The sequence below is a fragment of the Streptomyces lavendulae subsp. lavendulae genome (assembly GCF_002803845.1).
Classification (GTDB): domain Bacteria; phylum Actinomycetota; class Actinomycetes; order Streptomycetales; family Streptomycetaceae; genus Streptomyces; species Streptomyces lavendulae.
Genome location: NZ_CP024985.1, coordinates 2,174,836 through 2,405,521 on the forward strand (window position 1 = coordinate 2,174,836; position 230,686 = coordinate 2,405,521).

A 230,686-nucleotide genomic window follows, 5' to 3' on the forward strand; every position below is an offset into this window, starting at 1 on the left:
CTGCTCGGTGACCCCGCCGACCCGGACAGCCTGGCCGCCGAGCAACTGGCGTACTGGCGGGCCGCGCTGGAGGGCGCCCCGGCGGTCGTCGACCTGCCGGCCGACCGGCCCCGCCCCGCCGAGCCCTCGGGCCGGGGCGCCACGCTGACGGCCCGGCTGGACGCGGCGGCGCACGGCGGGCTGCTCGCCCTGGCGCGCGGCCACCGGGCGAGCCCGGCCATGGCGGCCCGCGCCGCCCTCGCCGCGGCCCTGTCGGCGGCCGGAGCGGGCGAGGACCTCGTGATCGGCACCCCGGTCGCGGGCCGCCCCGACGAGGACCTCTACGACCTGGTCGGCTTCTTCGTCAACTCCCTCGCGCTGCGCACCGACCTGTCGGGCGACCCGGCCGTCGGGGAGCTGCTGGAGCGGGTGCGCGACGCGGACCTGGCGGCGTACGAGCACCAGGAGCTGCCCTTCGACCTGCTGGTGGAGCGGCTCAGCCCGGAACGGGCCCTGGGCCACCACCCCTTCTTCCAGGTGATGCTGACCGTGGACTCGGGCGGCGCCGGCGCAGGACCGGAAGGCGGCCGGGTGGAGCTGGGCGGCGGCATCGGCGGAACACTCGCCGAAGCCGACCTGGACTCGGCCAAGTTCGACCTGACCTGGTACTGCCGCGAGCTGCACACGGCCGGGGGCCGCCCCGACGGGATCGAGATCGCCCTCCAGTACGCCACCGACCTCTTCGACGAGGAAACGGCCCGCCTGCTGCTGGAGCTGTACGTACGGACCCTCGAAGCCTTCGCCGCCGAACCCGCGGCCCGCCTGAGCGCCCTCGGCCCGGCGTCCGGTCCGCAGGCACGGGCCCTGGCCGCGCGGGGGCGCAGCACCCTCCCGGCCGCCGCGCCCGCCCCGCGCGATGCCGTCCCGGCCCGCCGTGACGTGCTCTCGCCCCGGGAGGAGATCCTGTGCGGCCTCTTCGCGGAGGTCCTCGGGCGCGGGGAGGGCGCGGAGTTCGCCGCCGACGCGAACTTCTTCAAGTCGGGCGGGCATTCGCTGCTCGCGAGCAAGCTGGTGAACCGGATCCGGGGCGCGCTCGGCCTGGAGCTGGGCATCCGGGACCTGTTCCTCGCGCCGACCCCGGCCGCCCTGCACCGGCGGCTGGCCGGAGCGGGCCCCGAGGGGGCGGCCCGGCCCGCGCTGGTCCCCGTACCGGACCGGCCCGGGCGGATCCCGCTGTCGGCCGCGCAGCGGGCGCTGTGGCTGCTGGACCGGATCGAGGGCCCCTCGGCGACCTACAACGCGCCGCTGGTGCTGCGCCTGGAGTCGGTTCCGCGGGCCGCCGCGCTGGAGGCCGCGCTCGCCGACCTCGTCACCCGGCACGAGGTGCTGCGCACGGTGTACGGGGCCGAGGGCGGCGAGCCGTACCAGCGGGTGCTCGCCCCGGCCGGGGTGCCGCTGGAGGTGGAGGCCTGCGCGCCCGGCGAACTGGACGCGCTGGTCGACTCCTTCGGCCGGGAGCCCTTCGACCTGGCGCTGCGGCCGCCGCTGCGGGCCCGGCTGTTCGTACCGGGCGACGGCGGTGCGGTGCTGGTGCTGCTGGTCCACCACATCGCCACCGACGGCTGGTCCCTGGCCCCGCTGCTGCGGGACCTGGGCGCGGCGTACGGGGCCCGGTGCGCGGGGCGCGCCCCCGAACTGCCGCCGCTGCCGGTGCAGTACGCCGACTACGCGCTGTGGCAGCGCGAGCTGCTGGCCGACCCGGACTCCCTGCTCGGCTTCTGGCGCGGGGCCCTGGCCGGGATGCCGGCGCGGACCGCGCTGCCCGCCGACCGGCCGCGCCCGGCGGAGCCCTCGGGCCGGGGCGCCACCGTGTCGGCCGCGGTCGGCGCGGACGCCCACCGGACCCTGGCCGGGCTGGCGCGGGAGCGGCGGGCGAGCCTGTTCATGGTGGTCCGAGCTGCGCTGGCGGCGGCCCTGGCGGCCACCGGCGCGGGCGAGGACCTGGCGATCGGCACCCCGGTCGCGGGCCGCCCCGACCAGGACCTGCACGAGCTGGTCGGCTGCTTCGTCAACTCGCTGGTGCTGCGCACCGACCTGTCCGGCGACCCGTCCGTCGGGGAGCTCGTGGAGCGGGTCCGGGACGCGGACCTGGCGGCCTTCGACCACCAGGACCTGCCCTTCGACGTCCTGGTGGAGCACCTGGCCGAGCCGGGCCGGGTCCTGGGCGAACACCCCTTCTTCCAGGTGATGCTGACCGTGCGGGAGGCCGCCGACGAGCGGGTCTCGCTCGGCCCGGTCGCGGGCCGGGTCGGGAGCACCGACCTGGGCGCCGCCAAGTTCGACCTGAGCTTCCACTGCGCCGGGCGGCACACCGCCGACGGCGCCCCGGACGGCCTCGACGTGCACGTGCAGTACGCCACCGACCTCTTCGACGAGGACACGGCCCGGCTGCTGCTGGAGGTCTGCGTACGGGCCCTCGAAGCCTTCGCCGCCGGTCCGGCGGCCCGCCTCGGCTCCCTGGACCTGGTCCGGGAGCCGGAGCGGCGGAACCTGGAGCGGCGCCGGGACCGGCTGCGGGAGGCGCTCGCCGCCACGGCGGCGGAGCCTGCCCCGGCGGCAGCGCCGTCCTCCCCGCGCGAGGAGATCCTGTGCGGACTGTTCGCCGAGGTGCTGGGCGCGGAGCGGATCGCCGCCGACGCCAACTTCTTCAAGTCGGGCGGGCATTCCCTGCTGGCCAGCCGGCTCGTCAACCGGATCCGGGCCGTGCTCGGCGTGGAGGCGGGCATCCGGGACCTGTTCCTGGCCCCCACCGCGGCGGCCCTGCACCGCCGCCTCGGGACGGGCGCCGGGGCGGGGGCGGCGCGGCCCCCGCTGCTGCCCGTGGCGGACCGGCCGGAGCGGGTGCCCCTGTCGTACGCGCAGCGGCGGCTGTGGTTCCTCGACCAGCTCCAGGGGCCGTCCGCCACCTACAACATCGCGCTGGTGCGGCGCCTGGAACGGCCCCTGGAACCGGTGGCGCTCGCCGGGGCACTGGCGGACCTCGCCACCCGGCACGAGGTGCTGCGCACCGTGTACGGGACCGAGGGCGGGGAGCCGTACCAGCGGGTGCTGGAGGGGGCCCGGCCGCAGCTGGAACTGGTGCACGCGGCGGACGTGGCGGCGGCCGTCGACGCGGCGGCCGGGCACGTCTTCGACCTGACGCGGGACCTGCCGCTGCGGGCCTGGCTGTTCCTGCCGGAGGACGGGGGTCCGCAGACCCTGGTGCTGCTCCTGCACCACATCGCGGCGGACGGCTGGTCCACGGGGCCGCTGCTGGCCGACCTGGCGGCGGCGTATGCGGCGCGGGCGGCGACGGGCCGGGAGCCGGGCTGGTCCCCGCTGCCGGTGCAGTACGCGGACTACACGCTGTGGCAGCGGGAGCTGCTGGCCGACCCGGGCGCCCCGCTCGGGTTCTGGCGGGAGGCCCTGGCCGGGCTCCCGCCGCTGATCGACCTGCCCACGCAGCGGCCCCGGCCGGCCCTGCCGTCGGGACGGGGTGCGGTCACCGGCTTCGAGGTGGACGCCGGCACGCACCGCGCGCTGCTGCGGATCGCGCACTCCCGGGGCGCCACCCTGTTCATGGTGGTGCAGGCGGCGCTGGCGGCGGCCCTGACCCGGGCCGGGGCCGGGACCGACCTGGCCGTCGGCACGACGGTCGCCGGGCGCGCCGACGACGCGCTGTCGGGGCTGGTGGGCTTCTTCGTCAACACGCTGGTGCTGCGCACCGGCACGGAGGGGGACCCCGCCTTCGAGGAGCTCGTCGACCGGGTGCGGGAGGCGGACCTGGCGGCGTACGCGCACCAGGACCTGCCGTTCGATCTGCTGGTGGAGGCACTCAACCCGCACCGGTCCTCGGCACACGACGCGCTGGTGCAGGTGATGCTCCAGGTGAACCCGGTTCCGGCCGGGGTGTCCGGCGGGCCGCTGGCGGGGACGGAGGGCGCCTTCACCGCGCGGACGGCGAAGTCGGAGCTGACCTTCGCCCTGACGGAGCGGCCGGCCGGCGGTCTGTCGGGGGTGCTGGAGTACGCCACCGACCTGTACGGGCCCTCGGGCGCGGCCCGGCTGGCGCAGCTGCTTGTGTCGGCGCTGGAGCTGTTCGCCGCCGACCCGTCACGGCGCGTGTCCGCCCTGCCTGCCCCGGCCGGCCGGCGTCCCGCACGGCCGCTCGCCGGGGGCTACCGGGTCGATCCGGCCCGGGTGGAGGCTGTCCTGACGGAGCATCCGGCGGTGGTGTCGGCGCGGGCCCGGGTGGAGGGCGACCGGCTGATCGCGCGGGCCGTGGCCCCGGCCGGGGCGGTGACGGAGGCCGAGCTCCAGGCCTGGGCGGCGGACCGGCTGCCGGACTACGAGGTCCCGGCGGCCGTCCTGCTGCCCGGGGCCCCGGCCGCGCCGGACCCGGCCCCGGCTCCCACGCCCCCTCTGACGGACACGCTGCTGCGGCTCTTCGCGGAGGTGCTGGAGCGGGGCCGGATCGGCCCGGACGACAACTTCTTCAAGTCCGGGGGCCATTCGCTGCTCGCGGTACGGCTGGTCAACCGGGTACGTGCGGAACTCGGCCGCGAACTGACCCTGCGCGAGGTGTTCCGCCACCCCACCCCGGCCGGGCTGGCGACCCTGCTGTCGAAGCCCCCCGCCACGGGCCCGACACCGCCCCCGGCCCCGGCCCTGCGCCGCCGCACCCACGCGGGCACCCGCGTCAGGCAGCCGTAGCCCGAGCCGGCGGTCCGCCGCCCGGCTCACGCCCCCGGCGTCCGGCCCCTGCCCCTGCGGGCGGGGGCCGGACGCACCCGGTACGGCGGCAGTCCGCAGCGGCAGCGACGGGGTGGGGAGCTGCCGGAGGGACTGCCCGCCGGGGGCGGGGGCGGTGCCTAGCGTGGGGGCACGGACTGCGGTCCGCTCCCACCCCCTCGCCTGGAGGCCCCGCGATGCCCTCGACCGCCCCCACCGCCCGCGCCGTCCTGGACGGCGGCCCGGCGATCACCCCGGCTCCCGGTGTGCTCGACCGGCTCGACGCCCGGGTCGCCGCCGGCCCCGGGCGGCTCGCGCTGGTGCACGGCACGCGCCGGATGACGTACGGGCAGCTGGCCCTGGCGGTGGCGCTGCGGGCCGACGCGCTGACCGCCGAAGGGGCCGGTCCCGGGCGCCTGGTGGCCGTGCACCGCCCGCGCGGCATCGACGCCGTCGTCGGGCTGCTCGCCGCGCTGCGCACCGGTGCGGCCTACCTCCCGCTGGACCCGGCCGCACCGGCCGCCCGCAACGCGGCGATCCTCGCCGACTGCACCGGGCGGGACGACATCACCCTGGGCACCGGCGAGTTCACCCTGCCGGGCCCCGGTGTGACCCCCGGATCCGCCTACGTGATCTACACCTCCGGCTCCACCGGCACCCCCAACGGCGTCGTCGTCGGACACCGCGCCCTGGCCCACTTCACGGCCGGGGCGACCGCCCGCTACGGGATCACCGCCGAGGACCGGGTGCTCCAGTTCGCGCCGCTGCACTTCGACGCGAGCGTCGAGGAGGTCTTCCTGACCCTCGGCGCGGGCGCCGCCCTGGTCCTGCGGGACGAGGAGATGCTCGACGTCCCCGGCCTCCTCGCGGGCTGCGCCGCGCACGGGGTGACGGTCCTCGACCTCCCGACCGCGTACTGGCACGAGCTGACGCACGCCCTCGCCTCGGGCGTGGACCGGCTGCCGCCCGCCCTGCGGACCGTGGTCATCGGCGGCGAGGCCGCCCTGCCCGAGCGGGTCGCGCAGTGGTGCGCGGCCGTGGACCCGGACCGGGTGCGGCTGCTGAACACCTACGGGCCGACCGAGGCCATCGTCGTGGCCACCGTCGCCGACCTCTCCCGGCACCGCGGCGGGCCGGTGCCGATCGGCACCCCCCTCCCCGGGGTGCGGGCCGCCGTCGTCGACGGCGAACTGTGGCTGCTGGGCGGGTCCCTCGCCGAGGGCTACCTCGGCCGGCCGGAGCTGACCCGCACCCGGTTCACCACGCTGGAAGGGGAGCGCGCGTACCGGACCGGCGACCTGGTCCACGTACGGCCCGACGGCCAGCTCGGCTTCCGGGGGCGGGCCGACGACGAGGTGAAGATCAACGGGCACCGGGTGGACCCGGCCTCCGTGGAGTCGGTGCTGACCGCCCACCCCGGGGTCCGCGAGGCGGCCGTGGTGGCGCCGACGGGCGCGGACGGGGTCCTGCGGCTGGCCGCCTTCGTCGTCGCCGACGAGGGGGTGGGCGCGGCGGAGCTGCGCGACCGGGTACGGGCCGCGCTCCCCGCGGCGGCCGTCCCCGGGACCGTGACCCTCCTGCCCGCCCTGCCCCGGACGCCCTCCGGGAAGATCGACCGCAAGGCGCTGCGGGCCCCGGCCGGGGACCAGGAGCCGGACCACGATCCGTACGCGGTCTTCGCCGGAGAGGTGCTGCCCGCCGAGGACCGGGTCCCGCTGTCCTACGCCCAGCGGCGCCTGTGGTTCCTGGCGGGCCTGGAGGGACCCTCGGCCACCTACAACCTGCCGCTCGTGCTGCGCCTGGACGCCGTCCCCGACCCGGACGCGCTCCGGGCGGCCCTCGCCGACGTCGTGGAACGGCACGAGGTGCTGCGCACCGTCTACCCGGCGGTGGACTCCGAGCCCTACCAGCACGTCCTCCCGGCCCCCCAGGTGCCGCTCGCGGTGCGTGCCTGCGCGCCCGGGGAGGTCGCGGAGCTGGTGGCCGGCTTCACCGGCGCCGCCTTCGACCTCTCCGCCCACCTGCCACTGCGGGCCGCCCTGTTCGTGCCCGGCGACGGCTCCGCCACCCTCGCGCTGCTGACCCACCACATCGCCACCGACGGCTGGTCCGTGGGCCCGCTGCTGCGCGACCTCGGCGCGGCCTACGCCGCCCGGCTGGCCGGGGGGCCGCCCGAGCTGGTGCCGCTGCCCGTGCAGTACGCCGACTACACCCTGTGGCAGCGCGAACTCCTGGAGGATCCCTCCGCGTTGCTCGCGTACTGGCGCGGGGCCCTCGACGGCGTGCCGACCCTGCTGGACCTGCCCGCCGACCGGCCGCGGCCCGCCGAGCCCGGCGGTACGGGCGCCACCCTCACGGCCCGCCTCGACGCGGACGCGCACCGGCGGCTGGCCGCGCTCGCCGAGGAGCGCGGCGCGAGCCTGCTCATGGTGCTCCAGCCCGCGCTGGCGCTGGCTCTGGCCGCTGTCGGAGCCGGGACGGACATCGCGATCGGCACCCCGGTCGCGGGGCGCGGCGACGAGGCCCTGGAGCAGCTGGTCGGGTTCTTCGTCAACACCCTGGTGCTGCGCACCGACGTGTCGGGCGAGGCCTCGTACGCGGAGCTCGTCGACCGGGCGCGGGACGCGGACCTGGCCGCGTACGCCCACCAGGAGCTGCCGTTCGACCTGCTGGTGGAGCACCTGCGGCCGCGGCGGGAGGGCGCCGTGAACCCCTTCTTCCAGGTGATGCTGACCGCGCAGGAACAGGGCGGCGAGGACACCGGGACGGCCGGCCCGCTGTCGGGCCGGTTCGTCGAACCGGGCCTGGAGGTAGCCAAGTTCGACCTCAGCGCCTCCTGCGTGGAGCCTGCGGACGGCGGCGGCCTGGAGGTGTGGTGGCAGTACGCGGTGGACCTGTTCGACGCGGAAACGGCGCAGCTGCTGCTGGACCTGTTCGTACGGGCCCTCGCGCGGGCGGCGGCCGACCCCGCCGGGCCGGTGACCGGGTGGGGGCTGCTGACCGACGCGGAGGCCGCGGCGGTGGCGGAGCGCCGGGAGCGCCTCGCCGCGGCCCGGGCGTCCGAGCAGGCGGCCCGGGCGTCCGAGCGGGCCGCCCGCGCGTCCGAGCGGGCGTCCCGCGCCCACGGGCAGGCGGCCGGGGTCCGCGCCGGCTCCGCCGAGCAGGTGCTGTGCGCGCTGTTCGGGGAGGTGATCGGCCTCGACGGGCCGGTGGCCCCGGACGCCAACTTCTTCTCCGAGGGCGGGCATTCCATGATGGGGGTGCGCCTGGTGAACCGGATCCGGGCCACGCTCGGGCTGGAGGCCCGGATCCGGGACCTGTTCCTCGCGCCGACCCCCGCCGAGCTGGCGCTGCGGCTGGTCCGGGAGGCCGCGCCGGCCGGGCGGCCCGCGCTGGCCCCGGCGGTGGACCGGCCGGAGCGGATCCCGCTGTCGTACGCGCAGCGCCGGCTGTGGTTCGTGGACCAGCTCCAGGGGCCCGGCCGGTCGTACAACATCCCCTTCGCGCTGCGCCTGGAGCGGCCCCTGGACCCGGCGGTGCTGGCGGACGCGCTGGCCGACGTGGCGCAGCGGCACGAGGTGCTGCGCACCGTGTACCCGGCGGTCGACGGGCAGCCGTACCAGCGGGTGTGCGAGGGGGTCCGGCCGCCGCTGGACCTGGTCACCGCGCCGGAGGGGGGTCTGGAGGCGGCGGTGGACGCGGCCGCCGGACACGTGTTCGCGCTGGCGTCGGACCTCCCGCTGCGGGCCACGCTGATCGGCTGCGGGGAGGAACAGGTACTGGTGGTGCTGGTCCACCACATCGCCGCCGACGGCTGGTCCGCGGGACCGCTGTTCGACGACCTGGCCGAGGCCTACGCGGCCCGGCTCGGCGGGTCGGCGCCCGGCTGGGAGCCGCTGCCGGTGCAGTACGCGGACTACACCCTGTGGGAGCGGGCCGCCCTGGAGGGCGGGGCCGCGGCCGGGCACCTGGCCTTCTGGGAGCGGACCCTGGCGGACGCCCCGCCCGTCCTGGAGGTGACCGCCGCCCGGACCAGGCCGGCCGAGGCCTCGCACCGGGGCTCGGCGACGCCCCTGGAGGTGGACGCCGCCACGCACGCCCGCCTGGAGCGGCTGGCCCTGGAGCACGGGACCACCCTGTTCACGGTGGTGCAGGCGGCCCTGGCGGCGACCCTGACCCGGCACGGGGCGGGCACCGACCTGCCGCTGGGCACGGTGGTCGCGGGCCGTGACGACGAGGCCCTGGACGAGCTGGTGGGCTTCTTCGTCAACACGCTCGTGCTGCGCTGCGACACCTCGGGGAACCCGCGCTTCTCCGAGCTGGTCGGCCGGGTCCGCGAGACGGGACTGGCCGCCTACGCCCACCAGGAACTCCCCTTCGACCTGGTCGTCGAGCACCTGAACCCGCAGCGCTCCACGGCCCGCCACCCGCTGGTGCAGGTGATCGTGCAGGTGCACCCGGCGGAGCCGGACGCCCCGGCGGGCGGCGCCCTGGCCGGGACCCCGCTGGGGTCGGACTCCGGGTTCACCAAGTTCGATCTGACCCTGTCGCTGCGCGAGACCCGGGACGCGGACGGGACCCCGGGCGGGCTGGAGGGCGTACTGGAGTACGCGACGGACCTGTACGACGCGGACACGGCGGCGATGCTCGCCGGGCACGTGGCGCGCACCCTGCGGGCGGCGGCCGAGGACCCGGAGCAGCGGATCGGGGACGTACGGCTGCTGTCGCCCGCGGAGGAGCTGCGGCTGGCCGCCTACAACGACACCGCCGTACCGGGCGCCGCGTGCGGTCTGGCGCACGAACGGTTCGCGGAGCAGGCCCGGCGCACGCCGGACCGGACCGCCGTCTCCTACGAGGACGAGACCCTGACCTACGCCGAGCTGGACGCGCGGGCCAACGCGCTGGCGCACCGGCTGATCGAGGCGGGCGTGGGCCGGGACGCGTCGGTGGGGCTGCTGCTGGAGCGCACCCCGTACCTGCTGGTGGCGGCGCTGGCGGTGCTCAAGTGCGGGGCGGCGTACGTACCGCTGGACCCGCGGCTGCCCGAGGCCCGGGTGGACATGATCATGGAGGACGTGGGCGCGGCGGTGCTCCTGGTCCGCGAGGAGCACGCGGAGCTGCCCCAGGTCGCCCGCCAACTGGCCTCCGGCGTGCGGGTGTTGTCGGTGGACACCCCGGTGGTGGGCTATCCGGGGACGGATCCGGGGATCACGGTGGGCGAGGACGCTCTGATGTACGTGATGTTCACCTCCGGGTCCACGGGCCGCCCCAAGGGGGTCGGCGTCACCCACCGCAACGTGGTGGAGCTGGTCACCGACCGCTGCTGGGACCTGGCCCACCACCGCCGGATGCTGGTCCATTCGGCGATCGGCTTCGACGCCTCCACCTACGAGCTGTGGGTCCCGCTGCTCAACGGCGGCCAGCTGGTGATCGCCCCGGGCGACGGCACCGACGTGGCCGAACTGGACCACACGATCCGCACCCACGAGGTCTCGGCCGCCTACTTCACCATGGGGCTCTTCCACATCATGGCGGACGAGGGCCTGGACACCCTCAAGCTCCTCGACGAGGTGTGGACCGGCGGGGACGTCGCCTCCCCGAGCGCCCTCCAGCGGGTCCTGGACCACTGCCCGGAGACCGTGCTCGTCCACTCGTACGGCCCCACGGAGACCACCTTCGCCTCCCACCACCAGCGCTTCCCCCTCACCGAGCGGGTGGTGCGCGGGGTGTACCTGGGCGCGGCCCTGGACAACACCCGGGTGCACGTTCTGGACGAGCGGCTGCGACCGGTCCCGGCGGGCGTCCCCGGCGAGATGTACCTCGCCGGTACCCAGGTGGCCCGCGGCTACGTCGGCCGGCCCGGCCTGACGGCCGAGCGGTTCGTCGCGGACCCCTTCGCCGCGGACGGCGGCCGGATGTACCGCACCGGCGACCTGGTGCACTGGACGGCCGGCGGCGAACTGCGGTTCATCGGGCGGGCCGACGGCCAGATCAAGCTGCGCGGCTTCCGGATCGAGCCCGGTGAGATCGAGGAGACCCTCGCCCGCCATCCCGGTGTCGGACAGGTCGCCGTGGTGGTCTTCGAGGAAGGACCGGGCGGCAAGCGCCTGGTCGCCTACGCCGTCCCCCGCGCCGGGCACACCCTGACGGAGGCCGCCCTGCTGCGCTGGGCGGCGGACGAACTGCCCGAGCACATGGTCCCGTCGGCGGCGGTGCTGCTGGACGCCATCCCGCTCACCGTCAACGGCAAGCCCGACCGGGCGGCCCTGCCGGCGCCCGCGGCGGCACCGCGTGGCACCGGGCGGGCGGCGCGCACCCCGCGCGAGGAGGTGCTGTGCGGGCTGTTCGCCGAGGTCCTGGGGCTGGAGCGGGTCGGCATCGACGACAACTTCTTCGCGCTGGGCGGGCATTCGCTGCTCGGGGTGCGGCTGGTGAGCCGGATGCGGACGGTCCTCGGGCTGGAGCGGGGCGTGCGCGACCTGTTCCGCACGCCGACGGTGGCCGGGCTGCTGGGCGACGAACCGAGCGACTTCGACCCGATGGGGGTGGTGCTGCCGCTGCGGACGGGCGGTTCGCGGCCGCCGCTGTTCTGCGTCCACCCGGGGACGGGCGTGGGCTGGCCGTACGCGGGCCTGGCCCGGCACCTGGGGCCGGACCAGCCTCTGTACGCGATCCAGGCGCGGGCCCTGAGCGAGCTGGGCCACTCCCCCGCGTCGGTGGAGGAGATGGTGGAGGACTACCTCCCGCTGATCCGGGAGGTCCAGCCGCACGGCCCGTACCGCTTCCTGGGCTGGTCGTTCGGCGGTACGGTCGCCCACGCGCTCGCCGTCCGCCTCGCCGAACTGGGCGAACGCACCGACCTCCTCGCGATGATGGACGTGCACCTGCTGCCGACCGAGCCCGAGCGGCGCCGGATGACCCCGGCGCAGAAGCGGGACATGCTCGTCGGCGACGCCACCGACGAGCCCGAGGACGCCCCCTTCGACGTGGACGCCCTGATCGGGCTGGTCCGTCTCAAGGACCCGGTCCTCGGCGCCTTCTCCGACGCCGAGATCCGCTCGGTCATCGGCGCCTCGATCAACCACGCCGAAATCATGAACCTGTACGCCCCGCGCCCGGTCGCCACCGATCTGCTCTTCCTGGCGGCCATCGAGGACGGGGAAACGGAAAACACCCTCGCCCAGAACTGGATTCCCTATGTGGACGGCCCCGTGGAAAACCACGTCATCGGCGTCCCGCACACCAGAATGGGCGAGCCGGAACCTCTCGCACTGATCGGCCGTATCCTTTCCGAGAAACTGAGGAGCCTGTCATGACCAATCCTTTCGACGACACCGAGGGCACCTTCCGCGTCGTGGTCAACGCCGAGGGCCAGCACGCCCTGTGGCCCGTGTTCGCCGAGGTCCCGGGCGGCTGGGAGGTGGTGTGGGGCGAGGGGACCCGGGCGGACGCCCTCGCGTACGTCGAGGCGAACTGGACGGACATCCGCCCCAGGACCCTGATCGACCAGTACGCCCGCTGACCCGTCCGGGAAAGCACTTCAGGAAAGCCGCTCAGGAAAGCCGTGTCCCGCACCGCGGGGCACGGCTTTCCGCATTCCCGCCGGGCCGTCCGGCAATTCCCGATACTGCCGCAACAACTTCCCCTCGGCGGGTCCCGCGCTTCCTATATTCCTCGTATGCGACGACGTAATATGCACATCCTGCTGAGCGGCACGGCATCGGATTCCCACACCTGGAACCTCGTCTACCTCCAGCTGTTCCTGGAGGAGCTGGGACACCGGGTCCACAACCTGGGTCCCTGCGTGCCGGACGGCCTGCTGGCCGGCGCCTGCGCCGCCGACGGGCCCGGCCGGCCCGACCTGGTGGTCGTCAGCAGCGTGAACGGACACGGCTACCGCGACGGGCTCGGCGCCGTCCAGGCCCTGCGCCGGGCCGGTGTGACCCTGCCCGTCGTCATCGGCGGGAAGCTGGGCGTCGCCGGCGTCCCGGACCCCCGCCAGCGGCGGCGGCTGCTCGACGCGGGCTGCGACGCCGTCTTCGACGACGGGGACACCGGCGCCCTGCGGGAGTACCTCGACCTCCTCGCGGGCGGCGGGCGGGCCGCCCGGCAGGCCGTGGCATGAGCGGCGGCGCCACCCTCCTGGCCCCCTCGGCGGCCCGGGAACCGGCCGCCCCCGACACCTCCTTCGGCGGCTTCGTCGCCCGCGCGGCCGCCTCCGGGCAGCTCGTCGTCCAGCCCCGCATGGGCTTCGGCGACCCGCACCGGATGCGGGACGGGCTGCGGCGCACCAGGGACGCGGTCGCCACCACCGTCGGCACCCTCACCATCGACAGCTACACCCGGGTCGGCGATCAGGACGCCGCCCGCGCCGCGCTGCGCGAGGGCACCCCGCTCAACGGCTACCCCATCGCCACCCACTCCGGCGAGGTCACCCGGGCCCTGCTGGAGGGCGTACGGGGCCCGGCGTTCCCCGTCCAGGTCCGGCACGGCTCCTCACGTCCCGAAGGCATCGTCCGGGCACTGGCCGCCGCCGGACTGGACGCCACCGAGGGCGGTCCGGTCTCCTACTGCCTGCCCTACGGGCGCACGCCGCTCGCGGAGTCCGTGGAGAACTGGGCCCGCTGCTGCGAACTGCTGGCCGAGCTGGTCCCCGCCCCGCGGGTGCCGCACCTGGAGAGCTTCGGCGGCTGCATGCTCGGCCAGCTCTGCCCGCCCGGACTGCTGGTGGCGCTGAGCCTGCTGGAAGGGCTGTTCTTCGTCCGGCACGGCATCCGCAGCGTCTCCCTCAGCTATGCCCAGCAGACCGACCCCGCGCAGGACGAGGAGGCGGTCCGCGCCCTGCGCCGCCTCGCCGCCGAGTTCCTGCCGGCGGGCGTGGACCGGCACGTCGTCCTCTACACCTACATGGGCGTCTTCCCCCGGACCGCGCGCGGCGCGACCCGGCTGCTGGAGGCCTCGGCCCGGCTCGCCGTACGGGCCGGGGCGCAGCGGCTGATCGTGAAGACCGCCGCCGAGGCGCACCGGATCCCGACCGTGCAGGAGAACGTACGGGCCCTGGAGACGGCGGCGGCCACCGCCGCTCTGTGCGGGCGGCCGACCGATCCGCCCGGCCCGGCCGACGGCGAGGTGTACCGGGAGGCCCGCGCCTTCGTGGAGGCCGTACTGGACCTGGCCGAGGACCCGGGGCGGGCGCTGCTCACCGCCTTCGCGCGGGGCGTCCTCGACGTCCCGTACTGCCTGCACCCCGACAACGCGGGCCGCTCGCGCAGCTTCGTCGACGCGGACGGGCGGCTGCGCTGGTCCGAGGTCGGGGCGATGCCGGTGGCCCCGTACCGCGACGCGCCACCGGGCCGGGCGCTGACCGCGGACGGACTGCTGGTCGCGCTGGGCTCGGTGGCCCGGCGCCACGACGGACCGCGGGCCCGCCCGTGAACACCACGCACCACGGCCCCACCCCCACCCCCATCCCCTCCGGACGACCGGGAGTCGACATGGACCAGAACACCCCTCCTCCGCTCGGCGAGCACCTGCGGTCGCCGCGGCTGCGCTCCGCGATGCTCGTGCAGCAGGAAGTGCTGTACGCGGCGCGGGAGTTCCTGCGCGGCGCCGGATTCGTGGAGCTGCTGCCGCCGCTGGTCGGACCGGTCACCGATCCCGGCGGGCGCGGCGCGAAGGCACTCGACGTGGACTACTACGGGCAGCCGTACAAGCTGATGACGAGCGCGATCCTCTACAAGCAGGCCTCGCTGAAGGGCTTCCCCAGACTCTTCTACATCGCGCCGAACGTCCGGGTGGAGCCGCCGGAGACGGCCGGCACGGGCCGGCACCTGGTGGAGTTCCACCAGATCGACGTGGAGCTGGCGGGCGGCACCCGGCAGGACGCCCAGGAGGTCGCGGCCGGACTGCTGACCCACGTGGTGGAGCACGTGTGGACGGCCGTGCCCCACCTGCTGCGGGAACTGGGGCGCGAGGAGCTGGACTTCGCGGAGCTGCGGCAGGGCAAGTTCGACGCGCTGACCCACGCGGAGGCCGTGGCCCGGCTGGCCGCACACGGGCACCCCCAGAGTCCCGACGCGGAGATCGACTGGGCGGGCGAGAAGGTGCTCTCCCTGGAGGCGGACCGGCCGTTCTTCGTCAACGACTACCCGAAGGGATCGCGCGGCTTCTACGACCGCGAGGACCCCGAACGGCCGGGCGTGCTGCGCAACTTCGACCTGATCGCGCACGGCGGTTACGGGGAGCTGGTCAGCGGCAGCGAGCGGGAGAGCCGGTACGCGGCGATCGTGACCCGGATGCGGGAGAGCGGCGAGAACCCGGCCAAGTACGCCTGGTACCTGGAGCTGGCCCGGGAGGGCATCGAGCCCAGCGCCGGCTTCGGCATGGGCCTCCAGCGCCTCGTCCGGTTCCTGACCGGCCTGGACGCGCTGTGGCAGGTCAGCGCCTACCCGAAGCTGCCGGGGGTGATCGCGCCGTGAGCGGGCTGCGGGCGGACGGGTTCCCGGAGGAGGCGGTACGGGCCCGGGCGCGGGCGGGGACGGCGGAGGTGTTCCCGCCGGCCGGGGAGTACGGGGCGGCGCTGTTCGGGGCGGCCCCGGCGCCGGGAGTGCCGGACGCGCTGGACGAGCTGCGGCTGGTTCCGCCGGTGTTCATGCCGAGGCGGCTGGAGAGGCTCATCGACCTGGGCCGGGAGCCCTCGTACGAGGACGTGGACCTGGGCACCGGGATCGGCGGGTTCACCTCCCGGCTCCCGCTGTACCTGTCGGCCTTCGGGTCCACCCGGGCGGGCAGCGGCGACCTCGGCGTGGCCGCGGCCCGGCAGGCGGCCCGGCTCGGGATCCCGATGGTGATCGGCGAGAACATGGTCCCGGTGCACGGCTACGGCAGCAGCTCGGCGTTGCTGGAGCGGGTGGCCTCCTACGCCGGGGAACTCCCCGACGGGGTGGGCGGGGTGGTGGTGCAGCAGTCCACCGAGGACGCCGACTCCGAGGTGTGGAACCTCCTCTACAGCGACCCGGGCAGCCGCCCGCTGCGCGACTCGGGGCGCCTCGGCTTCGAACTGAAGGCGGGCCAGGGCGCGAAGCCCGGCCTCGGCGGGATGACGGTGGTCGGCGCCGCGGAAGCCGAGCGTCTCGGCGGCCGGTTCGCGGTACGGGACCTGCTGGGCGACCCCGACGGGCGGCTCCTGCGGTGCGCCACCCCGGGGACCTTCACCGAGGAGATCGTGCGCCAGCAGCTGCGCTTCATGCGGAACAACTTCCCGCTGGCCCGCACCTGGGTGAAGTTCCACCCGGGTCGTGACATCGCCCGCGCGGCCGCCACCGCCTGGGCGGCGGGCGCGGACGCCGTCACCGTCGACGGCGCGGAGGGCGGCACCGGCTGGGCGCCCCGGGTGTTCCTGGAGGCGGCCGGGCTGCCGCTCGGCGAGTGCCTGCGCCGCGTCGGCAGCCCGGCCGGCGACCTGCTCGCCTCGGGCCGGATGTGGGAGGGCGGGCGCGCCGTACGGGCCCTGGCGCTGGGGGCCACGGCCGTGGGCCTGGGCCGGGCCGCGCTGCTCGCCGTCGACGAGGACCCCGAATCGGGGCTGGTGCGGCTGGTGGAGGCGATCGCCCTGGAGGTGCGGCTGCTGGTCAGCGCGCTCGGCAAGTACCGGCCGGCCGACCTCTCCCCCGAGGACCTCTGGTCCCCCCGCACCCCGGCGCCGGGCCCGGCCCCGCTGCCGGTCCCGGAGCCGTCGTGAACCCCCGGGCGGCGCGGCCCGCCGGGCGCCGCGCGGGCGGCCGCCGGGGCGGGGTCGTAAAGGCCCGGTTCCGGTTCGGGGAGGTGCCCGGGGTCACCCTGGCCCCCTCCCCCTCCCCCGCCACCGGCCTCGGTCCCGCCACCGGCCGCTCCCCCGGCCCCGCCGCGCGTCCGGCCCGCGCCCGCGCCGGCGCCACGGCCTCGGCCGCGCGGGCGGCCCGCGCCGCCGCGTGCGCCGCCGCCTCCCGGGCCCTCGCCGAGGCCGGGCTCGGCCACCTCGGCGGCCGCCTGGAACTGCGTACGTACGGGCCGGCGCCCGGAGCCCCGCGGCTCACCCGCGCCGCCCGCCGGGCCGTCGCCGTCGCACTGACGGCCCGGCCCCGACCCTGACCGTCCACCACCCCTCCCAGACAAGGTGCACCATGGAATCCCCCGTAGAAGCAACCGCCCCCGAACGCGTGCAGTGGGGCCGCGTCGGCTCCCTCGTCGGCGGCCAGGCCGCCGTCCAGCTCGGCAGCTTCGCCCTGCTCATCGCCATGAACTGGACGGCCGTCCAGCTCGGCGGCACCCGTGCCGTGACCGTGCTGATGCTCGCCGCGACCGTGCCGCGGGCCCTGATGCTGATCTTCGGCGGGGCGGTGGCCGACACCCTCGGCCCGCGCTTCGTCCTGCTGCGCACCACGGCCGCGCGGGTCGCGCTGCTGGCCGTCGGAGCCGTACTCACCGCCACCGCACAGCAGTTGTGGCCGCTGGTGGTGATCGCGCTCGTCGAGGGGGTGCTGCTGGGGCTGGCCGGTCCGGCCTCGGGCGTCCTGCTGCCCCTGTTCGCCCGGGGGGAGCAGCTGGCCCGCGCCAACTCCCTCTACGCCATGGTGCTGCGCGTGGCCCCCATCCTCGGCGCCCCGGCCGGGGCCTTCCTGATCACCGTCGGGGAACTGTGGGTGGCCCTGCTGATCGGCGCGGTCACCGGGGCGATCTGGTTCGGCTGCCTGCTGCACGTGACCCACGGTTTCGTCCGCCCGCAGCCCGAGCCCGGGGTGTCGCTCGTCAAGCGCTCCGGTGACGGGTTCCGGCTGCTGGCCCGCCACCCGCGGCTGCGCTGGATGTTCGTGGCCGCCCTCTGCCTGGACATGGCCTTCAGCTGGCCCGCCGAGGTGGCCCTGCCACTGCTGGTCTCCGAGCGGGGCTGGGGCGTGAGCGCGGTGGGCGTCGTCCTGGCGGCGTTCAGCGTGGGGGCACTCGGTTCCAGCGCCGTCGGCGCGGCGCTCGCGCACCGCATCCCGATGTTCGTCCGGCTGGTCGTGACCGGGGCCGGGCTGGCCGCCGGGATCCTGGTGATGGCGCTGATGCCCTCGGTGGTGTCGCTCACCGCCGTCGCGGCCGCGGTCGGGCTGCTGTCCGGGCTCAACGGGCCCGCCATCGTGACCCTGTACCAGCAGTCCGCGCCGGAGGACCGGATGGGCGCCGCGATGTCCACCCTCTCGCTCTCCGGGATCGGGACGGCGCCGGTCTCGATCGCCGTGTTCAGCTCCCTGTCGCTGGTCCTCGGCGTGCAGACGACCTGGCTGGTGTGCGGGGCGATCGCCTTCGTCTCCCCGGTCGCAGCGGTACTGGCCCTGCGCCACCCGGCGCGGACCGAGGAGCCGGCCGTGACGGAGCTGCCCGTCGCGGCCGCGGCGTGAACGCGCCGGCGCGGGCGGCGGGGACGGGCCGCCCGGCGGGGACGGCCCTCTCGACCCCGCCTGCCCTGCCGAGCGTGCCGCGCGTACTGACGGACCCCGGTCCGGCGCGGGCGGTCCTGGTGGCGGCGGCCCCGCAGCTGTGGCTGGTGGACACCACCGCCTACCGGGACCACGCGGCCCGGCACGCGCCGGGCACCCTGGACGCCCAGGAGCTGGCGCGGGCCGCCGAGTTCGCCCTCGCCGCCGACCGGGACAGCTACGTCTGCGCGCACGTCGCATTGCGCCGGCTGCTCGGCGCGTACCTGGGGCTGGCCCCGCGCGAGGTGACCGTGGAGCGGGCGCCCTGCGCCCACTGCGACGAACCGCACGGGCGCCCCGTACTGCCGGGCGGGGCCCTGCACTTCTCGCTGTCGCACTGCACCGGGATCAGCCTGCTGGCCTTCGCGGACGCCCCGGTGGGGGTGGACGTGGAGGAGCTGGTGCGGCCGGAGGTGATCGCGGACACGGCCGACGTGCTGCACCCGCGGGAGGCCGCGGAGCTGGCCCTGCTGCCCGCCCCCGCACGGCCGTTGGCCTTCACCCGGGTGTGGACGCGCAAGGAGGCCTACCTCAAGGGGCTGGGGGTGGGGCTCTCGGAAGATCCGGCGGCCGACTACGTGGGCACCGGCCCGGTCCCGGCCCGGATGCCGGGGTGGTCGCTGGCGGACGTGACGGTCCCGGAGGGGCACTGCGCGGCACTGGCCCTGCGGCTCCCGCCCGATGCCTAGCGGTCAACTGTCACATGTGAAATATTACCTGCGCTTCGAGTCACGGACCGAACTCCCCGAAAGGTCACCTCCGTTGCGCAGACTCCTCGCGACGGGCGCGGCGATATCCCTCGCCGCCCTCGCCCTCCTCTCCTCCCCCGCGGCGGCCGCCGCGCCACCCGCCGCCCCGCCGCCGACGGCCGCGGGCGACACCCGGGACCGGGAAGCCGTCGCACCGCCGCCCGCGCCCCTCGAACTCCAGCGCCAGGCCCTGCGCCGCCAGGCCCTGGAGGAGGTCGCGGCGGGCGGCGCGGCGGCCGGCCTGCGCGCCGAGGCCGACGGCACCCTCCCCCGTACCGCCAAGGTCGGCAAGCAGTACGTGGAGCTCGCCCAGGAGCGCAAGGACAAGGTCTTCGTCATCCTGGCCGAGTTCGGCGACCGGACGGACCCGCGCTTCGGCGGCACCCCCGGGCCCCTGCACAACACCATCGGCAAGCCCGCCGCGGACGACAACCACACCCTGTGGCACAGGGACTTCGACCGGGCCTCCTACCAGCGGCAGTTCTTCTCCACCGACCCCGGCTCGGCCAGCATGCGGGCCTACTACCGGATCCAGTCCTCCGGCCGCTACGACATGGACGGCACGGTCACCGACTGGGTCAAGCTCCCCTACAACGAGGCCCGTTACGGCACCGACAACTGCACCGAGTCCGGCCAGTGCCGCACCAACTGGGACATGATCCGCGACGCCACGGCCGCCTGGTACGACGCCGAGCGCGCCAAGGGCCGTACGCCCGAACAGATCAGGGCGCAGCTCGCCGAGTACGACGTGTGGGACCGCTACGACGCCGACCACGACGGCAACTTCGACGAGCCCGACGGCTACCTCGACCACTTGGTCGTGGTGCACGCGGGCAAGGACCAGACCTGGGGCGGCGGGGCCCAGGGCAAGGACGCCGTCTGGGCGCACCGCTGGTTCGCGTACTGGAACCAGGCGGGCACCGCGGGCCCGGAGGGCAACAAGGCGGGCGGCACCCCGGTGGGGGACACCGGGATCTGGGCCGGGGACTACCTGACCGGCGGCGAGAACAGCGGTGCCGGCCTGTTCTCCCACGAGTTCGGCCACGATCTCGGGCTGCCGGACCTGTACAGCTCGGACGGGGACAACTCCGTCAACTTCTGGTCGCTGATGTCCTCGGCGTCCTACCTCGGCAAGGGCCCCAACACCACGGGGCAGTTCCCCGGCGACCTCGATCCGTGGAGCAAGCTGCAGCTGGGCTGGCTGGAGTACACGGAGGCCGACGCGGGGCGCCGCACCCGGGCGGTGCTGGGCGTATCGGGCTACAACACCGCCGATCCGCAGGCCCTGCTGGTGCACCTCCCGCCGTCGGTGACCCGTACGGAGCTGGCCGATCCCTACGAGGGCGCGAGCCAGTGGTGGAGCGGCACCGGCGACTTCATGGACAACACCCTCACCCGGACCGTCGACCTCCCCGCCGGGCCGGCCGTCTTCTCCTCCCGGGTCTGGTACGACACCGAGCAGGACTTCGACTTCGTGACGGTCGAGGCCTCCACGGACGGCGGACGGACCTTCACCGCCCTGCCCGGCAGCGTGAACGGCGCGCCCGTACCCGCCAAGGGCCTCTCCGGCACCTCGGCCGGCTGGGCCGAACTCACCGTCCCCCTGGACCGGTTCGCGGGCACCTCGGTGCAGCTGCGCCTGCGCGTCACCTCGGACGGGAACACGCACGGCCGCGGCGCGGCCTTCGACGACCTCAGGATCACCGCCGACGGCGGCCGGGAGCTGCTGCGCGACGGCGCGGAGCAGGGCGCGAACGGCTGGACCGCCCTCAAGTGGTCGCGCACGGAGGGCCGTACGGGCAGCGAGCAGCATCCGCGCGCCTACTTCGTCGAGAACCGCCGGTACACGGGCTACGGCAGCCTGCTGAAGACGGGCCCGTACAACTTCGGCTTCACCGGCGACAAGGTGGAGTTCTACCCGTACCAGCAGGGCGTCCTGGTCTGGCTCTGGGACACCGCCTACAGCGACAACACCACCAAGGCCCACCCCGGCGCGGGGCTCCTCCTCCCGGTGGACTCCCGGCCGCAGGCGCTGAGGTTCGCGGACGGCTCCCTCCTGAACGCCCGCGCCCAGACCTTCGACGCGCCGTTCTCCACCCGCCCCACGGACCGCGTCACCCTCCACCGGGCGGGCGTCCCGCTGGTGATCCCCTCCCGCGCGGGCGTCCCGGACTTCGACGACCGCCACGGCACGTACTGGAACGCGGACCTCCCCCAGCTCGGCGTCAAGGTCCCCGACACCGGCACCCACCTCCAGATCCTGAAGGAGACCGCCGACCGGGCCACGATCCAGCTGACCCCGTCGGCCCCCTGAGCCCGGGCGCCGGGCGCCCCGTCCGCTGCGACGGGGCGCCCGGCCGCCCCACGGCCTCGGGCGGTCAGCCGCGCGGGAGGACCGTGGACAGGACCTGGGGCAGGGGGTACCAGTCCGCCGAGGTGATCGACGCGTGGCGGGACGCCATCAGGGCGACGCGGGCGCGGGCCTCGGCCTCGGTGGGGTGGACGCCGTCGATGGCCGGGGCCACGTTCTGGGCGTCGGTGGCGATCAGCAGGTAGTGGTTGCTGTCGTACCAGGAGGTGTCGATGGACGCGTAGGCGTTCGCGTCCCCGTCGAAGACCACGAACCAGGGGCGCAGCGTGGCGTCCGCGTAGCGGTTGCGGGGGTCGCCCGCCTCGGCGCGGTGGACCGCCGGGAAGGCCGCGGCCTGGGAGAGGTGGCCCGCCGCGGCCAGGGAGCGCAGGTACTCGGCGTACTCCCGGTCCGTCCAGAGCTTGTCGGCGCTGTTGCCCTCCTCGACGGTGCCGGGGATCAGTTCGACGAGGAACTTGCCGGCCATCGCGGAGCGTGCGGGCCAGGCCCCGGCGCGGGCGGCCGAGTCCAGGTCGGGGTGGCCGGCGGCGAGCTGCCCCGGGCGGTAGAGGGCGTCGCCGAGCTTGGCGGAGAGCAGGGCGTCGAGCTCGGCGGGGCCGCGGCCCAGGTTGGCGGCGAAGCCGTCCTTGAGCTCCAGTTTCAGGACGACCGGGCGGTGGCCGGGGTGGGCGTCGTGCCAGCTGCGGATGTCGGAGAGGCAGCCGGCGAGGTTCTGGTTGCGGGACTTGGTGCGCAGCTGCGCCGGGCTGGTGGCGTTCTCGCAGTTGCTGTCGTTGCCGAAGGGGTTGTCGTGGGAGACGCGCCAGGAGCTGCCGAAGAAGTTGGTCCACACGTCGAGCTCCAGCATCGCCGCGCCGGAGTCCAGGGCGTCGGCGAAGTAGGGGTACTTCGTCTTCTCGTAGGCGTTGTGGACCCCGACGCCCGTCGAGCCCGAGTAGGGCAGGTCCGCCGTGGCCGCCTCGCGCGGCGCCGCGGCCGCGCCGGCCGCCCCGGCCGGGGCCGTGCCCAGGGCGAGCCCCAGGGCCACCAGGGAGGCCACCACCGCGCCTGTGGTCCGCTTCCGTATGCTCATGTTTTCGGCTCCCGTCCGCCCGTCCGACTGTTCGGTTCAAGTCGGCTGGAGCGTAGGGGAGTTGGGTGACGGACGGAAGGACGGCAGATGGCGGTCGGCACGCTGTGAGGACCAACACGTACCGGTTCGGGAACTCTTGTCGCCTTTGCGCCGGTCGAACGGAGCGACGGAACACCCTCGACGGCGGGAGCACCACATGACCGGCAGCACGGTGAGCCGCAGGACGGTACGGATCTGCGTCCTGGCGGGCGTCTGCTGCGCCCTCGTCGCCGTGGGCCTGTCCTACCGCGCCGAGCTGCGCACCCTGCTGGGCCCCGTGGCCCAGGGCGACACGGCACGCGGCCGTTACGTCCAGGACGAGGCGCTGGCCGATGAGGCCGCCGCGTCCGCGCTGGAGCGGCTCACCGAACCGGCCGGAGCCGGGGAGAGCGCCCGCGTCCTCGCGCAGGCCGCACCGGCGACGCCCCCCTGGCGGCGCTCGGACCCGCTGGAGGCCCGCACCGCGCCCGCCGAGCCCGCGATCGGGGCCCTGTTCTCACCCGGCCCGGACTGGGACTCCGACCACCACTGCTCGGCCAGCGTGGTCCACTCCCCCGGCGGGGACCTCATCGCGACCGCCGCGCACTGCGTGTACGCGGGCGGCTTCCGCACCAACCTCGCCTTCGTCCCCGGCTACGAGGACGGTACGGCCCCCTACGGCGTGTGGGTGCCCACCCGCGTCTACGTCGACCCCCGCTGGGCCGAGTCCTCCGACCCCGACCACGACGTGGCGTTCCTGCGCGTACGGCGGCCGGGCCGTCCGGGGCAGCGGCTGGAGGACGTCACGGGGGCGCAGACCATCCGCTTCCGGCCCCCGCTGCCCGCGCCGGCCCGCCTGGTGGGCTACCCCAACGACACCGAGCAGCCGTTGGCCTGCTCCAACACCGCCGTGGCCGACGGCCCCACGCAGCTGCGGCTGGACTGCGCGGACGTGCCGAACGGCACCAGCGGCGGCCCGGTGCTGACCGGCGGGCACACCCTGATCGGGGTGATCGGCGGGCGGGACGGGGGCGGGGACGAGGAGACCTCGTACAGCACCTACTTCGGCGACGACGTCCGCGCCCTGTACGAGCGTGCGGTCGCCGAGGCCCTGTAGTCAGGAGTCCGCGGGGGCCCGGTCCCACTCGCCGCGCAGGACGCAGAACTCGTTGCCCTCGGGGTCGGCGAGGACCGCCCAGCCCGTACCGTCGGGACGGCGGTGGTCGGCGACGAAGGCGGCACCGAGGCCCAGCAGCCGGTCCACCTCCCCGTCGCGGGAGGTCTCGGGGCGCAGGCACAGGTGGAGCCGGTTCTTGACCGTCTTGGGCTCGGGCACCTGGTTGAAGTACAGCACCGGGCCCTGCGCGGGCGTCACCTGGACCTCCCGGGAGCCGGGCCCGTCCCCCGGGTCCAGCGGACCGCCGGTCACACCGCTCCAGAACCGGGCCAGTTCATAAGCATCCGCACAGTCGATCGCCACGTTCTGCACTACCGAAACCATGCGCGCCAGCCTTGCCGATTCCCGCGCCGGACGCCACCCGTCCCGGCTACCGGCGCAGGTAGGCGAGGACGGCCAGGACCCGGCGGTTGTCCTCGGTGGACGGGGCGATGCCGAGTTTGGCGAAGATGCTCGCGGTGTGCTTGGCGACGGCGCTCTCGCTGAAGTGGAGCGCGGCCGCGACGGCGGCGTTCGAGCGGCCCTGCGCCATCAGTTCCAGGACGTCCCGCTCCCGCGGGGTGAGGGCGGAGATGGTGCCCCGGGCGTCGCCGCGCGACAGCAGCCGGCCGATCACCTGCGGGTCCAGGACGGTGCCGCCCGCGGCGACGCGGCGTACGGCGTCGACGAACTGGCCGGTGTCGGTGACCCGGTCCTTGAGCAGGTAGCCCACGCCCCCGTCGTCGCTCGCCAGCAGCTCGTTGGCGTACAGCTGGTCGACGTACTGGGACAGGACGAGGACGGGCAGCCCGCGATGGTGGCGGCGGGCTTCGAGGGCGGCCTGGAGGCCCTCGTCGGTGAAGGTCGGCGGCAGGCGTACGTCGACGACCGCGACGTCCGGCTTCTCCTCCAGCAGGGCGCGCAGCAGGGAGGGGCCGTTGTCCACCGCGGAGACGACGTCGAAGCCGTGCTCCCGGAGCGTGCGGACCAGGCCGTCCCTCAGGAGGAAGAGGTCTTCGGCAAGGACGACGCGCACGGGATCTCCAGGGTCACTGTGGTCGGTCCGCCCGGCGGGCTGTGCAGGGCGAGGCTCCCGTCGAAGGTAGCCAATCGGGCGCGGACGCCGAGCAGTCCGGTCCCCCGGGCGGGATCCGCGCCCCCGCGCCCGTCGTCGGTGACGCTGACGCTCAGCCGCCCGCCGCCGCTTTCCTCTCCACTCCCGTCGCCGTGGGCGAGGACTATGTCGACGCGGTCCCCGCCGGAGTGCTTCGCCGCGTTGGCCAGCAGCTCGTTGACCGCGAAGTAGGCGGCCGATTCGACCGCGGCCGGCAGCCGTCCGGCGAGGCGGACCTCGACGTGCACGTCGAGGAAGCTGTCCAGGGCCAGGGAGCGCACGGCGTCGCCCAGACCCCGGTCGGTCAGGATCGGCGGCTGGATGCCCCGGACCAGGTCGCGCAGGTCCTCAAGGGCCCGTGCGGACAGTTCGCGCGCCTCCAGCAGCGCGGCGCGGGCGGCGTGCGGATCGTCCAGCAGGCGCGTCGCGCCGTCCAGGCGCATCCCGAGGGCGACGAGCCGGGCCTGGGCCCCGTCGTGCAGGTCCCGCTCGATGCGGCGCAGTTCGTCCGCCCGGGCGTCGAGCGCCACGGCCCGGGTGTCCGTCAGCTGCTCGATGCGGCGCACGAGTTCGGCGGTGCGCGGCGCGGCGAGGAGCAGGCGGCCCCAGCGGGCGTGCAGGCGCAGTACGGAGGGCGCGAGAAGCAGACCCGCCGCCGTGAACCCGAGGCCCAGGAGCAGCGCCGCGACCATGGTGGCGGTGGTGTGCACGGGGACGAACGCGTACCAGTTGCCGTCGTCCAGCAGCCGCCACACGAACGGCTGGACCAGCACCCCGAACGCCCCGTACACGACGAGCGACGGGGGTACGGCGACCAGCAGGCCGCCCACCAGGGGCTCCAGCCACGCCCAGCCCAGGTCCCGCCAGAACCCGGCGTCGGCCAGGACCGCGCGGGCCCCCGCCGTCCGCGGGAGGGGGTCGGGCGGGGCGCCCCGGACCCCCGACCAGCGCGCGGCCCGCTCCCGGGCCCGGTCGGCGCACCGGCGCAGCGCGGCCGCGGCGGGCGGCAGCAGCCGGTGGCCGAGTCCGACGGGCAGCAACAGCAGCGCGGCCACGACGGCCGGCCCGACGCAGGCCACCAGCAGGCCCAGCAGTCCGGCCAGCTGGCAGCGGCCGACGGCGGTCAGGGCGCGGAGGGTCCCCGCGCGGGAGCGGGCGGCGATCGCACTCATGTCCCGTGCAGGGTAGTCGGCGCGGGGCCGGCCTCCGACGCGGGCGCCGGTGCCCGCGACGCCGCCGGGGCACGCCGCCCCGCCCACGCCAGGGCCACCACCAGGCAGGCGAACCCGAAGCAGAGCATCGGCGTGACCGCCCCCGACTCCTCGTCCAGGAAGAGGAGCAGTCCGAGGTTGACGAGCGTGTGGAAGCCGCCCGCCAGCAGCAGCCGGTACGGACCGCCCGTGCCGTCGAGGGCCACGCCCAGGACGACCGACATGGCCACGGTGGCGAGGAGGAAGCCCGCGGCGTAGGCGGGGGCCTGCGCGAAGACCGGTACGTGCCAGGCACCCCACACCACGCCCACCGTCACCGACGAGGCGAGGGTCCCCCACCGGGTCCGCAGCAGCGGCTGGAGGAAGCAGCGCCAGCCGATCTCCTCCCCGCACGCCCCCACCAGCTGGGCCGCCGCGATCAGGACGAAAGAGTGGTGCAGGGCCCCCGGGGGCGTGAAGCCGACGACCCCGCGGAGCGTCCCGTACGCGAGCACGGTGAGCGCGACGATCAGGGCCGCCGACCCGAGCAGCCCGGTCGCGCGCCCGACACCCCTATCGCCGTGTCCGCCCCGCAGCAGTCCGCGGGTCCGCCCCCACCGGTACAGGGCGACCGCGCCCACCCCGACGGCCGGCCCGAACTGGGTCAGCTGCACCACCTCGGTGGGCACCCCGGTGGCCGGCTGCACCGCCCCCAGCACCCCGGCCGCCACGAAGGCCACCGCGGTGAACACCCCCGCCGCACCCCACGGCCCCCCACGCCCCGCCCGCCCCACGCCGTCCACCGTCGCCATGCCCGTCCCGTCCGTCCGTCCGTCCGTATCCCGATCGCCTACACGGACGACGATGCCGGGCACGTCGACCCCGGACACTGCACCCTGCTCCCCGGTGGGGGTGCACCTGGGTCCACCCCCACCCGGGGCGGCGCGGCGCTAGGTGCGGCCGGGTTCCGGGTGGTGGGGCGGGTAGGCCGGGGCGTGGGGGGCGGTGGGCAGGCGCCACTTGGACAGGACGCGGAGCACCGTCCCCGGGCTGAGCAGGGTGGTGGGAGGTTCGGTCAGGGAGAGGACGCCGAAGAAGGGGGCCGAGAGCGCCGCATCGGTGTTGGCGCCGACCATCACCCGGGACATGTAGTGCTGGAGGATCCGGGTGGCACGGTCCGGGGGCGGCCCCTCGGTGCCGGGGTAGCGCAGGTCCTCGCTGGTGGCGATCTGCCAGGCGACGGAGGCCGCCGTGGCGGTGCGCCGCTGGAGTTCGCGGGACACGGCCGGGATCCGGTCCGCCGGGAGACCGGCGAGGGCCTCGCGCAGGGCCTCCGCCCCCAGGGCCGCGACGGTCATCCCGTGCCCGTACACGGGGTTGAAGCGGCAGCCGGCGTCCCCGGCCACCAGGAGGCCGTCGGGCAGCCGCTCCAGGCGTTCGTAGTGCCGCCATTCGTTGGCGGTGCCGCGGAAACCGACGGGCTCGGACAGCGGCTCCGCGTCGCGGACGGCGTCGTACAGGGCCGGGCTGCGCAGGCCGCGGGCGAACTCCAGGAAGCCGGGATCCCTGGTGGGCGGGGCGTGTTCGCCGTTGCCGATGAGGGTGACCAGCCACCGGTCGCCGTCGACCGGGATGAGGACGCCGCCGCGCGGGCTGTCCGGGCGGCCCTGCACGTACATCCCCTGCCAGCGGCGCGCCGGGTCCGGCGGGATCCGGTACGTACGGCTGGAGTAGCCGAGGTGGGAGTCGTAGCGGGTGACGGCTGGGGCGGGCAGGCCCAGGGCGGCCAGCCAGGCCGGGGTCTTGGAGGTGCGGCCGGTGGCGTCGACGACGAGCCCGGCGTGCACGGGGCCGTCCCCGCGCAGGGTCACCCCGGCGACGGAGCGGCCGTCGGCCCCGGCCATGAGTCCGTTGGCCGCGACGCCCGTACGCACCCGGATCCGCCGGTCGCGCAGCACGGCCCGGCGCAGCGTCCATTCGGTCAGCTCCCGGCTGGCGAGCAGCACCCGGGTGCCCGGGAGCGGCCCGAACCAGTCGGCGGGGCTCAGCCAGAGGAAGTCGCGGGGCGAGTCCAGCAGGGCGGCCCCGCCCTCCGTCAGCTCCCCGGTGATCCCGGGCAGCAGCCGCTCCATCGCCTCCAGGCCCCGCTCCCACAGCACGTGGGCATGACTCGACTGCGGGACTCCGGGCCGGAACTGCGGCCCGTCCGAGCTCAGTTCGTCCCGCTCCACGACGGTGACCCGCGCGAACCGCTCCGCGAGCACCCGCGCCGTCAGCAGGCCGGCCAGGCCCGCGCCGAGCACCACCGCGTGGTCGCGGCCTTCTGAGTGGTTGTCCGGAGTGTCGTCCATGGTGCGAGTGTCCGGCGGCCGCAACCCTCGGGGTGAGCCCCCGTCCGGGGCGGACGGAGGCACGACGGGGGCGGACGGAGGCACGCCCACGTGAACGGATCCCGGCCCGGGGCAAGCCGGTTGGCCCGCTCCCCGCGACTGTCCGGCACCGCCTCTCCGGCCCACCGGCCGCGGAAGAGGGGCTTCGTCCGGACCACACGGAAGGGGCCGCGCCCCCTACCCTGGCGGGAACGAGCCGCAAGGAGAGGGGGCAAGGCCGCCATGTCCACCGATGCCACGCCGGACCCGTACCGCGACCCACTGGTGCTCGGCCAGAGAATGCAGGTGCTCCGCACCCGCCGAGGTCTCACCCGCGACCAACTCGGCGGCCTCGTCGGCCGGTCCGGGTCCTGGGTGAAGGCCGTCGAGACCGGGCGGCTGAAGACGCCGACGCTACCGGTGATCCTGCGGATCGCCGAGGTGCTCCGGGTCCGGGACCTGTCCGACCTCACGGGGGACCAGTCCATGCGGGTCGACCTGTTCACCGGCCCCGGCCACCCGCGGTTCGCCGCGGTCCGCGAGGCCCTGAACTCGCTCCGGCTCGACGGTGGCGACCGCGAGGCGCCCTCCGCCGCGCACCTGTCGGCCCGCCTGTCGAGGGCGTGGCAGGCCCGGCACTCCGCGCCGAACCACCGTGACGTCATCGGCGCGTTGCTGCCGGACCTGATCCGGGACGCACAGTCCGCGGTCCGGGCCGCCGGCACGGTCGCCGACCTCAAGGCCGCCCAGGCCCGGTTGGCGGAGACCTACTTCCTGGCCCAGTTCTTCTGTGCCTACCAGCCCGACGCCCCGCTGGTCTGGCGCGTCGCGGACCGCGGCATGACGGCCGCCCGGGACTCCGGTGACCCGCACGCCATCGGCCTCGCCGCATGGCTGACCACCCAGGCGCACCGCGAGAGCGCGCACCTGGACGCCGCGGACGCCGTCACCCTGGAAACCCTCCGGTTCCTGGAGCCCCTGCTGCCCGACGCCGGCACGGACGTCCGCGCGGTCGCCGGGGCCCTGACCGTCGAGGCCGGGCTGACGGCGGCGCGCCGCGGGCAGACGGGTACGGCGTGGCGGTACTGGGACGACGCCCGCGCCCTCGCCGAGTCCCTGCCCACCGGCTACTTCCACCCGGTCACCTCGTTCTCGCGCGCGGTCATCGGTGCGCACGCGGTGACGGTGGCCGTGGAACTGCACGCCGGTGGGGAGTCGGCACGGCAGGCCGCCCGCGCGGAGGCCGAGGCGATCCCGTCCCGGCCGCGCCGGGCCCGGCACCGGATCGAGCAGGCCCGCGCGTACCACCTCGACGCCCAGCCGGACGTGGCCCTGGCCACGCTGGAACAGGCCCACGAGGCCGCGCCGGAGACCGTCCGGTACAACGGGCACGCACGCCGGATCGTCCTGGAGGAGGCCGAGGCCACATCCCCCCGGCGCCGGCGACGGGCCTCGGAGCTGGCCACCCGTCTCGGCATGCTGACCGCGTGAGGTGACGATGGGGGCACGATCCGTACCCCTGTCGTCACGCGGTGGCCCCTACCGTCGTCGCACCACTCGCCGACGACGGTAGGGAGCCCCCCATGAATCCGAATTCCGACGGTACGGACATCCAGCGGCTCGTCGGCCGGGCCCTCGTGCCCTACTCGGAACGGCCCGACGCCGCCGGGGTCGCGCGGCTGGTCGACGAGCTGATCACCGCCGGGGAGGCGCTGCACGCCGAGGTGAGCACCGTCACCGCCGGCCGGCGGACCGAGCGCGCCGGGTCCGCCCTGGCGGAATGGGCGTACTTCGTCGACGCCGGTCCGACGGGGCGGGGCGACCACGCGAACTGGAACCACGCCCGCACCCTGGCCCGCATCCTTCGCAACCTCGCCGTGTCCCCGGCCGACCGGTCGAGCGGCGTCCTGTGACCGAGCGCGTGCGGCAACTGCTGTACGCCGTGATCGCGCTCGGGATGCTCGCCGTCATCGCCGCCGGCACCTGTCCGGGGCGCGAGCCGGCCCCCGTACCGTCAGCGCGGCAGCGACCCGTACGAGACTCCCGTGAGCTTCTCCGAGGCGGCCCAGAGCCGTTCGCCCGCCGCGTCGTCGAGGGTGCGGCGGGCCCGCCAGGACGGTACGGGCGCGCCGCGCCAGCCCAGCCGGGGGCCGAAGAACGCGTCCTGGGCGACGCCGGGCGCGGTGGCCGCGTACAGGGTGGGCAGGGCGCCCGAGGCCGCGGGCTGGGCGAGCACGCCGTTGCCGAGGGCCATGACCCGGGAGGCGAGCGTGCTGCCCTCCTGGGCGGAGGCCCCGGCGTGCAGGTTGGTGGAGGCGTAGCCGGGGTGCGCCGCCGCGGCGGTGATCGTGGCCCCGGCGGCCGTGAAGCGGCGGGCGAGTTCGTGGGTGAAGAGCAGGTTGGCGCTCTTGGAGCGGCCGTAGGCGATCCAGCGCCGGTAGCCGTCCGCGCCCCGGGCGGGATCGGGGTCGAGGTCCTCGGGCCGTACGTCGCCGAGCACGTGGAAACCGCTGGAGACGTTGACGATCCGGGCCCCGGGACCGGCCGCCCGCAGCCTCGGCAGCAGCAGCCCGGTCAGGGCGAAGTGCCCGAGGTGGTTCACCCCGAACTGCGTCTCGAACCCGTCGGCGGTCCGCCCGTACGGCAGCGCCATCACCCCGGCGTTGTTCACCAGCAGGTCGAGGCGGGGGCTGCGCTGCCCGAAGTCCCGCGCGAACTCCCGTACGGAGGACAGGTCGGCCAGGTCCAGCGGGGCGAACTCCACCTCCGCGCCCGGCACTTCGCCGCGCAGCCGGATCACCGCGGCGCGCCCGCGGGCGGCGCTGCGGCAGGCCAGGGTCACGGCCGCACCGCGGCGCGCGAGCTCGCGGGCGGTGACGTAGCCGATGCCGCTGTTGGCCCCGGTCACGACGGCGGTCCGGCCGCCCTGGTCGGGAATGTTCGTGGCGTTCCAGCCGGTCACGGCGGCTCCCTCGGCACGGATGCGCGGTCTTGGACGGTCACCGCCACCCTACTCAGCCCCCACCCCACCCCGTCGGGACCCCCGCCCTCCGGCCGGCGCCACTGCTTCCGCCCAGGTCACCCTGCCACCGGGGGTCCGGCGGAGCCACCGGTAAGCTGCGGAGCCGTCCCTCGCCTTCCCCCTTCTCCCGCCCCCGAGGTACCTCTCCGTGAGCTCCGCAGCACCTCCCCTCCCCGTGACGGTGGTCGGCCTCGGCGCCGACGGCTGGGCCGGGCTCGCCGCCGGCGCGCGCTCGGCGCTGGCCTCGGCCGAGGTACTGATCGGCGGGCCCCGGCAGCTGGACCTGCTGCCGGCCGACGCCTGCGCCGGACTGCGGGTGGCCTGGCCGAGCCCGCTGCGCCCGGCCGTGCCGAAGCTGATGGCCGAGCACGCGGGGCGCCGGATCGCGGTGCTGGCCAGCGGGGACCCGATGTTCTACGGGATCGGCCGCGCGCTCTGCGAGGAACTGGGCCCGGACGCCCTGCGGATCCACCCGCACCCCTCCTCCGTGTCCTACGCGTGCGCCCGCCTGGGCTGGCCGGTGGAGGACACCGAGGTGGTGACGGCGGTCGGCCGCCCGGTGGCCCGGCTCACGGCCGCGCTGCACGAGGGCCGCCGGGTCCTGGTGCTGAGCGCCGGCGCGGGCAGCCCCGGCGAGATCGCCGCCCTGCTGCGCGGCCGCGGCTTCGGCCCGAGCCGGATGCGGGTGCTGGAACAGCTGGGTTCCGAGGACGAGGACGCGTACGAGGGCGTCGCGGAGCACTGGGACCGGCCGCCGGGCGCCCCCCTGAACGTGGTCGCCGTGGAGTGCCGCCGCGACCGGGCCCATCCGGTGCCCCGGCTCGGCGCGACGCCCGGCCTGCCCGACGCCGCGTACGAGCACGACGGGCAGCTCACCAAGCGGCACGTGCGCGCCGCGACCCTGTGCGCGCTGGCCCCCGCCCCCGGCGAGCTGCTGTGGGACATCGGCGGCGGCTCCGGGTCCATCGGCATCGAGTGGATGCGGACGCACCCGTCCTGCCGGGCGGTGGCGGTGGAACGCGTCCCGGAGCGGGCCTCGCGCATCGCCCGCAACGCCGCGGCGCTCGGCGTGCCCGGACTGCGCGTGGTGGTCGGCGCCGCCCCGGCGGCCCTGGAGGGGCTCCCGGCCCCCGACGCGGTGTTCATCGGCGGCGGGCTGACCGCGCCCGGACTGCTGGACGCCGCCTGGGCGGCGCTGGCCCCCGGCGGCCGGCTGGTGGTCAACACGGTCACCCTGGAGTCGGAGGCGGTGCTCGCCGAGCGCTACCGGCGCCACGGCGGCGACCTGGTGAAGCTGGCCGTCTCGCACGCCGTGCCGGTCGGCGGTTTCACGGGCTGGCGGCAGGCGATGCCCGTCACGCAGTGGTCGGTTACCAAGGAGAAGGATCAGACATGACCGTGTACTTCATCGGAGCGGGCCCCGGCGCCGCCGACCTGATCACGGTGCGCGGTGCGCGGACCCTGGCCGCCGCCCCCGTGTGCCTGTACGCGGGCAGCCTGGTCCCGCGCGAGCTGCTCGCGGAGTGCCCGCCGGACGCCCGGCTGGTCGACACCGCGCAGCTGAACCTGGACCAGATCGTCGAGGAGTGCGTACGCGCCCACGGGGCGGGCCTGGACGTGGCGCGGCTGCACTCCGGGGACCCGTCGGTGTTCAGCGCGGTGGCCGAGCAGATGCGCCGGCTCGACGCGGCCGGGATCCCCTACGAGGTGGTCCCGGGCGTTCCGGCCTTCGCCGCGGCGGCGGCCGCGCTGAAGCGGGAGCTGACGGTCCCCACCGTCGGCCAGACGGTGATCCTGACCCGGATCGCCCAGCAGGCCACGCCGATGCCGCCCGGCGAGGACCTGGCCACGCTCGGCCGCAGCGGGGCCCTGCTGGTGCTGCACCTGGCGACCCGGTACGTCGACCGGGTCGTGGACGAGCTGCTGCCGCACTACGGCGCCGAGTGCCCGGTGGCGGTCGTCGCGATGGCCAGCCGCCCCGACGAGCTGATCCTGCGCGGCACCCTCGCCGACATCGCGCCGCAGGTGAAGGAGGCGGGGCTGGTGCGCACCGCCGTCATCATCGTGGGCCGCACCCTGGGCGCGGAGCAGTTCCCGGACAGCCACCTCTACTCCCCCGAGCGCGACCGGCATGTCTGCTGACGCTGCCCGGGCGCACGTCCTGGTCCTGGGCGGCACCACGGAGGCCCGCCGCCTCGCGGAGGCGCTGGAGCACCACCCCTCGTACCGGGTGACGACCTCGCTGGCGGGCCGGGTCTCCGCGCCCGTGCTGCCGCCGGGCGAGACCCGGATCGGCGGCTTCGGCGGCGTCGCCGGGCTGGCCGGCTGGATCGTGGGCCACGACGTCACCCACGTCGTGGACGCCACGCACCCCTTCGCGGAGCGGATGAGCTTCCACGCCTCCGAGGCCGAGGCGCTCACGGGCGTGCCGCTGCTGGCGCTGCGCCGCCCCGGCTGGACCCCGGGTCCGGGCGACGACTGGACCTTCGCGGACTCCCTCGCCGGGGCGGCCGCGCTGCTGGCGCAGCGGGACGCCCGCCGGGTGTTCCTGACGACGGGGCGGATGGGCCTGCACACCTTCGCGCACCTCACCGCGCCCTGGTTCCTGGTGCGCTCGGTGGATCCGCCGGACGGACCGGTGCCGCCGCGCCTGGAAGTGCTCCTGGAGCGGGGCCCGTTCACGCTGGAGGACGAGCGGGAACTGCTCGCCCGGCACCGGATCGACCTGCTGGTCACCAAGGACAGCGGCGGGTCCGCTACGGCCCCCAAGCTCACCGCCGCCCGGGAGGCGGGCATCCCGGTCCTGGTCGTACGCCGCCCCGCGGTCCCGCGGGGGGTCGCCGAGGCCCCGTCGGTGGAGGCGGCCCTTCGCTGGCTCGGCGCGTAGGACCCGGCCGCGGGACCCGCGGCCGCGCGGGGCGGCCGGCGGGACCGAAGTCCCTGGTGGAAAGGGCTCTTGCGGCCGGTCCCGGCCCGCCGCGGCACCCTCTAGGCTGAGGGAATGCGGATACGTCACTCCCTCGCCCTGATCCTGGCCGTCACGGCGCTCGTCACCGGATGCGGCGAGAAAACGACGCCCAGAGCGTGGGCGCCCGACGACGCCCTGCAGCGGGCCGACGAGAGCCTCGGCAAGGGTGCCGGGGAGGGCCGGGTGACGATGCGGGGCACCGGGTTCCTCGCCGCCGGGCTGGAGAAGACCCTGGAGACCGGCGGGGAGCGCCCGTACCGCTTCGACATCGCCTGCGACAGCGAGGAGGAGACCCACGTGACCCTCGTACTGTCCCGGGAGGGCGGACCCGGTGACCGCTCCTTCGACGTGGCCTGCACCTCCGGGGAGCCCACCCGGCTCAACCTCCCGGTGGGCGCCCCGGTGACGGCGCACATCGAGCCGAAGCCGCAGGACGACTCGCCGCCGGTCGGGGTGGTGTCGTGGCAGCTGCTCACCCTCGAACCCGAGGCCGTGCAGGGCTGCGCCGACGCCTTGGCGGGCTGCGCGGGCTGACCCGCGCGGGCCCGGCCCCAACTCCGCCGCGGACCCGGGCCGAGCCCGGGTGCGGGACCCCGGCCCGAGCCCCGGCCCGAGCCCCGGTGCGGGACCCCACCGGGCCCCGCACCGGGGTTCAGGCGGGCGCGGTCACGGGTAGCGGCGCGGGGTCCAGGTGACCCGGGAGCCGTCGGGCCGCTCGGTCACCCGGGTCTGCGAGGAACCGATCAGCAGGATCGTGCGCATGTCCACCTCGGCCGGCTCCAGCGCGTCCAGCGTGAGGATCCGCACCGACTGCTCCGGGCCGCCCACGTCCCGTGCGACGACCACCGGGGTCTGCGGCGAACGCAGCTCCAGCAGCAGCTCCTTGGCCTGTGCCACCTGCCAGGTCCGGCTGCGCGAGCCCGGGTTGTACAGGGCGAGCACCAGGTCGGCGGCGGCCGCGGCGCGCAGCCGCTCCGCGATGACCTCCCACGGCTTGAGCCGGTCGGACAGCGAGATGGTGGCGTAGTCGTGGCCGAGGGGGGCGCCCGCCGCGGCGGCCGCCGCGTTGGCCGCGGTCACGCCGGGCAGCACCCGTACGGGCACCTCCGCGTACTCGGGCTGGCCGGCGACCTCCAGGACGGCGGTGGCCATGGCGAAGACGCCGGGGTCCCCGCCGGAGACCACGACGACCCGCTTGCCGCGCCGGGCGAGGTCGAGGGCGAACTCGGCCCGCTCGGACTCCACCTTGTTGTCGGAGCCGTGCCGCACCTGCCCCGGCTTGACCGGCACCCGGTCCAGGTAGGTGGTGTACCCGACGAGGACCTCCGCGTCGGCCAGCGCCCGCCGGGTCTCGGCGGTCAGCCACAGCGGCCCGGCGGGCCCGGTGCCGACGACGGCGACCTCCCCGGGGCCGGACGGCACGCTGCCCGGATTGCCGATCCGGCTGGGCACGACGGCCACGGCGAAGTACGGCACGCTGTCCGGGTCGGTGTCGGCGAGGACACCGGTGCGCTCGCCCTCCATCGTCGCCCGTTCCACGTACCGGGCCTCGGGCAGCCGCCCGCTGGCCTCCATCGCCCGGCGCACGCGGGGGAAGGTGCGGCCGAGCTTCATGACGACGGCGGAGTCGGTGGCGGCGAGGCGCGCGGTGAGCTCCTCCTCGGGCAGGGTGCCGGGCAGGATCGTCAGCACCTCCTCGCCCTCGACGAGCGGGGTGCCCAGCCGGGCCGCGGCGGCGCTCACGGAGGTGACGCCGGGGATCACCTCGGCCTCGTACCGGTCCGCGAGCCGCTTGTGCATGTGCATGTACGAGCCGTAGAAGAGCGGGTCCCCCTCGGCGAGCACGGCCACGGTGCGGCCCGCGTCCAGATGCGCGGCGAGGCGGGCGGCGGAGGCCTCGTAGAACTCGTCCATCGCGCCCTGGTAGCCGCCGGGGTGGTCGGTGGTCTCGGTGGTGACCGGGTAGACCAGCGGCTCCTCGACGTGGTCGGAGCGCAGGTGCTTCGCGGCGATGGAGCGGGCGATGGAACGGCCGTGGCGGGCGCTGTGGTACGCGACGACGTCCGCCTCGGCGATCACCTCGGCGGCCCGCAGGGTCATCAGGGAGGGGTCGCCGGGCCCGAGTCCGACGCCGTACAGCTTGCCCTTGCCCGGGGTGGCGCTGGTGCTCATTCTTCCTCGCTCGCGATCGCGTTGACGGCGGCGGCCGCGATGGCGCTGCCGCCGCGCCGGCCCCGCACGATCAGGTGGTCGAGGCCCGAGTGGTGGGCGGCGAGGGCGTCCTTGGACTCGGCGGCGCCGATGAAGCCGACGGGCACGCCGATCACGGCGGCGGGGCGCGGGGCGCCCTCCTCGATCATCTCCAGCAGCCGGAACAGCGCGGTGGGCGCGTTGCCGACGGCGATCACGGAGCCCTCCAACAGGCCCCGGTCGCGCCAGACTTCGAGGGCGGCGGCGCTGCGCGTGGTGCCCATCTTCGCGGCGAGTTCCGGCACGGCCGGGTCGGAGAGGGTGCAGATCACCTCGTTGTCGGCGGGCAGCCGCTTGCGGGTGACCCCGCTCGCCACCATCTGCACGTCGCACAGGATCGGCGCGCCCGCGGCCAGCGCGGCGCGCGCCCGCAGCACGACCTCGGGGGTGTAGCCGAGGTCCTGGGGCAGGTCCGTCATCCCGCAGGCGTGAATCATGCGCACCGCGACCTGGGCGACGGAGGCGGGCAGCCCGGAGAGGTCCGCCTCGGCGCGGATCGTGGCAAAGGACTGGCGGTAGATCGCGGCGCCGTCCTTCTCGTACTCGAACACGGTGTACTCGCTCATTTCTTCACAGCGACGGTGATGGGGTGGTGCTGCGGGCGGCCGTGAGGGCCTCCGCCAGGTCTGCGTGCGCGACCGGGGCGGCGGGCCGCCCGGGCGCGGAGATCTCGTACCCGTCCGGGGTGGCGACGAGGTCCACCCAGGCGGTGCCCCGCGGGTGACCGCAGCGCCGCTCGCACCCGGACCAGTGCACGGGCAGCGGGCCGGCCGTCCGTGACGCGAGGGCCCGCGCGTCGGCGCGTACGTCGGCCCGGGACTTGGCGCAACCGGGCCGCCCGGTACAGGCGGTGACGGACCGTCGGGGATCGCCGGGCGCGGTGACGAGCCCGGCCGCGGCGAGGGCGTCGAGCGCGGGGCCCGCCGTACGGTGCGTCAGGCCGGGGACGACGACCCCGCGCCAGGGGGTCAGCCGCATCCGGCCGCTGAGCCCGGCCAGCAGCCGCCACTGGGCGGCGGTCAGCCGCCCGAGGGGTGCGAGCACGGACAGCGCGGCGGCGCCGCCGGGCCCGGCCACGATCCCGGGCTCGGGCCCGTCGCCCGCGCGGGGAGCGGGGATGTCGGGCCCGGCCTCGGCGGCCGCGCGGGGCGCGGAGACACCGGCCACCCGCCCCGGAATCCCGGCGGCGGCCAGTCGCTCACCCAACACCCTGACGTCCAGGGCGTGTTCGGGGGGCAGCTCCGTCACCCGCCAGGCCCGGCTCCCGGCGCGGGCAACGGCGTCGAGGAAATGGTTCGCGGCGAGCAGGGCGGCCCGGGGGGCGTCACCGGCCGCCACCAGGACGCCTTCCGGGGAACCGGCGGTCCACACCAGGGCACCGTCCCCGCACGCGGTCAGCGTCACGTCACCGGCGAGGGGGGCCACGTCGCCGCGCCCGTCGTCGAGGGCGAACAGGAACCGGCCCGACAGCCGGGCCGCGCCCGGATCCGCGCACAACAGCCGGTCCAGCAGCGGCACCCAGCCGGAGACGTCGGGCAGCCCGGACGCGTCGAGTCCGCTCAGCGGTGACGCGACGACGTTGCGGACCCGCTCGTGGGAGGGGGCGGGGAGCAGCCCGGCCCGGTCCAGCAGCTGCGCCAGCTCGCCGCCGCAGCTCTCGCCGAGGCCGCGCAGCTGCGCGTTGCCGCGCGAGGTGAGGTCGAGGTGGCCGTCGCCGAGTCGTTCGGCGGCGTCGGCCAGCAGCAGGGCGGCCGGTCCGTCGAGGAGTCCGCCGGGAATCCGGATGCGCGCCAGGAACCCGTCGTCGGCCGCGTGCAGGCGCAGCGCGCCGGGGCAGGCGTCACCGCGTTCCCGTATGACGGGTTCGTCCCGCGATGCGGCGGAAGGGGGCTGGGGCATGGCCGCGAGCATACCCACGATTGCCCGCCCCCGACCTGTGTCCGTCGCCACCCCCGCCCGCCCCGACCGGGCACCCGGCACCCGCCTCCGTCCCGGCCCCGGTCCGGGGCGCGTGACACGCGGTGCGTGGCACACGGTGCGGGGCACACGGTGCGGGGCGCTGGGTCCAGGGCACGCGGTGCGGGGCACGGGGGCCGGGGCGCGCGGTCCGAGGCACGCGGTCCGGGGCACGCGGTCCGGGGCACGCGCCGGAGGCGGAGGCGCGAGGTGCGGGGCGCGAGCCACGAGGCACGCGGTCCGGGCGCGGTACACGGGGCACCGGTCCGCGCTCCGGGGCGCCCGGCGGGAACCCGGGCGACGGCCCGCCACCCGGCCGCCCCGCCCGACGCCCCCCACGTCGGCCCCGCGCAGCCCCGCGTACCCCCCACGCCAACCCGCGGAGCGCGAGGCACCCCCCCCACCCCCACTCCCGGCCAGGGACGACGCCGCCTAAGATGACCTTCCGACGGGCCACTCGGCCCGTCATCGCCGAGGACGGCGACATGGGAGGAAGCCCGGTGCGATTCCGGCGCGGTCCCGCCACTGTGAACCCCGCGGAGCACCCGCGCCGGGTGAGTCAGGAACTCCCGCCGTCCTCACTGCCCGGGGCGCGGAAACCCCGAGGAAGGCCTGCCGCCGCATGATCCTGCTGCTGTCGACGTCCGACACCGATCTGCTCAGCGCTCGCGCCGCGAACACGGCGGACGGCCCCGTCCCGTACCGGTTCGCGAACCCCTCCCGCCTTCCCCTCGACGACCTCCCGGGCCTCCTCGACGGCGTCGGCCTCGTCGTCGTACGCCTCCTCGGCGGCCTGCGCGCCTGGCAGGAGGGCCTCGACGTCCTGCTGGCCCCCGGCCAGACCCGCCCGGTCGTGGTGCTGACCGGCGAACAGGCCCCGGACGCCCAGCTGATGGAGGCCTCCACCGTCCCCATCGGCATCGCGGCCGAGGCGCACGCCTACCTCGCGCACGGCGGCCCGGCCAACCTCGACCAGCTGGCCCGGTTCCTCTCCGACACCGTCCTGCTCACCGGCCACGGCTTCGAGCCCCCGGCCGGCTCCCCCACCTGGGGCCGGCTGGAGCGCACGGCCGGCCGCGACAGCGGCCCCCGGGTCGCGGTGCTCTACTACCGCGCCCACCAGATGAGCGGCAACACCGCCTTCGTGCACGCCCTGTGCGAGGCCATCGAGGCCAAGGGCGCACAGCCCCTCCCCCTCTACGTCTCCTCCCTGCGCACCCCCGAGCCGGAACTGCTGGCCGAGCTGGAGGGGGTCGACGCGATCGTCACCACCGTCCTGGCCGCCGGCGGCACCCGCCCCGCCACCGCCTCCGCGGGCGGGGACGACGAGTCCTGGGACGCGGGCGCCCTCGCCGCGCTGGGCGTGCCGATCCTCCAGGCCCTGTGCCTGACCGGCTCCCGCAGCGCCTGGGAGGAGAACGACGAGGGCCTCTCTCCTCTCGACGCCGCCACCCAGGTCGCCGTGCCCGAGTTCGACGGCCGCCTGATCACCGTCCCCTTCTCCTTCAAGGAGATCGACGAGGACGGACTGCCCGCCTACGTCGCCGACCCCGAGCGGGCCGCCCGCGTCGCCGGCATCGCCGTGCGCCACGCCCGTCTGCGCCACATCGAGCGCCGCGACAAGAAGATCGCCCTCGTCCTCTCCGCGTACCCCACCAAGCACTCCCGCATCGGCAACGCGGTCGGCCTCGACACCCCCGCCAGCGCCGTCGAACTGCTGCGCACCCTGATCTCCCACGGCTACGACTTCGGTCCGACGGCCGACATCCCCGGCCTGGTCTCCGGCGACGGCGACGAGCTGATCCGCGCCTTGATCGAGGCCGGCGGCCACGACCAGGACTGGCTGACCGAGGAGCAGCTGGCCCGCAACCCGGTCCGCATCCCGGCCGCCGACTACCGGCGCTGGTTCGCCGAGCTCCCCGCCGAACTGCGCGAGAGCGTCGAGGAGCACTGGGGCGAGGCCCCCGGCAACATGTTCGTGGACCGCTCCGCCAACCCCGAGGGCGACATCGTCCTCGCCGCGCTCCGCCGCGGGAACCTCCTCATCCTCATCCAGCCGCCCCGCGGCTTCGGCGAGAACCCGATCGCGATCTACCACGACCCGGACCTGCCTCCGTCGCACCACTACCTGGCCGCGTACCGCTGGATCCAGGCGGCCGCCGAGGACGGCGGCTTCGGCGCCGACGCGATGATCCACCTGGGCAAGCACGGCAACCTCGAATGGCTGCCGGGCAAGAACGCCGGCCTCTCGGCCTCCTGCGCACCGGACGCCGCACTCGGCGACCTCCCCCTCATCTACCCCTTCCTGGTCAACGACCCGGGCGAGGGCACCCAGGCCAAGCGCCGCGTGCACGCCACCCTGGTCGACCACCTCGTCCCGCCGATGGCGCGCGCCGAGTCCTACGGCGACATCGCCCGCCTGGAACAGCACCTGGACGAGTACGCGCAGATCAGCGCCATGGACCCGTCGAAGCTCCCGGCGATCCGCGCCCAGATCTGGACCCTGATCCAGGCGGCGAAGCTCGACCACGACCTCGGTCTCGCCGAACGCCCCGACGACGACGGCTTCGACGACTTCCTCCTGCACGTCGACGGCTGGCTGTGCGAGGTCAAGGACGCGCAGATCCGCGACGGCCTGCACGTCCTCGGCGGCGCCCCGACCGGCGAGGCCCGGGTCAACCTGGTCCTCGCGATCCTGCGCGCCCGCCAGATCTGGGGCGGCACCTCCGCCCTGCCCGGCCTGCGCGAGGCCCTCGGCCTGGACGAGTCGGCCGCCACCCGCACCTCGGCGGACGAGGTCGAGGCGACGGCCCGCGCCCTGGTCCAGGCGATGGAGGACGCGAACTGGTCCCCGGAGGCCGTGACGACGGTCGCGGCGGGCCACCCCCGGGCCGTCGCGGACATCCTCACCTTCGCGGCCCACGAGGTCGTACCCCGCCTGGCCGGCACCACGGACGAGATCGCCCACGTGGTCACCGCCCTGGACGGCGGCTTCGTCCCGGCCGGCCCGTCGGGCTCCCCGCTCCGCGGCCTGGTCAACGTCCTCCCGACGGGCCGCAACTTCTACTCGGTCGACCCCAAGGCCGTCCCGTCCCGCCTCGCGTGGGAGACCGGGCAGGCCCTGGCCGACTCCCTCCTCACCCGCTACCGCACCGACAACGACGGCGAGTGGCCCGCCTCGGTCGGCCTGTCCCTGTGGGGCACCAGCGCGATGCGCACCTCCGGCGACGACGTCGCCGAGGCCCTGGCGCTCCTCGGCGTCCGCCCCGTCTGGGACGAGGCCTCGCGCCGCGTCACGGGCATCGAGGCCATCCCCCTCTCTGAACTCGGCCGCCCCCGCATCGACGTGACGCTCCGCATCTCGGGCTTCTTCCGCGACGCGTTCCCGCACGTCATCGGCCTCCTGGACGACGCGGTCCGGCTGGCCGCCTCCCTGGACGAACCGGCCGCCCACAACTACATCCGCGCCCACGCCCAAGCGGACCTCGCCGCCCACGGCGACGAACGCAAGGCCACCACCCGCATCTTCGGCTCCCGCCCCGGCACGTACGGCGCGGGCATCCTCCAGCTGATCGACTCCCGCGACTGGCGCACCGACGCCGACCTGGCGGAGGTCTACACGGTCTGGGGCGGCTACGCCTACGGCCGCGGTCTGGAGGGCCGCCCGGCCCGCGCCGAAATGGAATCGGCGTACAAGCGCATCACGGTCGCGGCGAAGAACACCGACACCCGCGAGCACGACATCGCGGACTCGGACGACTACTTCCAGTACCACGGCGGCATGGTGGCCACGGTCCGCGCCCTGCGCGGCACGGCCCCCGAGGCCTACATCGGCGACTCCACCCGCCCGGAAACGGTCAAGACCCGCACCCTGGTCGAGGAGACCTCGCGCGTCTTCCGCGCCCGCGTGGTCAACCCCAAGTGGATCGAGGCGATGCGCCGCCACGGCTACAAGGGCGCCTTCGAACTGGCGGCGACGGTCGACTACCTCTTCGGCTACGACGCCACCACGGGCGTGGTCGCGGACTGGATGTACGACAAGCTGACGGAAACCTACGTCCTGGACCCCACGAACCGCGCCTTCCTGGAGGAGGCCAACCCCTGGGCCCTCCACGGCATCGCGGAACGCCTCCTGGAAGCCGAATCCCGCGGCATGTGGGAAAAGCCGGACCCCCAGATCCTCGAATCCCTCCGCCAGGTCTACCTGGACACGGAAGGCAACCTGGAGGGCGAGTCGGAGTAGCCGACCCCGTATCGCGCGCGGATGCCCTCGCCCCTGCCAAGGGGCGGGGGCATCCGCCGTCCCCGGGAGTTCACGATCAAGGGCCGCCCCGCCTCCTACTCCGTGAGGGCCCGGTCCGGGCCGCCGCTCCCAGAGGAAGGGGACCCCGATGGACACCGCGACCACGGTCATCACCATCGGTTCGATCGCCGTCGCCACGTCACGCACCCTGGTGGCCCTGTGGCTGCGGCTGCGCTGGCGCGCACGCCACGAACAGGCCCGGCACCAGTACCTCCTCGGGGTGACGCAGGCGCTCGGCACCGGGGCCCGGCTGGAACTCGACGACCAACGCGGCCACGGCCACCGCCTCCGCGTGAGGATCACCCCCGCTCCGGCGCGGACGGAGGACCGGGCGGCGTGAACGACCACGACCCCCTGGACCGTACGGACCTGCCCATGACGGCCCCGCCCGCCGACGCGCACGGAGCCCTGGAAGAGCGCCGCCTCCTGCGCCAGGTGACGGACGCGGAGTTCTCCGCCTTCTACCGCGCCACCGTCCGCCCCCTGGTGGCGTTCCTGATCAACCAGGGCGCCGGTGTGCACACCGCCTCCGACATAGCCCAGGAGACGATGACCACCGCCTACCGGCGCTGGAACGATCTGCACGCGCCGAAGGCCTGGGCGTACAAGGTCGCCTCGCGCGCCCTCGTACGCCGGATCGCCGGTGTGGAGGAGGATCCCGTCGGGGAGGTTCCGGAGCCGACGTCGCTGCTGGCCCGTCCGGACGCCATCGCGGAGTGGGAGGCCAGGCACCGGGTGCTCCCCCTGTTACGCAGTCTGCCGCCCAGGCAACGCCAGGTGCTGGCCTGGACGTTGGCCGGCTTCACGCCCGGTGACATCGCGGACCAGCTGGGCCTGCCGAACGAGACCGTACGCGCCAACCTGCGCAAGGCCCGCCGGGCCGCGGCCGCGTACCTGGAGACGCGGGAGGAGGAGCTGTGACCCGCCGCCACGGGACCGGAGAGCCCGGCGACGAGGCCGTGGACCGGTGGTTCGTCGGCCACGGGCGTGCTCTGGCCGATGCGCTGGGCGAAGCCCTGGACATCGAGGCCGGGCTGCGCGAGGTCCTCGTCCAGTCCAGGCACGACGATGCCGAGGCGGATCTGGAGGCCGTCCTCGACGAGGAGGCCGGGCTCGGCGCCATCCTGCCCGTCGGCGCTTCGGCCGACCGGACCGACCGTCCCGCGACCTCGCGCATGAGGACGGCTGCGGAGGGGTTCCTTCACTCGGTCAGCCCGATGGACCGCCTCGCCGTGCGCGGCGACCCCGAGGTCGCGGCGGCCGGCCGCGCCCTCGACAAGGCCGTCGACCTCACCCTGCACCTCGACGACCGCCGCCTGGTTGTCGAACGGGCCATCGACCTCGCCCAGGACCTCGTGCTCGACCTCTCCCGGGCCCGCGACCTCGACTTCGACATCGTCCTGACCCTCGACCCGGAGCTGGACCGCGGACTCTTCCATGCCCTGGAGACCGCCAGGTCCATCGGCGCACTCGGTTTCCTCACGAACCGGGACCGGGAGGACCGGGAGGACCGGGACCTCGTACGCGCGCTCGTCCATGCCTACGACCTCAACCTCGCCCGCGCGCGCGGTCTCGACACCGCCCGCGCCCACGCGCAGGACCTCAACCGAGTGCTCGACCTCGCCCATGTTCTCTCCCTCCGCGTCATCGCCGCCCGCTCCGACGACGACGAGGCTGCCGCCGCCTCCGACCTGGCCCGGGTCCTCGTCGCCATCCGCGCCGAGCAGGTCGGCCGGGCCATCGCCGGAGTCCTGCACCGGGAGCCGCCCCCGCTCGACAAGGACGCGGCGCTGGCCTTCCTGCACGACTTCACCACCGCCGACCTGCGCGCCGCCGAGCTGCAGGGCATCGACCTGGGCGGCGTGTACTGGTCCGAGCACGGGACGCGGTGGCCGGCCGCACTGGACCTGGACGACCTCAGGCGGCGCTCGGTGGAGACCCCGGCGGGCAGCGCCACCTGGGTCGTCCGCCGGGGCACCGCGGAGTTCCGGGAGTTCGCCGTGCTGTGACGGCGGAGGGGACCAGCCCCTCCTATCCTCCTTCGGCACCCCGCGCCACCGATCGGCGTGTGGGTCACCTGATGAAGTGAACTCCCCCTTGTCCCGCCGTCGCCGCGGGTAGGGCCCTGCTGATCTCGTGCGGGGGGCGGGAACCGCCGGTCCCCGTGTCCCTGAGCGAAAGGCCCGGGCCGTCGTGACGCAGCCGTTCCAACTGCCGGAGTTCTACGTGCCCTATCCGGCGCGACTCAACCCCCACCTGGAGGAGGCGAGGGTCCACACCAAACGGTGGGCGCGCGGCTTCGGGATGCTGGAGGGTTCCGGGGTCTGGGAGGAGAAGGACCTCGACTCGCACGACTACGCCCTGCTGTGCGCGTACACCCACCCCGACTGCGACAGTGACGCGCTGGACCTGGTCACCGACTGGTACGTGTGGGTCTTCTTCTTCGACGACCACTTCCTGGAGATGTACAAGCGCTCCCAGGACCGCGAGGGCGCCAGGGCGTACCTCGACCGGCTCGCCGCCTTCATGCCGATGGACCTGGCCGCGGGCTTCCCGGAGGCCACCAACCCCGTCGAGGCGGGGCTCGCGGACCTGTGGGCGCGGACCGTCCCGGCCATGTCGACGGACTGGCGGGAACGGTTCTCCTTGTCCACGAAGAACCTGCTCGACGAGTCGATGTGGGAGCTCGCCAACATCAACATCGGGCGGGTGGCGAACCCGCTGGAGTACATCGAGATGCGCCGCAAGGTGGGCGGCGCCCCCTGGTCGGCCGGGCTGATCGAGTACGTCTCCGCCGAGGTGCCCGCGCGCGTGGCGCACTCGCGGCCGCTCGGCGTGCTGCGCGACGCCTTCGCCGACGCCGTGCACATCAGGAACGACATCTTCTCCTACGAACGCGAGGTCGCCCACGAGGGCGAGCTCTCCAACGCCGTCCTGGTGCTGGAGACCTTCCTCGGCTGCACCACCCAGGAGGCCGCGGAGGCCTCCAACGACCTGCTCACCTCCAGGCTCCAGCAGTTCGAGCAGACCGCGCTCGTCGAACTCCCCCAGCTCTTCGCCGACCACGCCATGGACCCCGCCGAGATCGCGGCCGTCCTCGCCTACGCCAAGGGCCTGCAGGACTGGCAGTCGGGCGGCCACGAGTGGCACATGGTCTCCAGCCGCTACATGAACAAGGAGGCCAAGCCCACCGCCCCGCTCACCCTGCCCTTCCTCCCCAGCGGGCTCGGCACCACCGCGCTCGACGTCGGCTCCCTGTTCACCCCGCGGTCGGTGGAACTGCGCCGTCGCTCCTTCACCCACGTCCCCTTCGAACGCACCGGCCCGTCCGTGATCCCGGACATCCACATGCCCTTCGAGCTCTCCCTCAGCCCCCACCTCGGCTCCGCCCGCGAGGGATCGGTGGAGTGGGCCCGCCGGATGGGCCTGATCGACCCGCAGCCGGGCGATCCCGGCTCCGCCATCTGGAACGAACAGAAGCTGCGCGGCTACGACTTCGCCCTCTGCTCGGCCGGCATCGACCCCGACGCCACGCCCGGGGCGCTGCTGCTCAACGCGTGCTGGCTGACCTGGGGGACGTACGGGGACGACTACTACCCGGTGGTGTTCGCTCGTTCCGGGAACCTCACGGCCGCCAAGGCGGCCACGGCCCGGCTGATCTCGATGATCCCCGTCGACCACGCCGAACAGCCGCTGCCGCTGACCGCGCTGGAGCGCTCCCTCGCCGATCTGTGGGTGCGCACCACGCAGGACATGGACGACCGGGTCCGTGCCGAGTTCCGGGCCACGCTGGTGAGCATGCTGGAGAGCTGGGTGTGGGAGACGGAGAACCAGATCGCCAACCACATCCCGGACCCGGTGGACTACGCCGAGATGCGCCGCCACACCTTCGGCTCGCACCTGACGATGTACCTGTGCCGACTCGGGCAGGCCGGCCGCGGCATCCCCGAGGAGATCTACCGCTCCGGGACGATCCGCTCGCTGGAGAACGCGGCGGCCGACACCGCCTGCCTGATCAACGACATCTTCTCGTACCAGAAGGAGGTGGAGGTCGAGGGCGAGGTGCACAACCACGTCCTCGTCGCCCGGAACTTCTTCGACATCGGCTACGAGCAGGCCCTGCACATCTGCCACGACCTGATGACGCAGCGCACCGAGGAGTTCGAGCACATCGTCGCAACGCAGCTGCCGTTGCTCTACGAGGACTGGAAGCTGGACCGGGAAGCGCGCGCCGGGCTCGACGCGTACGTCGTGGAGCTCAAGGACTGGCTGGCCGGGATCCTCAACTGGCACCGCAAGTGCCGCCGTTACCGCGAGGAGGACCTGCACCGGCCGGCCGACGTTCTGCACCGGCCGGCCGACGGCCCGTCCGCCGCCATCGGGGGTTCCGGCTTCGGCATGGCGGCGGCCCGGATCCGCCTCCCCGCCTGAGCGGGGAGGCGGTCCGAGGGGGTCAGAACTCGTCCCCCGTGTGCGGGAGCGGCCCCGTCGCCAGGGCCGCGTCCAGGGCGGCCGCGGCGCCCGGGGCGTGTTCGGTCACCAGCCCGGCGGCCACCAGCTCGGCCGCCCTGGTGCCGCCCAGGTAGCAGGCGGCCAGCTCCCTCACGTCCAGGGTCAGGTCGGGGGTCGCGCGGGCGGGCTCGTACGTCGCCCCGCCCGGCCCGGCCTTGAGGCGGAACCGCCCGGCGTTCGCGGGCAGCCGTACGTCGGCCAGCTGCAGCACGAGTTCCACCGGCGCCGCCCACGTCCGGGCCGTCAGCGCCGCGGCCACGTCGACCAGGCGCAGCCAGAGCGCCGGGAACTGGGCGGTGGCCCTGACCTGGTCCCGGTCGGCGGCGAAGTGCAGCAGCGGGTCGTCGGCCGGGCGGCACCGGGCGCGGACGGTACCGGTCAGGTCGAGGGAGGCCACGCAGTCCCACAGCGCGGCGGCGACGGCGGGGGTGTCCGCCTCCAGTTCGTCGACGCGGACCAGCCCCGGGGCGCGGGCCGGGAGGGGGCCCGTGTCGTCCTCCGGCTTCGTGCGGTAGAGGACGTAGCCCGCCACCGGCTCTCCCGGCCGGCCGAGGGCGATGATCCGGGGCGGGCCCAACTCCTCGTCCTCCTCGTCCCGTTCGCACAGCCACTCCTGCTCCCAGCGTTCGGGGCTGCGGGTCGGCCGCCCGGCGCGGGTGCGGCGGGCGGCCTCGTGGTACGGGGCGATCACGTCGGGGACGTCGGCCGGTTCGATCAGACGCAGGGGGCGCGGGTCGGGGGCGATCCGCAGGGCGAGCGGCCGGCCGGAGTCGATCTCGACGGTGACGCCCTGGGTGGCCGCCCCGTAGCCGAAGCGTCCGTAGATGGCCGATTCGGAGGCCCACAGGGCGGCGAGCGGGCTGCCCGCGGCCGCGGCCCGGCGCAGCCGCTCCTCCATCAGCGCGGTGAGGACGCCCCGGCGCCGGTGGGTGGGGGCGACGGAGACGAAGGTGAGTCCGGGGCAGTCGAGGTCGGCTCCGGGGACCGAGAGGCGGAAGGGGTGCGCGGCCATGAAGCCGACGAGCGCCCGCCCGTCGTAGGCGCCGAGCCGGTCGCAGCCACTCAGCAGGCGGTGGTGGCGCCGGCGCGCCTCCTCTTCCGGGCGGTCGTGGAAGACCAGGTAGGCGAGCTCCTGGGCGCGGTCGATGTCGGCCTCGGGTACCTCGCGGATGTCCACCATGATCCGGAGACTAATCGGTCATCGCGGACCGGTCACCCCATAGTGGCCGGATCCACCCGCTCAGGAGGGTGCGGGCCCGCTCCAGTCGGCCGGAACGTGTCCCAGGCGGACCCGTTGGGGGTGGTCGCCGACCGGGACGGAGACCCGCTTGGTCCCGGTGGCGAAGTCGATGGCGGTGACCCGGTCGGCGCCGCTCTCGGAGATGACGCAGGCGGTGCCGTCGCCGTCGACGGTGGCCCAGTAGGGCTTGTCGGCGGGGACGAGCGGCCCCTGGGCGAGGGTGGCGCGGTCCACGACGGTCGCGTAGTCGTCCATGGTCCCGGCGACGCAGAGCTTGGTGCCGTCGGGGCTCATCGAGAGGCCGTGGTGGCGGGAGTCGTTGACCCAGGTGGTGCGGTCGGTGCTGGTGGCGGGGTTGACGGGGAGTTCCTTGATCCGGGTGATCCTGTCGGTGGCCACGTCGTACTCGACGACGCCGTTGAAGAAGGACACCTGGAAGTAGATCTTCGACTCGTCGGGGCTGAAGGACATGGGGCGGACGGCGTCGGAGAGGTCGTGGCGGCCGAAGGCGTCGAGGCGTTCGCGCATGTCGATCACCCGGACCGTGCGGAAGGTCCGCGCGTCGACGACGGTGATCTTCCGGTCGCCCTTCGTCCAGTCCAGCCAGGGCGCGTCGAGGGCGGAGGTCACGTCGCCGATCGAGCTGTTCCACAGGTAACGGCCGTCGCGGCTGAAGGTGTTCTCGTGCGGCTTGTCGCCGGTGGCGAACGAGCCGGCCTCGCGGCCGGTGGCGATGTCGAGGACGTGCACGGTGTTGGCCGTGGACGCGGACACGGCGACGCGGGTGCCGTCGGGCGAGACCGCCATGTGGTCGGCGCGGTAGCCGGCCACGGGGAAGCGCCAGTTGATCCGGCCGGTGCGCACGTCGATGGAGACGACGTCGGCGAAGCTCGGGCGGGAGACCACGACCGCGGAGCCGTCCGGGGTGGTGTACATGTCGTCCGCGAACTGGTCGTGACCCTCTCCGGCGCCGGCCCGGATGCCGAGGAAGAAGGCGAGCCTGACGGGGTTGAGGTAGATCTCCCGCAGCCGCTCCTCCTTGTCGGGGATCACGTTGATCCGGCCGATCCGGGCGAGGTCTCCGGTCGAGGCGAGGGCGTCGGCGGTGCCGTCCCAGTTGTTCCCGACGAACAGCACCTCGCGCAGGGGTTCGGCGGGGGCCGCCGCCCGGCCGGGTGCGGCCAGGGCGGTGACGGCGGTGGCGGCGAGGAGGACCGCGGCCACCGGGTACCGGGTGCGCAGGCTGTGTAACATCCGTTCAACTCCGTTGGGGGGAAGGGGTGGAGCGGGAACGTGGGGCGGACCGCTTGCTGTTACCGGCGGGTAAAATAGACGGAACGCCGAAAGGGCACAACCCCCGTGGGGTCGTGCCCTTTCGGCGTGTGCGTGTGCGGGTGCCCCGGCGCCACGGCCGCCCGGCACCGCTTCAGGCGACGGAGCCGATCCGGGTGACCACGGTGTGCGACGGGTCGTGGTGGATCGGGATGTGCGCGCCGGTGAGCGAGACCCCGGTGCCGCCGCGGCGGTTCGCGACGATCTCGGCGGCGATGGACAGCGCGGTCTCCTCCGGGGAGCGGGCGCCGAGGTCCAGGCCGATCGGGGAGCGCAGGCGGGCCAGTTCGAGCTCGGTGACGCCCACCGCGCGGAGCCGCTCGTTGCGGTCCTCGTGGGTGCGGCGGGAGCCCATGGCGCCGACGTAGGCGACGGGGAGCTTCAGGGCCAGTTCGAGGAGCGGTACGTCGAACTTGGCGTCGTGGGTCAGCACGCACAGGACGGTCCGGCCGTCCACCCCGGTGCCCTCCAGGTAGCGGTGCGGCCAGTCGACCACGATCTCGTCCGCCTCGGGGAAACGATTCCTCGTGGCGAAGACGGGCCGGGCGTCGCACAGGGTCACGTGGTAGCCGAGGAACTTGCCGATCCGCACCAGGGCGGAGGCGAAGTCGATGGCACCGAAGACGATCATCCGCGGCGGCGGGACGCTGGACTCGACGAGCACCTTCAGCGGCTCTCCGCAGAGCCTGCCGTCGGCGCCGATCTCCAGGACGCCGGTCCGGCCGGCGTCGAGCATGGCGCGGGCCTCCCCGGCGATGGTGCGGTCGAGCAGGGGATGTCCGCCGAAGCCCCCTTCGTAGGAGCCGTCGGACTGGACCAGGAGCGCGCGGCCCATCAGCTCCTCGGGGCCGTCGGCGATCCGGGCCACCGCGGCCGTCTCCCCGTGCGCGGCGGCGGCCAGCGCACGGGCCAGCACCTGGCGCCGCGGGGAGCCCACGGGCACCGGGGTGACCAGGATGTCGATGATTCCGCCGCAGGTCAGGCCCACGGCGAAGGCATCGTCGTCGCTGTAGCCGAAGCGCTCCCGGACGGTCTCGCCGTCTTCGAGCGCCTGCCGGCACAGCTCGTACACCGCGCCCTCCACGCATCCGCCGGAAACCGAACCGATGGCAGTGCCCTCGCCGTCCACGGCGAGTGCGGCTCCGGGCTGCCGCGGGGCGCTCCCGCCGACCGCCACGACCGTGGCGACGGCGAAGTCGCGCTCCTGCTCGACCCACCGGTTGAGTTCTTCGGCGATGTCCAGCATGTGCGGCCTCCTCGGAGGGTTCGTTTCCAGTATCGGATGCGTGGAGGGTCAGGTACGGATGACGTCCGGACCTACTTCACCCCGAGCCACGCCTCGATGGGGTGGAGAGCGAAGTAGATCAGGAAGATGCCGGTCAGCGCCCACATGAAGCCACCGACCTCGCGGGCCTTGCCCTGCGCGACCTTGATGGCCACGTAGGAGATGACACCCGCGGCGACACCGGCCGTGATCTGGTAGGTGAACGGCATGATCACGACGGTCAGGAAGACCGGGATCGAGGTCGCGCTGTCGGACCAGTCCACGTGGCGGGCGTTCTGCATCATCATCGCGCCGATGACCACCAGGGCGGCCGAGGCGACCTCACCCGGGACGATCTGGGTGATCGGGGTGAAGAAGAGGCAGGCGGCGAAGAAGAGGCCGGTGACGACGGAGGCGAGGCCGGTACGGGCACCCTCACCGACGCCGGTGGCGGACTCGACGAACACGGTCTGGCCGGAGCCGCCCGCGATGCCACCGATGGCGCCACCGGCGCCGTCGATGAACAGCGCCTTCGACAGGCCCGGCATGCGGCCCTGGTCGTCGGCCAGCTTGGCCTCGGTGCCGACGCCGATGATGGTGGCCATCGCGTCGAAGAAGCCGGCGAGCACGAGGGTGAAGACGATCATGCCGATCGTCATGACGCCGACGTCGCCCCAGCCGCCGAACTCGACCTTGCCGAAGAGCGAGAAGTCCGGCATCGAGATCGCGGAGCCCGCGAGCTCCGGCGGACCGTTCTTCCAGGCCTTCGGGTCGATGTCCACGATGGCGTTCAGGATGGCCGCGAGGACGGTGCCGCCGACGATGCCGATGAGGATCGCGCCGCGGACCTTGCGGGCCTGCAGCATGAAGATGGCGAGCAGGGTGATGCAGAAGAGGAAGACGGGCCAGCCCGAGAGCTCACCGGTCGCACCCAGCTGCACGGGGGGCGCGAACTCCCCGCCGTTGCCGACGAAACCGGCCTTGACCAGGCCGATCAGGGCGACGAAGAGACCGATGCCCATGGTGATGGCGTGCTTGAGCGCGAGGGGGATCGCGTTCATGATCATCTCTCGGAGGCCGGTGACGACCAGGAGACAGATCACGACGCCGTACATCACGCACATGCCCATGGCCTGCGGCCAGGTCATCTGCGGTGCCACCTGCGAGGACAGCACGCCGGAGACGGACAGGCCGGCGGCCAGGGCGAGCGGGACCTTGCCCACGAAGCCCATCAGGAGGGTGGTCAGGGCCGCGGCGAAGGCCGTGGCCGTGATCAGGGCCTTCTGGCTCATGGTGTCTCCGGCGACGTCCTTGCCGGAGAGGATCAGCGGGTTGAGCAGGAGGATGTACGCCATCGCCATGAAGGTCGTGATACCGCCACGGACCTCGTTGCCGATGTTCGAGCCTCTGTGCGTTATGTGAAAGTACCGGTCGAGCCAAGAGCGTCCGGCGGGGGTCAGGGAGCCGTCGCCGGCTTCCTCCGCACTGGTCTTGGGCTCCACTGCTGACTGGGTCATGGTGCCTAACTCCCAAGGTTCATAGGGGCACCCGCATAAAGATTGGAGACGCGGGATTTGGGAAACTCCGTTTGGCTGCACGACCCGGGGTGACGGCCCGAGGCGACGCGAGAAGTGCACTGCGTGTACTGCGGGTAGTGCGGGGGTGACCGCTGGTACTACGTGGGGGTTTCTGCAGGGGTACTGCCGGTGGTGCGAGGACCGCGAGCGGTGCGGTACTTGGTGCTCCGGGCGGTGCGACTGGAAGTGTGACGTTCCCGTGCCGCACCGCCCGGAAATCCGGGGGGTCCGGGGCCTCGCGGCCCGCGGACCGGCCGTCCTAGAGGGTCCCGGTGAGGGCTTCCGGACGGATCGGGGTCTTGTTGAGCTCCAGACCGGTCGCCTGCCGGATCGCCGCGAGGACGGCCGGGGTGGACGACAGGGTGGGGGCCTCGCCGAGACCGCGCAGACCGTACGGCGCGTTCGGGTCGGCGAGCTCCAGGACGTCGACCGGAATGGTCGGGGTGTCGAGGATGGTCGGGATCAGGTAGTCCGTGAAGGAGGGATTGCGCACCTTCGCGGTCTTCGGGTCCACGATGATCTCCTCCATGACCGCCACGCCGAGGCCCTGGGTGGTACCACCCTGGATCTGGCCGACCACGGAGAGCATGTTCAGGGCCTTGCCGACGTCCTGCGCGGTCGCCAGCTCGACGACCTTGACCAGGCCGAGCTCGGTGTCCACCTCGACGACCGCACGGTGCGCGGCGAAGGTGTACTGGACATGGCCGTCGCCCTGACCGGTCTTGAGGTCGAAGGGCACGGTCGGCCGGTGCCGGAACTCCAGCTCCAGGTCGATCGCCTCGTCCTCCAGGATGTCGGCGATGTCCGCGAGGACCTCGCCGCCGTCGGTGACGACCTTGCCGCCCTCCAGGAGGAGCTCGGCGTGGGCCCAGGCCGGGTGGTACGAGCCGTTCTTGCGGCGGCCCATCTCCAGCAGCGCCTCGCGGACGTGCTCACAGGTGTTCTTCACCGCGCCACCGGTCATGTACGTCTGCCGCGAGGCGGACGTGGAACCGGCGGAGCCGACCTGCGTGTCGGCCGGGTGGATGGTCACCTGCGTGACGCCCAGCTCGGTACGGGCGATCTGCGCGTGGACGGTGACGCCGCCCTGGCCGACCTCCGCCATGGCCGTGTGGACCATCGCGACGGGCTCGCCGTTGATGACCTCCAGGCGCACCCGGGCGGTGGAGTAGTCGTCGAAGCCCTCGGAGAAGCCGACGTTCTTGATGCCGACCGCGTAGCCGACGCCGCGGACGACGCCCTCGCCGTGGGTGGTGTTGGAGAGACCGCCCGGCAGCGCGCGGACGTCCGCGCCCTCACCGGCCGACTCCCACTGGCGCTCCGGCGGCAGCGGACGGGCCTTGACCCGGCGCAGCAGTTCGGCGACCGGCGCCGGGGAGTCCACGACCTGGCCGGTGGGCATGACCGTGCCCATCTCCATGGCGTTCAGCTGGCGGAACTCGACCGGGTCCATGCCCAGCTTCGCCGCGAGCTTGTCCATCTGGGCCTCGTACGCGAAGCAGGCCTGGACGGCGCCGAAGCCGCGCATCGCGCCGCAGGGCGGGTTGTTCGTGTAGAGCGCGATCGCCTCGATGTCCACGTCGTCGAGGACGTACGGGCCGACGGAGAGGGAGGAGGCGTTGCCCACGACCGCCGGGGAGGCCGACGCGTACGCGCCGCCGTCCAGGACGATCCTGCACTTCATGTGCGTGAGCTTGCCGTCCTTGGTGGCGCCGTGCTCGTAGTGGAGCTTCGCCGGGTGACGGTGCACGTGGCCGAAGAAGGACTCGAACCGGTTGTAGACGATCTTGACCGGCTTGTTGGTCGCGAGGGCCAGCAGGCAGGCGTGGATCTGCATCGAGATGTCCTCGCGGCCGCCGAAGGCACCGCCGACGCCGGAGAGCGTCATGCGGACCTTCTCCTCGGGCAGGCCGAGGACGGGGGCGATCTGCTTCAGGTCCGAGTGCAGCCACTGGGTGGCGACGTAGAGGTCGACGCCGCCGTCCTCGCCGGGCACGGCCAGACCGGACTCCGGGCCGAGGAAGGCCTGGTCCTGCATGCCGAAGGTGTACTCGCCCTCGACGATGACGTCGGCGCGCTTGCGGGCCTCTTCCACGTTGCCGCGGATGATCGGCTGGCGGTGCACGATGTTCGGGTGCGGGACGTGACCGGCGTGGTGGTCGTCGCGGCCCTCGTGGACCAGCGGCGCGTCGGCGGCGAGGGCGGAGGCCTCGTCCGTGACGAGCGGCAGCTCCCGGTAGTCGATCTTGATCTTGGCGGCCGCGCGGCGGGCGGTCTCCGGGTGGTCGGCGGCCACGAGGGCGACCGGCTCACCGTGATGACGTACCCGGCCGTTGGCCAGCACCGGGGTGTCCTGGATCTCCAGGCCGTAGTTCTTCATCTCGGCCGGCAGGTCGTCGTACGTCAGGACCGAGTAGACACCGGGCATCGCCAGCGCCTCGGAGACGTCGATGGAGACGATCTCGGCGTGGGCGACGGTGCTGCGCAGGGTCTGGCCCCACAGCATGTCCTCGTGCCACATGTCCGAGGAGTAGGCGAACTCACCGGTGACCTTGAGCGTGCCGTCCGGGCGCAGCGTGGACTCGCCGATGCCGCCCCTGGTGTGCTTCTGGGTGACGTTCGTCGGGGTGCCGGAAGGCGTGGTGCGGGTGTTGGCCATGATCAGAGCGCCTCTCCCTGACGGGCGGCCGCGAGGCGGACCGCGTCGAGGATCTTCTCGTAACCCGTGCAGCGGCAGAGGTTGCCGGACAGGGCCTCACGGATGTCCTGGTCGGACGGGTCGGCGTTGCGCTCCAGCAGCTCGTCGGCCTGGACCAGCAGGCCCGGGGTGCAGAAACCGCACTGGACGGCGCCGGCGTCGATGAACGCCTGCTGGATGTTGGAGAGCTCCACGCCCTCGCCCGTCCGGGAGTCGCCGGGCCGGGCGGACCAGCGCTTGGCCTCGTCGGTGGAGACGCCCTTGGTGCCACAACCGCCGCCGGCGGCGCAGGCACCGCCGTGGCCGTGCTCGGCGCGCTGCTTGGCGAAGTCGGCCAGGCCCTCGACGGTCACGACGTCGCGGCCCTCGACCTGACCGGCCGCGACCAGACAGGAACAGACCGGCACGCCGTCGAGGCGGACGGTGCAGGAACCGCATTCGCCCTGCTCGCAGGCGTTCTTCGAACCGGGCAGGCCCAGACGCTCACGCAGCACGTACAGGAGGGACTCGCCCTCCCACACGTCGTCGGCTTCCTGCTGACGACCGTTGACGGTGAAATTGACGCGCATGGTTACGCAGCCCCTTCGAGCGGGCGGCCGGTGGTGCCGCGGTACTGCTCCCACGTCCAGACGAGCTGGCGGCGAGCAAGGATGCCGACCGCGTGGCGGCGGTACTTCGCCGTGCCGCGGACGTCGTCGATCGGGTTGCACGCGGCGGAGGCGAGCGCAGCGAACTGCTTGGCGATCGACGGGGTGATGACCTTGCCGTTCTCCCAGAAGCCACCCTCTTCGAGCGCGGCGTTCAGGAACTCCTCGGCCGCCTTCGCCCGGATCGGGGTCGGGGCGGCGGAGGCGATGCCCGTGCGCACGGTGCGGGTGTCCGGGTGCAGCGCCAGGCCGAAGCCGCAGACCGCGATGACCATCGCGTTGCGGGTGCCGACCTTGGAGTACTGCTGGGGGCCCGTGGCGTTCTTGATGTGGACCGACTTGATGAGCTCGTCGGCGGCGAGCGCGTTGCGCTTGACCCCGGTGTAGAACTCGTCGATCGGGACCAGGCGGGAGCCGCGTACCGACTCGACCTCGACGCTGCAGCCGGCCGCGAGCAGCGCGGGGTGGGAGTCACCGGCGGGCGAGGCGCAACCGAGGTTGCCGCCGACACCGCCGCGGTTGCGGATCTGGGGGGACGCGACCGTGTGCGAGGCGAGCGCGAGACCCGGCAGCGTTCCGCGCAGGTTCTCCATGATCTGGGTGTACGGAACGGAGGCTCCGAGCTCGGTGACCTCCTCGCCGACCTCCCACTCCCGCAGCAGTTCGATGCGGTTGAGGTCCAGGAGGTATTCCGGACGGCGGTGGTCAAAGTTGATCTCGACCATGATGTCGGTGCCACCCGCGATGGGCACAGCTGTCGGGTACTCGGCCTTGGCGGCGAGCGCCTCCTCCCAGCTGGCGGGGCGAAGGAAGTCCATGAGCGGCTCTCTTCATTCTCAATCGGGTCGTTCACTTCAAGCCAGGAAGCCGATGGCCCTCGACTGGTCGTTCACGTGCTGTTAACGCGGTGTGGAGTCAGTACACAAGCCGCGCGTCCCCCGGGTGCAGTCACCGAAACCATGAAGGAGTTGGCTGACGGCCTCCCTCGTCTTGTAGATTCGTATGAAAGGCAGGATGCGACGACCTGCCCGTTTTCCAACGGCAACATTCGAGACAGATCGGCGGCGACATCATGCGGCTGCGCGCACTGCTGGAAACCGAGGCGCTGGGGCTGCGGCTGCTGGGCGGCGAGGATGAACTCGACCGGACGGTCCGCGGGGTCATGACGACCGACCTGAGGGATCCCAGCCGATACCTATCCGGAGGCGAACTCGTCCTCACCGGCCTCGCCTGGCGAAGAAATTCAGCCGATTCCGAGCCGTTCGTACGAATCCTCGCGAGCGCGGGCGTCGCGGGCCTCGCGGCCGGCGAAGCGGAACTGGGAGACATCCCGGACGATCTCGTTTCAGCCTGTCGGCGCAACCGGCTCCCGCTCTTCGCGGTGAACGAGGACGTTGCATTCGCCACCATCACGGAGTACGTGGTGAGGCAGGTCTCCGGGGAGCGCGCGGGCGACCTCGCGGCCGTCGTCGACCGCCACCGGCGCCTGATGACATCCGGTCCCGCGGGCGGCGGACCCGATGTGGTGCTGGATCTGCTCACCACGGACCTCGATCTCCGGGCCTGGGTGCTCTCCCCGACCGGCCGGCAGATCGCCGGGGCGGGGGAACCACTGGCTCCGGGTATCTGCGCGACGCTGGCGAGCGAGCACCTCGCGGCGGTCCGGACCGGCCGCAGGGGCCCGCACCGGATGTCCATCCAGGGTATTACCTACTCCCTGTTCCCGATCAGGGGACACGGCCGCGGACCTGCGGGTCCCGTCTCCCGGGACGTGCGCGAGAGCGTGCTCTCGGACTGGCTGCTGGCCGTCGAGGCCGACGCGGGCGACTGGCCCGCCGAACGCCTGGACCTGCTGCAGGGCGTCACCCAGCTGATCGCCGTCGAGCGGGACCGCCGCGACGGTGCCCGCACGGTGCGCCGCCGGCTCGCGCAGGAGGTCCTCGAACTGGTCCAGACCGGCGCCCCGCCGGCCGAGATCGCCGCCCGCCTGCGGGTGGCCGCGCCCGTGCTGCTGCCCGGACTGGGCGCCGCCCCGCACTGGCAGGTCGTCGTGGCCCGGGTGGACTGGGACGGCGGGGACATCCCCGGCGGCCCGGTGGCCCAGTCGCTGCTGGAGGAGATCCTGGTCGACCCGTCGATGTCCGGGCCGGAACCCTCCGACCGGATCGCGGTCGCCCATTCGGGTGACGAGGCCATCGCGCTGGTGCCGCTGCCCGCCCTCTCCGGCGACTCCGGGGAGGACAAGGGCCCCGACTCCGCGCTCCACGCGGACGCGCTGCTGTCGGCCGTACGCGAGCCCCTGGCGGCCGGTCTGGCCGACGACGGGCGGCTCACCCTCGGCGTCAGCGCGGCCGTGCACTCCGCGGAGGGGCTGCGCGGCGCGCTGGAGGAGGCCCGGCACGCCCGCCGGGTCGCCGCGGCCCGCCCCGGCCGGGTCTGCGCCGCCGGCCACCACGAGCTCGCCTCGCACGTGCTGCTGCTGCCGTTCGTCCCGGACGACGTGCGCCGCGCCTTCACGGCCCGGCTGCTGGACCCGCTGCGCGACTACGACCGCCGCCACCGCGCGGAGCTCATCCCGACCCTGGAGGCCTTCCTCGACTGCGACGGCTCCTGGACCCGCTGCGCGACCCGGTTGCACCTGCACGTCAACACGCTGCGCTACCGGGTCGGGCGAATCGAGCAGCTGACCGCGCGCGACCTTTCCCGGCTGGAGGACAAGCTCGACTTCTTCCTCGCCCTGCGGATGAGCTGATTCCGCAGGCCCCCGCCCTCCTGAACAGGGCGGCGGCCGAGGGGACGGCGTGAGACGGCTGACGAGCCGTCCGGACTTTGTGAAAGAGTTCACCCGACCCCTTGGCCGAGGCAGCAGATCCGTGCTCTCATTTCGCCCCAGGGCTCAACGACGTGCTGCTTGGTTGCTTCGGGGAGGGCAATGTGGCGGATACCGCCATGTCCGGTGCGGGATCAACGGGGGGCGACGACCCCCTCCAGCGAGCGATATGGCGGCTGCGCTCGCGCGGCTGTTGGACCGACGCGGCGGCCCTGCTGACGCCGCACGCGAACGAGGCCCGGGCGGCGGTGCAGCGCACCGCGCTCCTGGTGGAACGGTGCCTGTTCACCGGTCAGGGCTGGGCCGAGGCGGAGGACGCCCTGCGGGTGGCCGAAGCCGTGGCCCGGGACGACGACGAACGCGGCGCCGCCGCCTGCGAACGGGGCCAACTGGCCTACGCCGCCACGGTGCTCGGCGTCCGGGACCGGGCCGACGAGGCCCGCTCGGCACTCGGCCGCGCGGCGGCCCTGCTCGCGCCCACCTCCCGCACCCGGCCGCTGCTGGACTTCCGGCGGGGACTGGTCGCCGAGCACCTGGCCGACGCCCCGCAGGCGGCCCGGCCGGCGTACCACCGGGCCCACGCGGGCGCGGAGGCGCACGGGGACACCCTGCTGCTGTCGTTCACCTGGCGGCACCTGGCCGCGCTGGCCCTGCGCGACGGCGAGCTGGCCGAGGCGCGCAAGGGCTTCGCGGAATCCCTGCGCATCCGGGAGGACCTGGGGTTCCTGGTCGGCACCGCCCCGGCACTGGCGGCGCTGGCCGAGGCCGAACCGGAGCCGGAGGCCGCCCGGCTGCGCGCGGAGGCCCGCCGCCTGTTCCACCTGCTGGGCGGCATCCCCACCTGGCTCGCGGACCAGCTGGCCCCGTCCCCGGCCTGAACCGGCGGCCCGGGGAGCCCGCCGTTCAGGCGGCGGATCAGCAGCCGGCGGATCCCGCGAAGTGCTCCCGTACGAGCGACTCCACCACCGGGAGGTCCTGGGCGACCAGGGCCTCCAGGAGGGCCGAGTGCTCCGCCGCGTCGGCGACGAGGTCGGCGCGGCGCACGCGCGGGGCGCCCGGCAGAGGCCACTGGGCCCGGCGGTGGAGCTCCTCCGCGATCCGCACCAGCTGGGCGTTCCCCGCCAGGGAGAGCACCGCCCGGTGGAAGGCCCGGTCGGCGTCCGCGTACGCCGGCAGGTCGCCCGCGGCGGCCGCCTCCGCGGTGGCGAGGGCCGCCGGGCGCAGGGCCTCCCAGGTGGCGGGGGGCACGGTGCGGGCCAGCCGGAGCATCACCGGCACTTCCAGCAGGGCGCGGACCTCGGCCAGTTCGGCCAGCGCGCGCGGGGTGCCGGACAGCACCCGAAATCCCCGGTTGGGCAGGCACTCCACCGCACCTTCCAGCGCCAGCTGCTGCATCGCCTCGCGCACGGGGGTGGCGGAGACCCCGAAGCGCTCGCCGAGCGCGGGGCCCGAGTAGATCTGCCCGGGCGCCAGCTCCCCGTCGACGAGGGCGGCGCGCAGCGCGTCCAGCACCTGCCCGCGCACCGAATGGCGCAGCACCTTCTGCGCGGGTACCGCGGGTACCCATGACTCCTTCGACACCGGGGCGTGGGCCGCTTCGTGCACTCGGTCCTCCTCCAGGTCTCGACCGGTACCGAGGATAGGTGAATTCCCCCGGTACGTCGGGGGGTGCCCGGGGCGTACACAGCACGAAGATCCGGTAAGGTTAGGCTAACCTTGTAACGATCGCGTGATTCGGTGGTGCGTCATGACCTGCCCGGCGGCCGACATCCTGCTCCCGCCCGCACCCGCCCCGGCCGGCTCTCCGGTGGCGGAGGCGTACGGGCGCCTGACGGCCGCCTACCCGGGTCTGCGGATCGACGAGCGCGGCGCGCACGAACCCCTCCCCAGCGGTGCGGGATGGGTCGGCGCGGACGAGCTCGCGGCGGGCGGCACGGCCCTCGACGACCACCTCGCCTGGGACGCGGCCCAGGTGCTGCGGGACTACGGGCGCGCGGCGCGGCCCGACGTGGTGGCCGGCTTCGGCCTGCACCGCTACGCCTGGCCGGCCTGCCTGCTGATCACGGTCCCCTGGTTCCTGGAGCGCCGGGTGCCCCGGCTGCCCGTGGACCGGGTGGCCTTCCACCGGACCGAGGGCCGGATGTCCGTACGCGTCGAGGAGTTCGCCTGCCTGCCCGGCGATCCGGCGGCCGGACTTCCCGGAGCCCGGACCGTCCCCGACGAGGAGGCGCTGCGCGAGGAGGTGCGGGCAGCGGTGGCCCAGCACCTCGGACCGCTGCTGGAAGGTTTCGGCCCCCGGCTGCGGCGCGGCCCGCGGGCCCGGTGGGCGCTGGCCACGGACGAGGTCGTCGAGGGCCTCTGGTACCTCGGGAGCCTGCTCGGCGAGGAGCGGCGGGCCGTCGCCGAACTGCGCCGGCTGCTGCCCGGCGGGGCCGCCCCGTACACGGGGGGCGCGGACTTCCGCACCCTGACCGGCCCCGGCGGCGAGGAGCTCACCACCCGCGACCGGGCCGGCTGCTGCTTCTTCTACACGATCCGCCCCGAGGACACCTGCACGACCTGCCCACGCACCTGCGACACGGACCGCGTCACCCGGCTCTCGGCGGTGACCGCCGCCGACTGAACCCACCCCCAGGGGTGAAGCTGATTCGAACGCAACTCGGCTCGTACGCGCGCCAGTTCGAGTCACAACACCCTATCCGACGGGCCCCGCCCCCCGTTGGCGTCCTCTTGCCCGGAAACCCGCGTGCACCACGGACCTGCTGCGCCACTATGGCGCCCGGAAAGCCGCATACGCGAGGCAAGGGACACCGCATGAGACTGACCGACATATCGCTGGACTGGCTGCTGCCCGGCAGCCTGTTGATCCTGGGCGTACTTGCGGCAGTGGCGGTACTGGCCCGGGGCAAGCGGGAGGCCGAGAAGGCCGCGGCCGACGACAGCTGGGAACGCAGCGAGGAACGCAGGCGCCGCAAGGAGGCCGTCTACGGGACCGCTTCGTACGTCCTGCTCTTCTGCTGCGCAGCGGTGGCCGCCGCGCTCTCCTTCCACGGGCTGGTCGGCTTCGGCCGGCAGAACCTCAACCTCTCCGGGGGCTGGGAGTACCTGGTCCCCTTCGGCCTCGACGGCGCCGCCATGTTCTGCTCGGTGCTCGCCGTCCGCGAAGCCAGCCACGGCGACGCGGCCCTCGGCTCGCGCATGCTGGTCTGGCTGTTCGCGGGCGCGGCGGCCTGGTTCAACTGGGTTCACGCGCCCAGGGGTTCGGGCCACGACGGGGCCCCGCAGTTCTTCGCCGGGATGTCGCTCTCGGCGGCCGTGCTCTTCGACCGCGCCCTCAAGCAGACCCGCCGCGCGGCACTGCGCGAACAGGGCCTAATCCCGCGGCCGTTGCCGCAGATCCGGATGGTCCGCTGGCTGCGGGCCCCGCGGGAGACCTTCGGGGCCTGGTCGCTGATGCTGCTGGAGGGCGTACGCACCCTCGACGAGGCCGTGGACGAGGTGCGCGAGGACAAGAAGGAGAAGGAGAACGACCGGCACCGCAGGCGGGAGCAACACCGCCTGGACCGCGCCCACATCAAGGCGCTGGGCCGGCAGAACAGGGCGTTCGGGCGGGCCCGCGCGCGCCAGGTCGACATGCCGGGGCTGGCCCCCGGGTCGGGCTCCGCGCCGGTCGGCGCGGAGCCGGCCATATCGGAAGCGGACCAGCTGCCCCTGCGACGAAGGCCCTCCCTGCAAGCCGTGAACGCGAACGGAAGCGAGTCACCTGACCCGTCCGCCCCCCGGACGGTGGACCTCACCGCCGAGGACGACACCCAGACCATCCCCCGGCTCGACTCACTGGAGCGCAAACTGAAGGACCTGGAACAGCAGTTCGGCTGAGCCGGGCCGCACGGTCGCAGCGGGGCGCAACGCGCCCCGCTGTCGCACGTCCGGACCCGGCGGAAGCCTGAGGCGGCCCCCGGCTCAGGCCGGGGCGGGCGCCTCCAGTTCGAACCAGACCACCTTGCCGCGGCCCGGCGCGAGCGGATCCACGCCCCAGGCGTCGGCCAGCGCCTGCACCAGGACCAGCCCCCTGCCGTGCGTACCGTCGTCGGCGGACGTTACGTACGGAGTGGGGCGGCGGGCGTTGAAATCGCGGACCTCCACCCGCAGGCGGGTGGCGACGAGGGTGACGGACACCTCGGCGCCCTGCTCGGTGTGCACCAGGGCATTGCTGACCAGCTCGGTGACCAGCAGTTCCGCCACGTCGGAGGTCTCGGCGCGGCAGCGGTGGCGCACCAGCTCCCGAAGGGCCCTGCGGACCTCGCCGACCGCCTTCAGATCGGCCCGGCGCACGCTGCGTCTGATCTCGGTCGTCCCCGTCCTCGCCGCCCCGTCCCCGACGGACGGCTCGCGCGCCACCGGTCCCCCTCTTCTCCACGGCTTCCCGGTATTCGCCCCCACCCGCACGGCGATGCCCCTCCCGCTTTCCCACGTGCTCGAACAGGCCTGCGGAATGCATGCCCCCCGAGGCAGTCCGCACTCCTGCGCCCTCAGGGGCGGGGCACGTTACGGAGGTTGGATCGAGCCATCTGGATCATCCGGCCGACCCCGCCGTCCAGCACGATCTTGCTGGCGGACAGTGCGAATCCGGTCACCATTTCGGCGCTGATCCTGGGGGGAATCGACAGGGCGTTGGGGTCGGTCACCACGTCCACCAGAGCCGGCCCCGGATGCCGGAAAGCATCCCGCAAAGCCCCTGTGAGCTGCTTTGGCTTCTCCACGCGGACCCCGAACGCGCCCGCCGCGCGGGCGATGGCGGCGAAATCCGGGTTCCGGTTCGTGGTTCCGTACGAAGGAAGGCCGGAAACCAGCATTTCCAGCTCGACCATTCCGAGCGATGAGTTGTTGAACAGGACCACTTTGACGGGCAGGTCGTACTGCACGAGGGTGAGGAAATCTCCCATCAGCATGGAGAAACCACCGTCACCCGACATCGACACCACTTGACGGCCCCGGTCGGTGAACTGTGCGCCGATGGCCTGCGGGAGGGCATTGGCCATGGAACCGTGGCTGAAGGAACCGATGATGCGCCGCTTGCCGTTCGGGGAAAGATAGCGCGCCGCCCATACGTTGCACATGCCGGTGTCGACGGTGAACACTGCGTCCTCGTCGGCGAGTTCGTCGAGGACCGCCGCCACGTACTCCGGGTGGATCGGCGTGTGCTTCTCCACCTTGCGGGTGTAGGCCCGCACCACCCCCTCCAGCGCGTCGGCGTGCTTCTTCAGCATCCGGTCCAGGAAGGCTCGGTCCGTCTTGGCCCGCACCCGCGCGTTCAGGGCGCGCAGGGTCTCCCGTACGTCGCCCCAGACCGCGAGGTCCAGCTGGGAGCGGCGGCCGAGGTGTTCCGGACGGATGTCCACCTGGACGATCTTCACGTCGTCGGGCAGGAAGGCGTTGTAGGGGAAGTCCGTACCGAGCAGGATCAGCAGGTCGCACTCGTGGGTGGCCTCGTAGGCCGCGCCGTAGCCGAGCAGTCCGCTCATGCCGACGTCGTACGGATTGTCGTACTGGATCCACTCCTTGCCGCGCAGGGCGTGCCCGACGGGTGCCTTGACGCGGCCCGCGAACTCCATCACCTCGGCGTGCGCCCCGGCGGTGCCGCTGCCGCAGAAGAGGGTGACCCGGTCGGCCTCGTCGACCAGCCGGACCAGCTTGTCGATCTCCCCGTCGCCGGGCCGCACGGTGGGCCGGGCCGTGACCAGGGCGTGTTCCACCGCCTTCTCGGGGGCGGGCAGCGAGGCCACGTCCCCGGGCAGGGCGACGACGCTCACCCCGCTGCGGCCGATGGCGTGCTGGACGGCCGTCTGGAGCAGCCGGGGCATCTGGCGGGGGTTGGAGATCAGCTCGCTGTAGTGGCTGCACTCGCGGAACAGCTGGTCGGGGTGGGTCTCCTGGAAGTAGCCGAGGCCGATCTCGCTGGAGGGGATGTGCGAGGCCAGCGCGAGGACCGGGGCCATGGAGCGCTGGGCGTCGTAGAGGCCGTTGATCAGGTGGAGGTTGCCGGGGCCGCAGGAGCCCGCGCAGGCGGCGAGGCGGCCGGTGATCTGGGCCTCGGCGCCCGCGGCGAAGGCGGCCGTCTCCTCGTGCCGGACCTGGATCCACTCGATGTCGCCGGTCCGGCGGATGGCGTCGACGACCGGGTTGAGGCTGTCGCCGACGACCCCGTACATCCGTCGTACGCCCGCGCGCACGAGGATGTCCACGAACTGCTCCGCGACGTTCTGCTTGGCCATGGAGGGTCGCCCCTTCTGCTGCGGCTTCGGCCCGGACCGGGTGCGCCTCCCATCCACGCACGTTCCGCCCGCTCACGCCTCCCAGACCGCGGCGGCCGTCCGGTCGTCGGCGTACCCCTTGAGGCGGAGCTGGGTGTCCGCGAGGAAGGCCGCGAGGCCCGGCGGTTCGGCCTGCGACCAGCGGGAGGCGAGCTCGTCCGCGAGCAGGCCCTCCTCGCGCAGCGGGTCGGCGAGGCCGCCGGAACAGAGCAGCAGGGTGTCGCCCGGACGGGCCACGGCGGCCCGGAACCGGAAGGCTCCGGGCGTCGGCCCGTCCGGCTCCAGGTCCTGCCAGCGGCCCGCGCGCAGCCGGAAGAGCCCGCCCGCGCCGGCACCGAAGCAGACCCGGTTGCGGCAGGCGGGGTCCAGGGGCAGCAGCAGCCCGCGCAGTCCGGCGGTGTACGCCTCCTCCGCGAGCCCCAGCTCGGCGGCGCGGGCGCGCAGGCGGCCGTAGCCCCGGTCGGTGAGGCGCTGCAGGCCCGAGAGCAGGGCCTCGCGGCGGCCGGCCCGGATGTCGTCGGCCAGCCGCTCCCGGCTGCGGCCCACGGCCGCGGCGACGGAGTGGCCCAGCTCGGCGGCTGCCTCCCGGGCTCCCGGCGCGGCCCGGTCCCCGCCGGCCAGCACCACCAGGACCAGGCCGTCGTCGCCGCCACCGAAGCGGGCGGTGAGCAGGAGGTCCCGGCGGGCCTCGCCCCGGAACCGGGCGGAGTCCCCGCGCAGGGAGGCGGCGCGCAGGGTGTACGTGCCGTAGCGGGCCCCTTCCAGGACGGTGTCGGGGGTGAGGAAGTCCAGCGCGGCCGGGTCGGCGGCGGGGAGGGCGCCGGGCTCGGGGGCGTAGGTGGGGGCCCGGTCCCCCAGGTGCCGGACCGCCGGGCGAGGACCGTACGGGGACTCCGGGGTGTCCGGGGCCTCCGGGGCCTCCGGGGCACCGGACTCGTCCACGTCCGCCGCCTCCCGCACCCGGCCCGGCCCGGGCGGCGGCGGGGGCCACCGCCGGGCGTCCGCACCCTCGACGGGCGGCACCACCACGTCACCCCGCGCGTAACCGGTCTCCCCGGCCACCCGAGGATCCGACCGCCCCGGCTGCGCCGGCTGCACCACGGGCGGGACGACGCCGGGCGGCGGCGCCGCGGGTTCCCCCGGTACGGGCCGGGCGGGCATCCCGGACCCGACCGACGGCGGCGCCGCCGCCGGGGTGGGCGGCCCGTCGAAGGCGGGGGCCGAGGGCACCGTCGGGGCGGGTGTCGCGTCCCGGGCGGGCTCCCCGGCCGCAGGGGGTCGCTCGGCGGCGGTGGGACGGGGTGGTGGGGTGTCAGGGGAGGGGCGGGCGGGGGGTACGCGGCCCGGTGGTGCGGGGGGCCACGGCGGGTCCGGCTCCGGGGCGCGCCGGGCGGAGGGGACGTCCGGGGCCGGGCCCGTCATGAGGGTGGCCGCGGAGCGGAAGCGCTGGTCCAGGGTGTCCCCCGGGTCAGGTTCGCTCCCCGCGTCCGCGTCGTCGTAGAGCTTCTGCCACCAGTCCTCCGCGCCCTGCTGACTCATGCCCACATTGTCGGCCTCCCGGGCCCCCGAAAACCCCCGAACTCACGAAAAGGGTCCACCGGGCCGCCGCCCGGTGGACCCCTCCCCCACACCCCGTACGGACTAGCGGACTTCGTACGCCCGCTCGACCGTCTGGGTGACCGTGGCCCCCTTCGCGTCGGTCATCTCGACCTTCAGCGAGACCGGCTTCCCGGAGGCCCCCGCGTGGTTCACGACGGCGGTCCACCGGCCGCCGTCGTGGAGCACCGGCGCCTGCGTCCAGTGCTCGCCGTCGTACGCGTACGACAGCTTCACCGCCGTCAGGGCCCCCGGCGCGTACCCCGCGTGCCCGCCGGCGCTCAGCCCGATGCGCTGTCCGTCCGCCGCGGCGACCGTCTTCAGGCCGTCCATCGGGGCGTCGTACCGCGGGAAGAGGACGGGCAGGCCCTGCGAGTACGCCGAGGGGTCGAGCTTCGAGGTGAAGCCCCATGCGGTCCGCACGGCGGTGGACCGCTGCCAGGTGCGGGTGGGCGGGCCGATCTTCTCGATGTTCTGGACCAGCTCGTAGCGGCCCTCCCCGGCCGGGACCTCGAACACCCCGAACGGGTACCAGCTCTCGCCGATGACCTCCCCGTCCCGCTTGAGCTGCAGGCCGCCGATGTCACCGAAGGAGCCGGGCTGCGCGTAGTGCGTGCCGTCGCCCCACATGGCCGGGGCGAAGCCGATCAGGTTGCCCTGCCGTTCGGCGGCCAGGGCCTCCTTCCCGGCGCGGTCGCGGGGGGCGACCGGCGCGGTGACCCCGTCGTACCAGACGGCGGCGGTCCGGGTGCCCTTGGCGTACGTGCGCTGCTCGCCCGTCATGAACTCGCCCCAGGGGAAGCTGCTGGAGAGGGTCTGGTCCCAGGCGGTGTCCCCGGCCGTGTAGTACTCCGTCCTCGTGCCGGGGACGGCGACGGTCTCGATCGAGCCGAAGAAGACGGCGGTGCCGATCGGCCGGTAGGCACCGGCCAGGTCGATGAAGTCGGCGGCCACGCCCATGGAGTGGTAGCCGGCGTCGACCCGGCCGAGGTCGCGGTCGCGCACCCGGTAGGCGTGGGCGCCCTGGACCCGTCCCTGCTCGGGGAAGGCGAGGGAGTACGCGTACGGGCTCTTCGCGGTGCCCCGCCATTCCAGGGTGACCTGGCCGGCGGACAGGCGGGCCAGCAAGGCCTTGCCCTCGGCGGACTCGATGCCCAGGACGGGCAGGGCGCCGCCCGCGAAGCCGGTGGAGGGGACCCAGCGGCCGGGGGCCTCGCGGTGGCCGAGCACGGCGACGGCCCCGGCCTTCTTCGCGTCCTCGGCGACGGTGTTCAGGCCGCCGTCCTCGGTCTTCACGAGGACGACCGCCCCCTGGGCCCCGGCCGCGGCCAGTTCCGCCGGGGTTCCGGTGCCCGCGTCGACGAGCCGGGCGCTGCCGTGCCCGTCGAGGTTGTCGCTGCCGGTGGAGGCGGTGACGGGGTGCAGCACGGGGCCGCCCTGCGCCTTCAGTTCCGCGAGCACGGGCGCGCCGGCCCGCCAGTAGCTGCCGAACTCGAACGAGCCGTCCTCGGCGCGGCCTTCGACATCGGCGTAGTAGCCGCGGACGGTGCGGCCGCCCATGGCGGTGCCGGCGTGCAGCCAGACCCCGCCCCAGCTGCGGGCGAAGGCGAGGGTGGTGGAGCGGGCCTCGACCGGCCGGTCCGCCTCGACGGTGAGGCGGCCGGCCTTGCGGGCGTCGAGGACGACGGTGGTGTCCCGCCGCACCTCGGTCTGGGGGCGGCCGAGGTAGGTGAGGGAGTCCGTCAGGGTGGCGCCCTCCCCGGCGTCGGGGGTGGCGACGAAGGCCGAGAGGAAGTAGGCGCCGGGGCGCACCCGGTAGACCTGGTCGGCGGCGCCCTCGTTGAAGCGGCGTTCGCCGGTGGCGTCGTCGGTGCCGATGACGTCCAGGGAGGAGGGGCCGGTGGCGGGACGCCCCGCGCGGTCGATCAGCTTGACGCGCAGGGTGACCGTCTCGGGCTCGACGTAGAGGGAGAAGGGCGTGGAGACGTGGACGCCGTCGGCGGTGGCGAGGACGCGGCCGGTGACGTCCCCGTACTGGGCGCGTTCCAGCTTCGCGGCCGGGTCGAGGGCGAGCGGCACCTTGACGGTGGCTCCGGCGGGGACGGTGACGGTGTCGCGCTCCAGCCGGGCGACCCGGCCGCGCACCGCCGAGCCGTCGTTGCCGGTGACCTTGCCGAGCGACAGCGTCAGCGTGACGGGCCGGCTGCCGGTATTGGTGTACGGGACCTCGACGACCGTGCGGTCGCTGCGGTCCTGCGGCCAGTGGTACGTGCCGCCCTGGACCGCGGGGGCGCCTGTGACGGTGACGTCGACCGCGGCCTTGACGTCGAGGCGGCCGGCGCCGGTCTCCCGTACGTCGCCGGGGACGGCGCTGTTCGCGGAGCCGACGAGGGCGGCCTTGAGCTGCTGCCCGCTCCAGTCGGGGTGGCGCTGCTTGAGGACCGCGGCGGCCCCGGCGACGTGCGGGGTGGCCATCGAGGTCCCGGACATGGACTGGTACGCGTACACGCCGCGCCCGCCCATGTTGGCGGCGGAGATGCCGACGCCGGGGGCGGCGATCTCGGGCTTGAGGGTGTGTCCGGGTCCGGCGGGGCCGCGGCTGGAGAAGACGGCGGTGGTGTCGTCGCGGTCGACGGCGCCGACGGTCAGCACGTCGGGGGCGCAGCCGGGCGAGGAGACGGTGTTGTTGCCGGGGCCGGAGTTCCCGGCGGCGACGACGAACAGCGGTCCCTGCCGGGAGAGCCGTTCGGCGGCCTCGGCGAGCGGGTCGTCGCAGGCGGTCCGGGAGGGGTCGCCCAGGCTCATGGAGACCACGTCGGCCTTGGACTCGACGGCCCACTCCATGCCGGCGATGATCCACGAATCGAGCCCGTAGCCCTGGTCGTTGAGCACCTTGCCGCTGAGCAGCCGGGTGCCGGGCGCGACGCCCTTCTTGGCGCCGCCGCTCTCGGCGCCGGAGCCTCCGACGGTGGAGATGGTGTGGGTGCCGTGGCCCTGGCGGTCGGCGTCGGTGTCGGAGTCGGTGAAGTTCTTCGAGGCGTCGACGCGGCCCTTGAGGTCGGGGTGCTCCAGGTCGGTGCCGGTGTCGAGGACGGCGACCCGGGTGCCGGCCCCGTCGAAACCGGCGGCCCAGGCGGCGGGGGCGTTCACCTGCTTGGTGGAACGCTCCAGGCTGCCGCGCACCTTGCCGTCGAGCCACAGCTTCTTCAGCCCGCCGGCGGCGCGCGAGCGGCCGTCGCCCGCCGCCACGTCGGCCCAGAACTCGGCGGCGTGTTCCTTGTCGGCGGCGAGGGCCACGGCGCCGATGGAGCCGAGGACCAGGGAACGGTCGGCGCCGCGCGGGGCGGGCGGGGCGCTGCGAGCCACGTTCACGGAGCCGTCGTAGACCGCGATCAGGGGGAGCTTCGCGGCGTGGGCGTCGTCGTAGCCCTGGCGGATGAGGCCGGTGACGTTGAAGAGCTGCGGGTCGACGGTGCCCGCGGCGAGCGCCCGGGTGGCGCCCTCGGGGTAGACGTAGAGGTCCTGGCCGCTCTGGCGGGTCTGGACGACGGGCTGGGAGCCGTTCGCGCGGGGCATCGCGGTGGCGGCGGTGCGGCCGGCGGCGTCGGTGGACACCAGGATCCGGTCGCCGGTGACGAGGGTGACGGTGACGGGCGCGGTCGGCCGTGCGCCGGCCGCCGCACTGCCGACGAGTGGTCTCCCGCCGCCCGGCACCGCGTCGTCCGGCTGTGCCGCGGACGGGCCGACGGCGGTGACGGCGAGGACGGCCGCTGTGGCCGCCCCGAGTGCCGCGCGCGATATCGGGCGCATCGCTCTCCCCAGGTTAATTCCGGCCAATGGCGCGTTTTGCGGGGCATGACGGCCCCGCAGGTGACCACCGGCCGAAGGATGTTGGTGCTGCGGTGGCGTCACCCTGGCAGAGCGGCGGGAGGTGCGGAGATGATGTCCGCGGCGGGTTTGCGCCGTGGCCGCTTCCCGCCAGGATCGGTACCGACGATGGGGGTGGACGGGTTGCTGGGTGCGATAGGCCTGGACGAGGGTCAGGAGACGGCGTACCGCGCGCTGGTGGCGCTGGGGGCGGCGGAGGTCCCGGACCTCGCGCACCGGCTGACACTGCCGGTGCCGCAGACCGAACGGGCGCTGCGGCACCTGGAACGGCACGGCCTCGCCGCGCAGTCGTCGGCCCGGCCGGGCCGCTGGGTCGCCGCCCCGCCCGGCGTCGCGCTGGGGGCCCTGCTCACCCAGCAGCGCCACGAACTGGAACAGGCGGAGCTGGCGGCGGCCCTGCTGGCACAGGAGTACCGGGCGGAGGCGGCCGAACCGGCGGTGCACGACCTGGTGGAGGTGGTGACGGGGGCCAGCGCCGTGGCACACCGCTTCCACCAGCTCCAGCTCGGCGCCGCGTCGGAGGTCTGCGCCCTGGTCAGCGGCAAGCCCCAGGTGGTGACGGGCATGGAGAACGAGGCCGAGGAACGGGCGGCGGTCCGGGGCGTGGCGTACCGGGTGGTGATCGAGCGGGAGGTGCTCACCCTGCCCACGGGGATCCGGGAGGCCGGGACGGCCCTGGCCCGCGGGGAGGAGATCCGGGTGACGGCCGAGGTCCCGACGAAGCTGGTGATCGCCGACGGCACCCTGGCGATGGTGCCGCTGACCGCCCGGGGGGCGGAACCGGCGGCCCTGGTCGTCCACGCCTCCGGCCTCCTGGAGTCGCTGCGGGGCCTGTTCGAGGCGGTGTGGCGCGAATCCCGCCCGCTGCGGCTGGGCACCACGGGCTACGCGGAGGAGGGCGACGGCGGCCCGGACACCACCGACCTGGAGATCCTCTCTCTGCTCCTGGCGGGGATGACGGACGCCAGCGTGGCCAAGCACCTGGACCTGGGCCTGCGGACGGTGCAACGCCGGGTGAAGGGCCTGATGGAACTGTCCGGGGTCACCACACGGCTCCAGCTCGGCTGGCAGGCGTACGAGCGGGGCTGGGTGGCCCGATAGCCCCCGGTCGGTCAGGCTGGGCAGATGGATCTGCCTCAGCTGCTCCTGGTGGGGCTGGTGCTGCTGCTCGGGGTGCTCGGGGTGATGGTTCCGGGCGTACCGGGGACCTGGCTGGTCTGGGCGGGGGTGCTGTGGTGGGCGCTGCACGAACGGTCGGGCACCGCGTGGACCCTGCTGGTCGCGGCGACCGCCCTATTGCTGGTGGTACAGGTGGTCAAGTGGCTCCTCCCGCCACGCCGTCTGCGCGGCACCGCCGCGAACGGGCGCATGGCGGTCTACGCGGGCACGGGCGCGGTCCTGGGCTTCGTCCTGATCCCGGTGATCGGCTCGGTCCCCGGCTTCGTGGGCGGCATCTACCTCTGCGAACGCCGCCGCCTGGGCACGCACGGCGAGGCGTGGTCCTCGGTCCGGGCGGTGATGCGGGCTGTGGGCACGAGCGTGCTGGTGGAACTCGTCGCCTGCCTCTGCGTCACCGCAGCATGGCTGACCGCCGCCCTCACGGGCACCTGACCGACACCCCACCCCTGGGGCTCCGCCCCAGACCCCGCGCCTCAAACGCCGGCGGGGCTGGATTTCACCTGGCCGGGGTGGAATTGTGCCGCGGCCGGGGGCGGGGACGGGGTGGGGTGTTGGCCGGGAGGTAAAACGTGATGTGTTGGCGCGAGGTGCCGACAGACCACTGGAGGCCCGGACAGGGCGCAATAAATCATGCAGTCCCGGACGACACCCCACCCCGGCCCCGACCCCGACCCCGCCCGGCCAGGGCAACGGCCCGGCCAGGGCTACGTCAGACGCGGCCGTTCCGCTTCGCGGAGTAGTTCGCGCGGCCCACCGCCGACTTCATCCGCCAGTCCCGGCGGAGCTCCGCCCGCAGCCGCGCGTCCGTCTTCGCGACGATCCGCTGGTTCTCCCGCATCAGCTTCCGGTAGCTCTCCAGCCGGCGTTCCGGCAGCTCCCCGGCCTCCACGGCCGCCAGCACCGCACACCCCGGCTCCGCCTCATGCGCACAGTCGTGGAACCGGCACCGCGCCGCGCACTCCTCGATCTCCGAGAAGACCTGCCCGACCCCCGCCTCCGCGTCGAACAGCCCGACCCCCCGCAGCCCCGGGGTGTCGATCAGGACTCCCCCGCCCGGCAGGGCGAGGAGGTTGCGCGTGGTGGTCGTGTGGCGGCCCTTGCCGTCGACCTCGCGGGTCTGCTGCACGTCCATGACGTCCGCGCCGAGCAGCGCGTTCGCCAGCGTGGACTTGCCGGCCCCGGAGACGCCGAGCAGCACGCTCGTGCCTCCGGCGGCGACGGCCGCCAGCACGTCCGTGCCCTCCCCAGTGTGGGAGGAGACGGTGAGCACGGGGACACCGGGAGCGGTGGCCTCCACGTCCTGGACCAGGTAGCCGAGGGCGGTCGGGTCCGGGACGAGGTCGGCCTTGGTGAGGACGACCAGCGGCTGCGCCCCCGACTCCCACGCCAGCGCGAGGAACCGCTCGATGCGGCCGAGGTCGAGCTCACCGGCGAGCGAGACCGCGATGATCGCGTAGTCGACGTTCGCGGCGAGGATCTGCCCCTCCGAGCGCTGCGAGGAGGTGGACCGTACGAAGGCGGTCCGGCGCGGCAGGTACGCCTTGACGTAGCGCGGGTTCCCGGTCGCCTCGACGGCGGCCCAGTCACCGGTGCAGATGACGCGCATCGGGTCGTGCGGGGTGACGAAGGCGGTGTCGGCGCGGACGACGCCGTCCGCGGTCATGACGTCGCACTGCCCGCGGTCGACCCGGACGACACGGCCGGGCAGGAGGCCCTGGTCGGCGTACGGGGCGAACTCCGCTTCCCACGCGTCGTCCCAGCCGAAGGGGGTGAGAGCGTGCGGGAGGGAGGAAAGAGAAGAGAGAGACAAGGGGAACCCTTCACAGGGTGGCCCCGGCAGCGCGCGCTCGTGGGCGCGCGGAGAGGTATGGAATCAGCCGGAGGCCACGGCGGTGGCAACGATGATGAACTCCTGAATGCGGGCCGTGCCCGTCTCCGTGACAGTCATCAATGTCCTCACCTCCTGATTCCCCATACCGGAGCGGCACGTCATCGCGCGCTCCCTGACCTGCGAAACGATAGGGGCACCCCGCCCACCGAGGCCACCGATTTATTCCGGCCGACCACGACTGTCCATTTCAGGCCAGCCCGTGGGGGAGGCCAACCGGACTACCGGCCGCAATCCGGTGCCGGGGCCACCCCCGACCCCTCCGGGAGGATGTCCGTTTCGTTCAAGACGTCGGCCCCCGGGCCTGCCTAGCCTGCCCGTATGACTCCACGACTCGACATGATCGGCCTGGTCGTCTCCGACATGGCCGCCTCGCTCGCCTTCTACCGCCGGCTCGGCCTCGACGTGCCCGCCGGCGCCGACGCCCAGCCGCACGTCGAGGCCACGCTCCCCGGCGGTCTGCGGATCGCCTGGGACACCGAGGACGTCGTGCGCTCCTTCGACCCCTCCTGGACCCCGCCCACCGGCGGCGTCCGCCGGGAACTGGCATTCCTGTGCGAATCCCCCGCAGAGGTGGACGCGCTGTACGCCGAGCTGACGGAGGCCGGTCATCCGGGTCATCTGAAGCCCTGGGACGCCTTCTGGGGCCAGCGCTACGCGGTCGTCCTCGACCCCGACGGCTGCGGGGTCTCGCTGTTCGCCCCCTCCGACGCCGCCCGGTAGGCCCCGAGGGTGGTCCCGGTCAGCGCCCGTACCTCGCGGGCCAGATGCGCCTGGTCGGCGTACCCGGCGGTGTGGGCCACCTCGGCCTGGGGCAGCCCGCGCCGGGTGAGGGCCAGGGCCCGCTGGAGGCGCAGCACCCGCCCCAGCGTGCGGGGCCCGTAGCCGAAGGCGTCGAGGCAGCGCCGACGCAGCTGGCGTTCGCCGAGGCCGACGTCGTCGGCGATGGCGGCCACCGGCCGGCCCGCCCGCAGCCGGGCCGTCACCTGCGCGGGGAGCGGATCGGGCGGGCCGACGGCGCGGGCGCGGGTCAGGGCCAGCGCTTCGAGGCCGGCGCACGGGTCCTCGTGGGCGGCGATCCGTTCGGTGAGCCGGCGCACCTCGGCGGCGGGCCACAGGTCGGCCAGTTCCACCCGCCGGTCGCGCAGCTGCGACGCCGGTACGCCGAGCAGCGCGGGCGCGGCGCCGGGGGCGAGCCGCAGCCCGGCGAAGGACCGGCCGGGGACCTCCCCGGCGGGGTGCGGTCCGGTGTCGGGCCCGGCCACCAGCAGCCGGCCCCCGGCCCACAGCAGGTCCATGCACCCGTCGGGCAGCACGACCCCGCCCGGTCCCCGGGCCCGCCAGACCACGGCTCCGGCGACGGCGGCCGACGGTGCTTCCTCGTACACGCCACCAGGCTATGCCCGGCCTCCCGCCCCCGGCCCCGGCCCCCCGCGCCCCCGCAACCGCAACCGCAACCGCAACCGCAACCGCAACCGCAACCGCAACCGCTCAGTGCTTGCGCAGCCGCGAGGTGTAGTCCTCGGGCGGCAGGAACTTCGACCAGCGCTCCGGGAACTCCGACGGCATCCCGGCGTCCTCGTCGTCCTCGGACTCCCCCTCGGCCAGGGCCCGCCAGGCGGCGGCCCGCGCCACCAGCTGCGCGGCCTCGGCCTCCCGTACGCGTTCGTTGGCCTCGCGCGCCGCGGCGGTGGCCACCGACGGCCAGACCCGGTCGATGGCGGCGTTGACGGCCGCGCCGACGAGCACGGCGAAGGCCGAGATGCCGATCCACAGCAGGATCGCGACGGGCGCGGCGAGGGAGCCGTAGATGGTGGGCCCCTCGACGGTGTTGGTGAGGTAGATCCGCAGCAGGAACGAGCCCAGGACCCACATCGCGAGGGCCACCAGCGCGCCCGGCACGTCCTCGATCCACGGCGAGCGGACGGGTACGGACACGTGGTACAGGGTGGTCAGGAAGGCGATGGAGAGCAGGGTGACCGTGGGCCAGTACAGGACCGCGATCACCTCCGTGCTCCAGGGCACCAGCCGGACCACCGCGTCGGGCCCGACGACCATCAGCGGCAGCACGATCGCGCCGATCAGCAGGGCGACCACGTAGAGGAGGAACGCCAGCAGCCGGGTCTTGACGATGCCGCGCTGCCCGTCGAGCCCGTACATGACGGTGATGGTGTCGATGAAGACGTTGACGGCGCGCGAGCCGGACCACAGGGCGAAGGCGAAGCCGAGGGAGATCAGGTCGGGACGGCCGCGGCTGGTGACGTCGTCGAGCATGGGTTTCGCGATGTCGTTGACGCCCCGGTCGGACAGGACGGTGCCGACCGCGCGCAGGATGTTCTCCTCGATGCTCTGCACGGACTGGGTGTCCGTCCACCCGTCGACGTAGCCGAGCAGGCCGAGGAGGCCGAGGAAGAGCGGGGGGAGGGAGAGGAGGGTGAAGAAGGCCGCCTCGGCCGCGAGCCCCAGGATCCGGTACTCGATGCACGAGTTGACGGTGTCTTTGAGCAGCAGCCAGGCCATCTTGCGCTTGGAGACGTTGCGGTAGAGGACCCTGGCCCGGTGGAGCCGTCCGGGGATCCGCTCGGTTGTTTCTTTTGCTGGCTGCACGTCCTTACGGTATCCGCATGGCAGCCACCACCCACACAGTCAGCAACCAGGCCCCGCCGCTCGTCGGGTACGAGGCCTACCTCGGCGACCGGGCCCTCACCGAGGGGGTCGAGCGCCACCTCGCCGACGCGGACGCCGGACTCCGCGACGAGGTGCGCGAGGAGCTGACCTCGCTCGGCCGGGCGGCCGGTTCCGCGCAGGCCCAGGAGTGGGGCCGGCAGGCGAACGAGAATCCGCCGGTGCTGCGTACGCACGACCGGTACGGGAACCGGATCGACGAGGTGGAGTTCCACCCCGCGTGGCACCGCCTCCTCGGGCACGCGGTGACCTCGGGGCTCACCGACGCCTGGGGCCGGCCCGCGGGGCACCTGCGGCGGGCGGCCGGGTTCTTCCTGTGGTCGCAGGCCGAGTCGGGGCACGGCTGTCCGGTGTCGATGACGCACGCGGCGGTACCGGCGCTGCGGGCCGATCCGGAGCTGGCCGCCGAGTGGGAACCGCGGCTGACCTCGCACGTCTACGAGGAGGGGTTGCGGCCCGCGGCGCAGAAGGGCGGGGTGCTCTTCGGGATGGCGATGACGGAGAAGCAGGGCGGCAGCGACGTCCGGGCGAACACCACCGCGGCGGTGCCGCTGGACGCCTCCGGGGAGTACCTGCTGACGGGCCACAAGTGGTTCTGCTCGGCGCCGATGAGCGACGGTTTCCTGGTGCTGGCGCAGGCGCCGGGCGGGCTGAGCTGCTTCCTGGTGCCGCGGGTGCTGCCGGACGGGACGCGGAACGCGTTCGCGATCCAGCGGCTGAAGGACAAGCTGGGCAACAAGTCGAACGCTTCGGGCGAGATCGAGTTCGACGGGACGTGGGCGCGGCTCGTGGGCGAGGAGGGCCGGGGGGTGCGGACCATCATCGAGATGGTCGCGGCGACCCGGCTGGACTGCGTGATCGGTTCGGCCGCGCTGATGCGCCAGGCCCTCACCCAGGCCGTCCACCACGCGGAGCACCGCTCTGCTTTCGGAGCACCGCTCATCGCCCAGCCGCTGATGCGCAACGTCCTCGCCGACCTCGCCCTGGAGTCGGAGGCGGCGACCGTCCTCACCCTGCGCCTCGCTGCCGCGTACGACGCCGGCACGGACCGGGAGCGGGCCTTCCTGCGCCTCGCGGTGCCGACCGCCAAGTACTGGGTGACCAAGCGGTGCACGCCGATGGTCGCCGAGGCCCTGGAGTGCCTGGGCGGCAACGGCTACGTGGAGGAGTCCGTACTGCCCCGCCTGCTGCGCGAGTCCCCGGTCAACTCGATCTGGGAGGGGTCGGGCAACGTCCAGGCCCTGGACGTGCTGCGCGCGCTCCAGCGGGAGCCGCAGGCGCTGAACGCCTTCCTCCAGGAGGTGGGGCTGGCCCGGGGCGCCGACCACCGGCTGGACGCGGCGATCAAGGACCTGCTGACCGAGCTGGCCGACCTCGACGGGATCCAGGCGCGGGCCCGCCGGGTGGTGGAGCGCATGGCCCTGGTGCTCCAGGGGTCGCTGCTGGTGCGGTGGGCGCCGCCCGAGGTGGCCGACGCGTTCTGCGCGTCCCGGCTCGGCGGGGACCGGGGCTCGGCCTTCGGGACGCTGCCGCACACCCTGGACCTGGGATCGGTGGTGGCACGGGCGCGGATCACGGGCTGAATGCGGTCCCCCTGGGCCGCGGTGATCCCCAAACCACCACGACCCGAACCGCCCAGCGCCGGGATCCGGGCCCGCCACGGTGGGACCGGGGGTGGCGCCGCGCCGACTCGGCACCACCCCACGATCCGAGAAGCCCCGAGGAAGGAGCTGCCACGCCGCTCGGCGGCGTGCCGATAGTTTCGGTCGGACGACCGGGGGTTGGCGAGGGTTGCGTACCGTTGCAACCCTGCGACCCTTCGGTGTGGAAGGTGCCTGCCGCACGTGCCCGGGGAACGGGCACGGACGGGACCGCCGGCACGCCTGCGCAGTACGTCCTGTTCAGCACGGGGAGGTTCCGGTGGCCCACACCTCAGGCGGCGCGGTGGACGTGGCACGCATAGCGGCCATGGACGCGCGGGAGGCGGCGCGTCTGCTCAAGGGCGTACGGGCCGCCGCGCTGGCCGGGGACCGCCCCCCGGCCGCCCCCCGCCCGGAGATCGCCGAGTCCTGGCGGCGCATGCTGGCCGGCGGGGTGCACCCCGACCGGGACGCCCGCTCCCGGCTGCTGTCCAACGCCGAGACCGAGGAACGCCGGCAGGTCTCCCCGCTGCGGGAGATACTCCCGGTGCTGCGCGAGGGGCTGCTGCCCGCCCTCGACGAGGCCCTGCACATCATGGTCGTCGCCGACGCCGACGGGCGGCTGCTGTGGCGGGAGGGGCACAGCACGATCCTGCGCAAGGCGGACCGGCTGGGCTTCGCGGTGGGGGCCGACTGGGACGAGGCGGTGGTCGGCACCAACGGGGTGGGCACCGCGCTGGTGGCCCGGCGGCCGGTCCAGGTGTTCTCGGCCGAGCACTTCGTCTCCAGCCACCACGACTGGACCTGCGCGGGCGCGCCCGTGCACGACCCCCGGGACGGACGGCTGCTGGGGGTGGTCGACGTCAGCGGGCCGCTCGCCACCATGCACCCGGCGACCCTGGCCTGGGTCACCTCCGTGGCCCGGCTCGCCGAGCACGAGCTGCGGGTGCGCCACCTGGAGTCGCTGGAGCGGCTGCGGTCGGTCGCCGCCCCGCTGCTGGCCCGGCTGACCGGGCGGGCCGTGGCCGTGGACCCGCACGGCTGGACGGCGGCCGTGAGCGGACTGGCCCCCGCCGACCGGATCCCGCTGCCGAAGGGACTGAGGCCCGGGCGGCTGTGGATCCCGCAGCTCGGCGACTGCGTGGCGGAGCCGCTGCCCGGCGGCTGGCTGCTGCGGCTGGAGCCGGCCCGCACGGCCGGGGCGGCGGTGAGCCGCGTCGTACTGGACCTGAGCCGGCCGCGGGCCTGGTCGGCGACCGTGTACGGGGCCGCGGGCAGCTGGTCCCAGGAGCTCACCCCGCGCCACGCGGAGCTGCTGTTCCTGCTGGCGGAGACCCCGCGCGGGCGGACCGCGGCCGAGCTCGCCGCGGAACTCTTCGGGGACCCGACCCGTACGGTGACGGTCCGCGCCGAGCTGTCCCGGGTCCGCCGCCACCTCGCCGGGGTGCTGACCCACCGGCCGTACCGCTTCGCGGAGGACGTGGAGGTGGAGCTGATCCGCCCGGAGGACCCCGGCCTGCTGCTCCCCCACTCCACCGCCCCGGCGGTGGTCCGGGCCCGGCTGGGGAACGGTGGGGCCGGGGGACCCGGGGGAGGTCCGGGCCGTGACCGGGGGGTGTGATTCCCTGAGGCGCATGAGCACCATCACTCTCACCACCTGGTCCCTCGAAATGACCTCGCCCGAGGATCTGGTCACCGCGGCCGTCCCGGGACCCGAGATCCGCGTGGAGCGCGCGGAGGTCCCCTCGCCCGAGTTCAGCCGTTTCCTGTACGCCTCGGTGGGCGGGGACATCCACTGGACGGACCGGCTGTCGCTGACCCGTGCCGAGTGGGTGGAGCAGCTGGACCGGCCCGGTGTGGAGACCTGGGTGGCGTACGACCGGGGCACCCCGGCCGGGTACGTGGAGCTCGACCCGCAGCCCGACGGGGTGGTGGAGATCATGTACTTCGGCCTGCTCCCGGACTTCCGGGGCCGCCGCATCGGCGGGCACCTGCTGTCGGTCGGGGTCGCCCGCGCCTGGGACCTCGCGGTCCGCTGGCCGGAGCGGGAGCCCACCCGGCGGGTCTGGGTCCACACCTGCAGCCAGGACGGCCCGACGGCGATGGCCAACTACCAGCGCCGCGGCTTCAAGGTGTTCAGGACCGAGACCGAGGAGAAGCAGGAGACCCCGACCCCGGGCCCCTGGCCGGGCGCGTAACCCCCGCCCGCGCACCACACCGCACCCACCCGTCGCACCCGCCCCACCCGCAGGAGCCCGGGTCCCCCTCAGGGGACCCGGGCTCCTGCCGTGTCCGGCCCCGCCCGGGGGTCCCGCCCCGGGGTAGCGTGGAGCGGAGTCGAAGGCCGGATTCCGCCCCTCCCACGGGCCGCCCGGCCGGCCCCCGGAACACCGGCCCCCACCTGCGCAAAAGCCCCCGTCGAGGTGACGCCCGTCACGCGGTCCCACGATCCGGGACGACTTCGTCCGCATCGTGGACACTAGTGGACTCCTCCAATCGGCGCATGACACGCTTCCGCCATGAATGGAGCTGGAATTGCCTTGGTGAGTCGGCGGCACGTCGACCTCGGCCGCATGTCCAGCGCCATCTGTCCGGCGCGCTGACGGAACCAGCCACCGCCGCACATCGCCGTGGTCCCCGCTGTCGCGGACACGTCGATCACCCGCAAGCCCCTTGAGGCCGAACACTGCCCACGCTCGCCGGCAAACCCGGCAAAAGGCAGTAATCAGCCACACCTGCTCAGAGACTCCAGCGTGACAGGGGCGCGCCGCCGCTTCCCCCTGCCCCCGCCTTGAGCCGTTGAAGAAGGACGTACCCGTCATGGCCGCCACCCCCGAAACGCCCGCAGCCGCCCCCGCAGCCGCAGCGCGCCGCAAGACCGGCCGTCACCGCGGCGAGGGCCAGTGGGCCGTCGGACACCACACGCCCCTCAACGGCAACGAGCAGTTCAAGAAGGACGACGACGGTCTCAACGTGCGGACACGCATTGAGACGATCTACTCCAAGACGGGCTTCGACTCGATCGACCCCAACGACCTGCGCGGCCGCATGCGCTGGTGGGGCCTCTACACCCAGCGCAAGCCCGGGATCGACGGCGGCAAGACCGCGATCCTGGAGCCGGAGGAGCTGGACGACAAGTACTTCATGCTGCGCGTCCGCATCGACGGCGGCCGGCTGACCACCGAGCAGCTCCGCGTCATCGGCGAGATCTCCGAGGAGTTCGCGCGCGGCACCGCGGACCTCACGGACCGCCAGAACGTGCAGTACCACTGGATCCGGATCGAGGACGTCCCGGAGATCTGGCGCCGTCTGGAGGCCGTCGGCCTCTCGACCACCGAGGCCTGCGGTGACACGCCCCGCGTCATCCTCGGCTCGCCCGTCGCCGGCATCGCCCAGGACGAGATCATCGACGGCACCCCCGCCATCGACGAGATCTACCGCCGCATCGTCGGCAACCCCGACTTCTCGAACCTGCCCCGCAAGTTCAAGTCGGCGATCTCCGGCTCGCCGCTGCTCGACGTGGCGCACGAGATCAACGACATCGCCTTCGTCGGCGTGAACCACCCCGAGCACGGTCCCGGCTTCGACGTCTGGGTCGGCGGCGGCCTGTCCACCAACCCCAAGCTGGGCGTGCGCCTGGGCACCTGGGTCTCGCTCGACGAGGTCCCGGACGTCTACGAGGGCGTCATCTCGATCTTCCGCGACTACGGCTACCGGCGCCTGCGCACCCGCGCCCGCCTGAAGTTCCTCGTCGCCGACTGGGGTCCGGCCAAGTTCCGCCAGGTGCTGGAGGACGAGTACCTGAAGCGCAAGCTGACCGACGGCCCCGCGCCCGAGCAGCCCAGCGGCCAGTGGCGCGACCACGTCGGCGTGCACCAGCAGCAGGACGGCAGGTTCTACGTCGGCTTCGCGCCCCGCGTCGGCCGCGTGGACGGCGCCACCCTCACCAAGATCGCCGACGTCGCCGCGCAGCACGGCTCCGGCCGCCTGCGCACCACCGCCGAGCAGAAGATGATCGTGCTCGACATCGAGGCGGACCAGGTCGACTCGGTCGTCGCGGCCCTGGAGGCGCTGGACCTGCGGGTCAAGCCGTCCCCGTTCCGCCGCGGCACCATGGCGTGCACCGGCATCGAGTTCTGCAAGCTGGCCATCGTCGAGACCAAGGCGCGCGGCGCCTCGCTCATCGACGAGCTGGAGCGCCGCCTGCCGGACTTCGCCGAGCCGCTCACCATCAACATCAACGGCTGCCCGAACGCCTGCGCCCGTATCCAGGTGGCGGACATCGGTCTCAAGGGGCAGCTGGTCCTGGACGACGACGGCCGGCAGGTGGAGGGCTACCAGGTACACCTGGGCGGCGCCCTCGGCCTGGAGGCCGGCTTCGGCCGCAAGGTCCGCGGCCTCAAGGTCACCTCGGCCGGACTGCCGGACTACGTCGAGCGGGTCGTCACGCGCTTCCAGGAGCAGCGCGAGGACGGCGAGCGCTTCGCCGCCTGGGTGGGCCGCGCCGCCGACGAGGACCTCTCATGAGCGAGCGCGCGGCACCGTTCTACTGCCCGTACTGCGGCGACGAGGACCTGTTCCCCCACGAGACGGGCCACGGCGCCTGGGAATGCAGGGCCTGCAACCGGGCCTTCCAGCTGAAGTACCTCGGGCTGCTGTCCCGGGGCGTTCGGTCCAACACCGCTGGAGGGGACGAGATATGACCACCGATCAAGACGAGCGTCTCAAAGCTGTCGCCGAACAGGCGGGGCGCGACCTGGAGAACGCGTCCCCGCTGGACGTCCTGCGCTGGGCGGCCGACACCTTCGGCGAGAAGTTCTGCGTGACCTCCTCGATGGAGGACGCGGTGGTCGCGCACCTCGCGTCCCGGGTGCTCCCGGGGGTGGACGTGGTGTTCCTGGACACCGGCTACCACTTCGAGGAGACGATCGGTACGCGTGATGCGGTGGAGGCGGTGATGGACGTCAACGTCATCACCCTGACCCCGCGCCAGAGCGTCGCCGAGCAGGACGCGCAGTACGGCCCCAGGCTCCACGACCGGGACCCGGACCTGTGCTGCGCCCTGCGCAAGGTCAAGCCCCTCGAAGAGGGCCTGACCGGGTACGACGCCTGGGCGACGGGCCTGCGCCGCGACGAGTCCCCGACCCGGGCGGACACCCCGGTCGTCGGCTGGGACGGGAAGCGCCGCAAGGTCAAGGTCTCCCCGATCGCCCGCTGGACCCAGGACGACGTGGACGCGTACGTGGCCGAGCACGGGGTGCTGACCAACCCGCTGCTGATGGACGGTTACGCCTCCGTCGGCTGCGCCCCCTGCACCCGCCGGGTGGCGGAGGGCGAGGACGCGCGGGCCGGCCGGTGGGCCGGACGCGGCAAGACCGAGTGCGGGCTGCACGGCTGATGACGACGACCAGCGAAGACCTGAGCGAAGACCTTACGGAGAAGAAGCAGATGAGCGTGAGCGACCAGGGCGCCACCGTGTGGCTGACCGGGCTGCCCAGCGCCGGGAAGACCACGATCGCGTACGCGCTGGCCGAGCGGCTGCGCGCCGAGGGCCACCGGGTGGAGGTCCTCGACGGCGACGAGATCCGCGAGTTCCTCTCCGCCGGGCTGGGCTTCAGCCGCGAGGACCGGCACACCAACGTGCAGCGGATCGGGTTCGTCGCCGAACTCCTGGCCAGCAACGGCGTGAAGGCCCTCGTCCCGGTGATCGCCCCCTTCGCCGACAGCCGCGAGGCCGTCGCGAAGCGCCACGCCGCCGCGGGCACCCCGTACCTGGAGGTGCACGTGGCCACCCCGGTCGAGGTGTGCTCCGAGCGGGACGTGAAGGGCCTGTACGCCAAGCAGGCCGCGGGCGAGATCTCCGGCCTGACCGGGGTCGACGACCCGTACGAGGCACCGCAGACCCCGGACCTGCGCATCGAGTCGCACCACCAGACCGTGCAGGAGTCGGCTTCGGCCCTGCACGCACTGCTCACCGAGAGGGGTCTGGCATGACCACCGCCGCGCACCTGCACACCGAGTCCGGTTCCGACGCGCCCTACGCGCTGTCGCACCTCGACGCCCTCGAATCCGAGGCGGTGCACATCTTCCGTGAGGTGGCGGGTGAGTTCGAGAAGCCGGTGATCCTGTTCTCCGGCGGCAAGGACTCGATCGTCATGCTGCACCTGGCGCTGAAGGCGTTCGCGCCCGCGCCGGTGCCCTTCACCCTGCTGCACGTGGACACCGGCCACAACTTCCCCGAGGTCCTGGCCTACCGCGACCGTGCCGTCGAGAAGCACGGACTGCGCCTGCACGTGGCCTCCGTCCAGGAGTACATCGACGCCGGCAAGCTCCGCGAACGCCCCGACGGCGTCCGCAACCCGCTGCAGACCGTCCCCCTCACCGAGGCCATCCAGCAGCTGAGGTTCGACGCCGTCTTCGGCGGCGGCCGCCGCGACGAGGAGAAGGCCCGCGCCAAGGAACGCGTCTTCTCCCTGCGCGACGAGTTCTCCCAGTGGGACCCCCGCCGCCAGCGCCCCGAACTGTGGCAGCTCTACAACGGCCGCCACGCCCCCGGCGAGCACGTCCGCGTCTTCCCGCTCTCCAACTGGACCGAGCTCGACGTGTGGCAGTACATCGACCGCGAGGGCATCGAACTCCCGGAGATCTACTTCGCCCACGAACGCGAGGTCTTCCAGCGCAACGGCATGTGGCTGACCGCGGGCGAGTGGGGCGGCCCCAAGGACACCGAACCCGTCGAGAAGCGCCTCGTGCGCTACCGCACCGTCGGCGACATGTCCTGCACGGGTGCCGTCGACTCCGACGCGACCACGCTCGACGCCGTGATCGCCGAGATCGCCGTCTCCCGCCTCACCGAGCGGGGCGCCACCCGCGCCGACGACAAGCTCTCCGAAGCCGCGATGGAAGACCGCAAGCGCGAAGGGTACTTCTAACCATGACGACCACCACCGAGCAGCTCAGCGCCACGACGCTGCTGCGCTTCGCCACCGCGGGATCCGTCGACGACGGCAAGTCCACCCTGGTGGGCCGCCTGCTGCACGACTCCAAGTCGGTCCTGGAGGACCAGCTCGAAGCCGTGGAGCGGGTCTCCCAGGACCGTGGCCAGGACACCCCGGACCTGGCGCTGCTGACCGACGGTCTGCGCGCCGAGCGCGAGCAGGGCATCACCATCGACGTGGCCTACCGCTACTTCGCGACCGCCCGGCGCCGGTTCATCCTCGCCGACACCCCCGGGCACGTGCAGTACACCCGCAACATGGTCACCGGCGCCTCCACCGCCGACCTGGCCGTGGTCCTCGTCGACGCCCGCAACGGCGTCATCGAACAGACCCGCCGCCACGCCGCCGTCGCCGCCCTGCTCCGCGTCCCGCACGTGGTCCTCGCCGTCAACAAGATGGACCTCGTCGGCTATCAGGAGACGGTCTTCGCGAAGATCGCCGAGGAGTTCACCGCGTACGCCTCCGAGCTGGGCGTCCCGGAGATCACCGCGATCCCGATCTCGGCCCTGGCCGGGGACAACGTGGTCGAGCCGTCCGCGAACATGGACTGGTACGGCGGCCCGACGGTGCTGGAGCACCTGGAGACCGTCCCGGTCAGCCACGACCTCACCGCCTGCCCGGCGCGTTTCCCGGTGCAGTACGTGATCCGTCCGCAGACCGCCGAGCACCCCGACTACCGGGGCTACGCGGGCCAGATCGCCTCCGGCGTCCTGCGCGTCGGCGAGGCCGTCACGGTCCTGCCCTCCGGCCGCACCAGCACCATCGAGGGCATCGACGCCCTGGGCGAATCCGTGGACATCGCCTGGGCCCCGCAGTCGGTGACGGTCCGGCTCAAGGACGACATCGACATCTCGCGCGGCGACCTGATCGCGCCGTCCGCGAGCGCGCCGGCCACCACGCAGGACGTCGTCGCGACGGTCTGCCACGTGGCCGACCAGCCGCTGGCCGTGGGCGCGCGGGTGCTGCTCAAGCACACCACCCGCACGGTCAAGGCGATCGTCAAGGAGATCCCCTCCCGGCTGACCCTCGACGACCTCTCCCAGCACCCGGCCCCCGGGCAGCTGGTCGCCAACGACATCGGCCGCGTCGTCGTCCGCACCGCCGAGCCGCTCGCGCTCGACGCGTACGCCGACTCCCGCCGCACCGGCTCCTTCCTGCTGATCGACCCGGCCGACGGCACCACCCTGGCGGCGGGCATGGCGGGCGAGTCCTTCGCCTCCCAGGCCCGGACGACCGTCCAGGCGGATGAAGAAGGGTGGGACTTCTAACCCATGCTCTCCGACATCTACTCCACCTTCGCGAAGGAGGGCGGCCGCGTGGGCAGCGGCGTCCTCGGCAGCGGCCAGGGAGGGGTGGCGCGATGTGCGCGATGACGTACGCGCACCGCATGCGCGCCCTCACCCCCCACGAGCCGTACCCGTCCCCGCTCCAGAAACGAAGACGTGCGTCATGACGCCATGACGCTACGAGAGGAAGTCCTCCCGTGCCTGCCACCGGTACCACCCGCACCACCCTGCGCCGCGGAATCGTCGCCGCCGCCGCCCTGCCGCTGCTGATCGGCGCGCTCGCCTCCTGCGGCTACGGCTCCGAGGCCAAGAAGGACGAGCCCAAGGACACCGCGGCCTCCAACGTCGCCGACGGAGCCAAGAAGCTCTCCGCCTCCGAGGTCCGCATCGGGTACTTCCCGAACCTGACGCACGCCACCGCTCTGGTCGGCCTCCAGGAAGGCCTGATCGAGAAGGAACTGAACGGCACCAGGATCAAGCCGCAGTCCTTCAACGCCGGCCCGTCCGAGATCGAAGCCCTCAACGGCGGCTCTCTCGACATCGGCTTCATCGGCCCCTCGCCCTCGATCAACGGCTACGTCAAGTCCAAGGGCTCCAACCTGCGGATCATCTCCGGCTCCGCCTCCGGTGGCGTCAAGCTCGTCGTGAACCCGGACAAGATCAAGACCCTCGACGACCTCAAGGGCAAGAAGATCGCCACCCCCCAGAAGGGGAACACGCAGGACGTCGCGTTCCTCAACTGGATCTCCGAGAAGGGCTGGTCGGTCGACCCGGAGTCCGGCAAGGGCGACGTCTCCGTCGTCCGCACCGACAACAAGGTCACCCCCGACGCCTTCAAGCAGGGCTCGATCGACGGCGCCTGGGTACCCGAGCCGACCGCCTCCAAGCTCGTCTCCGACGGCGGCTCCGTCCTCCTCGACGAGACGGCCCTGTGGCCCGACAAGAAGTTCGTGATCACGAACGTCATCGTGTCGCAGAAGTTCCTCAAGGAACACGCGGACGTGGTGGAGGCCGTGCTCAAGGGCACGGTGAAGACCAACGAGTGGATCAACGCCAACCCCGACAAGGCCAAGGCCTCGGCCAACGCCAAGCTCGCGGCGGACAGCGGCAAGCCCCTCGACGCCAAGGTCATCGACCCGGCCTGGCAGTCCATCCTCGTCACCGACGACCCGCTCGCGAGCACCCTGAAGACCGAGTCCGACTGGGCCGTCAAGGCCAAGCTCATCGAGCAGCCCGACCTGGCAGGCATCTACGACCTGACGCTCCTGAACAAGGTCCTCAAGGCCGCGGGCAAGCCCGAGGTCTCCGACGCCGGTCTCGGCGCCAAGTAACCCCGTAGTCCAGCAAACCCAGGAGGTGACGACCATGGCCACCACGCTCGCCAAGGCTGCCGAGGGCACCACAGCGGAGCAGACGCACGCCGCCCGCATCGAGCACGTCTCGAAGTCCTTCTCCGGCCCGGCCGGATCGCAGCTCGTCCTGGACGACATCAGCCTCGATGTCGCTCCCGGGGAGTTCGTCACCATCCTGGGGGCCTCGGGGTGTGGCAAGTCCACCCTGCTCAACCTGGTCGCGGGACTCGACAAGCCGTCCGCGGGGTCCATCGAGACCCCCGGCGGCCGTCCGGCCCTGATGTTCCAGGAGCACGCCCTCTTCCCGTGGCTCACCGCGGGCAAGAACATCGAACTCGCCCTGCGCCTGCGCGGAGTGGCCAAGAACGACCGCAGGCCCGAGGCCGAACGGCTGCTGGAGCTGGTCCGGCTCGGCGGCGCCTACGGCAAGCGCGTCCACGAACTGTCCGGCGGCATGCGCCAGCGCGTGGCCCTGGCCCGGGCCCTGGCCCAGGACAGCCGCCTGCTGCTGATGGACGAGCCCTTCGCGGCCCTCGACGCCATCACCCGCGACGTCCTGCACGGCGAACTCACCCGCATCTGGGCCGAGACGGGACTCTCCGTCCTCTTCGTCACGCACAACGTCCGCGAGGCCGTCCGCCTCGCCGAACGCGTGGTCCTGCTCTCCTCCCGGCCCGGCCGGGTCGCCAAGGAATGGACCGTGGACATCCCGCAGCCGCGCCGCATCGAGGACGCGGACGTCGCGGAGCTTTCCGTCGAGATCACTGAACACCTGCGTGGGGAGATCCGCCGCCATGGCCAGCACTGACACCACCGCGAAGGCCACGGCCAAGCACGACGACCTGGCCGGACTGGAGGCGGGCCTCGACGCGCTCGACGCCGTCCAGACCCACCGCGCCCCCGTCCGGGAGATCCTCACCAAGAAGGCGCTGCCCCCGCTGCTGGCCGTCGGCCTCGTGCTGCTGGTCTGGCAGGTGCTGGTCACGGCGAAGGTCGCCGACGAGACCAAGCTGCCGGCCCCGTCCGCCGTGTGGGACAGCCTGAGCGCGATGTGGCTCAAGGGCACCCTGCTCGACGTGATCTGGACCAGCGTCTCGCGCGGTCTGCTGGGCTTCCTGCTGGCCCTGGCCATCGGCACCCCGCTCGGCCTGCTCGTCGCCCGCGTGAAGTTCGTGCGCGCCGCGATCGGGCCGATCCTCCAGGGCCTGCAGTCCCTGCCCTCGGTTGCCTGGGTCCCCCCGGCGGTGCTCTGGTTCGGGCTCAACGACGCCATGATGTACACGGTGATCCTGCTGGGCGCGGTCCCGTCGATCGCCAACGGCCTGGTGTCCGGCATCGACCAGATCCCGCCGCTGTTCCTGCGGGCCGGCCGCACCCTGGGTGCCACCGGTCTGCGCGGCGCCCGGCACGTGGTGATGCCCGCCGCCCTGCCCGGCTACCTGGCCGGCCTCAAGCAGGGCTGGGCCTTCTCCTGGCGCTCCCTGATGGCCGCCGAGATCATCGCCAGCTCCCCCGACCTGGGCCTGGGCCTCGGCCAGCTGCTGGAGAACGGCCGCAACAACATCGACCTGCCCGGCGTGTTCCTCGCGATCCTGCTGATCCTCGTGGTCGGCATCGCCATCGACCTGCTGATCTTCAGCCCGGTCGAGCGGTGGGTGCTGCGCAGCCGCGGCCTGCTGGTCAAGAGCTGAGTCCCGTGTCCCGCGCCCTCCTCGTCGTCGCCCACGGCAGCCGCGATCCGCGGCACGCGGCGACCGTGCACGCCCTCGTCGGGCGGGTCCGGTCGCTGCGGCCGGGGCTGCGGGTCGAGACGTCCTTCCTGGACTTCAACGGCCCGACCGTCTCGCAGGCCCTCGCCTCGCTGTACCTGTCGGGCGTACGGGAGGTCGTGGCCCTGCCGCTGCTGCTGACGCGGGCCTTCCACGCGAAGGCGGACATCCCGGCGGTGCTGGCGGAGGCCACCGGCCGCCTCAGCGGGCTCTCTGTCCGGGTGGCCGATGTCCTCGGCCCGTCCCCGCTGCTGGTCGCGGCCCTGGAGCGGCGCCTGGCGGAGGCCGGTCTCGGCCTCACCCCGGCGGAGCGCGCCACCACCGGTGTGGTGCTCGCGTCCGCCGGTTCCTCGGACCCGGAGGCGATCGCAGTGATCGCTGAAATCGCGCGGGAGTGGCGGCACACCGGTTGGTGCGCCGTGCGGCCTGCGTTCGCCTCCGCTGCCCTTCCCCGTACGGAGGACGCCGTACGGGCCCTGCGCGCCGAGGGCGTCCGCCGGGTGGCGGTGGCCCCGTACGTGATCGCTCCCGGCCGCCTGCCGGACCGCATCGCGGCCGGCGCCGCCGCCTCCGGCGCGGACGTGGTGGCCGAGGTCCTGGGCGCCGCCCCGGAACTCGCCCGCCTCCTCCTGCGCCGCTACGACGCGGCCGCCGCCGCTCCGGCCCGCCGCCCCGCCCTCTCGGCCTGACCGCCCGGCACGGCCCGCGCGCCGGTGTGCCCGCGCGCCCATCCGGCCGCCCGGTCGTTCGCCCAACCCGGCGGTCCCGCCCGGCCGCCCAACCCGGCGGTCCCGCCCGGCCGCCCTGCCCGGCCGTCCCGCCCGGCCGTCCCGCCTGGGCCCGTCACGTGCAGGCCCCGGCATTCGGTGTCGGGGGCCTCAGGCGCGGGCGGCCGCCTCGTCGGCCAGGGCCGTCAGGTCGGCGATCGACATGGCCCCCGGCGGCAGACCCTCCCGGGCGAAGATGTTCGCCGCGTGCCGCAGCACGTCGTTGACCGGCGTCGCCACCCCGTGCAGCCGGCCCAGCAGCACGATCTCGCCGTTGAGGTAGTCGGCCTCCACCGACCCCGTGCCGCGTGCCAGGCTCTGCCAGGAGGAGCCGCCGCGCACGCCCGGGGGCTGGTCGACCTTCCCGTCGCGGGCCGTCGCCTGCTCCTCGTCCGTGACGTGGGCGATGCCCGCCGCTTCGAGGACGGCCCTGCCCTCGCGTTGCGCGCGCAGCAGCAGCGCCGCCTTCGCCGGGTCCGGTTCGGGTCCGGTGGTGGCCTGGATGGCGTTGCCCAGGTTGCCGAGCAGCTTCGCGTACTTCCACCGCATCACGTCCTCGACGACCGGCGCCTCGAAGCCCGCCTTCTCCAGGTCGGCGGCGACCGACGCGATCCGCCGGTCGGTGCCCCCGGCCGCCTTGCCGAGGTGCAGTATCCCGGTCAGCGGGGTGCACAGCGCGGAGACGACACCGGGCTCCAGGAAGGTGGCGGGCAGCCAGACGCAGACCCCGTAGACGCGCGCGAAGCGGCGCAGGGCCAGGCGTTCGCTCTCCACGCCGTTCTGCGCGCACAGCAGGGGCAGCCGCTGGGCGGCCGTGCCGCCGCCCGCGACCTCCGCGTCGCCCCACGTGTCGAGGGCGGCGATCGCGTCCTGGGTCTTCACGGTGAGGAGGAGGACGTCGTCGGGGCGCAGTTCGCCCAGTTCCGCCGGTGCGGCGACCACGGGGAGCCGGTGGACGCGCGGGCCGTCGGCGGTGGTCAGGCGCAGGCCGTCCGTCCGCAGTGCCTCGGCGTGCGCGCCGCGTGCGACGAGGACGACCTCCCGGCCCGATTCCGCGAGCCGTCCGCCGATGGTCGCGCCGATCGCTCCGGCGCCGATGATGATGTAACGCATGCCCCGAGCCTGGCACACCGGCCGTGCGCGGGTACGGTCGGGTCATGACGGACACCGTGTTCTCCCTGGGCGGGGAACTGCCCCTGCGTCGTCTCGGACTTGGTACCGGGGGGCTGGTCGGTCCCGGTTACTGGGGGCCGCGCGGCAGCCGCTCGGACGCCGTGGCCCTGTTGCGCGCGGCGGTCGCACAGGGGGTGCGGCTGGTCGACACCGCCGACAACTACGGGCCGGAGCTGGCCGAGGAGCTGGTCGCCGAGGCCCTCCACCCGTACGGGGACGGGCTCGTGGTCGCCACGAAGGGCGGGGTGGTGCGCACCGGCCCGGACGAGTGGCACGTGGCGGGCCGGCCCGGGGAGCTGCGCCGGATGTGCGAGGCGAGCCTGCGGCGGCTGCGGGTGGAGCGGATCGACCTCTACCAGCTGCACCGCTTCGACCCCGCGGTGCCGATGGCCGAACAGCTGGGCGAGCTGGCGCGGTTGCGGGAGGAGGGGAAGATCCGGCACATCGGTCTGGACACGGTGAGCGCACCGCAGCTGCGGGAGGCGCTGGAGTGCGTCCCGGTGGCCTCGGTGCAGAACCCGTACAACCTGCTGGACCGGTCCTCGGCGCAGGTGCTGGCGCTCTGCGAGGAGCGCGGGATCGCGTTCCTGCCGTACTACCCGCTGGGCAGCGGTGCCCTGACCGGCGGGGGCGCGGCCGCCGTCACCGGGGTGGCGGCGGCGCACGGGGCGGCTGTGGGGCAGATCGCGCTGGCCTGGCTGCTGCACCGTTCGCCGGTGCTCTGCCCGACCCCGGGCACCGGCTCCCCCGCGCACCTGGCGCAGAACCTGGCCGCGGTCTCGATCCGGCTGGCTCCGGGGGAGGTCGCGCTGCTGGACGCGGTGGCCGGGGGGTGACGGCTCAGAGGGAGCCGACGACCTTCCTGGGGGTGATGCGGACCACGACCCGCTGGGCGTCGTCGGCGGAGGCCGGGTTGAAGTCCGCGTAGTCCTTGCCCGTGTACTTGCGCGACAGCTCGTCGATCAGTTCCCGTCCGCCTTCGGTGGTCAGGGTGGCCTCGCCGCGGACCTCGGCATAGGTGTAGGGCGCGTTCGCGGGGTTGATCATGACGGTGACCCGGGGGTCCCGGCGCAGGTTGGTCTCCTTGCGGCGGCCGACGGTCGTGGAGAACAGCAGGTCGTCGCCGTCGCGGGCGAGCCAGGTGACGGACAGCTGCGGGCTGCCGTCCGGCTGGATGGTGGCGACGGTCGCGAAGACGGGGGTGTCGTCGATGATCTTCTGCAGGTCGTCGGAGAGTGCAGCGGACACGGGGCGGGTTCCTTCCCTCGGCTTGCGGCCGTCTTCGGACGGACCGGCTTCCCGTCGCTGAAGACCGGCAGCGGACAGCCTGCAAAATCGCCGCTCCCCCCGCAAGCGCATCGGGCCCGCCGGGTCGAGTCCTTCGACGGTTCACCCGTTCGGCCGACTCCCGGGGTGGGCGAGGCCGTCGAGGACCAGGGCGAGCAGATGGTCGCGGCGGGCCGCGAGGGTGGGGGCCTGGCCGGTGATCCAGCTGAGGGCGTTGACCAGGGCGAACAGGTCGGTGCCGTCCACGTCGGGGCGGATCCGTCCGGCGTCCTGGGCGGCCCGCAGGAGGCGCCCGCCCGCCTCCCGCATGCCCAGGCACGAGGCGTGCAGCGCGGACTGCGGGTCCGCGAGGGTGGCCGTCAGCGAGGCCGGCAGGCCCCGGAAGGTGCCGGCCCACCCGATGAAGGCGCCGAGCCAGTCCGCGAGCGCGCGCTCGGGCGGCAGGTCCGTGCCGGCCAGGACGTCCGCCTGCTCGGTGAGGTCGCCGAAGCCGGTGCGCAGCAGGGCCTCCAGGAGCGTGTCACGGGTCGGGAAGTGCCGGTAGAGCGTGCCGAGTCCGACGTCGGCGCGGCGGGCGACGTCGCGGAGCGAGGCGTCGGTGCCCTGCTCGCCGATGACCTCGCGGGCCGCTTCGAGGATGCGTTCCCGGTTGCGGCGGGCGTCGGCGCGCTGCCCCGGAGGTGCGGGCTCATCTGGCATGGGGATTCCTGACGTTGACAAACGGAGCAGTGCTCCGCCTACGATTCGGAGCAGTGCTCCGGATTCTTCCGGATTCTATCGGGACGGGGCGCCGCCTTTGGCGTGCACGGAACGGAAGGTCGGGGGAAGGCCATGGGAACGAAGACGATGCGGGCCGTACGCGTACACGCGTTCGGCGGCCCGGAGCAGTTGGTGTACGAGGAGGTGCCGCGGCCGGCGGCGGGACCGGGCGAGGTGCTCGTACGGGTCCACGCGGCCGGGGTCAACCCGGTCGACCGGTACGCGCGCCAGGGCTTCACCGTGCTGCCGGAGCCGCAGCGCCCGCAGTGGCCGCTGCCGTACGTCCCGGGCTCCGACGTCTCCGGCGTGATCGTGGAGACGGGCGCCGGGGTCACCGGGTGGCGGGCCGGGGACGAGGTGTTCGGCCTGGTCCGCTTCCCCGGCCGGTCCTCGGCGTACGCCGAGTACGTGGTCTCCCCCGCCGGGAGTCTGGCCCGCAAACCGGCCGCGCTGGGGCACGCGGAGGCCGCGGCCGTGCCGATGGCGGGGCTGACGGCCTACCAGTACCTCTTCGAGCACGTGGAGGTGCGCGGGGGCGACACGGTGCTGGTCAACGGCGCCGCGGGCGGAGTGGGCCACTTCGCCGTCCAGCTGGCCCGGACCGCGGGCGCCGGGCGGGTCGTCGCGGTGGCGTCGGGGCGCCACGAGACCTTCCTGCTGGGCCTCGGGGCCGACCGGTTCCTGGACTACACGCGCACGCCCGTCGAGGAGGCCGTACGGGACGTGGACGTCCTGATCGACGCCGTCGGCGGCCCGGACGGCCACCGCCTGCTGCCCGTCATGCGGCGCGGCGGCCGCATCGGCGCGGTCTTCCCCGGGGAGTACCACGCGGAGCGCGCCGCCGACAGGAGCCTGACGACCGGTGTCTGGCAGGTGCGCCCCAGCGGGGAGCAGCTGGCGGAACTGGCCCGGCTGGCGGACTCCGGCGGGCTGCGGATCGCCGTCGAGGAGGTCTACCCGCTGGCCGGGGCCGCGCGGGCGCACGCCCGCGCCGACCGGGGCCACCTCCAGGGCAAGATCGTCCTCGCCGTGGCTCCCGCGTAGGGCGGGCCCGGTCAGGGCGGGTCAGGGGCGGGTCAGTTCGACCAGCTTGGCGACGGTGTTCCAGTTGCGGGTGGTGACGTCCAGGCCCTTGACCACGGCCGGCCGGGCGAGCGCCTCGGCGAGCTTGGAGCGGCCCAGGCCGTCCGGCGCGTAGAGGTAGAGGACCCGGTCCCCGAGCCGGTACTCCTCGGGGAGGTACGCGGGGCCGTCGAGCGCGGCGAAGCGCTCCGGGCCGGGCTGCGCGGAGAAGAAGGTCGCGTGGAGCTGCCTGCCCTCCAGCTCGGCGGCCGGGAAGGGACAGGCTCCGGCCACGGCGGCCAGGTACTCCCCGTCGACGACCAGGCAGGGCACGCGGAAGCCGAAGTGGCCCTCGATCGCGGCCTCCAGGCCCCGGGCGAGGGCGTCCGGGTCGCCCTCGGCGCTGCTGAACACGGCGTTGCCGCTCTGCAGGTACGTCTGCACGTCACCGTGGCCGAGGCCCTCCAGGACCGCGCGCAGCTCGGCCATCGGGACCTTCTTGTTCCCACCGACGTTGATGCCGCGCAGCAGCGCCGCGTACTTCTTCTTCGTCACGGGCTTCGTCACGGGCTTCGCCGTCGGCTTCGTCATGGGCGCACCCTAAGCCCCGCCTGTGACAGTGCCTCCTCGACGAGGTCGGCGGCCTGCCGCGTCCCGCCCTCGGCGGCCGTCGCGGCCCGGGCGGCCTCGGCGCGGACGGCGGTCCCGGGGTCGGCGAGCAGGCCGAGGACGGCCGCGCGCAGGGCGCTGGCGTCGGCCCGCTCCATCGGGAGGTGGCGGGCAACGCCGAGGGAGGCCAGCATGTCGGCGTTGCCGAACTGGTCGACGGCCTGGGGGACCGCGACCATGGGGGTGGCGGTGGCGAGGCCCTCCTGGCTGCCGCCCGCGCCCGCGTGGGTGATGAAGGCGTCGGCCTGGCGCAGGATGTCCAGTTGCGGAACCCAGCGGTGGACCTCGACGTTGGCGGGCACCTCCCCCAGTTCGGCCTCGTCGGTGAACTTCCCGATCTGGAGGACCACGTACCAGTCGGGGAGGTCGCCGAAGGCCTTGATGCAGGCCCGGTAGAAGGCGGGCTGCTTGGTGAAGGTGGAGCCGAGGGAGACCAGCAGCAGCTTCCTGCCCCGCGCGGCCTCCGGGCGCCGCCAGGTGCCCTGGGTGGCGCTGCGGTCGCCCTGGCAGGCCCCGACGAACGTGTACACGTCGGGGTCGACCCGGTCGGCGTGGGGCTGGAGGGCGCGCGGGATGAGGACGATGCTGCGGGGCGGGCGGCCGACGAACCGGTCCGGGTCCTCCTCGATGCCGTTCTCCCTCAGCCAGGCCTCGAAGCGGGCGTAGTAGGCCCTGCCGCGCCCTGAGGCGCGCAGTGCGGCGGTCATCGGCGCCGCGACCTCCTCCTCGTAGCCGTTCCAGGCCACGAGGTTCGGGGAGAGGGAGATCGCGGGGACGCCCCAGCGGCGGGCCAGGACGATCGCCGGGTAGACGGTGATGTCGTGCAGGACGAGGTCGGGCTCGTCCCCGTCGAAGGCGGCGGCGAGCTGCGGGAGCGCCTGGACCGCGTCGTTCAGGAAGGGCTCGATCTGGTCGATGAGCTCGCTCCCCCAGGCGTCGGGGTCGTCCTCGGTGGGCAGGGTGGAGTTCCAGATCACCGGGGTGGCGCCGGTCTCGGCGACCTGGTCGGCGTAGGGGGCGGGTACGGCGTAGCTGACCCGGTGACCGCGGGCGACGAGTTCGCGGATCACTTCGATGCTCGGGTTCACGTGGCCTGCGGACGCGATGGAGAACATGGCGATGTGGGCGGGCTTGGAGGGGGTCATGCATCCGACCATAGCGAGACGATACGTCTCGTGCAACCAACTTTCCGGAGCCCGCCCCACCGGATGACCGCGACCCGTCGGGGGGCGCGCCGGGGATGCGAGACTGACCCCCGGTCGGTCCCGATCCGCGGAGATCCGGACCCCCACGATCCGGCGCGGCACGAGAGGGCGGAACGAACGGCATGGACGAGGCGCGGGCCAGGGACGTACTGACGGAGGCCGGCCTCACCGGACGGGCCGAGCTGCTCGCCTTCGGGGAGAACGCCGTCTTCGCCGTCGACGGCCTCGTGGTGAAGGTGGGCCGCGAGGCCGGGCTGCTCGCGCGGGCCGAACGGGAACTGGCGGTGGCGGGCTGGCTCGCCGGAGCCGGCGTCCCGGCGGTGCGCGCGGCCGAGCCCGCGCCCCGGCTGGCGGCCGGTCACCCGGTGACCCTGTGGCACCGCCTCCCCGACGCGGTCCGGCCCGCCGGCCCCGAGGACCTCGCGGCCCTGCTGCGCCCGCTGCACGCCCTGCCCGCGCCGCCCTTCGCCCTGCCCCCGCGGGACCTGCTGGACGGAGTGGAACGCTGGCTGCGGCTCGCGGGCGACGCCGTCGACCCCGAGGACGCGGCGTTCCTGCGGGCCCGGCGCGACGCCTACGCGGACGAGGTGGCCGCGCTCACCCCGCACCTGCCCCCGGGCCCCATCCACGGCGACGCCCTGCCCCGCAACGTCCACGTGGGCCCCGGCGGACCGGTGCTGGTGGACCTGGAGACCGTCTCGGCCGACCTGCGCGAGCACGACCTCGTCGTGATGGCGCTCTCCCGGGACCGGTACGGCCTGCCCGCGGACGCGTACCGGGCCTTCACGGACGCCTACGGATGGGACGTACGGGAGTGGGAGGGCTGCGCGGTGCTGCGCGGCGCCCGCGAGACGGCGAGCTGCGCCTGGGTATCCCAGCACGCACCCTCCAACCCCGGCGCCCTGGCCGAGTTCCGTCGCCGGGTGGCCTCGCTGCGCGAGGGGGACACGGAAATGCGCTGGCACCCCTTCTAGCACTGCCGTATCAAGTCACTCGTGAAACTGCACCTCACCGTCCACGACGCCCACCCGGGCCGGGACTCCTTCAGGGTGGTCCGCCCGGCCCGCCCCCCGGCCCACGCCGAACTCCTCGACGACTCCTGGTACCTGAACGCCTACCTCGACCGGGAAGCCGCCCTCCTCATGGCCGGGCTGTGGACCCTGGCCGCCTCCTCGACGCGCACGCTGGTCCACCTGCCCCTGCGCACGGCCGGGGGCAGGACGCCCGGGGACCGCGCCCTCGACCTGGTCCTGCTGCACCACTCGCTCCGGTTCGCCCCCGCGCACTGGAAGCGGCTGCGCGCACGGCCGGGACCGGGACGGCCCCGCACGGTGGACCTGCGCCCGCCGGAACCGCAGGAGGACCCGGACCGGACGTACCCGCGGCACGCCGACGACCGCGACCGCTTCCACCAGCACATCCACGCCGAGACCCTGTTCCTGACCGGCAGCGCGCCGCTGTTCCGCCGCGCCGCCGCGCTCTTCCGGGACGTGGCCCGCAGCGGCCCGGCGCACCCGCGCACCTCCGCCCGGCACGGCCACTACTGCCGCGAGGTCGACTGCGGCATCCGCTTCCGCGGCCTCCACGTCCAGTACGCCGACCCCGCCGAGTTCAGCCCCGCCGCGGGATGAGCGGCCAGGCGGGCTCGACGACCGCCGCCGGGTCCGTGGTGCGCCGCAGGTACGCCTGGAGCGAGACGGACTGCTCGGCCGCCGCCCGGACCTGGAGGGCCTGAAGGTCCGCCAGGGGCATCAGCCCCACGGGCCGGTGCGTCTCCCCCAGCCGCCGCACCACCCGGGCCGCGGCCACCGCGTCCGCCCTGGCGTCGTGCGCGTCGTCGAGGGCGACCCCGTAGTGGGCGCACAGCGCGTGCAGGGCCCGCTTCCCCTTGCGGTACTTGTCCACGTGCTTGTCGATCACCAGCGGATCGATGACGGGCGACGGTACGCCGCCCAGCCGCTCGCTGAGCGACTCGACCCCGTGGCGCCGGCACTCGCGGTCCAGCAGGGAGAGGTCGTAGCGCGCGTTCATCACCACCAGCGGACGCCCCGCGCCCAGCCCGTCGGCCACGGCCCGCACGATCTCCTCGACGGCCTCGGCGGCGGGCACCCCGTGCGCCCGGGCGTGCTCCGTGGAGATGCCGTGGATCGCGGACGCCTGCTCGGGTATCCGCACCCCCGGGTCGAGCAGCCAGGTCCGCTCCCCCGAGACGGTCCCGTCCGGCCCCAGCCGCACCACCGCCGCCGTCACGATGCGGTCGGTCTCGACGTCGGTCCCCGTCGTCTCCAGGTCGAAGGCCACCAGCGGCCCGCTGATCCAGCTCATCACCCGGCCGCCGTTCCGGCGCCGGCCTCGAACCGTGTTCCCCCGTGCCACGCCTCCATGACGCGCCCTCCCCCGTGTATCGGTCAACGCGTTTCAGCCTGCCACGCGGCACTGACACACCGGAGGGCGGGGCCGCCACGGCCGGATCCGGCGCCGGATCCGGGCCCGGGCCGAGACCCGGGCGGCCCGGCGGGACGCCGTCAGGACACCGGCCGGGAGTCCTCCCAGACCGATTCGAACTCCTCCCGGTAGGTCGGGAAGAGCCCGTGCTCGGAGTCCTTGCGCCCGCCCCGGCCGCCCCCGCGCAGGACCAGCACCGGAGCCTCCATGCCCCGGGCCCGCCGCAGGTACGACTGGACCACCGCGATCCCCGAGGACTCCCCCTCCACCAGGTAGGCGGTGAAGCGCGGGGTCTCGTCGAAGACGTGGATGTCGAAGCACGACGGGTCCTTCAGCCCCGCCCGGACCCTGCGTACGTGCAGGATGTTCATCTCCACCGACCGGCTCAGCTCGCCCTTGCGCAGCCCCAGCTCCCGCTCGCGCCGCTTGACCGCGCTGCTCGCCGGGTTCAGGAACAGCAGCCGCACCCGGCAGCCCGCCTCCGTGAGCCGGACCAGCCTGCGGCCGGAGAAGTTCTGCACCAGCAGGTTCAGGCCTATCCCGATGGCGTCGAGCCGTCGCGCGCCGCCGAACAGGTCCTCCGCCGGAAGCATCCGCTGGAGCCGCACCCGGTCCGGGTGGACCGAGATGACGTCCGCGTACCGGTCGCCGACCAGGTCCTCCACCGCGTCGATCGGCAGCCGGTCCGCCGCCGGGCTGCCCGCCCCGGCCCCCAGCACCTCCAGCAGGCGCGCCGAGGCGCGCTCCGCCTGCTCCAGCACCGGCCGCGACAGCGCCCGGTTGCGGGAGACCACGTTGCGGGTGACCTCCAGCTCGTCGAGGGCCAGCTCGATCTCGCGCCGGTCGTCGAAGTACGGCTCGAAGCACGGCCAGTGCTGGACCATCAGCTCCCGCAGCTGCGGCAGCGTCAGGAAGCTCAGCACGTTGTCGTCGGCCGGGTCGAGGAGGTAGCCCTTGCGCCGGCTGACCTCGCGGACGGCCACCGCCCGCTGCACCCATTCCTGCCCGGCCGGCCCGGCGGCGGCGACCACCCAGTCGTCCCCGCCGTGCACCGGCTCGTAGACGGGCCGCAGCACGGCGCCCACCACGGATCTCAGCCGCTGTTCGATCAGATTCAGCCAGATGTACGCACGGCCCGCGCGCTGGGCCCGCGTACGGACCTCGCTCCACGCCTCCGCGCCCCAGTCCAGCTCGGCCCCGGCCCGTACGTCCCCGGCCGTCGGCGGGGCCAGCGACACCGCCCCGGCCGCCACCGTCCCGGCCGCGCCCCCCGGTGCATCCGCCGGGCCACCCTCGTGACCGCCGTCACCAGGGGGCAGCTCCAGACCTCCCGAGCTCACCCGTGCACCGCCTTCTGCGTCTGGACGCCCGTCTCCAGTGATCACGGAAGGGTACTCCGCGCGTGCGGCCCGACGCAGCCCGAAGCACCCCGGGACGGTCCCACGCCCCGTGCTCCGGCCCCCCGTTGACCCATTATGTGATGCCCGGACAGTCGGGTGACCCGCATATCAGCTCTCCGGGTCACCCGTCAGGAGCATCGCAAGTCCACGCGTGCGGCCCCTCTTTCGGGGAAGATCTGGCATTGACGTGACCGACGCCGGATCAGCCGGACCAGGATGGGAAGAGCGTTGTCTATGCAGGTCTGGCCGGGACAGGCGTATCCACTGGGTGCCACCTATGACGGCGCCGGCACCAACTTCGCGGTCTACTCCGAGGCCGCACGACGCATCGAGCTGTGCCTGCTGCACGACGACGGCTCGGAGACCGCCGTCGAGCTGCGCGAGACGGACGCCTTCGTGCGGCACGCCTACCTGCCCGGAGTGATGCCCGGGCAGCGCTACGGGTTCCGGGTGCACGGCCCGTACGAGCCCGAGCACGGCCTGCGCTGCAACGCGGCGAAGCTGCTGCTCGACCCGTACGCACGGGCCATCAGCGGGAAGATCGACTGGGGCGAGCAGGTCTACGGCTACCACTTCGGCCGGCCCGACTCCCGCAACGACCTCGACTCGGCCCCGCACACGATGAGTTCGGTCGTGGTGAACCCGTACTTCGACTGGGCCAACGACCGCCCGCCGCGCCACGAGTACCACCACACCGTCCTCTACGAGGCGCACGTCAAGGGCCTGACCATGCGTCACCCCGACCTGCCGGAGGAGCTGCGGGGCACCTACGGGGCCCTCGCCCACCCGGCGGTCATCGGGCACCTGACCAAGCTCGGCGTGACGGCGCTGGAGCTCATGCCGGTGCACCAGTACGTCAACGACCACCGTCTGGTCAACGACGGACTGAGCAACTACTGGGGCTACAACACCATCGGCTTCTTCGCCCCGCACAACGGCTACGCCTCGGGCGACCGGGGCCAGCAGGTGCTGGAGTTCAAGTCGGCGGTCCGGGCGCTGCACGAGGCCGGGATCGAGGTGATCCTGGACGTGGTCTACAACCACACCGCCGAGGGCAACCACCTGGGCCCGACCCTGTCCTTCCGGGGGCTGGACAACGCCTCGTACTACCGGCTGGCCGAGGACCCCCGCCACTACACGGACACCACCGGAACCGGCAACTCGCTGCTGATGCGGTCCCCGCACGTGCTCCAGCTGATCATGGACTCGCTGCGGTACTGGGTCACCGAGATGCACGTGGACGGCTTCCGCTTCGACCTCGCGGCCACCCTGGCCCGGCAGTTCCACGAGGTCGACCGGCTGTCCTCGTTCTTCGACCTGGTACAGCAGGACCCGGTGGTCAGCCAGGTGAAGCTGATCGCGGAGCCCTGGGACCTGGGCGAGGGCGGCTACCAGGTGGGCAACTTCCCGCCGCTGTGGACCGAGTGGAACGGCAAGTACCGCGACACCGTACGGGACCTGTGGCGCGGGCAGCCGCGCACGCTCGCGGAGTTCGCGGGCCGGCTGACGGGCTCCTCGGACCTCTACCAGGACGACGGGCGGCGCCCGCTGGCCTCCATCAACTTCACCACCTGCCACGACGGTTTCACCCTGCACGACCTGGTCTCGTACGACGAGAAGCACAACGAGGCCAACCGCGAGGGCAACCGGGACGGCGAGACCCACAACCGGTCCTGGAACTGCGGAATCGAGGGGCCGACCGAGGACCCGGAAGTCCTGGAGCTGCGCGCGCGGCAGATGCGCAACCTCACCGCCACCCTGATGCTGTCCCAGGGCGTGCCGATGCTCAGCCACGGCGACGAGTTCGCGCGCACGCAGGGCGGCAACAACAACGCCTACTGCCAGGACAACGAGCTGTCCTGGGTGACCTGGCCCGAGCCGGGCAAACCGCCGCCCGCGCTGCTGGAGTTCACCCGGCGGATGGTCTGGCTGCGCCGGGACCACCCGGTGTTCCGGCGGCGGCGGTTCTTCCACGGGCGGCCGGTGGAGGGCACGCACGACGAACTCTCCGACATCGCGTGGTTCACCCCGCACGGGGAGGAGATGCGGGCCCGGGACTGGCAGGCGCAGCACGCACGGGCGCTGACCGTGTTCCTCAACGGCGAGGCGATCTCCGAGCCGGGCTCGCGCGGGGAGCGGATCACGGACGATTCGTTCCTGCTGATGTTCAACGCGGGCGCCGATCCGCAGGACTTCACCATCCCGGCGGGGCACGGGGCGCGGTGGCGGCTGGTCGTGGACACGGCGCGCGCGGAGGTGCCGCCACCCGATACCGGGCCGCAGTTCGCGGCCGGGGACCGGGTGGCCCTGGCGGGACGGTGCCTGGTCGTGCTTCAGCGACCGGCGTAGGTGCCGCCCGGGGCGGCGGCGGTCGGCTCGGCGGCGGCGTCGGGGGCTGCGGAGGCGGAGGCGGTGTCGGAGGCTGCGGAGGGCGAGGCGCCCCGCGGGGCCGGGACGGCGGGCCCGGCCGCTTCCGGGCGGCCCGAGGGCACCGTGGTGACCAGCGCGAGCGTCAGGCACAGCGCGGCCGCCCCCACGGCCACGGCGAAGGCCCCGGACGGGCCGTAGGCCTCGGCGAGCCGTCCCGAGACGGCCAGCGCGACGGCCTGTCCGGCCACCAGGGAGCTCGCCGCGAAGGCCATCGACTCGGCGAGCCGGGCCGGCTCGACCACGCGTTCGGTCAGTGCGAAGGCGGTGATCAGGTGCGGGGCGTAGGCGGCGCCGAGGACGGTGACGACCACGTACAGCGGCCAGAGGCCGTCGGTGAACAGCAGGGGCGTCGAGAGCACCAGGGCGGCGCCGGTGGCCGCCCGCCAGCGCGTCCGCAGCCCGAAGCGGGCGGGCAGCGCACCGAGGGCGAGGCCCGTCACGGCACTGACGACGCCCATCATGGCGTAGACGACCCCGGCCTGGCCGGGCACGCCCAACTGCGCGGTGAGCGAGGCGATGCCGGCCTGGCAGGCGCCGAACATGGCGCCCTGGAGGGCGAGGGAGCCGCGGACGGCGTGGACCACGCGGGGGTGGCGGACCCTCCCCCGCGCGCCGCGCGCCCGTGCGGGCGACCCTGCCGTGACGGCGGCGGTCGGGTGCAGGGCGTAGGCGGCGCCGAACACGGCGACCAGCGTGGCCGCGCCGCCGAGGGCGACGGCCGGGTGGGCGACGAGCGCGGCGAGTCCGACGAGAGCCGGGCCGAAGACGTAGGAGATTTCGTCGAGGGTGCCCTCCAGCGAGTGGACGGCGCTCACGACGCTCTCGTCGGACTCCGCCCGGTGCGCGAGCGCGACGGAGCGGGTCCGGGCGAGCGGTCCGATCAGCGGGACGGAGGCGCCGGTGACGGCGCCGATCGCGGCGAGCGGGACGGTCGCGAGGCCGCCGAGGGCCCCGGCGACGAGCCCGGCGGCGGCCACGGCGTTGACCGCGGCGGCGCAGAGGACGACGGGCCGCTGCCCGTGGCGGTCGGCGAGCCGGCCGAGGACGGGCCCGAAGACCACCTGGCCGGCCGAGAGGGTGCCACCGACGATGCCGGCGGTGGCGAGGGAGCCGCTGGTCTCGGCGACCAGCAGGACGCTCCCGAACTGGGACATCGCGACGGGCAGACGGGCGAAGAAGGAGAGGAGGGGGAGCAGGGGCCCGGTCAGGGCGATGACTCTTCGATAGGTCTTGAGGGTTCCAGCCACCCGATCGACATTAACGCGGCGCAGTCACCCGGATGCATCGGGTCATGGCACGGAATCGCGTGGGCTGGGTACGTACGTTCTCATGACCATGCAGTATTCAAGCAGTCAATCGGAATCTGACGTTCCGAAACCCGTCGTCCCCGCGTCGACCTACCGTCTCCAACTGGGCCCCGCGTTCCCGTTCGCCGCGGCCGGAGCAGCCGTACCGTACCTCGCCTCGCTCGGCGTGTCACACCTGCACCTCTCCCCCGCACTGGAGGCGGTGCCCGGCTCGGCGCACGGCTACGACGTCACCGACCACACCCGGGTGCGGGCCGAGCTGGGCGGGGAGGAGGGCCTGCGGGCGCTGGCCGCGAAGGCCCGGGCGCACGGGCTGGGACTGGTCCTGGACATCGTGCCGAACCACATGGCGGTACCGGACCCGCTGCGCCTGAACCGGCCCCTGTGGGAGGTGCTGCGGGAAGGGCCGCGCTCCCCTTACGCGCGCTGGTTCGACGTCGACTGGGAGGCGGGGGACGGACGGCTGCTGCTGCCGGTGCTCGGGGAGCCGCCGCGGACCGACGGCTTCCGCGTCGATGCGGGCACGGAGCTGCTGCGCTACGCGGAGGGCGGCACCGAGCGCGAGTTCCCCCTGCGGGCCGGCACGGCCGGGCTGCCGCTGCCGGAGCTGCTGGCCGCGCAGTGGTACCGGATCGCCTGCTGGCGGGAGGCCCGCACCGCGCTGAACTACCGCCGCTTCTTCACCATTTCGGGCCTGATCGGGGTGCGGGTCGAGGACCCCGGAGTCTTCTCCGCCACCCACACCAAGGTGCTGGAGCTGGTGCGCGACGGGGTGCTCCAGGGGCTGCGCGTCGACCACGTGGACGGGCTGGCGGACCCCGAGGGGTACCTGCGGCGGCTGCGGGAGGCGGTGGGCGGGGACTGCTGGGTGGTGGTGGAGAAGATCCTGGCCCGCCAGGAACGGCTCCCTCCCGGCTGGCCGGTGGCGGGCACGACCGGCTACGACGCCCTGCACCGCGTCGACGGACTGTTCGCCGACCCGGCGGGCACGGCGGAACTCGCCCGGGCCTACGCCGGTGCCACCGGCCTGCCCTCCTGGGAGGAGACCGCCGCGGCGGCGGCCCGGGAGGTGCTGACCGGCGACCTGGCCGCCGAACTGGCTCTGCTGGAACGCCTGGCCGGGCCGGAACTGGCTCCGGCAGTGCGGGAGTTGCTGATCGGCTACCCGGTGTACCGGCCCTACCCGGGCGGGGCGGTGGCCGAGGGGGCGGCGGGGGTGAGCGGCCTGGACGGCGTACGCGAACTCGTGCTGCGGGACCCGGCCTTCGGGGCCCGCTTCGCCCAGACCTCCGCCGCCCTGCGCGCCAAGTCCCTGGAGGACCGCGCCTTCTACCGCTGGGCCCCCCTGCTGTCGGCCACCGAGGTCGGCGGCGAGCCGGGCGCCCCGGCGGTGTCGGTAGCGGAGTTCCACGCGTACTGCGCGGAGCTGGAACGGGACTGGCCCGCCACGGGGACGGTGCTGTCCACGCACGACACGAAGCGGAGCGCGGACGTCCGCGCCCGCATCGCAACCCTGTCCCAGGCCCCGGGGGCGATGGCGGTGACCGGGGGTGCGGGGGGCTCAGGCGGCTCGGGAGGCTCGGGAGGCTCGGGAGGCTCCGGCGACCCCCAGCTGGCGTGGGTGGCCCGGCAGAGCGCCCTCGGCCTCGGAGACGCCCCCGACCGGGAAGCCCGGCTGGCGGCGGCCCTGCTGAAGGCCGCCCGGGAGGCCGGGCTGCGGACGTCCTGGACCGACCCCGACGAGGAGTACGAAGCCGGCATCGCGGACCTGGTACCCGGGGAGGCGGCGGGGCTCCCCGGGCACCTGACGGAGGCGGCCCGCGCCAACGTCCTGGGCATGACCCTGCTGCACCTGACGATGCCGGGGGTGCCGGAGGTCTACCAGGGCTCGGAGACCGAGTACCGGGCGCTGGTGGACCCGGACAACCGCCGCCCGGCGGCGTTCCCGCGCGGCGCCCTGGCCGCCCTCGACGCGGGCACCGCCCCGCAGGGCCTCGCGGCGGAGAAGCTGGCGCTGACAGCGGCCCTGCTCCGGCTGCGCCGCGACCGGCCCGCACTGTTCACCGGCTACACCCCCCTGACGGCCTCCGGCCCGGCGGCCGACCACTGCGTGGCCTTCGCCCGCTCCGCCGACCTCGTCGCGGTGGCCACCCGGCTCTCCCACCGCCTGGCGGAATCGGGCGGCTGGAACGGCACCACCCTGAACCTGCCCCCGGGACGGTGGCGAGCCGCCCACGGGACCCCGGGCGGGGGCGCCCACGAGGGACGGGTGGAACTGGCGAACCTCCTGACCGACCTGCCGGCCACGGCCCTGATCCGGGTGGGGTAGGGGCGGGGTCAGGGGCAGGATCCAGCTCGGTCCGCATCGGAGAAGGTTTGGGGGTTTCCCGTCAGTCTCATCGTCTCTCCGCGTCGGGCCGGCCCGTCAAGGGCGCTCCTTCGTCGCGTCGCTTCGCGATGGCCTTCGGCCACCCTTGACAGCCCGACCCGCCCCGGAAATCCGAAGACTGCCGGAAACCCCCCAAAAGAACGGTCCACGGGGATGAGGGGGAGGAGCGGGCATCGCAGCGACGCGAGACCCGCCTGCGCCCAGTCCCCCTTTCCGGCGCCGAAAAGCCATCGGCCCGAGGCCAGGGGCGGCCCAGACCACCCGACACGACGACCAGAGCGGCCAACGGGCCCCAGGGCGCCTCAGATCGCTACGCGCTGCGCACGGCATAGCGTCCGGCCGCCGTCTGGGGCCGGACACAGGCCGCCCATGGCCATGAGTCTCTGTCCCTCACGCGAGCGCGGGTCGTTTGTCCCTTTTGGCGGGCTGGATGGGCCTCGAAGCGGCTGTGGTCGCGCCTCTCGGACTCTGCGGACGACTTTGTCGTCCGCAGAGTCCGAGACGTCCAGCCACAGGCGGGCAGCGGCCGCTAAGCCGAGTGAAGCGCGTAGCGATCCGATGCGCTGGGGCCGGGGAGGAGCGGTTGGACGATCTGGTCTCCGTGTCATGTGGTCTGGCTGCCCCCCGGCCCGGAATCTGAGGGAAATGGGCCCGCATCTCGGGTCCACCCAGACGGGGACGGCATGGGCATCTGCGAGGTACCCGCATGCCCATGGGTTCCTCCCGGCCGTTTCCCTGGGGGCTTCCCGACAGTCTTTGGCATTCCGGGACGGGTCGGTCTGTCAAGGGTGGCCGAAGGCCATCGCGAAGCGACGCGACGAAGGAGCGCCCTTGACAGGCCGGCACGGCACGGAAGGACAGTGGACTGGCGGGACGCCCCCAGCCCTTCCCTGATCCCGGCCAAGGGTGCACCGCCCACCCTCGGCCCCGCCCCGCCCCGCACCTCCGGCGCGGCGATGCGGCTCAGGGCGCCCTCGGGGCTATCTCTTGACGGAGACAACCGACTCGCCGGGAGTACGCCATGGGCCTCATCCACATCGAGCTGTTCGCGACCCTCGACCTCGTCGGGCAGGCGCCCGGCGGGCCCGACGAGGACCCGGTGGGGTTCCCGTTCGGCGGCTGGCAGGCGCCGCTGCTGGACGAGGTCGCCGGGGCGCAGGTCGGTGCCGCGTACGAGGGCACGGACGCCCTCCTGCTCGGCCGGCGCACGTACGACATCTTCGCCGCCTACTGGCCGCACCAGCAGGGCGGCGAGGACGGCGACATCGCGGCCCTCTTCAACAGCGTCCCCAAGTACGTGGCCTCGCGCGGCAGGCCCGACCTCTCCTGGGCCGGGTCCACCCAGCTGGGCCCGGACCTGGCCGGGGCGGTGCGCGAGATCCGTGACCGGCACGAGCACGTGAAGGTCGTCGGGAGCCTGGACCTCGTGCAGACCCTGCTGCGCGAGAAGCTCTTCGACCGGCTCGACCTCTGGCTGCACCCGATCGTGCTCGGTGTCGGGAAGAAGGTGTTCGACGGCGGGGCGGTGCCCACCAACGTCAGGCTCCTCGAACCCCCGGCAGCCAGCCCCAAGGGCACCGTGTACCTGCGCTACGGGCTCGCCGACGGCACGCCCGCGACGGGGGACATGAGCGCACCCGACCGCGGCGTCGCGGGCACCGGCTGAAGCCGCCCCGGCCGGGCACCGGTCCGGTCACGGTGGTCAAGGAGGACTGGCAGACGGGCGGAGGTCGATCCGGCCGCCGGCCCCCTCCGCAAGGCTTTGGCCAGGGCTTTTGGTGGAGATTCGGACCGGCGGGAGCAGTAGGGGGCGTGCGGGGCGGGCATGGCATCCCTTGTGACCCTCCTCCGTGACATGCGCTACCCCACCCCGCAGGAACTCGCCCTGGCCGCCCGGGCGCTGGTGGACGAACACCCCGGCCGGGCCGGGCTCCGGCAGGCCGGTGCGTCCCGGGCCGGACGGCCGCTGTGGCTGCTCTCCGTCAGCGGGCGGGGCGGCGGCACGCGCCCGGTGCTCGTCGTCGCCGGGGCCCATGCCAACGAACCCGTCGGCGGGGCCACCGCCCTGGAGCTCGCGCGGCGGGTGATCCGGGACGGCGGCGGCGGGGCCGACTGGCACTTCCTGCTCTGCGCCGATCCGGACGGCGCCGACCTGCACCGCACCCCGCGCCCCCGCTCGCTGCTGGACTACCACCGCAACTTCTTCCGGCCTCCCGGTCCCGAACAGCCCGAGTGGGCGCCGTCCTTACTCACCCCGGACCGGCTCCCGCCCGAGACCCGCGCACTGACGGCCCTCCTCGACGAACTGCGCCCCGCCCTCCAGGTCTCCCTGCACGGCACGGACCTCGGCGGATCCTGGGTACAGCTCACCCGCGACGTCCCCGGCCTCGCCGAGCCCTTCGCGAAGTCGGCCGCCGAGCTGCGGATCCCGGTGGAGACGGGGGCCTCCGACGCGGCCGGCTGGATCTCCCCCGGTCCCGGGATCTTCGTGATGCCGGAGACGGGGACCGGGCCCGCGGGGGCGTTCCATCCGGAGGACACCCGGCTGAGCACCTGGTGCCACGCGGGCACGACGGCGATCGTCGAAGTCCCCATGTGGGCCTCGGACCTGGTGGACGACCCCGCCCCGCACCCGGACCCGAGGGGCGCCCTGCGGATGCTGGCGGGCCGGCTCGCCGAGGACTCCGGGCGGGTGGCCGGCCTGCGCTCCGGCGCCCGGGGCGCCGACCCCGGGTCCGCCGCGCTGCTGCGCGCCGTGGACTGGACGCTCGGGCTGATCCCCCGCATCACGGCCGAGTGGACGGGGGCCGGGGCTCCTGCCGAGGCCACGGCGGCGGCGGTCGGCAGCATCGACGCCTTCGGACGCCGGCTGTCGCTGCGCGCCGCCGCGATGCTGCTGCGGGTGCTGCGGACCCAGGGTCATCCGGCGGCGCCTGGCCTGGACCGGCTGGTGACGGGGTGGTGCGAGGAGTTCGCGGCCCGCTTCCAGGCCCGCTGGGTCCCGGTGGCCACGCAGGTGGAGCACCAGGCCCGGACGGTCCTCGCCACGTACGAGCGGCTCTAGGCCGGGCCGGGGGCGCGACCGGCCCCGCCCGTCACGAGCGGGGCCGGTCGGCGGTCAGGCGCCCCACCCCCGGGCGACGACGACCGCCACACAGGCGATCCACGCGACCGCCCCAAGGGTCACGGCCACCGCCGCCCACCTGCCCCCGCGCACCCGGTCCCGGTACCCGCCGTCGTCGCTCACCGGACCCGCTCCACGACGGCGACCTCCGAGAACTCCCTCACGAACGTGATGTGCCCGGTGCGGCCCGTGTGCGCGATGCACATGTCCGTGCACGCGTCCGCGGAGCCGGTCGGCGCCGAGCCCCACCGGCAGTCGGGGTGCAGGCACCGCGCGGTGGCCGTCGTCTCCGCCGAGGGGTGGCGCCGCATGACGTAGCTCATGTACCGGAACACCGCCCTCACCGCGTCGCCCCGGACGTGTGCGGGTGGTTCGCCAGCTCGGCGTTCTGCACCGAGACGGCGGACAGGTTCCCGACCGCCCAGGCGAGCCTCCTGGTCTCCGCCAGCGCTTCACAGACCCCGCACCCGGGGGTCGGAACCGGCTCCAGCGGGTCCTGCGGGTGTGGACGTGTGTTCGCGCCGTACACCGCCGCTCCTCTCCGTAGTCGTTCCACTACCAAGGAGCATCAGGGTGGCCTAGGGTCGAGGAACCCTTCAAGTAATCACCAGAGAAGGAAGAGTTGAGCTAGCCATGGTCAACCGCAAGGAGCTCCGCCCCGAGAGCAGCCCTGCAGCCGCCTACGGAGCACAAGTACGCAGGTCGAGGGAAGCCCGCGGGTGGAACCAGGAGGACCTGGCCACACGGATGGGTTGCTCAAGTCAGCACATCTCGGCGGTCGAAACTGCCCGCAAACCGCCAACCCTTCCGTTCTCACGCAAGGCTGACGTCGTCTTCGGGACCGCCGGGAGCACTGATTCCTTCGAGCGCGAGTGGCGCAACATCCGGCACGGAAGCCTGCTGGAGGGCTTTCCGGAGTACGTGGTCCACGAGGGGCGGGCGGTCGAGCTGCGGCTGTTCGAAATCGGCATCGTCCCGAGTCTGTTGCAGACATCGGAGTACGCGCGGGTCCTGGCGGACAGCGCCGTGCAACGAGGAGCCATCACGCCCGAGCAGGCCGCCGAGCGGGTCTCCTTCCTGGCACAGCGACAGGCGGCACTGGAACGGGCCCGTCCACCCATGGTGTTCGTCGTGATGGACGAGAGCTGCATCCGTCGGCCCGTCGGCGGGTCCGAGGTCATGGACGCGCAGCTGGAGCGGCTCGTTGCGTTCGCCGCGCACCCCGCCACCATGCTCCAGGTGGCGCCGTACGACATTGGCGAGCGTCGCACGTTCGACCTCCCGGTCAACCTGCTGACGCTCCCCGACCGGTCCGTCGTCGCGTACGCCGAGTCTCAGGCGCAGGGACACCTGGACCGGGAAACGGCATCGGTGTTGCCCATGCTGACGGCCTACCATCAACTACAGGCTGAGGCGCTGTCGCAGGCGGCATCTGTGGCCATGATTCGCGAGTTACGAAAGGGCACCCCGTGACCACCTCGTCCGATTCCACCCGCTGGTTCAAGTCCTCGTACAGCAACAACGGCGGCAACTGCGTCGAGGTTCGCGGCGACCTCGCCATCACGCTCGGTGTCGTCCCCGTCCGCGACTCCAAGACCCCCGGCGGCCCCGTGCTGAACGTGACCTCCGGAGCGTTCGCCACGTTCGTGGCCGGCGTCAAGGCCGGAGCCCACGGGACGGTCTGACCGTCCCCGGCCCCGCCGCTCCCCGACGGGAGTGCCGGGGCCGGTCCGTGCCCGGGGGCGTCAGCCCGCCGGCCAGGCGTAGCGGCGCTTGGGGTGGGAGGCCGCGCCGAGGCGGTCGTAGAACCTGATCGCCCCTTCGTTCCAGTCGGGGGTCTGCCATTCGACGTGGCCGAGGCCCCGTTCGCGGGCGAGGTCCGCCACCGCTGCCATCAGGGCGGCGCCGAGGCCGTGGCCCCGGGCGTCCTCGGCGAGGTAGAGGCAGTCCATGTGGAGGTAGGAGCGGGCGTCCCAGAAGGCGAACTCCTCCGAGCAGGCGGCGTATCCGGCGACCTGCCCGTCCGGGGTCTCGGCCAGCAGCACCCACAGCCGGGGGTCCTGCGCGAAGAGCCGGGGGCCGAGGCGGTCGGCGAGGCCGGGCGGGCGCGGCGCGGACCGCTCATACGCGACGTGCTCGTGGATGAGTTCGACGAGGCGCGGCAGGTCAGCGGGGCGGGCGGGACGCACGGTGGGCGTGGGATTCATGGGCGCCATCCTCAGGCCTGCCCCGTGGCCGGGGCCACCCCGGGTCCCGGGGCCCACCGGCCGGCCGCTCACTCCGACGAGAGCCGAAACGTCATCCGTCCGAAGCCGATCTGGTCGCCGTCGCGGACCACGGCCGAGCCCGTGACGCGGCGGCCGTTGACGGTGGTGCCGTTGGTGGAGCCGAGGTCCTTGAGGATCCAGACCCCGTCGCGCAGGCTCAGCTCGGCATGCGCGCGCGAGACCGTCTCATGGCTGAGCCGCAGACCGTTGCCGGGGTCGCGGCCGATCCGCAGAGCCCCCGCGCCCGGGTGCGGGAACAGCAGCCGGGGCAGCCGTTCCGCCTGCCAGGCGCGCCGTACTCCGGCGGACACGGCCGAGGCCCGGCCGACCCAGCCGAACAGCCGACTGGTCCAGGCGGCTTCGGCGCCCTGGCGGGTGTGCAGGTCGGCGGTGAGGACGGCGAGGTCCTCGGCGCGCCGGGCGACGAGGGCGAGTTCCATGCGGCGCAGGAAGGTGTCGTGCGACAGCTTCCCGAGGGCCGCGCCCTCCCTGAGCTGGCCCAGCGCCAGGTCCCGCTCCTTGTCGGACAGGCGTGGGGCGGGGAAGGCGGGGAACTCGAAACTCGACGTCACAGGGTGATTGTCGGCCCGTCGGGTGCGGAGTGTCCAGAACTCCCCCGGCGGGCCCGGAATGATGGGCACGATTACGCATGCTGGACACCGCCGGAGACGAGGGGACCGTCCGTGCAGTTCGAGGTGTGGGCACCGCTGACAGGTCGGGTCGCCATGCGACTGAACGACGCAGACCACGAGATGACACCCGATCCGGGTCCGGACCGCGCGGGCTGGTGGACCGTAGAGGCCCCGGCGGCCGACGGCGACCGGTACGGGTTCCGGCTGGGCGACGACCCGGTGGTCCGCCCGGACCCGCGCGGGCGGCGGCTGCCGGACGGCCCCGACGGCCTCTCGGCGGTGGTCGACTTCGGGCCGCTCACCCCGGAGGGCCCCGCCCCGCGCACCCCGTTGCAGGACGCGGTCCTGTACGAGCTGCACATCGGCACGTTCACCCCCGAGGGCACCTTCGACGCGGCCGCCGCCCGGCTCGGGCACCTCTCCTCGCTCGGGGTCACGCACGTGGAGCTGATGCCGGTCTGCCCCTTCCCGGGGCGGCACGGCTGGGGGTACGACGGGGTCGCGCCGTGGGCGGTGCACGAGCCGTACGGGGGCCCGGCGGGCCTGGCCCGGTTCGTGGCGGCGGCGCACGCGGCGGGGCTGGGGGTGGTGCTGGACGTGGTCCACAACCACCTGGGCCCCTCCGGGAACCATCTCCCGTCCTTCGGCCCGTACTTCACCGACACCCACCACACCCCCTGGGGCGCGGCGGTGAACCTCGACGCGCCGGGCTCCGACGAGGTCCGCGCGTACCTGACCGGCAGTGCGCTGGCGTGGCTGCGGGACTACCGGATCGACGGGCTGCGGCTGGACGCGGTGCACGCGCTGGCCGACGGGCGGGCGCTGACGTTCCTGGAGGAGCTGGCCGCGGCGGTGGACGAGCTGGCGGTGGAGACGGCCCGGCCGCTGTTCCTGATCGCGGAGTCCGACCAGTGCGACCCCCGGCTGACCACGCCCCGTACGGCGGGCGGGCTGGGCCTGCACGCCCAGTGGAACGACGACTTCCACCACGCGTTGCACTGCTCGCTGACCGGTGAATCGCAGGCGTACTACGCGGACTTCGCCGAGGCGCCGCTCGGGGCCCTCGCCAAGACGCTGACCCGGGCGTTCTTCCACGACGGCACCTGGTCCTCCTTCCGGGGCCGTACCCACGGCCGGCCGGTCGACCGGCGGCGCACGCCCGCGCACCGGTTCCTCGGGTACGCGCAGACCCACGACCAGATCGGCAACCGGGCGCTGGGCGACCGGCTCGGCGCCTCCCTCTCCCCCGGGCTGCTGGCCTGCGCGGCGACGCTCGTACTGACCGGGCCGTTCGTGCCGATGCTGTTCATGGGCGAGGAGTGGGGGGCCCGGACGCCCTGGCAGTACTTCACCGACCACCCGGACCCGGAGCTCGCGGAGGCGGTGCGCACGGGCCGGCGACGGGAGTTCGCGGCGCACGGCTGGAAGGCGGAGGAGGTCCCGGACCCGCAGGACCCGGCGACCCGGGAGCGGTCCTGCCTGGACTGGTCGGAGCACGGGGAGGCGGCGCACGCCCGGCTGCTGGACTGGTACCGGACCCTGGTCGCGCTGCGCCGGACGCAGCCGGACCTGCGCGACCCGGACCTGGCCGCGGTCCGGGTCGCCTACGACGAGGAACGCCGCTGGGTGACCTTCCGGCGGGGCGACGTCCGGGTGGCGGTGAACATGTCGCCGGAGCCGGTGACGATCGCGCTGGGCCGCAACGGGGTGCGGGTGCTGGCCGCCTGGGAGCCGCTGGAGCACCCGGGGCCGGACGGGCGGATCCACCTGCCGGGCGAGTCGGCGGTGGTGCTGGGGCCGTAGGGGTCGGGGCGGTCGTGGCGGCTAGTCGACGATCGCCATCTCGCGCGGGGCGTTGTTCAGGCGGCGCCCGCCGTCCTCGGTGACGGTCACGATGTCCTCGATGCGGACGCCGAACCGGCCGGGCAGGTAGATGCCCGGCTCCACGGAGAAGCACATGCCGGGCAGGAGGGGCTGTTCCTCCCCCTCGATCATGTACGGGGGTTCGTGGGTGGTGACGCCGATGCCGTGGCCGGTGCGGTGGATGAACCGCTCGCCGTAGCCGAACTCGGTGATCACCGCGCGGGCGGCCCGGTCCACGTCCTGGCAGGCCGCTCCGGGGCGGACCGCGGCGAACCCGGCCTGCTGGGCCTCCCGGACGATGTCGTGGACGCGCTGTTCCTCCGGGGTGGGCTCGCCGACGTGGACGGTGCGGGAGATGTCGGAGCCGTAGCCGTGCTTGAGGCCGCCGAAGTCGAGGACGACCATGTCGCCGCGCTCGATGACGCGTTCGCCCGCCTCGTGGTGGGGGTTGGCGCCGTTGGGGCCGGAGCCGACGACGGTGAAGTCCACCTGGGAGTGGCCGTGGACGCGCAGCAGGTCGGCCAGGTCGGCGGCGACGTCGCTCTCGCGGCGGCCCGCGAAGGGGACGTGCAGGATCTGGGCGTAGGCGGCGTCGGCGGCTTCTCCGGCGGCGGCGAGGCGGGCCAGTTCCCGTTCGTCCTTGACGGCGCGCAGCATCGGCAGGGCGTCGGTGAGGGGGGTGTAGGAGGTGGTGGGCAGCTCCCCCTGGAGGCCGAGGAGGTGCAGGGCCCAGGTGTTGTCGCTGACGCCGAAGCGGCCGGTGACGTCGAGCAGGGGTGCGGTGATCCCGTACGGGTTCTTGCCGTCGGTCCAGTCGCGCAGGGTCAGGGCGCCCGCGCCGGGTGCCTTGGCCGCGTCGGGGGCCTCCAGGGCGGGGACGACGAGGACGGGGTCCTGGCCGGCGGCGAGGACGAGCAGGGTGAGCCGCTCGGTGTCGACGGGGCGGTATCCGGTCAGGTGGGTGAGGTCCGGCCCGGGGGCGATGAGCAGCCCGGCCAGTCCGGCGTCGGCGGCGCTCCGCGCGGCGGCGGCCATCCGGGCGGCGTAGTCGGCGGTGGTGAAGGGGGCGGTGTCGGCGTGGACCGGGTCAGGAGTCATACGGGGATCCTGCCGCGAGGCGGGCGGCGAGCGCAGCGGCCGCGCCGGACAAAGTGGCGGGCGCGAGCAGTTCCGTACGGTGCACCAGGCGCGGGGCGGCGAGCGGTACGCAGACCCCCGCGCCGGCCGCTTCGGCGACGCGGCGGGGCAGCAGGACGAGGCCGTGTCCGGCCGCTGCCAGGGCGCACAGGGCGCGCAGGTCGGTGCCCTCGTAGCGCAGGGCGCGCCGGGCGGCGGTGAGCGGCAGGCCCACGTCGGGGGCGTCGAGCCAGCGGGCGTCGGCGAGGTCGTCGAGGCGGACGGCGCCGCGGCCGGCGAAGGGGTGCCCGGCGGGGAGCAGCACGGCCAGCTCCTCCTCGCCGACCCCCGTCACCCGCAGCGGGGCCACGTCGGGCAGCCGGAGCGGATCGCTGGGGGCGGCCGGGCCGTCGACGAGGCCGAGGTCGCAGTCCCCGGCGGCGACGGCGGCGGGGACCGCGTCGGGGGGCATGACCCGCAGGGTGACGCCGGTGGCGGGCAGGGCGGCGAGCAGCCGGGGGCCGACGGCGAGCGGGGAGGCGGCGAGTGTGATCCGCCCGGGCGGTGCGGCGGCCAGCCGCAGGACATCGGCGCGGGCGGCGTCCAGCCTGAGCAGCAGCGGCCCGGCGTGTTCCAGCAGGCGTGCTCCGGCGGGGGTGGGGGCGACGGGGCGGCGGGTGAGCAGCTCGGTCCGCAGGTCGGCCTCCAGGGCGGCGATGTGCTGCGAGACGGCGGACTGGGTGTAGCCGAGTTCGCGGGCCGCGGCGGAGAAGGAGGAGAGGCGGGCCACGGCGACGAAGGTGCGGAGCAGGTGCGGATCCATGCTCCCAGGATGTCATCAGCGTTGCTTATCGAAGGTGCAGGAACAATCGTTGGCGCTGAAGTGGGGTCCGACCGCAGGATGATCCACATGACCACCACCACCGCCCCCGCAGCCGTCTCCCCCGTCCCCCCTGTCGCGCGGATCGCCCTCGTCGGCGACCGCTCCCCGCACGTGAAGTCCCACACCCGGATCCCGCTCCTGCTCCAGGCGCTGGAGGCGCGCGACGGGCTCGTCCTCGACGCCTGCTGGATCCCGACCGCGGAGGCGGAGGCCGAGGCGGCCGCCGGGACGCTGGCCCGCTTCGACGCCGTGTGGGTGCTGCCGGGCAGTCCGTACGCCAGCGAGGCCGGGGCGCTGGCCGCGATCCGGGTGGCCCGGGAGGAGGGCATCCCCTTCCTCGGCACCTGCGGCGGCTTCCAGCACGCCCTGCTGGAGTACGCGCGTGACGTCTGCGGGCTGCGGGACGTCGCGCACGCCGAGAACGACCCCGGGGCGGCGGACCTGCTGATCGCGCCGCTGGCCTGCTCACTGGTGGGGCACGAGGGGCTGGTCCTGGCGGAGCCGGGCTCGCTCGCCGAGTCCGCGCTGGGCGCCGAACGGTCGATGGAGCGCTACCACTGCAACTACGGCCCGGCCCCCCGGCACCTGCCGGCGCTGACCGGACACGGGCTGCGGCTGACCGGGCACGACGAGGACGGGCAGGTGCGGATCGTGGAGCTGCCCGGGCACCCCTTCTTCCTCGCCACCCTCTTCCAGCCGGAGCTCGCCGGGGACGGCAGCAGGCCGCACCCGGTGATCCGGGCGCTGGCCGAGGCCGCGGTGGCCCGCGCGGCCCTGCGCGCGGACAGCGTCACGGCCCGGCTCGCCGCGACCCTGGCCGGTACCCGGGCCGCCGGATAACCCGTCGCGGGAGCACCCCCGCGATCGGCTATGCTGTGCATGCACAACGAACGGGCGGTACGCCGCCCTTCGTGGTGGGTGTAGCTCAGCTGGTAGAGCACCTGGTTGTGGTCCAGGTGGCCGCGGGTTCAAGTCCCGTCACTCACCCTGTAGGTCCCGTGGGGGCCACGAGGAAATCCTCGTGGCCCCCACGGGCGTTTCCCCGCCGGTGGCAGACTCGGCCCATGTCCCACGCATCCGCCGGAGCGGCACCGTACGATCCCCTGCGCCCCTACGCACCCCTGTATCCCGATGTCGTCCGCGCGGGCTCCCTGCGCGGGGCGCTGCAGGCGGAGGCGGACCGGGCGGGGTACGGGCTCGTGATCGGGACCCACCGGGTGCCGTCCTGGCAGCTGGTGGCGGCGCGGGTCCGGGACGAGGACGGCGGCCGCCGGGCCAACGTGGCGATGGACGTCCGCCTGCGCAGCTTCCGCATCGGCTGCCGGGCCGACGACGCGGCCCGGACGCTCCGGGGCGGCACCGCCGACCCGGCCGACGCGGTCGGGGCACTGCACTCCTGGATACGGGGGGACCGGGTGGACGAACTCGCCGCCCGGTGGCCCTTCATGGTGGCCCGCGGCGAGGACCACGGGGGCGGGGGCGAGGACGCCGTCGCCGTGCGGTGGGCCCGGCTCCGCGACAGCGTCGCGTGGGGGCCGGACGGGGAGCTGCAGGCGCTCGTCGAGGCCGCCTTCGCCGAACCGCGGCTGCGGGCCCTGTCCCCGGGCACGAGCCTGAGCTGGCTCCGCTTCGGCCGCGGCCCCGTCCCTCCCCCGCGCCACGACCTGCCGATGGCCATGCCGGCCGGGGACGGCCGCTACCGGGTGCGGACGCCGGACGGCCGGGTGCGGGAGGCCGCCGGCACCGCCGGGGCCGTCGCGCTGCTCCTGTCCCTGCTGCCCGACGGCACCGCCGCCCCGCGGTAGCCGGGGCCGGCCGCGGCCGGCCGGTCAGGCGCGGAGGAAGGCCTCCACCTCCGTGGCGAAGGCCACCGGGGTCTCGTGCGGCGGGTAGTGGCCGGAGCCGGGGATCGTGACGATCCTGCAGTTCGGGTACCAGGCCTGCCAGGTCGCGCGCATCACCTCGGCGGTGAGGGCGAGGTCGTACTCCCCGACGAGGACGAGCACGGGCACGGTGTTGCCCTTGACGGCGGCGGACAGGTCGGCGGGCTGCCAGCTCGCGAGGTACGCCGCGAAGGCCTCGGGGCGGGAGACCGCGAGGGAGTGGGCCACCATCCGGTCCAGCCAGTGGCGGCTCGCGCGGTTGCCGGTGACCAGGTCGAGGATGGTCCGGCGCTTCTCGGGATCCTCGGCGGCGCCGTGGAAGAGGGCGTGGGTCTGGTCGTCCATCGCGTAGGGGGAGGCCGGGACCGGGGCGAGCCCGATCAGCTTCTCGATCCGCTCGGGGGCGCGGACCAGCACCTGCTGGACGGCCTTGCCGCCCATGGAGTGGCCGAGCAGGGAGAAGGTGTCCCAGCCGAGCTGATCGGCGAGTTCGAGGACGTCGTCGGCGATCTCGGGGAGGCTGTAGCGGCCGGCGACGTCCCGGCGCTCGCCGTAGCCCCGGTAGTCGAGGAAGGCGTACGAGAACCCCTCCGGGTCCAGGTGGTCCAGTACGGAACCCCAGTTCGCGGAGGTCCCGAACCAGTCGTGCAGCACGATGACGCGTAGGGGCCCGGTGCCGATCCTGCGGTGGGCGATGGCCATGCGTTCTCCCTCGGTGACGGGGTGGACGGAAACCGACGCCGTACGTTCTGCCCAGCGGGCCTACCATCACACCGTGACACCGACATCCGGCCGGGAGCCGCTGGTCATGGGGGACTTCTCGCGGCCCGACGGGGCCCGGCACCCCCACCACCCCCGTACGTACGAGATCCTCGACCCGGACGAGATCCGGGCGGTCACCGCCACCCGGCCGCACGCCGTCGCCGACCGGACCTTCGCCTGCATGTGCGGGGAGTCCTGGGAGGACCCGCACCTCACCGAGGAGGCCGTCCGGCTGCGCGACCCGCTGTCCCCCGACGGGATCCCCGCCCGGCACCGCGACCGGTGGGCCGGGGCGGCGCCCGTGGGCCTGCGGGAGTACGCGGGTGCGCTGGCCCGGGGCGAGGAGGACCCGGAGCGGCCGCGAGGCGTGCCGCTCGCGGTGGTGTTCGGCTGGCTGGGCGCCGTACGGGAGGAGCCGCGCGACGCGGCCTGGCTGCTGGCGGAGCGGGGCCCGGAGCGGCTGCTGGCCGGCGCGCCCACGGCGGAGCTGGCCTGGGCGGTGCGGGAGACGGACCGGGCGGGGCTGGAGGGGGCCGTGCGGTTCTTCGCCGGCGAGGGGTTCACCGGCCGGCACCCCAAGCACCGCCGCGTCGCGGACACGGCCCGGGACCTGCTGCTGCGGTACGCCCGCAGCCACCGCCCCGGCGACCTCGCGGTGCTGGAGCGGCGGCTGCTGCGTACCCCGGAGGACCGGGTCAGACGGTCTTGAGCGCCGGGTCGGAGATGCCCGGGGCGCCCGTTTCCACGTGGCCCGCGAAGCGGCGCAGGAAGGTGGCGTCGGTGTCGGAGACGACGCCGACGTCGTACCAGCGGCCCGTCGTGCGCAGGTCGACGGTGGTGGAGACGGTGGCACCGGGGTTGACCTTGAAGGTCTGGGGGGCGCCGCCGTAGGCGTTGGTCACGGTGAGGTTGACCGCCGCGGTGCCCCCGTTGGTCAGGGTGAGGGCGAGGTTGCCGGTGGCGTCCACGTGGCGGGCCGTGACCTCGGGGCCGGCCTTCTTCGCGGGGCCCTTCCAGGTGCGCAGGAAGCCGTTGGGGCCCCAGACCGTGAGGTCGATCTTGTTGCCGGTGGAGCTGCTGGTGCTCCAGGTGTCCGAGAGGGTCTTGCCCGCCTCGACCGTGTAGGGCCAGGGGCCGTCCGTACGGTTGCCCGAGGTGCTGTGGAAGTGGGCGCCGAGGGAGGGGCCGGAGGAGAAGGTCAGGGTGAACTTGCCGGTGGACACGGTGGCCTTGCCGTCCACGTACGGGCTGTAGCCGAGCGCGCGGGTCGGCTTGGAGCCGGCCTCCTGCTTCGGCAGGGTGCCCGTCGCCGGCGGGACCGGGTGGTAGGACGGGTGGGCGTTGTGGTCCGGCGGGAGGTAGCCGGCCGTGGACGGGAGCGCCGCCGGGGAGGCGTCCGCCTGGCTGAAGTCGAACGCCGAGGTCAGGTCGCCGCAGACCGCGCGGCGCCACGGCGAGATGTTGGGCTCCTGCACCCCGAAGCGCTTCTCCATGAAGCGGATCACCGAGGTGTGGTCGAAGGTCTCGGAGCAGACGTAGCCGCCCTTGCTCCACGGGGAGACGACGATCATCGGGACGCGGGGGCCGAGCCCGTAGGGGCCGGCCGCGTAGCCGGCGCTCCCGGCGTAGAGGTCGCGGGTGACGTCCGCCGTGGACAGGCCCCAGGCCGAGGACGCGGGCGGGTACGGCGGCACGACGTGGTCGAAGAAGCCGTCGTTCTCGTCGTAGGTGATGAAGAAGGCGGTCTTCGCCCACACCGCCGGGTTCGCGGTCAGCGCGTCCAGGACCTGGGAGATGTACCAGGCGCCGAAGTTGACGGGCCAGTTCGGGTGCTCGCTGAAGGCCTCGGGCGCGGCGATCCAGGAGACCTGCGGCAGGGTGCCGCCCACGACGTCGGCGCGCAGCTTGTCGAAGTAGCCCTCGCCCGCCTTGGCGTTGGTGCCCGTACGCGCCTTCTCGTACAGGGCGCTGCCGGGCTGGGCGTTGCGGTAGCTGTTGAAGTAGAGGAGCGAGTTGTCGCCGTAGTTGCCGCGGAAGGCGTCGCTGATCCAGCCCCAGCCACCGGCGGCGTTCAGGCCGTCGCCGATGTCCTGGTAGATCTTCCAGGAGACCCCGGCGGCCTCCAGGCGCTCGGGGTACGTCTTCCAGCCGTAGCCCGCTTCCTGGTTGCCGAGGACCGGTCCGCCGCCGGTGCCGTCGTTGCCCGTGTGTCCCGTCCACATGTAGTAGCGGTTGGGGTCGGTGGCTCCGATGAAGGAGCAGTGGTAGGCGTCGCAGACCGTGAAGGCGTCGGCGAGGGCGTAGTGGAACGGGATGTCGTTCCGTGTCATGTACGCCATGGTCGTGGTCGTCTTGGCGGGGACCCACTTGTCGTACTTGCCGTTGTTGTAGGCCTGGTGGCCGCCGGCCCAGTCGTGGTTGAGGCCCTCGACGAACTGCATGCCCAGATCGTTGACCTGCGGGTGGAAGGGGAGGACGTCCTTCGTGCCGTTGGACTGGTAGAAGACCGACTTGCCGTTGTCCTGGAGGACGGGCCTCGGGTCGCCGAAGCCGCGGACGCCCTTCATCGAGCCGAAGTACTGGTCGAAGGACCGGTTCTCCTGCATCAGCACGACGATGTGCTCGATGTCCTGGATGGTTCCGGTGGTGCCCTGCGCGGGGATGGCGGCGGCCCGCGCGATGCTCTCGTTGAGCATCGTGGCGGCGGCGGTTCCGCCCGCGATCTGGAGGAACCGGCGTCGGTTGAGTTCAGCCATGGGTGACGACCTCTGGGGGTGAGGGAGGGGAGTCGAGGGGCGCCCCAAGGACAGCGGCCCCGGGGTACCGCACGGAGATCCCCGGCTGACGGGGGGCGGTACAGCGGGCGAACGGAAGGCCCTGCGGAGCGCTGTGCGGAAAGGCTGCCGTGCGCGGCGTTCGTCTGGTGGAATGACCTCCTCGACACTGCACGGGGGGCGCAGAGCGTATGGCGGGGACCGAGTACGGCCGTTCCGCCGCTCCGCCGTGCGCCGCGTCGTCGGCACGGTACGGGGAACCACGGGCCGCGCAACAGACCCGGGAGTCAGGGGAGTCGTCACGGGAGTCGGCGATTTCGGGTAGGCACCCGGTCCGGGCGGGGGCGGGCGCGTGAACCTTCCGCAGCTCCACTACGCCTGGGCCCCGCCCGGACCCGAGGGTTCCGGGTTCCGCTTCACGGCGGTCACCGACGGCGTGCCGGGCGCGCTGTTGCGCGAGGCGGAACGGCTCGTGGCGTACGAGGCGCCGGAACCGGGCGGGGAGGTTCCGCAGGCGCTGAGCCTGAGCCTGCTCTCCGACGGCAGCCGGCTGCTGGCCCGTGCGGCGTACACCGGCGGCGACGGGACGGGCTTCCACGCGCACGCCGTGCACCTGCCGCAGCGGGCCGGTTCCGGCCCGGTCCGCGGGGCCCTGCCGATCACCTCCTGGGGCTCGCCGCAGTGGGCGTCGCGGACCCCGCCCGGCGGCCCTCCGCCGCCGCTCGGCGCGGTGCCCGTCCCCGGGCGGCACGACCCGGCCGCGCTGGCGGAGTTCGTGGCCGCGCGGGAAGCGTGGCTGGCGCCGTTCTTCGCCGATGTGCGGCGGCTCGTGGAGGAGCCGGGCGCGCCGCGGATCGTGCTGGTGGAGCCGGACAGCGCGGCCGTGGCCCGCTGGGTCATGCTCGCCTGCAGCGTGCTGCCGCACCAGCGCGGGCAGTGGCTGACCTTCACCACGTACACCGCCCGGCCGGGACTCGCCCCGCAGGGCCTCGTCGGCGTCCTGCCCGGGGAACGGACGGCCGCCGCCCTGGCCACCCTGGAAGAGGGGTGCCGGATCTACGAGCCGGGGCGCGGGGCCGCGCCCGGGGCCGGGACCGGTGGGGACGTCTTCGACGTGTGGGCGTCGACGGCGGCGCGGATCTGGCTGGCGCGGCGGCCGGAACTGTTCGCGGAGGTACGGCTGCTGCCCGGGGGGCCGTACGAGGCCGGCCCGCTGGCCGCGCTCGCGCTCGGGGCCGGGATCGCGCTGGACGCGGCGGGCCGGGCCGCGGCCGGGGCGTGGACGGCCGCGCACCCGGACCCGGCGCCCGACCGGCTGCGGGTGGCGCTCACCGACCCCGACCGGGAACCGGAGGCGCTGGCCGGGCTCTTGCGGGAGGCCGCGCGGCAGGGGACGGACACCACCGGGGAGCTGCCCGAGGTGGCGCGCAGGGTGGCGTTCGCGCTGTTCGGCGATCCGGGCCGGGCCTACGGGGCGCAGACGCGGGCCGGGCTCGACGAGCTGCCGGTGCTGCGGGCCCTCGTGCTCGACCGGCTGGACGCGCTCGCGGCGGGCGATCCGGCCGCCGGGCTCGCGCTGTTCGCGCGGACGGGGCTGCGGCTGGGGGCGGCGGAGGCCCTGCCGCACCTGCGGATGTGCGCGGCGGCGGAGGCGGTCGTACGGGAGGCCCCGGACGGGGCCGTGGCACTGGACGCGCTGCTGCGGGTCTGCGGGGTCTCCCCGTACGCGGAGCCACTGGTCCTGCGGACCGCGGTACGGCTGGTGTGGGGCGGGCGGCGGCCGGCCCCGGACGAGGCCGGGCTGGTCCTGGCCACCATGGGGGCGGCGGTCCACCGGGAGGCGGGCACCTGGGAACTGTTCGCCCCGACGACGACCCCGGCCGACGACCGGGCGGAACCCGGCGCCCCACCGGCCCCGGCCGACGACCGGGCGGAACCCGGCGCCCCGGCGCAGGCGGCCCCCGTACGGCAGCCCCCGCCCGCCACCCCCACGCAGTCGGCGGAAGCGGAAGCCCCCGACGAACAGGGACCAGCGCGCACCGGCACAAGGGCGACATCGGGTACCGGAGCGGCGCCCGGGACCGAGACTGGACCCACGCCCGGGGCGGCGCCCGAGGTCGGGGTCGGGGCGCGGGCAGGTGGGGATGGGGTGGGCGGCGGAGTTGTCGGGGTTGCCGTGGGGCTGCTGGGTGAGGGGTGGGGGGAGGGGGCCCTGCGGGTGTTGTTCGAGAGGGAGGACGCCGCGTTGCTGGCCGCCTATCGGGAGGCCGCGCGGGGCGAGGAGGTGACGGAGCGGCTGCGGAGTTCGCCGCGCTACCTCGCGGACTGCTTCGCCGTCTGGTCCGCCCACCCGCAGGCCGGTCCGCTGTGGCGGGAGGCCCGTACCGATCTGCTGGAGGAGGTGCTCCGGCCGGTCGTACGGGAACTGCCGCCCGAGCACCTCGCGGAGGCCGAGCGGGAGCTGGCCCGGCTCGGCCGCAGCCGGGCGGAGGAGTTCCGGGCCTGGCTGCGGCCGGGGCCGGGGGCCCGGCTGCGGGGGCTGTTCGGGCGCCGCCCGGCCCGGTGACGGCGCGCCTCAGCCGCCAGCGCCGCAGCGCCCGGCCCCGGCCCCGGCGCCACAGCCGGGCGGGCACCTTGAACAGGGCGGGGAGGAACTCCCCGGTGGCGAGGCGCCACAGGGACCACCGGTGGCCGAAGGGGTCCTGCCGGTTTTCTGCCGCCGGGGCGGAGGGCGGGCGTCCTACTCAGCGCGCACCCCCGCGTACTTGAGCATCCGTACTCAGGCCGGGGCCGGTCCGGCCCGTCATCGTGAGGGCATGTTCATTCAGCAGCCTGACCCGCGGCCGCGCGCCGGGATAACCGCCGTCGGCGCCCTGTTGCCCGAGGACGTCCTGTCCTCCGACGACCTCCAGCGGGAGGTGACCCGGCGCAGCGGCATCGCGCTCCCGCCCCGGACGCTGGAGCGGGCGACCGGGATCCGGACGCGGCGGATCGCGGCCGAGGGGGTGTTCGCCTCGACGCTCGCGGTGGGCGCGGCCCGCCGGGCGCTGGACTCCGCGGGACTCACCCCGCTCGACGTGGACCTGCTGGTCTTCGCCTCGGCTTCGCGGGACATGGTCGAGCCGGCCACCGCGCACATCGTGCAGGCCGCGCTCGGGTCGCGGGCGCACGCCGTGGACGTCACCAACGCCTGCAACAGCTTCGTCAACGGCATCGACCTCGCCCGGAGCATGGTCCTGGCGGGGCGGGCCCGCCGGGCGCTGGTGGTCACCGGGGAGACCCCGAGCCGCGCGGTGCGCACCGACCCGGCCGACTTCGCCGAGTTCCGCAGCGGGTTCGCCGGGTACACCTTCGGCGACGCGGGGGCGGCCGTCGTGGTGGAGGCGGTGGAGCGCGGCGGGATCCTGGACGTGGACACCGAGACGCACTCGGAGCACTGGGAGGTCGGGGGCATCCCGGGCGGCGGGTCGCGGCACCCGCGCGGGGACGCGTACACGTACTTCCGGGGGGACGGGCGGGAGCTGCGCGGGGTCTTCGAGAAGGTGGGCACCGCGGTCATCGACCGCACGCTGCACCGGACGGGGCTGGACTGGGACGGCTTCGCGAAGGTGCTGGTGCACCAGGTGACGGTGCCGTACCTGGAGCGGTTCGCGGAGCTGACCGGGGTGCCCGGCGAGAAGCTGGTGGTGACGGTGCCGGAACTGGGCAACGTGGCCAGCGCGAGCATCGGGGTGCAGCTGGACCGGGTCTTCGGCGGGCTCGGAGCCGGGGAGCGGGTGCTGTTCGTGGGCCTGGGGGGCGGCGTCAGCATCATGACGATGGTCTGGGAGAAGTCGTGAGCGCGCCGATGTGGGTGGTGGTGCCCGCGTACGAGGAGGAGGCGCGGCTGGCCTCGACGCTGGCGGCGCTGGCGGCGCAGCGGGACCGGGAGTTCACCCTGCTGGTGGTCGACAACGCCTCCACGGACGGTACGGCCGCGATCGCGCGGGAGTTCGCGCGGCGGGCGCCGTTCCCGGTGGAGGTGATCGAGGAGCCGGAGAAGGGGGTCGGTTCGGCCGTGGACACCGGGTTCCGGTACGCGATCGCGCGCGGGGCGGCCCTGCTGGCCCGGACGGACGCCGACTGCCTGCCCCGGCCGGGCTGGACGGGTGCCGCGCGGGCGGCGCTGCTGGAGCGTCCGGGTCTGGTGTGCGGGCGGGTCACCGCGCGCCGTGACGAGCACGGGCCGCTGGGGCGGGCCGGTTTCGCGGGTCTGGTGGCGGTGGCCGCGCTGTTCGGGCGGCTGCGGCCGCAGCACTCCCGGCGGGGCGGGTTCAAGGCCCCGTACCGGATGCACGCGGGGAACAACATGGCCATCACCGCGGAGCTGTACCTGGCGGTCGGCGGGATGCCCCGGCGGCCCTCGCCGACGGACCGGCTGTTCCTGAACGCGGTGCGCCGCCACACGGACCGGATCACCCGCTGCCGGGGGATGGTCGTGGAGAACTCGACGCGCCGACTGCGGGCGTACGGGCTCGCCGGGACCGCCCGCTGGTACCTGGACCAGGGCAGCGGCACGCACGGAACGGACCCGCGCTGATGCTGGACCGACTGGAACACGCGCTGCGCGCCCGGCCCGAGCGGCCCGCCGTGCTGTCCGCGACCCGTACGGGGGCCACCCGGGTGCGCGCCACCCGCGGTGAGCTCGCCGAGCTGGCGCAGGCGTACGCCGCCGCCCTGCACGCGCGCGGGCTGCGGCCCGGGGACACCGTGGGGGTGGCGGTGCGGCCGGGGCCGCGTGCGCTGGCGGTGCTGCTCGCGCTGTGGCGGCTGGGGCTGCGCGGCGCCGTGCTGGACCCCGGGGCCGGGGCGGAGGTGCTGCGGGCCCGGCTGGCGCTGGCCCGGCCCGCGCTGGTGCTCGCCGACGCCGCCGCGCAGGCGGTCGCCGGATGGGCCCGGACGCCGGCCCGGCGGGCCCGGCTGGAACTGCCGGAGCTGGCCGGGCTGGGGCCGGTGGCCACGGTCGGCCCCCGGCTGCCGGGCTGCGCGCCCGCGCTGGGGACGGGAGCGCCGCGCACCGGCGTGCCGGTGTACGGGGGCACCGACGCCGCCGACGCGGTGATCGTCTTCACCTCGGGGACCACCTCGCGCCCCCGGGCCGTGGTGCACAGCCGGGCCGGGCTGGCCGCCGGGATGGACACGGTGGCCTCGCTGTTCACGGCGGGCCCGGCGTCCGGCGGGCACGACGCGGAGCCGGTGCTGGGGGGCACCTTCTTCGTGCTGGTGCCCTCCCTGACGCGCGGGGCGCCGGTCGCCCTGCCGGCCCGCTCCCCCGCCGTGCTGGCCCGCCAGCTGCGCCGGCTGCGGCCCCGCGACACCTATCTGACCCCGCCTCAGCTGAGGGACGCGCTGGGGGCGGGCGCCCGGTTCGGCGGCCGGGTGTGGACGGGGTCGGCTCCGGCGAGCGCCGCACTGCTGGACCGGGTCCGGGCGGCGGGCGCGGACCAGGCGTGGGGGGTGTACGCGTTGACCGAACTGTTCCCGGCGGCCGCGGTGGAGTCCCGGGAGAAGGCGGCCTTCACCGGGCCGGGGGACCTGGTCGGCGCCCCGCTGCCCGGGGTGCGGGCGGCGGTGGACGGGGACGGGCAGCTGCTGCTGGCCGGGCCCGCGGCCCGGGACCGCTACCTCGGGGAGGAGCCCGATCCGTGGGTGCGCACGGGTGACCGGGCGCGGCTGGACGGAGCGGGCCGGATCGTGCTGGAGGGCCGCTGCAAGGACATGGTGCTGCGCAGGGCGGAGAACATCTACCCGGGCCTGTACGAGCCGGGGCTGCACGTGCCCGGGGTCGAGCTGGGCGTGCTCGTCGGCGTCCCGGCGGGCGACGGGGACGAGCGGCTGGTGGCGGTGGTGCAGCCGCAGCGCGGAGTCCCCGAACCGGCGCTGCGGGCCGCGCTGTCGGACCCGCTGCGCCGGATGGGCACGGCCCGGCCGGACGCGCTGCTGTTCGCACGGATCCCGCTGTCGGGGCGCTCGCGCAAGCCGGACCGGGCGGCGGCGTCGGCGCTGGCGGCGGGGCTCCTCGCGGCGGGGCACGGGGGCCCGGCATGAGCACGGCGCAGGGGCGGGGCGGGCCCGCGGCCGGGGTCCGGGAACCGGGCGCGCCCGACCTGTGGGTGGTGGTCCCCGCCTACAACGAGGCCGCTTCGCTGCCGGGCACGCTGGCCGCGCTCGCCGCGCAGGAGGACACGGCGTTCGCGCTGGTGGTCGTGGACAACGCCTCCACCGACGCGACGGCCGAGGTGGTACGGGAGTTCGCGCGTTCGGCGCCCTTCCCCGTCGAGCTGGTGCACGAGCCCGAGCCGGGGGCCGGGACCGCCGCCGACACCGGATTCCGGTACGCCGTACGGGCCGGGGCGCGCCTGTTGCTGCGTACGGACGCGGACTGTCTGCCGGCCCGGGACTGGACGGCCGTGGCCCGGTCGGAGTTCGGGCGCGGCGCCGAGCTGCTGTGCGGGCGGAGCGTCCCGCGCCCCGACGAGCGGCCCACCTTCGCCGAGGCGCGGCTGCTGCCCGCGCTGGTCCGGCTGTCCGCGCTGTACGGGCGCTACCGGGCCGCGCACCGCGGTCCCCGGTTCCGGGCCCCGTACGTGCTGTGCCACGGCCACAACCTCGGCATCACCGCCGCGCTGTACGTGCGCTGCGGCGGGACCCCGCGGGAGCGGCTGGAGGAGGGGTCGGAGGACGTCACCCTGCTCAACCGGGCGCGCGAGCACAGCGGGCGCATGGTGCGCGCCCGGCACCTGGTGGTGCGGAGCAGCCTGCGACGGCTGCGTTCCTGGGGTGCCCGGCGCACCCTGCTCTGGTACTGGGACCGGCGATACCGGCCCGTCGACACGGAAGAGGTCCACGTCCGGTGAGTGCTGTGAACGACCGCGCGAAGGCCCGGCGCCGGGACCGCAGGGTCTACCTGCGCGGCCATCCCCTGCTGTTCGGGCTGCTCGCGGCCACGCGCGGGCGGGCAGTGCGCCGGCTCGGCGGGACGCTGCTGGTGCACGGCGAGGAGGCGTACCGGGAGGCGCTGACCCGGCTGCCGCTGGACCGGACGGCGGCCGGGACCACGGGCGGCGCCGCGCGCTCGGCGCTGGGCGGCGGGGCCGGGGGCGTGCTGTTCGACCAGGAGGGCGGCGGGCACCGGGCGGACCGGCGGGCCCTCGCGGAGCGGCTGGGGACGGCCGGGGTGGCGCGGCTGCGCCGGGAGTGGGGGCCCTCGCTGGTACGGGGGCTCGCGCCGCTGTCGCGGGGCGGCGAGGTGGACGTGGTGGAGCTGGCACGGGAGCTGGCCGGGTCGGTGGTGTGCGGGCTGCTGGAGGTGCGGGGCGATCCGCGGGTGCTCGCGGAGGCCGCCGCACGGGCCGCGGCGGCCTCGGTGCGCGGCCATCTGCCGGGTCCGAAGCGGCCCGGGGCGCGGGCGGAGGCGGCCCGGGCGGCGGATCGGCTGCGGCTGCTGCTGGGGGGCGGGGAGGATGCGCTGCCCGCGATGGTGGCGGTGGCGGCGGTGAACACCACGGTGGCGGCGCTGCCGCGGGCGGTCGCCTGGTGCGCGGACGCGGGGCTGTGGGAGCAGGCGGCCGACGCGGAGCTGCGGCCGCGGCTGGTGGAGGAGCTGCTGCGGGTGACGGCGGCCTCGCCGGTGCTGCCCCGGGTCGCGGCGGCGGCGGGGACGGTCGGGGGCTGCCCGGTGCGGGCCGGGGACCGTCTGGTCCTGGTGGCCCGGCACGCGGCGGGGGCGCACCTACGGGACCCGGACGGGCGGGATCCGGCGGGGCCGGGCGTGGCGCGGCTGGTGTTCGGGGCGGGGCCGCACGCCTGTCCCGGGGCCCGGCTGGCGGAGGTGCTGCTGGGTGACGTACTGGAGGCGCTGGCCCCGTACCGGCCGGTGGTGACCGGGGCCCGGGTGGACCGGCGGGCGGCGTTGCCGGGGTGGCGTTCGCTGACGGTGGGGGCGGGCGCGTGAGGCCGCGCGTGGCGGTGACGGGGGCGAGCGGTTTCTGCGGCGGCTGGGTGGCCCGGGCGGCGGCCGCCGCCGGGGCTTCGGTGGTGTGCGTGGGGCGGCGGCCGGGGCCGGTGGGGGAACACCGGTTCTGGGACGCGGCGCGTACGGAGCCGGACCTGGCCGGGGCCGATGTCGTGGTGCACTGCGCGGCTGCCGTCGGCGACCCCGCGCCGGGTTCCCGTGCGGAGGCCGTGATGCGGGCGGTGAACGTGGACGGCACGGCGCGGCTGCTGCGGGCGGCGGCGGGGCGGCCGGTGGTGTGGGTGAGCAGCGCCAGCGTGTACGACCCGCGCCGGGGGCGGGGGCTGGTCGCCGAGGACCATCCGCGCCGGGGCCAGCTGAACGCCTACGGCCGGACCAAGGCGGCGGGTGAGGCGCTGGCCCTGGCCGGGGGTGCGGTGGTGCTGCGGCCGAGGGCGGTGTACGGGCCGGGCGACACCCAGCTGCTGCCCCGGCTGCTGTCCCGGGTCCGGGCGGGGACGCTGCTGCTGCCGGGTCCGGACGTGCGGCTGAGCCTGACGGCGGTGGAGAACCTGGCGGACGCCTGCCTGGCGGCGGCCGGCTGGCCTCCGGGCGCCTACAACGTGGCGGACGCGCGGCCGTACGGCCGGGACGCGGCCGTCGGCGCGGTGCTGCGGGCCCACGGGGTGCGGGCCCGGATCCGGCACCTGCCGCTCCCGCTGGCCCGGACGGCGGCCGGGGCGGCGGAGGCGGTGTCCCGGCTGACCGGTTCCGAGCCGGCCCTGAGCCGCTACGCGGTGGACCAGCTGTCCCAGCCGGTGGTGCTGGACCTGACCAGGGCCCTCGCCCGGGGCTGGTCCCCGGCCCGCACCCTGGCGGACCACCTCACGGCCCTCTCCGGCTGAACCGCCCGCCCCCCGGGTGCGCGTGCGGCCGGGGGCGGGCGGAGCCGGGGCTCAGCCCTCGGTCGGGGTGAGCTTCAGGGAGATGCTGTTGATGCAGTACCGCTGGTCGGTGGGGGTCGGGTAGCCCTCGCCGTCGAAGACGTGTCCCAGGTGGGAGCCGCAGGTCGCGCAGCGGACCTCGGTGCGGACCATGCCGTGCGAGGTGTCGGCGATCAGCTCGACGGCCTCGCTGTCCTTCGGGTCGAAGAAGGAGGGCCAGCCGCAGTGCGAGTCGAACTTCTCCGTGGAGCGGAAGAGTTCGGCGCCGCAGCCGCGGCAGGAGTAGACGCCCTCCGTCTTGGTGTCGGTGTACTCACCGCGGAAGGCCGGTTCGGTGCCCGCGAGGCGCAGCACCTGGTACTCGGACGGGGTCAGCTCGGCCTGCCACTGCTCGTCCGTCTTCTGGACCTCGTACGCCATGACGTTCCCGCTCCTCAGCTCGACAGCCGGGCGAGGATCCGGGGTCCCAGATCGGTGACGTCGCCCGCGCCCATGGTCAGAACGAGATCACCGGGCTTGGCCATTCCCGCGATCACGTCGGCGACGGCCTCCTTGGAGTGCTCGGCGGTGACGTCGGCGCCGGTGGCGCGGGCCGCGGCGATGATGATCTCGCTGGTGACGCCGGGGATCGGGTCCTCGCGGGCCGGGTAGATGTCGAGGACCAGGGAGGCGTCGGCCAGCGCGAGGGCCTGGCCCATCTCCTTGCCCAGTTCCTGGGTGCGGGAGAAGAGGTGGGGCTGGAAGACGACCAGGATCCGGGAGTCCCCGGCGGCGCCTCGGATGGCCTCCAGGTCGGCGTTCATCTCGGTCGGGTGGTGCGCGTAGGAGTCGATGACCTGTACGCCGGCCGCCTCGCCCTTGAGCTGGAGGCGGCGCTTGACGCCGGTGTACTTGCCGAGGGCGGAGGCCAGGTTGTGCGCGGGGATGCCGAGGGCGACGCCGGCGGCGAGGGCCGCGACGGCGTTGTGCGCGTAGTGGCGGCCGGGCACCGAGACGGTGAAGGTGAGCATCCGGTCCTGGAGCAGGACGGTGACCTCGCTGGTCAGGCCGCGCGGGGTGATCTTGGTGATGCGGACGTCGGCGCCCTCCTCCTCGCCGTACGTGACGACGGTGAGGCCCTGCGTGCCCGCGACGCGACGGGCGATCTCGGCGGCGCCCTCCTGGGCGTGGGCGACGACCAGGGTGCCACCGGGGACGATCTTGGAGACGAAGGTCTCGAAGGACGCGTAGATCTCCTCCATCGACGCGTAGTTCGCGTGGTGGTCGAGCTCCGCGTTGAGGATGATCGCGACCTCGGGCGCGTACTTGTGGAAGCTGCGGTCGCTCTCGTCCGCCTCGGCCACGAAGATGTCGCCCTCGCCGTGGTGGGCGTTGGAGCCGGGGGCGTCCAGGTCGCCGCCGATGGCGTAGGAGGGGTCCAGGCCCAGCGCCGAGAGGGAGACCGCCAGCATCGAGGTGGTGGTGGTCTTGCCGTGCGTGCCGGCGACGGCGATGGGGCGCAGGCCGTCCATCAGCGAGGCGAGGGCGTCCGAGCGGTGCACGACGGGGATGCCCAGCTCGGCGGCGCGGGCCAGCTCCGGGTTGTCGGAGCGGATGGCGCTGGAGACGACCACGCAGGTGGTGTCGTCGGCGAGGTGGCCGGCGGCGTGCCCGATGTGGACCGTGGCGCCGTGGGCGCGCAGCGCCCCGGCGGTCTCGGAGTCACGGGAGTCGCTGCCGGCCACCTGCGCGCCGCGCTGCGCGAGGATCTTCGCGATGCCGGACATGCCGGCGCCGCCGATGCCGATGAAGTGGGGCCGTTCCATCGCGGTCGGCAGGCCGGGCTTCATTCAGGTCGCTCCAGGATCGAGGGGGTGCGGTGGGGCTGTGCCGCCCCAGCCTATTCGTTGTGGGCGAAGAGCTTGAGCACCGGAACCCCGACCTTGTGCCGCGCCCGGGAGGCCCAGTCCCGGTGGAAGAACTCCTCGACGAAGTGCGGGGCGGTCAGGACGATCACCTCGTCGGCGGACGTCTCGTCGACGACGCTCTTGAGGTGGTCGAGGGGGTGGTTCTCGATGATCTGTCCGACGGCCGTGGCGCCCTTCCTGCGCAGGGACGCGAGGGAGTGTTCGAGGGCCTGCGCGGCGGGGCCCCGGGCGGCCTCGCCCTCGGGCTCCTCGCCTTCGTGGAGGGCTTCGGGAAGCTCGCCGAGCGCTACGTCGTCGATGGCGCGGAGCAGTCGGTCCTGGTCTCCCCTGGGTTGCATGAGGACGACGAAGGAGACCTGGTCGTCTCCGTGCAGGGTGGTGACGAAGTCCACGTCCACCGTGGTCAGCGGCTGCTCGATCATCAATACGCTCGTGAACACGGACGCCCTCTCCTTCATGGGCCGGGGCCGGTCGGCCGGCCCCTGCGGAAACCATCCTGCCCCGCAGTCGCGCGGGGCCTTGCGCAGATATATGTGCCCAGGTATGTGCCCAGCGGAAGCTAAGCGGAACGACAAATTCCGCCCCTTGTTCAGATCCGACGGTAGCTCGTGAACAGGAACCCGGCCTCTTCCAGTACGACGGCGGGCGCGAGCCGGTGCGGAACCGTGACGGAGGGCCCGCCGGCGATCCGCTGGGCACCCCCCGCCGTGAGGGTCGGGGAGATCGTCAGGCACAGCTCGTCCAGCGCGTCGGCGGCCACGAACTGCCCCAGCAGCCGGGGCCCGCCCTCGGTCAGCTGGCGGCGCAGCCCGCGCGCGGCCAGCTCCCGTACGGCCCGTGCGGGGTCCGCGCCCGCCCCCTCGCCCGCCACGACCACCTCGGCCCCGGCGGCGGTGGCCGCGGCCACCCGGTCGGCGGGGGCGGCGGCCCCGGTGACCACCAGGGTGGGCACCAGGGGGGAGGTGAACAGGGGCAGGGTGAAGTCCAGGTCCAGGCTCGCGGTGACCACGGCGATGGCCGGGGCGGGGCCCTGGCCGGCGGCCAGGCGGCGGGCCGCGAAGGCCTCCCGGGCGCGGGCCGGGCGGTATCCCTCCTGGCGAACCGTTTCCGCGCCGACGACCACCACATCGGCCAGGGCCCGCAGGGTGCCGAAGATCCGCATGTCGGTCTCGCCGGAGATCGGCTGCGAGCGCCCGTCGTGCTGGGCGGCCCCGTCCAGCGTGGAGACCATGTTCGCCCGCAGCCAGTGCCCGCCCGGGGCGAGCTCCGGATAGGCGTAGGCGTCCGCGAGCTCGTCCAGCGACCACTCGCGGTCGGCCGGGTCCGGGGAGGACGGGGCGGATGTCTGATCGGTCACAGGGAGCAGGCGTCGCATCGGTGCAGTCTGACACGCCGCGTAGAGTTAAGGGCTGTGTCAACTTCACTCTCGACCTCCGGATCTGCCCCTTCCGGGCAGCCCCCGATAGCCGACGCGGGGCCGCTGGCCCTCTGCGCCCGCGAGCCGCGGGTGCCCGCCGAACGGCTGGTGGCCGAGATGGTGCCGCCCCCGCGCTTCGACTCGGTGCGCTTCGAGACCTACGACCCGGACCCGGCCCAGCCGAGCCAGGCCGAGGCCGTCACCGTCCTCAGCGGCTTCGCCGCCGGCCTGGGCGGGGCCCACGCCACCGGCGCGGGCAAGCGGCGCTGGTTCTCGAAGAAGCCCGCCGCCCCGGCCGCGGGTCCCCGCGGGGTCTACCTCGACGGCGGCTACGGCGTCGGCAAGACCCACCTGCTCGCCTCCCTCTGGCACGCCACCCCGGCCGAGCCCGCACTCAAGGCCTTCGGCACCTTCGTGGAGCTCACCAACCTGGTCGGCGCGCTCGGCTTCCAGCAGACCGTGCAGACCCTGGGCGGGCACCGGCTGTTGTGCATCGACGAGTTCGAGCTGGACGACCCGGGCGACACGGTGCTCGTCTCCTCCCTGCTGAGCCGGCTGGTCGAGCAGGGCGTGGCGCTGGCCGCCACGTCCAACACCCTGCCCGGCAAGCTCGGCGAGGGCCGCTTCGCCGCCGCCGACTTCCTGCGCGAGATCCAGGGGCTGTCGGCGCACTTCCGGCCCCTGCGGATCGACGGCCAGGACTACCGCCACCGCGGCCTGCCCGAGGCCCCCGCGCCGTTCACCGACGAGCAGGTGGCGAAGGCCGCGTACGGGACCCCGGGCGCGAGCCTCGACGACTTCCCGGGACTGCTGGAGCACCTGGCGAAGGTCCACCCGAGCCGGTACGGGGCCCTCACCGACGGAATAGCGGCCGTCTGCCTGACCGACGTCGGCCCGGTCCCGGACCAGTCGACGGCACTGCGCCTGGTGGTGCTCGCCGACCGGCTGTACGACCGCGAGGTGCCGGTCCTGGCCTCCGGGGTGCCCTTCGACCGGCTGTTCAGTGAAGAAATGCTCAACGGCGGTTATCGGAAGAAGTACTTCCGAGCCATATCGCGGCTCACCGCGCTCGCCCGCGACGCGAAACCCCTGGTGTCGCAGTAGGTTTGGCACGGCCGGGCGCTCTGGCGGCCCGGCCGTTTCCATACCTTCGAAGGGATCCACCATGGCCACCACGCGCACGTCCCACACCGTCTGGGAAGGCAACCTGCTCAAGGGTGCCGGCACCGTCTCCCTCGACTCCTCGGGCCGGGGCTCGTTCGAGGTCTCCTGGCCCTCGCGCGCCGAGGCCGCCAACGGCAAGACCAGCCCGGAAGAGCTGATCGCCGCCGCGCACTCCAGCTGCTACTCGATGGCGCTCTCGCACGGCCTCGACGGCGCCGGTACCCCTCCCACCCGGGTGGAGACCAAGGCCGACGTCACCTTCCAGCCCGGTGAGGGCATCACCGGCATCCACCTGACCGTGCGCGCCGAGGTGCCCGGTCTGGACGCCGAGGGCTTCGCCGCCGCCGCCGAGGACGCCAAGAAGAACTGCCCGGTCAGCCAGGCCCTGGCCGGCACCACGATCACCCTGAGCGCCGAGCTCGTCTGATCCCCGCCCGCCATCCGGGCCCCCGGGCCGTCCCCACGGGGGCCCGGTGGCGGCGACTCCGACGTTCACGAGTGCCGTAAACGTATGATTGGCACATAGTCATATATTTTGCGTACGTGACCCTTTCTGTACGCAAAGTGGCGGCCGTGGCCGCGCTCAGTGCCGCCCTCGCGGGATGTGGGGGCGGCGCCGGCACGCCGCAGGACGGCGGCCAGGCCCGCATGGGCACCCACGCGGCGTCCGGCCCGACGGCCGCGCCCGCTTCCCCCTCCGCATCCGCATCCGCGTCCGCGTCGCCGCTGCCCGGCGCCCCGGGCCGGGCTCCGACCCTGGCCCCCGGACCGAACGGCCTGACGCCCGTCTTCGAGCGCACGCGCCAGCGCGCCGACAAGACCGTGGCCCTCACCTTCGACGCCGACATGACCTCGGACCAGGGGCCGCGGGCCGCCTCCGGGGAGCGCTTCGACAACCCGGAGCTGATCTCCACCCTCCGCCGGCTCCAGGTCCCCTCGACGGTCTTCATGACGGGCCGCTGGGCCGAGGAGTACCCGGACCAGGCGAAGTCCATCGGCACCGACCCCAACTTCGAGATCGCCAACCACTCGTACAGCCACCACGCCTTCAAGTCCCCCTGCTACGGCCTCCCCACGCTCGACGGCGACGCCGCCCGGTCGGACGTGGAGCAGGCCTTCGCGGCGTTCAGGAAGGCGGGCGCGGTCAACACGGTGCCCTACTTCCGCTTCCCCGGGGGCTGCTACGACGACCGGGCGCTGCGGGCCCTGGCACCCGCCAAGGTGACCGCCGTCCAGTGGGACGTGGTCAGCGGCGACGCCTTCGCGAAGGACCCCGACGCGGTGGCCGAGGACGTCCTGGCCGGGGTCAAGCCCGGCTCGGTCGTGGTCATGCACTGCACCCGCAGCGCGGCCCCCGTCACCGAGGAGGCCGTGCGGAAGATCGTCCCGGAGCTGCGCAAGCGCGGGTACCGCTTCGTGAAGGTGTCCGAGCTGATGGGGAAGTGACGGTTCAGCCGGAGCAGGCGGTGCGCTGCGCGTCCTGCCATTCGCACACCGGGCACAGCACCACGCCCGGGGTCGCGACCCCGTACTCGGTGGGCCGGCCGCACTCCAGGCAGTCGGCGTACGGCGGCCCGGGCACCCGCGCGGCGGGCGCGGCGGGCGCGGGGCAGTACGAAGGGTCCTGCTGGGGCTGATCCTGCTGCGGCCGGTCCCGCTGCGGCTGGTCCATGTCCACGAGCGTACGCGGCGGGAGCCGAGGGGCGGGCTACTCCCGCCGTGCGCTCAGGAGGCAGGCTGCCGTGCCCGCCGCCGCGGCGAGGAGCGCCGCCGCGGCCAGGGAACCCAGCGGGAGCGGTACGCCATCGGTGCGGGCGGCCCCGACCAGGGCGGACACCGCGCTGCGGGCCGGGGAGAACGCCGCCACCCAGGCCAGCAGGGAGCCGAGGCCGCCCGCGAGGACCGCGAGTCCGCGCCCCCGGACCAGCGGGCGGCTGCACAGCGCGCCGACGGCCGCCCCCGTCAGGGCGCACACCAGGACGGCGACCACCCCGGCGGCGGCGGTGGCGGCGGGGGGCTTCCCGCCGGGGCCGCCGCACAGCAGGGCGAAGCAGGCGCCCGCCGCGCCGGCCGTGAGCGCGCCGCCCAGGGCGGTCAGCAGGGCCGCCGCGTGCACCCGGGCCGGTCCCGCCGCGGCGGCGGCGCAGGCACGGGCCGCCGGGGGTTCGGCGCCCACGCAGATCCGGACCAGCCAGGCCGTCTGCGGGACCAGCCCGGCGGCGGCGTAGCCGAGGGAGTCCAGGGCGCGGTCCCCGGGCCGGATGCCGACGGCCACGAAGCCGGCGTAGACGACGAGCGGGGCGATCCAGCGCTGAGAGCGCAGCAGCAGCGCGGCCTGGTAGCGCAGCAGGGCGGTCATCGCAGTTCCTCCACGGCGCGGATGTGCCAGGGCGGCCGGGCCGTGAGCAGCTCGCGCAGGACGGCGTCGGAGCGGTCGGCGTCGACGGTCAGCAGGACCCCGCCGCCGGGGGCGGGCGTGGCAGCGAGGCCGAGGGGCGGGGTGGCGCCGGGCGGCCCGACGGCGTGGACGCGGACGGACGCCGGGCGCGCCGCCCCGGCCGGGACGGCGGCGGCGACCGGCACCAGGGCTCCGGCCTCGATCCGGTGGTGGGCGTCCGGTCGGCCCGCGAGGCGCGCCGGGTCGTGGTCGACGAAGACCACCGTGCCTCCGTCCGCGGTGCGTTCGGTGACGGCCCGGTCCAGCTCGGCGCGGGCCGGGGCGTCCAGCCCGGTCCACGCCTCGTCGAGGACGAGCAGTCCCGGCCCGGCGAGCAGCGCCTGGGCGACGGCCACCTTCTGGCTGGTCCCCTTCGACAGTTCGGACAGCGGGGTGCGGGCGTACGCGGCGGCGCCGAACCGCTCCAGCCCCGCGGCTGCCCGGCGGGCCGCCTCCGCGCCCGTCAGACCGTGCACCCGGCCCAGGTGGGTCAGGTAGGAACCGGCCGTCAGGGGCAGGGCCGCCGGGAAGCGTTCGGGAACGTAGGCGGTACGGCGCGGGCGGCCCGCGACGCGGCCCTCCGTCGGGGTGTCGATCCCGGCGAGGATCCGCAGCAGCGTGGACTTGCCGCCGCCGTTGCCGCCCTCGATCCGGACCAGGGCCCCGGGCGGGAGTTCCAGGCCGACCCCGCGCAGCACCCAGGGCCGCCGCCGTCCGTAGCGGCGGCCGACCCCGGTGAGTTTCAGTGGCCCGCCGCCGATTCGGTGACCTCGCTCGGCCGCACGACGACGAACCCCTCGCCGCTCAGCCTGAGCTGGACGGCCTCGCCGGAGCCGCCGCGGATCATCGAGCCGACCGACTGGGAGCGGTGCAGCCCGGTGTCCAGCGCGGCGCTCCAGCCGACGACCGCGTCGGTGTCCACGTACACCGGTGCCTGCGGGGTCACCGGGATGATGATCGGGTGCCCGTCGCAGACGACGGCGAGCTTGCCGGTGCCGGTGAAGAGGCTGTTGAAGAGGCCGCCGCCGGTCATCCCGGCGCCCTTGACCATCTTTATCTCGTAGGACAGCGTCGGGTCGAAACACAGGACGTTGCGCCCGTTGACGGTGAAGGCGTCGCCCGGCTCGAAGTCGATGATGAAGCAGTTGCCCGACTCGTGGGCGAACCAGGCCTCGCCCTGCCCGCGTACGGACATCAGCGCCAGCCCCTCGCCGGTGACGGCGCGCTTGAGCATGCCGCCTATGCCCTGGCCCTTGCGCTCGAAGCGGAGGTCGCCGCGGAAGGCGACCATCGAGCCCTGACGGGCCAGCATCTCGCCGTTGACGGCGTACTTGACGGACTTGGCGTTCTGGAGGGTCATGCCCGGTGCGGTGGCCGGTCGGGCCAGGTTCTCGGACGCGAAAAGATCACTCTGCATGGGCCCGATCCTCGCCCGGAGCACCCACCCGGGACATCCTCCTGAAGGCGGAGGCTGGCATCCTTGGGCGGATGAGCACGAAGGACGCACCCAAGACCTCAGAGGTACCCGCCGTCGGCGCGGACAGCCCGTTCCGGCAGGAGCACGCGGCACGCGACGAGGCGCCGCAGTTCGTCCTGCCGCTGGTCGTGCGGATCGAGAAGGCCGATCCGCCGGCCCGGACCGACGCGCTGGAGACGGCGGCCCGCGCGGTCCTGGTGCTGCTGACGGACGAACGGGCGCACGGCGAGGGCGAGTGGGCCGAGGCCGTGCGCGACTGGCAGGACGCCCGGATCCGCAAGGTGGTGCGCAGGGCGCGCGGGGCGGAGTGGCGCAAGGCGGGGACCCTGCCGGGCGTCACGGTGCACGGCGAGCGGGCCGAGGTCCGGGTCTTCCCGCCGGTGCCGCTCGACGGGTGGCCCAAGGAGCTGGCCAAGCTGCAGGTTTCGGGCACCGACCTGGACGACCCCGATCCGGCGACCGCGCCGCCGCAGGCGCCCGCCGGGGCGGAGCTGCCCGTGCTGTGGCTGAACCCGGACCTGGACATGTCGGCCGGGAAGGCGATGGCCCAGGCCGGTCACGCGGCGCAGCTGGCCTGGTGGGAGCTGACGGGGGCCGAGCGGGACGCGTGGCGGGAGTCCGGCTTCCGGCTGGCCGTGCGCACCGCCGCGCGCGAGCGGTGGGCCGGCCTCAGCGGGAGCGGGCTGCCGGTGGTGCGCGACGCCGGGTTCACCGAGATCGCCCCCGGCTCCTGCACCGTGGTCTCGGACCACCCGGCGCTGCGGGCCCGGCTCTGAGCACCCGGCTCTGAGCACCGGGCTCCGAGCACCCGGCTCTGACGCCGGGAACCTCAAATGTTGCTCTGAACGTCCCCTCCTCACGGTTGGCCCCGCGCCGTCGGGGCCATCACACCGTCATACGGACCGGGGCACGGATGCGGGCCGGTGAGTACCGGCGGGGGCCGGCGGAAGGGGGGCGAGGGGATCATGAAGCCCATGGCACGCCTGGGGGTGGGCATCGGCTGGCGGCCGGAGATCGCGGAGGCCGTGGAACGGCTCGAACACCTCGACTGGGTCGAGGTCGTCGCCGAGAACGTCTGCCCGGGTCACCTGCCCGAGTCGTTGCTGCGGCTGCGCGAGCGCGGGGTGCGGGTCGTCCCGCACGGGGTCTCGCTGGGCCTCGGCGGCGCCGACCGGCCCGACCCGGCGAAGCTGGCCGCGCTCGGGGAGCGGGCGGTGGCCCTGGGGGCGCCCCTGGTCACCGAGCACATCGCCTTCGTACGCACCTCCTCCCCCGTGCTGGAGGCCGGGCACCTGCTGCCGGTGCCGCGCACCCGGGACGCGCTGGACGTGCTCTGCGAGAACGTCCGGATCGCGCAGGACGCGCTGCCGGTGCCGCTGGCGCTGGAGAACATCGCCGCGCTGGTCTCCTGGCCCGGGGAGGAACTGACGGAGGCCCGGTTCCTGACGGAGCTGGTGGAACGGACCGGCGTACGGCTGCTCGTCGACGTGGCCAACCTGCACACGAACCGGGTGAACCGGGGCGAGGACCCGTCGGCGGTGCTGGACGGGATCCCGCTGGAGGCCCTCGCGTACGTGCACGTGGCCGGGGGCGTGGAGCGGGACGGCGTGTGGCACGACACCCACGCGCACCCGGTGCCGCCGGTGGTGCTCGACGTACTGGCGGCGCTGCGGGAGCGGGTGGATCCGCCGGGGGTCCTGCTGGAGCGGGACGACGACTTCCCGGCGGAGGCGGAACTGGCCGCCGAACTGGCCCGGATCCGCGAGGTGGTGACGGTCACGGGAGCGGACGGGACCGGCCCGGCGCGCGTGGCCCCTGCGGGTACGGAGCCTCCTGACGACCCGGGGGGCATACCCGCCGCGGGGGTTCGGGCCGATGCGGAAGCCGCTCCCCGCGCGCAGGACCCCGCGGAAGAGGCGGGCGGAGAGCCCGGGGTGCGGGGCGGGGCTGCGCTCGACGCCGCCCGGACCCGCGTGGGAATCGGGCAGGCGGCCCTGCTGTCGGCCCTGGTCGCCGGTACCCCGGTGCCCGAGGGCTTCGACCGGCAGCGGATCCGGGTCCAGGCCCGGGCCCTGGCCGCCAAGCGGGCCTCGGTCGTGGCGAAGGTGGCGCCCGAGCTGCCGGGGATCCTGGGCGGGCCCGGCCCCTACCGCGAGGCCTTCCTCGGCTACGCCCGCCGCCGCCCCATGACGTCCGGGTACCGCCGTGACGCCCTGGACTTCGCCGAGCACCTGCTGATCCAGGACCTGCCCGCCGACCCGGCCGCCCGTCGCCGGCTCACCGCCTGGTGGCGGGACCGGGCCGGGGCGCGGCCGCCGGGCCGCCTCGTGCGCTGGGCCCGCGCCCTGACGGGGAGAGCCGCGTGAACACCGTCGCCATCGCCGTCTGGGCCGCCGTCCTCGGCTCCAGCGCGCTGCTGCTGCGCGCCCTGTTCCGGGCGCGGCCCCGGGTGCCCGGGGCCTCGCCCACCCTGCACGACCTGTCGGAGGCCGCTTTCCTGGCGGGCGGTCCCGGCACGGTCGTCGACGCCGCGCTCGTCTCGCTGCTGGGCGACGGCCGGCTGGCGGGCGGCGGCCCCGGCATCGTCCAGGCGCGGCCCGGGGCGCTGGGCACCGACCCGGCGGAGCGCGCCGTGCTGCTGGCGCTGCGGCAGGCCCCCTCGGGGTGGCTGTACCAGGTGCGCTACGCCGCCATGCTCGACCCCGCCGTCCAGGAGACCGGGGACGGGCTGGCGGCCCGCGGGCTGATCGCCCCGCCCGGCACGGGGCGCGGACTGCGGCGCTGGGGGATGGTCCAGGCCCTGGTGTGCGGGATGCTGGTGCCGGTGTCGCTGCCGCTGACCTTCGTGGCGTGGGCGCTGGACCCGGCACCCCAGGTGCCGTTCATCCTCAAGGTGCTGCCCGCGCTGCTGGCCGGGATCGCCGTCGGCGTCATGTGCGCGAAGCGGGCCGGACGGCGGATCACCCCGGCGGGCCGGGCGGCGCTGGCCGGGATGCGGGCGCGGTACGCGGGTGACCCGGCGGAGCACGTGCAGACGGCCCTGTTCGGGCTGCGCGGCCTGCGGGATCCGGACCTGCGGGGGAAGCTGCTGCCCGCCGCCCGGAGCACGCGGCTGGCCGCGGCCCAGGCGCGGGCCCGTACGTCCACCCGGTCGCACGGCTCGCGCACGTCGTACGCCTCGTCGGCGTCGTCATCGTCATCGTCGTCCTCCGCCGACGTCCTCCCGGTGCTCTGGTGCGCCGCGGGCGACGGCGGCTCCTCCGGCGGTTCGGGCGGCTGCGGTTCCTCGGGCAGCGGCTGCGGAGGGTCCTCCGGATCGAGCTGCGGCGGCGGTTCGAGCTGTGGCAGCAGTGGTTCGAGCTGTTCCGGCAGCAGTTCGAGCTGCGGCGGCAGCAGCAGCTCCAGCTGTTCCGGCAGCAGTTCCAGCTGTGGCAGCAGCAGCTCCAGCTGTGGCAGCAGTTCCTGATCCCGCGTACGGCAACCGGGGGTAGCGGCGGCGACACCCGGGCGCGGGCCTGTACAGCGGTACGCCCTTGACATCTCATCGGATCGGACGATGAGACGAAGGGGTCGCGATGCGGACGAGGCGTGCACACCGTTACGGAGCCGCCGCCGTGCTCCTCTCCCTCGCCCTGTGCGTCCCGGCCCCCGCCGCGACCGCCGCGCCCCGGGACGCCCGCACCGCCGCCGAGGACGCCGGGGCCGAGCTGGCCGCCCGCCGGGCCGGCGCCTCCCGGCTCGGCTTCGGGCCCTGCCCCGCCGCCGAGGAGTTGCCCGGGCCCGTGCGCTGCGCGGCGCTGCGGGTCCCGCTGGACTACGCCCGCCCGGGGGGCCCGCAGATCTCCCTCACCGTCAGCCGGGTCCCGGCCACCGGCCGCGGGAACGCCGTCCGGCAGGGCTCGCTCGTGTACAACCCGGGCGGCCCCGGGGCGTCGGGGACCTACTTCCCGCTGCTCGGGGGCCGGGCCGCGTGGAGCCGGATCGCGGCCGCCTACGACCTCGTCGGCTACGCCCCGCGCGGAGTGGGCGGTCCGGCCCCGCTGTCCTGTCTGGACCCGGACGAGCGGCCGAAGGGCCCCACCCAGGTCCCGGCCGTGCCCTCACCGGCCTACAAGCGGGAGCGGCTCGCCGCCGCACGGGCCTACGCGCGGGGCTGCGCCCGGCACGCGGGCGCCGCCCTCGCGCACTACACGACCCTGGACAACGTCCGTGACCTGTACGTGCTGCGGGCCGCGCTCGGCGAGCGGCGGCTGACCTTCGTGGGGGCCTCGTACGGGACCTACCTGGGCGCGGTGTACGCGACCCGTTACCCGGACCAGGTGCGCCGCATGGTGTTCGACTCGGCCGTCGACCCCGATCCGCGCCGCGTCTGGTACCTCGACAACCTCGCCCAGGCGCCCGCCTTCGAGCGCCGCTGGGCCGATTTCCTCGCCTGGACCGCCCGGCACCACTCCGTGTACGGGCTCGGTGCCACGCCCGGGGCGGTACGAGCGGGTTACGAGCGGGTCCGCGCGGCGGTGGCCCGGAATCCGGCGGGCGGGGTCGTGGGGACCGGCGAACTGCACGCCGCGTTCCTGCAGACGGCGTACTACGACGAGGTCTGGCCGGAGCGCGCCGCGGCCCTGGCGGCCTTCCTGCGCGGGGACGCGGGTCCGCTGACGCGGCAGGCCGCGCGCGATCCGCGGACGGCGGCGGAGGCGGAGAACGCGACCGCCGTGTACACGGCGGTGCTGTGCAACGACGCCCCGTGGCCCGCCGACTGGGAGACCTGGGACCGCGACAACACCGAACTGGCCCGCCGCGCGCCCTTCGAGACCTGGCCCAACGCCTTTCTGAACCTTCCGTGCGCCTCCTGGCCGGTGGCCGCGCGGCAACGGCCCGCCGACGTCGGGGCGGGGCCGGGGCGGCTGCCCGCCACGCTGATCGTGGCGGCGGAGCGGGACGGGGCGACCCCGTACCCGGGTGCGCTGGAGCTGCAACGGCGGCTCGGCGGCGGGGCCTCGCTGGTCACGGAGGAGGGGGCGGGCACCCACGGGGTGACCGGCGGACGCAACGGCTGCGTGGACCGGCGGGTGGAGCGGTACCTGCTCACGGGCGCCACCCCGGGGTGGCGCGTCACGTGTGCGCCGCATCCGGAGCCCGCACCGGTGTCGCTGGACGACCGGGCAGCAAGCGCTCCCAGGGGGCTGCTGCCACCAGTCGTCTGAACTTCCGGGCGGGGTCTCCGGCTGCGTCGATTCGGGGGCAGGGCCTCCCGATCCCCGGAGGCCGCTCTTGTGTCACGAGCGGCCCTCCGGTCCTTCCCCCCAGGGGAGGTCTAGGCGAGTCCGGCCACCAGATCGGCGACGGACTTGCGGCGCCCGGTGTAGAAGGGCACCTCTTCGCGGACGTGCATCCGGGCCTCGGAGGCACGCAGGTGACGCATGAGGTCGACGATGCGGTAGAGCTCGTCGGCCTCGAAGGCCAGCAGCCACTCGTAGTCGCCCAGCGAGAACGAGGCGACGGTGTTGGCGCGCACGTCCGGGTAACCGCGGGCCATCTTGCCGTGGTCGGCGAGCATGCGGCGGCGGTCCTCGTCCGGCAGCAGGTACCAGTCGTACGAGCGCACGAAGGGGTAGACGCTGACGTAGTCGCGGGCGACCTCGTCGGCCAGGAAGGCCGGGATGTGGGACTTGTTGAACTCGGCCGGGCGGTGCAGGGCCATGTTCGACCACACCGGCTCCAGGGCGCGGCCCAGCTTGGTGCGGCGGAACAGGTTGTACGCGGTCTGCAACTCGTCGGCGGTCTCCGCGTGCCACCAGACCATGATGTCGGCGTCGGCGCGCAGGCCGGAGACGTCGTAGGTGCCGCGGACGGTGATGTCCTTGGCGGCCAGCTGGTCGAAGAGCTCCTGGACCTCGTCGGCGAAGCCGGTGCGGTCCTCCGGGAGGACGTCCTTCAGCTTGAAGACGGACCACAGGGTGTAACGGATGACCTCGTTGAGGTCCTTCGCCTTCTTCCCCGCATTGGGGATCTTCTCTGGTGCAGTCATGTGTCCATTGTCCCGTGTGCTGATCAGTGGTCCGTGCCAGGGGTGGCCATCGCGGCCGTCCCGGCCGTCACCGCGTCGGCGGCCTTGCCGGCGCTCGCGACGCAGGCGGGGATCCCGACCCCGTCGTAGACGGCTCCGCAGACGGCGAGACCCGGCAGCTGCGCCACGGCGGCCCGGATCCGGGCGACCCGGGCGAGGTGGCCGACGGGGTACTGCGGCAGTCCGCCGTCCCAGCGGGTGACGGTGGAGGCCACCGGCCGGGCCGTGAGGCCGACGGCCTCGCCGAGGTCTCCGAGGGAGGCCTCGACCAGCTCGGCGTCCTCCCGCTTCAGGTCCCCCTCGTCGCCGTGCCGGCCGACGGAGGTCCGCAGGAGGAACAGGTCCGGATCGGCTCCGGCCCAGGCCCACTTGTTGCTGGAGAAGGTGGAGGCCTTGATCGTCCGGCCGTCGACGGGCGGTACGAGGAAGCCGCTGGCGTCGCCGCCGGTGATCGCGGCGGGCAGCTCGGAGCGCCGGAAGGCCATCGTGACCAGGGCCATGGAGGCGTACTCGACCTCGCGCAGCGCGGCGGCCGCGGCCGGGGCGAGCGCGCCGAGCAGGGCGGCGGCGGGCCCGGCCGGGACGGCGAGGACCACGCCGTCGGCGTCGAGGACCTCGTCGGCGGTCGTGATCCGCCAGCCCACGGGCGTCCGGGCGATCCCGCTCACCTCGGCGCCGGTCAGGATCCGCGCCCCGGCGGCCCGGCAGGCGTCGGCGACGGCGAGCGGCAGCCGGCCGATGCCGCCGGAGATCCCGGCGAAGAAGGCTCCGGTGGCCGCCGCGCCGGTGACGGTGGTCCGCTCCGCGGCCGCCGTCTGCACCGCGCGGACGCTCCCGGTCAGGGTGGGGTGGGTGCGCACGGCCTCGAAGAGGGCGGGGACGGCGGCGCGCATCGAGATGCGGTAGGCGTCGCCCGCGTAGACCCCGCCGAGCAGCGGTTCGACCAGCCGGTCCACGACCTCGCGGCCCATCCGGGCGGCGACGTACGCGCCGACGGCGACGTCGTCGCCGACCTCCGTGGGCGGCAGGCCGGTGTCGGCGGCAACGCGGGCGAGGCCCTCGGCGGACAGGACGCCGGAGGCGGCGAGCGGGGCCGTGTCGCCGGGCACGCCCATGACGTGGCCGCGCGGCATCGGGCGCAGCGCGCCCCGGGTCCACAGGTGGGCGGTGGCGGTGGCGGGCGGCTGGAGCGCGTCGCCGAGCCCGACGGACCGGGCGAGGTCCACGGCTTCGGGGCGGCGGGCGAGGACGGACTCGGCGCCCAGGTCGACGGGGAGCCCGGCGAGCTCGCCCGCGTACAGCTTGCCGCCGAGGCGCCGGCCGGCCTCCAGGAGGGTGACGCGGGCGCCGTCGGCGAGCAGCCGGTGGGCGGCCGCGAGACCCGAGATGCCGCCGCCGATGACGACGACGTGGCGGGTGGGGGCCTGCCGGTCCGTACGCATGTCCGCTTCGTGCATGGACACATGCTCTCAGACCCCCCGGCGAGGCCGGAACGTGACCGCATCGGGACCGCTCCGAAGCCGTGCGCACGGAACCCGCGGCGGCGGGTTCGACGTCGAAGCGGCGACATCAGCCGATCCCCGGGGGGTACTGACGATGCGCTCGACCCAAACGCCCGACACCGGACGCCGTACGGCGGCGGCGCTGGCCGCGCTGTCACTGGCCGGGGTCCTCACGCTCACCGGCTGCGGGGCCGCCGGCTCCGGCGGGTCCGCGGACAAGGCGGCCGTGGCCCCGGCGGCCCGGAACGAGGGCGCGCCGGGCGCCGGCGCGGCGGCCGGACAGGCCCCGGCGGCGGGTCCGGCGGGGACGGACGCCAAGGGCGCCGCGCAGCCGCCGGCGGCGGTCCGTCCGAACGTGATCCGTACGGGGACCCTCTCGATCGAGACGGCCGAACCGCAGAAGGTCCTCACCGCGGCCCGTACGGCGGCCGACGGCGCGGGCGGGTACGTGGGCAACGAGTCCACCCAGCGCGCCGCGGACGGCCGGCTCACCTCCACGCTGACCCTGAGGGTGCCGGGCGAACGCTTCGACGCGGTGATCGGCGCCCTGGAGGGCAGCGGAAAGCTGCTGGGCCGGAAGGTCGAGGCGCAGGACGTGACCCAGAAGGTCGCCGACGTCGACAGCCGGGTGGCGTCGCAGCGGGCCAGCGTCGCCCGGGTGCGGGAGATGATGGACAAGGCCTCGGCGCTCAGTGACGTGGTCATGCTGGAGAGCGAGCTGAGCCGGCGCCAGTCGGACCTGGAGTCGCTGATCGCGCAGCAGACCGCCCTGAAGGACCAGACCTCCCTGGGGACGATCACGGTGTCGGTCTCGGAGCCGGCCGAGGTGGAGCCGAAGGCGCGGGAGAAGGAGGCCCCCTCGTTCGGAGACGCCCTGAGCGGCGGCTGGTCGGTGTTCGTCACGGTGGTGCGGTACCTGGCGCTGGCCGTCGCCGTGGTCCTGCCGTTCGCGGTGACGGCCGCCTTGGCCCTGTTCGGGTTCCGCCTGTACCGCCGGCTGCGCCCCGCCGCGACGAAGCCGGGCCGCGTCCCGGCTCAGGTGCCCCGCCGGCCGGTGTCCGCGGGGGCCGACGCACCCGCCTCCGACGCGGCCCCGGCCGATCCCGAGGGCTGAGCGCGCCCGCGCCCGTAGCGTGGACCCCGGGCCGACGACGGCCGCGGGACGAGACGGGACGGGACGGGACGGACGATGGCGAAGGAACGACTGGTGGTGGTCGGCGGTGACGCGGCGGGGATGTCCGCCGCGTCACAGGCCCGGCGGCTGAAGGGCCCGGCGGAGCTGGAGATCACCGCCTTCGAGCGGGGGCACTTCACCTCGTACTCGGCGTGCGGGATCCCGTACTGGATCGGCGGGCAGGTGGCCGGACGGGACGAGCTGATCGCCCGTACGCCCGAGGAGCACCGGGCCCGGGACATCGACCTGCGCACCCGGACGGAGGTCGTGGAGCTGGACCTGCCCGGCCGGCGGGTGCGTGCCCGGGACCTGGAGAGCGGCGCGGAGTCCTGGACGGCCTACGACAAGCTGGTCCTGGCGACCGGTGCCCGCCCGGTGCGCCCCCGCCTGCCGGGGATCGGCGCGCACGGGGTGCACGGGGTGCAGACCCTGGACGACGGCCGGCGCCTGATGGACGACCTGGAGCGCTCCCCGGGCCGCCGGGCGGTGGTGGTCGGCGCGGGGTACATCGGCGTGGAGATGGCGGAGGCCCTGGTACGCCGGGGCTACGCGGTCACCGTGCTGCACCGGGGCGAGCAGCCGATGGCCACCCTGGACCCGGACATGGGCGGGCTCGTGCACGGTGCGATGAACCGGATGGGGATCGTCACGGTCTCCCGCGCCGAGGTGACGAAGATCCTCACCGACGAGGAGGGCCGGGCCGTCGCGGTGGCCACGGCGGCCGGCGACGAGTACCCCGCGGACGTGGTGGTCCTCGGCATCGGCGTGGAGCCCCGCACCGCCCTCGCCCGCGCGGCGGGCCTCCCCGTGGGCACCTCGGGCGGTCTGCTGACCGACCTGTCGATGCGGGTGCGCGGCCACGAGGAGGTCTGGGCGGGCGGGGACTGCGTGGAGGTGCTGGACCTGGTCGCGGGCCGTACCCGGCACATCCCGCTGGGCACGCACGCCAACAAGCACGGCCAGGTGATCGGCTCGAACGTGGGCGGCGGCTACGCGACCTTCCCCGGGGTGGTCGGCACGGCCGTCAGCAAGGTCTGCGACCTGGAGATCGCCCGTACGGGGCTGCGCGAGCGCGACGCCCTGGAGGCGGGCCTGCGCTTCGTGACGGTCACCATCGCCTCCACGAACACGGCCGGCTACTACCCGGGGGCGGAGCCGATGACGGTCAAGATGCTCGCGGAGCGCCGCACGGGCCGGCTCCTCGGCGTCCAGATCGTCGGCGGTGCGGGCGCCGCGAAGCGCGTGGACGTGGCGGCGGTCGCCCTCACGGCGGGGATGACGGTGGACCAGGTCGTCTCCCTGGACCTGGGCTACGCCCCGCCGTTCTCCCCGGTCTGGGACCCGGTGCTGGTGGCCGCCCGCAAGGCGGTCTCGGCGGTCCGGGCGGCGGGGGTCTGAGGCGGGGCGGCGGCGCGACCTTCCCGGCGGCCAGCCGCTCACGCAGTCCGGCGAGGTCGGTGGCCTCGTACGGGCCGACGGTGATCCGGCCGTCCGCGCAGACGAAGACGTGATCCGGGTAGTGCTCGCCGTCGAACTCGTGGCGGCGCCAGACGAGGCGCCAGACCCCGTTGACGGTTTCCCCGTCGGACATGCGAAACGTCGGCCCGTGCCATGTCATGCCCCGGCACAGTACCGACGTCTCGGTGTACGGAAGCGGGTCAGCGCCGGGTCTTGGTGTGGACGTACTCCACCAGGCGGGTCAGCGCGTCGGGGTCCGTCGTCGGCAGGACGCCGTGGCCCAGGTTGAAGACGTGGCCCTCCAGGCCCGCCGCGGCGGCCAGGACCTCGTCGGTCTTGGCCTCGACGGCCTCGGTGGTGGAGAAGAGGACGGCGGGGTCCAGGTTGCCCTGGAGCGCCTTGCCGGGGCCGACGCGGCGGACGGCCTCGTCCAGCGAGACCCGGTAGTCGACGCCCATGACGTCCGCGCCGGCCTCGCCCATGAGGCCGAGGAGCTCGCCCGTGCCCACGCCGAAGTGGATGCGCGGGACCCCGTAGGAGGCGACGGACGCGAGGACCTTCGCCGAGGCCGGCATCACCGAGCGGCGGTAGTCCGCCGGGGCGAGGGCGCCGACCCAGGAGTCGAAGAGCTGGACCGCGGAGGCGCCGGCCTCGATCTGGACCTTGAGGAAGGCCGAGGTGATCTCGGCGAGGCGGTCCAGCAGGTCGGCCCACAGCTCCGGGTCCCCGTACATGAGGGCCTTGGTGTGCTCGTGGTTCTTGGACGGACCGCCCTCGACGAGGTAGCTCGCGAGGGTGAAAGGCGCGCCCGCGAAGCCGATCAACGGCGTGCCGCCGAGTTCACCCGTGAGCATGCCGATCGCCTCGGTGACGTACGGGACGTCCTCCGGGGTGAGGTCGCGCAGCTGTGCGAGGTCCTCGCGGCGGCGGATCGGGCGGGCGACGACCGGGCCGACGCCCGGCTTGATGTCCAGGTCGACACCGATGGCCTTCAGCGGGACCACGATGTCGGAGAAGAAGATCGCCGCGTCGACGCCGTGCCGGCGCACGGGCTGCAGGGTGATCTCGGTGACCAGGTCGGGGCGCATGCAGGACTCCAGCATGGCCGTGCCCTCGCGCACCTTGCGGTACTCGGGGAGTGAGCGGCCCGCCTGCCGCATGAACCACACGGGGGTGTGGGGGACCGGCTCCCGCCGGCACGCCTTCAGGAAGGCGGAATCGTACGTCTGACTCAGCTGGCCCGTGGGGCGGGTATTGGCGCTCACGCGGCAAATCTTCGCACGTATGAAGAAGTGCCCGGCCCGGCACGGGTGTCCCTGCGCCGCCGGGGCTCCCGTTCCGCCTAGTCTTCCCGGCATGGCTGCGGCTCAGGGACGATTTTCAGATGGCGCTGACGGTACGGACAGCGCGAAGGAGAGCTCGGTCCCGCTCCCTTTCCGCCGGGCGGTCGACGGCTTGAAGAAGGCACGGCTGCGGTCCGGGATCGAGATCGACCCCACGAAGCCGCCACAGAGACTGGCCCCCTACGCGTACGCGCTGGAGGCGGCGGTCGTGGAGGGGGAGGACGACCTGGCCGACGGCCGGCTGATCCTGCTCCACGATCCCGCCGGGCACGACGCCTGGCAGGGCACCTTCCGGCTGGTGACGCTGGTACGGGCGGAGCTGGAGCCGGAGATGGCCGCGGACCCGCTCCTGCCGGAGGTGTGCTGGTCCTGGCTGACGGGGGCGCTGGAGGCCCGCGGGCTGGCGTACGGGGAAGCGAGCGGCACCGTGACGATGGCGAGCTCGCACTACTTCGGCGGGCTGCGGGAGCGCCGTCCGGCGACCCAGATCGAGATCCGGGCCTCGTGGACCCCCCGCGAGGGCGTGGGCGGGGTGCCGGACACCCCCTCGCACCTGGCGGCCTGGTGCGAGCTGCTGTGCCAGATCGCGGGGCTGCCCCCGGTCGGGCCGACGGACACCGCCACGGGCGTGGTGTCCCTGCCGCAGCGGCGCGGTCCGCACCACCCCTAGGAAGCGGTCACCCCGCGGTCACCGGGCGCTCCCCGAGGGGTCGGCCGGGGCCGTCCGGCGGTGTCCGGGGATCCCGTACGGCGCTCCGGCACCCGGGTACGACCGATCGCGTGCGCAACGGGCTGTCGAAATGGTGCGCGGATTGCGGCCTTCTGATCATCCCTTGATCGATCGTGCGTCCGAATTGCCCGAATTGTTACTCACCAAATCGTGATCATTCCCTAAAGCCGGGCGGGTGACGTGCCGAAGGAGTCAGTGACCATCCGCACGGTTCGCACCGGCTTCCTTCCCCCAGCCGGCCGTCCCGCCACTCCCCCAGGAGGCCTAGGTGTCCGTTCTTCTTGAGCAGCCCGCAAGCCTGGTCGCCTACCGCCCGACCAAGCCGACGGCCATGGTCGTCGTCGCCGACCCGCGCGTCCGTTCCACCGTGACCCGCCATCTGTGGGCCCTCGGAGTCCGTGACGTGATCGAGGCGTCGTCCATCGCGGAGGCCCGCCCCCGCGTCGGCAGCCCGCGCGACATCTGCGTGGCCGACGTCCACCTGCCCGACGGTTCCGGTCTCACCCTGCTCTCCGAGACCCGTGCCGCCGGCTGGCCGAACGGCCTGGCGCTGTCCGCCGCCGACGACATCGGCGCCGTGCGCAACGCCCTCGCGGGCGGCGTGAAGGGCTACGTCGTCACCGGTACGCGGACCAACATCGGGCTCCCCACCCGGCCCGGCGCCGCCCCCATCGGTGCCGCCGCCGCCCGTATGCACCGCCGCCCCCCGGGTGCCCCGAGCCACCCGGGCGGCTACCGAGAGCTCTCCGGCCGTGAGGTCGAGGTCCTGCGCCTCGTCGCGGAGGGCCAGTCCAACAAGGCCATCGGCGTCTCGATGGGCCTGTCCGCCCTGACCGTCAAGTCCCACCTCGCCCGGATCGCCCGCAAGCTGGGCACCGGCGACCGGGCCGGCATGGTCGCCGTCGCACTGCGGACCGGGATCATCCACTGATCCTCCCCCGAGGCCCCCGGAGACCACTCCGGGAACCCCGGGAGCCGCCCGCCCGCTCCTCCTCGCGCCCGTCGACGGAACGTTCCGGCGACGGGCGCGTCACATCCACGGATACCCTTGACCGGTGACCGACGCCCAAGAGACCGCAGCAGGCCTGCGCACCACCACCGGGGGCGGCCCCCCGGACGAAGAGGTTTCGTCCGATGGGCTGCCTGTTCCGTTGCTAGAACCCCGCGAGGGGATCCCCCCGGTCGTGGCCGACGCGGACGGGCTGGCCCGGGTCGTCGCGGCCTTCGCCGCAGGCACCGGACCCGTGGCCGTCGACGCCGAACGCGCCTCCGGATACCGCTACGGGCAGCGCGCCTACCTGGTGCAGCTGCGCCGCGAAGGGGCCGGCTCCGCGCTGATCGACCCCGTCGGCTGCCCGGACCTCTCCTCCCTGGGAGAGGCGCTGTCCGGCACCGAGTGGATCCTGCACGCCGCCACCCAGGACCTGCCCTGCCTGCGCGAAATAGGCATGGCCCCCACCTCCCTCTTCGACACCGAGCTGGCCGGCCGGCTGGCCGGGTTCCCCCGGGTCGGCCTCGGGGCGATGGTCGAGAGCGTGCTGGGCTACGTACTGGAGAAGGGCCACTCGGCCGTCGACTGGTCCACCCGCCCCCTGCCCGAGCCGTGGCTGCGCTACGCCGCGCTCGACGTGGAACTGCTGGTGGACCTGCGGGACGCGCTGGAGAAGGAACTCGACCGGCAGGGCAAGCTGGAGTGGGCCCGCCAGGAGTTCGACGCGATCGCCTCCGCGCCGCCCGCCCCGCCGCGCAAGGACCCCTGGCGCCGCACCTCCGGCATGCACAAGGTGCGCCGGCGCCGGCAGATGGCCGTCGTCCGCGAGCTGTGGGAGTCCCGCGACCGGATCGCCCAGCGCCGGGACGTCTCCCCCGGCAAGGTGCTCGGCGACGCGGCGATCGTGGAGGCGGCCCTGGCCCTCCCCGCGAACGTCCACGCCCTGTCGGCGCTGCCCGGGTACGGACAGCGCATGGGCCGGCGCCAGCTGGACCAGTGGATGGCCGCCGTGGACCGGGCCAAGGCCCTGCCCGAGAACGAGCTGCCGCAGCCGGGGGCGACCCCGTCGGGCCCGCCGCCGCCGCGCTCCTGGGCGGACAAGGACCCGGCCGCCGCCGCGCGCCTGTCCGCCGCCCGCAGCGCCGTCTCTGCGCTGGCGGAGGGGCTGAACCTGCCCCAGGAGAACCTGATCACTCCGGACACCGTGCGCCGGCTGTGCTGGGAGCCCCCGCAGCGGCTGGAGCCCGGCACGGTCGCCGAGGCCCTCGCCGGCTACGGCGCCCGTCCCTGGCAGATCGAACAGGTGACGCCCGTGCTGGTCACGGCCCTCGCGGCAACGGCCTGACCCGGCCGACCGCCGGGCGTGGACGGGGCCCTCACTCCAGGGGAGTGAGGGCCCCGTCCACGTCCCGGTAGTAGCTCCCGGTCTCCGCGCCGTCGACCTTGCCCTGCTTGAGCCAGTGCTCGGACATCGTGTGCACGTCGTTCGCCACCCGCTCCCAGGGCGCCTGGTGCCCCGCGCAGGCGATCCGGAACATCAGCTTCTTCGGCTTCTTGATGGCCTTGTAGAGCTCGGGGACCGAGAAGTACAGCAGACCCAGGCTCGGATCGGTGTTCACGATCGAGTCGTGCTCCCCGTACACGAGGCACACCGGCACGCTTCCGCCGAGGACGTCGTGCAGCGGCACGGTGGTCTTGTTCCAGCCCCACCAGTACGAGTTCCGGATGCGGTTGAGCCCTTGCGGGGGTCCGGCGGGTCCTCCCCAGCCGGCGCCGACCGGGTCGACGGCCATGATGGCCTTCCACACCTCGTCGACCATCCCGGGCTCGCGCTGGTCGGGGCACTTCAGGTCGTTGCCCCACGACGCGTCGAGGCCGGCCTTCGTACCGACGGTCATCGGGAAGCCGAAGGCCGCCGCGGGGAGGGACACGGGCAGCGGCACCGGCGCGCCGAAGTCGGTCCCGGTCGCGCTCGCCCTGCCGTTCGGCGGGAAGATCGGCGCCAGCAGGAAGAGGCTGCGGACCTTGCCGGGGTGCTGGATGGCGTAGGGCCCGAACTGCTGGGCGGCCGCCGACCAGCCGATGAGGTCGACCTTGGAGGCGCCCGTCTCCGCGAGGATGAAGTCGACCACCCTGTCGACCTCGTCCCAGTCGCTCTGGGAGTTGTTGAGCTGGGAGGCGTAGGTCACCGGGCCCGTGTACGGGGTCGCGTTCGGGTGGGGCGAGAGGAGTGCCCGCTGCGCGGGTGCGGGGCTGACGTTCTTGTGGTCGTCCATCTTCGGGCGGGTCGACAGCCCGGAGCCCTGGAGCTCCATCACGAAGACGTCGAAGTCCTTCTTCGCCAGCTCCTCGGCCCAGCTGTACTTCTTGTACTGGAGATCGAAACCGGCCAGGGCCGGGACGCTCCTTCCGTGGAGCATCAGGACGGGCCTGGACGGACCGCCGCCGTGCGTGCCGTTGCGCCTGCGCACGAAGAGCTTGACGAGTTCGCCGGCGTTCGCCGGGATCGTGGACTTGTGTTCGACGTAGTAGTCCGTGAGGACAGGTGCGCCCATTGCGGGGGGTCCGTTCCGTCGGCCGGGTCCGGGGCGGGCGCCCGGGACCGGGTCAGAATCCGCAAAGGCGTGCGACCGGGGCCGCCGACGCGGCCGTGGGGCCGGATGTCCGACCCGTTCGGGTAGCCCGGGGCGCTCCGATCGGCCGGGCGTGCGACGGGGGCGCGAGGGGGCTCGCGGCGTGCGGGCCGGTGTGACCTTCGCCGCTGTTCGGGGAGGGGGTGTGCACATGGGTTACCCGCAAGTAGCATGGGCCGGGTGAGCGGGCGCTCAGCCACATCGGCCGGGCCGCCCCCGCGCAGCAGTGCACACCCGCACCTGGAGGAGAGCCAACGTGCCTCGTACCGTCAGGGACGTCGTCTTCGTCGACGGCGTCCGCACCCCGTTCGGCAAGGCGGGCCCGAAGGGCATCTACCACGAGACCCGCGCCGACGACCTCGTCGTGAAGGCGATCCGGGAGCTGCTGCGCCGCAACCCGGACCTGGACCCCAAGAAGATCGACGAGGTCGCCATCGCCGCGACCACGCAGATCGGCGACCAGGGCCTGACGCTGGGCCGTACCGCCGGCATCCTCGCGGGCCTCCCGCAGTCGGTCCCGGGCTACTCCATCGACCGCATGTGCGCCGGCGCGCTGACCGCCGTGACCGCCGTCGCGGGCGGTGTGGCCTTCGGTGCCTACGACGTCGCCCTCGCCGGCGGTGTCGAGCACATGGGCCGCCACCCCATGGGCGAGGGCGTCGACCCGAACCCGCGCTTCGTCTCCGAGAAGCTGGTCGACGAGTCCGCCCTGTTCATGGGCATGACCGCCGAGAACCTGCACGACCGGTACCCGACGATCACCAAGCTCCGCGCCGACGAGTACGCCGTGCGCTCGCAGGAGAAGGCCGCCAAGGCGTACGCCGACGGCAAGATCCAGCAGGACCTGGTCCCGATCTCGGTGCGCAACACCAACGAGGCGGCCGGTGAGACGGGCTGGGGCCTGGTCACCACCGACGAGCCGATGCGCCCGGGCACCACGCTGGAGAACCTGGCCGGCCTGAAGACCCCGTTCCGTACGCACGGCCGGGTCACCGCGGGCAACGCCGCCGGTCTCAACGACGGTGCCACCGCCGCGATCATCGCGTCCGAGGACTTCGCCCGGGAGAACAACCTCCCGGTCAAGATGCGCCTGGTCTCGTACTCCTTCGCGGGTGTCGAGCCGGAGGTCATGGGCTACGGCCCGATCCCGGCCACCGAGAAGGCCCTCGCCCAGGCCGGCCTGTCCATCGAGGACATAGGCCTGTTCGAGATCAACGAGGCGTTCGCGGTGCAGGTGCTCGCCTTCCTGGAGCACTACGGCATCGCCGACGACGACGCCCGCGTGAACCAGTACGGCGGCGCCATCGCCTTCGGTCACCCGCTCGCCTCCTCCGGCGTGCGTCTGATGACGCAGCTGGCCCGCCAGTTCGAGGAGCAGCCGCACGTCCGCTACGGCCTGACCACCATGTGCGTCGGCTTCGGCATGGGCGCCACGGTCATCTGGGAGAACCCGAACTTCAACGCCGAGGGAGACTCCAAGTGAGCACCACCGCTGAGCTCCTGAAGGGCGCGGCCGAGCTGTTCCCGGACGAGGTCGTCACGTCCGCGCACGTCCGTCACCTGGACCTGCCGTTCGGCGCCGGGCGCTTCGCGCTCGTCACGCTGGACAACGGCTTCGACCACACCAAGCCGACCACCTTCGGCCCGCAGTCCCTCGCCAACCTGAACGCGGCGATCGACCAGGTCGAGCAGGAGGCCGCCGCCGGCACCATCGTCGGCGCGGGCATCACCGGCAAGCCGTTCATCTTCGCGGTAGGCGCCGACCTCAAGGGCGTCGAGCTGCTGAAGAAGCACGACGAGGCGCTCGCCATCGGCAAGGGCGGCCACGACGTCTTCAAGCGCCTCGCGGCGCTGGCCGTCCCCACCTTCGCGTACTACAACGGCGCGGCGATGGGCGGCGGTGTCGAGGTCGGTCTGCACTGCACCTACCGCACCGTCTCCAAGGCCATCCCGGCCTTCTCGCTGCCCGAGGTCTTCCTCGGCCTGGTCCCGGGCTGGGGCGGCTGCGCCCTCCTCCCGAACCTGATCGGCGCGGAGCGCGCGGTCTCGGTGATCATCGAGAACTCGCTCAACCAGAACCGACAGCTCAAGGGCAAGCAGGTCTTCGAGCTCGGCATCGCCGACGCCCTCTTCGAGGGTGCGGACTTCCTGGAGCAGTCCCTGATCTGGACCGCGAAGGTCCTGAAGGGCGAGACCGAGGTCGTCCGCACGGAGATCGACCGCGGCGAGGGCTGGGACGCGGCCGTCGCCAAGGGCCGCGCCATCGCGGACTCCAAGGTGCACGGCGCCGCTCCGGCCGCCTACCGCGCGCTGGACATCATCGCCGCGGCCAAGTCCGGCGACCTCCAGGCCGGCTTCGACGCCGAGGACACGGCCCTGGCCGACCTCATCATGGGCGGCGAGCTGCGCTCGGGCATCTACGCCTTCAACCTGGTCCAGAAGCGCGCCAAGCGCCCGGCCGGTGCCCCGGACAAGTCCCTGGCCCGTCCGGTCACCAAGGTCGGCGTCGTCGGCGCGGGCCTGATGGCCTCGCAGCTGGCGCTGCTGTTCCTGCGCCGCCTGGAGGTGCCGGTGGTCCTCACCGACATCGACCAGGAGCGCGTGGACAAGGGCGTGGGCTACGTCCACGCCGAGATCCAGAAGCTGCTCGGCAAGGGCCGCATCAACCAGGACAAGGCCAACCGCCTGACCGCCCTGGTCACCGGTGTGCTCGACAAGGCCGAGGGCTTCGCGGACGCGGACTTCATCATCGAGGCCGTGTTCGAGGAGATGTCCGTCAAGCAGAAGGTGTTCGCGGAGGTCGAGGCGGTCGCCCCGGCGCACGCGATCCTCGCCACCAACACCTCCTCGCTGTCGGTGTCGGAGATGGCCTCCAAGCTCCGGCACCCGGAGCGCGTGGTCGGCTTCCACTTCTTCAACCCGGTCGCGATCCTCCCGCTGCTGGAGATCGTCCGCGGTGAGCAGACCGACGACGCCTCGCTGGCCACGGCCTTCGGTGTCGCCAAGAAGCTGAAGAAGACCGCGGTGCTCACCAAGGACGCCCCGGCGTTCGTCGTGAACCGCATCCTGACCCGCTTCATGGGCGAGATCCAGAACGTCATCGACGAGGGCACCCCGGTCGTCACGGCGGAGAAGGCCATCGAGCCGCTCGGCCTGCCGATGTCCCCGCTGGTGCTGCTGGAGCTCGTCGGCCCGGCCATCGGTCTGCACGTCTCCGAGACCCTGAACCGCGCCTTCCCGGAGCGCTTCACCGTCTCCCCGAACCTGGCGGCCGTGGTCAAGGCCGGCAAGCGCGGCTTCTACGTCTACAACGCGGAGAACGGCTTCAAGCCGGAGCTCGACCCCGAGGTCGCCGCGCTCCTGGTCCAGGGCGACTCCGTCCTGACCGAGGAGCAGGTCCGCGACCGCGTCCTGGACGCGGTCGCCCAGGAGATCGGCCTGATGCTGGAGGAGGGTGTCGTGGCCGAGGCCCAGGACATCGACCTCTGCCTCATCACGGGTGCCGGCTGGCCCTTCCACCTGGGCGGCATCACGCCGTACCTGGACCGTGAGGGCGTCTCGGAGCGGGTGAACGGCAAGAAGTTCCTCGCCCCGGGTGTCGCCAGCGTCCCGGCGTAACCCACGGCGCTCCGCGCAACGGCCCGTCCGCACCCGGTGCGGACGGGCCGTTCGCGTGCCCGGGGCCGTTCCCGGTGTCCCGGGAGCGGCCCCGGGGCCGTCAGCGGCGGCCGAGGCGGCCGCTCTTGACCAGCCGCTGGGCCGCGGGCGACGCGGGGTTGATGCTCAGTGCCCGCTGTCCCGCCCGGCGGCGCAGGTCGTCGCCGGGCTTGCCGAGCTTCGCGGCGGTCTCCGCGATCCTCAGCCAGACCAGCGCGCGCCCGCTCTCCTCGGAGATCTCGAAGGCCCGCTCGATCCGCCGCCTGGCCTGGTCGGTCTCCTTGCGGCGGATGTGGGCCTGGGCCATGCCGATGAGCAGGTCGAGGTTCTCGTGCTCGGCGAGCAGCCGCGCGCCCACCTCCAGGACGCCCCGGTCGTCCTTGGCCTCCACGAGGGAGGCGAACCCGCTGAGCGTGATGTCGGTGAAGGGCACGTCGTCCGGCTCGGTGCGCTCGCCGGTGGCGCGCAGGGTCCAGCCCTTGCCCCGGCGCCACTTCCAGGTGCGCGGGCCGGGCAGCTCCAGCCGGGTCCGGGTGCGCTCGTTGAAGTGCATGGAGAGCTCGGGGCGGCCCTCCCACTGGTCGACGGCGGCCGCGACGTACGCCTCGGCGACCGGGCGCAGGAAGGCGTACCGCTTGGGCTGCATGCAGTAGCCGACGGCCTGGACGTACGGGGTGACCTCGGTGCGGATGTGCTCGACGTCCAGCACCCGGTCGGCCGCGGCGCCGGTGGGCGCGTCCAGGTCGGGGAGCAGGGCGTGGGTGAGGGTGGCGGGGATGCGGTTGCTGTTGGCGTAGGGGCGCATCCGCCGGATCACCTCCAGGGCGCCGATCTGGGCGACGGGGATCCCGTACAGGGCCCGTGCGGTGAACAGGCCGGTGGAGAAGCAGCCGATGACCTGACGGGGGCGCAGGTACTCGAAGACCGTCTCGGCGAGCACCGGTACGTCCAGGACCAGGAAGGGCACGCCCGACTCGCGGGCCGCCTCGCCGAGGGTGTCGGCGAGGCTGGAGGGGGCGCTGGGGTGCGGTTTGAAGACGATGGCGCCGTGGCCGAGGGCCAGGGCGTGCCGGAACATGCGCAGGTGCAGCTCCTCCTCTTCCTCCTCGGTGAGGATGCCGAGCGGGGAGAGGTACTGGCCGAGCAGGAGCGCGGTGTCCGGGCCGAGCCGCGCCAGCGCGGGCGGGATCACCCGGTCGAGGATCGGCGCGCACTCGCGGGTGACCTCGGCGATCAGCTTGAGGACGGCGCCGGTGTGCACGGGCTGCGAGGGGATCCCGTACTCGGTGAGGAGCATGGGCAGCAGGGTGGGGACGAGGTCCAGGTAGAGGACCTGCGCGATCCGGCCGTGGAGGGAGCGGGGCAGGTCGTTGCGGGTCGGGCCGTAGCTCATGACCCCGTCGGCGTAGACGGCGAGGGTGGCGTCCGAGAAGATCTTGCAGAGGGTCTGGGCGGGTTTGACCTGGATGGACTCGACGACGAGTTCCAGGGGGCCCGGCCGGATGCCGATCTTCTCCGCCATGACCGTGCGCCACAGCGGGGCGTCCTCGTCCCGGGGGGACCACAGGGCGGGGTGGAAGGGGTAGATGAGGTCGTTCCAGTAGACGACCCGGTGGAAGCGCGCGAGCACGGCGGCGGCGCCGGGCATCCGGTGCAGCGGGGTGGCGACCTCGGGGATGTCGACGTTGTTGCACACGAGCAGGATGCGCTCGCGGTCGTCCTGGCCGAGCTGGCCCGCTTCGATGGCGGCGGCCACCGTCATGGCGCCGTAGAGGGTGGAGGCGGCGAATATCCGGGTCATCGGGCGGCGGCGCCCTGGTGCCGGGACATCAGTGCCCTGAGCTTGTTCACGCGTGCGGCGTCCATTCCTGACAGCGTCCCCTCCAGGACGTCCTGGGGGAGGTCCCGGAGGGTCTGCGCGCTGCGTTCCGGCAGCAGGCCCCGGATGAGTTCGTCGTACGACTCGGCGCGGTCCATGTGAATCACGATGAGTGCGCAGAGAGTTCGCATGGCCTTGAACGACAGTTCATATCCGCGTGGGTGCCGGTCGAGCTCATCGAAAATCAGCCGGAAGGCGGGAAGGAAGTCGAGCTGCCGTTCGTCCGGCACCTTGGTGAGTGAAGTGGACACATCACGGCGGTAGAAGATGCCGTGGAGGTCGACGACTCCGAAGGAGCGGGTCCGCAGGTGCAGCTTGTAGAACCACGGGCGGTCCTCGGCGGTGCGCAGGCTCTCGTCGAAGAACAGCGCGTCGGCTTCCAGGAGGCGCTCGCGGTCGTAGATGCCGGCCCAGGACTGCGGGTAGTCCATGAAGGTCGAGGCGTCCACCGGGCCGATGTAATCCACGGGATTCAGCGGAAGGGCCCGCGGGGCGAGCGGCGCCATGACTATCTTGCGCTTCCTGCCGTAGACCCGGACATGGCCGGTGCGCAGGAAATCGACGCCCGACTCGCTCATCCAGCCGACGAGTTGTGCGAGATATCCGGGGGCGTACCAGTCGTCCCCGTCGAGGAAGGTGAAGAAACGGCCGCGCGCTGCCGAGAGGCCGATGTTCCGGGTGGCCGAGATTCCCAGGTTGTACGGGTTGCGGATCAGTACGGCGCCGGGGATCCGCGGCACCATTTCCCGGAGTATCTCTGAAGTCCCGTCAACGGAACCGTCGTCCACGACGATGAACTCGAAATCCTCCCTGGCATTCAGCGCCAAGGACTTGAGTGCCGTCCGACAGTAGTCCCGCACGTCACACATGGCAACGATTACCGAAAGGGTCACCATCGAAAGTACTCACCTCATTCCCATTTCGTCCACACACCCCCCGGGAGGCGACCGGGACCGGCACCCCGCACGCCCCCTCCAGCCTACGATCAAGTAACGCGCCGCCATCATGACAGAACCACTCGAAGCCCCCGTACAATCACCCCGGTGTGACGTACAACTCCCCCGCCCGTCGAGGCCTTTCCGTGACACGTAAGGATCGGATCAGCATGTAAGGTCTAACGGGCCGCGCGGCAAACCCGCCGGCAAGCGCCCAGCCGCGGTCGTGTCGACGGCAGTTGGACACCACCCACCGACCCGGGAATCACCAGTGCGCATCCACGTGCTCGCAGACTCCGACACCCGCTGGAAATGGGGTGCGGGGCTGGCGGTGGGCCTGGCTCCCGGCAGTGAGGTGCACGCCCACATGCTGCGCGGCAGGAGCACTCCGACGGCGCGACAGCTGGCCGAGGTGGGCATCACCCCCGCCTCCATCACCGAGTCCACGCTGCCCGAGTTCGCGGCGGCCCCCGAACTGGACGCGGCGGACCTCGTCATCCTGGGCACGGTCGGCGGCTCGACCCATGCCGCCCTGCACGCGCTGGCCGCCCGGTTCCGCGGCGCCGTCCGCCGGCCGGTCCTCATGACCGGATACGTCGGCGTCGTCTACGAGAAAATGGCCGACGGTCTGCTGCTGCGCGCCGGCGCCGATATCGTCCTCGCCAACAGCCCTTTCGACCGACGGCGGTTCAGCGAGGTCTACGAACCCCTCGGAATTCCGGGCTCCTGCATCGTCCAGACCGCCCTCCCCTTCCTCGACCAAAGGCCCTACGACCCGAACCGGACGCACGCCCGGCACCCTTATACGGTGTGCTTCGCCGTGCAGCCCTCGGTGCCCGCCGACCGCAACGGCCGCCTCTACATGCTGCGCCGGGCGATATCCCACGCGCGGCTCCGCCCGGGACGCGACGTCCTCGTGAAACTCCGCAGCAAGCCGGGCGAGGCGACCACCCACGTCGAAGCGCACCACTACCAGGTCCTCGCGGACCAGCTGGAAGAACCGCTGCCCCGCAATCTGCATTTCGTCTACGGCAACATGTCGGAAACCCTGGACCGTACCGACCTGTTGGTGACGGTCAGTTCCACGGCCGCCCTCGAATCGATGCACCGCGGAATGCCCACCGCGATCCTGAGCGATCTGGGAGTGCGGGAAATACACGGGAACCACTATTTCGTCGGTTCCGGCTGCGTCACCGACTGGTCCGCCATAGACGAGGGCGCGGCCCCGCTCGCGCACGAGTCCTGGACCGCCGACCAGGGAATCCGCGCCGTGGACCCGTTCGGCGAACTGCGGACGCGGATCGGGGAATTGCTGGACCGTCCGCTGCCCCCGATATCCCCCTATTACACGGCCGACAGCGCCCCCGAGTACGTCGGCGCGCTGCTGCGCCGCCGGGGCCTGAACCCGGACGGCTCCCCCGGAGCGGGCGCCACGGCGCGCTCCAGTGGGCCGATGCGGCGCACCTCGCGCCGCGTCCTGAAGGTCGCCTACCAGTTCGGCGTCCAGCGCGTGGCGCCGAAGATCCAGCAGTGGGGCGGCGTGTGACCGCCCCGCGCACCGAACCCGCCTCCGGAGAGAACCCTGTGAACGTCACCGCCGTCATACCCGCCCGGGGCGGCTCCAAGGGCATCCCCGGCAAGAACGTCGCCGAGGTCGGCGGGGTCCCCCTCGTCGCCCGCGCCGTGCGCGCCTGCCTGGGCGCGGTCCACGTGACCCGGGTCGCGGTGTCCACCGACGACGCGGCGATCGCCGCCGCGGCCCGGGCGGCCGGCGCGGAGGTGGTCGAGCGCCCCGCCGAGCTGGGCTCCGACGAGGCCTCCAGCGAATCGGCGCTGCTGCACGCGCTGGACCGGCTGGAGGAACGGCACGGGGAACCCGTGGACGTCCTGGTCTTCGTCCAGTGCACCAGCCCCTTCGTCACCGCGCAGGAGGTGGACGCGGCGGTCCACGCGGTGGTGCGCGACGGCGCCGACTCCGCGTTCACCGCCGTGCCCTTCCACGGCTTCCTGTGGACCGCCGAGCCCGGCACCGGACCCGGCCACCGCGCGCACGGCGTCAACCACGACAGCGCCGTACGCCAGCGCCGCCAGGACCGTACGCCCGAATACCTGGAGTCGGGGGCCGTCTACGCGATGCGCGCCGACGGCTTCCGCCGCCACGGCCACCGCTTCTTCGGCCGGACCCAGCTCGTCCCCACCGCACCGGAGCGGGCCATCGAGATCGACGAGCCCGGCGACCTCGACCGGGCCCGCGCCCTCGCGCCCCTCCTGGACCCGCAGCAGACCCCGGCGGCCCCGTCGTCGCCGGCCCCCTCGCAGTACCTCGGAAAGGAACTCTGAACAGTGGTGCACAGCAACCGGATCCGCCGGATCGGGAACAAGGAGGTCGGCACGGGCCGGCCCACCTATGTGATCGGCGAGATCGGGATCAACCACAACGGTGAGCTCGCCAACGCCCTGGCGCTCATCGACGCGGCCGCCGACGCGGGCTGTGACGCGGTGAAGTTCCAGAAGCGCACGCCCGAGATATGCACCCCGCGCGACCAGTGGGACATCGAGCGCGACACCCCCTGGGGCCGGATGACGTACATCGACTACCGCCACCGCGTCGAGTTCGGCGAGGACGAGTACCGCGCCGTCGACGAGCACTGCCGCGAGCGCGGCATCGCCTGGTTCGCCTCCCCCTGGGACACCGAGGCCGTCACCTTCCTGGAGAAGTTCGACGTCCCCGCCCACAAGGTGGCCTCCGCCTCGCTGACGGACGACGAACTGCTGCTCGCCCTGCGCGCCACCGGCAAGACGGTCATCCTGTCCACCGGCATGTCCACCCCGCAGCAGATCCGGCACGCCGTCGAGGTGCTCGGCAGCGAGAACATCGTGCTGCTGCACGCCACCTCCACCTACCCGGCGAAGGCCGAGGAGCTGAACCTGCGGGTCATCAACAGCCTGGAGGCGGCCTACCCGAACGTGCCCGTCGGCTACTCCGGCCACGAGACCGGCCTGCAGACCACGGTGGCCGCAGTCGCCATGGGTGCCTGCGCCGTCGAGCGGCACATCACCCTCGACCGCGCCATGTGGGGCTCCGACCAGGCCGCCTCCGTCGAACCCGGCGGCCTCGCCCGCCTCGTACGCGACATCCGCACCATCGAGACCGCCCTCGGCGACGGCGTCAAGAAGGTCTACGCGTCCGAGCTCGGCCCCATGAAGAAGCTCCGCCGCGTCCAGCACACCCTCCCCGCCGAGGGCGTGACGACCACGGCATGAGCGACACCCTCGCCCTGGTGGAGAGCCCGGCTCAACTACTGAACGTCCTGGAGTGGGCCCACGTCCACCCGGGCGAGGCAGCGTCCCTCACCGTCGCCGTCCTCCAGCCGACGGACCCGCGCTCGCGCGCGCAGGTCCGCCGGCTGTGCCGGTTCGCCTCCCAGGCCAAGGTGGCCTGGCGGCGCTACGAGGTCCGCGCGGGCTACCTGGGGCGGGCGGGTGAACTGATGCGCCTGGGCCGGGCGGTGGCCGCGGCCGAACGGCTGGTCATCGGGGACCTGTTCTCCCGCACCATCCAGCTCCTGCTGCCCCGCTCCAAGGCCCGCGAGGTCGTCGTGGTGGACGACGGCACCGCCACCACCGAACTGGTCAGCCTGCTGACGTACGGGCAGCAGCTGACCCGGTGGCACCAGGGCGACCTCAAGCCCTCCGCCGCCAAGGGCGGCCCCGTCAACCGCTGGCTGGCCCGGGAGGGACTGGAGCGCGCCGTCTTCTTCACCTGCATGCCCGTGACCGCTCCCCCGGGCACCGAGGTGCGGCCCAACGACTACGCCTGGAGCCGGGAGACCTTCGGGCCCGTCCGGGTGCGCCCCGGGGCCGACCTGGCGGGCAGCTCCCTCGTGGAGACCGGGGTCGTCGACCAGGACCGGTACATCGACGCCATCGGCTGGATCGCCCGCTCCCGCGCGGCGGGCCGCTATCTGGCGCACCGCCGGGAGAGCCCGCAGAAGCTGGAGCGGATCGCCGTGGCCACGGGCCTGGAGATCGTCCACCCCGAACTGCCCCTGGAACTGACCGCGCTGACCGAGCCCATCGGGCAGTCCGTGCTGACCTTCGCGTCCACCGTTGCGTACACCCTCCCGATCGTGCTGGGCAGTTCGCCGGTGCGGGTGGAGCTGTGCGAGATAGACGATGCCTGGATCACCCCCGACACGGCGGAGCGCTCGGTGGACTTCCTGCGGCGGATCTCCGCCCTGGCGGTGGACCGGCACGGCCTGGCCCGGATCCCGCCGCAGCCGAACGGCCGGGCGAGGACGCTCTCCTAGGCCCGGTCGTCAAAGGGTCAGAACCGCTGCCAGCGGCCCAGGGACAGCGAGGAGCCGTCCTTCTGGCGGTTGACGAGCAGTTCGCCGCGGGCGCTGATCGAGGCGATGACGACCAGGCCGTACGCGTCGACGGCGAGGGCCGGGGACTCCAGGCACTCCTCGCCGATCTCGGTCCACCACAGTCCGGCGGCCTCGTGCTCGGTGGGGTACGCCGCGAGGGCGGTGCGGCCGCCTGCGGTGCGGTGGGCCAGCACCGTGCAGTCGTAGCCGTCGACCACCGCGCGGGCGGCGGCGACGGCGCCATAGCCCGGTCCGCCGCCGAGGGCCAGCACCCCGGCGCCCTCGCGGTAGCCGAACACCCCGCTGCCGTCGGCCGCGTGCCAGAAGTGGGTGACCCGGCCCGGGGAGGTCTCCAGGACGCAGAGCGAGCCGTCCTGGGCCAGGCAGGGGACGTCCTCCCCCTTGACCAGCGGGCCGCCGGGCGCGCTCTGGGCCCACAGCGAGATGCCCTTCTCACCCGGGGCGGCGAACCGGACCCGGCCCTCGGCGGTGGAGGCGGCGCAGGCCCCCTCGAAGGTCTTGCTGCCGCGCAGGTCGTCCCACGCGCCCCAGCCGCCCTTCTTGTCCTGGCGCCGTACGTGGACCCCGCGCCCGGCGTTGCGCACGAACACGTGCGGTGCGCCCTGGGCGTCGACCGCGAGGGCCGGCGGCCCGCCGCGGTGGGACATGTCGGGCTTGCGGTAGAGGGTGCCCAGCGATTCCCAGGGGCCCATCGGACGGCCGCTCTGGTACTGCACCGCGTGGTGGTAGGTGACGGTGTCCACCTCCCCGGTCCGGCGCCTGCGCCGGCCGACGAAGTGGGCGTACCCGTCGGGGCCCTGGCCCACGGCGAGGTCGGTCAGCTCCTCGGCGGGGAAGAGGTCGGGGCCGCTCCAGCCGGGGCCGCCGGGGGCGCGCTCGGTCCAGCGCAGCAGTCCGCCCTCGGTGCGCGCGTAGGCGGTGAGCCGTCCGTCCTTGCCGGCCAGGAGCCAGCGGCCGCGTACGGGGCCCAGCGCCACGGTGTTCCAGTCGCGCGCGGGGGCCGGTGCGGGAGGTCCGGCGGGGCGGCGGGTGGATGTGGGCGAATTGCGCCTGGATCGCGTTGCCATGAACCGCCAGCAACCCTTCCCCTTCACCATTCGAACGGAATCAGGATACCCCGGGGGTCTTCTGGCGCGATCCTGCGCTTATGTTGTTGCCCGCGAGATTCCCCGCATCCCGTTCGGAAGGCCGGTCCCGGGCATGACCTCAGACACCACCGCCACGACGACCCCGACCGAGGGCGACGCGTCCGGCGGGCGCGCCCCGCGCCCGGCCCGTTCGCGCGCCGGCCGGATCCGGCGCGGGCTGGCCTGGACGGCGGCCGTCGTGGTCCTCGGCGCGGCGGGTGGGGGATGGTGGCTCTACAGCCACCTCAACGGCAACATCGCCAGCGTCGACCTGGACAAGGCGATCGGCACCGACAACCGGCCGGCGAAGGTCGTCGAGAACGCGCAGAACGTCCTGGTCCTCGGCTCCGATTCGCGTGCCGGGGCCAACGGGGCGCTGGACCACGGCGACGTCAGCGGGGCCCGCTCGGACACCGCGATGCTGGTGCACATACCCGAGGGCCGGGCCAGGGCCACCGCGGTGAGCATCCCGCGCGACACCCTCATCTCCCGGCCCGAGTGTAAGGACAAGGACGGAAGAAACGTTCCGGCAGCGAACCGCGTGATGTTCAACTCCGTCTACTCGGTGGCCGGTCCGGCCTGCGTGGTCAAGACGGTGGAGCAGCTGTCCGGGATCCGCGTGGACCACTTCGTCGAGGTGGACTTCGCCGGGTTCAAAGGCCTGGTGGACGCGCTCGGCGGGGTCACCGTCACCCTGGACCGGCCGATGAGCGGCGCGAAGGGCGGTCTGAAGCTGGACGCGGGCACGCACCGCCTCAACGGCACGGACTCGCTGAAGTTCGTCCGTACCCGCTACGGGTACGGCGACGGCAGCGACCTCGGACGCATAGGCCTCCAGCAGCAGTTCATGCTCGCGATGCTGTCCGAGATCAAGAAGCAGGACGCCCTCGGCAACCCGGCCCGGCTCTACAAGCTCGCCGACGCCGGCACCAAGTCGCTGACCACCGACTCCGATCTGGCCTCCCTCACCGCGCTGTCCGACTTCGCGCGGAGCATGAAGGGCGTGGACCCGTCCACCATGGAGACCATCATGCTGCCGGTCGCCTACGACAAGGTGGACCCCAACCGGGTCGTCATCGCGCAGGAACAGGCCTCCCAGCTGTGGGAGGCCCTGCGCACCGACCAGAAGATCCCCGCCTCGGCGAAGGACTCCCCCGCCAAGGGCGGCTCGGGCAAGGCCCCGAAGGAACCGAAGGCCTCGCCCTCGCCGTCCGCCGGCTAGGTCCGTCTCCCTAACGGTGCTCGACCCGTACGTCCTCACCCCGGCCCAGCCGGCTGTGGCCGCGGCCGTAGAGGAAGTAGACGGCGATGCCGATCACCATCCAGACGCCGAAGCGGATCCAGGTCTCGGCCGGCAGGTTGAGCATCAGCCAGAGCGAGGCCGCGATCGACACGATCGGGATCACCGGCACCCAGGGGGTGCGGAAGGCCCGGTGCAGGTCGGGGCGGGTCTTGCGCAGGATGATCACGCCGAGGGCGACGAGCACGAAGGCGAACAGGGTGCCGATGTTCACCAGTTCCGCGAGCTTCTCCAGGCTGGTGAAGCCCGCGACGATGGCGATGATCCCGCCGAGCAGGATGGTCGCCCGGTAGGGGGTGCGGTACTTGGGGTGGGTGACGGAGAAGACGCGCGGCAGCAGTCCGTCACGGCTCATCGCGAAGAACACGCGGGTCTGCCCGAGCAGCAGGATCATGCACACGGTGATCAGACCGACCGCCGCCCCGAGGCTGATGGCACCGGAGAAGAAGGGCTGGTTCACCGACTTGAAGGCTTCGGCCAGTGGCGCCGTCGCCGACATCTCCGAGTACTTCTGCATACCGGTGACCACCAGCGTCACCGCCACGTAGAGCACGGTGCAGACCAGCAGCGAGCCGAGGATGCCGCGGGGCATGTCCCGCTGGGGGTTCTTGGTCTCTTCGGCGGCCGTGGCCACGACGTCGAAGCCGATGAAGGCGAAGAAGATGAGGGAGGCCGCCGTGAAGATGCCCATGACGCCGAAGTTGGTGGGCGCGTAGCCGAAGAGCAGCTGGACCAGTGGCGTGTGCAGGCCGCTGCCCGCCTCCTGCGGCTGGGCCGGAGGGATGAACGGCGAGTAGTTGTCGGCCTTGATGAAGAACAGGCCCGCGACGATGACCAGCAGGACCACGAAGACCTTGATGGCGACCACGACCGCGGTGATCCGCGCCGAGAGCTTCGTCCCGACGACCAGGATCGCGGTCAGCACCAGGACCAGCAGGAAGGCCAGCAGGTCGAAACTTCCTCCGGCGTCGGGCCCGGCGAGTGCCTTGGGCAGGTCCCAGCCGAGGTTGGTGTGCATGAGGTGGCGCACGTACCCGGACCAGCCGACCGCCACGACGGCGGTGCCTAGCGCGAACTCCAGCACCAGGTCCCAGCCGATGATCCAGGCGGGCAGCTCACCGATCGAGGCGTAGGAGAAGGTGTACGCCGAACCGGCCACCGGCACGGTGGAGGCGAACTCGGCGTAGCAGAGCGCTGCGAGAGCGCAGACGATGCCCGCTGCGACGAAGGCGAGGGCAGTGGCGGGTCCGGCATTGTTGCGTGCTGCGATGCCCGTGAGCACGAAGATGCCGGTGCCGATGATGACGCCCACACCGAAGACCGTCAGGTCCCAGGCGGAGAGCGACTTGCGGAGCGCGTGTTCCGGCTCCTCCGTGTCGCGGATGGACTGCTCCACCGTCTTGGTGCGGAAGACGCTGTTCAGATCCTTGCTCACCGACGCACCTCCGAAAGGTGACGACGCACGAACGGGCCGGGAGGCCCACCCCTTCAAGGGTGATCTCCCGGCCCGTGACGTGCAACCGCGCGGCGATCTAGTCGACGGTGGCGGCCGGCTCGTTCTCGAAGCGCCCGTCCAGCTTCGCCACGAGTCCGGTGACCTGGCGGGCGATGTCCGGAGCGGTCAGGCCGATCTCGGCCATGATCTCCTTGCGCAGCGCGTGGTCGAGGAAGCGCTGCGGGATGCCGAAGTCGCGCAGCGGCACGTCGACGCCGGCGTCGCGCAGGGCCTGCGCGACGGCGGCGCCGACGCCGCCGGTACGGCCGTTGTCCTCGACGGTGACGACCACCCGGTGGCGCTCGGCGAGCGGGGCCATGGCCTCGTCCACCGGCTTCACCCAGCGGGGGTCGACCACGGTCGTCGAGATCCCCTGCTTGTCGAGCAGGTCGGCGATCTCCAGGCACATCGGGGCGAGGGCGCCGACCGAGACGAGCAGTACGTCCGGCCGGGTGACCTCGGCGCCGGGGGCGCGCAGCACGTCCATGCCGCCGATCCGGCCGACGGCCGGGACGGCCGGTCCGACGACGCCCTTGGAGTAGCGCACGACGGTGGGGGCGTCCTTGACCGCGACGGCCTCGCGCAGCTGCGCGCGCAGCTGCTCGGCGTCACGCGGGGCGGCGAGCCGCAGGCCCGGGACGACCTGGAGGATGGACATGTCCCACATGCCGTTGTGGGAGGCGCCGTCGTCACCGGTGACGCCGGCCCGGTCCAGGACGAAGGTGACCCCGCACTTGTGCAGGGCGACGTCCATCAGGACCTGGTCGAAGGCGCGGTTGAGGAAGGTCGCGTAGACGGCGAAGACCGGGTGGACGCCGCCGCTGGCCAGGCCCGCCGCGGACGTGGCGCCGTGCTGTTCGGCGATGCCCACGTCGTAGATGCGGTTCGGGAAGGCCTCGGCGAACTTGTTGAGGCCGACCGGGTGGAGCATGGCGGCGGTGATGCCGACGATGTCCTCGCGCTCGTGGCCGAGCTCGACCATCTCGTCGGCGAAGACGGAGGTCCAGCTGGCCGCGGCCGTCTTCACGGGCAGACCGGTGTCCGGGTGGATCACGCCGACCGCGTGGAAACGATCCGCCTCGTGCTCCAGGGCCGGGGTGTAGCCCCGTCCCTTCTGGGTGAGGCAGTGCACGATGACCGGGCCGCTGAAGCGCTTGGCGCGCGTCAGGGCGGACTCCAGGGCCTCGATGTCGTGGCCGTCGATGGGCCCGATGTACTTCAGGCCGAGGTCCTCGAACATGCCCTGCGGGGCGATGAAGTCCTTGAGGCCCTTCTTGGCGCCGTGCAGGGTCTCGTACAGCGGCTTCCCGACGACCGGGGTGCGCTCCAGGAGGTCCTTGCCGCGGGCCAGGAAGCGCTCGTAGCCGTCCGTGGTGCGCAGGGTCGCGAGGTGGTTCGCGAGGCCGCCGATGGTGGGGCCGTACGAACGCTCGTTGTCGTTGACGACGATGACCAGCGGGCGGTCCTTGGCGGCGGCGATGTTGTTCAGCGCCTCCCAGGCCATGCCGCCGGTCAGCGCGCCGTCGCCGATGACGGCGGCGACGTGGTGGTCCTCGCGGCCGAGCACCTCGTTGGCCTTGGCGAAGCCGTCGGCCCAGCCCAGCACCGTGGAGGCGTGCGAGTTCTCGATCACGTCGTGCTCGGACTCGGCGCGGGAGGGGTAGCCGGACAGGCCGCCCTTGCTGCGCAGGTCGGAGAAGTCCTGGCGGCCCGTGAGCAGCTTGTGGACGTAGGCCTGGTGGCCGGTGTCGAAGAGGACCTTGTCCTTGGGCGATTCGAAGACCCGGTGCAAGGCGATCGTCAGTTCGACCACGCCGAGGTTGGGGCCGAGGTGCCCGCCGGTCTTGGAGACGGCGTCGACGAGGAAGGACCTGATCTCGGCCGCGAGCTGGTTGAGCTCCTCCTGGCCGAGCCCGTCCAGATCGCGCGGTCCCTTGATGCGGGTCAGCAGCACCCGTGCCTCCTTGCAGTTGCTTGCCGGGCTGTCGAGTCTAATGTTCCGCCCGCGGGGGCGGTCATCGGGCGGTACCGCGAGGGTCACACCTTTGTCATACCTGTACACCTCATCCGGGAATCACACCTCCCAAACGGGCGTATATCCGTACAGTTGTGCGCATCGATCTACGCACAGGTGCCCGGTGCCACACGAAGTGGCACCGGGCACTGTGACGGGTCTTACCGTCCCGCATGGCCCCGGGGGGCCCGCGGTCAGGCGCGTCCTGCGGTCTTCTGGGTCTTGCGCGTCACCGAGTCGATGACGACCGTGGCCAGCAGTACGGCGCCGGTGATCATGTACTGGATGGGCGTCGCGATGCCCTCCAGGGCCAGACCGTACTGGATGGAGGTGATGACCATGACGCCGAGGAGGGCGTTCCAGGTCCGGCCCCGGCCGCCGAAGAGGCTGGTGCCGCCGATGACGGCCGCCGCGATGACGTTCATCAGCAGGTCGCCGGCGCCGGCGCTCTGGTTGGCCGCCGCGATCTTGGAGGCCCAGAAGAGCCCGCCGACGGCGGCGAAGGTGCCGGCGATGGAGAACACGGCGATCCGGATCCCGGCCACGTTGATGCCCGCGCGGCGGGAGGCCTCGACGCTGCCGCCGAGGGCGAAGACGTTGCGGCCGAAGGTGGTGCGGCGCAGCAGGAAGTCCGTGCCGACCAGCGCCACCACGAAGAGCACCACCGCGAGCGGCAGGCCCTTGTACTGGTTGAACACGACGGCGGGCCCGAAGGTGAAGAGCGCGAGCACGCCGGTGCGCAGCAGGATCTCGGTCAGCGGCCGCGAGGGGACCCCGGCGGCCTCCCTGCGGCGGTTGTCGAAGAAGGTGGCGAGGAAGTATCCGGCCACGGCGAGCGCCGCCAGACCGTATCCGGCCGCCACGTCCGAGAAGTAGTACGTGGTCAGCTGGCCGACGACGCCGTCGGGGTCGAGGTTGATGGTGCCGTTGCTGCCGAGGATCTGCAGCATCGCGCCCGACCAGAACAGCAGGCCGGACAGGGTGACCGCGAAGGCCGGGGCGCCGATCTTGGCGAAGAAGAAGCCGTGGATCGCGCCGATGAGGGCGCCGCCGGCGACGGCGGCGAGGATCGCGAGCCACTCGTTCACGCCGTGGGTCACGGCGAGGACGGCGACGATCGCGCCCGAGACACCGCTGACGGAGCCGACGGAGAGGTCGATCTCGCCGAGCAGCAGCACGAAGATGATGCCGACGGCCATCATGCCGGTGGCGACCATCGTGATCGCGATGTTGGTGAGGTTCTCCGGGGAGAGGAAGTTCGAGTTCAGGCTCTGGAAGATGCTCCAGATGACGATCAGGCCGAGGACGACCGGGAGGGAGCCCAGGTCGCCGGCCTTCAGCTTGCGCCCGAACTCGTTGAGGTAGCCGCTCAGGCCCTGTTCGCGCACGAGCAGGCGGGGGTCCACGGCGGGGATGGCGTCCGCCGCCGCTGCCGGGTTGACCGGGTCGACGTGCTGCTGCGTCCCCTTGTCGAGGGGGTCGGCGGCAGGCTGGTGGGTGCTCACTTGCGGGCCTCCCCGGTACGGGCCGCCCGGCGGGTCACGGCGTTGTCCGTGGCCCCGGTGATGGCGGAGATGATCTCTTCCTGCGAGGTGTCGGCGACATCGAAGACACCGTTGTTGCGGCCCAGCCGCAGCACCGCCACCTTGTCGGCGACGGCCTTCACATCGGCCATGTTGTGGCTGATGAGGATGACGGCGTGGCCGCGCTCGCGCAGCCGCTCCACCAGGTCGAGGACCTGTGCGGTCTGCTCGACGCCGAGGGCGGCGGTGGGCTCGTCGAGGATGACGAGCTTGGGCTCGCCGAGCATCGAACGGGCGATCGCCACGGTCTGGCGCTGACCGCCCGAGAGCGAGGCGATGGGGATCCGGACACTGGGGATCCGGATGGACAGGGTGGTCAGGAGCTCGCGGGCGCGGCGCTCCATCTCCACCTCGTCGAGGACGCCGAAGCGCTTGAGCTCACGGCCGAGGAAGAGGTTGCCGACGACGTCGATGTTGTCGCACAGCGCGAGGTCCTGGTAGACCGTCGCGATGCCCAGGTTCTGGGCGTCGTGGGGCTTGCCGATGGAAACCGGACGGCCCTCCCACTCGATGACGCCGTCATCGATGGGGTGCACGCCGGCGATCGTCTTGACCAGCGTGGACTTGCCGGCGCCGTTGTCGCCGACCAGGGCGACCACCTCACCGGAGTGGATTTCGAGTTCTACGTCGGTCAGGGCCTGGACGGCGCCGAACCGCTTCGAAACCCCTCGCAACGCCAGCACGGGCGCAGCGGACACATGAACCATCTCCTTCGCCGCCTGACCGGCGGGGATGTCGTGCAAAAGAGCAGGAGCGGGGCGGATGGGGGGACACGGAAAGAAGGTGAATCGTTTCTGCCCGGCGCCCCGCAGGTGGCGGGATGAAGGTGCGGGGCGCCGGGCAGGCGCGGGGGCGTCTCGCGGGAGGAGACGCTTCTTCACGGGAGCGTTCGCGCGCGGGGCCTCGGAGGGCCTCCTCGGGGCCCCTCGGGGACCCCGGCGGACGGACCTACTTCAGGCCGAGGGTGGCGCAGGCGGCCGCGTACTTGTCGGTGCAGATCTCTTCGACCGTGTAGACGCCGTCCTTGACGACGGTGTCCTTGATGTTGGTCTTGGTGAGCGAGACCACCGGGATCAGCACGGACGGCACGGCCTTGGTGGTCGGGCTGTCGATGTTGTTGTTGATGATCCCGTCGATCTTCTCGCCCTTGGCGAGGGCGACGGCCATCTCGGCGGCGGCCGAGGCCTCCGGGGCGTACGGCTTGTAGACGCTCATGAACTGCTCGCCCGCCACGATGCGCTGCACACCGGCGAGTTCGGCGTCCTGGCCGGTGACCGGGGGAAGCGGGGAGAGCCCGGCGGCCTTGAGGGCGGTGATGATGCCGCCGGCCATGCCGTCGTTGGCGGAGTAGACGCCGATCACCTTGTCCTTGCCGAGAGCCGAGAGCGCTCCCGCCATGTTGGTGTTGGCGTTCTCCGGCTTCCACTCCTTGGTGTCGTACTCCTTGCCGATGGTCACCTTGCCGTCGAGGACGGAGTGCGCGCCCTTCTTGAACAGCGCGGCGTTCGGGTCGGTGACGGAGCCGTTCATCATGACGATCTGGCCGTCCTTGGCCTTGTCGCCCAGGGCCTCCAGGAGCGCCTTGCCCTGGACCTTGCCGACCTCTTCGTTGTCGAAGGAGGTGTAGGCGTCGATCGGGCCCTCGGCCAGGCGGTCGTAGGCGACGACCGGGATGCCGGCGTCCTTGGCCTTCTTGACCGCGCCGGCGATGGCCTTGGCGTCGACCGCGTCGACGATCAGGACGTTCACCTTGTTGGTGATCATCGTGTCGACCTGCGAGTTCTGCGTGGTCGCGTCCTGCTTGGCGTTGGCGTAGACGACCTCGGCCTTGCCGCCCGTGAGATCGGCGACCTTCTTCTCGATCAGCGGCTTGTCGAACTTCTCGTAGCGCGCGGTCTGGTTCTCCGGCAGGAGCAGACCGACCTTGATCGCGTCACCGGCGGCGGCACCCGTGGGCTTCTTCTCCCCGCCCGCTTCCTTGGCACTGCCACAGGCGGCCAGCGAGACGGCCATGGCACCGGCGGCGACGGCTACGGCGGCTCTACGCATACGCGTGTTCATTGGTTGAACCTCCCTGACGAGGCCGCAACACCGCGGCCGAGGTGGGTGTGAGTCAACCCCGGCCGCGAGTTTGTCGTCAAGGAGTGAATCCTTAACGAGATGACAACGGTGCCATCCGTTATCTAACTGAAGACATGACTGCGGGGGCGCGTACTCCGATCCCATTTTCCGCCAAAAGCGTCGAATCGCCCATCTCGCTGAGTACGAGGGCCAGTGCGCCGAGCACTTCCGCACGGCCGCCCAGCGACCCCGTCAGCACCGACAACTGCCGGGCCGCGCTGGGGATCGCGTACCTCCCCACGGATTCGCGGATCGGGGCCAGCACGAGCTCGCCCGCCTCGGCCAGCGAGCCCCCCAGCACCACCCGGCTCGGGTTCAGGAGGTTGCAGAGGCTGGCCACCCCGCTGCCCACGTGCCGCCCGACGTCACTGATGACCCGGCGGCAGCCCGGGTCCCCCTCCCGCGCCAGCTCGACCACGCGCTCCATCGTCAACTCCGGGCCGTGACTGCCCTGGAGGAGCGGCAGCACGTAGCGGGCGGCCGCGAAGGTCTCCAGGCAGCCGCGGTTGCCGCAGCGGCAGACCGGACCGGACTCGTCCAGGGTGATGTGCCCGATCTCCCCGGCGGTGCCGCCCGGTCCCCGGTAGATCTGCCCGTTGATCACCAGGCCCGCGCCCACGCCGCTGGCCACCTTGATGTACGCCAGGTCCTTGACCCCCCGGCCGCTCCCCCAGACCAGCTCGCCGAGCGCCCCGAGGTTCGCGTCGTTGTCCACGTAGACGGGCACGCCGAGGCGCTGCGAGAGTTCCCGGCGCGGATTGATCCCGGCCCAGCCCGGCAGGATCGCGGTCGAGCCCAGGGTGCCGGACTCCACGTCGATGGGGCCGGGGACGCCGAGCCCGACGCCGATGACCTTGTCCCGGCCCACGCCGACGCCCTCGATCAGCCGGCCGACCAGCGCCTCCGCCCGGTCGAACCCGTCCACCCAGGAGGCGTCCACGTCCAGCGGCTCGGTCTCCTCGGCCAGCACCTGGTGCGCGAGGTTGCCGACGGCCACCCGCAGGTGGGTGTGGCCGAAGTCCACGCCGATCACGATGCCCGCGTCCCCGCTGAGCGAGACGCTGCGGGCCCGCCGGCCACCGGCCGAGGTGTCCGTGACCTCGACGGTCCCGCCCTCCTTGAGCTCACGGACGATGTTGGAGACCGTGGCCGCCGACAGTCCGGTGGTGCGGGCGATCTCCGCCTGGGTCAGCGAACCCGCGAGGCGCACGGCCCGCACGACGCGTTCGAGGTTCGCGCGATGCAGCGAGGACTGCGATCCGGGAGTCTGCACGACTCATCCACTCCTGCCCATAAGCGACGGCCAGCCGTCGCCCCCCGGCCGGTCGTCGCGGCTGCGTGCTCCGAGACCCCGGCGTCTCTCCAACTTGTGAACCTTAAGTCGAGCCTTTGGGTATCCAGACGTCAAGAGGCTGACGCAGCACGAATCGGACACCAGCGGCCAAAAGGAGGAACAGGGGTCTCCTGGATCGTGCTACGGTCGCTGAGGCGCCGGTCCTCTGCGGCCTTTCCGGCCGGACCTGGCGACCTGTGATGACGGCGCTACGCAAGGAGGTGTTCGGGATGAGTCCCGATCGAAGTCTTTGCAGCGCTCGTGTCCGCTGACCCGTTGATCAGCTGACCTCCACCTGAAAGCGCACGGCGGTACTCCGCCGTCTGCGTGCATCCTTTCACTCCTTCCGCATGCCCTGCACCTCGTGACGGGCTGCGTCACCCATGCCCTGCGGCGCGTCCCCGGCCTTCCGCGCCCCCGCGCGCCGCACCACGATCACTCCACGTGACCGATCGGCTCCGTGCCGCCCGGACACCCGTGGAGGGAGGTATTCGTCATGACCATGCTCACCCCTCGTTCCCCCACGAAGCTCGCCCCGCCGGGCCGCTCCCGCCGCGAGCGCAAGGCCGCCGAGCTCGAAGCCGCCACCCGCCTCGTCGGCGAGCGCCTCGCCGCCATCAGCTCCGCCCCCGCCGTCAGCGCCCTCCAGGGCGCGGACACCTCGCGCAACGGCCTCACCCACGCCGAGGCGGCGCTGCGCCTGGGGCGGCACGGCGCCAACACCGTCGCCCACGAGCGCGCCCCGCACTGGTCCGTCCAGCTCGCGAAGGCGTTCTGGAACCCCTTCATCGGCGTACTGGTCTTCCTGGCCGCCGTCATGTTCTGGCAGGATCCCGCGGACCCCGGCGTTCTCATCCTCTCCGTGATGGTCGGGCTCAGCGGACTGCTGCGCTTCTGGCAGGAGTACCGCTCCGGCCGGGCCGCCGAGGCGCTGAAGAAGCTCGTCACCACCACCTGCGCGGTGCAGCGCCGGGCCGGCACCGGCTCGGGCCCCACCACCTTCGAGGTGCCCATGGACCAGGTGGTCCCGGGCGACCTGGTCAAGCTGGCCGCCGGTGACCTGATCCCGGCCGACCTGCGGATCATCCGCTCGAAGGACCTGATGGTCTCCCAGGCCGCGCTCTCTGGCGAGTCCCTGCCGGTGGCCAAGGCCGACACCCGCGCCGACGACCTCGGCCAGCACACCACCACCGACCCGGTGGAGGCCGACAACCTCTGCCTGATGGGCACCTCCGTCACCTCCGGCACCGCGACCGGCGTGGTCGTCGCCACCGGCGCCGACACCTACTTCGGCTCGATGGCCGGCTCGCTGGTCGGTGAGCGCCCGCAGACCAACTTCGACAACGGCGTGCGCCGGGTCAGCTTCCTGCTGATCCGCTTCATGCTGGTGATGGTCCCCGTCGTCTTCATGATCAACGGCTTCACCAAGGGCGACTGGAACGAGGCCTTCCTCTTCGGTGTCGCCGTCGCGGTGGGCCTGACCCCCGAGATGCTGCCGATGGTGGTCTCCGCCAACCTGGCACGCGGCGCGGTGGCCATGTCCAAGCGGAAGGTCGTCGTCAAGCGGCTCAACGCGATCCAGAACCTGGGCGCGATGGACGTCCTGTGCACCGACAAGACCGGCACCCTCACCGAGGACCGGATCGTCCTGGACCGCTACCTGGACGTCCACGGCAACGAGGACGCGGAGGTCCTGGAGTACGGGTACCTCAACGCCCACTTCCAGACGGGCCTGCGGAACCTGATGGACCAGGCGGTCGTCGACCGCGTGGACGAGGCCGAGGAGGTTGTCGTCGACGCACGGTTCTCGATGGTCGACGAGATCCCCTTCGACTTCGCCCGGCGCCGGATGTCCGTGGTCCTCAACCGCAACAGCGTGCTCGGCGCGGGCGGCCGTGCCGAGCACGTGATGATCACCAAGGGTGCGGTCGAGGAGGTGCTCGGCCTGTGCACCCATATGAGGGACCGCGGCGAGAGGGTCGAACTGACCGAGCAGCTGCGCTGGCACGTCACCCGGATCGCCGAGGACAACAACCGGCGGGGGCTGCGGGTCCTGGCCGTCGCCACCCGTACGGTCGCCGCCCCGCGCGACACCTACTCCGTCGCCGACGAGGACGGTCTGACCCTGATCGGCTTCCTCGCCTTCCTCGACCCGCCGAAGGCCTCCGCGGCCGCGGCCCTGCGCGGCCTGGCCGACAAGGGCATCGCGGTCAAGGTGGTCACCGGCGACAACGAGCTGGTGGCGGCCCGGGTCTGCGCCGACGTCGGCATCGAGGTCGGCCACGTGGTCGCGGGCGCCGAGCTGGACGGCCTCGACGAGGCGGCACTGCGCGCGCTGGCCGCCCGTACGACGGTCTTCGCCAAGGTCAACCCGGTCCAGAAGGCCCGTATCGTGCGGGCCCTGCAGGCCGAGGGGCACACGGTGGGCTTCCTCGGGGACGGGATCAACGACGCGGCGGCACTGCGTGACGCCGACGTCGGCATCTCGGTCGACACCGCCGTCGACATCGCCAAGGAGTCGGCGGACATCATCCTGCTGGAGAAGGACCTGACGGTCCTGGAGCAGGGGGTCGTCCAGGGCCGGACCACCTTCGGCAACACCATCAAGTACATCAAGATGACGGCCTCGTCGAACTTCGGCAACGTCTTCTCGGTGCTGGTGGCCAGCGCCTTCATCCCCTTCCAGCCGATGCTCGCGATCATGCTGCTGGTGCAGAACCTGGTCTACGACATCGCCCAGCTGGCCACCCCGTGGGACCGGATGGACGAGGAGTACCTGCGCAAGCCGCGGAACTGGGACGCCAAGGGCATCTTCCGCTTCATGGTGACCATCGGGCCCATCAGCTCGGTCTTCGACATCGCCATGTTCGTGATCATGTGGAACGTCTTCTCCGCCGACAGCGAGGCCGCCCAGTCGCTCTTCCAGTCCGGCTGGTTCGTCGAGGGCCTGCTCTCGCAGACGCTGGTCGTCCACATGATCCGCACCCGCAGGATCCCCTTCCTCCAGTCGCGCGCCTCCTGGCCGGTGATGGTGATGACCGTCCTCGCGGTGCTGACCGGACTCTGGCTGCCCTTCTCCCCGCTGGCTCCCTCGCTGGGCTTCGTGGCCCTGCCGGCGAGCTACTTCCCCTGGCTGGTCGTCGTGCTCCTCGCGTACTGCACGCTCACCCAGCTGGTGAAGACCTGGTACATCCGCACCTTCAAGACCTGGCTGTAGGAAGGGGGACGGGCCGATGACCCTGCTCACGGAGTGGGAGATGGCCGGCCACCTGGCGGCCGCGCTCGGATTCGGGGCGGTCATCGGCCTGGAACGGCAGTGGCGGGCCCGGATGGCGGGCCTGCGCACCAACGCCCTGGTGGCGGGCGGGGCCGCCCTGTTCGTGCTGCTCTCGCAGTACGGGTTCCTCGGCGCGGTCTCCGAGGTGAACTACGACGGCTCGCGGGTCGCCGCCCAGATCGTCTCCGGGATCGGCTTCCTGGGCGCCGGTGTGATCATGCGGGACGGGCTGAGCGTACGGGGCCTGAACACGGCCGCCACCCTGTGGTGCTCGGCGGCAGTGGGCTGCCTGGCCGGGGTGGGCCTGTTCGTCCTGGCCGCCTTCGGCACGGCGGGCGTGGTGGGGGCGAACCTCCTGCTGCGCCCGCTGGGCCGGCGGCTCGACCGGGAGCCGCGCGGCGGGGCCGAGGTGTCCGTCGACTACCACTTCGAGGCGGTCTGCCCGGAGACGGAGGAGGCCCACGTCCGCCACCGGCTGGCCGACGCGCTGGGCCGGCCCGGCTACCGGCTGCGGGAGATCCGCAGCCAGGACGGCCCGGTGCCGGGACAGGTGACGGTGTCGGCGCTGCTGACCGCCGAGGGAGAGGGGTGCCGGGCGCTGGAGGAGGCGGTGGGCAACCTCTCGCTCGATCCCTCGGTCTCGGCGGTCGGCTGGTCGGTGGTGCCCGACCCCGCGGGCTGACGGACGGGCCACGGGCGGGCTGACGGGGCGGGCTACTTGAGCGTGGCGGAGGTCAGTCCGGCCTGGATCTGGCGCTGGAAGGACAGGTAGACCACCACCATCGGGATGATCGCGATGGTCACGCCGGCGAACAGCACCGGCAGATCCGTCTCGTACCCCATCTGCTGCTGGAGCTGGATCAGCCCCTGGGTGAGCAGGTAGCGCTCGGGGTCCGAGCCGCTCTGGGGCTGCATCAGCACGGAGGGCAGGATGTACTGGTTCCACTGCCCCAGGACATTGAATATCCCGACGCTGATCAGGCCGGGCTTGGCCATCGGCAGCATCACCTGGAAGAAGATCCGGGTGTCGGAAGCCCCGTCGATCACCGCCGCCTCGTGCACCGCCGTCGGCAGGGTGCGGAAGAAGGAGTGCATGAAGAAGACCGTGAACGGCATCGAGTAGGCGACGTACACCAGGATCAGCCCCTGGTAGCTGTTGAGCATGTCGAGCCGCTTGACCATGAAGAACAGCGGGACGAGCGCCAGGAAGACGGGGAACATGGCCCCGCTGACGAAGAAGTAGTAGATGAGGCGGTTCCCCCGGAAGGGGTACCGGGCCAGCACGTAGGCGGCCATCGAGCCGAGCAGCATCGTCAGCGGGACCGAGAACACCATCACGATCACCGTGTTGGCGAAGTAGTCGCCGATGCCCTTGTCCCAGGCGCGGACGAAGGCGTCGAAGTGCCAGTTGGAGGGCCAGCCGAGGGCCGATCCGCCGATCTGGGAGTCGGTCTTGAAGGAGCCGAGCATCAGCCAGAACAGCGGCAGGACGATCAGTATCGCCCAGACGGCCAGGAAGCCGTGGGAGAAGACGTTGAGCGCCGTTCCGTCGGAGCGGCGGCCGCCGCCCTCCCCGGTCCGGCGGCCGCTGCCCCCGGACCGCTGCGCCCCGGCCTCGCCGGGCGCCTTGATCACTGTGGTCATGGTGTCTCCCGCTCAGAACTCGATGCGCTCGCGGCGGGTGGCGCGCAGCGTGACGACGGACAGGATCATGGTGAGCACCAGCATGACCACGCCCATGGCGCAGGCGTATCCGCTCTTGCCGAAGTAGAGGAAGTTGCGCATCAGCACGGTCGCCATGACCTCGCTGTGGTGGTCCGGCCCGCCGCCGAACGAGCCGGAGGTCATGGTCGACACCAGGACGAACATGTCCATCGCGGCGATGCCCAGGTAGACCGCCGAGGTCTGTACGGAGTCCCAGAGCAGGGGCAGCGTGACCTTGACGAAGGTCTGGGCCCGGCCGGCGCCGTCCAGCAGGGCGGCCTCGTAGATGTCCTTGGGCACGGACTGCATGGCCGCGGAGAAGAGCACCAGGTAGAAGCCGACGCCGTGCCAGACCACCACGAGCAGCAGGCACCAGAGCACCAGGTTCGGCTCGTTGAGCCATTCGACCGGGTGCGCCGGGTCGACCAGGCCCAGCCCGATGAGGAAGCCGTTGAGCAGGCCGCCCTCGTCGCTGCGGTACACGGCGCCGAAGAGGACCGCGAGGATGGCGAGGGAGAGGACCTGGGGGAAGAAGTAGACGATCTTGTAGAAGGCGGAGCCCCGGACCCCGCGGACACCGCCCGCCCCGCTGCGCCCTCCCGCGTTCACCATGAAGGCGAAGAAGAGGGCGAGCAGGATGGTCAGCGTCGGGACGAACACCAGGAGCAGCAGGTTGTGCCACAGGGCGCCGAGGAAGACCTCGTCCTTCATCAGGGCCGTGTAGTTGTCCAGGCCGATGAAGCCGAACGTCGGCGACTGGCCGGACCAGTTGGTGAAGGAGTAGCCGAACGTCTGGATGTACGGCCAGATGACGAAGGTCAGGTACAGCGCGAGGGGCAGGACGAGGAAACCGGCGATGAAGCCGACCCGCCCTCTGCTCGTGGCTACTTGGCTCATGGGTGTCCGTCCCTGGGACGCGGTGTCAGCTGCGGTGGTTGTTCTTGGCGTTCGGGTCCTTGGCGGCCTTGTCTACCGCAGCCTGGGCCCGCTTGATCCACTCCTTTGGCTGGATCCGCTTGGCCATCAGCTCATTGGACGCGTCCTGGATCTCGGTGTCCATCGCGCTGTACCAGTCGGGGTACAGGTAATTGAAGGTGTTGTCCCCGGCCGCCTTGAGCGCCGTCACGGCCGACTGGGTGCCCGGCCGCAGCTTGACCTTGGGGTCCACGCCGTCCTTGACCACGGTGAGCGAGTTGGCCTGCTGGGCGAAGAGCGTGGACCATTCGCGGGAGAGCATCGACCGGACGAACTCCAGGCCGCCGGCCTTGTTGGCCGCCTTCTCCGGGACGATGAAGGGCTCGCCCGCACCCGCCCGGATGGCCTCGAAGGGCAGCTTGCTGTCGGCGAGCAGCGGGACCGGCAGGAACTGCATGTCGAAGTCGTCGGGGGTCTGCTTGAGCTGCTCGTTCTCCAGCCAGGAGCCCGAGGGGATGAAGGCCGCCTTGTACTGGTTCCAGGCGGTCTGCGACTCCGTGTGGGTGAGGCCGTTGGTGCCCGGCATCAGCAGGTCCTTCTCGACCACCTCGTACACGGCCTCGACCGCGGCAAGGGCGGCGGCGTTGCCCTCGAAGGCGTTCGGCTCCAGGTTGTCGATGGCCTTCATCGCCTCCAGACCGCCCTTCTTGGCGATCAGGTCCATGATGACGACGTTGATGTAGTACGGGTACTTGCCCTGGTGGGCGAGGCCGCCGAGGCCGGCGTCCTTGGCCTTCTTGCAGACGTCGAGGAACTCGTCCCAGGTCTTGGGCGCCGTCCAGCCCTTCTCCTTGAAGAGCTTGCCGGAGTACCAGAGGCCGAACACCGTGTAGACGTAGTTGAGGGCGACGAACTTGCCGCCCTGCATGCCCTGCTCGACGGTGCCCGCGATCAGCGTGTCCCGGACCTTCTTGGACGGGTCGTCGAGCGAGGGGGCGTCGAGCACCGGGGCGAGGTCGGCGAGCTGACCGGCCTTGGCGAGGACGTCCAGCTTGATCTTCTGGGCGCCGGAGTCGTCGACCACGTCCGGCGGGGTGCCGCCGTTGAAGCGGGTCTGCAGCTTTCCGGTGATCTCCTGGGTGCCCAGGTGGCTGCTGGTGGTGCCCCACTTCTTGTCGAAGGCGGCCTCCCAGGCCTTCGCGTAGTCGTCGCCGAAGCCCCCCTTGAAGACGACGACGTCGAGCTTGCCGCCCTTGGCGACGCCGAAGGGGTTCTCCTTGGTCACCGCCGCCTTGTCCGGGCCCTTGGTGGAGCCGTCCTCACCGCCGGAGGCGCAGGCGGACAGGAAGCTCATCGTCGGTACCGTGATCAGTCCGAGTGCGGCCGAGCGCTTGATCAGATCGCGGCGGCCGAGGCCCTCACCAGTGGATCCCATGCTCATGTCCTCGCCTTCGTCAGAAGTGTGAAGGAGGCCGGGAAACACGGCCGTTGCCGTGCATGCGGACGCGCCGCAGGTCCCCGCCCGTCCCCCGGTCCGGAGCCGCTCGTGGCGCGGTGGGCCGGACGCGCACAGGTATAGTCCACTTCCGTTCGTGTGAGCAAGATCATGCACACGGTTGTCCGTCAGCTTTTCCGAGTTGAGACCTCCCCGAAACCTGGCTTCCGGCCAAATAAGCGAAAGGGCCGTACCCCCTCGTCGGGGATACGGCCCTTCGGTGCCGCCGGAATCAGCGGCCGCGGGTTCAGCCGCGGATGAGGTTCCGCAGGACGTACTGCATGATGCCGCCGTTGCGGTAGTAGTCGGCCTCACCCGGCGTGTCGATGCGGACGACCGCGTCGAACTCCACACCGGTGTCGGTGGTGACCTTGACCGTGCGCGGGGTGGTGCCGTCGTTCAGCTCCTCCACACCGGTGAAGGAGAAGGTCTCCTCGCCGGTGAGGCCCAGGGAGGCCGCGGTGGCGCCCTCGGGGAACTGCAGGGGCAGGACGCCCATGCCGATCAGGTTGGAGCGGTGGATGCGCTCGTAGGACTCGGCGATGACGGCCTTGACGCCGAGCAGCGCGGTACCCTTGGCGGCCCAGTCGCGGGACGAGCCCGAGCCGTACTCCTTGCCCGCCAGGATGACCAGCGGGATGCCGGCGGCCTGGTAGTTCTGGGAGGCGTCGTAGATGAAGGAGACCGGCGCGCCCTCGACGGTGAAGTCGCGGGTGAAGCCGCCCTCGGTGCCCGGCGCGATCTGGTTGCGCAGGCGGATGTTGGCGAAGGTACCGCGGATCATGACCTCGTGGTTGCCGCGGCGGGAACCGTACGAGTTGAAGTCGCGGCGCTCGACGCCGTGCTCCGTGAGGTACTTGCCGGCCGGGGTGTCGGCCTTGATCGCACCGGCCGGGGAGATGTGGTCGGTGGTGACCGAGTCGCCCAGCTTCGCCAGCACGCGCGCACCGGCGATGTCGGAGACCGGGGTGGTCTCCATCGTCATGCCCTCGAAGTAGGGGGGCTTGCGGACGTAGGTGGACTGCGGGTCCCACTCGAAGGTGTTGCCGGTCGGGATCGACAGCGCCTGCCACTGGGCGTCGCCCGCGAAGACGTCCTGGTAGGACTTGCTGAACATGTCCTCGCCGATGGCGTTCGCCACGACGTCGTTGACCTCGGCCTCGGACGGCCAGATGTCCTGGAGGAAGACCGGCTTGCCCTCGGTGTCGGTGCCGATGGCGTCCTTGGTGATGTCCACCTTCATGGAGCCCGCGATGGCGTACGCGACGACCAGCGGCGGGGAGGCCAGGTAGTTCATCTTGACGTCGGGGTTGATGCGGCCCTCGAAGTTGCGGTTGCCCGAGAGGACCGAGGTGACCGCGAGGTCGTGCTCGTTGATCGCCTTCGAGATCTCCTCGTCCAGCGGACCGGAGTTGCCGATGCAGGTGGTGCAGCCGTACCCGACGAGGTTGAAGCCCATCTTGTCGAGGTACGGGGTCAGGCCGGCCTTGTCGAAGTAGTCGGTGACGACCTTCGAGCCCGGGGCCAGGGTGGTCTTGACCCACGGCTTGCGGGTCAGGCCCTTCTCGACCGCCTTCTTGGCCACGAGCGCCGCGGCGACCATGACGTAGGGGTTCGAGGTGTTGGTGCAGGAGGTGATCGCGGCGACGGTGACGGCGCCGTGGTCGATCTCGAAGGAGGTGCCGTCGGCCAGGGTGACCTGGGTCGGGCGGGTCGGCACGCCGTTGAGGGCGGCCGGGGCGTCGGACGCCGGGAAGGACTCCTTGCCGGCCTCCTCGTCGTCGGAGACGTAGTTGCGCACGTCGACGGCGAACTGCTCGGCGGCGTTGGCGAGGACGATGCGGTCCTGCGGGCGCTTCGGGCCGGCGATGGAGGGGACGACCGTGGAGAGGTCGAGCTCCAGCTTCTCGGAGAAGTCCGGCTCGGCGGCCGGGTCCAGCCACAGGCCCTGCTCCTTGGCGTACGCCTCGACGAGCGCGACCTGCTGGGCGTCGCGGCCGGTCAGGCGCAGGTACTTCAGGGTCTCGCCGTCGATCGGGAAGATCGCGGCGGTGGAGCCGAACTCCGGCGACATGTTGCCGATGGTGGCGCGGTTCGCCAGCGAGGTGGCGGCGACGCCCTCACCGTAGAACTCGACGAACTTGCCGACGACGCCGTGCTTGCGGAGCATCTCGGTGATGGTCAGCACGAGGTCGGTGGCGGTGGTGCCGGTCGGCAGCTCGCCGGTCAGCTTGAAGCCCACGACGCGCGGGATCAGCATGGAGACCGGCTGGCCGAGCATCGCGGCCTCGGCCTCGATGCCGCCGACGCCCCAGCCCAGCACGCCCAGGCCGTTGACCATGGTGGTGTGCGAGTCGGTGCCGACGAGGGTGTCGGGGTACGCCTGGCCACCCCGGACCATGACCGTGCGGGCCAGGTGCTCGATGTTGACCTGGTGGACGATGCCGGTGCCCGGGGGGACGACCTTGAAGTCGTCGAAGGCGGTCTGGCCCCAGCGCAGGAACTGGTAGCGCTCCTTGTTGCGGCCGTACTCCAGCTCGACGTTCTGCGCGAAGGCGTCCTTCGTGCCGAACTTGTCGGCGATGACCGAGTGGTCGATGACCATCTCGGCGGGCGAGAGCGGGTTGATCTTCGCCGGGTCGCCGCCGAGCTCCTTCACGGCCTCACGCATGGTGGCGAGGTCCACGACGCAGGGGACGCCGGTGAAGTCCTGCATGATCACGCGGGCCGGCGTGAACTGGATCTCCTCGCTGGGCTGGGCCTGCGAGTCCCAGTTCCCGAGCGACCGGATGTGGTCGGCGGTGATGTTCGCGCCGTCCTCGGTGCGGAGCAGGTTCTCCAGCAGCACCTTCAGGCTGTAGGGAAGGCGGGCAGCGCCTTCGACCTTGTCCAGCCGGAAGATCTCGTACGACTCGTCGCCCACCTGCAGCGTGCTGCGGGCGTCGAAGCTGTTCGCCGACACGACAGTCTCCTTCATGCATGAATTCGCGCGTATTACCGCAATCCTGCCGCGAGGCACTCTGGCCAATCCGCTAAGGTAAGGCTAAGTTAGGTAACCCTTACCAGCGGGACGGCTGCGGTACGTCTTGGGCAGATATCTCGATGTCGAGATAACTCTAGTACATGAGAGGGGCCAGGGACGAGGCACGCACCCTCAGCCCCGCCGGGACCGTCAGCCGGCCAGGCGATTCCGCATGCCCGGATTCGATCAACTTGACCAGGGACGAAACCGCCGATTCGGCGATCCGCTCCGGATCGAAGGTGACGGTGGTCACGGAGGGTTCGTTCTCGGCGTACCCCGGATCCTCGCTGGCGCACACCAGCAGCAGCCCGTCCTCCGCCGGGCCTCCACCGGGAATCCGGATGCCGTGGCGCGCGGCGGCGGCCAGCACCTGCCTGCCTCCCGGGTCGTACACGCAGTAGACGGCGTCGGGCCGTTCCGGCCCCGCGAACGCGGCGTCGAAGGCGTGCCCGGCCGCGTCGTTGGGGTCGAAGGCGACGACGAGCGGGCTCCGCCCCCGCTCGGCGCACCACTGTTCATAGGCCGACGTGACGGCCCCGGTGTAGAACTCGCGGCCGTAGCCCGCGTGCAGCGCGATCCGCCGGGCGCCGGAGGCCGCGAGGTGGTCGAGCACCTCGCGGGTGGTGGCGGTGTGGTCGTTGTCCACCCACACGTCCCCCGGGCGGGGATCGACGGGGGGCCCGTCGAAGACCACCGGCAGGCCGCGCGCCCGCAGGGCCCGCAGCACCGGATCGCCGGCCGGGCTGTCGAGCAGCAGGATCCCGTCGACCGCCAGGGTGTGCCACAGCGGCTCGGCGCCCCGGTCGGCGGGGAGCGTGGTCAGGGCGTACCCGTGGGCGTGCGCGGCCGAGGTGGCGGCGATGAGCAGCCGGGAGAAGTAGGCGATCCGCGCGAAGTCCCAGGCGAACCCCGCGTACGTGGTCACCGCGATGCCGATGCTGCGGCTGTGCGGGCCGCGCCGGGCCCCGTACCCGAGCGCCCCGGCCACCTCGCGCACCCGGCGGCGGGTGGACTCGCCGAGGCGGCCGGTGCCGTTGAGCGCGTGCGAGACGGTCGCGGTGGAGACCTCGGCGGCGCGGGCGATGTCGGCGAGGGTCGGGCCGGGAACGGGCGCGGGTGCGGGCATCGGGGAGGACGCGGGGCCCGGGACGGGGATGGGCACGGGGCCATCGTACGGATTTCGTCGCCCGGGACGGGTTCTGGTTAAGGCGTTAATCAATCAGCGTCCTGCCCACGCCAATGTTTGGAGTGCGCATGCAGTCTTCTCCCACGCCCCGGCCCGCCCGGCCCGCCCGGTCCCCCTTGTCCCCCTTGTCCCCCTTGTCCCGTCGGGGGCTCCTCGCCGCCGCCGGGGCAGCGGGTGCGGCGGGCCTGCTGGGCGCGGGCCCCGCCGCGGCGGCGGCCGCCGCGTCCTCCGCTCCCTCCGCTCCCTCCGCTCCCTCCGGCGGACGCGGCTCGGCCGCCCTGGTGGTCCGCAACGCCTCGGTGTTCACCGGGACCGGCCACCGGGAGCCCGTACGGGCCGTCGCGGTCGGACGGGACGGAAGGATCCTGGCCACCGGGACGGACGCGGCGCTGCGCCGGTACGTGGGCCGGGACACCGAGGTGGTCGACGCCGGCGGCAACACCGTGATGAGCGGCGTCCACGACGGCCACGTCCACCCGCTCGCCGCCGGGGAACGCTCGCTGTCCCCCTCGCTGGACGGCGCCGAGACCACCCGCGAGGAGCTGCTGGAGATCCTGACCGGCTTCCTCGCGGACACCGGCGGCCCCGCGGCCGAGCCCGACGGCTGGCTCGTGGTGGAGGACTGGAACCCGGTGGGGCTGCTGCCCACCGGCACCGAACCGCACCACTCGGTGCTGGACGCGCTCCCGACCCGCCGCCCGATCGCCCTCGTCGGCGGCGACGGGCACAACCTGTGGGCCAACCAGCGGGCCCTGGACATCGCCGGGATCACGGCGGCCACGCCCGACCCGGTCGGCGGCAAGGTGGTCAGGGACGCCTCCGGGAAGCCCGCCGGCGTGCTCAAGGACGACGCGCAGGAGCTGGTGAAGCGGCACGTACCGGAGCACACTCCGGCCGAACGGCTCGCGGCGTGCGCCAAGGTGCTGGAGCTGGCGGCCGCCGCCGGGGTCACGACGATGATGGACGCCCTGGTGGGACGGCACGAGCTGGAGCTCTACCGGGCGCTCGCGGCGGCGGGCCGGCTGCCGCAGCGGATCGTGCCCGCGATCCGGCTCTCGGCGGAGCAGGCGAAGGACCCGGCGGGCTCGCTGGCGTACGCGCGCGGCCTGCGGCGGGAGTTCGAGGGGGTGCCGGGGCTCCGGTTCGGGATGATCAAGGTCTTCCTGGACGGGGTCATCGAGTACCCGGCGCAGACGGCCGCCCTGCTGGAGCCGTACCTCGACGGGCACGGGAAGCCGACCGCGAACCGGGGCGAGCTCTACACCTCGGCGGCCGACTACGGCCGGCTCAGCGCCGCCTTCAACCGGGCGGGCTGGCAGATGCACGCCCACGGACTCGGGGACCGGGCGGTGCGCGCCGCCCTGGACGGGTACGCGTACGCCCGCCGGGTGACGGGGCACCGGGACGCCCGCAACGCGGTGGCCCACCTGCAGCTCGTGGACCCGGCCGACCTGCGGCGCTTCGCGCAGCTGGGCGTCGCGGCGTGCATGCAGCTCCAGTGGGCGACGAGCGACGTCTGGACGCAGGAGGCGCTGCTCCCCTACATCGGTCCCCGGCGGCACCGGTGGATGTACCCGGCACACAGCCTGGAGAAGGCGGGCGCGCGGCTGACCGGCGGCTCCGACTGGCCGGTGGACGCCCTCCAGGTGTGGAACCAGCTGCGGACGGCGATCGACCGGCAGGGCGCCTCCGGGGCGGGCGATCTGTACCGGGAGGCCGAGGGTCTGAGCCGGGACTCGGCGCTGCGCATGCACACGTCGGGAACGGCGTGGCAACTGCGCCAGGAGGAGCTGACCGGCACGGTCGAGGCGGGCAAGGCGGCGGACCTGGTGGTGCTGGACCGGGACGTGACGCGCTGTCCGGTGGCCGACATCAGCGGGACGGGCGTACGGATGACCCTGGTCGGCGGCCGGGTGGTGCACGACGCCGACTCGGCGTCGGGGCGGGCGGCTTCGGCCCGCGCGGCCCGCGCCGCGGCGGCGGCCTCGCGGCCGGACGCGTACGCGACGGTCCACGGGGGCGGCAAGGGCCGCCACCACTCCTGCGGGCACTGACCGAGGAGGGGGCGGGCGGGGCCGGGGCGCCCCGTCCCGGCCCCGGGCCGTAACCGCCGCCGGCGCCCCGCCGAACGGGCAGATGCTCACACATTGCCCTACACCCTCCCCCGCCCGGAACAACTGCCCGCCGAGGCCCGGGAAGGACGTCCGTCCCCTTTGTCCGCACCCGAGCGGAATGAGCCCACCCGGCCGCTCGGTCCGCCCGTCGCGCACCACGCACGCTCCGGCCCCACCATGGGAGCTGACGACCGATAACACCCGTTCGCCACACCCGGCGCGATCTCCATCTCATATCTGAGATACGGTGCACCCATGGCAGACGACTACCTCGTACGCATCGGCAAGCTCATCCGTGACGCCCGGCAGCACCGCGGCTGGACACAGAGTCAGCTCGCCGACGCACTCGGCACCAGCCAGAGCGCCGTGAACCGCATCGAACGCGGCAACCAGAACATCAGCCTTGAGATGATCGCCCGCATCGGGGAAGCCCTCGACAGCGAAATCGTCTCCCTGGGCTACGCCGGGCCGATGCACCTGCGCGTCGTGGGCGGCCGCCGCCTGTCCGGTGCCATCGACGTCAAGACGAGCAAGAACGCGTGCGTCGCCCTGCTGTGCGCCTCGCTCCTCAACAAGGGCCGTACGGTGCTGCGCCGGGTGGCGCGCATCGAGGAGGTCTACCGGCTCCTCGAAGTCCTGAACTCCATCGGTGTCCGCACCCGCTGGATCAACGAGGGCGTGGACCTGGAGATCGTCCCGCCGGCCCGTCTCGACATGGACGCCATGGACGCGGACGCGGCCCGCCGGACCCGCAGCATCATCATGTTCCTGGGCCCGCTGCTCCACCGGATGGACCACTTCCGCCTGCCGTACGCGGGCGGCTGCGACCTCGGCACCCGCACCATCGAGCCGCACATGATCGCCCTGCGCCGCTTCGGCCTGGACATCACCGCGACCGAGGGCATCTACCACGCGCAGGTCGAGGCCGGGGTCTCCCCCGACCGCCCGATCGTGCTGACCGAGCGCGGGGACACGGTCACCGAGAACGCCCTGCTGGCCGCGGCCCGCCACGACGGCGTCTCGGTCATCCGCAACGCCTCCTCCAACTACATGGTCCAGGACCTCTGCTTCTTCCTGGAGGCGCTGGGCGTCAAGGTCGAGGGCATCGGCACCACCACGCTCACCGTCCACGGCGTCCCCGTCATCGACGTCGACGTGGACTACTCCCCCTCCGAGGACCCGGTCGAGGCGATGAGCCTGCTCGCCGCCGCCGTGGTCACCGAGTCGGAACTGACGATCCGCCGGGTCCCGATCGAGTTCATGGAGATCGAGCTCGCGGTCCTGGAGGAGATGGGCCTCGACCACGACCGCTCGGCGGAGTACGTGGCCGACAACGGCCGCACCCGCCTGGTCGACCTCACGGTCCGCCCCTCCAAGCTCGAAGCACCGATCGACAAGATCCACCCGATGCCCTTCCCCGGGCTGAACATCGACAACGTCCCGTTCTTCGCCGCCATCGCCGCGGTCGCCCAGGGTCAGACCCTGATCCACGACTGGGTGTACGACAACCGGGCCATCTACCTGACCGACCTCAACCGCCTCGGCGGCCGCCTCCAGCTCCTGGACCCGCACCGGGTCCTGGTCGAGGGCCCCACCCGCTGGCGCGCGGCCGAGATGATGTGCCCCCCGGCCCTCCGCCCGGCGGTGGTCGTCCTCCTCGCCATGATGGCGGCCGAGGGCACCTCGGTCCTGCGCAACGTCTACGTCATCAACCGCGGCTACGAGGAACTCGCCGAGCGCCTCAACTCCGTGGGCGCCCAGATCGAGATCTTCAGGGACATCTAGACCGGTCCGGCACCCCCGGCCCCGCGCACCGGCGCAGGGCCGGGGGACGGTCCGGTATAGCCCTCTCATAAGCCCCCCTCCGCACGATCGGGATCCGTGTGCCGTCCGGCACGCGCGACGGCCCCAGTGCGAAGAGGGAAACGTGGCGAACAGGGAAATCGGCCTGACCGGCGGTCAGACCGGCGTGTGGTTCGGGCAGCGGCTCGGGGTTCCCGGCCAGGCGTACAACGTCAGTCAGTACACCGAGATCCGGGGCACCGTGGACACGCCCGCCTTCGTGGCCGCCGTGCGCCGGATGGTGGACGAGACCGAGGCCTACCGCCTCGCCTTCCACGATGCGGAGCACGGACCGCGGCAGACCTTACTGCCGCCGGGCGACTGGACGCCCGTGACGGTCGACGTCAGCCAGGAGAAGGACCCGGACGCCGCCGCCATCGGCTGGATGGAGTCGGACCTGGACGCACCGGTCGAGCTGATCGGCGGCGCCCTGTTCAACATCGCGCTGCTCAAGCTGGCCGAGGACCGCCACTGGTTCTTCCAGCGCGCCCACCACGCGCTGCTCGACGGCTACAGCGGCACCCTGACCCTCAACCGGACGGCGGAGATCTACACCGCGCTGGTCCGCGCGGAACCCGTGCCCCCCTCCCCCGCCGGGACCCTGGACGAACTGCTCGCCGCCGAGGCCGAGTACCGTGCCTCGGACTCCTTCGCGGCGGACCGCGAGCACTGGCTCGGCCGCACGCAGCGGCGCGGGGCGCCGGTCAGCCTCTCCGACCGCACGCGTCCGGCATCGGCCAAGCCGCTGCGCTGCTCGGCCCGGCTGCCCGCCGGCGTGCTGGACGGCATCCGGTCGTTCGCCCGGGCGGAGCGCACCGGCTGGACCGCGGCCGTCACCGCCGCCGTCGCCGCGTTCCTGTACCGGCTCACGGGTACCCGGGAGGTGTCCCTCAGCCTCCCCGTGACCGGCCGCTCCACGCCGGCCGAGCGCCGGACGCCGTCCATGATGGCCAACGTCCTGCCGCTCCACCTCACCGTCACGGGCTCCGAGCCCGTGGGCGACCTCGTGCGGCAGACGTCCGCCGAGATGCGCCGGACCCTTCGCCACCAGCGTTTCCGCAACGAGGACCTGCGGCGGGAGCTCGGTACGGTCACGGAAGGAGCCGGCGGCTTCGGCCCGCTGGTCAACATCCTGGCCTTCGACCAGGGTCCGAGCTTCGACGGGCACATCGGGGTCGTGCGCTACCTCAACACCGGCCCGGTCGAGGACCTGCAGGTCGTGGTGCACCCGGAGCCCGGCGGCGACGGGCTGCTGATCTCCTTCGACGGCAACCCGGCCTGCTACGACCCCGCAGAGCTCTCGTCCCACCTCGACCGGTTCCTCCGCTTCGTCGAGGAGTTCGCCCGGGACCGCGACCGGAGCGTGGACGCGGTCACCATCCTCTCCGGCGAGGAGCACGACCGGCTCGTGTCGGCCTGGCCGGGGCGGTCCGTGGAGGTGCGGCCGGACACCCTGCCCGAACTGTTCGCCGCCTCCGCGGCCCGCCGGCCCGAGCACACGGCAGTGGTCTGCGGTGAGGACTCGCTCACCTACGCCGAGCTGAACACCCGCGCCAACCGTCTCGCCCACCACCTCGTCGACCAGGGCATCGGCCCCGACACCGTCGTCGCCGTCTCCCTCCCCCGCTCCCTCGACATGGTCGTGGCACTCCTGGCCGTACTGAAGGCCGGCGGCGCCTACCTGCCCGTCGACCCCGGCTACCCCGACGACCGGGTCCGCCACATGCTCGACGACGCCGCTCCCAAGCTGGTGATCAACGGCGCATTCATGTCGTCCGAGGGCGCGGCTCCCGGCCTCCTGCGGTATCCCGATCACAACCCCGACCTGAGGGGTGCCCTGCTGCCCGGTCACCTCGCCTACCTCATCTACACCTCCGGCTCCACGGGACGCCCCAAAGCGGTGGCCGTCACCCATGCCGGCATCCCCAGCCTGGCCGCCGACCACCTCGCCCGTTACGGCATGACCCCGGACTCCCGGGTCCTGCAGTTCGCCTCGCTCAGCTTCGACGCCGCAGTGGTCGACCTGATCAACGCGCTCTTCTCCGGTGCGACGCTGGTCCTGCCGCCCCCGGGTCCCCTGGTCGGCCGGGAGCTCGCGGACTTCCTCGTCACGCGGGAGGTCACCCACGCGATGGTGCCGCCGGCGGTCCTCGCCACCCTTCCCGCCGGCGAGTACCCCGCGCTGGAGGTCCTCATCACCGGCGGCGACGTCCTCCCCCGGGAGCTCGCGGCGCGCTGGGCCGCGGGGCGGCGGATGTTCAACGCCTACGGACCGACGGAGTCGACGGTCGACGCCGTGGTGGCCGAGGTACCCGCCGACGGGACCGGCCCCGTCCCGATCGGCACACCGGTCTGGAACACGCGGGCCTACGTCCTGGACGGCAGCCTGCGGCCCGTGCCGGCCGGTGTTCCGGGAGAGCTGTACCTGTCGGGGGTGGGCCTCGCCCGTGGATACCTCAACCGTCCCGCCCTCACCGCCGAACGCTTCGTACCGGCACCGTACGGGGCTCCCGGTGAGCGCATGTACCGCACGGGGGACACGGCTCGCTGGCGCGCCGACGGCATGCTCGAATACCTCGGCCGCACCGACGACCAGATCAAGCTCCGCGGCTTCCGCATCGAGCTCGGCGAGGTCCAGGCCGCCGTCACGGAGTGCCCCGGCGTCGCCGCGGCGGCGGTGGTGCTCCGTGAGGACCGCCCCGGCGACCACCGCCTCGTCGCGTACGTCGTACCCGACGGTGCCACGCCGGTCGACACCGCGGGCCTGGGAAGGCGGCTGCCCGGCCACATGCTGCCGTCCGCGTTCGTGACGCTCGACGCGCTCCCGCTCAATCCCAGCGGCAAGCTGGACCGCACGGCGCTTCCCGCGCCCCGGCAAGCCGCCCGCCCGCGCCGGGCCCCCCGTACGGCCCACGAGGAGGTCCTGCGCACGCTGTTCACCGAGGTCCTCGGCACCCCGGAGGTCGGGATCGACGACAGCTTCTTCGACCTGGGAGGCCACTCCCTCCTCGCGACCCGGCTCGTCAGCCACATCCGCTCCGCCCTCGGCGTCGAGATCCCCCTGCGCACCGTCTTCGAAGCACCGACCGTCGCCGGACTGGCCCGGCACCTGGACACCACCGACCGGCGGACCAGGACCCCGCTCACCCGCCGCACCAGGCCCCGCACCCTGCCCCTGTCCCACGCCCAGAACCGCCTCTGGCTCCTGAACCAGGTCGAGGGGCCGAGCGCCACCTACAACCTGGCCCAGGCGGCCCACCTCACCGGCCCGCTGGACACGGCCGCCCTGGAAGCGGCGCTCTCGGACGTGGTGGCGCGCCACGAGGCCCTGCGCACGGTCTGCCGGTCGGCGGGCGGGGACCCGTTCCAGGTGGTGCTCGACATCGCTCGGGCACGTCCCGTACTGGAACGGGCGGCCGGGGGCGAAACCGTGGAAACGGCCGCCCGCAGGCCGTTCGACCTGTCGGACGGACTTCCCCTGCGTGCCGTGCTGTTCGAAGAGGGCCCCGAGGAGCACGTGCTGCTCCTGGTCATCCACCACATCGCCGCCGACGGGTGGTCGATGACCCCCCTCGGGCGGGACCTGTCACAGGCCTATGCCGCACGGCTGCACGGACACGCACCCGACTGGGAACCCCTCCCCGTCCAGTACGCCGACTACACCCTCTGGCAACACGAACTCCTCGACGGCGACAACGGCATCGCACCCACCCAACTCGACCACTGGCGCCACGAACTCACCGGACTCCCCGACGAACTCACCCTCCCCACCGACCGCCCCCGACCCACCACCTCCACCCACCAAGGCGCACTCGCCCACTGGCACATACCCCCCACCACCACCCAAACCCTCCACACCCTCGCAAAAGACACCGGGACCAGCCTCTTCATGGTCCTCCAAGCCGGCCTCGCCACCCTCCTCACCCGCCTCGGAGCCGGCACCGACATCCCCATCGGCGCCCCCGTCGCAGGCCGCACCGACACCGCCCTCGACCACCTCATCGGCTTCTTCGTCAACACCCTCGTTCTGCGCACCGACACCTCACACAACCCCACCTTCCGCGAACTCCTCACCCGCGTCCGGGAAACCGACCTCCGCGCCTACGCCCACCAGGACCTCCCCTTCGAACGCCTCGTCGAAGACCTCAACCCCACCCGCTCACTCGCCCGCCACCCCCTCTTCCAGATCATGCTCAACCTCCACGGCGATGCGGTCGGAGCCATCGATCTGCCGGGGCTGAGCACGACGGCGCGGCCGATCAACGCGATCGCGGCCAAGTTCGACCTGTCGTTCACCGTCGTCGACTCCGCGGCCGAAGGCCTGCGGGGCACCACCGAATACGCCACCGACCTCTTCGACCCGGACACCGCCCACGCCCTCGGCACCCGCCTCGTCCGGCTCCTCGAAACCGTCGCCGCCCACCCCGACACCCCCATCGACACCATCGAACTCCTCACCCCGGAAGAACACGCACACGTACGGGACAGTTCGTCGGGGCGGTCCGTGGAGGTGCGGCCGGACACCCTGCCCGGACTGTTCGCCGCCTCCGCGGCCCGCCGGCCCGAGCACACGGCAGTGGTCTGCGGCGAGGACTCGCTCACCTACGCCGAGCTGAACACCCGCGCCAACCGTCTCGCCCACCACCTCGTCGACCAGGGCATCGGCCCCGACACCGTCGTCGCCGTCTCCCTCCACCGCTCCCTCGACATGGTCGTGGCACTCCTGGCCGTACTGAAGGCCGGCGGCGCCTACCTGCCCGTCGACCCCGACCACCCCCGGGACCGGGTCCGCCACATGCTCGAAGACGCCGGCGCCGGCCTCGTGCTCGACGCCGACGCCCTGGCCCGCCTCGACCTGACCCAGCGGCCCGACCACGACGTCGACCTCGGGAACCGGCTCACACCGGACCACCTCGCCTACGTGATCTACACCTCCGGCTCCACCGGGCGGCCCAAGGGCGTGGCGATCCCGCACGGCGGCATCGTCAACCGGCTCGCCTGGATGCAGGGGGAGTACGGCCTCACCCCCGAGGACCGGGTCCTCCAGAAGACCCCGTTCACCTTCGACGTCTCGGTGTGGGAGTTCTTCTGGCCCCTCCTGGAGGGTGCCACCCTGGTCGTCGCACGGCCGGACGGGCACAAGGACCCGCTCTATCTGGCGCGCCTCATCCGCTCGGAGGGCGTGACAACCGCGCACTTCGTGCCCTCGATGCTCCAGGTGTTCCTGCACGAGCCGGAGGCATCGCGGTGCAGCAGCCTGCGGCACGTGATGTGCAGCGGTGAAGCGCTCCCGCGGGACCTCCAGGACGAGTTCCTGAACGTCCTGGACGGCGTGCCCCTGCACAACCTGTACGGCCCCACCGAGGTCTCCGTCGACGTCACGTCCTGGGAGTGCCGGGCCGAGCCCGGTGCCACCTCCGTCCCGATCGGCCGTCCGATCTGGAACACCGGAGCCCTCGTCCTCGACGAGGGCCTGCGGCCGGTGCCGACGGGCGTGCCCGGGGAGCTGTACCTGTCGGGGGCGGGCCTCGCCCGTGGTTACCTCAACCGTTCCGCCCTCACCGCCGAACGCTTCGTACCGGCACCGTTCGGGGCTCCGGGTGAGCGCATGTACCGCACCGGAGACATCGCCCGGCTCCGCCCCGACGGAGTCCTCGAATACCTCGGCCGCACCGACCACCAGGTCAAGATCCGCGGCATCCGCATCGAACTCGGAGAGATCCAGGCCGTCCTCACCACCTGCCCCGGCATCGCCCGAGCAGCAGTCATCGCACGCGAAGACACCCCCGGAAACCCCCGCCTCGTCGCCTACGTCGTCCCCGACGGCACCACACCGGTCGACACCACCGGCCTACGCCACACCCTCCCCGCACACATGCTCCCCACCGCCATCGTCACCCTCGACGCCCTCCCCCTCACCCCCAACGGAAAACTCGACCGCACGTCACTCCCCGCACCGCAGACCGCTGCACGAGCGCGCCGGGCCCCCCGTACCGCGGGTGAGGAGGCCCTGCACTCCCTGTTCGTCAGCACGCTCGGCACCGCGGAGGTCGGGATCGACGACAGCTTCTTCGACCTGGGAGGCCACTCCCTCCTCGCGACCCGGCTCGTCAGCCACATCCGCTCCGCCCTCGGCGTCGAGATCCCCCTGCGCACCGTCTTCGAAGCACCGACCGTCGCCGGACTGGCCCGGCACCTGGACACCACCGACCGGCGGACCAGGACCCCGCTCACCCGCCGCACCAGGCCCCGCACCCTGCCCCTGTCCCACGCCCAGAAGCGCCTCTGGCTCCTGAACGAGATCGAGGGACCCAACTCCGCCTACACCGTTCCGGTGGCGGTCGCGCTCTCCGGGCCGGTCGACGCCGATGCGCTCCGGGCCGCCCTCCGTGATCTCGCCGTCCGCCACGAGAGCCTGCGCACGGTCTTCGGCCTGGACGACGAAGGTCCCTTCCAGCTGGTCCGCGATGCCGGTGCCGCGCGCCGGCTGCCGCTCGAACAGGTCGGGGTCGCCCCGGACGAGCTGGACCGCATGCTGGCCGAGTACCGTGGCCGCCCCTTCGATCTGGAAGCCGATCTCCCGGTCCGGGCAGTGCTGTTCACCGTGAACCCCGAGGAGCACGTGCTGCTCCTGGTCATCCACCACATCGCCGCCGACGGGTGGTCCCTGGCACCCCTCGGGCAGGACCTGTCACAGGCCTACGCCGCACGGCTGCACGGACACGCACCCGACTGGGAACCCCTCCCCGTCCAGTACGCCGACTACACCCTCTGGCAACACGAACTCCTCGACGGCGACAACGGCATCGCACCCACCCAACTCGACCACTGGCGCCACGAACTCACCGGACTCCCCGACGAACTCACCCTCCCCACCGACCGCCCCCGACCCACCACCTCCACCCACCAAGGCGCACTCGCCCACTGGCACATACCCCCCACCACCACCCAAACCCTCCACACCCTCGCAAAAGACACCGGGACCAGCCTCTTCATGGTCCTCCAAGCCGGCCTCGCCACCCTCCTCACCCGCCTCGGAGCCGGCACCGACATCCCCATCGGCGCCCCCGTCGCAGGCCGCACCGACACCGCCCTCGACCACCTCATCGGCTTCTTCGTCAACACCCTCGTTCTGCGCACCGACACCTCACACAACCCCACCTTCCGCGAACTCCTCACCCGCGTCCGGGAAACCGACCTCCGCGCCTACGCCCACCAGGACCTCCCCTTCGAACGCCTCGTCGAAGACCTCAACCCCACCCGCTCACTCGCCCGCCACCCCCTCTTCCAGATCATGCTCAATCTCCAGAACAACGCCGAGGCGGTCCTGGAGCTGCCCGGGACGCGGGTGGCCCCCCTGCCGCTGACGGGCGGTGCGGCCAAGTTCGACCTGTCGTTCACCGTCGTCGACTCCGCGGCCGAAGGTCTGCGGGGCACCACCGAATACGCCACCGACCTCTTCGACCCGGACACCGCCCACGCCCTCGGCACCCGCCTCGTCCGGCTCCTCGAAACCGTCGCCGCCCACCCCGACACCCCCATCGACACCATCGAACTCCTCACCCCGGAAGAACACGCACACCTCCTCGACCACGCGTCGGGGCCCTCCCGGGAGACTCCGCCGGACACCCTGCCCGATCTCTTCGAGGCCGCGGTCGCCCGGACGCCCGACGCCCCGGCACTGCAGTTCGGTGAGGACACGCTCACCTACGCCGAGCTCAACGCCCGCGCCAACCGTCTCGCCCACCACCTCGTCGACCAGGGCATCGGCCCCGACACCGTCGTCGCCGTCTGCCTGCCCCGCTCCCTCGACATGGTCGTGGCCGTGCTCGCCGTGCTGAAGGCCGGCGGCGCCTACCTGCCCGTCGACCCCGACCACCCCCGGGACCGGGTCCGCCACATGCTCGAAGACGCCGGCGCCGGCCTCGTGCTCGACGCCGACGCCCTGGCCCGCCTCGACCTGACCCAGCGGCCCGACCACGACGTCGACCGCGTCGGCCGGCTGCACCAGGACAACCTCGCCTACGTGATCTACACCTCCGGCTCCACCGGACGGCCCAAGGGCGTGGCGATCCCGCACCGGGGGGTGGTCGGCTACCTCTCCTACCTGCACGGCCTGACCGGGCTGACGGCGCAGGACACGGTGCTGAACCTGGCCTCGCTCTCGTTCGACCCCTCCGTGCGCGACGTCTTCGGCACGCTCACCGCGGGCGCCCGGCTCGTGCTGGTGCCGCCCGAGGCCGCCAAGGATCCGTACGCCCTGCTGGCGGCCCTGGACCGGCACGAGGTCAGCGTGCTGCTGTCCCTCGTCCCGACCGTGCTCGGCGCGCTCGCGGAGGCGGCGCGGGACAGCGGTACCGGTCCGCTGGCCGGGCTGCGGCTCGGTCTCGTCAGCGGTGAGGCGCTGACCGGCGGCCATGTGGCCCTGGCGGCCTCGGTCGGCGCGGACTGGCGGTTGGTCAACCAGTACGGGCCGACGGAATCCACCATGACGGTGACGTACCAGCCCGTCGACCCCTCGACGGCTCCTGAGGCCCTGGTCCCGATCGGACGCCCGATCCCGAACGCCCGGTGCTACGTCCTCGACGACGGGCTGCGGCCCGTACCGCCCGGCGTTCCGGGAGAACTCCACCTGGCGGGCGGTGACCTCGCCCGCGGCTACGCCAACCGGCCGGAGCTGACGGCGAGCCGGTTCCTCCCCGATCCGTTCGGGGCTCCGGGTGAGCGCATGTACCGCACCGGAGACATCGCCCGGCTCCGCCCCGACGGAGTCCTCGAATACCTCGGCCGCACCGACCACCAGGTCAAGATCCGCGGCATCCGCATCGAACTCGGAGAGATCCAGGCCGTCCTCACCACCTGCCCCGGCATCGCCCGAGCAGCAGTCATCGCACGCGAAGACACCCCCGGAAACCCCCGCCTCGTCGCCTACGTCGTCCCCGACGGCACCACACCGGTCGACACCACCGGCCTACGCCACACCCTCCCCGCACACATGCTCCCCACCGCCATCGTCACCCTCGACGCCCTCCCCCTCACCCCCAACGGAAAACTCGACCGCACGTCACTCCCCGCACCCCGGGAGACGGCCCGCGCGGGACGCGAACCCGCCACCGAACGCGAGGCCGTCCTGCACGGCGTCTTCGCCGAGGTACTGGGCCGGACCGGCTTCGGAGTCGACGAAGGCTTCTTCGACCTCGGCGGCCACTCCCTCCTCGCGGCCCGCCTGATACACCGCGTACGCGGGGCCACGGGTGTGGAACTGCCCCTGCGGGCGGTGTTCGAGGCACCGAGCGTGGCCGGGCTGGCCGGCTGGATGGACGGCGGGAGCACCCGGAGCAGCGCACTGGACGTGCTGCTCCCGGTCCGCGCCTCCGGCAGTGCCGACCCGCTGTTCTGCGTACACCCCGTGGGCGGCCTGGGCTGGTGCTACACGCGCTTCGTCCCGTACCTGGCACCGGACCAGCCCGTCTATGCGCTCCAGGCACGGGGCATCACCGAGCCCGACCGCCTGCCGACGGACATCGAGCAGCTCGTCGACGACTACGTCGAGCAGATCCGCACGGTCCGGCCCAACGGTCCGTACCGGCTGCTGGGCTGGTCGTTCGGCGGGAACGTGGCGCACGCGATGGCGGTGCGGCTGCAGGAGCTCGGGGAGGAGGTCTCGCTGCTCGCCCTGCTCGACTCCTGCCCGAGCGATCTGCTGGAGCAGCTTGATCCGGATGCCGAACGGGAGCGCATGGACGCTTTGATGGCCCAGTTCGGCGAAGGGGTCGAGGCCATGCAACAGGGGCTGGCGGAGGACTCCGAACTGGCCGGGGTCATGAACCGGGAGGTGAGCGTCCTGCAGGAACTGACCGTCGCCGAGACCACCGCGATGCGGGACGCGTCGGTCCACAGCAGTCTGATCCTGCGGAAGTACCGCACCCGGCGGTTCGACGGCGACCTCCTGTACTTCACCGCGCTGCTGGAGCGGCCCGAGGGCACCCCCGATGTGACGGCGTGGGAGCCGTACGTCAGCGGGACCATCCGCAACCATCCGGTCCGGGCCAGCCACGCGGGGATGATGGACGCGGCGCCGGTCGCGGAGATCGCCCGTGTGGTGGCCGGGGTGCTCGGGCAGGCGGAAGGGGCCGAAGCGTGAGCGCGTCCGGCACGGGCCTCGCCGGCGCTCCGGCCGGCAAGGTCCGCCCGCTGCGCGAGAACCGCGACTTCCGGCTGCTGTGGACCGGAGCAGGCCTGTCGCTGCTCGGTTCCCGGACGAGCGCGGTCAGCTACGGGCTGCTGCTGCTCCAGACGACCGGGTCGGCCGCGGCGGCCGGCCTGGTGGCCTCCGCCGCGCTCCTGCCCAGCCTTCTGGTGCAGCTGCCCGCCGGGGTCCTCGTCGACCGCCGTGACCGCCGCCGCCTGATGATCGGCTGTGACCTGGGGCGGATCCTCGCCCTCGTGAGCGTGGTATTGGCGGTGGCCGGCGGCCACGTGTGGCTGCCGCACCTGGCGGTGGTCGCCTTCGTCGAGGGCAGCCTCACCCTGGTCCACCAGCTCGCGGAGCGAGGCGCGGTGCGCAACCTCGTGGCACCCGAGCACCTGGGAGCCGCCTTCGCGCAGAACGAGGCGCGGGGGCGGGCGGCGGGGCTGCTCGGCGGCCCCCTCGGCACTGTGCTGTTCACGGTCGGGGGGTGGTGCCCGTTCCTGTTCTCGGCCGTCGGCTACGCGCTGTCGCTGGGCACCCTGTCGGCGATCAGGACCCGGTTCCAGGAGGGCCGGGAGGAGTCCGGCGGGCGCAAGGTGACGGCGGAGCTGGCGGAGGGGGTCCGGTGGCTCTGGGGCAGCCGGTTCCTGCGGATCGCGCTGGCCGCCGTGGCCGGGTCCAACGTGCTCTTCCAGGTCCTGATCCTGGCCGTTCCGTTCCTGCTGCTGCAGGAGCAGGGGCGTTCCCCGGGCACGGTGGGCGTGGTGCTCGCCGTCAGCGGCGCGGGGGGCGTGCTCGGGGCGCTGAGCGCCCGTTGGTGGATGCCCCGGCTGACCCTGCGCACCGTCCTGGTCGGGAGCACTGCCGCGTGGGCCCTGCTGATGCCCGTGATGGCGGCGGCCGACGATCCGTTCGTACTGGGTGCGCTGTTCGCCGCGATGAACTACGTCGGCGGGGTGCTCAACGTGCTGGCCTCGGTGTACCAGATACGGATTACGCCGGATGCGCTGCAGGGCCGGGCCGGGGCCACCGCGGGCCTGCTGGTCAGCGGGGCGAGCGCCCTCGGCGCGCTGGCCGGCGGCTTCGTGCTGGACGCGTGGGGTTCGCAGCGGGTGTCGCTGGGCGCCGGTCTGCTCATGGCTTCCGTCGCCCTCTCCTCGGCGGCCGCGCCGAGCGTACGGAGCGCCACGTTCCGGGCGACGGGGGACGGGGCTCCCGGCCGGGCCTGAGCGGGCGGGGGAAGCCCCCGGCCGGGCCGCCGCTCCTGCGGGGCCCGGCCAGGGGCTCCGCCGCCGGGCCCGCACGGGCGGCGATATTCGGCCGGATGGCTCAAGGGGCCTCGCCCGGAAGGGTGGCGGGCGGGCAGAATCCCCCCATCGGAGCGGGTCGACGGGGGCGGGGCGGGCATGGCGGTGCGGGCGGGCGCGGAAGCGGGCGGGGGCGCGGGGGCCGAGGTCCCCGAGCTCGAAGGGGGGTCGCTGCTCGGGTCGCTGCTCGATCTCAAGGCCGACTCACTCGGCACCTATCTGCGCGCCCGCGCACGGCACGGCGACGTCGTACGGATCACGGCCGGGCCGCCCGGACTGCGCGCCGAGCTGTACTGCGTCTTCTCCGCGGAGGGCGCCCAGCGGGTGCTGGCCACCGAGTCCGCCAACTTCCGCAAGGACAACCCCTTCTACCAGGAGATCCGGGAGTCCTTCGGCAACGGCCTGCTGACCAGCCAGGACGAGGACTACCTGCGCCAGCGCCGGCTCGTGCAGCCGCTGTTCACCCGCAAGCGGGTGGACGGCTACGCCGACGCCGTCGCCGCCGAGACCGCGAGCACCCTCGCGGGCTGGGAGGAGCGCGGGGACGCGGTCGTCGACGTCGGCGAGCAGATGACGCACCTGGCCCTGCGCGCCGTGGCCCGGATCCTCTTCGGCACCGACGTGGACGCCACGGTGGACGTCGTGGACCGGTGCTTCCCCGTGATCACCGAGTACGTGCTGCGCCGCGGCTACTCCCCCGCCAACGTGCCGCGCGGCTGGCCGACCCCGGGCAACCGGCGGGCGGCGGCGGCCATGGAGGAGCTGTACGCCGTCTGCGACGGGATCATCTCGGCGCGCCGGGACGCCCCGGACGGGCAGGGTGCGGGCGGCGAGGACCTGCTGACCCTGCTCGCCGCCGCGCAGAGCGGGGACGACGCCGGCTTCGACGCGGCCGAACTGCGCGACCAGGTACTGATCTTCCTGCTGGCCGGCCACGAGACGACCGCCACCTCGCTGGCCTTCGCCCTGCACCTGCTCGGCCGCCATCCCGAGGAGCAGGCGCGGGCTCGCGAGGAGGTCTCCCGCGTGCTGGGCGACCGTACGCCGCAGGCCGCGGACCTGGACCGGCTCCCGTACCTCACCCAGGTGCTCAAGGAGGCGATGCGGCTCTACCCGGCCGCCCCCGTCATCGGCCGCGAGGCCGTGGCCGCCACCGTGATCGACGGGCACACCGTCCCGGCGGGTGCCACCGTGATCCTCGCGCCCTGGGTGACGCACCGCCACCCCCGCTACTGGAGCGACCCGGACCGTTTCGACCCCGGCCGTTTCGCCCCGGAGGCGGAGGCGGCCCGCCCCCGCTACGCCTGGTTCCCCTTCGGCGGCGGCCCGCGCGCCTGCATCGGGCAGCACTTCTCGATGCTGGAGTCGGTGATCGCGCTGGCGATGGTGCTGCGCGCCTACGAGTTCGAGGCGGTGGACACCGAGGTGCCGGTGAGCGCCGGGATCACCCTGCGCACGACGGGCCCGGCCCGCTGCCGGATCCGCCGCGTGCGGCCCTGAGGCGGATCAGCGGTAGTCGTCCGGGTGGTCCTGCATCCAGGTGTTGATCTCGTCGCGGGTGCCGATGAGGGTGCTCTGGTGCTTCTTCAGGTTCTCGAAGGTACGGTCGCCGCCGAGCTCCCGGTCGAGCTTGGCCACGGCGGCGATCGGCTCCGGGAAATGGCCGGGGCCCTTCGGGTCGGCCTTCATCGCGCGGTCCATGCGGTGGAGTTCGTCGTGGACCCGGCCCAGGAAGTAGGCGCAGTTCCCCGGGGTGCAGGACTCGCCGAGGGTGGCCTGGAGCCCGGCGAAGGCGTCCCGGACCTTCTCCGGCCCGGGGGCTACGGGCGCGGCGTCGCCGGCCGGGGGCGACATGGGCGGGGTGCCCCCCGGAACGCGCGGCGAGGGCGCTGCGTCCGCGGCGGGCGGGCCGGACGCGGTGGACGCCGGTGACGGGCCGGACACCGGCGAGGCGGCGGACGCGGGCGACGGGGCCGAGGAGGCCTTGGGCGTCGCGTCGTTGCCGCAGGCGGCGGTGAACCCCGCCAGGGACAGCGCCAGTACGGCGGTGGCCGCCCGGCGGGCGGTGGTGGTGGACCTGGACATCGGATTCCCCCCGAAGTGCGATGATCAACGACCCTACCCGCCCGTTTCCCCCTGGACGGCCGCCGGGGTGTGGTTCCCCTGGAGCCGTGCGAGGTCCGAGGGCCGGACCTGGATCACGAACACGGCGATGGCCGCGCCGATCAGGGTGAAGGCGGCGGCCGCCACGAAGGCCGTGCTCACTCCGGAGGTGAGCACCTGGTCGGCCCAGGGCGCGGGGAGCTGGTGGGTGCGCAGGAAGGCGAGCTTCTGTTCGGGGGTGGAGGAGCGCAGGAAGTCCGGGACCTGTTCCTTGGCCTCGTTGCGGCTGGCCGTGCCGAACACGGTGACCAGGATGGAGAGGCCGAGCGAGCCGCCTATCTGCTGCATCGTGTTGAGCAGCCCGGACGCGGCGCCCGATTCCCGGTCGGGCACGTTGGACAGGGCCATCAGCGTCAGCGAGACGAACTGCAGGCCCATGCCGGTGGCGAAGACCAGCATCGGGCCGAGGATGCTGCCCGGGTACGTGGAGTCGACGTCGATCCGGGTCAGCCAGGCCAGCCCGGCCGCACAGCACAGGGCTCCGGTGACCATGAAGGGTTTGGGCCCGAACCTGGGCAGCAGCTGCGAGGTGACGCCGGCGGCCACCGCGATCATCACGCTGACCGGCAGGAAGGCGAGCCCCGCCTGCAGCGGGCTGAAGCCGAGGACGTCCTGCACGAAGAGCGTGAGGAAGAAGAACATGCCGAAGATCGCGCAGGCGAGGAAGAGCATGATCCCGTAGGTGCCGGCCCGGTTGCGGTCGGCGAACATGTGCAGCGGGGTGATCGGCTGCGGCGAGCGCCGCTCGTTGAGGACGAAGAGGGAGAGCAGGACCGCGGCGGCGACGAAGGAGCCGATCGTGTAGGGGTCGCCCCAGCCCTCCTGGGAGGCGCGGATGAACCCGTAGACGAGGGAGACCATGCCGGTGGTCGACAGCAGTGCGCCGGCGAGGTCGAAGTGTCCGGGACGGCGTTCGGATTCGTGCAGGACCCGTGTGGCGAGCACGGCGATCAGCACGGCGATGGGGACGTTGACGAAGAACACCCAGCGCCAGTTGAGCCATTCGACGAGGATGCCGCCCGCGAGGAGGCCGATCGCGCCGCCGCCCGCCGAGACGGCGGAGAACACGCCGAAGGCCCGGTTGCGGGCCGGGCCTTCGCGGAAGGTGGTGGTGATCAGGGCGAGCGCGGTGGGTGAGGCGATGGCGCCGCCGACGCCCTGGAGGGCCCGGGCCGCCAACAGCTGGCCCTCGTTCTGGGCGAGGCCGCCGAGCAGGGAGGCGAGGCCGAAGAGCAGGACACCGAAGATGAAGACGCGCTTGCGGCCGAGGATGTCGCCGGTCCGCCCGCCGAGCAGGAGCAGTCCGCCGAAGGTGAGGGTGTACGCGTTGACCACCCAGGACAGGCTCTCCGTCGAGAAGTCGAGCGCGGTCTGGATGTGTGGTAGCGCGATGTTCACGATGGTGATGTCGAGAACGACCATGAGCTGGCAGGAGGCGATCACGAACAGGGCCAGCCCTTTTCCGCCCCCTCGGACCGTGCCGTCGGTCCCCTTGTTGGTCGGCAGAGCGTTCGGGTCCACTAGTCGACGCTATGCCCGCACTCCGGGGGTCACCACTCGAACGGCCCAGTCCTCCGCCGCGCTCTATGCTATGTGATATTGCACATGCCAGACTGAGATCATGGACGACTTCCTCAGGCTCTCCGCCGACACGGCCCGGTTCACCCACGGAGCGCCCCGCGCCCTCGCGTTCGGCGACGACGGCCGCCTCCTGTGGTTCCTGCGCTCGACGGGGCCCGTCGACGCCCTCGAATCCCTCTGGGTGCTCGACACCGCCACCGGCACCGAAACCCTGCTCGCCGACCCCCGCGCGCTCTCCCCCGAGCCCGGAGAACTCCCCGTCACCGAACGGCGCCTGCGCGAACGCACCCGGCTCGTCGCCGCCGGGATCGGCTCGTACGCCCTCTCCGGCGACGGCCGCAGCGCCGTCTTCCCCCTGTACGGGCGGCTCTACCGGGTCACCGGGGACGGCGCCGGGGGGCCCGCGGAGATACCCGCCGCCGGCCCCGCCCTCGACCCGCGCCCCAACGCCGACGGCTCGCGCACCGCGTACGTCGCCGACGACGCCCTCCACGTCGCCCCGGGCGGCCGGATCAGCCCCGACGACGGGGCCCGCTGGGGCGTCGCCGAGTTCGCCGCCGCCGAGGAACTCGGGCGCGCCCGCGGCCACTGGTGGTCCCCCGACGGGGTCACCCTGCTCGCCGCCCGGGTCGACGAGAGCGCCCTGCAGCGGCGCTGGTTCGCCGACCCTGCCCACCCGGAGCTGCCCGCCGAGGACTTCGCCTACCCCGAGGCGGGCGGCCCCAACGCCGACGTCCAGCTGTGGGTGCTCGGCCCGGACGGCGGCCGGGTGCGCCTCGACTGGGACGCCGCCACCCACCCCTACGTCTCGGACGCCGGATGGGAGTCGCCGACGGAAATCCTGCTGACCGTCCAGGACCGGCTCCAGCGCAGCGTCCTGCTGCTCAGCGCCGACCCGGCCACCGGCCGCACCCGGGAGCTGTCGGCCACCACGCACCCCCAGTGGGTGGACCCCCTGGTGCCCGGCACCCCGGCCCGGCTGCCCGACGGGCGGATGCTCACCGCCGCCGACACCCCCGGCGGGGCCGCGCGCGGCCTGGCCCTCGACGGGAAGCCGCTCACCGGTGACGGGATCCAGGTCCGCCGCGTGGCCGGGATCCACGAGGGGCGACTGCTGATCGAGGCCGGACTGCGCGACCCCGCCGAGCAGCAGGTGCTGCTGCTGGACCCGGACACCGGCGCGCCGACCCCGCTCGCCGACGGGCCGGGCGTGCACTCCGTGCAGGCCTCCTCCGGAACGCTGCTGCTGACCTCCGCCGACGCCGACGGCTTCCGGCGCACCGTGCGCACCGCCGACGGGCGCGCGTTCGTCCCCCGCGACCTGTCGGCGCCGCTGCCGTACCGGGTGGTCCCCGTCCTGGAGCGGGTCACCGAGCACGGCGTGCCCACCGCCCTCGTACTGCCGCGCGACCACGTCCCCGGGCGGCGGCTGCCCGTGCTGATGGACAGCTACGGCGGCCCCGGCTTCCAGGACGTGTCCGCCGAGCCTCGCCGCTGGCAGGCCCGGCAGTGGTGGGCCGACCAGGGCTTCGCGGTGGTCACCGTCGACAACCGGGGCACCCCCTACGTCTCCCCCGCCTTCACCCACGCGATGTACCGGGGCTTCTCCGAGGTCACCCTGGAGGACCAGGTCGCGGCCCTGCGGGCCCTCGGCGCCCGCCACGGCGACCTGGACCTCGGCCGGGTCGGCGTACGCGGCTGGTCCTACGGCGGCTACCTGGCGGCGATGGCCGTGCTGCGCCGTCCGGACGTCTTCCACGCGGCGGCCGCGGGGGCCGCTCCGACCGACTTCCGGCACTACGACACGGCGTACACCGAGCGGTACCTGGGGCTGCCGCAGGAACACCCCGAGGTGTACGAGCGGGACTGCCTGCTCCCCGACGCGCCGCAGCTGACCCGGCCGCTGCTGCTGGTCACGGGCCTGGCCGACGACAACGTCCACCCCTCCCACACCCTGCGCCTGTCCCGCGCCCTGACCGACGCGGGCCGCCCGCACCAGCTGCTGGCCCTGCCGGGCGTCACCCACATGACCCCGGGCGGGACCCGCGAGAAGGTGATGGCCCAGGAACTGGCCTTCTTCCGGCGCGAGCTGGCCGTCTCCTAGCGGTAAGCGGTACGCGGTAAGCGAAGGGCCCCGCGGACGGCTTCGTCCGCGGGGCCCTCCTTCTTCCCCTGGATCCCCGTCAGTCACCGGGGAAGTGGCAGGCCACCTCTCGGGAGGCGGCGATCCGCAGGAGCGGGCGCTCCGTGCGGCAGATGTCCTGCGCCTTGGAGCACCTGGGGTGGAAGGTGCAGCCCGGGGGCGGGGCCGCCGGGCTCGGCGGGTCGCCGAGCAGGACGATCCGCTCGCGCCGCCGCTCCGCCGCCGGATCGGGCAGCGGGACGGCCGACAGCAGTGCCCTGGTGTAGGGGTGCTGCGGGTCCTCGTAGAGGGACTTCTTGTCCCCGATCTCGACGATCCGGCCGAGGTACATGACGGCGACCCGGTCGCTGACCCGTTTGACGACCGAGAGGTCGTGCGCGATGAACACGTAGGCGAGGCCCAGTTCGGCGCGCAGCCGCTCCATCAGGTTGACGATCTGCGCCTGGACGGAGACGTCGAGGGCGGAGACCGGCTCGTCCGCGACGACGAGGCGGGGGTTGGTGGCCAGGGAGCGGGCGATGCCGATGCGCTGGGCCTGGCCGCCGGAGAACTCGTGCGGGTAGCGGTCGATGTGCTCCGGGATCAGTCCGGTCAGCTCCATCAGATCGGCGGCCCGGCGGCGGGCGTCCGCCGCGCTCCAGCCCTGCACCAGCAGCGGGTCGGAGATGATCCGGGCCACGGTCTGGCGGGGGTTGAGGGAGGAGTGCGGGTCCTGGAAGACCATCTGGATGTTCTTGCGCAGGGGCCGCAGGGCGCCCTGGGAGAGCCGGCTGATGTCCTTGCCGTCGAAGGTGACGCTGCCGGAGGTGGGTTGCAGCAGCCGCACCAGCATCCGGCCGGTGGTGGACTTGCCGCAGCCCGATTCCCCGACCAGGCCGAGGGTCCGGCCGGCGGCCAGGTCGAAGGAGATGCCGTCGACGGCCCGCACGGGCGCGCCGCGGCGGCCGGTCAGGGCGCGCCGGCCGGGGAAGGTCATGGTCAGGTCCCGTACGGAGAGCAGGGGACGCTCGTCGGTGGTGTCGGTGCCGGTCATCGGACCGCCTCCTCGGGGGTGCGCGCTCCCGCGAAGTGGCAGGCCACGTCGTGCCGAGGGCCGCCGTCCCCGTACGGGACGAACAGCGGTCGTTCCTCGGTGCAGCGGGCGGCGGCCCGGGGGCAGCGGGGGGCGAAGGCGCAGCCCGGGGCGGGGGCCAACAGGGACGGCGGGGAGCCGGGGATGGAGGGCAGGGGGGCGTCGTCGGGGGTGTCGAGGCGGGGCAGGGAGTCGAGCAGGCCCCGGGTGTAGGGGTGGGCGGGCTCGGCGAACAGCGCGTCGGCGGAGGCCTGTTCGGCGGCGCGGCCGCCGTACATGACGAGCACCTCGTGGGCGACCCGGGCGACCACCCCGAGGTCGTGGGTGATCATCACGACGCCGAGGCCGCGCTCCTGCTGGAGGCGGGCGATCAGCTCCAGGATCTGCGCCTGCACGGTGACGTCGAGGGCGGTGGTCGGCTCGTCGGCGATCAGCAGGTCGGGTTCGCAGGCCAGTGCCATGGCGATCATGGCGCGCTGGCGCATGCCGCCGGAGAACTGGTGCGGATACTCCCCCGCGCGGCGGGCCGGTTCGGGGATGCCGACCTCGCCGAGCATGTCCACCGCGCGTTTGCGGGCGGCGGCCCGCCCGGCCCGGAAGTGGACCCGGAAGTGCTCGGCGATCTGCTCGCCGACGGTGTAGTAGGGGTGCAGGCTGGACAGCGGGTCCTGGAAGATCATGGCCATCCGGCGGCCGCGCACGGCGGACAGCTCCTTCTCGGAGAGTCCGGTGAGTTCCCGCCCGGCGAGGCTGACGGATCCGGTGACCTCGGCGCCGGCCCGGTGCAGGCCCATGACGGCGAGCGAGGTGACGGACTTGCCGGAGCCGGATTCGCCGACGATGCCCAGGGTGCGCCCGGCCTCGACGGTGAAGCCGAGGGAGTCGACGGCCCGGACGGTGCCGCGCGGGGTGGTGAACGTGACGCGCAGGTCACGTACTTCGAGCAGGGGCGGTGCGGCGGTCATCAGTACCTCACCCTCGGGTCGACGACGGCGTACAGGAGGTCGACGACGAGGTTCGCGACGACGATGAAGAAGGCGGCGAGCAGGGTGACCCCGAGGACCACGGGCTGGTCGGAGCTGACGAGCGCCCCGTAGAACAGCCTGCCGATGCCGGGGAGTCCGAAGATGGACTCGGTGATCACGGCTCCGGCGAGGAGCCCGCCGAGGTCGATGCCGAAGATGGTGAGGATCGGGGTCATCCCGGAGCGCAGTCCGTGTTTGACCACGACGGTGCGTTCGGGCATGCCCTTGGCGCGGGCGGTGCGGATGTACGGCTCGGCCATCGCCTCGATCATCGAACCGCGGCTCTGCCGGGCGTACATGGCGGCGTAGAGCAGGGCGAGGGCGGTCCAGGGCAGCAGCAGGTTCGAGGCCCAGGCGAGGGGGTCGTCGGTGAGGGCCTGGTAGCTGGGGTACGGGAGGAGTCCGGCGACGCGGATCACTCCGTAGATCAGCATGACGGAGGTGAAGTAGACGGGCAGGGAGGCGGCGGCGACGGCGCCGACCATCAGGGCCTTGTCGGTGGCGGTGTCCTTGCGCAGGGCGGCGGTGACCCCGGCGCCGAGGCCGAGCAGCAGCCACAGGACGGCGGCGCCGACGGCGAGGGAGGCGGAGACGGGCAGCCGGTCCATCAGGAGGTTCCAGACGGGCAGGGAGTTCTCGTAGGAGTAGCCGAGGCAGGGGAAGTCGCAGTGGACGGCGAACTGTCCGGTGCCGAGGGTGCGTCCGGTGAAGATGCCGGTGAGGAAGTCGGCGAACTGCTCCCACACGGGCTTGTCGAGGCCGAGGTACTGCCGCACGTCGGCCAGCCGTTCGGCGCTGCACGTCTTGCCGCAGGCCGCGGCGGCCGGGTCGGTGGGCAGGACGTAGAAGATGAGGAAGGTGACGGCGGCGATGGCGAGGAGCACGCCGGCGAGGGCGAGCAGGCGGCGGACGAGGTAGAGGATCACGTGCGGCCGCCCCTCGGGTCGAGGATGTCGCGCAGGGCGTCGCCGAGGAGGGTGAAGGCGAGGACGGCGAGGAAGAGGAAGACGCTCGGGATGACGAAGTACATGGGGTCGGTCTCGTAGAAGGACACGGACTCGGCGATCATCTGGCCCCAGGAGGGGGTGGGCGGGCGCACGCCCACGCCGAGGTAGCTGAGGGCGGCCTCGGTGCTGATCATTCCGGGGATGAGCAGGGTGGTGTAGGCGATGACCGGGCCGGAGACCCCGGGGAGGATGTCGCGGGTCAGGATCCGCCAGGAGCTCGCGCCGCCGACGCGTGCGGCGTCGACGTACTCGCGGTGTTTGAGGGAGAGGGTCTGGCCGCGGACGACGCGGGCGACGCCGGGCCAGCCGAAGAGGCCGATGACGCTGGTCATCAGGACGATCCGGTTGACGTCCTTGGCCACCGACAGCATCGCGATCATGAAGATCAGCGAGGGGAAGGACATGGTGAGGTCCATGAGCCGGGACAGGACGGCGTCGGTGCGGCCGCCGAAGTAGCCCGCGGCGATCCCGGCGGCGGTGCCCGCGAGGACGACGATGGCGGTGGCGGCGAAGGCGATCAGGAGGGAGACCTGGGCGCCTTGGACGACGCGGGCGAACAGGTCGCGTCCGGTGACGGGTTCGACGCCGAGCCAGTGCTCTGGGCTGATCCCGCCGAGGGAGCCGAGGGGCTGTCCGCCGAGGTAGGGGTCGATGGCGGCCTTGTCGAACTCGTCCGGGGACCAGCCGCCGAGGGCGCTCAGCCAGGGGGCGGCCAGGGCCATCAGGACGAAGAGGAGGACGACGCCGAGGCTGACGCGGACGGCGGGGCGGCGGCGCAGTTCCCGGCGGGCGAGCTGCCAGGGGCTGCTGCCCGGGGCGACGTCCTTGGCCGGTGTCCCGGCCGGGGCGGCCTCGGGGGCCGCCTCGGGGCCCGCCTCGGGGGCGGCGCCGGATGCGGTGGTGGTCATGGTGGTGTCAGGCCCCGGCTTCTCAGCCCTGGCTCTTCGACGGGTCCTTGAGGCCCACGGTGCCGTAGTCGACGGTGCCGGTCCACACGGGGTGGCCGTAGGCGCCGGCGATGTTGGGGCCGACGAGCAGCGGCTTGCGCTCCAGGAGGATCGGGATGGAGGGGGACTTCTTCATGATCTCGGCGTCGAGGTCGATCCAGGCCTGGTTGGCCTGCTTGGCGTCGGCCATGGCGTTGATCTCGTCGATCCGCTTCATGGTGGCCTCGTCGCGGAACTGGGCGTAGTTGCCCTGGTTGCCCTTGTCCTTGATGGTGCGTCCGTCGAAGACGAAGGGGAGCCAGGTGGAGCCGGAGGGGTAGTCGGGGCACCAGCCGGTGTAGGTCATGTCGGGGGTGGTGGAGAGGTCGCCGATGACGTCGTAGTACGCGCCGGGGTCGACGGTGTCGATGACGACCTCGATGCCGGCCCGGGCCAGGCCCTGCTGGAAGGCCTCCGCCTTGCCCTTGTCGCCGGTGGAGACGGCGAGGGAGACCTTCAGGTGCTCCTTGCCGGCGGCCTTGAGCAGTTCCTTGGCCTTGGCGGGGTCGCCCGAGGCCGGGATCTTCAGGGTGTCGGCCTGCTTGCCGCCGGAGAGGGCCGGGGGCAGGTAGGCGGTGGCCACCTCGTTGAGGGCGGGGCCGCCGCCGGCGGTGATGACGGCCTCCTTGTCGACCGCGTACTGCATGGCCTCGCGGACCTTGGGGTCGTTGAAGGGGGCGCGGGAGTTGTTCAGGTGGAGCATGACCGTACAGCCCTGGGACTCGGCGAGGAGGCGGGCCTTGATCTCGGGCTTGGGCAGGACCTTCGGGGCGCTCTCGGGGCGCATGTTGAAGTACTCGATGGCGGAGGCGTCGGCGCCCTCGCCGGCGATGATGCGGTCGTCGACCTGCCCGCCCTTGAGGCCCATGACGACGACGAACTTGTCCGGGTAGGCCTTGCGGACGGAGTCGGTCTTCTGGTCCCAGTGCTCGTTGCGGACGAGGACCAGCTTCTTGTCGCGGTCGTACGTCTCGATCTTGTACGGGCCTGAGGAGAACGGGCGGGCGTCGTACTGGGTGCCCTTCTCCTGGGACTGCGGGACCGGCGCGAAGGTGGGGAGGGTGGCGGTCTGGGAGAACTCGGCGACGGGGCGCTTGAGTTCGAAGACGATCGTGCGGTCGTCGGGGGTCTTGACGGAGTCGAGGTGCTTGCCGTCCAGGGGGCCCTTGTAGCCCTCGGTGCCGGCCAGGTACTGGGCGGCGTAGTCGGGGCCGCCGGTGAGGTCGGGGGCGAAGGAGCGCTCGACGTTGTACTTGATGTCCTGGGCCTTGACGGGGCTGCCGTCCTCGTACTTCACGCCCTCCTTCAGGGTGAAGGTCCAGGTCTTGCCGCCGTTGGAGGGGGTGCCGAGGTCGGTGGCGAGGTCGGGGACGAGCTCGCTGCCGCCCTTGCCGGGCTCGGCCTTGAAGGTGACGAGCGTGCGGTAGAGCAGGCGGGTGCCGAAGTCCATGGCCGGCATCACCCAGTTGCGGGCGGGGTCGAGGTGGGCGAAGTCCTGGTTGGACAGGACGGTGAGGGTGCCGCCCTTCACGGGGGTGCCGCCGAGGGTCTTGCCGTCGTTGGCGGCGGCCGGGTTGGCCGCGGAGGGGCCGGAGTTCGCGCCCTTCTTGGGGTCGGAGCAACCCGAGGCACCGAGTGCGAGAGCGGCCACCACGGCGGTGGCGAGGGCGAGTTGGGTGCGCTTGGTCATGGGTCACTCCAGTGAAGGGCCGCGCTTTAGGATGTGACCGGTAACATAGTAATGTGAAATTGTACTGACAAGGGGTTGGCGCCCCCGTTATCCAGCCGTGTCCAAATCCGGCCGCCCGAAGGGGAGTTGGAACTGCCGGGCGGTCCCCGCAGCCCGGCTGCGGGGACCGCCCTGGGGCGCGGATCGGCTCAGTGCGGCGAGCCGGCCGGCTCCATGTTCTTGTCCTTGTCCTTGTCCTTGTCCTTGTGCTTGCCCTTGACCGGACGGAAGTCGGGGTTCGTCACGCAGCCGAGGTTGCGGTAGATCCGGTCGTTCGTCTGCGGGTCGAGGCCGACGAAGTGGTACTGGCAGGCCCCCTCGATGAACCTGCCCTCGATGCCGCCGGGGAAGTCGATCTCCTTGTTCCACAGGAACGGCGACTGGAGGCCCGTCTGGCGGGCGGTGGCGTTGACGTCGATCCCGCCGGGAGCCTGGATCGCGTAGACCCAGCCGTCGTTCCCGCCGCCCGTGGCGAACTCCTGCGCCACCCACCGCTCACAACTGGTGCTCACGTGCGCGGCGTTCTGCTGCCCGGCTCCCCCGATGATCCACTGCGCCAGCGGGGTGAGGTCCGAGCCCCGCGGGGTGAAGCCGCTGTTGAAGATGGCCTGGGGGTTCGGCCGCGTGTCGCCCCGCCACAGGGTGTTCACGTCGTGCCGCCAGTACCAGGCCTCGCTCACCGCGGCGAGGTCCACCTGCGGCCGGATCCCGGGGTCCGTCGTGGTCTGGAGCCACTCCGAGGCGCGGTAGCCTCCGGTCGGGCCGCAGGGGCCGGTATCACGGATCTGCTGCGGGGTACCCGGGTACGGATCCGTCGCGGCGCCGGCGGGCGAGCCGAACGCCAGCGACACGGTGACCAGGGCGGTGGCGGAGGCAAGCCGGAATGCAGTCTTCAGCATGGCTGGGAACCCATCACTCGGTGCACATGACCCGGTGTTGGTAGACGGATTCCGGGCGGAAGCCACCTCTGTTCGCGACGATCACCCTTGGGCGCCACGAGCTCCACCCGCCCGGCGCACTCCCCCGCTCACCGCACCGGCGGCGCGGGTGGCCCTAGATGCCCGACCCGAGACCCCCCGGGATGCGGCCGACCGGCTCGTCGCGGCCCTGCGCCCAGAGGGAACGGACATGACCGAGGTGGCGCTGCATGCAGGCCTCGGCCGCGTCGGAGTCGCCCGTGAGCATCAGGTCGAGGAGCTCGATGTGCTCCTCGGCGGAGGAGACCAGCTTGCCCGCCTCGTCCAGGCCGGTCAGGCCGTAGAGGCGGGAGCGCTTGCGCAGGTCGCCGACGGTCTCGACGAGGCGGTCGTTGCCCGCGAGGGCGAGCAGGCTCAGGTGGAAGCGGCGGTCGGCCTCCAGGTACCCGATGAGGTTGTGCTCCCGGGCGCTGGTGACGATCTCCTCGGCGATGGGGCGCAGGGCCTCCAGCTGTTCGGCCGTGGCGATCTTCGTGATCCGGCCGACGGTCGGGACCTCGATCATCGTCCGCAGTTCCGTGTACTGGTCGAGGTCGCGCTCGCTGACCTCGGTGATCCGGAACCCCTTGTTGCGGACCGGCTCGACCAGGCCCTCCCGGGCCAGGTCGAGCATGGCCTCGCGCACGGGCGTGGCCGAGACGCCGAGTTCGGCCGCGAGGCCGGGGGCCGAGTACACGCTGCCGGGGCGCAGTTCCCCGGCGATCAGGGCCGCTCGGAGGGCGTGGCCGACCTGGTCGCGGAGCCGTTCCTGAGCCTTGATGAGACTGTGCTGCTTCAGGTCACCCATGTGCGTTTCCTCCGAGACCCCCGACACCACGACGAGCAGAGGAACAGCGTACAATGTCACGTTGCGCTACTCGTCCCCAGCGGCCCGGAACAGTGCGACCGCCACGGCGAGATCTTCCCAGGCCATGCCCACGCTCTTGAAGAGCTGTGGACAACCCGTCCGCCCTCCCGCCGGGATCCGGCCCGTGACCAGGTCGGCGAGCGTTCCGCTGATATGACCGGGTCCGATCGCCCCCTCCGCCTCCGGGACCAGCAGGTCCCCCGCCTCGCGCAGGGCCGCCGCGCGCGACTCCACGTACACGGCCGCGCGCCGCACGAGGGCCGTGTCCGTCTCGCGGGCGTCCGGTTCGTGCGAGCCCACGGCCACCACCAGCGCCCCCGGGGCCACCAGGCGCCCGTCGAAGAGCGGCTCGCGGGCCGTGGTGCAGCAGACCACCAGGTCCGCGCCGGCCACGTCCCCCGCCGTGCCGGTGCGCGCCGCGACACCCCGCTCGCGGGCGTACGCGACGAGCGCCTGCGCCCGTCCGGGGTCGCGGGCGACGACCACCGCCTCCGCCGGCTCCCGCTCCGCGAGCACCGCGTCGAGGTGCCCGTACGCCTGGGGCCCCGAGCCGAACAGCACCAGCCGGCCCGCCGGCCCGGCCGGTGCCAGGTGGCGCAGCGCCAGCGCGGAGACCGCCGGGGTGCGCAGGGCCGTCAGGGCCGCGCCGTCGAACAGGGCCACCGGGCACAGGGTCACCCCGTCGAGGAGCAGGTAGCTCCCGGTGATCCGGGGCAGGCCGCGCTCCGGGTTGCCCGGGGCCACCCCGGCGATCTTCACCCCCGCGTACTCCGCCGACGCGGCGGGCATCAGCAGCAGTTCGCCGCCCGGCGCGGACAGGGAGCCACGCTGCGGGCAGCCTTCCGGGTCGAGCCCGGCGCGCAGGGCGTCGGCCAGGGCGTCGGCCGCCCCGGCGGGGGTGAGCAGGCCCGCGATCCGCCCGGCGTCGAACTGCGGCAGCGCGGGCGCGGGGCCGGCGGGCGCCGCCGCCGGGTGGACCGTCACAGGGTGAACCCCGTGCCGAGGGCGTCGTGCGGATCGATCGTGAAGGTGTGCTCGCCGGTGCGGTAGGCCGTGCCGGTGACCTCCGTGACCCCGCCCTCCAGCATCCGGCCGGTGAACACCGTGCCCACCACCGACTCGTGCAGCAGGTCCTCCCCGGGCCCGAGCCGCCCGTCCTCCGCGAGCAGGGCGAGCCGGGCGGAGGTGCCGGAGCCGCAGGGGGAACGGTCGATCTGCCCGTCCGCGAAGACGGTGACGTTGCGCTGGTACGGCCCGAAGGGGGTGTCGGGCAGCTCCTCGTACAGGACCACCCCGTACACCCCGGACAGCAGCGGCCCGTCCGGGTGCCAGGTGGCGGGATGGGTGGCCAGTGCGGCCCGGACCTCCTGCCCGGCGCGGACCAGGTCGGGCAGCGCGGCGCGCGAGACGTCCAGGCCGAGGTCCCGGGCGGCGACGGAGGCGTAACAGGCCCCGGCGTGCGCGATGTCCACCTCCGCGAGGCCCAGGGTGGTGGCCACCGGGACCTTCCGGGCGCCCACCCGGGCGGCGACGTTGCGGAAGGTGACCCCGGTGGTGCGGCCGCCGTCGCGGTGGACGGTGGCCCCGACCCGCCCCGACGGGACGTCGATGCGCACCTGGACGTCCCCGTCGTGCGGCGCCGGGACCCGCCCGGTCTCCACCGCCCAGACGCCGAGCGCCATGGTGCCGTGGCCGCACGCGGTGGAGTAGCCGTCCTTGTGCCAGAACAGGACCCCGAAGTGCGCGCCGTCGTCGTCCGGGGGGACCACGAACCCGCCGTACATCCCGGCGTGTCCGCGCGGCTCCTGCACCAGCAGGCGCCGTACGTCGTCCAGCGCGCTCCGCCGCGGCGCGGTCCCGGAACCCCCGGGTCCGATGACCGTGGCGCAGCGCTCGGCGACGGTGTCCCCGGGGGCGGGGGCGATGCCGTCCGCCGCGAGGTCGACGATCCGGAAGGGCTCCCCCGCCGTGTGGTAGTCGGTGGTGCGGACGCTGATCACAGCAGGAACCCTCCGGGGAAGGGGTCGGTCGGGTCGAGGAAGTACTGGGCGGTGCCGGTGATCCAGGCCCGGCCGGTGACGGTGGGGACCACCGCCGGGAGACCGCCGACGGTGGTCCGGCCGGTCAGGCGGCCGGTGAACTCGGTCCCGATGAAGGACTCGTTGACGAAGTCGGTGTCGAGTCCGAGCAGGCCGCGGGCGTGCAGCTGGGCCATGCGCGCGCTGGTCCCCGTACCGCAGGGCGAGCGGTCGAACCAGCCCGGGTGGATGGCCATGGCGTGCCGGGAGCGTCGGGCGTCGGAGCCGGGGGCGGCCAGGTACACGTGCTTGACGCCGGCGATCGACGGGTCCTCGGGGTGGACGGGCCGGTCCGGGCCGCCGTTGATCGCGTCCATGATCGCCAGACCCGCGGCGATCAGGTCCTCCTTGCGGGAGCGGTCGAAGGGCAGGCCGAGAGCGTCCAGTTCGACGAAGGCGTAGAAGTTCCCGCCGTAGGCGAGGTCGTAGGTGATCGTGCCGTGGCCGGGGACCTCGGCCTTCAGGTCCAGGCCGACGCTGAAGGCCGGGACGTTGGTGAGGGTGACGGCGGTGGCCGCGCCGTCCTCGACCCGTACGTCGACGCTCACCAGCCCGGCCGGGGTGTCGAGCCGGACCGTGGTGACCGGCTCGACGACCGGGACCATGCCGGTCTCGACCAGGACGGTGGCCACCCCGATCGTGCCGTGCCCGCACATCGGCAGCAGGCCCGACACCTCGATGTAGAGCACGCCGAAATCGGCGTCGGGCCGGGTGGGCGGCTGGAGGATGGCGCCGCTCATCGCCGCGTGGCCGCGCGGCTCGTACATGAGCAGGGTGCGGACGTGGTCCGTGTGCTCCATGAAGTGGAGCCGCTTCTCCGCCATGGTGGAGCCGGGGATCACCCCGACCCCTCCGGTGATCACCCGGGTGGGCATGCCCTCGGTGTGCGAGTCCACCGCGTGGTAGATGTGGCGCGTGCGCATGGGTTCCTCCTGGTCGAGGCCCGGTTCGAGGCCTGGCTGACGCTTAGTTGAGGCCTTCGGCGAGGGCCTTCTCGGTGGCGGCGCGCACCGAGGCCTCGACCTCGCCCGTGAGCGGGAAGCGGGGCGGACGGGTGGCGCCGCCGGGACGGCCGGCCAGGTCCATGGAGAGCTTGATGGCCTGGACGAACTCGGTCTTGGAGTCCCAGCGCAGCAGCGAGTGCAGGGACTTGTACAGCGGCAGGGCCGTGGTGAGGTCCCCGGCGACGGCGGCCCGGTAGAGGGTGGCGCAGGAGCGCGGCAGGGCGTTGGGGTAGCCGGCGATCCAGCCGACGGCGCCCGCGAGGGCGAGTTCGAGCAGGACGTCGTCGGCGCCGATGAGCAGGTCGAGGCCGGGGGCGAGCTCGGCGATCTCGTAGCCGCGGCGGACGTCCCCGCTGAACTCCTTGACGGCGACGATGCTGCCGTCGCCGTGCAGGCGGGCGAGCAGTGCCGGGGTCAGGTCCACCTTGGTGTCGATGGGGTTGTTGTACGCGACCACGGGCAGCCCGGCGCCGGCGACCTCCGCGTAGTGGGCGCGGACGGTGGCCTCGTCGGCGCGGAAGGCGTTGGGCGGCAGGAGCAGGACGGATCCGGCCCCGGCCTCGGCGGCCTGCTCCGCCCAGCGGCGGGCCTCGGCGCTGCCGTACGCGGCGACGCCGGGCATGACGCGGGCGCCGTCGCCCGCGGCCTCGACGGCGGTGCGCACGACGCGGGCGCGCTCCTCGTCGGTGAGGGTCTGGTACTCGCCGAGGGAGCCGTTGGGCACGACGCCGTCGCAGCCCTCGGCGATCAGCCAGGCCACGTGCTCGGCGTAGGCGTCGTAGTCGACGCTCAGGTCCTCGCGCAGCGGGAGCGCGGTGGCGACCATGATGCCGTGCCAGGGGCGGGTGCGGGTGTCGGGACGGGGCGCGGGGGTGGGCGCGTGGTTCATGAGCAGACTCCCTAGTGTGGTGTGTGACATTTTACTAGTGGGTACGAGGTGGCCACAAGGGCCAGGAGTGCCCGATCAGCGGGCGGAGGGGGGAAGTTCGGTGCCGGGCGGCGCGGGCAGCGCGGCCAGGTGACGCAGCGGAACGGGGCAGGACAGCGGACGCCGGTCGGGCGCGGGGTCCTCCCCGGCCAGCGCGGCGACGGCCGGACCGCACATCCGGCCCTGGCACCAGCCCATCCCGGCCCGGGTGAGCAGTTTGACGGTACGGGCGTCCCGCGCGCCGAGCTCGGCGACGGCCTCGCGGATCCCGCCCGCCGGGACCTCCTCGCAGCGGCAGACGGTGGCCGCGTCGGGCAGCCAGTCCGTCCACCCCGCGCCCGGACGGTGGGCGGCCGCCATCGCCCCGGCGAAGGCCCTCAGCCGGGCCCGGGTCCGGGTGAGGGACGGCGCGACGGGCACCCCCGCGATCGCGTGCGCGGCGATCTCCCCCTCGGTCAGGGCCAGCTGGGCACCGCCGATGCCGCCGGTCTCGCCGGCCGACCAGATGCCGGGCACCGAGGTGCGCTGCGCCGCGTCCAGGTCCAGGGCGACCGTGCCGTCGGGGGCCTGGAGGGTGGCGCAGCCGAGGGAGGTGGCCAGCTCCAGCTGGGGCACCAGACCGTGGCCCACGGCCAGGGCGTCACAGGGGATCCGGCGGGCGGTGCCGGGCAGCGGGCGCCAGTCCCGGTCGAGGCGGGCGACCGTGACGGCCTCCACCCGGCCCCGGCCGTGCGCCTCGGTCACCGCGTGCCGGGTCAGCAGGCGGATGCCGTGGCGCGCCAGGGCGCCCCCGTACACGGCGCCTTCGGCGAGCTTGGCCGGGTTGCGCAGCAGGGCGCGGGCCTGCGGGGCGTACGCCGTGTACGAGGCGGCCTCGGCGACGGCCGGCACGGTGGCCCCGGCGGCGGCGAGGGAGCCGGCCACCGCGAGCAGCAGCGGGCCGCTCCCGGCGACGACGATGCGGCGGCCCGGCAGGACGAGGCCGCCCTTGAGCATGGCCTGCGCCCCGCCCGCGCCGACGACCCCGGGCAGGGTCCAGCCGGGGAAGGGCAGTTGCCGCTCGTAGGCGCCGGTGGCGAGCAGGACGGCGCGGGCGCCGTAGGTCGCCGCGTGTTCCTCGGGGCCGGCGACGGCGTGCAGGATCCATCCGTCGGCGCCGTCCGGGGCCACCGTCCAGACGTGGTGGAAGGGATGGTGGGCGATCCGGCCCGACGCCACGTGGGCGCGCAGGGCGGCTTCGCGCGCCGTGAAGGCCCGCCAGTCGTGGTGCAGGGCCTGGGGGCGGAGGGCGCCGAGGCCGGGGGCCGGGTGGCGGTAGAACTGGCCGCCCGGGCGCTCCCCCGCGTCGAGGAGGGTGACGCGCAGGCCGAGCCGGGCCGCGGTGACGGCGGCGGCGAGCCCGGCGGGGCCGGCGCCGACGATGGCGAGGTCAGACGGCGAGCTCGGCACGGCCGGTTCCTTCCTGGGTGGTGACGGCGTCTCCGGGGCGGGCCGGGACGAGGCACGCGCGTTGGTTCGGGCGGCCGTTGACGGTGACGAGGCAGTCGTAGCAGGCGCCGATGCCGCAGAACGCCCCGCGCGGGGCACCCCCTTCGCGGGTGGTGCGCCAGGCGAGGATCCCGGCGCCCCACAGGACGGCGGCGACGCTCTGGCCTTCCTGGGCGGTCAGTTCACGGCCGTCGAAGGTGACGGGGTACGTGGCCGCCGGGGTGCCGCCTACCAGTGTGCGGGGGGTGCGCATCAGCGGGGTCTCCTCGGGGTCTTGCCCTGCCGGGCGGGGGTTGGATCGGGGGCGTGGTGCCCGTGCCGGGCGGGGTCGGCCGGGGCCGGGGCGGGGTGCCGCCCGGGACTGCATGATTTATGGCGCCCCCTCCGGGGCTGCGTCGGCGGGTCGGTGGCGTGCGCCAACAAATCACGCTTTACGTCCCGGACAGCACCCCACCCCGTCCCCGGCCTCGGGAGCGGACCGTCTCCGGGAGCCGCCCCGACCTCGGGTTCGGGAACTTGGTCCGGGACTCAGCCCGGGGCCGCCTCGGGGGCCTCGAAGCGGTCCGGGCGGAAGGGGGTCGGGTCCATGGCGGGGTCGGTATCGGTCAGGGAGGCGGCGATGAGGGCGCCTGTGGCCGGGGCCAGGCCGATGCCGGCGCCCTCGTGGCCGCAGGCGTGGAAGAGGCCCGGCACCCGGGGGTCGGGGCCGATCGCCGGGAGGTGGTCGGGGAGGTAGGGGCGGAAGCCGTGGTAGGTGCGCAGGACGCGGGTGTCCGCCAGGACCGGGAAGAGCGCCGCCGCCTGGCGGGCGAGGCGGCGCAGGGCCTCGGTGGACAGGGTCCGGTCGAAGCCGACGCGTTCGCGGGTGGCGCCGATCAGGACGGGGCCCGACGGGGTGCCCTCCACCACCGCCGAGGACTGCAGGGCCGCGGAGTCGCTGGCGACGTCGGCGATGTAGTCGGCGGCGTAGACCTTGTGCCGGACCACCCGGGGCAGGGGCTCGGTGACCAGGACGAAGCCCCGGCGCGGCATGACGGGCAGGGTGGTCCCGGCCAGGGAGGCGATGTGGCCGCCCCAGGTGCCCGCCGCGTTGAGCACGGCCGGGGCGTGCAGGGTGCGGCGGGGCGTGCGGACGCCGACGGCGCGGCCGCCCCGCAGGAGCACTTCGGTGACCTCCTCGCCGAGGTGGCACTCGGCGCCGGACGCGGCCAGCAGGCGGGCCGCCGCCTGGGCCGGGTGGACCTGGGCGTCCTGGGGGTAGTGGAAGCCGCCCGCCTGCCCCGGGGCCAGGTGCGGCTCCAGGTCGTGCAGGGCCTCCGGTCCGACCTCGGTGGAGATCACGCCGGCGGCGCGCTGGCCGTCCGCGAAGGTGCGGAGCGCCTTGAGGGTGGTCTCGTCCGGGGCGACGACCAGGCCGCCCTTGGGCTCGTACTCGGTCTCCGGCGGGAGGACCGCCGCCAGTTCCCGCCACAGCCGGGCCGACAGGAGCGCGAGGTCGAGCTCGGGGCCGGCCTCCTTGTCGGAGACGAGCAGGTTGCCCTCCCCGGCACCGGTCGTGCCGCCCGCGACGGGGCCGCGGTCGACGACGGCCACGGACAGTCCGGAGCGGCTCGCGTAGTAGGCGCACGCGGCGCCGACGACACCGGCGCCGATGATCACGACGTCCGGGGAGTGGTTCTGGGACACGACAGTAATATGTCACATTCTTTAGGGGCTGCCTAGGCATGCCGGAGGGTGTGCCCCGGGCCGGTCCCGCCCCCCGCGGGACTCGGGACCGGCCCGGTGGCCGTCAGCTGCGCAGGGGGCCCTCACAGCTGTACGAGGAGGTGCCCGCGACCTTGTTCGACCAGATCTCCAGCGGACCGAAGGAGCAGTTCATGTCGGCCAGGTTGTTGGAGGCCGCGCCCGCCCGGTCGAGGATGAAGTAGTCCACCGTCTCGGACAGGTCCTTGAAGTTCTGGTCGTCGCTGCGCCAGTTCGACAGGTTCGCGGTGATCCGGCCGGTACAGGTGAAGCGGCGCTTGCCGGGGTCGCCGTTCTCCACGCAGTCCGGCGTGTTGTACGTGGCCGTCGCGAAGGCGGACTTGACCGAGGAGAGCGCGGAGTCGCGCAGCTGGTCGTTGGCGGTGAAGGTGGTGTTCGGGACGTAGAGCTGGTCCACCTTGGCGATCTGCGCGTCCAGGAAGCGGTTGTAGTCGCGCTGGAGGTAGGTGTCCGACCCCATGCGGTTGCGCCAGGCGTCGTAGCCCGCGACGTCGTTGGCGCGCAGGTGGCCGTACATCTCGCGCAGCAGGGAGGGCTTCTCGGTCCACAGGAACTCGAAGAACGTGCCCGCGTAGTTGTAGAAGCGGAACCCGTCGCCGTCGTACGTGGCGTTGAGCAGCTGCTGGACGCTCATGCGGGGACCGCCGCCGGAGGTGTCGTTGATGACGCCCCGGACCAGGGACTTGCGGACGGCGATGCCGTTGTCGCGGGTGGAGCCGTCGAAGAACTCGGCGGTGCCCTCGTCCATGGCGGTGGTGCGGTCGCCCTCGTACCAGGGGCCCTGGCCGAAGGAGCCCGGGACGGCGAAGCGGCCGTTGAGGTAGTGCGTGTACTCGTGGCGGAAGAGCTCTTCGAGGGTGAGCGAGGAGTCCTGCGGAACGCGGCGCTGGTAGGTGTAGAAGGTGGCGCCGTTCTCGATGTAGATGCCGCCGTTGTTGGTGCCGTAGCCGGTGAGGAGGGGGTGGTAGTTCTCGTAGTCGGCGCGGGAGGCGTAGAGCACGATGTTCAGGGTGGTGTTCGTGTCGCCGGCCAGGGGCTGGTCGGTGCCGATGACGCGGTGGAACTGCGTCTTGACCTGCTTGCTCGCGTAGTAGAGCTGGTCGACGGTGGCCCGGTCGAGGGCGGTGCGGACCTTGATGCCGCCGTTGTCGTAGGTGTAGGTGTTCGGGAAGAGCTGCTTCTCGATGTCCTCCTTGCACACCCCGTACGGCTTGCAGGCCTCGTAGAGGTTCAGCCAGGAGACGGCCTTGGCCCAGGGCTCGGTGCCGAAGGTGGACTTGAGCGGCGCCAGCATGGCGCCGAGGTCCGCGACCACCTGGTCCTTGAGGCCGTTGACCTGGCCGAAGCGGCCGTACTCGCTGATCGCGTCGCGCACCACCCAGGCGTTGACCGTGCCCTTGAGGTGGGTGTAGCCGGCGAAGGCCTTGAAGGTGGCGCGGTAGGCGGCGTCGCCCGCGACCGCCGAGTGGAAGGCGGCGTCCTGGTTGCCCGGGTAGACGCCCAGGTAGTTGACGGACAGCGCGGAGAGCGCGGCGCCCGCCCAGCCGGCGTCGAGGTTGGTGGCCGGGTGGGACGGGTCCATGGTGGCCAGGACCCGCTTGATGAGGCCGAGCTGGTGCTGGCGCAGGCCGGGGGCGCTGCCGGCGTAGAGGGCCTCGCGCAGGGTGCGGGCGTTGGTGGCCGTCACGTCGAAGGTGTGGGCGGCGTCGCCGAAGTCGGCGATGGCCCGGCGCATCGCGTCGACGGTGGGGGCGTCGGTGACGTCGATCTCGGAGCGCGAGTAGTCGTGGTACACGACGGCGTGCAGGTAGGTGAACATCTCCTCCAGGTGGGAGGAGTTGCGGCCGTCGTGGGCGGCGGCCAGGGCGGATATCCGGCGCGAGACGGCCTGGACGTGGGCGTCGGACATGACCGGCGCCAGGCGCGCGTCCCAGGTCCAGATGAGGTTGCGCAGACAGCCGTCGGCGGTGACGGCCGGGTCCGCGAGGAAGTCGGCGAACTGCTCCGGCGAGAGGCCGGTGACCCCGTCAAGGGTGCAGGGGACGCCCGCGGCGACGCTGCGCGCGGTGGGTGCGGCCTGGGCGGAGGCCGCCTGGCGGCTCTTCTCCGCGCGCTCGGCGGACGCGGAGGAACCCGGGGCCGAGACGGCCGGGGCGGCGCCGGGCACCCGGCCGTCGGTGACGGCCTTGCCGCCGGGGGCGGGGGCGGGCGCCGGGACGAGCTGCTGGGCGTCGGCCCGGTGGTCGACCTCGTCGAAGGGGTTCGGCGTCGTGGTGCCGGTGGCGCCGGGGGCTCCGGAGGTGAAGGCGGCGGGGGCGGAGGCGCCGGTCGCGGCGGCCGGGGTGCCCCGCTCCGCGGCCTGGGTCACGGCCTGGCCGGCGGTGGCGAGGAGGGTGACCGCAACGGCGGCGGAGAGGAGGGACGTACGCACAACTCTGTGCTGGGACACCGAGAGCTCCTGGTGGGGATGGAGGTGGGGGAAATGGTGCGTGAACTGCCCTGCTTCACACGGCGTTTGACGGGGATTAACGTGCCGCGGTGTGAGCTGTAACATAGTAATGTGAAATTGCACTGGCAAGACCTGTGCGCCCATCAGTTCGGTCCTTCTTGAGGGAGCCTCCATGAGCGACGCCGCCGCCCGCCTCAACACCGGCAGTCACGACCTGCCCGTATCAGCCGAGTTGTCACGGTTCATGGCCGGGAACTGGGCGGCCACCCCCCTCCCCGCCGCCGCCCGTGTCCCCTCGCACGCCGTCACCCCGGCCCGCCGCGCCAGGCTCTCGGCGCGTTTCCCCGGCGAGCGGCTGCTCATCCCGGCCGGCGAGCTGATGGTCCGCTCCAACGACGCCGACTTCCGCTTCCGGCCGCACAGCGCGTACGCCTGGCTGACCGGACTGACGGGCGAGGACCAGGCCGGACACGTCCTGGTCCTGGAGCCGTCCGGCCCGAGCGGGCACGAGGCCGTGCTGTACCTGAGGCCGCGCTCGCCCCGGGCCGACGGGAACGAGGAGTTCTTCCGCGACCGCCGCTACGGCGAGTTCTGGGTGGGCCGCCGCCCGGACCTCGCGGAGGCGGAGCGGCTGACCGGCATCCGCTGCGCGCACCTGGACACCCTCGGGGAGCCGACGGCCCGCAACGCCGCCACGGACGGCGAACTGGCCGCCGCGCTGTCCGAGTTGCGGCTGGTCAAGGACGCGTGGGAGGTCGACCAGCTGCAACTTGCCGTGGACCACACCACGGCCGGCTTCGAGGACGTCGTACGGGCCCTGCCGCAGGCGCTCGCGCACCCGCGCGGGGAGCGCTGGATCGAGGGGGTGTTCGGACTGCGCGCCCGGGCGGAGGGCAACGGGACCGGCTACAACACGATCGCGGCCTCAGGAGCCCACGCGGGCGTCCTGCACTGGATCCACAACGACGGCCGGCTCGACCGGAACGAACTGCTCCTGCTGGACGCGGGCGTGGAGACCGACACCCTGTACACGGCCGACATCACCCGCACCCTCCCGCTGTCCGGGCGCTTCTCCCCCGTCCAGCGGCAGGTCTACGAACTGGTGCTGGCCGCGCAGGAGGCGGGCATCGCGGCGCTGCGGCCGGGGGCGAGCTTCGGGGACTTCCACCGGGCCGGCATGAAGGTCATCGCCGAGGGGCTCGCGGAATGGGGCGTGCTGAAGAACGCCGAGGGCGATCTGCACCGGCGGTACTCGCTGTGCAGCAGCGGGCACATGCTGGGGCTGGACGTCCACGACTGCGCGAAGGCGCGGGCCGAGACGTACCTGGAGGGCGTCCTGGAGGAGGGCCAGGTCCTGACCGTCGAACCGGGCCTCTACCTCCAGCCGGACGACGAGACGCTGCCGGCCGAGCTGCGCGGGGTGAGCGTGCGCATCGAGGACGACCTGGTCATCACCGCCGACGGGGCACGGCTCATGTCGGGGGCCCTGCCGCGCACGGTCGCGGGCGTGGAGGAGTGGATGGGCACCCTCCTGGACTCCGCGGGCTCCTGACCTCCCCGCCCTTCCCGTCCCGGGCTCCCGCCCCGCAACGGGAAGGGGTCCGGGGCCGGGCCGGGCCGGCTACGGGAGGACCGCGAAGCCGTCCAGTTCGAGCAGGGCCTGCGTGTCCCAGAGGCGGACCACGCCGACCACCGCCATCGCGGGGTACTCGCGCCCCGCGAGCCGGCGCCAGATCCGGCCCAGCTCGCCGGCGTGCTCCCGGTAGTCGGCCACGTCCACCGCGTACACCGTCACCCGCGCCAGGTCCGCCGGGGTCCCGCCGGCCGCCGCGAGGGCCGTCAGCAGGTTGGCGAGGGCCCGCTCGAACTGCTCGGGCAGGGTCTCCCCCACGACCTTGCCCGAGCCGTCCAGCGCGGTCTGGCCGGCCAGGAACACCAGCCGGCCCCCGGTGGCGGTGACGGCGTGGGAGAAGCCGGTCGCCGGGGACAGCTCCTCGGGGTTGATCCGCTCCAGACTCATCCCGCCGCCTTCCGGTAGAGCTCCTTCGCGATGAGGGTGCGCTGCACCTCGCTCGCGCCCTCGTAGATCCTGGGCGCCCGCACCTCCCGGTACAGGTGCTCCAGCAGGTGGCCGCGGCGCAGCGCGACCGCCCCGTGCAGCTGGACGGCGTGGTCCACGACGTACTGGGCCGTCTCGGTGGCCAGGAGCTTGGCCATGGCCGCCCGCCGGGGGACGTCCGGGGAGCCCCGGTCGTAGGCGCCGGCCGCCGCGTACACGAGCAGCCGGGCGGCCTCGGTGCGGGTGGCCATCTCCGCGACCCGGTGGGCGACGGCCTGGAGGTCCGCCAGCACCCCGCCGAAGGCGGTGCGGCCGGCCGTGTGGGCGAGGGTCGCGTCCAGGGCCGCCCGTGCCATGCCGACCGCGAAGGCGCCCACGCTCGGCCGGAACAGGTTCAGGGTCTCCATCGCCACCCGGAACCCCTGCCCGGGCTCCCCCAGGACGTCGGCGCGGCCGACCGGCACCCCGTCGAAGGAGAGCGAGCCGATGGGGTGCGGCGACAGCATGTCGAGGGCCTCGCCACTCAGTCCCGGCCGGTCCGCCGGGACCAGGAACGCGGTGACCCCCCGCGAGCCCGGCGCCTCACCCGTCCGGGCGAAGACGGTGTAGAAATCGGCTTCGGGGGCGTTGGAGATCCAGCACTTCTGCCCGTGGAGCCGCCATCCCGCCCCGTCCGGGACCGCCTCCAGCGCCAGGGCCGCCGCGTCCGAGCCCGCGCCCGGCTCGCTGAGCGCGAACGCCGCCACCAGCCGGCCCTCCCGCACCCCCGGCAGCCACCGCTCGCGCTGTTCCGCGCTGCCCGACCTCAGCACCGGGTGCGCCCCCAGCCCCTGCAGGGCCAGGGCCGTCTCCGCCTCGGTGCAGCCGTAGGCGAGCGATTCCCGCAGCAGGCACAGCTCCAGCGCACCGGAGTCGAACACCTTGTCCAGCAGCCCCAGCTCCCCGAGCGCCGCCAGCAGCGGCCGGTTCACCCGGCCGGGCTCACCCTTCTCGGCGAGCGGCCGCAGCCGCCCCGCCGCCAGGGCGCGCAACTGCCCGCACCATTCCTCTTCGTCCACCCCGAGCGCGAATCCGGCCATCCGAATGCCCCAGTCCTATCGCGTCCTGTTGACTGTCGTCACCATCACGATACGCTCTAGGGGCGGCTCCCCGGGGTCAACGGGAAGACGCACCGCACGGCCGGCTCCACCCCGTCCGGACGTCGCAAGGGGGCGAACCCGCCTTGGAGCTCAAGCCTTCCGCTCATACCGACACCTTCGCGCGCGAACACCTGCCGCCCGCCGACGCCTGGCCGGAGCTCCTCTTCGAGCTGCCCGAACTGGCCTATCCGGACCGGCTGAACTGCGGCGCCGAACTGCTCGACGCCACCGTCGACCGGTTCGGCCCCGACCGCCCCGCCTTCCGCTCGGCCTCGGGCGAGGTGTGGTCGTACGGGGAGCTGCGCGAGCGCGTCGACTCGCTCGCCCACGTCCTCACCGTCGACCTCGGCGTGGTCCCCGGCAACCGGGTGCTGCTGCGCGGACCCACCGGACCGTGGCTCGCCGCCTGCTGGCTGGCCGTGATGAAGGCGGGCGGGGTG

At 73.5% G+C, this 230,686-nt stretch carries 181 protein-coding genes, 1 tRNA gene, 1 pseudogene and 1 riboswitch (2 of these 184 running past the window's edge); of the genes and pseudogenes, 95 read left to right on the plus strand and 88 right to left on the minus strand.

Going from position 1 to position 230,686, the window contains the following annotated elements; genetic code table 11:
• From SLAV_RS09140 to SLAV_RS09190, 11 genes are all read left to right on the plus strand, one after another.
• On the plus strand, positions 1–4,731 hold the 3' portion of the coding sequence (locus SLAV_RS09140) for a condensation domain-containing protein (RefSeq protein ID WP_234333738.1). It extends 528 nt beyond the left edge of the window; the window shows 4,731 of its 5,259 coding nt (coding positions 529–5,259); the start codon falls outside the window, past its left edge; the stop codon is at positions 4,729–4,731.
• A 215-nt stretch (positions 4,732–4,946) separates the two neighbouring features.
• Complete coding sequence (locus SLAV_RS09145; RefSeq protein WP_030234596.1) at positions 4,947–12,065, plus strand: non-ribosomal peptide synthetase; 7,119 nt, start codon at positions 4,947–4,949, stop codon at positions 12,063–12,065.
• Positions 12,062–12,271, plus strand: coding sequence for an MbtH family protein (locus tag SLAV_RS09150; protein WP_030234593.1), 210 nt, complete (start codon positions 12,062–12,064; stop codon positions 12,269–12,271). The genes SLAV_RS09145 and SLAV_RS09150 overlap by 4 nt, the downstream gene beginning before the upstream one ends.
• Positions 12,272–12,442: 171 nt before the next feature.
• Positions 12,443–12,874 carry a cobalamin B12-binding domain-containing protein gene (locus tag SLAV_RS09155; protein ID WP_030234591.1) on the plus strand — a complete coding sequence of 144 codons (432 nt, stop codon included), beginning with the start codon at positions 12,443–12,445 and terminating at the stop codon, positions 12,872–12,874.
• On the plus strand, positions 12,871–14,184 hold the full coding sequence (locus SLAV_RS09160; protein WP_030234588.1) for a methylaspartate mutase: 1,314 nt from the start codon (positions 12,871–12,873) through the stop codon (positions 14,182–14,184). Before SLAV_RS09155 ends, SLAV_RS09160 begins: the two co-directional genes overlap by 4 nt.
• A gap of 59 nt (positions 14,185–14,243) precedes the next feature.
• Positions 14,244–15,227: an asparagine synthetase A gene (locus SLAV_RS09165; RefSeq protein WP_030234585.1), complete on the plus strand. Its 984-nt coding sequence runs from the start codon at positions 14,244–14,246 to the stop codon at positions 15,225–15,227.
• Positions 15,224–16,489, plus strand: a complete 1,266-nt coding sequence (locus tag SLAV_RS09170; protein ID WP_030234584.1) for a glutamate synthase-related protein — start codon at positions 15,224–15,226, stop codon at positions 16,487–16,489. Before SLAV_RS09165 ends, SLAV_RS09170 begins: the two co-directional genes overlap by 4 nt.
• Positions 16,486–16,878 carry a hypothetical protein gene (locus SLAV_RS09175; protein ID WP_037687843.1) on the plus strand — a complete coding sequence of 131 codons (393 nt, stop codon included), beginning with the start codon at positions 16,486–16,488 and terminating at the stop codon, positions 16,876–16,878. Before SLAV_RS09170 ends, SLAV_RS09175 begins: the two co-directional genes overlap by 4 nt.
• A 32-nt stretch (positions 16,879–16,910) precedes the next feature.
• Positions 16,911–18,170 carry an MFS transporter gene (locus SLAV_RS09180; RefSeq protein WP_078950482.1) on the plus strand — a complete coding sequence of 420 codons (1,260 nt, stop codon included), beginning with the start codon at positions 16,911–16,913 and terminating at the stop codon, positions 18,168–18,170.
• A gap of 74 nt (positions 18,171–18,244) precedes the next feature.
• Positions 18,245–18,937, plus strand: a complete 693-nt coding sequence (locus SLAV_RS09185) for a 4'-phosphopantetheinyl transferase family protein (RefSeq protein WP_234333736.1) — start codon at positions 18,245–18,247, stop codon at positions 18,935–18,937.
• Positions 18,938–19,010: 73 nt separating this feature from the next.
• Complete coding sequence (locus SLAV_RS09190) at positions 19,011–21,311, plus strand: immune inhibitor A domain-containing protein (RefSeq protein ID WP_030234577.1); 2,301 nt, start codon at positions 19,011–19,013, stop codon at positions 21,309–21,311.
• A 64-nt stretch (positions 21,312–21,375) separates the two neighbouring features.
• Here SLAV_RS09190 and SLAV_RS09195 read toward each other — a convergent pair whose 3' ends face one another.
• Positions 21,376–22,440, minus strand: coding sequence for a phosphatidylinositol-specific phospholipase C domain-containing protein (locus tag SLAV_RS09195; protein WP_030234575.1), 1,065 nt, complete (start codon positions 22,438–22,440; stop codon positions 21,376–21,378).
• A 196-nt stretch (positions 22,441–22,636) separates the two neighbouring features.
• Between SLAV_RS09195 and SLAV_RS09200 the strand changes: the two genes are divergently transcribed.
• Complete coding sequence (locus SLAV_RS09200) at positions 22,637–23,575, plus strand: trypsin-like serine peptidase (RefSeq protein WP_051841180.1); 939 nt, start codon at positions 22,637–22,639, stop codon at positions 23,573–23,575.
• Here SLAV_RS09200 and SLAV_RS09205 read toward each other — a convergent pair whose 3' ends face one another.
• The 5 genes from SLAV_RS09205 to SLAV_RS09225 all read right to left on the minus strand — a co-directional run bounded on the left by SLAV_RS09205 (position 23,576) and on the right by SLAV_RS09225 (position 28,269).
• Positions 23,576–23,959 carry a VOC family protein gene (locus tag SLAV_RS09205; protein ID WP_030234570.1) on the minus strand — a complete coding sequence of 128 codons (384 nt, stop codon included), beginning with the start codon at positions 23,957–23,959 and terminating at the stop codon, positions 23,576–23,578.
• A gap of 46 nt (positions 23,960–24,005) precedes the next feature.
• Positions 24,006–24,650, minus strand: a complete 645-nt coding sequence (locus tag SLAV_RS09210) for a response regulator transcription factor (RefSeq protein ID WP_030234568.1) — start codon at positions 24,648–24,650, stop codon at positions 24,006–24,008.
• Entirely contained in the window at positions 24,614–25,900 is a 1,287-nt protein-coding gene (locus SLAV_RS09215) for a sensor histidine kinase (protein ID WP_030234565.1), read from the minus strand. Before SLAV_RS09215 ends, SLAV_RS09210 begins: the two co-directional genes overlap by 37 nt.
• Positions 25,897–26,730, minus strand: coding sequence for a CPBP family intramembrane glutamic endopeptidase (locus SLAV_RS09220; protein WP_051841179.1), 834 nt, complete (start codon positions 26,728–26,730; stop codon positions 25,897–25,899). Before SLAV_RS09220 ends, SLAV_RS09215 begins: the two co-directional genes overlap by 4 nt.
• A 138-nt stretch (positions 26,731–26,868) precedes the next feature.
• Complete coding sequence (locus SLAV_RS09225) at positions 26,869–28,269, minus strand: FAD-dependent oxidoreductase (protein WP_063760330.1); 1,401 nt, start codon at positions 28,267–28,269, stop codon at positions 26,869–26,871.
• A 261-nt stretch (positions 28,270–28,530) separates the two neighbouring features.
• Between SLAV_RS09225 and SLAV_RS09230 the strand changes: the two genes are divergently transcribed.
• Together SLAV_RS09230 and SLAV_RS09235 are read left to right on the plus strand one after the other, a co-directional pair.
• On the plus strand, positions 28,531–29,778 hold the full coding sequence (locus SLAV_RS09230) for a helix-turn-helix domain-containing protein (RefSeq protein ID WP_030234557.1): 1,248 nt from the start codon (positions 28,531–28,533) through the stop codon (positions 29,776–29,778).
• A 92-nt stretch (positions 29,779–29,870) separates the two neighbouring features.
• The gene (locus tag SLAV_RS09235) at positions 29,871–30,200 is read left to right on the plus strand and encodes a DUF6415 family natural product biosynthesis protein (protein WP_030234555.1); all 330 of its coding nucleotides are present in this window, start codon (positions 29,871–29,873) and stop codon (positions 30,198–30,200) included.
• Positions 30,201–30,301: 101 nt separating this feature from the next.
• On the opposite strand, the gene SLAV_RS09240 is transcribed toward SLAV_RS09235, so the two are convergent.
• Positions 30,302–31,249 carry an oxidoreductase gene (locus tag SLAV_RS09240; RefSeq protein WP_030234552.1) on the minus strand — a complete coding sequence of 316 codons (948 nt, stop codon included), beginning with the start codon at positions 31,247–31,249 and terminating at the stop codon, positions 30,302–30,304.
• 208 nt (positions 31,250–31,457) lie between these two features.
• Here SLAV_RS09240 and SLAV_RS09245 point away from each other — a divergent pair, with 208 nt between their 5' ends.
• From SLAV_RS09245 to SLAV_RS09260, 4 genes are all read left to right on the plus strand, one after another.
• Positions 31,458–32,705: a bifunctional cobalt-precorrin-7 (C(5))-methyltransferase/cobalt-precorrin-6B (C(15))-methyltransferase gene (locus tag SLAV_RS09245; RefSeq protein ID WP_030234549.1), complete on the plus strand. Its 1,248-nt coding sequence runs from the start codon at positions 31,458–31,460 to the stop codon at positions 32,703–32,705.
• Positions 32,702–33,451 carry a precorrin-4 C(11)-methyltransferase gene (gene cobM, locus SLAV_RS09250; protein WP_030234546.1) on the plus strand — a complete coding sequence of 250 codons (750 nt, stop codon included), beginning with the start codon at positions 32,702–32,704 and terminating at the stop codon, positions 33,449–33,451. The genes SLAV_RS09245 and cobM overlap by 4 nt, the downstream gene beginning before the upstream one ends.
• Positions 33,441–34,196, plus strand: coding sequence for a cobalt-precorrin-6A reductase (locus SLAV_RS09255; RefSeq protein ID WP_030234544.1), 756 nt, complete (start codon positions 33,441–33,443; stop codon positions 34,194–34,196). Before cobM ends, SLAV_RS09255 begins: the two co-directional genes overlap by 11 nt.
• Before the next feature lie 114 nt (positions 34,197–34,310).
• The gene (locus tag SLAV_RS09260) at positions 34,311–34,811 is read left to right on the plus strand and encodes a hypothetical protein (protein WP_030234541.1); all 501 of its coding nucleotides are present in this window, start codon (positions 34,311–34,313) and stop codon (positions 34,809–34,811) included.
• A gap of 132 nt (positions 34,812–34,943) precedes the next feature.
• On the opposite strand, the gene SLAV_RS09265 is transcribed toward SLAV_RS09260, so the two are convergent.
• Genes SLAV_RS09265 through cobG form a run of 3 tightly spaced genes read right to left on the minus strand, consistent with a single transcriptional unit; the run spans position 34,944 to position 38,426 of the window.
• Positions 34,944–36,449, minus strand: coding sequence for a precorrin-2 C(20)-methyltransferase (locus SLAV_RS09265; protein ID WP_030234539.1), 1,506 nt, complete (start codon positions 36,447–36,449; stop codon positions 34,944–34,946).
• Positions 36,446–37,093: a precorrin-8X methylmutase gene (locus tag SLAV_RS09270; protein ID WP_030234537.1), complete on the minus strand. Its 648-nt coding sequence runs from the start codon at positions 37,091–37,093 to the stop codon at positions 36,446–36,448. The genes SLAV_RS09265 and SLAV_RS09270 overlap by 4 nt, the downstream gene beginning before the upstream one ends.
• Before the next feature lie 4 nt (positions 37,094–37,097).
• Entirely contained in the window at positions 37,098–38,426 is a 1,329-nt protein-coding gene (gene cobG, locus SLAV_RS09275; protein WP_234333734.1) for a precorrin-3B synthase, read from the minus strand.
• A gap of 525 nt (positions 38,427–38,951) precedes the next feature.
• A riboswitch (cobalamin riboswitch) is annotated at positions 38,952–39,052 on the plus strand.
• Positions 39,053–39,105: 53 nt separating this feature from the next.
• On the opposite strand from cobG, the gene cobN reads away from it, so the two are divergent.
• The 5 genes from cobN to SLAV_RS09300 all read left to right on the plus strand — a co-directional run bounded on the left by cobN (position 39,106) and on the right by SLAV_RS09300 (position 47,217).
• Complete coding sequence (cobN, locus tag SLAV_RS09280) at positions 39,106–42,726, plus strand: cobaltochelatase subunit CobN (RefSeq protein WP_030234532.1); 3,621 nt, start codon at positions 39,106–39,108, stop codon at positions 42,724–42,726.
• 148 nt (positions 42,727–42,874) lie between these two features.
• Positions 42,875–43,126 (plus strand): hypothetical protein, encoded by a 252-nt coding sequence (locus SLAV_RS09285; protein WP_030234529.1) that lies wholly within the window; start codon positions 42,875–42,877, stop codon positions 43,124–43,126.
• Positions 43,123–43,707, plus strand: coding sequence for an RNA polymerase sigma factor (locus SLAV_RS09290; RefSeq protein WP_234333733.1), 585 nt, complete (start codon positions 43,123–43,125; stop codon positions 43,705–43,707). The genes SLAV_RS09285 and SLAV_RS09290 overlap by 4 nt, the downstream gene beginning before the upstream one ends.
• Positions 43,704–44,795 (plus strand): hypothetical protein, encoded by a 1,092-nt coding sequence (locus tag SLAV_RS40980; RefSeq protein WP_030234525.1) that lies wholly within the window; start codon positions 43,704–43,706, stop codon positions 44,793–44,795. The genes SLAV_RS09290 and SLAV_RS40980 overlap by 4 nt, the downstream gene beginning before the upstream one ends.
• A gap of 184 nt (positions 44,796–44,979) precedes the next feature.
• On the plus strand, positions 44,980–47,217 hold the full coding sequence (locus SLAV_RS09300) for a terpene synthase family protein (protein ID WP_030234522.1): 2,238 nt from the start codon (positions 44,980–44,982) through the stop codon (positions 47,215–47,217).
• A 22-nt stretch (positions 47,218–47,239) separates the two neighbouring features.
• On the opposite strand, the gene SLAV_RS09305 is transcribed toward SLAV_RS09300, so the two are convergent.
• The 7 genes from SLAV_RS09305 to SLAV_RS09335 all read right to left on the minus strand — a co-directional run bounded on the left by SLAV_RS09305 (position 47,240) and on the right by SLAV_RS09335 (position 56,874).
• Positions 47,240–48,478: a GNAT family N-acetyltransferase gene (locus SLAV_RS09305; RefSeq protein WP_030234521.1), complete on the minus strand. Its 1,239-nt coding sequence runs from the start codon at positions 48,476–48,478 to the stop codon at positions 47,240–47,242.
• Between the two features lie 60 nt (positions 48,479–48,538).
• The gene (locus SLAV_RS09310) at positions 48,539–49,792 is read right to left on the minus strand and encodes a YncE family protein (RefSeq protein WP_030234518.1); all 1,254 of its coding nucleotides are present in this window, start codon (positions 49,790–49,792) and stop codon (positions 48,539–48,541) included.
• A 172-nt stretch (positions 49,793–49,964) separates the two neighbouring features.
• Entirely contained in the window at positions 49,965–51,116 is a 1,152-nt protein-coding gene (locus SLAV_RS09315) for an XdhC family protein (RefSeq protein WP_030234516.1), read from the minus strand.
• 71 nt (positions 51,117–51,187) lie between these two features.
• Positions 51,188–52,651: an NCS2 family permease gene (locus SLAV_RS09320; RefSeq protein WP_030234513.1), complete on the minus strand. Its 1,464-nt coding sequence runs from the start codon at positions 52,649–52,651 to the stop codon at positions 51,188–51,190.
• Positions 52,652–52,970: 319 nt separating this feature from the next.
• Entirely contained in the window at positions 52,971–55,370 is a 2,400-nt protein-coding gene (gene pucD, locus SLAV_RS09325) for a xanthine dehydrogenase subunit D (RefSeq protein ID WP_030234510.1), read from the minus strand.
• Between the two features lie 2 nt (positions 55,371–55,372).
• On the minus strand, positions 55,373–55,978 hold the full coding sequence (locus tag SLAV_RS09330) for a (2Fe-2S)-binding protein (RefSeq protein ID WP_030234508.1): 606 nt from the start codon (positions 55,976–55,978) through the stop codon (positions 55,373–55,375).
• 2 nt (positions 55,979–55,980) lie between these two features.
• Positions 55,981–56,874, minus strand: a complete 894-nt coding sequence (locus SLAV_RS09335) for an FAD binding domain-containing protein (protein ID WP_030234506.1) — start codon at positions 56,872–56,874, stop codon at positions 55,981–55,983.
• A gap of 254 nt (positions 56,875–57,128) precedes the next feature.
• On the opposite strand from SLAV_RS09335, the gene SLAV_RS09340 reads away from it, so the two are divergent.
• Both SLAV_RS09340 and SLAV_RS09345 read left to right on the plus strand, forming a co-directional pair.
• Positions 57,129–58,808, plus strand: a complete 1,680-nt coding sequence (locus SLAV_RS09340; RefSeq protein ID WP_030234503.1) for a PucR family transcriptional regulator — start codon at positions 57,129–57,131, stop codon at positions 58,806–58,808.
• Between the two features lie 197 nt (positions 58,809–59,005).
• Positions 59,006–59,764 (plus strand): hypothetical protein, encoded by a 759-nt coding sequence (locus tag SLAV_RS09345; RefSeq protein ID WP_030234501.1) that lies wholly within the window; start codon positions 59,006–59,008, stop codon positions 59,762–59,764.
• Positions 59,765–59,801: 37 nt separating this feature from the next.
• Here the strand turns inward: SLAV_RS09345 and SLAV_RS09350 are convergent, their stop codons facing one another.
• Positions 59,802–60,467: a GntR family transcriptional regulator gene (locus SLAV_RS09350; protein WP_234333739.1), complete on the minus strand. Its 666-nt coding sequence runs from the start codon at positions 60,465–60,467 to the stop codon at positions 59,802–59,804.
• A 166-nt stretch (positions 60,468–60,633) separates the two neighbouring features.
• Between SLAV_RS09350 and SLAV_RS09355 the strand changes: the two genes are divergently transcribed.
• Together SLAV_RS09355 and SLAV_RS09360 are read left to right on the plus strand one after the other, a co-directional pair.
• A complete protein-coding gene (locus tag SLAV_RS09355; protein WP_051841177.1) occupies positions 60,634–61,509 on the plus strand; it encodes a (2Fe-2S)-binding protein in 876 nt (291 codons plus the stop codon).
• 191 nt (positions 61,510–61,700) lie between these two features.
• Complete coding sequence (locus SLAV_RS09360) at positions 61,701–62,765, plus strand: DUF2637 domain-containing protein (protein ID WP_030234494.1); 1,065 nt, start codon at positions 61,701–61,703, stop codon at positions 62,763–62,765.
• Between the two features lie 84 nt (positions 62,766–62,849).
• Here SLAV_RS09360 and SLAV_RS09365 read toward each other — a convergent pair whose 3' ends face one another.
• The 4 genes from SLAV_RS09365 to SLAV_RS09380 form a co-directional block, all read right to left on the minus strand.
• Positions 62,850–63,287, minus strand: a complete 438-nt coding sequence (locus SLAV_RS09365) for an ATP-binding protein (RefSeq protein ID WP_030234491.1) — start codon at positions 63,285–63,287, stop codon at positions 62,850–62,852.
• Between the two features lie 131 nt (positions 63,288–63,418).
• Positions 63,419–65,161, minus strand: a complete 1,743-nt coding sequence (locus SLAV_RS09370; RefSeq protein ID WP_030234487.1) for a pyruvate dehydrogenase — start codon at positions 65,159–65,161, stop codon at positions 63,419–63,421.
• A gap of 72 nt (positions 65,162–65,233) precedes the next feature.
• Positions 65,234–66,739 (minus strand): protein phosphatase 2C domain-containing protein, encoded by a 1,506-nt coding sequence (locus SLAV_RS09375; protein ID WP_030234485.1) that lies wholly within the window; start codon positions 66,737–66,739, stop codon positions 65,234–65,236.
• 102 nt (positions 66,740–66,841) lie between these two features.
• Complete coding sequence (locus SLAV_RS09380; protein ID WP_030234482.1) at positions 66,842–70,606, minus strand: S8 family peptidase; 3,765 nt, start codon at positions 70,604–70,606, stop codon at positions 66,842–66,844.
• A gap of 201 nt (positions 70,607–70,807) precedes the next feature.
• Between SLAV_RS09380 and SLAV_RS09385 the strand changes: the two genes are divergently transcribed.
• Positions 70,808–71,785, plus strand: a complete 978-nt coding sequence (locus tag SLAV_RS09385; protein ID WP_030234480.1) for a helix-turn-helix domain-containing protein — start codon at positions 70,808–70,810, stop codon at positions 71,783–71,785.
• A 24-nt stretch (positions 71,786–71,809) separates the two neighbouring features.
• Complete coding sequence (locus tag SLAV_RS09390; protein ID WP_030234478.1) at positions 71,810–72,295, plus strand: DUF456 domain-containing protein; 486 nt, start codon at positions 71,810–71,812, stop codon at positions 72,293–72,295.
• 277 nt (positions 72,296–72,572) lie between these two features.
• Here SLAV_RS09390 and rsgA read toward each other — a convergent pair whose 3' ends face one another.
• Positions 72,573–73,673 (minus strand): ribosome small subunit-dependent GTPase A, encoded by a 1,101-nt coding sequence (gene rsgA / locus SLAV_RS09395; RefSeq protein WP_030234476.1) that lies wholly within the window; start codon positions 73,671–73,673, stop codon positions 72,573–72,575.
• A gap of 399 nt (positions 73,674–74,072) precedes the next feature.
• Here rsgA and SLAV_RS09400 point away from each other — a divergent pair, with 399 nt between their 5' ends.
• Entirely contained in the window at positions 74,073–74,474 is a 402-nt protein-coding gene (locus SLAV_RS09400) for a VOC family protein (protein ID WP_030234473.1), read from the plus strand.
• Here SLAV_RS09400 and SLAV_RS09405 read toward each other — a convergent pair.
• On the minus strand, positions 74,405–75,139 hold the full coding sequence (locus tag SLAV_RS09405; protein ID WP_030234470.1) for a helix-turn-helix transcriptional regulator: 735 nt from the start codon (positions 75,137–75,139) through the stop codon (positions 74,405–74,407). The two genes, SLAV_RS09400 and SLAV_RS09405, sit on opposite strands and share 70 nt — an antisense overlap.
• 103 nt (positions 75,140–75,242) lie before the next feature.
• On the minus strand, positions 75,243–76,358 hold the full coding sequence (locus tag SLAV_RS09410; protein ID WP_078950480.1) for a YihY/virulence factor BrkB family protein: 1,116 nt from the start codon (positions 76,356–76,358) through the stop codon (positions 75,243–75,245).
• A 17-nt stretch (positions 76,359–76,375) separates the two neighbouring features.
• Between SLAV_RS09410 and SLAV_RS09415 the strand changes: the two genes are divergently transcribed.
• The 14 genes from SLAV_RS09415 to SLAV_RS09475 all read left to right on the plus strand — a co-directional run bounded on the left by SLAV_RS09415 (position 76,376) and on the right by SLAV_RS09475 (position 90,170).
• Positions 76,376–78,019, plus strand: a complete 1,644-nt coding sequence (locus SLAV_RS09415) for an acyl-CoA dehydrogenase family protein (RefSeq protein ID WP_030234465.1) — start codon at positions 76,376–76,378, stop codon at positions 78,017–78,019.
• A gap of 385 nt (positions 78,020–78,404) precedes the next feature.
• A complete protein-coding gene (locus tag SLAV_RS09420; RefSeq protein WP_051841181.1) occupies positions 78,405–79,697 on the plus strand; it encodes a GAF domain-containing protein in 1,293 nt (430 codons plus the stop codon).
• Positions 79,698–79,710: 13 nt separating this feature from the next.
• Complete coding sequence (locus SLAV_RS09425) at positions 79,711–80,274, plus strand: GNAT family N-acetyltransferase (protein ID WP_030234460.1); 564 nt, start codon at positions 79,711–79,713, stop codon at positions 80,272–80,274.
• A gap of 321 nt (positions 80,275–80,595) precedes the next feature.
• On the plus strand, positions 80,596–80,679 hold the full coding sequence (locus SLAV_RS43365; RefSeq protein WP_312847410.1) for a putative leader peptide: 84 nt from the start codon (positions 80,596–80,598) through the stop codon (positions 80,677–80,679).
• 217 nt (positions 80,680–80,896) lie between these two features.
• Positions 80,897–82,603 (plus strand): nitrite/sulfite reductase, encoded by a 1,707-nt coding sequence (locus SLAV_RS09430; RefSeq protein ID WP_030234457.1) that lies wholly within the window; start codon positions 80,897–80,899, stop codon positions 82,601–82,603.
• Positions 82,600–82,779, plus strand: coding sequence for a hypothetical protein (locus SLAV_RS09435; RefSeq protein ID WP_030234455.1), 180 nt, complete (start codon positions 82,600–82,602; stop codon positions 82,777–82,779). The genes SLAV_RS09430 and SLAV_RS09435 overlap by 4 nt, the downstream gene beginning before the upstream one ends.
• Positions 82,776–83,474: a phosphoadenylyl-sulfate reductase gene (locus SLAV_RS09440; RefSeq protein ID WP_100660843.1), complete on the plus strand. Its 699-nt coding sequence runs from the start codon at positions 82,776–82,778 to the stop codon at positions 83,472–83,474. The genes SLAV_RS09435 and SLAV_RS09440 overlap by 4 nt, the downstream gene beginning before the upstream one ends.
• Positions 83,475–83,524: 50 nt before the next feature.
• On the plus strand, positions 83,525–84,070 hold the full coding sequence (cysC, locus tag SLAV_RS09445; protein ID WP_100661268.1) for an adenylyl-sulfate kinase: 546 nt from the start codon (positions 83,525–83,527) through the stop codon (positions 84,068–84,070).
• Positions 84,067–85,008 carry a sulfate adenylyltransferase subunit CysD gene (gene cysD, locus SLAV_RS09450; protein WP_100660844.1) on the plus strand — a complete coding sequence of 314 codons (942 nt, stop codon included), beginning with the start codon at positions 84,067–84,069 and terminating at the stop codon, positions 85,006–85,008. The genes cysC and cysD overlap by 4 nt, the downstream gene beginning before the upstream one ends.
• A gap of 2 nt (positions 85,009–85,010) precedes the next feature.
• Positions 85,011–86,342, plus strand: coding sequence for a sulfate adenylyltransferase subunit 1 (locus SLAV_RS09455; protein ID WP_100660845.1), 1,332 nt, complete (start codon positions 85,011–85,013; stop codon positions 86,340–86,342).
• A gap of 215 nt (positions 86,343–86,557) precedes the next feature.
• Complete coding sequence (locus SLAV_RS09460) at positions 86,558–87,691, plus strand: aliphatic sulfonate ABC transporter substrate-binding protein (protein WP_100660846.1); 1,134 nt, start codon at positions 86,558–86,560, stop codon at positions 87,689–87,691.
• Between the two features lie 34 nt (positions 87,692–87,725).
• Positions 87,726–88,520, plus strand: a complete 795-nt coding sequence (locus SLAV_RS09465) for an ABC transporter ATP-binding protein (RefSeq protein ID WP_100660847.1) — start codon at positions 87,726–87,728, stop codon at positions 88,518–88,520.
• Positions 88,507–89,403 (plus strand): ABC transporter permease, encoded by an 897-nt coding sequence (locus SLAV_RS09470; RefSeq protein ID WP_100660848.1) that lies wholly within the window; start codon positions 88,507–88,509, stop codon positions 89,401–89,403. The genes SLAV_RS09465 and SLAV_RS09470 overlap by 14 nt, the downstream gene beginning before the upstream one ends.
• Positions 89,400–90,170 (plus strand): sirohydrochlorin chelatase, encoded by a 771-nt coding sequence (locus tag SLAV_RS09475; protein ID WP_078950490.1) that lies wholly within the window; start codon positions 89,400–89,402, stop codon positions 90,168–90,170. The genes SLAV_RS09470 and SLAV_RS09475 overlap by 4 nt, the downstream gene beginning before the upstream one ends.
• Before the next feature lie 189 nt (positions 90,171–90,359).
• Here the strand turns inward: SLAV_RS09475 and SLAV_RS09480 are convergent, their stop codons facing one another.
• Entirely contained in the window at positions 90,360–91,361 is a 1,002-nt protein-coding gene (locus tag SLAV_RS09480; RefSeq protein ID WP_030234625.1) for a ketopantoate reductase family protein, read from the minus strand.
• A gap of 44 nt (positions 91,362–91,405) precedes the next feature.
• On the opposite strand from SLAV_RS09480, the gene SLAV_RS09485 reads away from it, so the two are divergent.
• The gene (locus tag SLAV_RS09485) at positions 91,406–92,257 is read left to right on the plus strand and encodes an aldo/keto reductase (protein ID WP_030234627.1); all 852 of its coding nucleotides are present in this window, start codon (positions 91,406–91,408) and stop codon (positions 92,255–92,257) included.
• 4 nt (positions 92,258–92,261) lie between these two features.
• On the opposite strand, the gene SLAV_RS09490 is transcribed toward SLAV_RS09485, so the two are convergent.
• Positions 92,262–92,669, minus strand: a complete 408-nt coding sequence (locus tag SLAV_RS09490) for a PPOX class F420-dependent oxidoreductase (RefSeq protein WP_030234629.1) — start codon at positions 92,667–92,669, stop codon at positions 92,262–92,264.
• 141 nt (positions 92,670–92,810) lie between these two features.
• On the minus strand, positions 92,811–93,407 hold the full coding sequence (locus SLAV_RS09495; RefSeq protein ID WP_030234631.1) for a TetR/AcrR family transcriptional regulator: 597 nt from the start codon (positions 93,405–93,407) through the stop codon (positions 92,811–92,813).
• A 132-nt stretch (positions 93,408–93,539) separates the two neighbouring features.
• On the opposite strand from SLAV_RS09495, the gene SLAV_RS09500 reads away from it, so the two are divergent.
• Complete coding sequence (locus SLAV_RS09500; protein WP_030234633.1) at positions 93,540–94,511, plus strand: NADP-dependent oxidoreductase; 972 nt, start codon at positions 93,540–93,542, stop codon at positions 94,509–94,511.
• Positions 94,512–94,532: 21 nt separating this feature from the next.
• Here the strand turns inward: SLAV_RS09500 and SLAV_RS09505 are convergent, their stop codons facing one another.
• Positions 94,533–95,120 carry a DUF1697 domain-containing protein gene (locus SLAV_RS09505; protein WP_051841183.1) on the minus strand — a complete coding sequence of 196 codons (588 nt, stop codon included), beginning with the start codon at positions 95,118–95,120 and terminating at the stop codon, positions 94,533–94,535.
• Complete coding sequence (mgt, locus tag SLAV_RS09510; RefSeq protein WP_030234638.1) at positions 95,117–96,355, minus strand: macrolide-inactivating glycosyltransferase; 1,239 nt, start codon at positions 96,353–96,355, stop codon at positions 95,117–95,119. Before mgt ends, SLAV_RS09505 begins: the two co-directional genes overlap by 4 nt.
• Positions 96,356–96,525: 170 nt before the next feature.
• On the opposite strand from mgt, the gene SLAV_RS09515 reads away from it, so the two are divergent.
• The gene (locus tag SLAV_RS09515) at positions 96,526–97,377 is read left to right on the plus strand and encodes a phosphotransferase enzyme family protein (RefSeq protein WP_030234639.1); all 852 of its coding nucleotides are present in this window, start codon (positions 96,526–96,528) and stop codon (positions 97,375–97,377) included.
• Between the two features lie 21 nt (positions 97,378–97,398).
• On the plus strand, positions 97,399–98,034 hold the full coding sequence (locus SLAV_RS09520) for a hypothetical protein (RefSeq protein ID WP_030234642.1): 636 nt from the start codon (positions 97,399–97,401) through the stop codon (positions 98,032–98,034).
• Here SLAV_RS09520 and SLAV_RS09525 read toward each other — a convergent pair.
• Positions 98,015–98,728 carry a 3'-5' exonuclease gene (locus SLAV_RS09525; protein ID WP_030234644.1) on the minus strand — a complete coding sequence of 238 codons (714 nt, stop codon included), beginning with the start codon at positions 98,726–98,728 and terminating at the stop codon, positions 98,015–98,017. The two genes, SLAV_RS09520 and SLAV_RS09525, sit on opposite strands and share 20 nt — an antisense overlap.
• Positions 98,729–98,928: 200 nt before the next feature.
• A complete protein-coding gene (locus tag SLAV_RS09530; RefSeq protein ID WP_030234647.1) occupies positions 98,929–100,188 on the minus strand; it encodes a DUF5919 domain-containing protein in 1,260 nt (419 codons plus the stop codon).
• Between the two features lie 294 nt (positions 100,189–100,482).
• On the opposite strand from SLAV_RS09530, the gene glgX reads away from it, so the two are divergent.
• The gene (gene glgX / locus SLAV_RS09535) at positions 100,483–102,597 is read left to right on the plus strand and encodes a glycogen debranching protein GlgX (protein WP_030234650.1); all 2,115 of its coding nucleotides are present in this window, start codon (positions 100,483–100,485) and stop codon (positions 102,595–102,597) included.
• Here glgX and SLAV_RS09540 read toward each other — a convergent pair.
• On the minus strand, positions 102,582–103,925 hold the full coding sequence (locus SLAV_RS09540) for an MFS transporter (RefSeq protein WP_078950484.1): 1,344 nt from the start codon (positions 103,923–103,925) through the stop codon (positions 102,582–102,584). The two genes, glgX and SLAV_RS09540, sit on opposite strands and share 16 nt — an antisense overlap.
• Before the next feature lie 88 nt (positions 103,926–104,013).
• Between SLAV_RS09540 and treY the strand changes: the two genes are divergently transcribed.
• From treY to SLAV_RS09555, 3 genes are all read left to right on the plus strand, one after another.
• A complete protein-coding gene (gene treY / locus SLAV_RS09545) occupies positions 104,014–106,314 on the plus strand; it encodes a malto-oligosyltrehalose synthase (protein WP_051841188.1) in 2,301 nt (766 codons plus the stop codon).
• Between the two features lie 1,081 nt (positions 106,315–107,395).
• The gene (locus tag SLAV_RS09550; RefSeq protein ID WP_030234656.1) at positions 107,396–108,040 is read left to right on the plus strand and encodes a dihydrofolate reductase family protein; all 645 of its coding nucleotides are present in this window, start codon (positions 107,396–107,398) and stop codon (positions 108,038–108,040) included.
• Positions 108,041–108,211: 171 nt separating this feature from the next.
• A complete protein-coding gene (locus tag SLAV_RS09555; RefSeq protein ID WP_030234658.1) occupies positions 108,212–109,438 on the plus strand; it encodes a M14 family zinc carboxypeptidase in 1,227 nt (408 codons plus the stop codon).
• Between the two features lie 54 nt (positions 109,439–109,492).
• Here the strand turns inward: SLAV_RS09555 and SLAV_RS43115 are convergent, their stop codons facing one another.
• The 3 genes from SLAV_RS43115 to SLAV_RS09565 are packed head-to-tail and all read right to left on the minus strand — an operon-like array spanning position 109,493 to position 110,027.
• Positions 109,493–109,621, minus strand: a complete 129-nt coding sequence (locus SLAV_RS43115; RefSeq protein WP_256462236.1) for a hypothetical protein — start codon at positions 109,619–109,621, stop codon at positions 109,493–109,495.
• The gene (locus SLAV_RS09560) at positions 109,618–109,821 is read right to left on the minus strand and encodes a DUF7848 domain-containing protein (protein WP_158740761.1); all 204 of its coding nucleotides are present in this window, start codon (positions 109,819–109,821) and stop codon (positions 109,618–109,620) included. Before SLAV_RS09560 ends, SLAV_RS43115 begins: the two co-directional genes overlap by 4 nt.
• A gap of 17 nt (positions 109,822–109,838) precedes the next feature.
• On the minus strand, positions 109,839–110,027 hold the full coding sequence (locus SLAV_RS09565) for a hypothetical protein (protein WP_030234664.1): 189 nt from the start codon (positions 110,025–110,027) through the stop codon (positions 109,839–109,841).
• Between the two features lie 104 nt (positions 110,028–110,131).
• Here SLAV_RS09565 and SLAV_RS09570 point away from each other — a divergent pair, with 104 nt between their 5' ends.
• Entirely contained in the window at positions 110,132–110,971 is an 840-nt protein-coding gene (locus SLAV_RS09570; protein ID WP_100660849.1) for a helix-turn-helix domain-containing protein, read from the plus strand.
• Complete coding sequence (locus SLAV_RS09575; RefSeq protein WP_030234667.1) at positions 110,968–111,183, plus strand: DUF397 domain-containing protein; 216 nt, start codon at positions 110,968–110,970, stop codon at positions 111,181–111,183. Before SLAV_RS09570 ends, SLAV_RS09575 begins: the two co-directional genes overlap by 4 nt.
• Positions 111,184–111,243: 60 nt before the next feature.
• Here the strand turns inward: SLAV_RS09575 and SLAV_RS09580 are convergent, their stop codons facing one another.
• Positions 111,244–111,705, minus strand: a complete 462-nt coding sequence (locus tag SLAV_RS09580; protein ID WP_030234669.1) for a GNAT family N-acetyltransferase — start codon at positions 111,703–111,705, stop codon at positions 111,244–111,246.
• 68 nt (positions 111,706–111,773) lie between these two features.
• Positions 111,774–112,337 carry an FHA domain-containing protein gene (locus SLAV_RS09585; RefSeq protein WP_030234672.1) on the minus strand — a complete coding sequence of 188 codons (564 nt, stop codon included), beginning with the start codon at positions 112,335–112,337 and terminating at the stop codon, positions 111,774–111,776.
• 111 nt (positions 112,338–112,448) lie between these two features.
• On the opposite strand from SLAV_RS09585, the gene treZ reads away from it, so the two are divergent.
• Positions 112,449–114,200 carry a malto-oligosyltrehalose trehalohydrolase gene (treZ, locus tag SLAV_RS09590; protein WP_030234673.1) on the plus strand — a complete coding sequence of 584 codons (1,752 nt, stop codon included), beginning with the start codon at positions 112,449–112,451 and terminating at the stop codon, positions 114,198–114,200.
• 21 nt (positions 114,201–114,221) lie between these two features.
• Here treZ and SLAV_RS09595 read toward each other — a convergent pair whose 3' ends face one another.
• Positions 114,222–115,358, minus strand: coding sequence for an aminopeptidase P family protein (locus tag SLAV_RS09595; protein WP_030234677.1), 1,137 nt, complete (start codon positions 115,356–115,358; stop codon positions 114,222–114,224).
• Positions 115,348–116,199: a LysR family transcriptional regulator gene (locus SLAV_RS09600; RefSeq protein ID WP_030234680.1), complete on the minus strand. Its 852-nt coding sequence runs from the start codon at positions 116,197–116,199 to the stop codon at positions 115,348–115,350. Before SLAV_RS09600 ends, SLAV_RS09595 begins: the two co-directional genes overlap by 11 nt.
• 87 nt (positions 116,200–116,286) lie before the next feature.
• On the opposite strand from SLAV_RS09600, the gene SLAV_RS09605 reads away from it, so the two are divergent.
• From SLAV_RS09605 to SLAV_RS09615, 3 genes are all read left to right on the plus strand, one after another.
• On the plus strand, positions 116,287–117,099 hold the full coding sequence (locus tag SLAV_RS09605) for a CTP synthase C-terminal region-related (seleno)protein (RefSeq protein ID WP_051841189.1): 813 nt from the start codon (positions 116,287–116,289) through the stop codon (positions 117,097–117,099).
• A gap of 74 nt (positions 117,100–117,173) precedes the next feature.
• Positions 117,174–117,246: transfer RNA gene (locus tag SLAV_RS09610), tRNA-His, on the plus strand.
• 77 nt (positions 117,247–117,323) lie between these two features.
• The gene (locus tag SLAV_RS09615; RefSeq protein WP_030234684.1) at positions 117,324–118,064 is read left to right on the plus strand and encodes a DUF6193 family natural product biosynthesis protein; all 741 of its coding nucleotides are present in this window, start codon (positions 117,324–117,326) and stop codon (positions 118,062–118,064) included.
• Positions 118,065–118,088: 24 nt separating this feature from the next.
• Here SLAV_RS09615 and SLAV_RS09620 read toward each other — a convergent pair whose 3' ends face one another.
• Positions 118,089–118,844 carry an alpha/beta fold hydrolase gene (locus SLAV_RS09620; protein WP_030234687.1) on the minus strand — a complete coding sequence of 252 codons (756 nt, stop codon included), beginning with the start codon at positions 118,842–118,844 and terminating at the stop codon, positions 118,089–118,091.
• A 73-nt stretch (positions 118,845–118,917) separates the two neighbouring features.
• Between SLAV_RS09620 and SLAV_RS09625 the strand changes: the two genes are divergently transcribed.
• Positions 118,918–119,613 carry a hypothetical protein gene (locus SLAV_RS09625; RefSeq protein WP_158740763.1) on the plus strand — a complete coding sequence of 232 codons (696 nt, stop codon included), beginning with the start codon at positions 118,918–118,920 and terminating at the stop codon, positions 119,611–119,613.
• Here the strand turns inward: SLAV_RS09625 and SLAV_RS09630 are convergent.
• Positions 119,600–121,660, minus strand: a complete 2,061-nt coding sequence (locus tag SLAV_RS09630; protein ID WP_030234691.1) for a phosphocholine-specific phospholipase C — start codon at positions 121,658–121,660, stop codon at positions 119,600–119,602. The two genes, SLAV_RS09625 and SLAV_RS09630, sit on opposite strands and share 14 nt — an antisense overlap.
• Positions 121,661–122,030: 370 nt before the next feature.
• Here SLAV_RS09630 and SLAV_RS09635 point away from each other — a divergent pair, with 370 nt between their 5' ends.
• The 7 genes from SLAV_RS09635 (at position 122,031) to SLAV_RS09665 (ending at position 130,576) form a co-directional block, all read left to right on the plus strand.
• A complete protein-coding gene (locus SLAV_RS09635) occupies positions 122,031–124,244 on the plus strand; it encodes a GTPase-associated protein 1-related protein (protein ID WP_037687853.1) in 2,214 nt (737 codons plus the stop codon).
• A gap of 250 nt (positions 124,245–124,494) precedes the next feature.
• Positions 124,495–125,517 carry a 3-oxoacyl-ACP synthase III family protein gene (locus SLAV_RS09640; RefSeq protein ID WP_030234694.1) on the plus strand — a complete coding sequence of 341 codons (1,023 nt, stop codon included), beginning with the start codon at positions 124,495–124,497 and terminating at the stop codon, positions 125,515–125,517.
• Positions 125,514–126,257, plus strand: coding sequence for a glycosyltransferase family 2 protein (locus tag SLAV_RS09645; protein ID WP_263459225.1), 744 nt, complete (start codon positions 125,514–125,516; stop codon positions 126,255–126,257). Before SLAV_RS09640 ends, SLAV_RS09645 begins: the two co-directional genes overlap by 4 nt.
• Entirely contained in the window at positions 126,257–127,765 is a 1,509-nt protein-coding gene (locus tag SLAV_RS09650; RefSeq protein WP_037687854.1) for an AMP-binding protein, read from the plus strand. Before SLAV_RS09645 ends, SLAV_RS09650 begins: the two co-directional genes overlap by 1 nt.
• A complete protein-coding gene (locus tag SLAV_RS09655; protein ID WP_078950486.1) occupies positions 127,762–128,574 on the plus strand; it encodes a glycosyltransferase family 2 protein in 813 nt (270 codons plus the stop codon). The genes SLAV_RS09650 and SLAV_RS09655 overlap by 4 nt, the downstream gene beginning before the upstream one ends.
• Positions 128,571–129,671, plus strand: a complete 1,101-nt coding sequence (locus SLAV_RS09660) for a cytochrome P450 family protein (RefSeq protein WP_078950487.1) — start codon at positions 128,571–128,573, stop codon at positions 129,669–129,671. Before SLAV_RS09655 ends, SLAV_RS09660 begins: the two co-directional genes overlap by 4 nt.
• Positions 129,668–130,576, plus strand: a complete 909-nt coding sequence (locus SLAV_RS09665) for an NAD-dependent epimerase/dehydratase family protein (protein ID WP_030234706.1) — start codon at positions 129,668–129,670, stop codon at positions 130,574–130,576. Before SLAV_RS09660 ends, SLAV_RS09665 begins: the two co-directional genes overlap by 4 nt.
• 51 nt (positions 130,577–130,627) lie before the next feature.
• Here SLAV_RS09665 and msrB read toward each other — a convergent pair whose 3' ends face one another.
• From msrB to SLAV_RS09685, 4 genes are all read right to left on the minus strand, one after another.
• Positions 130,628–131,035, minus strand: a complete 408-nt coding sequence (gene msrB, locus SLAV_RS09670) for a peptide-methionine (R)-S-oxide reductase MsrB (protein ID WP_030234708.1) — start codon at positions 131,033–131,035, stop codon at positions 130,628–130,630.
• A 14-nt stretch (positions 131,036–131,049) separates the two neighbouring features.
• On the minus strand, positions 131,050–132,444 hold the full coding sequence (gene murC / locus SLAV_RS09675) for a UDP-N-acetylmuramate--L-alanine ligase (RefSeq protein ID WP_030234711.1): 1,395 nt from the start codon (positions 132,442–132,444) through the stop codon (positions 131,050–131,052).
• A gap of 50 nt (positions 132,445–132,494) precedes the next feature.
• Positions 132,495–132,962: an indole-3-glycerol phosphate synthase gene (locus SLAV_RS09680; RefSeq protein WP_078950489.1), complete on the minus strand. Its 468-nt coding sequence runs from the start codon at positions 132,960–132,962 to the stop codon at positions 132,495–132,497.
• A gap of 149 nt (positions 132,963–133,111) precedes the next feature.
• On the minus strand, positions 133,112–133,897 hold the full coding sequence (locus SLAV_RS09685) for a pyrimidine reductase family protein (RefSeq protein WP_030234717.1): 786 nt from the start codon (positions 133,895–133,897) through the stop codon (positions 133,112–133,114).
• Positions 133,898–133,933: 36 nt separating this feature from the next.
• Between SLAV_RS09685 and zapE the strand changes: the two genes are divergently transcribed.
• The 3 genes from zapE (at position 133,934) to SLAV_RS09700 (ending at position 136,549) form a co-directional block, all read left to right on the plus strand.
• Complete coding sequence (gene zapE / locus SLAV_RS09690) at positions 133,934–135,043, plus strand: cell division protein ZapE (RefSeq protein ID WP_030234724.1); 1,110 nt, start codon at positions 133,934–133,936, stop codon at positions 135,041–135,043.
• A 61-nt stretch (positions 135,044–135,104) separates the two neighbouring features.
• Positions 135,105–135,530 (plus strand): OsmC family protein, encoded by a 426-nt coding sequence (locus SLAV_RS09695; RefSeq protein ID WP_030234726.1) that lies wholly within the window; start codon positions 135,105–135,107, stop codon positions 135,528–135,530.
• 221 nt (positions 135,531–135,751) lie between these two features.
• Positions 135,752–136,549 carry a polysaccharide deacetylase family protein gene (locus tag SLAV_RS09700; protein WP_394298625.1) on the plus strand — a complete coding sequence of 266 codons (798 nt, stop codon included), beginning with the start codon at positions 135,752–135,754 and terminating at the stop codon, positions 136,547–136,549.
• A 4-nt stretch (positions 136,550–136,553) separates the two neighbouring features.
• On the opposite strand, the gene SLAV_RS09705 is transcribed toward SLAV_RS09700, so the two are convergent.
• From SLAV_RS09705 to SLAV_RS09715, 4 genes are read right to left on the minus strand one after another with little or no spacing between them, the layout of a single operon-like run.
• Positions 136,554–136,775, minus strand: coding sequence for a hypothetical protein (locus SLAV_RS09705; RefSeq protein WP_030234732.1), 222 nt, complete (start codon positions 136,773–136,775; stop codon positions 136,554–136,556).
• Between the two features lie 36 nt (positions 136,776–136,811).
• Positions 136,812–137,462: a hypothetical protein gene (locus SLAV_RS41800; RefSeq protein WP_030234735.1), complete on the minus strand. Its 651-nt coding sequence runs from the start codon at positions 137,460–137,462 to the stop codon at positions 136,812–136,814.
• Positions 137,459–138,286, minus strand: a complete 828-nt coding sequence (locus SLAV_RS41805) for an ABC transporter ATP-binding protein (RefSeq protein ID WP_030234736.1) — start codon at positions 138,284–138,286, stop codon at positions 137,459–137,461. Before SLAV_RS41805 ends, SLAV_RS41800 begins: the two co-directional genes overlap by 4 nt.
• The gene (locus SLAV_RS09715; protein WP_030234739.1) at positions 138,283–138,957 is read right to left on the minus strand and encodes an AIM24 family protein; all 675 of its coding nucleotides are present in this window, start codon (positions 138,955–138,957) and stop codon (positions 138,283–138,285) included. The genes SLAV_RS41805 and SLAV_RS09715 overlap by 4 nt, the downstream gene beginning before the upstream one ends.
• Before the next feature lie 71 nt (positions 138,958–139,028).
• Here SLAV_RS09715 and SLAV_RS09720 point away from each other — a divergent pair, with 71 nt between their 5' ends.
• From SLAV_RS09720 to SLAV_RS09735, 4 genes are all read left to right on the plus strand, one after another.
• Entirely contained in the window at positions 139,029–139,793 is a 765-nt protein-coding gene (locus tag SLAV_RS09720; RefSeq protein WP_030234742.1) for an aminoacyl-tRNA hydrolase, read from the plus strand.
• 189 nt (positions 139,794–139,982) lie between these two features.
• Entirely contained in the window at positions 139,983–141,383 is a 1,401-nt protein-coding gene (locus SLAV_RS09725; protein WP_063760332.1) for an MbnB/TglH/ChrH family RiPP precursor modification enzyme, read from the plus strand.
• Entirely contained in the window at positions 141,380–142,483 is a 1,104-nt protein-coding gene (locus tag SLAV_RS09730; RefSeq protein WP_037687869.1) for a TIGR04222 domain-containing membrane protein, read from the plus strand. The genes SLAV_RS09725 and SLAV_RS09730 overlap by 4 nt, the downstream gene beginning before the upstream one ends.
• Before the next feature lie 109 nt (positions 142,484–142,592).
• Positions 142,593–144,224 (plus strand): alpha/beta hydrolase, encoded by a 1,632-nt coding sequence (locus SLAV_RS09735; protein ID WP_030234749.1) that lies wholly within the window; start codon positions 142,593–142,595, stop codon positions 144,222–144,224.
• A gap of 110 nt (positions 144,225–144,334) precedes the next feature.
• On the opposite strand, the gene hemQ is transcribed toward SLAV_RS09735, so the two are convergent.
• Together hemQ and hemG are read right to left on the minus strand one after the other, a co-directional pair.
• Positions 144,335–145,048 (minus strand): hydrogen peroxide-dependent heme synthase, encoded by a 714-nt coding sequence (gene hemQ / locus SLAV_RS09740; protein ID WP_030234751.1) that lies wholly within the window; start codon positions 145,046–145,048, stop codon positions 144,335–144,337.
• A 23-nt stretch (positions 145,049–145,071) separates the two neighbouring features.
• Positions 145,072–146,544, minus strand: coding sequence for a protoporphyrinogen oxidase (hemG, locus tag SLAV_RS09745; protein WP_234333741.1), 1,473 nt, complete (start codon positions 146,542–146,544; stop codon positions 145,072–145,074).
• 139 nt (positions 146,545–146,683) lie between these two features.
• Here hemG and SLAV_RS09750 point away from each other — a divergent pair, with 139 nt between their 5' ends.
• Together SLAV_RS09750 and SLAV_RS09755 are read left to right on the plus strand one after the other, a co-directional pair.
• Entirely contained in the window at positions 146,684–147,703 is a 1,020-nt protein-coding gene (locus tag SLAV_RS09750; protein WP_063760331.1) for a DUF4349 domain-containing protein, read from the plus strand.
• 75 nt (positions 147,704–147,778) lie between these two features.
• Positions 147,779–149,161, plus strand: coding sequence for an FAD-dependent oxidoreductase (locus SLAV_RS09755; protein ID WP_030234758.1), 1,383 nt, complete (start codon positions 147,779–147,781; stop codon positions 149,159–149,161).
• 22 nt (positions 149,162–149,183) lie between these two features.
• Here the strand turns inward: SLAV_RS09755 and SLAV_RS43635 are convergent.
• Both SLAV_RS43635 and hemE read right to left on the minus strand, forming a co-directional pair.
• A pseudogene (locus SLAV_RS43635) lies at positions 149,184–149,381 on the minus strand (DUF7638 domain-containing protein); the annotation flags it as partial.
• Between the two features lie 40 nt (positions 149,382–149,421).
• On the minus strand, positions 149,422–150,486 hold the full coding sequence (gene hemE / locus SLAV_RS09760; RefSeq protein WP_030234760.1) for a uroporphyrinogen decarboxylase: 1,065 nt from the start codon (positions 150,484–150,486) through the stop codon (positions 149,422–149,424).
• Between the two features lie 91 nt (positions 150,487–150,577).
• Between hemE and SLAV_RS09765 the strand changes: the two genes are divergently transcribed.
• The 3 genes from SLAV_RS09765 (at position 150,578) to SLAV_RS09775 (ending at position 153,630) form a co-directional block, all read left to right on the plus strand.
• The gene (locus SLAV_RS09765; RefSeq protein WP_030234762.1) at positions 150,578–151,234 is read left to right on the plus strand and encodes a DUF3000 domain-containing protein; all 657 of its coding nucleotides are present in this window, start codon (positions 150,578–150,580) and stop codon (positions 151,232–151,234) included.
• Positions 151,235–151,562: 328 nt separating this feature from the next.
• Positions 151,563–152,225, plus strand: a complete 663-nt coding sequence (locus tag SLAV_RS09770; RefSeq protein WP_030234764.1) for a helix-turn-helix transcriptional regulator — start codon at positions 151,563–151,565, stop codon at positions 152,223–152,225.
• A 124-nt stretch (positions 152,226–152,349) separates the two neighbouring features.
• Positions 152,350–153,630 carry an HRDC domain-containing protein gene (locus SLAV_RS09775; protein WP_030234765.1) on the plus strand — a complete coding sequence of 427 codons (1,281 nt, stop codon included), beginning with the start codon at positions 152,350–152,352 and terminating at the stop codon, positions 153,628–153,630.
• A 31-nt stretch (positions 153,631–153,661) separates the two neighbouring features.
• Here the strand turns inward: SLAV_RS09775 and SLAV_RS09780 are convergent, their stop codons facing one another.
• Positions 153,662–154,840, minus strand: coding sequence for an alpha/beta fold hydrolase (locus SLAV_RS09780; protein WP_030234768.1), 1,179 nt, complete (start codon positions 154,838–154,840; stop codon positions 153,662–153,664).
• A 334-nt stretch (positions 154,841–155,174) separates the two neighbouring features.
• Between SLAV_RS09780 and SLAV_RS09785 the strand changes: the two genes are divergently transcribed.
• Positions 155,175–156,401 (plus strand): thiolase family protein, encoded by a 1,227-nt coding sequence (locus SLAV_RS09785; RefSeq protein WP_030234769.1) that lies wholly within the window; start codon positions 155,175–155,177, stop codon positions 156,399–156,401.
• Complete coding sequence (locus SLAV_RS09790) at positions 156,398–158,536, plus strand: 3-hydroxyacyl-CoA dehydrogenase NAD-binding domain-containing protein (RefSeq protein ID WP_030234771.1); 2,139 nt, start codon at positions 156,398–156,400, stop codon at positions 158,534–158,536. The genes SLAV_RS09785 and SLAV_RS09790 overlap by 4 nt, the downstream gene beginning before the upstream one ends.
• A 100-nt stretch (positions 158,537–158,636) precedes the next feature.
• Here the strand turns inward: SLAV_RS09790 and SLAV_RS09795 are convergent, their stop codons facing one another.
• Positions 158,637–160,376, minus strand: coding sequence for a polysialyltransferase family glycosyltransferase (locus tag SLAV_RS09795; RefSeq protein ID WP_051841185.1), 1,740 nt, complete (start codon positions 160,374–160,376; stop codon positions 158,637–158,639).
• Positions 160,373–161,350: a glycosyltransferase family 2 protein gene (locus SLAV_RS09800; protein ID WP_030234775.1), complete on the minus strand. Its 978-nt coding sequence runs from the start codon at positions 161,348–161,350 to the stop codon at positions 160,373–160,375. Before SLAV_RS09800 ends, SLAV_RS09795 begins: the two co-directional genes overlap by 4 nt.
• Positions 161,351–161,660: 310 nt before the next feature.
• Here SLAV_RS09800 and SLAV_RS09805 point away from each other — a divergent pair, with 310 nt between their 5' ends.
• Genes SLAV_RS09805 through SLAV_RS09820 form a run of 4 tightly spaced genes read left to right on the plus strand, consistent with a single transcriptional unit; the run spans position 161,661 to position 165,699 of the window.
• Positions 161,661–162,935: a DUF6716 putative glycosyltransferase gene (locus tag SLAV_RS09805; protein WP_030234777.1), complete on the plus strand. Its 1,275-nt coding sequence runs from the start codon at positions 161,661–161,663 to the stop codon at positions 162,933–162,935.
• Between the two features lie 38 nt (positions 162,936–162,973).
• Positions 162,974–163,729, plus strand: a complete 756-nt coding sequence (locus tag SLAV_RS09810; RefSeq protein ID WP_051841187.1) for an acylneuraminate cytidylyltransferase family protein — start codon at positions 162,974–162,976, stop codon at positions 163,727–163,729.
• A 6-nt stretch (positions 163,730–163,735) separates the two neighbouring features.
• Positions 163,736–164,653, plus strand: a complete 918-nt coding sequence (locus tag SLAV_RS09815; RefSeq protein ID WP_051841190.1) for an N-acetylneuraminate synthase family protein — start codon at positions 163,736–163,738, stop codon at positions 164,651–164,653.
• Positions 164,650–165,699 (plus strand): hypothetical protein, encoded by a 1,050-nt coding sequence (locus SLAV_RS09820; RefSeq protein ID WP_037687862.1) that lies wholly within the window; start codon positions 164,650–164,652, stop codon positions 165,697–165,699. The genes SLAV_RS09815 and SLAV_RS09820 overlap by 4 nt, the downstream gene beginning before the upstream one ends.
• Before the next feature lie 17 nt (positions 165,700–165,716).
• Here the strand turns inward: SLAV_RS09820 and SLAV_RS09825 are convergent, their stop codons facing one another.
• Entirely contained in the window at positions 165,717–166,847 is a 1,131-nt protein-coding gene (locus tag SLAV_RS09825) for a PLL family lectin (RefSeq protein WP_030234783.1), read from the minus strand.
• A gap of 133 nt (positions 166,848–166,980) precedes the next feature.
• Here SLAV_RS09825 and SLAV_RS09830 point away from each other — a divergent pair, with 133 nt between their 5' ends.
• Positions 166,981–168,129: an LCP family protein gene (locus tag SLAV_RS09830; protein WP_030234785.1), complete on the plus strand. Its 1,149-nt coding sequence runs from the start codon at positions 166,981–166,983 to the stop codon at positions 168,127–168,129.
• Positions 168,130–168,139: 10 nt separating this feature from the next.
• Here SLAV_RS09830 and SLAV_RS09835 read toward each other — a convergent pair whose 3' ends face one another.
• The 6 genes from SLAV_RS09835 to SLAV_RS09860 all read right to left on the minus strand — a co-directional run bounded on the left by SLAV_RS09835 (position 168,140) and on the right by SLAV_RS09860 (position 176,693).
• On the minus strand, positions 168,140–169,642 hold the full coding sequence (locus SLAV_RS09835) for an amino acid permease (protein ID WP_030234787.1): 1,503 nt from the start codon (positions 169,640–169,642) through the stop codon (positions 168,140–168,142).
• 97 nt (positions 169,643–169,739) lie between these two features.
• The gene (gene dxs / locus SLAV_RS09840; RefSeq protein ID WP_030234788.1) at positions 169,740–171,656 is read right to left on the minus strand and encodes a 1-deoxy-D-xylulose-5-phosphate synthase; all 1,917 of its coding nucleotides are present in this window, start codon (positions 171,654–171,656) and stop codon (positions 169,740–169,742) included.
• 254 nt (positions 171,657–171,910) lie between these two features.
• On the minus strand, positions 171,911–173,221 hold the full coding sequence (locus SLAV_RS09845) for a sugar ABC transporter permease (RefSeq protein ID WP_030234790.1): 1,311 nt from the start codon (positions 173,219–173,221) through the stop codon (positions 171,911–171,913).
• Entirely contained in the window at positions 173,218–174,006 is a 789-nt protein-coding gene (locus SLAV_RS09850) for an ATP-binding cassette domain-containing protein (protein WP_030234798.1), read from the minus strand. The genes SLAV_RS09845 and SLAV_RS09850 overlap by 4 nt, the downstream gene beginning before the upstream one ends.
• A 241-nt stretch (positions 174,007–174,247) precedes the next feature.
• Complete coding sequence (locus SLAV_RS09855; protein WP_030234801.1) at positions 174,248–175,360, minus strand: sugar ABC transporter substrate-binding protein; 1,113 nt, start codon at positions 175,358–175,360, stop codon at positions 174,248–174,250.
• Between the two features lie 118 nt (positions 175,361–175,478).
• Positions 175,479–176,693 (minus strand): ROK family transcriptional regulator, encoded by a 1,215-nt coding sequence (locus tag SLAV_RS09860; RefSeq protein ID WP_030234803.1) that lies wholly within the window; start codon positions 176,691–176,693, stop codon positions 175,479–175,481.
• A 556-nt stretch (positions 176,694–177,249) separates the two neighbouring features.
• Between SLAV_RS09860 and mgtA the strand changes: the two genes are divergently transcribed.
• Both mgtA and SLAV_RS09870 read left to right on the plus strand, forming a co-directional pair.
• Positions 177,250–179,970, plus strand: a complete 2,721-nt coding sequence (mgtA, locus tag SLAV_RS09865; protein ID WP_030234805.1) for a magnesium-translocating P-type ATPase — start codon at positions 177,250–177,252, stop codon at positions 179,968–179,970.
• 16 nt (positions 179,971–179,986) lie between these two features.
• Positions 179,987–180,712, plus strand: coding sequence for an MgtC/SapB family protein (locus tag SLAV_RS09870; RefSeq protein ID WP_030234808.1), 726 nt, complete (start codon positions 179,987–179,989; stop codon positions 180,710–180,712).
• Between the two features lie 32 nt (positions 180,713–180,744).
• Here the strand turns inward: SLAV_RS09870 and SLAV_RS09875 are convergent, their stop codons facing one another.
• The 5 genes from SLAV_RS09875 to SLAV_RS09895 all read right to left on the minus strand — a co-directional run bounded on the left by SLAV_RS09875 (position 180,745) and on the right by SLAV_RS09895 (position 188,328).
• Positions 180,745–181,674 (minus strand): carbohydrate ABC transporter permease, encoded by a 930-nt coding sequence (locus SLAV_RS09875; RefSeq protein ID WP_030234809.1) that lies wholly within the window; start codon positions 181,672–181,674, stop codon positions 180,745–180,747.
• Positions 181,675–181,686: 12 nt separating this feature from the next.
• A complete protein-coding gene (locus tag SLAV_RS09880; protein ID WP_030234813.1) occupies positions 181,687–182,631 on the minus strand; it encodes a carbohydrate ABC transporter permease in 945 nt (314 codons plus the stop codon).
• A gap of 25 nt (positions 182,632–182,656) precedes the next feature.
• Entirely contained in the window at positions 182,657–184,084 is a 1,428-nt protein-coding gene (gene ngcE / locus SLAV_RS09885) for an N-acetylglucosamine/diacetylchitobiose ABC transporter substrate-binding protein (protein ID WP_037687863.1), read from the minus strand.
• 307 nt (positions 184,085–184,391) lie between these two features.
• Positions 184,392–187,106: an aconitate hydratase AcnA gene (gene acnA / locus SLAV_RS09890; protein ID WP_030234822.1), complete on the minus strand. Its 2,715-nt coding sequence runs from the start codon at positions 187,104–187,106 to the stop codon at positions 184,392–184,394.
• Between the two features lie 154 nt (positions 187,107–187,260).
• Entirely contained in the window at positions 187,261–188,328 is a 1,068-nt protein-coding gene (locus SLAV_RS09895; RefSeq protein ID WP_234333743.1) for a LacI family DNA-binding transcriptional regulator, read from the minus strand.
• Positions 188,329–188,486: 158 nt separating this feature from the next.
• On the opposite strand from SLAV_RS09895, the gene SLAV_RS09900 reads away from it, so the two are divergent.
• The 5 genes from SLAV_RS09900 to SLAV_RS09920 all read left to right on the plus strand — a co-directional run bounded on the left by SLAV_RS09900 (position 188,487) and on the right by SLAV_RS09920 (position 205,307).
• Entirely contained in the window at positions 188,487–190,406 is a 1,920-nt protein-coding gene (locus tag SLAV_RS09900) for an amidohydrolase (protein WP_234333744.1), read from the plus strand.
• Positions 190,407–190,721: 315 nt separating this feature from the next.
• On the plus strand, positions 190,722–192,251 hold the full coding sequence (locus tag SLAV_RS09905) for a helix-turn-helix domain-containing protein (RefSeq protein WP_030234828.1): 1,530 nt from the start codon (positions 190,722–190,724) through the stop codon (positions 192,249–192,251).
• A 142-nt stretch (positions 192,252–192,393) separates the two neighbouring features.
• A complete protein-coding gene (locus SLAV_RS09910; protein WP_100660851.1) occupies positions 192,394–202,452 on the plus strand; it encodes a non-ribosomal peptide synthetase in 10,059 nt (3,352 codons plus the stop codon).
• On the plus strand, positions 202,449–203,729 hold the full coding sequence (locus SLAV_RS09915; RefSeq protein ID WP_051841347.1) for an MFS transporter: 1,281 nt from the start codon (positions 202,449–202,451) through the stop codon (positions 203,727–203,729). The genes SLAV_RS09910 and SLAV_RS09915 overlap by 4 nt, the downstream gene beginning before the upstream one ends.
• Positions 203,730–203,906: 177 nt before the next feature.
• Positions 203,907–205,307: a cytochrome P450 gene (locus SLAV_RS09920; protein WP_030238362.1), complete on the plus strand. Its 1,401-nt coding sequence runs from the start codon at positions 203,907–203,909 to the stop codon at positions 205,305–205,307.
• Positions 205,308–205,313: 6 nt separating this feature from the next.
• Here the strand turns inward: SLAV_RS09920 and SLAV_RS09925 are convergent, their stop codons facing one another.
• A complete protein-coding gene (locus SLAV_RS09925) occupies positions 205,314–205,892 on the minus strand; it encodes a hypothetical protein (protein WP_030238359.1) in 579 nt (192 codons plus the stop codon).
• A gap of 33 nt (positions 205,893–205,925) precedes the next feature.
• On the minus strand, positions 205,926–207,491 hold the full coding sequence (locus SLAV_RS09930; protein ID WP_030238357.1) for an MFS transporter: 1,566 nt from the start codon (positions 207,489–207,491) through the stop codon (positions 205,926–205,928).
• A 100-nt stretch (positions 207,492–207,591) separates the two neighbouring features.
• On the opposite strand from SLAV_RS09930, the gene SLAV_RS09935 reads away from it, so the two are divergent.
• Positions 207,592–209,655, plus strand: coding sequence for a S9 family peptidase (locus SLAV_RS09935; protein ID WP_030238354.1), 2,064 nt, complete (start codon positions 207,592–207,594; stop codon positions 209,653–209,655).
• 79 nt (positions 209,656–209,734) lie between these two features.
• Here the strand turns inward: SLAV_RS09935 and SLAV_RS09940 are convergent, their stop codons facing one another.
• From SLAV_RS09940 to SLAV_RS10010, 15 genes are all read right to left on the minus strand, one after another.
• Positions 209,735–210,727 (minus strand): ABC transporter ATP-binding protein, encoded by a 993-nt coding sequence (locus SLAV_RS09940; protein WP_030238352.1) that lies wholly within the window; start codon positions 210,725–210,727, stop codon positions 209,735–209,737.
• A complete protein-coding gene (locus SLAV_RS09945; RefSeq protein ID WP_037688401.1) occupies positions 210,724–211,731 on the minus strand; it encodes an ABC transporter ATP-binding protein in 1,008 nt (335 codons plus the stop codon). Before SLAV_RS09945 ends, SLAV_RS09940 begins: the two co-directional genes overlap by 4 nt.
• On the minus strand, positions 211,731–212,717 hold the full coding sequence (locus tag SLAV_RS09950; RefSeq protein ID WP_030238346.1) for an ABC transporter permease: 987 nt from the start codon (positions 212,715–212,717) through the stop codon (positions 211,731–211,733). Before SLAV_RS09950 ends, SLAV_RS09945 begins: the two co-directional genes overlap by 1 nt.
• Complete coding sequence (locus SLAV_RS09955) at positions 212,714–213,706, minus strand: ABC transporter permease (RefSeq protein ID WP_030238342.1); 993 nt, start codon at positions 213,704–213,706, stop codon at positions 212,714–212,716. The genes SLAV_RS09950 and SLAV_RS09955 overlap by 4 nt, the downstream gene beginning before the upstream one ends.
• A 22-nt stretch (positions 213,707–213,728) precedes the next feature.
• On the minus strand, positions 213,729–215,474 hold the full coding sequence (locus SLAV_RS09960) for an ABC transporter substrate-binding protein (RefSeq protein WP_030238340.1): 1,746 nt from the start codon (positions 215,472–215,474) through the stop codon (positions 213,729–213,731).
• A gap of 188 nt (positions 215,475–215,662) precedes the next feature.
• A complete protein-coding gene (locus SLAV_RS09965) occupies positions 215,663–216,412 on the minus strand; it encodes a scabin-related ADP-ribosyltransferase (protein ID WP_051841346.1) in 750 nt (249 codons plus the stop codon).
• Between the two features lie 154 nt (positions 216,413–216,566).
• Positions 216,567–217,277 carry a GntR family transcriptional regulator gene (locus SLAV_RS09970; RefSeq protein WP_037688398.1) on the minus strand — a complete coding sequence of 237 codons (711 nt, stop codon included), beginning with the start codon at positions 217,275–217,277 and terminating at the stop codon, positions 216,567–216,569.
• Positions 217,278–217,343: 66 nt separating this feature from the next.
• Positions 217,344–218,321 (minus strand): ornithine cyclodeaminase family protein, encoded by a 978-nt coding sequence (locus tag SLAV_RS09975; protein WP_030238333.1) that lies wholly within the window; start codon positions 218,319–218,321, stop codon positions 217,344–217,346.
• Positions 218,318–219,337, minus strand: coding sequence for a proline racemase family protein (locus tag SLAV_RS09980; RefSeq protein ID WP_037688395.1), 1,020 nt, complete (start codon positions 219,335–219,337; stop codon positions 218,318–218,320). The genes SLAV_RS09975 and SLAV_RS09980 overlap by 4 nt, the downstream gene beginning before the upstream one ends.
• Positions 219,334–220,338 (minus strand): proline racemase family protein, encoded by a 1,005-nt coding sequence (locus tag SLAV_RS09985; RefSeq protein WP_030238322.1) that lies wholly within the window; start codon positions 220,336–220,338, stop codon positions 219,334–219,336. Before SLAV_RS09985 ends, SLAV_RS09980 begins: the two co-directional genes overlap by 4 nt.
• 43 nt (positions 220,339–220,381) lie before the next feature.
• A complete protein-coding gene (locus SLAV_RS09990; RefSeq protein ID WP_030238319.1) occupies positions 220,382–221,308 on the minus strand; it encodes a dihydrodipicolinate synthase family protein in 927 nt (308 codons plus the stop codon).
• A gap of 75 nt (positions 221,309–221,383) precedes the next feature.
• Positions 221,384–222,796 carry an FAD/NAD(P)-dependent oxidoreductase gene (locus tag SLAV_RS09995; RefSeq protein WP_030238317.1) on the minus strand — a complete coding sequence of 471 codons (1,413 nt, stop codon included), beginning with the start codon at positions 222,794–222,796 and terminating at the stop codon, positions 221,384–221,386.
• A complete protein-coding gene (locus tag SLAV_RS10000) occupies positions 222,777–223,091 on the minus strand; it encodes a (2Fe-2S)-binding protein (RefSeq protein ID WP_030238314.1) in 315 nt (104 codons plus the stop codon). Before SLAV_RS10000 ends, SLAV_RS09995 begins: the two co-directional genes overlap by 20 nt.
• Before the next feature lie 272 nt (positions 223,092–223,363).
• Complete coding sequence (locus tag SLAV_RS10005) at positions 223,364–224,521, minus strand: NAD(P)/FAD-dependent oxidoreductase (protein WP_030238312.1); 1,158 nt, start codon at positions 224,519–224,521, stop codon at positions 223,364–223,366.
• 103 nt (positions 224,522–224,624) lie between these two features.
• A complete protein-coding gene (locus tag SLAV_RS10010) occupies positions 224,625–227,048 on the minus strand; it encodes a collagenase (RefSeq protein ID WP_030238310.1) in 2,424 nt (807 codons plus the stop codon).
• A gap of 172 nt (positions 227,049–227,220) precedes the next feature.
• Here SLAV_RS10010 and SLAV_RS10015 point away from each other — a divergent pair, with 172 nt between their 5' ends.
• Positions 227,221–228,600 (plus strand): aminopeptidase P family protein, encoded by a 1,380-nt coding sequence (locus SLAV_RS10015; RefSeq protein ID WP_030238307.1) that lies wholly within the window; start codon positions 227,221–227,223, stop codon positions 228,598–228,600.
• Positions 228,601–228,669: 69 nt separating this feature from the next.
• Here SLAV_RS10015 and SLAV_RS10020 read toward each other — a convergent pair whose 3' ends face one another.
• Both SLAV_RS10020 and SLAV_RS10025 read right to left on the minus strand, forming a co-directional pair.
• Positions 228,670–229,068 carry a RidA family protein gene (locus SLAV_RS10020; RefSeq protein WP_030238305.1) on the minus strand — a complete coding sequence of 133 codons (399 nt, stop codon included), beginning with the start codon at positions 229,066–229,068 and terminating at the stop codon, positions 228,670–228,672.
• On the minus strand, positions 229,065–230,186 hold the full coding sequence (locus tag SLAV_RS10025) for an acyl-CoA dehydrogenase family protein (RefSeq protein ID WP_030238302.1): 1,122 nt from the start codon (positions 230,184–230,186) through the stop codon (positions 229,065–229,067). Before SLAV_RS10025 ends, SLAV_RS10020 begins: the two co-directional genes overlap by 4 nt.
• A 143-nt stretch (positions 230,187–230,329) precedes the next feature.
• On the opposite strand from SLAV_RS10025, the gene SLAV_RS10030 reads away from it, so the two are divergent.
• A protein-coding gene (locus SLAV_RS10030) for an AMP-binding protein (protein ID WP_030238301.1) crosses the window boundary here: on the plus strand, positions 230,330–230,686 show its 5' end (the start). 1,263 nt of this gene lie beyond the right edge of the window; 357 of the gene's 1,620 nt are visible here — the first part of the coding sequence; it begins with the start codon at positions 230,330–230,332; the stop codon falls past the right edge of the window.

Bases quoted from the DNA above. Each gene is read 5' to 3' on its own strand.
- SLAV_RS10025 (WP_030238302.1), bottom strand. From the start codon at position 230,186: ATGGCCGGATTCGCGCTCGGGGTGGACGAAGAGGAATGGTGCGGGCAG.
- SLAV_RS09375 (WP_030234485.1), bottom strand. From the start codon at position 66,739: ATGAGTCAGCAGGGCGCGGAGGACTGGTGGCAGAAGCTCTACGACGAC.
- SLAV_RS09705 (WP_030234732.1), bottom strand. From the start codon at position 136,775: ATGGACCAGCCGCAGCGGGACCGGCCGCAGCAGGATCAGCCCCAGCAG.
- SLAV_RS09265 (WP_030234539.1), bottom strand. From the start codon at position 36,449: ATGAGCACCAGCGCCACCCCGGGCAAGGGCAAGCTGTACGGCGTCGGA.
- SLAV_RS09820 (WP_037687862.1), top strand. From the start codon at position 164,650: ATGAGCGACACCCTCGCCCTGGTGGAGAGCCCGGCTCAACTACTGAAC.
- SLAV_RS09925 (WP_030238359.1), bottom strand. From the start codon at position 205,892: ATGTCCAGGTCCACCACCACCGCCCGCCGGGCGGCCACCGCCGTACTG.
- SLAV_RS09255 (WP_030234544.1), top strand. From the start codon at position 33,441: ATGTCTGCTGACGCTGCCCGGGCGCACGTCCTGGTCCTGGGCGGCACC.
- SLAV_RS09800 (WP_030234775.1), bottom strand. From the start codon at position 161,350: ATGGTGACCCTTTCGGTAATCGTTGCCATGTGTGACGTGCGGGACTAC.
- SLAV_RS09600 (WP_030234680.1), bottom strand. From the start codon at position 116,199: ATGGATCCGCACCTGCTCCGCACCTTCGTCGCCGTGGCCCGCCTCTCC.
- SLAV_RS09595 (WP_030234677.1), bottom strand. From the start codon at position 115,358: ATGACTCCTGACCCGGTCCACGCCGACACCGCCCCCTTCACCACCGCC.
- SLAV_RS09570 (WP_100660849.1), top strand. From the start codon at position 110,132: ATGGTCAACCGCAAGGAGCTCCGCCCCGAGAGCAGCCCTGCAGCCGCC.
- SLAV_RS09560 (WP_158740761.1), bottom strand. From the start codon at position 109,821: ATGAGCTACGTCATGCGGCGCCACCCCTCGGCGGAGACGACGGCCACC.
- SLAV_RS09685 (WP_030234717.1), bottom strand. From the start codon at position 133,897: ATGCGACGCCTGCTCCCTGTGACCGATCAGACATCCGCCCCGTCCTCC.
- cobN (WP_030234532.1), top strand. From the start codon at position 39,106: ATGATCCTGCTGCTGTCGACGTCCGACACCGATCTGCTCAGCGCTCGC.
- SLAV_RS09945 (WP_037688401.1), bottom strand. From the start codon at position 211,731: ATGACCGCCGCACCGCCCCTGCTCGAAGTACGTGACCTGCGCGTCACG.
- SLAV_RS09500 (WP_030234633.1), top strand. From the start codon at position 93,540: ATGGGAACGAAGACGATGCGGGCCGTACGCGTACACGCGTTCGGCGGC.
- SLAV_RS09855 (WP_030234801.1), bottom strand. From the start codon at position 175,360: ATGAACACGCGTATGCGTAGAGCCGCCGTAGCCGTCGCCGCCGGTGCC.
- SLAV_RS09215 (WP_030234565.1), bottom strand. From the start codon at position 25,900: ATGAGTGCGATCGCCGCCCGCTCCCGCGCGGGGACCCTCCGCGCCCTG.
- SLAV_RS09620 (WP_030234687.1), bottom strand. From the start codon at position 118,844: ATGGCCATCGCCCACCGCAGGATCGGCACCGGGCCCCTACGCGTCATC.
- SLAV_RS09355 (WP_051841177.1), top strand. From the start codon at position 60,634: ATGACCTGCCCGGCGGCCGACATCCTGCTCCCGCCCGCACCCGCCCCG.
- SLAV_RS09260 (WP_030234541.1), top strand. From the start codon at position 34,311: ATGCGGATACGTCACTCCCTCGCCCTGATCCTGGCCGTCACGGCGCTC.
- SLAV_RS09505 (WP_051841183.1), bottom strand. From the start codon at position 95,120: ATGACGAAGCCGACGGCGAAGCCCGTGACGAAGCCCGTGACGAAGAAG.
- SLAV_RS09550 (WP_030234656.1), top strand. From the start codon at position 107,396: ATGGGCCTCATCCACATCGAGCTGTTCGCGACCCTCGACCTCGTCGGG.
- SLAV_RS09830 (WP_030234785.1), top strand. From the start codon at position 166,981: ATGACCTCAGACACCACCGCCACGACGACCCCGACCGAGGGCGACGCG.
- SLAV_RS09160 (WP_030234588.1), top strand. From the start codon at position 12,871: ATGAGCGGCGGCGCCACCCTCCTGGCCCCCTCGGCGGCCCGGGAACCG.
- SLAV_RS09470 (WP_100660848.1), top strand. From the start codon at position 88,507: ATGGCCAGCACTGACACCACCGCGAAGGCCACGGCCAAGCACGACGAC.
- SLAV_RS09615 (WP_030234684.1), top strand. From the start codon at position 117,324: ATGTCCCACGCATCCGCCGGAGCGGCACCGTACGATCCCCTGCGCCCC.
- SLAV_RS10015 (WP_030238307.1), top strand. From the start codon at position 227,221: ATGAGCGACGCCGCCGCCCGCCTCAACACCGGCAGTCACGACCTGCCC.
- SLAV_RS09340 (WP_030234503.1), top strand. From the start codon at position 57,129: ATGCGGCTGCGCGCACTGCTGGAAACCGAGGCGCTGGGGCTGCGGCTG.
- SLAV_RS09875 (WP_030234809.1), bottom strand. From the start codon at position 181,674: ATGACCACAGTGATCAAGGCGCCCGGCGAGGCCGGGGCGCAGCGGTCC.
- murC (WP_030234711.1), bottom strand. From the start codon at position 132,444: ATGAAGCCCGGCCTGCCGACCGCGATGGAACGGCCCCACTTCATCGGC.
- SLAV_RS09480 (WP_030234625.1), bottom strand. From the start codon at position 91,361: ATGCGTTACATCATCATCGGCGCCGGAGCGATCGGCGCGACCATCGGC.
- msrB (WP_030234708.1), bottom strand. From the start codon at position 131,035: ATGGCGTACGAGGTCCAGAAGACGGACGAGCAGTGGCAGGCCGAGCTG.
- SLAV_RS09955 (WP_030238342.1), bottom strand. From the start codon at position 213,706: ATGACCACCACCGCATCCGGCGCCGCCCCCGAGGCGGGCCCCGAGGCG.
- mgtA (WP_030234805.1), top strand. From the start codon at position 177,250: ATGACCATGCTCACCCCTCGTTCCCCCACGAAGCTCGCCCCGCCGGGC.
- SLAV_RS09725 (WP_063760332.1), top strand. From the start codon at position 139,983: ATGAAGCCCATGGCACGCCTGGGGGTGGGCATCGGCTGGCGGCCGGAG.
- SLAV_RS09525 (WP_030234644.1), bottom strand. From the start codon at position 98,728: ATGAGCTGGATCAGCGGGCCGCTGGTGGCCTTCGACCTGGAGACGACG.
- SLAV_RS09825 (WP_030234783.1), bottom strand. From the start codon at position 166,847: ATGGCAACGCGATCCAGGCGCAATTCGCCCACATCCACCCGCCGCCCC.
- SLAV_RS09310 (WP_030234518.1), bottom strand. From the start codon at position 49,792: ATGTTACACAGCCTGCGCACCCGGTACCCGGTGGCCGCGGTCCTCCTC.
- SLAV_RS09580 (WP_030234669.1), bottom strand. From the start codon at position 111,705: ATGAATCCCACGCCCACCGTGCGTCCCGCCCGCCCCGCTGACCTGCCG.
- treY (WP_051841188.1), top strand. From the start codon at position 104,014: ATGCAGTATTCAAGCAGTCAATCGGAATCTGACGTTCCGAAACCCGTC.
- SLAV_RS09515 (WP_030234639.1), top strand. From the start codon at position 96,526: ATGGACGAGGCGCGGGCCAGGGACGTACTGACGGAGGCCGGCCTCACC.
- SLAV_RS09465 (WP_100660847.1), top strand. From the start codon at position 87,726: ATGGCCACCACGCTCGCCAAGGCTGCCGAGGGCACCACAGCGGAGCAG.
- SLAV_RS09425 (WP_030234460.1), top strand. From the start codon at position 79,711: ATGAGCACCATCACTCTCACCACCTGGTCCCTCGAAATGACCTCGCCC.
- SLAV_RS09205 (WP_030234570.1), bottom strand. From the start codon at position 23,959: ATGGTTTCGGTAGTGCAGAACGTGGCGATCGACTGTGCGGATGCTTAT.
- SLAV_RS09370 (WP_030234487.1), bottom strand. From the start codon at position 65,161: ATGGCCAAGCAGAACGTCGCGGAGCAGTTCGTGGACATCCTCGTGCGC.
- cysD (WP_100660844.1), top strand. From the start codon at position 84,067: ATGACCACCGCCGCGCACCTGCACACCGAGTCCGGTTCCGACGCGCCC.
- SLAV_RS09200 (WP_051841180.1), top strand. From the start codon at position 22,637: ATGACCGGCAGCACGGTGAGCCGCAGGACGGTACGGATCTGCGTCCTG.
- SLAV_RS09750 (WP_063760331.1), top strand. From the start codon at position 146,684: ATGCGCTCGACCCAAACGCCCGACACCGGACGCCGTACGGCGGCGGCG.
- SLAV_RS09650 (WP_037687854.1), top strand. From the start codon at position 126,257: ATGCTGGACCGACTGGAACACGCGCTGCGCGCCCGGCCCGAGCGGCCC.
- SLAV_RS09640 (WP_030234694.1), top strand. From the start codon at position 124,495: ATGTTCATTCAGCAGCCTGACCCGCGGCCGCGCGCCGGGATAACCGCC.
- SLAV_RS09285 (WP_030234529.1), top strand. From the start codon at position 42,875: ATGGACACCGCGACCACGGTCATCACCATCGGTTCGATCGCCGTCGCC.
- SLAV_RS09765 (WP_030234762.1), top strand. From the start codon at position 150,578: ATGGCTGCGGCTCAGGGACGATTTTCAGATGGCGCTGACGGTACGGAC.
- pucD (WP_030234510.1), bottom strand. From the start codon at position 55,370: ATGGCCAACACCCGCACCACGCCTTCCGGCACCCCGACGAACGTCACC.
- SLAV_RS09905 (WP_030234828.1), top strand. From the start codon at position 190,722: ATGGCAGACGACTACCTCGTACGCATCGGCAAGCTCATCCGTGACGCC.
- SLAV_RS09315 (WP_030234516.1), bottom strand. From the start codon at position 51,116: ATGCTGGACATCGCCGAAGAACTCAACCGGTGGGTCGAGCAGGAGCGC.
- SLAV_RS09335 (WP_030234506.1), bottom strand. From the start codon at position 56,874: ATGGACTTCCTTCGCCCCGCCAGCTGGGAGGAGGCGCTCGCCGCCAAG.
- SLAV_RS09380 (WP_030234482.1), bottom strand. From the start codon at position 70,606: ATGCGCCCGATATCGCGCGCGGCACTCGGGGCGGCCACAGCGGCCGTC.
- SLAV_RS09430 (WP_030234457.1), top strand. From the start codon at position 80,897: ATGGCCGCCACCCCCGAAACGCCCGCAGCCGCCCCCGCAGCCGCAGCG.
- SLAV_RS09305 (WP_030234521.1), bottom strand. From the start codon at position 48,478: ATGGTGGACATCCGCGAGGTACCCGAGGCCGACATCGACCGCGCCCAG.
- SLAV_RS09960 (WP_030238340.1), bottom strand. From the start codon at position 215,474: ATGACCAAGCGCACCCAACTCGCCCTCGCCACCGCCGTGGTGGCCGCT.
- SLAV_RS09180 (WP_078950482.1), top strand. From the start codon at position 16,911: ATGGAATCCCCCGTAGAAGCAACCGCCCCCGAACGCGTGCAGTGGGGC.
- SLAV_RS09420 (WP_051841181.1), top strand. From the start codon at position 78,405: ATGGACGCGCGGGAGGCGGCGCGTCTGCTCAAGGGCGTACGGGCCGCC.
- ngcE (WP_037687863.1), bottom strand. From the start codon at position 184,084: ATGGGATCCACTGGTGAGGGCCTCGGCCGCCGCGATCTGATCAAGCGC.
- cysC (WP_100661268.1), top strand. From the start codon at position 83,525: ATGAGCGTGAGCGACCAGGGCGCCACCGTGTGGCTGACCGGGCTGCCC.
- SLAV_RS09780 (WP_030234768.1), bottom strand. From the start codon at position 154,840: ATGGGCGCACCTGTCCTCACGGACTACTACGTCGAACACAAGTCCACG.
- cobM (WP_030234546.1), top strand. From the start codon at position 32,702: ATGACCGTGTACTTCATCGGAGCGGGCCCCGGCGCCGCCGACCTGATC.
- SLAV_RS09455 (WP_100660845.1), top strand. From the start codon at position 85,011: ATGACGACCACCACCGAGCAGCTCAGCGCCACGACGCTGCTGCGCTTC.
- SLAV_RS09270 (WP_030234537.1), bottom strand. From the start codon at position 37,093: ATGAGCGAGTACACCGTGTTCGAGTACGAGAAGGACGGCGCCGCGATC.
- SLAV_RS43365 (WP_312847410.1), top strand. From the start codon at position 80,596: ATGAATGGAGCTGGAATTGCCTTGGTGAGTCGGCGGCACGTCGACCTC.
- SLAV_RS09150 (WP_030234593.1), top strand. From the start codon at position 12,062: ATGACCAATCCTTTCGACGACACCGAGGGCACCTTCCGCGTCGTGGTC.
- SLAV_RS09415 (WP_030234465.1), top strand. From the start codon at position 76,376: ATGGCAGCCACCACCCACACAGTCAGCAACCAGGCCCCGCCGCTCGTC.
- SLAV_RS09485 (WP_030234627.1), top strand. From the start codon at position 91,406: ATGACGGACACCGTGTTCTCCCTGGGCGGGGAACTGCCCCTGCGTCGT.
- SLAV_RS09870 (WP_030234808.1), top strand. From the start codon at position 179,987: ATGACCCTGCTCACGGAGTGGGAGATGGCCGGCCACCTGGCGGCCGCG.
- SLAV_RS09920 (WP_030238362.1), top strand. From the start codon at position 203,907: ATGGCGGTGCGGGCGGGCGCGGAAGCGGGCGGGGGCGCGGGGGCCGAG.
- SLAV_RS09605 (WP_051841189.1), top strand. From the start codon at position 116,287: ATGACCACCACCACCGCCCCCGCAGCCGTCTCCCCCGTCCCCCCTGTC.
- SLAV_RS09400 (WP_030234473.1), top strand. From the start codon at position 74,073: ATGACTCCACGACTCGACATGATCGGCCTGGTCGTCTCCGACATGGCC.
- SLAV_RS09735 (WP_030234749.1), top strand. From the start codon at position 142,593: ATGCGGACGAGGCGTGCACACCGTTACGGAGCCGCCGCCGTGCTCCTC.
- SLAV_RS09880 (WP_030234813.1), bottom strand. From the start codon at position 182,631: ATGAGCCAAGTAGCCACGAGCAGAGGGCGGGTCGGCTTCATCGCCGGT.
- SLAV_RS09940 (WP_030238352.1), bottom strand. From the start codon at position 210,727: ATGACCGGCACCGACACCACCGACGAGCGTCCCCTGCTCTCCGTACGG.
- SLAV_RS09145 (WP_030234596.1), top strand. From the start codon at position 4,947: ATGCCCTCGACCGCCCCCACCGCCCGCGCCGTCCTGGACGGCGGCCCG.
- SLAV_RS41800 (WP_030234735.1), bottom strand. From the start codon at position 137,462: ATGACCGCCCTGCTGCGCTACCAGGCCGCGCTGCTGCTGCGCTCTCAG.
- SLAV_RS09360 (WP_030234494.1), top strand. From the start codon at position 61,701: ATGAGACTGACCGACATATCGCTGGACTGGCTGCTGCCCGGCAGCCTG.
- SLAV_RS09220 (WP_051841179.1), bottom strand. From the start codon at position 26,730: ATGGCGACGGTGGACGGCGTGGGGCGGGCGGGGCGTGGGGGGCCGTGG.
- SLAV_RS09225 (WP_063760330.1), bottom strand. From the start codon at position 28,269: ATGGACGACACTCCGGACAACCACTCAGAAGGCCGCGACCACGCGGTG.
- SLAV_RS09165 (WP_030234585.1), top strand. From the start codon at position 14,244: ATGGACCAGAACACCCCTCCTCCGCTCGGCGAGCACCTGCGGTCGCCG.
- SLAV_RS09330 (WP_030234508.1), bottom strand. From the start codon at position 55,978: ATGCGCGTCAATTTCACCGTCAACGGTCGTCAGCAGGAAGCCGACGAC.
- SLAV_RS10020 (WP_030238305.1), bottom strand. From the start codon at position 229,068: ATGAGTCTGGAGCGGATCAACCCCGAGGAGCTGTCCCCGGCGACCGGC.
- hemQ (WP_030234751.1), bottom strand. From the start codon at position 145,048: ATGACTGCACCAGAGAAGATCCCCAATGCGGGGAAGAAGGCGAAGGAC.
- SLAV_RS09715 (WP_030234739.1), bottom strand. From the start codon at position 138,957: ATGCAGAGTGATCTTTTCGCGTCCGAGAACCTGGCCCGACCGGCCACC.
- SLAV_RS09235 (WP_030234555.1), top strand. From the start codon at position 29,871: ATGAATCCGAATTCCGACGGTACGGACATCCAGCGGCTCGTCGGCCGG.
- SLAV_RS09320 (WP_030234513.1), bottom strand. From the start codon at position 52,651: ATGACCCAGTCAGCAGTGGAGCCCAAGACCAGTGCGGAGGAAGCCGGC.
- SLAV_RS09720 (WP_030234742.1), top strand. From the start codon at position 139,029: ATGAGCACGAAGGACGCACCCAAGACCTCAGAGGTACCCGCCGTCGGC.
- SLAV_RS09935 (WP_030238354.1), top strand. From the start codon at position 207,592: ATGGACGACTTCCTCAGGCTCTCCGCCGACACGGCCCGGTTCACCCAC.
- SLAV_RS09990 (WP_030238319.1), bottom strand. From the start codon at position 221,308: ATGAACCACGCGCCCACCCCCGCGCCCCGTCCCGACACCCGCACCCGC.
- SLAV_RS09755 (WP_030234758.1), top strand. From the start codon at position 147,779: ATGGCGAAGGAACGACTGGTGGTGGTCGGCGGTGACGCGGCGGGGATG.
- SLAV_RS09700 (WP_394298625.1), top strand. From the start codon at position 135,752: ATGGGCACCCACGCGGCGTCCGGCCCGACGGCCGCGCCCGCTTCCCCC.
- SLAV_RS09985 (WP_030238322.1), bottom strand. From the start codon at position 220,338: ATGCGCACGCGCCACATCTACCACGCGGTGGACTCGCACACCGAGGGC.
- SLAV_RS09435 (WP_030234455.1), top strand. From the start codon at position 82,600: ATGAGCGAGCGCGCGGCACCGTTCTACTGCCCGTACTGCGGCGACGAG.
- SLAV_RS09345 (WP_030234501.1), top strand. From the start codon at position 59,006: ATGTCCGGTGCGGGATCAACGGGGGGCGACGACCCCCTCCAGCGAGCG.
- hemG (WP_234333741.1), bottom strand. From the start codon at position 146,544: ATGCACGAAGCGGACATGCGTACGGACCGGCAGGCCCCCACCCGCCAC.
- SLAV_RS09965 (WP_051841346.1), bottom strand. From the start codon at position 216,412: ATGCTGAAGACTGCATTCCGGCTTGCCTCCGCCACCGCCCTGGTCACC.
- SLAV_RS09440 (WP_100660843.1), top strand. From the start codon at position 82,776: ATGACCACCGATCAAGACGAGCGTCTCAAAGCTGTCGCCGAACAGGCG.
- SLAV_RS09195 (WP_030234575.1), bottom strand. From the start codon at position 22,440: ATGAGCATACGGAAGCGGACCACAGGCGCGGTGGTGGCCTCCCTGGTG.
- SLAV_RS09970 (WP_037688398.1), bottom strand. From the start codon at position 217,277: ATGGGTGACCTGAAGCAGCACAGTCTCATCAAGGCTCAGGAACGGCTC.
- SLAV_RS09155 (WP_030234591.1), top strand. From the start codon at position 12,443: ATGCACATCCTGCTGAGCGGCACGGCATCGGATTCCCACACCTGGAAC.
- SLAV_RS09850 (WP_030234798.1), bottom strand. From the start codon at position 174,006: ATGGTTCATGTGTCCGCTGCGCCCGTGCTGGCGTTGCGAGGGGTTTCG.
- SLAV_RS09795 (WP_051841185.1), bottom strand. From the start codon at position 160,376: ATGACCCGGATATTCGCCGCCTCCACCCTCTACGGCGCCATGACGGTG.
- mgt (WP_030234638.1), bottom strand. From the start codon at position 96,355: ATGGTCGGATGCATGACCCCCTCCAAGCCCGCCCACATCGCCATGTTC.
- SLAV_RS09655 (WP_078950486.1), top strand. From the start codon at position 127,762: ATGAGCACGGCGCAGGGGCGGGGCGGGCCCGCGGCCGGGGTCCGGGAA.
- SLAV_RS09230 (WP_030234557.1), top strand. From the start codon at position 28,531: ATGTCCACCGATGCCACGCCGGACCCGTACCGCGACCCACTGGTGCTC.
- SLAV_RS09630 (WP_030234691.1), bottom strand. From the start codon at position 121,660: ATGGCTGAACTCAACCGACGCCGGTTCCTCCAGATCGCGGGCGGAACC.
- SLAV_RS09695 (WP_030234726.1), top strand. From the start codon at position 135,105: ATGGCCACCACGCGCACGTCCCACACCGTCTGGGAAGGCAACCTGCTC.
- SLAV_RS09495 (WP_030234631.1), bottom strand. From the start codon at position 93,407: ATGCCAGATGAGCCCGCACCTCCGGGGCAGCGCGCCGACGCCCGCCGC.
- SLAV_RS09390 (WP_030234478.1), top strand. From the start codon at position 71,810: ATGGATCTGCCTCAGCTGCTCCTGGTGGGGCTGGTGCTGCTGCTCGGG.
- glgX (WP_030234650.1), top strand. From the start codon at position 100,483: ATGCAGGTCTGGCCGGGACAGGCGTATCCACTGGGTGCCACCTATGAC.
- cobG (WP_234333734.1), bottom strand. From the start codon at position 38,426: ATGCCCCAGCCCCCTTCCGCCGCATCGCGGGACGAACCCGTCATACGG.